This is a genomic window from Mesorhizobium monacense (assembly GCF_056781675.1).
Window position 1 is genome coordinate 4,787,318 of sequence record NZ_CM165567.1, and the last position, 228,403, is coordinate 5,015,720.

The 228,403-nt window shown below is 63.3% G+C and carries 195 protein-coding genes, 4 tRNA genes, 3 pseudogenes and 1 riboswitch (2 of these 203 cut by a window edge); of the genes and pseudogenes, 110 read left to right on the top strand and 92 right to left on the bottom strand.

Annotated features, from left to right (window positions below):
• Positions 1-222: the beginning of an MHYT domain-containing protein gene (locus AC1RUK_RS23030; RefSeq protein WP_481838806.1), read on the bottom strand. 1,026 nt of this gene lie to the left of the window's left edge; only the first 222 of its 1,248 coding nucleotides appear in the window; the start codon lies at positions 220-222; the stop codon falls past the left edge of the window.
• A gap of 491 nt (positions 223-713) precedes the next feature.
• On the opposite strand from AC1RUK_RS23030, the gene AC1RUK_RS23035 reads away from it, so the two are divergent.
• The gene (locus AC1RUK_RS23035; RefSeq protein ID WP_481838805.1) at positions 714-980 is read left to right on the top strand and encodes a hypothetical protein; all 267 of its coding nucleotides are present in this window, start codon (positions 714-716) and stop codon (positions 978-980) included.
• Between the two features lie 13 nt (positions 981-993).
• Positions 994-1,371 carry an aldo/keto reductase gene (locus AC1RUK_RS23040; protein ID WP_481838804.1) on the top strand — a complete coding sequence of 126 codons (378 nt, stop codon included), beginning with the start codon at positions 994-996 and terminating at the stop codon, positions 1,369-1,371.
• A 333-nt stretch (positions 1,372-1,704) separates the two neighbouring features.
• Here the strand turns inward: AC1RUK_RS23040 and AC1RUK_RS23045 are convergent, their stop codons facing one another.
• Both AC1RUK_RS23045 and AC1RUK_RS23050 read right to left on the bottom strand, forming a co-directional pair.
• Positions 1,705-2,913, bottom strand: a complete 1,209-nt coding sequence (locus AC1RUK_RS23045; protein WP_481839419.1) for a DUF930 domain-containing protein — start codon at positions 2,911-2,913, stop codon at positions 1,705-1,707.
• 1,228 nt (positions 2,914-4,141) lie between these two features.
• Complete coding sequence (locus AC1RUK_RS23050) at positions 4,142-4,705, bottom strand: TetR/AcrR family transcriptional regulator (RefSeq protein ID WP_481838803.1); 564 nt, start codon at positions 4,703-4,705, stop codon at positions 4,142-4,144.
• 111 nt (positions 4,706-4,816) lie between these two features.
• Here AC1RUK_RS23050 and AC1RUK_RS23055 point away from each other — a divergent pair, with 111 nt between their 5' ends.
• From AC1RUK_RS23055 to AC1RUK_RS23065, 3 genes are all read left to right on the top strand, one after another.
• Positions 4,817-5,605 carry an SDR family NAD(P)-dependent oxidoreductase gene (locus tag AC1RUK_RS23055; protein WP_481838802.1) on the top strand — a complete coding sequence of 263 codons (789 nt, stop codon included), beginning with the start codon at positions 4,817-4,819 and terminating at the stop codon, positions 5,603-5,605.
• Between the two features lie 61 nt (positions 5,606-5,666).
• Complete coding sequence (locus AC1RUK_RS23060) at positions 5,667-6,761, top strand: alkene reductase (protein WP_481838801.1); 1,095 nt, start codon at positions 5,667-5,669, stop codon at positions 6,759-6,761.
• 147 nt (positions 6,762-6,908) lie between these two features.
• Complete coding sequence (locus tag AC1RUK_RS23065; protein ID WP_481840119.1) at positions 6,909-7,412, top strand: DUF2147 domain-containing protein; 504 nt, start codon at positions 6,909-6,911, stop codon at positions 7,410-7,412.
• Positions 7,413-7,575: 163 nt separating this feature from the next.
• Here AC1RUK_RS23065 and AC1RUK_RS23070 read toward each other — a convergent pair whose 3' ends face one another.
• The 6 genes from AC1RUK_RS23070 to AC1RUK_RS23095 form a co-directional block, all read right to left on the bottom strand.
• Positions 7,576-8,925 (bottom strand): pyruvate dehydrogenase complex dihydrolipoamide acetyltransferase, encoded by a 1,350-nt coding sequence (locus tag AC1RUK_RS23070; RefSeq protein WP_481838799.1) that lies wholly within the window; start codon positions 8,923-8,925, stop codon positions 7,576-7,578.
• Between the two features lie 3 nt (positions 8,926-8,928).
• Positions 8,929-9,927, bottom strand: a complete 999-nt coding sequence (locus AC1RUK_RS23075; RefSeq protein ID WP_481838798.1) for an alpha-ketoacid dehydrogenase subunit beta — start codon at positions 9,925-9,927, stop codon at positions 8,929-8,931.
• Positions 9,927-10,961 (bottom strand): thiamine pyrophosphate-dependent dehydrogenase E1 component subunit alpha, encoded by a 1,035-nt coding sequence (locus AC1RUK_RS23080; RefSeq protein WP_481838797.1) that lies wholly within the window; start codon positions 10,959-10,961, stop codon positions 9,927-9,929. Before AC1RUK_RS23080 ends, AC1RUK_RS23075 begins: the two co-directional genes overlap by 1 nt.
• Positions 10,958-12,286: an NAD(P)H-dependent oxidoreductase gene (locus AC1RUK_RS23085; RefSeq protein ID WP_481840120.1), complete on the bottom strand. Its 1,329-nt coding sequence runs from the start codon at positions 12,284-12,286 to the stop codon at positions 10,958-10,960. The genes AC1RUK_RS23080 and AC1RUK_RS23085 overlap by 4 nt, the downstream gene beginning before the upstream one ends.
• Before the next feature lie 233 nt (positions 12,287-12,519).
• Positions 12,520-13,152 carry a hypothetical protein gene (locus tag AC1RUK_RS23090; protein ID WP_481838795.1) on the bottom strand — a complete coding sequence of 211 codons (633 nt, stop codon included), beginning with the start codon at positions 13,150-13,152 and terminating at the stop codon, positions 12,520-12,522.
• Positions 13,153-13,285: 133 nt separating this feature from the next.
• The gene (locus tag AC1RUK_RS23095; protein WP_481838794.1) at positions 13,286-14,089 is read right to left on the bottom strand and encodes a hypothetical protein; all 804 of its coding nucleotides are present in this window, start codon (positions 14,087-14,089) and stop codon (positions 13,286-13,288) included.
• Between the two features lie 238 nt (positions 14,090-14,327).
• On the opposite strand from AC1RUK_RS23095, the gene AC1RUK_RS23100 reads away from it, so the two are divergent.
• Complete coding sequence (locus AC1RUK_RS23100; RefSeq protein WP_481838793.1) at positions 14,328-15,269, top strand: sugar-binding transcriptional regulator; 942 nt, start codon at positions 14,328-14,330, stop codon at positions 15,267-15,269.
• Between the two features lies 1 nt (position 15,270).
• Here AC1RUK_RS23100 and AC1RUK_RS23105 read toward each other — a convergent pair whose 3' ends face one another.
• The 5 genes from AC1RUK_RS23105 to AC1RUK_RS23125 all read right to left on the bottom strand — a co-directional run bounded on the left by AC1RUK_RS23105 (position 15,271) and on the right by AC1RUK_RS23125 (position 20,658).
• A complete protein-coding gene (locus AC1RUK_RS23105; RefSeq protein WP_481838792.1) occupies positions 15,271-16,230 on the bottom strand; it encodes a carbohydrate kinase family protein in 960 nt (319 codons plus the stop codon).
• A 12-nt stretch (positions 16,231-16,242) separates the two neighbouring features.
• A complete protein-coding gene (locus AC1RUK_RS23110) occupies positions 16,243-17,301 on the bottom strand; it encodes an ABC transporter ATP-binding protein (protein WP_481838791.1) in 1,059 nt (352 codons plus the stop codon).
• 74 nt (positions 17,302-17,375) lie between these two features.
• A complete protein-coding gene (locus tag AC1RUK_RS23115) occupies positions 17,376-18,215 on the bottom strand; it encodes a carbohydrate ABC transporter permease (RefSeq protein WP_481838790.1) in 840 nt (279 codons plus the stop codon).
• A 3-nt stretch (positions 18,216-18,218) separates the two neighbouring features.
• Positions 18,219-19,148: a carbohydrate ABC transporter permease gene (locus tag AC1RUK_RS23120; RefSeq protein WP_481838789.1), complete on the bottom strand. Its 930-nt coding sequence runs from the start codon at positions 19,146-19,148 to the stop codon at positions 18,219-18,221.
• Between the two features lie 61 nt (positions 19,149-19,209).
• Positions 19,210-20,658, bottom strand: coding sequence for an ABC transporter substrate-binding protein (locus AC1RUK_RS23125; protein WP_481840317.1), 1,449 nt, complete (start codon positions 20,656-20,658; stop codon positions 19,210-19,212).
• A 757-nt stretch (positions 20,659-21,415) separates the two neighbouring features.
• On the opposite strand from AC1RUK_RS23125, the gene AC1RUK_RS23130 reads away from it, so the two are divergent.
• Positions 21,416-21,721: a hypothetical protein gene (locus AC1RUK_RS23130; RefSeq protein WP_481838788.1), complete on the top strand. Its 306-nt coding sequence runs from the start codon at positions 21,416-21,418 to the stop codon at positions 21,719-21,721.
• Between the two features lie 131 nt (positions 21,722-21,852).
• On the opposite strand, the gene AC1RUK_RS23135 is transcribed toward AC1RUK_RS23130, so the two are convergent.
• Positions 21,853-22,725, bottom strand: coding sequence for a helix-turn-helix domain-containing protein (locus AC1RUK_RS23135; RefSeq protein ID WP_481838787.1), 873 nt, complete (start codon positions 22,723-22,725; stop codon positions 21,853-21,855).
• Between the two features lie 95 nt (positions 22,726-22,820).
• Here AC1RUK_RS23135 and AC1RUK_RS23140 point away from each other — a divergent pair, with 95 nt between their 5' ends.
• Positions 22,821-24,365 (top strand): 4-hydroxyphenylacetate 3-hydroxylase N-terminal domain-containing protein, encoded by a 1,545-nt coding sequence (locus AC1RUK_RS23140; RefSeq protein WP_481840121.1) that lies wholly within the window; start codon positions 22,821-22,823, stop codon positions 24,363-24,365.
• An 11-nt stretch (positions 24,366-24,376) separates the two neighbouring features.
• Positions 24,377-24,886 carry a flavin reductase gene (locus AC1RUK_RS23145; RefSeq protein WP_436171363.1) on the top strand — a complete coding sequence of 170 codons (510 nt, stop codon included), beginning with the start codon at positions 24,377-24,379 and terminating at the stop codon, positions 24,884-24,886.
• A 160-nt stretch (positions 24,887-25,046) separates the two neighbouring features.
• On the opposite strand, the gene hpaR is transcribed toward AC1RUK_RS23145, so the two are convergent.
• Complete coding sequence (hpaR, locus tag AC1RUK_RS23150; protein WP_436171900.1) at positions 25,047-25,451, bottom strand: homoprotocatechuate degradation operon regulator HpaR; 405 nt, start codon at positions 25,449-25,451, stop codon at positions 25,047-25,049.
• A 237-nt stretch (positions 25,452-25,688) separates the two neighbouring features.
• On the opposite strand from hpaR, the gene AC1RUK_RS23155 reads away from it, so the two are divergent.
• The 14 genes from AC1RUK_RS23155 to AC1RUK_RS23220 all read left to right on the top strand — a co-directional run bounded on the left by AC1RUK_RS23155 (position 25,689) and on the right by AC1RUK_RS23220 (position 40,745).
• Entirely contained in the window at positions 25,689-26,075 is a 387-nt protein-coding gene (locus AC1RUK_RS23155; RefSeq protein ID WP_481838786.1) for a 5-carboxymethyl-2-hydroxymuconate Delta-isomerase, read from the top strand.
• A gap of 42 nt (positions 26,076-26,117) precedes the next feature.
• Positions 26,118-27,635, top strand: coding sequence for a 5-carboxymethyl-2-hydroxymuconate semialdehyde dehydrogenase (hpaE, locus tag AC1RUK_RS23160; protein ID WP_481838785.1), 1,518 nt, complete (start codon positions 26,118-26,120; stop codon positions 27,633-27,635).
• Positions 27,636-27,651: 16 nt separating this feature from the next.
• A complete protein-coding gene (gene hpaD, locus AC1RUK_RS23165; protein ID WP_481838784.1) occupies positions 27,652-28,632 on the top strand; it encodes a 3,4-dihydroxyphenylacetate 2,3-dioxygenase in 981 nt (326 codons plus the stop codon).
• Positions 28,633-28,657: 25 nt separating this feature from the next.
• Positions 28,658-29,533: a fumarylacetoacetate hydrolase family protein gene (locus tag AC1RUK_RS23170; RefSeq protein ID WP_481838783.1), complete on the top strand. Its 876-nt coding sequence runs from the start codon at positions 28,658-28,660 to the stop codon at positions 29,531-29,533.
• Positions 29,530-30,330 carry a 2-oxo-hept-4-ene-1,7-dioate hydratase gene (gene hpaH / locus AC1RUK_RS23175; RefSeq protein WP_481838782.1) on the top strand — a complete coding sequence of 267 codons (801 nt, stop codon included), beginning with the start codon at positions 29,530-29,532 and terminating at the stop codon, positions 30,328-30,330. Before AC1RUK_RS23170 ends, hpaH begins: the two co-directional genes overlap by 4 nt.
• A 409-nt stretch (positions 30,331-30,739) precedes the next feature.
• The gene (locus tag AC1RUK_RS23180) at positions 30,740-31,705 is read left to right on the top strand and encodes a helix-turn-helix domain-containing protein (RefSeq protein WP_481838781.1); all 966 of its coding nucleotides are present in this window, start codon (positions 30,740-30,742) and stop codon (positions 31,703-31,705) included.
• A gap of 104 nt (positions 31,706-31,809) precedes the next feature.
• On the top strand, positions 31,810-33,216 hold the full coding sequence (locus AC1RUK_RS23185; protein ID WP_481838780.1) for an aldehyde dehydrogenase family protein: 1,407 nt from the start codon (positions 31,810-31,812) through the stop codon (positions 33,214-33,216).
• A gap of 46 nt (positions 33,217-33,262) precedes the next feature.
• Positions 33,263-34,858, top strand: coding sequence for a GMC family oxidoreductase (locus AC1RUK_RS23190; RefSeq protein WP_481838779.1), 1,596 nt, complete (start codon positions 33,263-33,265; stop codon positions 34,856-34,858).
• A 59-nt stretch (positions 34,859-34,917) separates the two neighbouring features.
• On the top strand, positions 34,918-36,171 hold the full coding sequence (locus AC1RUK_RS23195) for an ABC transporter substrate-binding protein (protein ID WP_481840122.1): 1,254 nt from the start codon (positions 34,918-34,920) through the stop codon (positions 36,169-36,171).
• Between the two features lie 11 nt (positions 36,172-36,182).
• Entirely contained in the window at positions 36,183-37,055 is an 873-nt protein-coding gene (locus AC1RUK_RS23200; protein ID WP_481838777.1) for a branched-chain amino acid ABC transporter permease, read from the top strand.
• A gap of 4 nt (positions 37,056-37,059) precedes the next feature.
• A complete protein-coding gene (locus AC1RUK_RS23205) occupies positions 37,060-38,091 on the top strand; it encodes a branched-chain amino acid ABC transporter permease (protein ID WP_481838776.1) in 1,032 nt (343 codons plus the stop codon).
• Entirely contained in the window at positions 38,088-38,804 is a 717-nt protein-coding gene (locus AC1RUK_RS23210; protein ID WP_481838775.1) for an ABC transporter ATP-binding protein, read from the top strand. The genes AC1RUK_RS23205 and AC1RUK_RS23210 overlap by 4 nt, the downstream gene beginning before the upstream one ends.
• Complete coding sequence (locus AC1RUK_RS23215) at positions 38,801-39,508, top strand: ABC transporter ATP-binding protein (RefSeq protein WP_481838774.1); 708 nt, start codon at positions 38,801-38,803, stop codon at positions 39,506-39,508. Before AC1RUK_RS23210 ends, AC1RUK_RS23215 begins: the two co-directional genes overlap by 4 nt.
• Before the next feature lie 288 nt (positions 39,509-39,796).
• Positions 39,797-40,745 (top strand): IS630 family transposase gene (locus tag AC1RUK_RS23220; protein ID WP_436173611.1). Its coding sequence is split into 2 segments (ribosomal slippage): positions 39,797-40,132 and positions 40,134-40,745, totalling 948 coding nucleotides; the frame shifts between segments, so codons are not numbered across the junction.
• 6 nt (positions 40,746-40,751) lie between these two features.
• Here AC1RUK_RS23220 and AC1RUK_RS23225 read toward each other — a convergent pair.
• The 5 genes and pseudogenes from AC1RUK_RS23225 to AC1RUK_RS23245 all read right to left on the bottom strand — a co-directional run bounded on the left by AC1RUK_RS23225 (position 40,752) and on the right by AC1RUK_RS23245 (position 43,939).
• Complete coding sequence (locus AC1RUK_RS23225; RefSeq protein WP_481838773.1) at positions 40,752-40,937, bottom strand: hypothetical protein; 186 nt, start codon at positions 40,935-40,937, stop codon at positions 40,752-40,754.
• A 242-nt stretch (positions 40,938-41,179) separates the two neighbouring features.
• Positions 41,180-41,821, bottom strand: a pseudogene (locus tag AC1RUK_RS23230) (glycerol-3-phosphate dehydrogenase); the annotation flags it as partial.
• A pseudogene (locus AC1RUK_RS23235) lies at positions 41,811-42,613 on the bottom strand (site-specific integrase); the annotation flags it as partial. The pseudogenes AC1RUK_RS23230 and AC1RUK_RS23235, both read right to left, overlap by 11 nt.
• Positions 42,614-43,059: 446 nt before the next feature.
• Positions 43,060-43,136 (bottom strand) — tRNA-His (locus tag AC1RUK_RS23240).
• A gap of 344 nt (positions 43,137-43,480) precedes the next feature.
• Positions 43,481-43,939 (bottom strand): phasin, encoded by a 459-nt coding sequence (locus AC1RUK_RS23245; protein WP_436170876.1) that lies wholly within the window; start codon positions 43,937-43,939, stop codon positions 43,481-43,483.
• 246 nt (positions 43,940-44,185) lie between these two features.
• Here AC1RUK_RS23245 and AC1RUK_RS23250 point away from each other — a divergent pair, with 246 nt between their 5' ends.
• Positions 44,186-48,112, top strand: a complete 3,927-nt coding sequence (locus AC1RUK_RS23250) for a histidine kinase dimerization/phospho-acceptor domain-containing protein (protein ID WP_481838772.1) — start codon at positions 44,186-44,188, stop codon at positions 48,110-48,112.
• A gap of 316 nt (positions 48,113-48,428) precedes the next feature.
• On the opposite strand, the gene AC1RUK_RS23255 is transcribed toward AC1RUK_RS23250, so the two are convergent.
• The gene (locus AC1RUK_RS23255) at positions 48,429-50,399 is read right to left on the bottom strand and encodes an acetoacetate--CoA ligase (protein WP_481838771.1); all 1,971 of its coding nucleotides are present in this window, start codon (positions 50,397-50,399) and stop codon (positions 48,429-48,431) included.
• A gap of 223 nt (positions 50,400-50,622) precedes the next feature.
• Between AC1RUK_RS23255 and AC1RUK_RS23260 the strand changes: the two genes are divergently transcribed.
• The gene (locus AC1RUK_RS23260; RefSeq protein ID WP_481838770.1) at positions 50,623-52,476 is read left to right on the top strand and encodes an AsmA family protein; all 1,854 of its coding nucleotides are present in this window, start codon (positions 50,623-50,625) and stop codon (positions 52,474-52,476) included.
• 58 nt (positions 52,477-52,534) lie between these two features.
• Here the strand turns inward: AC1RUK_RS23260 and AC1RUK_RS23265 are convergent, their stop codons facing one another.
• The 6 genes from AC1RUK_RS23265 to AC1RUK_RS23290 all read right to left on the bottom strand — a co-directional run bounded on the left by AC1RUK_RS23265 (position 52,535) and on the right by AC1RUK_RS23290 (position 59,640).
• Positions 52,535-53,353 carry an ABC transporter permease gene (locus tag AC1RUK_RS23265; RefSeq protein WP_481840123.1) on the bottom strand — a complete coding sequence of 273 codons (819 nt, stop codon included), beginning with the start codon at positions 53,351-53,353 and terminating at the stop codon, positions 52,535-52,537.
• Positions 53,350-54,321 carry an ABC transporter permease subunit gene (locus AC1RUK_RS23270; RefSeq protein WP_436170871.1) on the bottom strand — a complete coding sequence of 324 codons (972 nt, stop codon included), beginning with the start codon at positions 54,319-54,321 and terminating at the stop codon, positions 53,350-53,352. The genes AC1RUK_RS23265 and AC1RUK_RS23270 overlap by 4 nt, the downstream gene beginning before the upstream one ends.
• Positions 54,322-54,330: 9 nt before the next feature.
• The gene (locus AC1RUK_RS23275) at positions 54,331-55,470 is read right to left on the bottom strand and encodes an ABC transporter ATP-binding protein (protein ID WP_436170870.1); all 1,140 of its coding nucleotides are present in this window, start codon (positions 55,468-55,470) and stop codon (positions 54,331-54,333) included.
• Between the two features lie 166 nt (positions 55,471-55,636).
• Positions 55,637-56,734, bottom strand: coding sequence for a polyamine ABC transporter substrate-binding protein (locus AC1RUK_RS23280; protein WP_436170869.1), 1,098 nt, complete (start codon positions 56,732-56,734; stop codon positions 55,637-55,639).
• A gap of 361 nt (positions 56,735-57,095) precedes the next feature.
• Positions 57,096-58,046, bottom strand: a complete 951-nt coding sequence (locus AC1RUK_RS23285) for a DMT family transporter (RefSeq protein WP_436170868.1) — start codon at positions 58,044-58,046, stop codon at positions 57,096-57,098.
• A gap of 145 nt (positions 58,047-58,191) precedes the next feature.
• On the bottom strand, positions 58,192-59,640 hold the full coding sequence (locus AC1RUK_RS23290) for a helix-turn-helix domain-containing protein (protein ID WP_481838768.1): 1,449 nt from the start codon (positions 59,638-59,640) through the stop codon (positions 58,192-58,194).
• A 248-nt stretch (positions 59,641-59,888) separates the two neighbouring features.
• Here AC1RUK_RS23290 and aceA point away from each other — a divergent pair, with 248 nt between their 5' ends.
• The 3 genes from aceA (at position 59,889) to AC1RUK_RS23305 (ending at position 62,185) form a co-directional block, all read left to right on the top strand.
• Positions 59,889-61,178, top strand: a complete 1,290-nt coding sequence (aceA, locus tag AC1RUK_RS23295) for an isocitrate lyase (protein WP_436170866.1) — start codon at positions 59,889-59,891, stop codon at positions 61,176-61,178.
• Between the two features lie 57 nt (positions 61,179-61,235).
• Positions 61,236-61,478 (top strand): SMc00767 family acetate metabolism repressor, encoded by a 243-nt coding sequence (locus AC1RUK_RS23300; RefSeq protein ID WP_006202762.1) that lies wholly within the window; start codon positions 61,236-61,238, stop codon positions 61,476-61,478.
• A gap of 245 nt (positions 61,479-61,723) precedes the next feature.
• Entirely contained in the window at positions 61,724-62,185 is a 462-nt protein-coding gene (locus AC1RUK_RS23305) for a response regulator (RefSeq protein ID WP_481839416.1), read from the top strand.
• 42 nt (positions 62,186-62,227) lie between these two features.
• Here AC1RUK_RS23305 and AC1RUK_RS23310 read toward each other — a convergent pair whose 3' ends face one another.
• Entirely contained in the window at positions 62,228-62,944 is a 717-nt protein-coding gene (locus AC1RUK_RS23310; RefSeq protein WP_481838767.1) for an HAD family hydrolase, read from the bottom strand.
• Between the two features lie 154 nt (positions 62,945-63,098).
• Here AC1RUK_RS23310 and AC1RUK_RS23315 point away from each other — a divergent pair, with 154 nt between their 5' ends.
• The 4 genes from AC1RUK_RS23315 to AC1RUK_RS23330 all read left to right on the top strand — a co-directional run bounded on the left by AC1RUK_RS23315 (position 63,099) and on the right by AC1RUK_RS23330 (position 67,482).
• On the top strand, positions 63,099-64,535 hold the full coding sequence (locus AC1RUK_RS23315) for a glutamine synthetase family protein (protein ID WP_436170863.1): 1,437 nt from the start codon (positions 63,099-63,101) through the stop codon (positions 64,533-64,535).
• A gap of 45 nt (positions 64,536-64,580) precedes the next feature.
• A complete protein-coding gene (locus AC1RUK_RS23320; RefSeq protein ID WP_481838766.1) occupies positions 64,581-64,946 on the top strand; it encodes a four helix bundle protein in 366 nt (121 codons plus the stop codon).
• A gap of 100 nt (positions 64,947-65,046) precedes the next feature.
• On the top strand, positions 65,047-66,333 hold the full coding sequence (locus tag AC1RUK_RS23325) for an NAD(P)/FAD-dependent oxidoreductase (RefSeq protein WP_481838765.1): 1,287 nt from the start codon (positions 65,047-65,049) through the stop codon (positions 66,331-66,333).
• 264 nt (positions 66,334-66,597) lie between these two features.
• The gene (locus AC1RUK_RS23330; protein WP_481838764.1) at positions 66,598-67,482 is read left to right on the top strand and encodes an SH3 domain-containing protein; all 885 of its coding nucleotides are present in this window, start codon (positions 66,598-66,600) and stop codon (positions 67,480-67,482) included.
• A gap of 73 nt (positions 67,483-67,555) precedes the next feature.
• Here AC1RUK_RS23330 and AC1RUK_RS23335 read toward each other — a convergent pair whose 3' ends face one another.
• Positions 67,556-68,302 (bottom strand): SDR family oxidoreductase, encoded by a 747-nt coding sequence (locus AC1RUK_RS23335; protein ID WP_481839415.1) that lies wholly within the window; start codon positions 68,300-68,302, stop codon positions 67,556-67,558.
• 279 nt (positions 68,303-68,581) lie between these two features.
• Here AC1RUK_RS23335 and zwf point away from each other — a divergent pair, with 279 nt between their 5' ends.
• The 3 genes from zwf to edd all read left to right on the top strand — a co-directional run bounded on the left by zwf (position 68,582) and on the right by edd (position 72,643).
• On the top strand, positions 68,582-70,051 hold the full coding sequence (gene zwf / locus AC1RUK_RS23340) for a glucose-6-phosphate dehydrogenase (protein WP_481838763.1): 1,470 nt from the start codon (positions 68,582-68,584) through the stop codon (positions 70,049-70,051).
• On the top strand, positions 70,033-70,749 hold the full coding sequence (gene pgl / locus AC1RUK_RS23345; RefSeq protein ID WP_481838762.1) for a 6-phosphogluconolactonase: 717 nt from the start codon (positions 70,033-70,035) through the stop codon (positions 70,747-70,749). The genes zwf and pgl overlap by 19 nt, the downstream gene beginning before the upstream one ends.
• Before the next feature lie 70 nt (positions 70,750-70,819).
• Positions 70,820-72,643: a phosphogluconate dehydratase gene (edd, locus tag AC1RUK_RS23350; protein ID WP_481838761.1), complete on the top strand. Its 1,824-nt coding sequence runs from the start codon at positions 70,820-70,822 to the stop codon at positions 72,641-72,643.
• A gap of 54 nt (positions 72,644-72,697) precedes the next feature.
• Here the strand turns inward: edd and AC1RUK_RS23355 are convergent, their stop codons facing one another.
• The 4 genes from AC1RUK_RS23355 to AC1RUK_RS23370 form a co-directional block, all read right to left on the bottom strand.
• The gene (locus tag AC1RUK_RS23355) at positions 72,698-74,350 is read right to left on the bottom strand and encodes a vWA domain-containing protein (RefSeq protein WP_481838760.1); all 1,653 of its coding nucleotides are present in this window, start codon (positions 74,348-74,350) and stop codon (positions 72,698-72,700) included.
• 90 nt (positions 74,351-74,440) lie between these two features.
• Entirely contained in the window at positions 74,441-75,439 is a 999-nt protein-coding gene (locus tag AC1RUK_RS23360; RefSeq protein ID WP_481838759.1) for a GlxA family transcriptional regulator, read from the bottom strand.
• A 17-nt stretch (positions 75,440-75,456) separates the two neighbouring features.
• Positions 75,457-76,356, bottom strand: a complete 900-nt coding sequence (folD, locus tag AC1RUK_RS23365) for a bifunctional methylenetetrahydrofolate dehydrogenase/methenyltetrahydrofolate cyclohydrolase FolD (protein WP_481838758.1) — start codon at positions 76,354-76,356, stop codon at positions 75,457-75,459.
• Positions 76,357-76,564: 208 nt separating this feature from the next.
• The gene (locus AC1RUK_RS23370) at positions 76,565-78,952 is read right to left on the bottom strand and encodes a GumC family protein (RefSeq protein WP_481838757.1); all 2,388 of its coding nucleotides are present in this window, start codon (positions 78,950-78,952) and stop codon (positions 76,565-76,567) included.
• A 201-nt stretch (positions 78,953-79,153) separates the two neighbouring features.
• Between AC1RUK_RS23370 and AC1RUK_RS23375 the strand changes: the two genes are divergently transcribed.
• Positions 79,154-80,449, top strand: a complete 1,296-nt coding sequence (locus AC1RUK_RS23375) for a lipopolysaccharide biosynthesis protein (RefSeq protein WP_481838756.1) — start codon at positions 79,154-79,156, stop codon at positions 80,447-80,449.
• Here AC1RUK_RS23375 and AC1RUK_RS23380 read toward each other — a convergent pair.
• The 3 genes from AC1RUK_RS23380 to AC1RUK_RS23390 are packed head-to-tail and all read right to left on the bottom strand — an operon-like array spanning position 80,446 to position 83,335.
• Positions 80,446-81,375, bottom strand: coding sequence for a DUF6492 family protein (locus AC1RUK_RS23380; RefSeq protein ID WP_481838755.1), 930 nt, complete (start codon positions 81,373-81,375; stop codon positions 80,446-80,448). The genes AC1RUK_RS23375 and AC1RUK_RS23380 overlap by 4 nt on opposite strands.
• Positions 81,372-82,166, bottom strand: a complete 795-nt coding sequence (locus tag AC1RUK_RS23385; protein WP_436170852.1) for a WecB/TagA/CpsF family glycosyltransferase — start codon at positions 82,164-82,166, stop codon at positions 81,372-81,374. The genes AC1RUK_RS23380 and AC1RUK_RS23385 overlap by 4 nt, the downstream gene beginning before the upstream one ends.
• Positions 82,163-83,335 (bottom strand): glycosyltransferase family 4 protein, encoded by a 1,173-nt coding sequence (locus AC1RUK_RS23390; RefSeq protein ID WP_481838754.1) that lies wholly within the window; start codon positions 83,333-83,335, stop codon positions 82,163-82,165. The genes AC1RUK_RS23385 and AC1RUK_RS23390 overlap by 4 nt, the downstream gene beginning before the upstream one ends.
• A gap of 170 nt (positions 83,336-83,505) precedes the next feature.
• Between AC1RUK_RS23390 and AC1RUK_RS23395 the strand changes: the two genes are divergently transcribed.
• The 3 genes from AC1RUK_RS23395 to proC all read left to right on the top strand — a co-directional run bounded on the left by AC1RUK_RS23395 (position 83,506) and on the right by proC (position 86,681).
• Positions 83,506-84,504, top strand: a complete 999-nt coding sequence (locus tag AC1RUK_RS23395; RefSeq protein WP_481838753.1) for a glycosyltransferase family 2 protein — start codon at positions 83,506-83,508, stop codon at positions 84,502-84,504.
• The gene (locus AC1RUK_RS23400; protein WP_481838752.1) at positions 84,473-85,792 is read left to right on the top strand and encodes an O-antigen ligase family protein; all 1,320 of its coding nucleotides are present in this window, start codon (positions 84,473-84,475) and stop codon (positions 85,790-85,792) included. Before AC1RUK_RS23395 ends, AC1RUK_RS23400 begins: the two co-directional genes overlap by 32 nt.
• A 73-nt stretch (positions 85,793-85,865) precedes the next feature.
• Complete coding sequence (proC, locus tag AC1RUK_RS23405) at positions 85,866-86,681, top strand: pyrroline-5-carboxylate reductase (protein WP_481838751.1); 816 nt, start codon at positions 85,866-85,868, stop codon at positions 86,679-86,681.
• Between the two features lie 5 nt (positions 86,682-86,686).
• Here proC and AC1RUK_RS23410 read toward each other — a convergent pair whose 3' ends face one another.
• Complete coding sequence (locus AC1RUK_RS23410; protein ID WP_481838750.1) at positions 86,687-88,003, bottom strand: NAD(P)H-dependent oxidoreductase; 1,317 nt, start codon at positions 88,001-88,003, stop codon at positions 86,687-86,689.
• 203 nt (positions 88,004-88,206) lie between these two features.
• On the opposite strand from AC1RUK_RS23410, the gene AC1RUK_RS23415 reads away from it, so the two are divergent.
• The 5 genes from AC1RUK_RS23415 (at position 88,207) to AC1RUK_RS23435 (ending at position 94,975) form a co-directional block, all read left to right on the top strand.
• Positions 88,207-88,977, top strand: coding sequence for an SDR family NAD(P)-dependent oxidoreductase (locus AC1RUK_RS23415; RefSeq protein WP_481838749.1), 771 nt, complete (start codon positions 88,207-88,209; stop codon positions 88,975-88,977).
• 410 nt (positions 88,978-89,387) lie between these two features.
• On the top strand, positions 89,388-90,845 hold the full coding sequence (locus AC1RUK_RS23420) for a TolC family outer membrane protein (RefSeq protein WP_481838748.1): 1,458 nt from the start codon (positions 89,388-89,390) through the stop codon (positions 90,843-90,845).
• A gap of 30 nt (positions 90,846-90,875) precedes the next feature.
• Positions 90,876-93,008, top strand: coding sequence for a type I secretion system permease/ATPase (locus AC1RUK_RS23425; protein WP_481838747.1), 2,133 nt, complete (start codon positions 90,876-90,878; stop codon positions 93,006-93,008).
• Between the two features lie 46 nt (positions 93,009-93,054).
• The gene (locus tag AC1RUK_RS23430) at positions 93,055-94,344 is read left to right on the top strand and encodes an HlyD family type I secretion periplasmic adaptor subunit (protein WP_481838746.1); all 1,290 of its coding nucleotides are present in this window, start codon (positions 93,055-93,057) and stop codon (positions 94,342-94,344) included.
• The gene (locus AC1RUK_RS23435; RefSeq protein WP_436170842.1) at positions 94,334-94,975 is read left to right on the top strand and encodes a ribbon-helix-helix domain-containing protein; all 642 of its coding nucleotides are present in this window, start codon (positions 94,334-94,336) and stop codon (positions 94,973-94,975) included. Before AC1RUK_RS23430 ends, AC1RUK_RS23435 begins: the two co-directional genes overlap by 11 nt.
• A gap of 24 nt (positions 94,976-94,999) precedes the next feature.
• Here the strand turns inward: AC1RUK_RS23435 and AC1RUK_RS23440 are convergent, their stop codons facing one another.
• Positions 95,000-95,887, bottom strand: a complete 888-nt coding sequence (locus AC1RUK_RS23440) for a transglutaminase-like cysteine peptidase (RefSeq protein ID WP_481838745.1) — start codon at positions 95,885-95,887, stop codon at positions 95,000-95,002.
• Between AC1RUK_RS23440 and AC1RUK_RS23445 the strand changes: the two genes are divergently transcribed.
• The 5 genes from AC1RUK_RS23445 to AC1RUK_RS23465 all read left to right on the top strand — a co-directional run bounded on the left by AC1RUK_RS23445 (position 95,886) and on the right by AC1RUK_RS23465 (position 108,471).
• Positions 95,886-96,077 (top strand): hypothetical protein, encoded by a 192-nt coding sequence (locus AC1RUK_RS23445; protein ID WP_481838744.1) that lies wholly within the window; start codon positions 95,886-95,888, stop codon positions 96,075-96,077. The genes AC1RUK_RS23440 and AC1RUK_RS23445 overlap by 2 nt on opposite strands.
• A gap of 233 nt (positions 96,078-96,310) precedes the next feature.
• Positions 96,311-105,589 (top strand): DUF5801 repeats-in-toxin domain-containing protein, encoded by a 9,279-nt coding sequence (locus tag AC1RUK_RS23450; RefSeq protein ID WP_481838743.1) that lies wholly within the window; start codon positions 96,311-96,313, stop codon positions 105,587-105,589.
• Between the two features lie 76 nt (positions 105,590-105,665).
• Positions 105,666-106,034 carry a hypothetical protein gene (locus AC1RUK_RS23455; protein WP_481839414.1) on the top strand — a complete coding sequence of 123 codons (369 nt, stop codon included), beginning with the start codon at positions 105,666-105,668 and terminating at the stop codon, positions 106,032-106,034.
• A 31-nt stretch (positions 106,035-106,065) separates the two neighbouring features.
• The gene (locus AC1RUK_RS23460; RefSeq protein WP_481838742.1) at positions 106,066-107,253 is read left to right on the top strand and encodes an ABC transporter substrate-binding protein; all 1,188 of its coding nucleotides are present in this window, start codon (positions 106,066-106,068) and stop codon (positions 107,251-107,253) included.
• A gap of 243 nt (positions 107,254-107,496) precedes the next feature.
• Complete coding sequence (locus AC1RUK_RS23465) at positions 107,497-108,471, top strand: phosphatase PAP2 family protein (protein ID WP_481838741.1); 975 nt, start codon at positions 107,497-107,499, stop codon at positions 108,469-108,471.
• A gap of 15 nt (positions 108,472-108,486) precedes the next feature.
• On the opposite strand, the gene AC1RUK_RS23470 is transcribed toward AC1RUK_RS23465, so the two are convergent.
• The 5 genes from AC1RUK_RS23470 to AC1RUK_RS23490 are packed head-to-tail and all read right to left on the bottom strand — an operon-like array spanning position 108,487 to position 112,948.
• Positions 108,487-109,026: a prepilin peptidase gene (locus tag AC1RUK_RS23470; protein ID WP_481838740.1), complete on the bottom strand. Its 540-nt coding sequence runs from the start codon at positions 109,024-109,026 to the stop codon at positions 108,487-108,489.
• A gap of 9 nt (positions 109,027-109,035) precedes the next feature.
• Entirely contained in the window at positions 109,036-109,575 is a 540-nt protein-coding gene (locus AC1RUK_RS23475; protein ID WP_436170836.1) for a tetratricopeptide repeat protein, read from the bottom strand.
• 56 nt (positions 109,576-109,631) lie between these two features.
• Positions 109,632-110,582, bottom strand: coding sequence for a type II secretion system F family protein (locus tag AC1RUK_RS23480; protein WP_481838739.1), 951 nt, complete (start codon positions 110,580-110,582; stop codon positions 109,632-109,634).
• Between the two features lie 18 nt (positions 110,583-110,600).
• Positions 110,601-111,572, bottom strand: coding sequence for a type II secretion system F family protein (locus AC1RUK_RS23485; RefSeq protein ID WP_481838738.1), 972 nt, complete (start codon positions 111,570-111,572; stop codon positions 110,601-110,603).
• A complete protein-coding gene (locus AC1RUK_RS23490) occupies positions 111,572-112,948 on the bottom strand; it encodes a TadA family conjugal transfer-associated ATPase (RefSeq protein ID WP_481838737.1) in 1,377 nt (458 codons plus the stop codon). The genes AC1RUK_RS23485 and AC1RUK_RS23490 overlap by 1 nt, the downstream gene beginning before the upstream one ends.
• A 520-nt stretch (positions 112,949-113,468) precedes the next feature.
• On the opposite strand from AC1RUK_RS23490, the gene AC1RUK_RS23495 reads away from it, so the two are divergent.
• The 10 genes from AC1RUK_RS23495 (at position 113,469) to AC1RUK_RS23540 (ending at position 121,628) form a co-directional block, all read left to right on the top strand.
• Entirely contained in the window at positions 113,469-113,684 is a 216-nt protein-coding gene (locus AC1RUK_RS23495) for a Flp family type IVb pilin (RefSeq protein WP_481838736.1), read from the top strand.
• 88 nt (positions 113,685-113,772) lie between these two features.
• A complete protein-coding gene (gene cpaB, locus AC1RUK_RS23500) occupies positions 113,773-114,813 on the top strand; it encodes a Flp pilus assembly protein CpaB (RefSeq protein ID WP_481838735.1) in 1,041 nt (346 codons plus the stop codon).
• Between the two features lie 102 nt (positions 114,814-114,915).
• Complete coding sequence (locus tag AC1RUK_RS23505) at positions 114,916-116,298, top strand: type II and III secretion system protein family protein (RefSeq protein ID WP_481838734.1); 1,383 nt, start codon at positions 114,916-114,918, stop codon at positions 116,296-116,298.
• Positions 116,285-116,566 carry a hypothetical protein gene (locus tag AC1RUK_RS23510; protein ID WP_481838733.1) on the top strand — a complete coding sequence of 94 codons (282 nt, stop codon included), beginning with the start codon at positions 116,285-116,287 and terminating at the stop codon, positions 116,564-116,566. Before AC1RUK_RS23505 ends, AC1RUK_RS23510 begins: the two co-directional genes overlap by 14 nt.
• A 73-nt stretch (positions 116,567-116,639) precedes the next feature.
• Positions 116,640-118,175 (top strand): TadE/TadG family type IV pilus assembly protein, encoded by a 1,536-nt coding sequence (locus AC1RUK_RS23515; protein ID WP_481838732.1) that lies wholly within the window; start codon positions 116,640-116,642, stop codon positions 118,173-118,175.
• A complete protein-coding gene (locus AC1RUK_RS23520) occupies positions 118,175-118,693 on the top strand; it encodes a TadE/TadG family type IV pilus assembly protein (protein WP_481838731.1) in 519 nt (172 codons plus the stop codon). Before AC1RUK_RS23515 ends, AC1RUK_RS23520 begins: the two co-directional genes overlap by 1 nt.
• Entirely contained in the window at positions 118,693-119,328 is a 636-nt protein-coding gene (locus AC1RUK_RS23525) for a TadE/TadG family type IV pilus assembly protein (protein ID WP_481839413.1), read from the top strand. The genes AC1RUK_RS23520 and AC1RUK_RS23525 overlap by 1 nt, the downstream gene beginning before the upstream one ends.
• Positions 119,325-120,488: a CpaE/TadZ family protein gene (locus tag AC1RUK_RS23530; RefSeq protein ID WP_481838730.1), complete on the top strand. Its 1,164-nt coding sequence runs from the start codon at positions 119,325-119,327 to the stop codon at positions 120,486-120,488. Before AC1RUK_RS23525 ends, AC1RUK_RS23530 begins: the two co-directional genes overlap by 4 nt.
• Complete coding sequence (locus AC1RUK_RS23535) at positions 120,475-121,059, top strand: L,D-transpeptidase (protein ID WP_481838729.1); 585 nt, start codon at positions 120,475-120,477, stop codon at positions 121,057-121,059. Before AC1RUK_RS23530 ends, AC1RUK_RS23535 begins: the two co-directional genes overlap by 14 nt.
• A complete protein-coding gene (locus AC1RUK_RS23540) occupies positions 121,056-121,628 on the top strand; it encodes a hypothetical protein (RefSeq protein WP_481838728.1) in 573 nt (190 codons plus the stop codon). The genes AC1RUK_RS23535 and AC1RUK_RS23540 overlap by 4 nt, the downstream gene beginning before the upstream one ends.
• An 8-nt stretch (positions 121,629-121,636) precedes the next feature.
• Here the strand turns inward: AC1RUK_RS23540 and AC1RUK_RS23545 are convergent, their stop codons facing one another.
• Entirely contained in the window at positions 121,637-122,173 is a 537-nt protein-coding gene (locus AC1RUK_RS23545) for a hypothetical protein (protein ID WP_481838727.1), read from the bottom strand.
• Positions 122,174-122,364: 191 nt separating this feature from the next.
• On the opposite strand from AC1RUK_RS23545, the gene AC1RUK_RS23550 reads away from it, so the two are divergent.
• Positions 122,365-123,078, top strand: coding sequence for a thermonuclease family protein (locus tag AC1RUK_RS23550; protein ID WP_481838726.1), 714 nt, complete (start codon positions 122,365-122,367; stop codon positions 123,076-123,078).
• A gap of 194 nt (positions 123,079-123,272) precedes the next feature.
• Positions 123,273-124,028, top strand: a complete 756-nt coding sequence (locus AC1RUK_RS23555) for a GGDEF domain-containing protein (RefSeq protein ID WP_481840124.1) — start codon at positions 123,273-123,275, stop codon at positions 124,026-124,028.
• A gap of 364 nt (positions 124,029-124,392) precedes the next feature.
• Here AC1RUK_RS23555 and AC1RUK_RS23560 read toward each other — a convergent pair whose 3' ends face one another.
• The 4 genes from AC1RUK_RS23560 to AC1RUK_RS23575 all read right to left on the bottom strand — a co-directional run bounded on the left by AC1RUK_RS23560 (position 124,393) and on the right by AC1RUK_RS23575 (position 128,432).
• Positions 124,393-125,154, bottom strand: coding sequence for a ParB N-terminal domain-containing protein (locus AC1RUK_RS23560; RefSeq protein ID WP_481838724.1), 762 nt, complete (start codon positions 125,152-125,154; stop codon positions 124,393-124,395).
• Entirely contained in the window at positions 125,151-125,624 is a 474-nt protein-coding gene (locus AC1RUK_RS23565; RefSeq protein ID WP_481838723.1) for a hypothetical protein, read from the bottom strand. Before AC1RUK_RS23565 ends, AC1RUK_RS23560 begins: the two co-directional genes overlap by 4 nt.
• Before the next feature lie 373 nt (positions 125,625-125,997).
• The gene (locus tag AC1RUK_RS23570; protein WP_481838722.1) at positions 125,998-127,698 is read right to left on the bottom strand and encodes an adenylate/guanylate cyclase domain-containing protein; all 1,701 of its coding nucleotides are present in this window, start codon (positions 127,696-127,698) and stop codon (positions 125,998-126,000) included.
• Positions 127,699-127,820: 122 nt separating this feature from the next.
• On the bottom strand, positions 127,821-128,432 hold the full coding sequence (locus AC1RUK_RS23575) for a recombinase family protein (protein WP_481838721.1): 612 nt from the start codon (positions 128,430-128,432) through the stop codon (positions 127,821-127,823).
• 359 nt (positions 128,433-128,791) lie between these two features.
• On the opposite strand from AC1RUK_RS23575, the gene AC1RUK_RS23580 reads away from it, so the two are divergent.
• The 3 genes from AC1RUK_RS23580 to AC1RUK_RS23590 all read left to right on the top strand — a co-directional run bounded on the left by AC1RUK_RS23580 (position 128,792) and on the right by AC1RUK_RS23590 (position 129,568).
• A complete protein-coding gene (locus AC1RUK_RS23580; RefSeq protein ID WP_481838720.1) occupies positions 128,792-128,971 on the top strand; it encodes a hypothetical protein in 180 nt (59 codons plus the stop codon).
• Between the two features lie 129 nt (positions 128,972-129,100).
• On the top strand, positions 129,101-129,319 hold the full coding sequence (locus AC1RUK_RS23585; protein ID WP_481838719.1) for a hypothetical protein: 219 nt from the start codon (positions 129,101-129,103) through the stop codon (positions 129,317-129,319).
• Between the two features lie 3 nt (positions 129,320-129,322).
• Positions 129,323-129,568 carry a DUF982 domain-containing protein gene (locus AC1RUK_RS23590; RefSeq protein ID WP_481838718.1) on the top strand — a complete coding sequence of 82 codons (246 nt, stop codon included), beginning with the start codon at positions 129,323-129,325 and terminating at the stop codon, positions 129,566-129,568.
• Positions 129,569-129,793: 225 nt separating this feature from the next.
• Here AC1RUK_RS23590 and AC1RUK_RS23595 read toward each other — a convergent pair whose 3' ends face one another.
• Positions 129,794-130,381 carry a sulfocyanin-like copper-binding protein gene (locus AC1RUK_RS23595; protein ID WP_481838717.1) on the bottom strand — a complete coding sequence of 196 codons (588 nt, stop codon included), beginning with the start codon at positions 130,379-130,381 and terminating at the stop codon, positions 129,794-129,796.
• A gap of 579 nt (positions 130,382-130,960) precedes the next feature.
• Between AC1RUK_RS23595 and AC1RUK_RS23605 the strand changes: the two genes are divergently transcribed.
• Positions 130,961-131,707 carry a hypothetical protein gene (locus AC1RUK_RS23605; protein WP_481839630.1) on the top strand — a complete coding sequence of 249 codons (747 nt, stop codon included), beginning with the start codon at positions 130,961-130,963 and terminating at the stop codon, positions 131,705-131,707.
• Positions 131,708-131,710: 3 nt separating this feature from the next.
• Here AC1RUK_RS23605 and AC1RUK_RS23610 read toward each other — a convergent pair whose 3' ends face one another.
• Positions 131,711-133,396 carry a DUF6538 domain-containing protein gene (locus tag AC1RUK_RS23610; protein WP_481838716.1) on the bottom strand — a complete coding sequence of 562 codons (1,686 nt, stop codon included), beginning with the start codon at positions 133,394-133,396 and terminating at the stop codon, positions 131,711-131,713.
• Positions 133,397-133,475: 79 nt separating this feature from the next.
• A tRNA-Thr gene (locus tag AC1RUK_RS23615) sits at positions 133,476-133,550 on the bottom strand.
• Between the two features lie 161 nt (positions 133,551-133,711).
• Between AC1RUK_RS23615 and AC1RUK_RS23620 the strand changes: the two genes are divergently transcribed.
• From AC1RUK_RS23620 to AC1RUK_RS23675, 12 genes are all read left to right on the top strand, one after another.
• The gene (locus AC1RUK_RS23620; RefSeq protein ID WP_481838715.1) at positions 133,712-133,888 is read left to right on the top strand and encodes a hypothetical protein; all 177 of its coding nucleotides are present in this window, start codon (positions 133,712-133,714) and stop codon (positions 133,886-133,888) included.
• Between the two features lie 140 nt (positions 133,889-134,028).
• Positions 134,029-135,321, top strand: coding sequence for a UDP-N-acetylglucosamine 1-carboxyvinyltransferase (murA, locus tag AC1RUK_RS23625; protein ID WP_481838714.1), 1,293 nt, complete (start codon positions 134,029-134,031; stop codon positions 135,319-135,321).
• Between the two features lie 152 nt (positions 135,322-135,473).
• Positions 135,474-135,908: a DUF2948 family protein gene (locus AC1RUK_RS23630; RefSeq protein ID WP_436170805.1), complete on the top strand. Its 435-nt coding sequence runs from the start codon at positions 135,474-135,476 to the stop codon at positions 135,906-135,908.
• A 9-nt stretch (positions 135,909-135,917) separates the two neighbouring features.
• Positions 135,918-137,210 (top strand): histidinol dehydrogenase, encoded by a 1,293-nt coding sequence (hisD, locus tag AC1RUK_RS23635; RefSeq protein WP_481838713.1) that lies wholly within the window; start codon positions 135,918-135,920, stop codon positions 137,208-137,210.
• 5 nt (positions 137,211-137,215) lie between these two features.
• Positions 137,216-137,701 (top strand): UPF0262 family protein, encoded by a 486-nt coding sequence (locus tag AC1RUK_RS23640; protein ID WP_481838712.1) that lies wholly within the window; start codon positions 137,216-137,218, stop codon positions 137,699-137,701.
• A 43-nt stretch (positions 137,702-137,744) separates the two neighbouring features.
• Positions 137,745-138,155 (top strand): arsenate-mycothiol transferase ArsC, encoded by a 411-nt coding sequence (locus tag AC1RUK_RS23645; RefSeq protein ID WP_481838711.1) that lies wholly within the window; start codon positions 137,745-137,747, stop codon positions 138,153-138,155.
• An 88-nt stretch (positions 138,156-138,243) separates the two neighbouring features.
• Positions 138,244-138,462 (top strand): translation initiation factor IF-1, encoded by a 219-nt coding sequence (gene infA, locus AC1RUK_RS23650; RefSeq protein WP_006200926.1) that lies wholly within the window; start codon positions 138,244-138,246, stop codon positions 138,460-138,462.
• A gap of 24 nt (positions 138,463-138,486) precedes the next feature.
• Positions 138,487-139,113, top strand: a complete 627-nt coding sequence (locus tag AC1RUK_RS23655) for a Maf-like protein (RefSeq protein ID WP_436170802.1) — start codon at positions 138,487-138,489, stop codon at positions 139,111-139,113.
• A complete protein-coding gene (gene yacG, locus AC1RUK_RS23660; protein ID WP_120018472.1) occupies positions 139,110-139,307 on the top strand; it encodes a DNA gyrase inhibitor YacG in 198 nt (65 codons plus the stop codon). Before AC1RUK_RS23655 ends, yacG begins: the two co-directional genes overlap by 4 nt.
• Positions 139,308-139,566: 259 nt before the next feature.
• Positions 139,567-139,642 (top strand) — tRNA-Phe (locus tag AC1RUK_RS23665).
• Between the two features lie 823 nt (positions 139,643-140,465).
• Entirely contained in the window at positions 140,466-141,581 is a 1,116-nt protein-coding gene (locus AC1RUK_RS23670; RefSeq protein WP_481838710.1) for a coiled-coil domain-containing protein, read from the top strand.
• Between the two features lie 1,192 nt (positions 141,582-142,773).
• Positions 142,774-143,214, top strand: coding sequence for a hypothetical protein (locus tag AC1RUK_RS23675; RefSeq protein WP_481838709.1), 441 nt, complete (start codon positions 142,774-142,776; stop codon positions 143,212-143,214).
• A gap of 31 nt (positions 143,215-143,245) precedes the next feature.
• Here AC1RUK_RS23675 and AC1RUK_RS23680 read toward each other — a convergent pair whose 3' ends face one another.
• The 3 genes from AC1RUK_RS23680 to AC1RUK_RS23690 are packed head-to-tail and all read right to left on the bottom strand — an operon-like array spanning position 143,246 to position 147,075.
• Complete coding sequence (locus AC1RUK_RS23680) at positions 143,246-144,148, bottom strand: alpha/beta hydrolase (RefSeq protein ID WP_481838708.1); 903 nt, start codon at positions 144,146-144,148, stop codon at positions 143,246-143,248.
• Positions 144,149-144,173: 25 nt separating this feature from the next.
• Positions 144,174-146,213, bottom strand: a complete 2,040-nt coding sequence (gene fhuB / locus AC1RUK_RS23685) for a Fe(3+)-hydroxamate ABC transporter permease FhuB (protein WP_481838707.1) — start codon at positions 146,211-146,213, stop codon at positions 144,174-144,176.
• Positions 146,206-147,075: an ABC transporter substrate-binding protein gene (locus tag AC1RUK_RS23690; protein WP_481838706.1), complete on the bottom strand. Its 870-nt coding sequence runs from the start codon at positions 147,073-147,075 to the stop codon at positions 146,206-146,208. The genes fhuB and AC1RUK_RS23690 overlap by 8 nt, the downstream gene beginning before the upstream one ends.
• Positions 147,076-147,213: 138 nt before the next feature.
• Between AC1RUK_RS23690 and AC1RUK_RS23695 the strand changes: the two genes are divergently transcribed.
• Together AC1RUK_RS23695 and AC1RUK_RS23700 are read left to right on the top strand one after the other, a co-directional pair.
• On the top strand, positions 147,214-147,342 hold the full coding sequence (locus AC1RUK_RS23695) for a hypothetical protein (protein ID WP_481838705.1): 129 nt from the start codon (positions 147,214-147,216) through the stop codon (positions 147,340-147,342).
• Between the two features lie 3 nt (positions 147,343-147,345).
• A complete protein-coding gene (locus AC1RUK_RS23700) occupies positions 147,346-148,095 on the top strand; it encodes a pseudouridine synthase (RefSeq protein ID WP_481838704.1) in 750 nt (249 codons plus the stop codon).
• A 29-nt stretch (positions 148,096-148,124) separates the two neighbouring features.
• Here AC1RUK_RS23700 and AC1RUK_RS23705 read toward each other — a convergent pair whose 3' ends face one another.
• Together AC1RUK_RS23705 and AC1RUK_RS23710 are read right to left on the bottom strand one after the other, a co-directional pair.
• A complete protein-coding gene (locus AC1RUK_RS23705) occupies positions 148,125-148,706 on the bottom strand; it encodes a histidine phosphatase family protein (RefSeq protein ID WP_436170796.1) in 582 nt (193 codons plus the stop codon).
• 111 nt (positions 148,707-148,817) lie between these two features.
• Complete coding sequence (locus tag AC1RUK_RS23710) at positions 148,818-150,149, bottom strand: dicarboxylate/amino acid:cation symporter (protein ID WP_436170795.1); 1,332 nt, start codon at positions 150,147-150,149, stop codon at positions 148,818-148,820.
• A 235-nt stretch (positions 150,150-150,384) separates the two neighbouring features.
• Here AC1RUK_RS23710 and AC1RUK_RS23715 point away from each other — a divergent pair, with 235 nt between their 5' ends.
• The 3 genes from AC1RUK_RS23715 to AC1RUK_RS23725 all read left to right on the top strand — a co-directional run bounded on the left by AC1RUK_RS23715 (position 150,385) and on the right by AC1RUK_RS23725 (position 154,113).
• The gene (locus AC1RUK_RS23715) at positions 150,385-152,256 is read left to right on the top strand and encodes a sensor histidine kinase (RefSeq protein ID WP_481838703.1); all 1,872 of its coding nucleotides are present in this window, start codon (positions 150,385-150,387) and stop codon (positions 152,254-152,256) included.
• Positions 152,253-153,608 carry a sigma-54-dependent transcriptional regulator gene (locus AC1RUK_RS23720; RefSeq protein WP_481838702.1) on the top strand — a complete coding sequence of 452 codons (1,356 nt, stop codon included), beginning with the start codon at positions 152,253-152,255 and terminating at the stop codon, positions 153,606-153,608. The genes AC1RUK_RS23715 and AC1RUK_RS23720 overlap by 4 nt, the downstream gene beginning before the upstream one ends.
• Before the next feature lie 160 nt (positions 153,609-153,768).
• Positions 153,769-154,113, top strand: coding sequence for a hypothetical protein (locus AC1RUK_RS23725; protein ID WP_436170792.1), 345 nt, complete (start codon positions 153,769-153,771; stop codon positions 154,111-154,113).
• Here the strand turns inward: AC1RUK_RS23725 and ggt are convergent.
• From ggt to AC1RUK_RS23740, 3 genes are all read right to left on the bottom strand, one after another.
• Positions 154,110-155,849: a gamma-glutamyltransferase gene (ggt, locus tag AC1RUK_RS23730; RefSeq protein ID WP_481838701.1), complete on the bottom strand. Its 1,740-nt coding sequence runs from the start codon at positions 155,847-155,849 to the stop codon at positions 154,110-154,112. The genes AC1RUK_RS23725 and ggt overlap by 4 nt on opposite strands.
• Before the next feature lie 101 nt (positions 155,850-155,950).
• A complete protein-coding gene (gene rhaI / locus AC1RUK_RS23735) occupies positions 155,951-157,243 on the bottom strand; it encodes an L-rhamnose catabolism isomerase (protein WP_481838700.1) in 1,293 nt (430 codons plus the stop codon).
• A 121-nt stretch (positions 157,244-157,364) separates the two neighbouring features.
• Entirely contained in the window at positions 157,365-159,467 is a 2,103-nt protein-coding gene (locus AC1RUK_RS23740) for a bifunctional rhamnulose-1-phosphate aldolase/short-chain dehydrogenase (protein WP_481838699.1), read from the bottom strand.
• A 187-nt stretch (positions 159,468-159,654) separates the two neighbouring features.
• On the opposite strand from AC1RUK_RS23740, the gene AC1RUK_RS23745 reads away from it, so the two are divergent.
• From AC1RUK_RS23745 to AC1RUK_RS23775, 7 genes are all read left to right on the top strand, one after another.
• Positions 159,655-160,464 carry a DeoR/GlpR family DNA-binding transcription regulator gene (locus tag AC1RUK_RS23745; protein WP_481840125.1) on the top strand — a complete coding sequence of 270 codons (810 nt, stop codon included), beginning with the start codon at positions 159,655-159,657 and terminating at the stop codon, positions 160,462-160,464.
• A 55-nt stretch (positions 160,465-160,519) separates the two neighbouring features.
• Positions 160,520-161,515, top strand: coding sequence for a rhamnose ABC transporter substrate-binding protein (gene rhaS / locus AC1RUK_RS23750; RefSeq protein WP_481838698.1), 996 nt, complete (start codon positions 160,520-160,522; stop codon positions 161,513-161,515).
• Positions 161,516-161,701: 186 nt separating this feature from the next.
• Positions 161,702-163,243, top strand: coding sequence for a sugar ABC transporter ATP-binding protein (locus AC1RUK_RS23755; protein ID WP_481838697.1), 1,542 nt, complete (start codon positions 161,702-161,704; stop codon positions 163,241-163,243).
• The gene (locus tag AC1RUK_RS23760) at positions 163,240-164,217 is read left to right on the top strand and encodes an ABC transporter permease (protein ID WP_481838696.1); all 978 of its coding nucleotides are present in this window, start codon (positions 163,240-163,242) and stop codon (positions 164,215-164,217) included. The genes AC1RUK_RS23755 and AC1RUK_RS23760 overlap by 4 nt, the downstream gene beginning before the upstream one ends.
• Positions 164,214-165,212 (top strand): ABC transporter permease, encoded by a 999-nt coding sequence (locus AC1RUK_RS23765; protein ID WP_481838695.1) that lies wholly within the window; start codon positions 164,214-164,216, stop codon positions 165,210-165,212. The genes AC1RUK_RS23760 and AC1RUK_RS23765 overlap by 4 nt, the downstream gene beginning before the upstream one ends.
• Positions 165,212-165,526: an L-rhamnose mutarotase gene (rhaM, locus tag AC1RUK_RS23770; RefSeq protein ID WP_481838694.1), complete on the top strand. Its 315-nt coding sequence runs from the start codon at positions 165,212-165,214 to the stop codon at positions 165,524-165,526. Before AC1RUK_RS23765 ends, rhaM begins: the two co-directional genes overlap by 1 nt.
• A complete protein-coding gene (locus tag AC1RUK_RS23775) occupies positions 165,523-166,890 on the top strand; it encodes an FGGY-family carbohydrate kinase (RefSeq protein WP_481838693.1) in 1,368 nt (455 codons plus the stop codon). The genes rhaM and AC1RUK_RS23775 overlap by 4 nt, the downstream gene beginning before the upstream one ends.
• Here the strand turns inward: AC1RUK_RS23775 and AC1RUK_RS23780 are convergent, their stop codons facing one another.
• The 3 genes from AC1RUK_RS23780 to galE all read right to left on the bottom strand — a co-directional run bounded on the left by AC1RUK_RS23780 (position 166,891) and on the right by galE (position 171,070).
• Positions 166,891-168,717, bottom strand: coding sequence for an alanine racemase (locus tag AC1RUK_RS23780; RefSeq protein ID WP_481838692.1), 1,827 nt, complete (start codon positions 168,715-168,717; stop codon positions 166,891-166,893).
• 2 nt (positions 168,718-168,719) lie between these two features.
• Positions 168,720-169,970 (bottom strand): D-amino acid dehydrogenase, encoded by a 1,251-nt coding sequence (locus AC1RUK_RS23785; protein WP_481838691.1) that lies wholly within the window; start codon positions 169,968-169,970, stop codon positions 168,720-168,722.
• A gap of 107 nt (positions 169,971-170,077) precedes the next feature.
• The gene (galE, locus tag AC1RUK_RS23790) at positions 170,078-171,070 is read right to left on the bottom strand and encodes a UDP-glucose 4-epimerase GalE (RefSeq protein ID WP_481838690.1); all 993 of its coding nucleotides are present in this window, start codon (positions 171,068-171,070) and stop codon (positions 170,078-170,080) included.
• Positions 171,071-171,348: 278 nt separating this feature from the next.
• Between galE and hemA the strand changes: the two genes are divergently transcribed.
• Positions 171,349-172,626 carry a 5-aminolevulinate synthase gene (gene hemA / locus AC1RUK_RS23795; RefSeq protein ID WP_481838689.1) on the top strand — a complete coding sequence of 426 codons (1,278 nt, stop codon included), beginning with the start codon at positions 171,349-171,351 and terminating at the stop codon, positions 172,624-172,626.
• Positions 172,627-172,648: 22 nt separating this feature from the next.
• On the opposite strand, the gene AC1RUK_RS23800 is transcribed toward hemA, so the two are convergent.
• Both AC1RUK_RS23800 and mscL read right to left on the bottom strand, forming a co-directional pair.
• A complete protein-coding gene (locus AC1RUK_RS23800) occupies positions 172,649-173,815 on the bottom strand; it encodes a pyridoxal phosphate-dependent aminotransferase (RefSeq protein ID WP_481838688.1) in 1,167 nt (388 codons plus the stop codon).
• 106 nt (positions 173,816-173,921) lie between these two features.
• On the bottom strand, positions 173,922-174,344 hold the full coding sequence (gene mscL / locus AC1RUK_RS23805; protein WP_481838687.1) for a large conductance mechanosensitive channel protein MscL: 423 nt from the start codon (positions 174,342-174,344) through the stop codon (positions 173,922-173,924).
• A gap of 238 nt (positions 174,345-174,582) precedes the next feature.
• On the opposite strand from mscL, the gene AC1RUK_RS23810 reads away from it, so the two are divergent.
• The gene (locus AC1RUK_RS23810; protein WP_481838686.1) at positions 174,583-178,065 is read left to right on the top strand and encodes a PAS domain-containing hybrid sensor histidine kinase/response regulator; all 3,483 of its coding nucleotides are present in this window, start codon (positions 174,583-174,585) and stop codon (positions 178,063-178,065) included.
• Positions 178,066-178,083: 18 nt separating this feature from the next.
• Here AC1RUK_RS23810 and AC1RUK_RS23815 read toward each other — a convergent pair whose 3' ends face one another.
• A complete protein-coding gene (locus AC1RUK_RS23815; protein WP_481838685.1) occupies positions 178,084-178,743 on the bottom strand; it encodes a response regulator transcription factor in 660 nt (219 codons plus the stop codon).
• 220 nt (positions 178,744-178,963) lie between these two features.
• Positions 178,964-179,392: a hypothetical protein gene (locus AC1RUK_RS23820; RefSeq protein WP_481838684.1), complete on the bottom strand. Its 429-nt coding sequence runs from the start codon at positions 179,390-179,392 to the stop codon at positions 178,964-178,966.
• A 104-nt stretch (positions 179,393-179,496) separates the two neighbouring features.
• On the opposite strand from AC1RUK_RS23820, the gene AC1RUK_RS23825 reads away from it, so the two are divergent.
• Together AC1RUK_RS23825 and AC1RUK_RS23830 are read left to right on the top strand one after the other, a co-directional pair.
• Positions 179,497-179,847, top strand: coding sequence for a DUF952 domain-containing protein (locus AC1RUK_RS23825; protein ID WP_481839412.1), 351 nt, complete (start codon positions 179,497-179,499; stop codon positions 179,845-179,847).
• Positions 179,844-180,920, top strand: a complete 1,077-nt coding sequence (locus AC1RUK_RS23830) for a quinone-dependent dihydroorotate dehydrogenase (RefSeq protein ID WP_481838683.1) — start codon at positions 179,844-179,846, stop codon at positions 180,918-180,920. The genes AC1RUK_RS23825 and AC1RUK_RS23830 overlap by 4 nt, the downstream gene beginning before the upstream one ends.
• Here the strand turns inward: AC1RUK_RS23830 and AC1RUK_RS23835 are convergent.
• Positions 180,917-182,161, bottom strand: a pseudogene (locus AC1RUK_RS23835) (MATE family efflux transporter). The gene AC1RUK_RS23830 and the pseudogene AC1RUK_RS23835 overlap by 4 nt on opposite strands.
• A gap of 198 nt (positions 182,162-182,359) precedes the next feature.
• On the opposite strand from AC1RUK_RS23835, the gene AC1RUK_RS23840 reads away from it, so the two are divergent.
• A complete protein-coding gene (locus AC1RUK_RS23840; protein ID WP_481838682.1) occupies positions 182,360-183,262 on the top strand; it encodes a histone deacetylase family protein in 903 nt (300 codons plus the stop codon).
• Position 183,263: 1 nt separating this feature from the next.
• Here the strand turns inward: AC1RUK_RS23840 and AC1RUK_RS23845 are convergent, their stop codons facing one another.
• Positions 183,264-183,527: a DUF6460 domain-containing protein gene (locus AC1RUK_RS23845; RefSeq protein WP_006204546.1), complete on the bottom strand. Its 264-nt coding sequence runs from the start codon at positions 183,525-183,527 to the stop codon at positions 183,264-183,266.
• A gap of 113 nt (positions 183,528-183,640) precedes the next feature.
• A complete protein-coding gene (locus AC1RUK_RS23850) occupies positions 183,641-184,444 on the bottom strand; it encodes a glycosyltransferase family 32 protein (RefSeq protein WP_481838681.1) in 804 nt (267 codons plus the stop codon).
• 392 nt (positions 184,445-184,836) lie between these two features.
• Here AC1RUK_RS23850 and AC1RUK_RS23855 point away from each other — a divergent pair.
• Positions 184,837-184,910 (top strand) — tRNA-Gly (locus AC1RUK_RS23855).
• Positions 184,911-184,914: 4 nt separating this feature from the next.
• On the opposite strand, the gene AC1RUK_RS23860 is transcribed toward AC1RUK_RS23855, so the two are convergent.
• Positions 184,915-185,904 carry a LysR family transcriptional regulator gene (locus AC1RUK_RS23860; RefSeq protein ID WP_436170769.1) on the bottom strand — a complete coding sequence of 330 codons (990 nt, stop codon included), beginning with the start codon at positions 185,902-185,904 and terminating at the stop codon, positions 184,915-184,917.
• Between the two features lie 295 nt (positions 185,905-186,199).
• Between AC1RUK_RS23860 and chvE the strand changes: the two genes are divergently transcribed.
• From chvE to AC1RUK_RS23885, 5 genes are all read left to right on the top strand, one after another.
• Positions 186,200-187,267 (top strand): multiple monosaccharide ABC transporter substrate-binding protein, encoded by a 1,068-nt coding sequence (chvE, locus tag AC1RUK_RS23865; protein ID WP_481840126.1) that lies wholly within the window; start codon positions 186,200-186,202, stop codon positions 187,265-187,267.
• 100 nt (positions 187,268-187,367) lie between these two features.
• Entirely contained in the window at positions 187,368-188,900 is a 1,533-nt protein-coding gene (mmsA, locus tag AC1RUK_RS23870; protein ID WP_481838679.1) for a multiple monosaccharide ABC transporter ATP-binding protein, read from the top strand.
• Positions 188,897-190,189 (top strand): multiple monosaccharide ABC transporter permease, encoded by a 1,293-nt coding sequence (gene mmsB, locus AC1RUK_RS23875; RefSeq protein WP_436170766.1) that lies wholly within the window; start codon positions 188,897-188,899, stop codon positions 190,187-190,189. Before mmsA ends, mmsB begins: the two co-directional genes overlap by 4 nt.
• 201 nt (positions 190,190-190,390) lie before the next feature.
• Positions 190,391-191,383: an AraD1 family protein gene (gene araD1, locus AC1RUK_RS23880; protein ID WP_481838678.1), complete on the top strand. Its 993-nt coding sequence runs from the start codon at positions 190,391-190,393 to the stop codon at positions 191,381-191,383.
• Positions 191,384-191,529: 146 nt separating this feature from the next.
• Positions 191,530-191,865 (top strand): hypothetical protein, encoded by a 336-nt coding sequence (locus AC1RUK_RS23885; RefSeq protein ID WP_481838677.1) that lies wholly within the window; start codon positions 191,530-191,532, stop codon positions 191,863-191,865.
• Between the two features lie 18 nt (positions 191,866-191,883).
• On the opposite strand, the gene AC1RUK_RS23890 is transcribed toward AC1RUK_RS23885, so the two are convergent.
• Together AC1RUK_RS23890 and AC1RUK_RS23895 are read right to left on the bottom strand one after the other, a co-directional pair.
• Positions 191,884-192,657, bottom strand: coding sequence for an ABC transporter substrate-binding protein (locus AC1RUK_RS23890; protein ID WP_436170764.1), 774 nt, complete (start codon positions 192,655-192,657; stop codon positions 191,884-191,886).
• 96 nt (positions 192,658-192,753) lie between these two features.
• Positions 192,754-193,848, bottom strand: coding sequence for a 2'-deoxycytidine 5'-triphosphate deaminase (locus AC1RUK_RS23895; protein WP_481838676.1), 1,095 nt, complete (start codon positions 193,846-193,848; stop codon positions 192,754-192,756).
• Between the two features lie 142 nt (positions 193,849-193,990).
• Positions 193,991-194,068: riboswitch (SAM riboswitch) on the top strand.
• Between the two features lie 55 nt (positions 194,069-194,123).
• Between AC1RUK_RS23895 and AC1RUK_RS23900 the strand changes: the two genes are divergently transcribed.
• Positions 194,124-195,311, top strand: a complete 1,188-nt coding sequence (locus AC1RUK_RS23900) for an O-succinylhomoserine sulfhydrylase (protein WP_481838675.1) — start codon at positions 194,124-194,126, stop codon at positions 195,309-195,311.
• A 39-nt stretch (positions 195,312-195,350) separates the two neighbouring features.
• Here AC1RUK_RS23900 and AC1RUK_RS23905 read toward each other — a convergent pair whose 3' ends face one another.
• Positions 195,351-196,499, bottom strand: a complete 1,149-nt coding sequence (locus tag AC1RUK_RS23905) for a ceramide glucosyltransferase (RefSeq protein WP_481838674.1) — start codon at positions 196,497-196,499, stop codon at positions 195,351-195,353.
• A gap of 229 nt (positions 196,500-196,728) precedes the next feature.
• On the opposite strand from AC1RUK_RS23905, the gene apaG reads away from it, so the two are divergent.
• Positions 196,729-197,121 (top strand): Co2+/Mg2+ efflux protein ApaG, encoded by a 393-nt coding sequence (gene apaG / locus AC1RUK_RS23910; protein WP_481838673.1) that lies wholly within the window; start codon positions 196,729-196,731, stop codon positions 197,119-197,121.
• Between the two features lie 145 nt (positions 197,122-197,266).
• Here apaG and AC1RUK_RS23915 read toward each other — a convergent pair whose 3' ends face one another.
• From AC1RUK_RS23915 to AC1RUK_RS23925, 3 genes are all read right to left on the bottom strand, one after another.
• A complete protein-coding gene (locus AC1RUK_RS23915; protein ID WP_481838672.1) occupies positions 197,267-198,301 on the bottom strand; it encodes an Hsp33 family molecular chaperone in 1,035 nt (344 codons plus the stop codon).
• 78 nt (positions 198,302-198,379) lie between these two features.
• Entirely contained in the window at positions 198,380-199,291 is a 912-nt protein-coding gene (argF, locus tag AC1RUK_RS23920; RefSeq protein ID WP_481838671.1) for an ornithine carbamoyltransferase, read from the bottom strand.
• Between the two features lie 17 nt (positions 199,292-199,308).
• Complete coding sequence (locus tag AC1RUK_RS23925) at positions 199,309-200,508, bottom strand: aspartate aminotransferase family protein (protein ID WP_481838670.1); 1,200 nt, start codon at positions 200,506-200,508, stop codon at positions 199,309-199,311.
• A gap of 358 nt (positions 200,509-200,866) precedes the next feature.
• Here AC1RUK_RS23925 and AC1RUK_RS23930 point away from each other — a divergent pair, with 358 nt between their 5' ends.
• Positions 200,867-201,385 (top strand): GcrA family cell cycle regulator, encoded by a 519-nt coding sequence (locus tag AC1RUK_RS23930; RefSeq protein WP_481838669.1) that lies wholly within the window; start codon positions 200,867-200,869, stop codon positions 201,383-201,385.
• Positions 201,386-201,474: 89 nt separating this feature from the next.
• Here AC1RUK_RS23930 and AC1RUK_RS23935 read toward each other — a convergent pair whose 3' ends face one another.
• The 3 genes from AC1RUK_RS23935 to AC1RUK_RS23945 all read right to left on the bottom strand — a co-directional run bounded on the left by AC1RUK_RS23935 (position 201,475) and on the right by AC1RUK_RS23945 (position 204,693).
• Positions 201,475-202,482: a magnesium and cobalt transport protein CorA gene (locus tag AC1RUK_RS23935; protein ID WP_481838668.1), complete on the bottom strand. Its 1,008-nt coding sequence runs from the start codon at positions 202,480-202,482 to the stop codon at positions 201,475-201,477.
• Between the two features lie 91 nt (positions 202,483-202,573).
• Positions 202,574-203,299, bottom strand: coding sequence for a phosphate signaling complex protein PhoU (phoU, locus tag AC1RUK_RS23940; RefSeq protein ID WP_481838667.1), 726 nt, complete (start codon positions 203,297-203,299; stop codon positions 202,574-202,576).
• A gap of 128 nt (positions 203,300-203,427) precedes the next feature.
• Positions 203,428-204,693 carry an ATP-binding protein gene (locus AC1RUK_RS23945; protein ID WP_481838666.1) on the bottom strand — a complete coding sequence of 422 codons (1,266 nt, stop codon included), beginning with the start codon at positions 204,691-204,693 and terminating at the stop codon, positions 203,428-203,430.
• 99 nt (positions 204,694-204,792) lie between these two features.
• Here AC1RUK_RS23945 and ppk2 point away from each other — a divergent pair, with 99 nt between their 5' ends.
• Complete coding sequence (gene ppk2, locus AC1RUK_RS23950) at positions 204,793-205,698, top strand: polyphosphate kinase 2 (protein ID WP_481838665.1); 906 nt, start codon at positions 204,793-204,795, stop codon at positions 205,696-205,698.
• Positions 205,699-205,791: 93 nt separating this feature from the next.
• Here the strand turns inward: ppk2 and AC1RUK_RS23955 are convergent, their stop codons facing one another.
• The 3 genes from AC1RUK_RS23955 to AC1RUK_RS23965 all read right to left on the bottom strand — a co-directional run bounded on the left by AC1RUK_RS23955 (position 205,792) and on the right by AC1RUK_RS23965 (position 208,025).
• The gene (locus AC1RUK_RS23955) at positions 205,792-206,541 is read right to left on the bottom strand and encodes an enoyl-CoA hydratase-related protein (protein WP_436170751.1); all 750 of its coding nucleotides are present in this window, start codon (positions 206,539-206,541) and stop codon (positions 205,792-205,794) included.
• Between the two features lie 16 nt (positions 206,542-206,557).
• Positions 206,558-207,196: an acyl-homoserine-lactone synthase gene (locus tag AC1RUK_RS23960; protein WP_436170750.1), complete on the bottom strand. Its 639-nt coding sequence runs from the start codon at positions 207,194-207,196 to the stop codon at positions 206,558-206,560.
• A gap of 97 nt (positions 207,197-207,293) precedes the next feature.
• Positions 207,294-208,025 carry a helix-turn-helix transcriptional regulator gene (locus AC1RUK_RS23965; RefSeq protein WP_006199958.1) on the bottom strand — a complete coding sequence of 244 codons (732 nt, stop codon included), beginning with the start codon at positions 208,023-208,025 and terminating at the stop codon, positions 207,294-207,296.
• 262 nt (positions 208,026-208,287) lie between these two features.
• Between AC1RUK_RS23965 and AC1RUK_RS23970 the strand changes: the two genes are divergently transcribed.
• On the top strand, positions 208,288-209,130 hold the full coding sequence (locus tag AC1RUK_RS23970) for an ABC transporter substrate-binding protein (protein WP_481838664.1): 843 nt from the start codon (positions 208,288-208,290) through the stop codon (positions 209,128-209,130).
• A 163-nt stretch (positions 209,131-209,293) separates the two neighbouring features.
• Here the strand turns inward: AC1RUK_RS23970 and AC1RUK_RS23975 are convergent, their stop codons facing one another.
• Positions 209,294-209,707, bottom strand: a complete 414-nt coding sequence (locus AC1RUK_RS23975) for a tellurite resistance TerB family protein (RefSeq protein ID WP_436170749.1) — start codon at positions 209,705-209,707, stop codon at positions 209,294-209,296.
• Between the two features lie 156 nt (positions 209,708-209,863).
• On the opposite strand from AC1RUK_RS23975, the gene AC1RUK_RS23980 reads away from it, so the two are divergent.
• Positions 209,864-211,513 (top strand): lysine--tRNA ligase, encoded by a 1,650-nt coding sequence (locus AC1RUK_RS23980; protein ID WP_481838663.1) that lies wholly within the window; start codon positions 209,864-209,866, stop codon positions 211,511-211,513.
• Here the strand turns inward: AC1RUK_RS23980 and AC1RUK_RS23985 are convergent.
• The 8 genes from AC1RUK_RS23985 to AC1RUK_RS24020 all read right to left on the bottom strand — a co-directional run bounded on the left by AC1RUK_RS23985 (position 211,476) and on the right by AC1RUK_RS24020 (position 220,957).
• The gene (locus tag AC1RUK_RS23985; protein WP_481838662.1) at positions 211,476-212,315 is read right to left on the bottom strand and encodes a thermonuclease family protein; all 840 of its coding nucleotides are present in this window, start codon (positions 212,313-212,315) and stop codon (positions 211,476-211,478) included. The genes AC1RUK_RS23980 and AC1RUK_RS23985 overlap by 38 nt on opposite strands.
• A complete protein-coding gene (locus AC1RUK_RS23990) occupies positions 212,316-212,960 on the bottom strand; it encodes a S24 family peptidase (protein ID WP_481838661.1) in 645 nt (214 codons plus the stop codon). It lies immediately after the preceding gene.
• 136 nt (positions 212,961-213,096) lie between these two features.
• Positions 213,097-213,642, bottom strand: a complete 546-nt coding sequence (locus tag AC1RUK_RS23995; protein WP_481838660.1) for a thioesterase family protein — start codon at positions 213,640-213,642, stop codon at positions 213,097-213,099.
• A gap of 65 nt (positions 213,643-213,707) precedes the next feature.
• Positions 213,708-215,927 (bottom strand): 3-hydroxyacyl-CoA dehydrogenase NAD-binding domain-containing protein, encoded by a 2,220-nt coding sequence (locus tag AC1RUK_RS24000; protein ID WP_481838659.1) that lies wholly within the window; start codon positions 215,925-215,927, stop codon positions 213,708-213,710.
• 23 nt (positions 215,928-215,950) lie between these two features.
• Entirely contained in the window at positions 215,951-217,159 is a 1,209-nt protein-coding gene (locus tag AC1RUK_RS24005) for an acetyl-CoA C-acetyltransferase (RefSeq protein WP_436170743.1), read from the bottom strand.
• 32 nt (positions 217,160-217,191) lie between these two features.
• Positions 217,192-218,364 carry an acyl-CoA dehydrogenase family protein gene (locus AC1RUK_RS24010; protein WP_481838658.1) on the bottom strand — a complete coding sequence of 391 codons (1,173 nt, stop codon included), beginning with the start codon at positions 218,362-218,364 and terminating at the stop codon, positions 217,192-217,194.
• 52 nt (positions 218,365-218,416) lie between these two features.
• Positions 218,417-220,213 carry an acyl-CoA dehydrogenase gene (locus AC1RUK_RS24015; protein WP_481838657.1) on the bottom strand — a complete coding sequence of 599 codons (1,797 nt, stop codon included), beginning with the start codon at positions 220,211-220,213 and terminating at the stop codon, positions 218,417-218,419.
• A 282-nt stretch (positions 220,214-220,495) separates the two neighbouring features.
• Positions 220,496-220,957 carry a MerR family transcriptional regulator gene (locus AC1RUK_RS24020; protein WP_436171864.1) on the bottom strand — a complete coding sequence of 154 codons (462 nt, stop codon included), beginning with the start codon at positions 220,955-220,957 and terminating at the stop codon, positions 220,496-220,498.
• Positions 220,958-221,415: 458 nt separating this feature from the next.
• Here AC1RUK_RS24020 and AC1RUK_RS24025 point away from each other — a divergent pair, with 458 nt between their 5' ends.
• The 4 genes from AC1RUK_RS24025 to AC1RUK_RS24040 all read left to right on the top strand — a co-directional run.
• The gene (locus tag AC1RUK_RS24025; RefSeq protein WP_481838656.1) at positions 221,416-225,363 is read left to right on the top strand and encodes a peptidoglycan-binding protein; all 3,948 of its coding nucleotides are present in this window, start codon (positions 221,416-221,418) and stop codon (positions 225,361-225,363) included.
• Positions 225,364-225,557: 194 nt separating this feature from the next.
• The gene (locus AC1RUK_RS24030) at positions 225,558-226,481 is read left to right on the top strand and encodes a sulfite exporter TauE/SafE family protein (RefSeq protein WP_481838655.1); all 924 of its coding nucleotides are present in this window, start codon (positions 225,558-225,560) and stop codon (positions 226,479-226,481) included.
• A complete protein-coding gene (locus AC1RUK_RS24035; RefSeq protein WP_481838654.1) occupies positions 226,481-227,272 on the top strand; it encodes a TIGR02186 family protein in 792 nt (263 codons plus the stop codon). The genes AC1RUK_RS24030 and AC1RUK_RS24035 overlap by 1 nt, the downstream gene beginning before the upstream one ends.
• A 172-nt stretch (positions 227,273-227,444) precedes the next feature.
• A protein-coding gene (locus tag AC1RUK_RS24040) for an Hsp70 family protein (RefSeq protein WP_481838653.1) crosses the window boundary here: on the top strand, positions 227,445-228,403 show its 5' portion. The gene runs 298 nt beyond the window's last position; the window shows 959 of its 1,257 coding nt (coding positions 1-959); it begins with the start codon at positions 227,445-227,447; the stop codon falls past the right edge of the window.

Genomic DNA, 228,403 nt, shown 5'->3' on the forward strand with positions numbered 1-228,403 from the left:
CAGGTAGGTGGCATCGGCGGGGATGGGCGCCGCCATGACGCCGATGAAATGCATGGTCCAGATGCCAACTGCCAAGAACCCGGCAGCGCCAGCCAGCAGCAGACGGCGACGGGCGCCGGAAGCGCCGCGCACCCGGGCCGCTAGGCCGAAGCCGGTATAGCCACCCAGAACGGCAATCGCCACTGAGAGCGCCACCAGATATGGGTTGTGCCCAGCGAACATGTCGGTTCCGGCCCGCACTTTCCTCCCAGCGGGCGCCTCCCTGGGCGGAAGTCTATATGCGCGACGGTGAGCTTGACAATGACGGGGACGGAACGCGCCGGCTCTCCCGAAAGGATTGAAGAAAGCGGTATCTTGGGCAACCGTGGCATGGGATGCCTCCCTGCAACGCGCTCGTTATGAGAAGCGCCCTTTCATGCCCAACAACTACCGTGCGTCATACGTTCAACATTGCGTTCCAGTCTGCATATTGTGCGACTGTGCACATGGGCATGATATCGCGGCTTCAGAGGCGACACCCCCTTGGTCACCGCGATTATGGTTTTGGCCGGCATGTCGTTGCCGGCGGCTACCCACCCCTGGATAGCGTGTACGCTGCCTACCGCACCCAGCGATGCGAAATCGTCGGCAGATTCTTGGCGGGCGCGCACCACCTCGCCATCGCCCTCGGCAGGCGCTAGAGTTTTCCAGCCGTTGGCCCGCTCGAGGGCGAAATGAGGATATTGATCAGCCTGGAAGGTTGTGGGTCAAAAGACGCTGCTGTTTGCGGAGAGCACAGCTCAAAGTCGGAAGACCGCGAAGCTTTTCAATTACATCAATTGCAGCTGAAACGTACAAGGCTGATCAATATCCTCATATCGCATTCGCGCGCAGTTGCATTAATTCCCCCTTCTGACGGGTTCATCGACGGCACCGTTCCGGTTACAGCCCGGATCCGTCCGTCGTTTCGGCAGGATTCAAATTCCGCTTTTAAAGATTGATCGGAGCCGTCGAATGGGCGAAGCGCAAGGGAATTCGGTAACGGTCACTGACGACGGCAGCGGTCGATACCGGCACCTGATCAACTCGCTGCCGACCAGGCCAGCCTCATGGCGTACTGTGGGATGCAGTCGGCGCGTCTTCAAGACGGATTTGCTCAACTCCATTGCCACGCGCCACCACCGAAGCGTGGCACAAGTGGTCCTGCGCTGGCTGATACAACAGCAGGGCGTGGTGGCGCTCTCGCGCACCGAGAGCATCGAGCGTATCCGGTCCAACACTCAGATTTTCGACTTCTTCCTGACGGACGGAGACATGGCCGCGATCTCCGCGCTTCAAGCTCCCGGCAGCCGGATTGTCAACCCGGCGCATCTCGCGCCGGACTGGGACTAGAGCTTCGGGCTTTCGTGTGAACCCGTATCCCACGGCTGTGCGGTGGTTGCTCCAGGCGGCGTCCATCTGCATGTCCGATAGACAATATCCAAATAAATCAACTGCTGCGATGCCGGGGAGATATCAAGGGTTTTGCCAACCAGCCTTCGCAAGTGTTTCGCGGGCGTCGTGATCTGAATCGGGCGGCAAAGCCATTTCTGTCCCGGCTGAATTTCAAGCCTTGCGCCAAACTCCGCCCCGGTCGGCAAACAGTCCAGAAATGTCTGCTTTGACTGCCCGGTAGTTTTTTCACTTGCATTCGATCCTACAGCCGGAGAGCGACGGATTGCTCTGCTAGCGAACCTCTAGTTCAAGGCGGGCGCTTTCTTCGGGAGAGGCGGCCGCTCCGACACGGAAGGCGAAGGACAAGACCCGCTTCGCATTAGCGTCGACCTCGCATCGGAGGCTCAGATCGTACCATGTTGTTTGCGTGCGGAAATGAGCATTCGGCTGGGCGATGATATTGCCTACCTTCAGCCGAAAAATCGGCACCAGGGCGGGGGCATAAGAAGCGCCCAGCAGCTCCTGCTGCAGGACGCTGGCGCAAAGTTGGCCGGCCCGTTCATCGCGAGGCAGGTCGGCCGTCGCGGTCGTGGCGGACGCATCGCCGGTAGCGCCTTGCGAGTAGAGCTTGCGGACGCCTGGAAGGCCCGAATAAGCCAGTGATGTGGCGGCTGCCACCTCCGTGGAGCCTAGCCTCCTGGCGCTTCCGCTTCCTGACTTCGAGACCTTTGCAGGGCGGTTTTTCGGCGCATTTTCGGGTCTGGTCACAGGCGCCTGGGCCGACGCGGGAAGCTCGATCTCATCGTCGCCGCCGGGGGCGGCCAAAGGCATTGCGGCCGCGGCTGCCTGTTTGTCAGCGTCTTGCGCCCCAGCCTGCTGTTTGTCTGCTTGCTGATTGGCTGTGTCCTGGGCCGCCTGCTTCTCCTGCGTGGGGGCGGTGTCCTTCGCCGGGGTTACCGGCTTCTCACTGGCCTTGGCGGAATCTTCCGGCTCCCCGGAGTTTGGCGACGCGGCGGACTTGTCGTCCGCATCCTTTGGCACGACAGGCGACATCGAATCGTCATCCTTGGCCAGCGACGGCGAGTCGTCTTGAGCACTGGCCCCATCCAGGGATTTCCTGGGGCCGGTGTCCTTATCGCCGAACTGGAAAACAGGCTTCAGGACCTCGATCGTCGACGGCTTTTGTGGCGCAGGCTTTTCCACCTTCTGCTCGGGCGGTTTTTCTGCTTTCGGTTCCGGCGGCTTTTTCGCCTCGGGTTTCGTTGGAGGCGGCGCGGGAGCAGGTTTCGGTTTTGGCTGATCGGGCGGAGGCACGAGTGCGACATTGACCGGTTGCTCCTCCTGCGGCTGTTCCGGAGGCGTGGGCAGGCCGTAGACCAGGAGCGCGGTTATGAGCGCATGCAGGATCAGCGATTCGGGCAAGGCCCACAGCAAAGTCCGACGCCGCTCACCTGTCTCGTCCTTCATCCCCCACGATGTGGAGCGAAAGTGCGGCGGCATCAAGCATGGCCGCCGGATTGGCGCAATTTACCTAAGCCCAGCGGGTCACAAAGTTTGCGTCCGATTGGAAGTGCGGGCTAGGCGCAGGTGGTCGCTTAGCAGCTTGTTGCGCCGAAGCGGTCTGCCTTACTACCGACTTGAGGTCGACTGGCCTTCACCCCGACGCTGTCGCGGCTCGCCCCGTCCGATTCACTGTCGATAATCAGCGAAAGGTAGCGCTTAAGGGCCTTCGCGAACTTGGCTTGCCATATCTCATGCGCAGTATGGAGATCCCCGTCCCGCAAGCTTTCGAATAGCTTGACGACATATTCCTCGGCATCGCCCTTTCGGTCTGTGTAGACGACGCCCAACTGATGGTTGAAGCGCCTGACATCCGCGGTCAACTCGGAAAAGTGGCAAATGGTCCACTGCAGTCCCGTTGCGTCAATGATCGCCTGCGCGCTTGCACGCCGGCCAGAGCCTCCGACCCGAGCCCAAGCTTATCAAACCATCCCATTTGCACGTCGTTGTCGCCGATCACCGCACGGATCGCTGACTAGTCTTTCGACGCCTGGATTTCTGTACTAGGTGGGACGTGTGTCCTCGATGAGAAGGAGAGTTGTAGAGGCCTAAATGTTTTGCTTTGAACGCTAAAGCTTTAGCCAAGATATCGGAAAAACCGATGGTACCGTTGGCTGGGATCGCGGGCGACCCTATGATACTGTTTCTATTTGCTTTTTCCCGGCTCCAAGGACCGATTTGTATCACAATAGGTATCACAATACGCAACACATTTACTGCTGCCTCGTGGGCGCAACCAGAGGTACGCGGTCGAAGCCGCCGCTATATAGTAACATCCTCATGCGATGTCGACTCCACGCGCCATCCTGCTTCTTTCCGCCGCGCCGAGTTGAACGCCTCTCGTCCAAAAATGAGATTGGCGGGCCCGGAGGGTCAGAGTTTTCTACACAAATCAATATGTTAGCGGCTGGTTCGCCAACCCATATCTCTCGTATGATCTCGTATGGTCTGGCGAACCCGATAACAGCGACTCCGCTTGAATGTCAGCTTCGCGCCTCATGTCGGCCGTTGAGGTCAGCGTTGCCACCGCCTGAAGCAGACATCGCCAGCGACCACGACGGACGTGGCGATTGCTCCAGGGGCGGTCTTTCGATGTTTTGCAAGATTGCCACCCCCCACCGCCGACAGCCGCATTGCCCTCGACATGAGCACTCCTGCCGCAGACCGCTTAGAAGGCAGACACTTGGCTGATCCCGGCATCGATCCAATCACGCGTCTGTTCCAGGACCTCGTCCGAAAGCGCAGGGTCGTCGATCGCCCGGGCGAGGATCACTGCCCCCACCATCGCCGCAAAGCTTCCGATCGCTGCGCGGCGTCTGTCTGCCGGATCCAACTCCGGGAGCATAGTGCCGGTACGGTTGATCTGCGAGCGAAGGCCTTCGGTCATGGCCGAGCGTGCAGCCGGGGTCTGATGGCGGATGGCCGCAGCAAGACCCGCCGTCGGACAGCCACCGGCGGCGTTGTCGCGATGACGGGGCGAAAGATAGGACCCCACATAAGCGCGAAAATCGCCCTCTCCGCTCGAATCCGCAGCGAGGACATGGGCAAGGGTCTGCGCGATCAAGTCGTCCTTCGAACCGAAGTGGCCATAAAAGCCGCCATGGGTGAGCCCGGCGGCGTTCATCACTTCCGCCACGCTAACTGCGTCGAACCCCTTTTCGCGAAACAGCCGGCTGGCAACATCCAGAATCCGGCGACGGTTCTCGGCCATCTGTTCTCGACTGACCTTCATTCTCAAAATTCTCCGCCGGCCCCATTGACATTTACATGATGACCATCATATTTAGGATCATTCATGATGATCGTCATGAATATAGGTCTTATCCGAATAGAGAGCAATCCCATGGCCGTCATACCGTCAGTCCTCATCACCGGCGCCTCCACCGGCATCGGAGCCGCCTATGCCGAGCGCTTCGCGCGCCGCGGGCACGACCTCGTGCTGGTTGCCCGTGACATGGCGCGAATGGAGGCTCTGGCGGTCCGTCTGCGTCAGGAAAATGGCGTGGCGATCGACATCATCCGCGCTGATCTTACGCAGCCTGCCGAGCTTGCAACAGTGGAGACGAGGCTGCGTGACGACGCCCGCATCGGGATCCTCGTCAACAATGCCGGAACGGCCATCGGCGGAAGCTTCATCGAGCAGAGCACCGATGACGTCGCGCGGCTGGTTACGCTCAACACGACCGCTCTTCTGCGGCTTGCCAGCGCCGTGGCCCCGCGTCTTACGAAGGCCGGCGAAGGAGCTATCGTCAACATCGGCTCCGTGGTCGGCCTGGCGCCGGAGTTCGGCATGACGGTCTACGGCGCAACCAAAGCCTTTGTGCTGTTTCTGTCGCAGGGGCTCAGCCTCGAACTCGGGCCGAAGGGCGTCTACGTCCAGGCCGTGCTTCCCGCCACGACGCGAACGGAGATCTGGGACCACGTTGGCGCCGACATCAACACGCTGTCCAACGTGATGGAGGTGGACGATCTGGTTGATGCGGCGCTGGTCGGCTTCGACCGCCGCGAACCGGTGACCATCCCTCCGCTTCCCGATGCCGGGCAGTGGGACGCGCTTCAGACCGCGCGCCAGGCCATGCTTCCGAACTATCGGAACGAACATCCCGCCGAGCGGTACCGCACGGTCGCCTGAGCACCAACGAAGCCATTCCGATAAACCACCCCGCCGTGCCGGGGACAAACAAAGGTGGCCTATGACGAGCAAAACGCTGTTTGAGCCCTATACTCTCGGCTCGCTGACCCTCTCCAATCGTATCGTCATGGCGCCCTTGACGCGCAATCGAGCTGGCCGGGGCTTCGTTCCAGGTGATCTCACTGTGGAGTATTACGGCCAGCGCGCGTCGGCCGGCCTGCTGATTTCAGAGGCCACGCAGATCTCGCAGCAGGGACAGGGTTACCAGGACACGCCCGGCATCTACTCCAAGGCTCAGATCGACGGCTGGCGCAAGGTCACGACCGCCGTGCACGCCAAGGGCGGGCGGATTTTCCTGCAGCTCTGGCATGTTGGTCGCGTCTCGCATGTCGACCTGCAGGAGCGCGGCGCCGCGCCGGTCGCGCCCTCGGCGATCCGGGCCGCGACCAAGACGTTCGTGAACAACGCCTTCGTCGACGTCTCGGAGCCCCGCGCGCTGGAGTTCGAAGAGCTTTCTGGGATCGTGAACGATTTCCGACAAGCGGCCGCGAACGCCGTCGAGGCGGGCTTCGATGGTGTCGAGATTCATGGGGCCAACGGCTATCTGCTCGACCAGTTCGCCAAGGACGGCGCAAATGTCCGGACAGACGCTTATGGCGGCTCTGTCGAGAACCGCGCCCGTCTGATGCTTGAGGTCACGGCTGCGGTTGTGGCCGAGATCGGCGCCGAGCGCACCGGCATCCGGATTTCGCCCGTCTCGCCCGCCAACGGCGTCTCGAGCAGCGCTCCCCAGGCGCAGTTCGACTATGTCGTCGATCAACTCGACGCCTTGGGCATCGTCTACATCCATGTCGTCGAGGGCGCCACGGGCGGACCGCGCAATGTCGCGCCGTTCGACTTCGGATCGCTCCGCCGGCGTTTCACCAACACCTATATCGCCAATAACGGCTATGACCTCGAACTCGCGGCGTCGCGGCTAGCCGAGGGCAAGGCCGACCTGTTCGCCTTCGGACGCCCGTTCATCGCCAATCCCGACCTTGTTGAACGACTGAAGACACGCGTGCCGCTGGCGGAGTTCAACCCGGCGACGCTCTATGGCGGCGGCCCCGCCGGCTATACCGACTATCCCGCGCTCGCCGCCTCAAGCCGCCCATGAGCCATCGGAGGACCGCGCCTACGCGCGGCGACCATCATCCCGCGTCGACCGCGGCACCCTAACCCTTGCCGGCATCGACGCGGTCAATGCCCGCAGGAGGTCCGTGTCGAGACAACAATAAAACCCATACCCTTGGAGACCATCGGAATGCGTATTTTGAAACATTCGGCCGTTTTCGCGCTCACCGCGGCCGCGGCACTCATGTCCTCGGCAGCGTGGGCGGACAATGCCTCGCCCGTTGGCTTGTGGCGAAATGTCGACGACGCCAGCGGCAAGCCGCGGGCGCTGATCCGGATTACGGAATCGAACGGCACTCTGCAGGGCAGGATCGAAAAAGTCTTCCTCGCTCCGAATGAAAGCGCGAAATGCGAAAAATGCGAAGGCGCACTCAAGAATGCGCCGGTAGTCGGCTTGGTCATCCTGTCCCACCTGAAGAAGCACGGTGCTGAATATACCGGCGGCCAAATCCTCGATCCGGACAATGGCAAGGTCTATAGCAGCAATATCCACCTGACCAGCGGCGGCAAAAAAACTCAACGTGCGCGGCTATATTGGCGTGTCAATGCTGGGTCGTTCGCAGATTTGGGAACGCCAAGAATAAAGAGCCAAGATCGGCACGAAAACCACTCGATTTCAGAGAAAATCACATGAAAAAGAAAACGTCATGAAAGCCTTCATCGTCGATCGATAAAAGAAGAAGGGCGCTCTGCGGCTTGGCGAGATGCCCGGAGCCGGCACTGTGGGATGACGATGTCGCGCGCTCACCATCGTCCTGCCGGCTGGGCCAAGCGAAACGACGACCCGGTATTCGGCATCAGACCAGCATACCCATGGGGTTTTCGATCAGGCGCTTGAAGGCGACGAGCAGTTCGGCGCCGAGCGCGCCGTCGACGGCGCGGTGGTCGGTCGACAGCGTCACCGACATGATGGTGGCGACCTTGATCTCGCCATTCTTGACCACGGCGCGCTGTTCGCCCGCACCCACCGCCAGGATCGTCGCATGCGGTGGGTTGATGACGGCGGCAAAGTCCTTGATGCCGAACATGCCGAGATTGGAGACTGCCGTGGTGCCGCCCTGATATTCCTCAGGCTTCAGCTTGCGGCTGCGTGCGCGGCTGGCCAGGTCCTTCATCTCGTTGGAAATGACCGACAGCGTCTTTTCGTCGGCATGGCGGATGATCGGCGTGATCAGCCCACCGGGGATCGACACGGCAACGCCGACATCGGCATGCTTGTGCTTCACCATGGCACTGTCGGTCCACGACGCATTGGCATCCGGCACCGCCTTCAGCGCCAGCGCCATCGCCTTGATGACCATGTCGTTGACGGAAAGCTTGTAAGCGGGCGACTCGCCCTTGTCGGTCTTCTTCACCGGGGCTGCCGCGTTGAGTTGCGTGCGCAGCGCCAGCAGCGGGTCGAGCTCGCAGTCGAGCGTCAGGTAGAAATGCGGGATGGTGGTCTTGGCCTCGATCAGCCGCCGCGCGATGGTCTTGCGCATGTTGTCGTGCGGGACGAGCTCGTAGGAGCCTTCGACAAACAGCTTCAGCACCTGTTCGTCGGACATCGCCTTTGGTGCAGGTGCCGCTGCAGCCGGAGCTCCGGCAGGCGCCGCTTTCGCAGCAGGAGCCGCCTTGGCGCCACCACCGGCAATCGCCGCCTCGACATCGGCCTTGACGACACGGCCATGCGGGCCGGAGCCGGTGACGGCCGAGACATCGACACCGGCGTCCTTGGCGATACGACGGGCCAGTGGCGAGGCGCGGGCTGCGCCCGCCGGTGCAGACGATTTCTGCTCGGCTGGCGCAGCCCGCGCGGGAGTGTCCTGGGAGGACGATTCGGATTGATCAGTGCTCTTGAGGCTGCTCTGCAACACCGGTGATGCTGCGGCCGGCGCGGGAGCGACTACCGCGCCGTCCGCATCCTCCTCCGCTGCATAAATCCAGGCGACGGCCTCGCCGACCGGGATATCTATGCCTTCCTTGCCGATAATGTTGCGGATCGTGCCGCTGGCCGGGGCGTCGATTTCCATCGCCGCCTTGTCGGTTTCGATCTCGAACAGCACGTCACCTTGTTTGACGGCAGCGCCTTCGGCGACGAACCAGCGTGAGATCTGCCCTGTCGCCATGTCCATATCGACCTTGGGAAGGATGACTTCGACCGGCATCGGCTAGCGAGCCCCCGTCACGAGGTCGCGGGCGGCGGCGATAATGTCAGGCACCTGCGGAACCGTCGCCTTTTCCAATTCGGGATTGTAGGGGATCGGCGTCTCGGCGCCGCCCAGGCGCACGATCGGCGCGTCGAGGAAATCGAACGCCTCGCTCTCGGCGATCATCGCACTGACCTCGGCGCCGACGCCCAGGGTTTTTACGGCCTCGTAGACGCAAAGCAGCCGCGACGTCTTCTTGACGCTTTCGATGATCGTCTGTTTGTCCATCGGCCGGACGGTCCTGAGATCGATCACTTCGATGTCGATCCCCTCCGCCTCCAGCGCTTGCGCTGCTTCCAGCGCCTTGTGCACCATGATGGAGGTGGCAACGATGGTCAGGTCGCGGCCCTCGCGCCGGATGTCGGCCTTGCCGATCGGAACCGTGTAATAGCCTTCGGGAACCGGGCCCTTCATCTTGTAAAGCAGTTTGTGCTCGAAGATCATCACCGGATCGGGATCGGCGATGGCGGCCAGCAGCATGCCCTTGGCATCATAGGGCGTCGCCGGCTGGATGACCTTCAGCCCCGGCACGTGGCCGAGCCAGGCTTCGAGGCTCTGGCTGTGCTGGGCGGCCGCTCCTGTGCCTGAGCCGGCCGGAAACCGCATCACCAGCGGCACGGAAACCTCTCCCCCAAGCATGAAGCGCATCTTGGCCGCCTGGTTGACGATCTGCTCCAGGGCAAGCGTGGCGAAGTCGGAAAACTGGAACTCGAAGATCGGCCGCAACCCGGTCATTGCAGCACCGACGGCAACACCGGCGCCACCGAGTTCGGAGATCGGCGTATCCATCACTCGGTCGGTGCCAAAGCGCTCGACCAGGTCGCCCGTGACCTGGAAGGCGCCGCCATAGACACCGATGTCCTCGCCCATCAGGAAGACGCGCTCGTCGGCCTCCATGGCGATCGCCATGGCCTCCTGGATCGCCTGGGCGTAGCTCAGTTCGCGCACCATGGCGTCCATCACGCCAGCTCCGTATAGACATAGTTCTGAAGGTCGCTGATCTCGGGAGCGGGGCTCGCCTTGGCGAATTCGATGGCCTCGGCGATTTCCTGTCGCACCGCCTCACGCACCGCTTCGATGCCGTTGTCGTCGACGATGCCGAACTCCTTCAATTCGGCTTCAAAAAGCATGATCGGATCGCGGTTCGACATCCAGTCCTCGATCTCTTCCTTGGTGCGATAGCGGTTGCGATCGCTCTTGGAGTGACCGCGATAGCGGTAGGTCTTGGACTCGATCAACGTCGGTCCCTCGCCGGCGCGGGCCTGCGCGATCGCCGCGTGCGACGCTTCCGCGACTTCCGTGAAAATATTGCCGTTGACGATGACGCCAGGCATCGAATAGGCAGCCGCCCGGTCGGCGATGTTCTTGACGGCGGTGGAGCGCGCGGTCGATGTCGACATGCCGTAGCCGTTGTTCTCGCAGACGAAAATAACCGGCAGCTTCCAGATCGACGCCATGTTCAATGCTTCGTGGAAGGCACCCTCATTGTTGGCGCCGTCGCCGAAGAACGATACGACGACCTTGCCGGTCTTCAGTCGCTTGGCCGACAGTGCGGCGCCAACGGCGATCGGGATGCCGCCGGCAACGATGCCGTTGGCGCCGAGATTGCCTTTCGCCACGTCGGCAATGTGCATCGAGCCGCCGCGGCCCTTGCAGTAGCCGGTGGTCTTGCCGAAGAACTCGGCGAACATCTTCTTGACCTCGGCGCCCTTGGCAATGCAATGGCCGTGGCCTCGGTGAGTGGAAGTGATCTGGTCATCCTCGGCGAGCGGCATGCAGATGCCCATGGCGCTCGCCTCCTGTCCGATCGACAAATGCATGGTGCCGTGGATCAGGCCGCGCGTGTAGCAATCCTCGGCGCCCTCCTCGAAGCGCCGGATCAGGTACATTTTGCGCAGCACTTCCTTCAATTGCCCGGCATCATACTGCCGGTAGGCGAAGGGCAGATTGGTGGGCTCAGCCTTTTCCATCACGGCTTTCCTGGCCATCATCATGCTCCCTTGTCGCCGTAAACGAGCTTGTCCTGCCGCGCCCTGAGTTCGGCGATCTTCGAGCCGGGGACGGGTGCGGCGTTGGCGTAGGTGATGAGATCGCCCTTGCTGATCGGCGCGGTCACCGAACCGCCCTGAAGCAGTCCGCAGGGCACCGCCTTGGCCGCCCGTGCGTCCTCGGCGGTCATGATCCAGGCGCGGTAGCAATACTCGCCGATCGCATCGAGTTGTTCGCCGGGCCGCATGTCCTTCTTGGCGACGGCGCAGACTTCCGCCACCGGCGTGGCCAGGGGAACCATGTCCGCCTTGCCGTAGAGCACCACGCGCGCGCAGGTCAGCGGCACCTCGAGCGAGGTCAGGTGATAGGGGCGATGGAAGGTGAAATACGGGCCCTTGCCCATCTTCAAATCTTCCATGCGCTCCGACACGCGCGGATGCGACATGTCGGCGATGACGAAGACGCCGGGAGCGACACCTTTGCCGATCGAATAGTCGACGACGCCAACCTTCGACAGCACGCCGCCGTCCTTCTGCGGCACCAGCACTTTCGACAACTCGCCGAGACTCGCCGCCGGGCCATGCATGCCGGGCCTGTCTGGCACCAATCCCGTGGCATTGGCGATCGCGGCCATTTCGACCATGGTCTTGGAACCGTCGACGAACTCCACCAGCATGCGCACATTCATGTGGCGGCGGGCCGCCTCCTCGGCATAGTCGTGCGGGACAGCATCGATGTTGAGCGGATTGTTCTTGCCCTTGCCGGCGGCGACGATCGTATGGCCCATGGCCGAGACGAATTCGATCAATTCCATGCAGGAGGACGGTTCATCGCCGGCGCCGAGCGAATAAGTGACGCCCAGCCGGTCGGCCTCGCTCTTCAGATAGGCGCCGATGGTCACGTCCGCCTCGACATTCATCATCACCAGGTGCTTGCCGTACTCCATGGCGCGCAGGCCGATTTCGGCGCCGACGGCTGGAACGCCGGTGGCGTCGATCACCACATCGATCAGCTCGCTGTTGATGACAAGGTCGGCGTCGCCGGTCACCGCGACCTTGCCGGCCTCGATTGCGGCACGCATGGCGGAAGCGCTGGAGACTTCGCGCGAATGCCCGGCCTCCTGAAAGGCGATGTCGACCGCTTTGGCCGCTGCCGGGAGGTTGAGTTCCGAGATCGCTCCGATCTCGATGCCGCTCATGTGCGCAACCTGGGTGACGATATCGGTGCCCATCTCGCCGGAGCCGATTAGCCCGATGCGGATCGGCTTGCCCGATTTGGCGCGCTCGGCAAGATCCCGCGCAAGGCCGGTCGGCGCGACGTTGATGGTCATTGCGATATCCTCCCTTTAGGCGCCTTAGCCTCCAATCAGACAAATACTGAACATCTGTCTCTATATCAAGACGAATGTACAAATCTTCGCCGCAAAACCCGAATATGGCGGTCGCGAAGCGACGGCCGCCGCAAAGCCCTTTGGATAGGGACATTCGACCCCGGGGCAAACCCCGGGGCGTCGCCTCAAGACCGATGCACCGATCGATGGAAAATGGATACCAAGGTCGAAGGCTATGGGCGGCCGAGCATGGCCTCGCGGGAGGCGCCGAGGGCTTTTTTGATGGCCGCCCTCTCCTGCGCCATTGCGGGAAAAAGCCAGTTCGGCTCCAGACCGACGAACTGGTCAAGGAAGGCGATCGAAATGCTCGGATCCTTTGCAGCGTTCTCCCGGAAGGACCACCAGATGCGCAAATCGGAGGCGGCCTTTTCGAGATCGCGCGACACGCCGAATTCCTGCTCCTGAACGGCCGCAATGGCACAGACACAGAAATTCGTGAACAGAAAGCCTTCCGGCCAGAAACGCACGATCTCGAGCGTCGCTTGATCGTCCACCCGTCCCTTGCCGGCGTCGGAAACCATAACCGCAGGCTTGGTGCGGATCAGTTCCCGCAAGGCAAGCCCGGCCACGAAGACGATGTAGTCGGCCCGGTCAACCTCTGCTGAATCATCCTGCGCGTCGATTGCGGCGAGCCAGTCGAAGAAAACCTGGTTCAGCAGCTTTTCATCGATCCGGTAGGTGAAGCCAAAATGCGCCTCCACCAATTCCGCATTGTTGCGGAACGCCCTGGAAAACCAGCGCAACTGCCGGAGGCGATGCCGGAGGTCCGGTATCGAAGACAATTTGTCCTTCGGCGTCAGGTCCATTGTCTCGTTCCATCCCTGGCGACGTTCATATCTGCTCAGGCTCCGAGCCCACACACATGTACATGTGTTTCCATCGAAAGGCAAAGGTTCAACGTCTTGCCCGAATTCCGCCCCGGCCCTTTCGTAAGACCAACTAAGGAAGATGCGGGATCAGATCGGCGAAAACGTGCGCCAGGTCCTCGCGCCGGTCCTGGCTCGCCAGGGCTTTTGCGAACAGCGCATAGCGTGCGTCGACTGCGGCGCAGACGCCCGGATAGATGTCGTCGTCGGCCGTCACGTCCTTATGGTAGCTCGCGACCGCCGTGGCCAAGGCAAGTGCTGCCGCAGTGTAGATGTTGCTGTCCAGCATCCGGCCGTTGGCCGCATCCTCGATGTGCCTGGGTGCCTCGACCGGACGGGCGCGAAGGATGGCCGTAGCCATGGCCGCGGCCCGCAGCGAAACATCGTCGAGCGATACATCCCGGTCCGCGGCCTTGCCGGAAGGCGACGGCTGCTGGCCCAGTGCTTGCCCTTTGGCGGCAAGGCGATGGGCCTCGGCGAAGAGTTCCTCGCTGAGGTGCGGGTTCGAGATGCCTTTCGACAACAGGATCTGCTTGGCGGCAAAATAGCAATCGCGCGCGAACATCGCCTGGGCGCTTGCATTGTCACCATCGAAATAACGGCTCAGCGCATAGGCGGACGCGCTGCCGAAATGAGCCTTGGGATCGGACGACAGCAGCTCAATGGCGACCGATTCCAGCGCCGAAAGCGCAGTATCGGAGAAGTCGGCAATCGCGGTCACCAGCCCGGTTGCACCCGCAGCAGGGTCGTTCCCCTCAGGCGCCTGGCTGTCTTGACCCTTTCGCGCCGAAGCACGCATCTCGCGCGCCAGAAAGCGGGCGTCGCGCAGGCGCTCCTTCACCTTCGTCCGCAGTTCCTCCGGCAAGAATGATGCCATGCTTCCGTCCCTATGACTGCTTTGTACGGTCCCTGGAATGATAGACAATTATGGCCTGCAAAGCTATGACATCGTCATCCGCGCATCCTGTATTCCGGCTGTGACAGGTGGGCCGGAACGATGGAGCCAGGGAACCATGCGCCAAGGGAAACGGGGGACGAAAGACCCCGGGATGATGTTTGGCGAGAACGTTCGCGGCTCGAGTCAAGCGGATCGCGTTCGAGTTCGCACCGCCTGGATGTACTATGTCGAGCAGCTCACCCAGAGCGAGATCGCCGCGATTCTCAACATCGGCCGGGTGACGGTGGTCAGGCTTCTGGCGGATGCCCGCGCCCGTAATGAGATCAAGATCACGATCAACGCGAAGGTCGCCGACACGACCGAGCTCGAGCGCGGCCTGGAAGAGCTGTTCGGCATCCAGAAGGCGATCGTGGCGCCGCTGTCGAGCCCGCAGGCCGATCCCGTACCGGTGATCAGTGCGGCCGCCGGCGACTATGTTTCGCAGATCGCGACATCCAACATGCGCGTCGGGGTCGGCTGGGGACGGACGCTCTACAACACGCTACCGTTCATAAGGGGTCAGTCGCTGACCGGATTTCGCGTCTATTCGCTGCTCGGCGGCATCATCCAGGCGCGCCGCTTCAACCCGGCCGAGTTTGCATGGCAGCTCGCCGAACTCTTCCAGGGCGAGGGTTTCCTGGTGCCGGCGCCGGCCATCGTCGACAGTGTCGAGACCAAGCGCACCCTGATCGAGCGCTGCGGGCTGAACACCATCTTCGAAATGGCCGAGGACCTCGACGCCGTGCTTCTCAGCGTCGGCGGAACGACATCAACGGCCACCTCCTACCGGGTCGGCTACCTGACCGACGCCCAGCATGACTCGCTGGTTTCGGCGGGCGCCATCGGCGATCTCCTGTTTCATTTCTTCGATGAACACGGCAACCTTGTCGATCACGAGATCAACGACCGCGTGATGTCGGTCGGCATCGACCGGCTGCGCAGGGCGCCGATCCGGCTGCTTGCCTCCGGCGGGCCCGAAAAGGTGGACGCATTGATCGGCGTGATGAAGCTGGTCGAGCCGACGGTTTTCATCACCGATGAAGTGACCGCGGCAAGCATGATCGAGAAAATACAGCTGCGCGGATCGCGGCGGCAGAAGAAGAGCAACGGGCCGGCGTAGCTCAAGCAGCCAGCGTGTTGGTCTTTCGCTTCGTGAGCCGCGCAAATTCCATCGTGTGGTCGAAGGAGCGGACCCCGGCCTGGCTGCCGAGCCCGGTGGCGTTGAGCGCCGAGGTCGCCTGGGCGAGCGTGACCGCATCCTCCGGACCAAGCCCGCGATGCAGCCCGGCCACAAAGCCGGCATTGAAGGCATCGCCGCAGCCGCAGGTGCAGACCACTTCGACCTCGAAGGCGGGAATGTGAAACCGCGTGCCGTTGGCGTGATGATAGTAGGCGCCGTCCTCGCCAAGGGTGAGGATGCAGCAGCGCACGCCGCGGTCGAGCATGAAGCGCGCCACGTCCCGCGTGTCGGCTAACCCTGAGAGCAGGCGCGCCTCCTCGACCGAGGGCAGGAAATAATCGACATGCGGCAGGAGCCTGGCGATCATCGGCATGTCCTCGTGGCGGGCCGATGCAACGTCGAGCGTGGTCGTGCAGCCACGCTGCTTGGCGCGGGCCAGGAGGTCGACCGTAGGCTCCCCGTCCATGCGGTCCATCAGGCCGGCGCCGCCAATATGCACGAAGGTCGCATCCAGCACCTTGTCGAACTGGTCCGGCGCGATCTCGAAGGAACCGGTCGCGCCGCGCATGTGCATGGCCGGCCGCTGGCCGTTGTCCTGCACCGCCACGATGCTCGACGAGGTGCCGACGCCTTGGATCCTCTGCATCAGTCTGGTGTCAACGCCGTGCTGGCCGAGCTTGCCCAGCACCCAGTCGCCCATGTCGTCGGCGCCGACGCCGCCAACGCCCAGCACCTTCATCCCGTATTTCGCCGCCACGATCGCCGCAGCACCCGCGGCGCCGGAAACGGCAATGGTGATCTCCTCCAGGAAATCGAATTCTGTCGGCCCAGGGATCCGGCGCACGGGCCGGCCAAGGCAATCGAAGGTGAAGAAACCGATGGAGGCGTAATCGTAGAGCACGGTGATGTCCCGTCAGTTTGCGCGAATGCGCTGGCCCGTTACTGCGTCGAAGAAATAGAGGCGCTCGAGATCGAGCTCAATGGCGATTGCCGTATCGAGCGGTTGTCGGAAATCGCGGTCGGCCTTCACCTCGACGACCATCGCTTCGGTGCGCACCGACAGAAAGGTCTGGTCGCCGGTCGGCTCCAGTCCATACAGCGTCCCTTTCAGATGGCCGGTTGCACCGGCGGAGACCCTAGCGTCTTCCGGCCGCACGCCAAGAATGACGCCTTGGGAATCGGCCAGGTTGACGCCAGCGATCTCCACCCCGGGCGCAGAGAACCGCTGGTCGCGCACCTCGCCTTTGATCAGGTTCATGGGCGGCGAGCCGATGAAGCCGGCGACGAAGGTGTTGTTGGGGTTGGAGTAGATCTCGTCCGGCGTGCCGAGTTGCTGGATACGGCCCTTGTCCATGATGACGATCCGGTCGGCCAGCGTCATCGCCTCGACCTGGTCGTGGGTGACGTAGACGGTGGTGATCTTCAACTGACGCTGGACGTGCTTGAGCTGCACGCGCATGGCGTTGCGAAGCTTGGCGTCGAGATTGGACAGCGGTTCGTCCATCAGGAAGACGCGCGGCTGCCTGACGATGGCCCGCGCAAGCGCCGCGCGCTGCCGCTGGCCACCCGAAAGTGCGCCGGGCTTGCGGTCGAGGTAGTCGCCGAGTTCGACCATGTCGGCGGCGCGGCGCACTCGCTGGTCGTGCTCGGCCTTGGGGATGCCGCGCATCCTGAGTGGAAAGCGGATGTTCTCGTAGACGGTCATATTCGGATAGAGCGCGTAGCTCTGGAACACCATCGCGACGTCGCGGTCGCGCGGATCGAAATCGTTGACCAGTTCGCCGTCGATCCAGATCTCGCCCGACGTCAGATCGTTCAGGCCGGCGATCATGCGCATCGTCGTGGTCTTTCCGCAGCCCGACGGCCCGAGGAAGACCATGAACTCCTCATCGCGAATGTCGAGATCGACATTGTCGACGCCAAGGACTGCTCCCCACCCCTTGGTGACATTCTTCAGTTGAATCTGAGCCATATCCGTCTTTCCATTTTTTCTTCGCCGGCCGGCCGCGCAAAAGCCAGGCATTGCAGTTGCGGCCACGCCTGATATCAACCCTTGACCGCGCCCATGGTCAGGCCCCGCGACAGATGCTTCTGGATCAGCACGACCAGGAACATGATCGGAACGAAGGCGAGGAAGGCGACAAGGGCGATCGCGTTGTAGATGATGCCGTCCGAACCGCCGGTGAAGTTGGCGAGCGCGACGGACAGCGTATAGGCGTTCTTGGTCGAGGCGATGAGCAGAGTGAACAGGAACTCGTTGACCGCGAAGATGACGGCGATGACGGCGGCGGTGATGATGCCGGGGAGACACATCGGCACGATGATCGACACCAGGATGCGCAGGTCCGAGGCGCCGTCGGTGCGGGCCGCGTCCTCGATCTCATGCGGTATGTCGAGCATGTAGGAGCGGATGATCCAGGTCACCAGCGACAGGTTGATCGCGGCATAGACCAGCATCAGCGCCCAGACCGTATCGAGCAGGCCCATGTTGCGGAACAGGAAAAAGATCGGAATGGCGACGATGGCCGGCGCCATCATGCGCGTCGACAGGATGTAGAAGCCGATGTCTTCGCGAAACCGGTAGGTGTAGCGGGCCAGCGAATAGGCGGCCGGGATCGCCAGCAGGAGATCGATGATGACGCTGCCGACGACCGCGACAAGCGAATTGCGCAGATAATTGCCCATCGGCCAATCGGTCCAGATCATGTTCCAGGCGTCGAGGGAAAAGGTTGGCCAGTAGATCGGCTCGGCGGCGATGATCTCGGTGCGCGGCCGCAATCCGATGGACAGGAACCACAGGATCGGTGCCAGGCAGAACACGGCCCAGGCGAACAGCACGAGGTAGCGCAGGAACAGGCTCTCCGACGATCTGCTTTTGCTGGCCATCTTCTATTCCCGTCCCGAGCGGAAGAAGCGTTTCACGAACAGCTGCGCAACCGTGACCGTGATCACCAGCATGACCACCGAAATGGCCGAGGCGTAGCCGAAATTGAAGGTCTTGAAGCCGACGCGATAGATGAAATAGCTGATGGTCTCGGTGGCGCCACCGGGGGTCCCACCGGTGATGATGAAGACCGAAGCGAACATGGTGATGATGTCGATACCGCGCAGGATGAGGGCAACGGCGACGATCGGCATCATCAGCGGCAGCGAGATGTTCCAGAATATCTGCCGCCATTTGGCGCCGTCCAGCCTCGCCGCCTCTTCCATTTCCGCATCCTGGCCCTGCAGGGCCGCGACGAAGATGATGAACAGGAACGGCGTCCACTGCCAGACATCGGCGACGATCAGGGTCAGCCGGGCGAGCCAGATGGAGCCGAGAAAATCCAGATTGCCGTCGATCAGCCCCAGGCGCATCAGGAGATCGCTGACGATCCGCCCATCGTTGAAGGCGAGCTTCCAGATGAAGGCGACCGCCGACGGCATGAACAGCATCGGCATCAGAAACAGGATGCGCCATGATCGCACCCAGGGATCGCGATAGGCAAAGGCCGCGATGCTGATGGCGATGACGCATTCGAGGCTAAGCGCGATAGCGCCCATGACGAAGGTGTTCCACAGCGCCTGCCAGAACTCGTTGTCAGACAGGAGCTTGGTGTAGTTGCCGAGCCCGGCGAAAGACCAGTCGTTGAAGCGGACGAAGAAAAAGCTCTGATACATAGCGTAGACGCCGGGATAGAGCGTGATCCCCAGCAGGAAGATCATCGCCGGCGCCACCAGGAGGTAGGGAAACGCCTTGCGGCGCAACCGGCTCCGGGGCCGGGGCCTGATGCCGGGACGGGCGGCTGACGCCGCCCATCCTGAACTGTTCTGAACCATGGAGTCCTGCATTACGTGAAGTCTCCCTGGACCTGTCGGCAAAGCCAGTGTCAATCGACCGTCAAACCGGCGGGGTCTTGCCCTTGCCGGCCCAGGTCGCGGGCGCCACCGCAGCATACTTGAACGGCTCCTTGTCTGAGAAGAAGCCATTCTTGGTCATGATCTCCTTCCAGGCCTTGGCGCCGGCATCGAGAGCCTCCTTCGGGGTCGCCTGGCCGACGATCGCCTTGTTGATCTCGTTGCCAAGCGCCTGCTCCATCTCGAACATGCCGGGGATGCGCGGCGCGCACCAGGCATAGTCGAGCGAATTGGCCCAGACCGCGGCGGGCTGCGAGACCGAGCGCAGCTTTTCGTTCTTCAGCACCGATTTGTAGCCCGGCGCGACGCCGTTGGCGTTGGCCTCGTTCATCGCCATGATCGACGCAGTGGTCAGGAAGGCGAGCATGAGGAAGGCGCCCTCCGGGTTCTTGGCCGTGGCGGTGACGCAAGAGGTCGACCCAGCTATGTTTGGCGGAGCGAAACGGGCACCTTCGATCTGCACACGCGGCTCGTAGACGGTGAGACAGTCGCCGACGATGCGGCTCTGGTCCGGGCGCGTCGCCTGGGTGCCCGAGTCCTGCCAGGAGATGTTCATGGCAAGCTGGCCACCGAGCCAGGCGGCACGGTTCTCGCCCCAGCCCCAGCCGGCCACGCCTTCGGCCGACGACGCCTTGAGCGCCAGGATGGTTTCGAGCGCCTTGATGCCGGCGTCGCTGTTGAACACCGGTTCCCAGGAATCGTTGAACAGGTCGACGCCATGCTGCGCGGCGATGTGCTCCCAGGTGTAGGTCGACCAGAAGCCCCGAGCGCCCATCATGCCGACGCCGGCAACGCCCTTCTCGACCTTGTTGAGCTCGGCTGACAGACGGATCATCTCGTCATAGGTCGGCACGGTCAGCTTGGTGTCGGCGTCCTTGCCGGTGACCTTCTTCAGCAGCGACGGCCTGACATGCACCATCTGGATGTCGCAGTCGAACGGGATGCCGTAGAGGCCCTTGTCGCCGAAATAGCCATAGTTGAGGCGATAGGTGTCATAGAAATCGTCAAGCGGCAGCTTCCACTTCTCTGCATAGTCGTCGAGCTTGGCGAGGAAGCCCGGGCCGGCAAAGTCGCCCAGCCATGGCGAGAAGAACTGCAGCGCGTCGAAACTGGCATTGCCCGAGATGAACTCGGCCAGAACCTTGTCGTACATCGAATCGTCGGGGATCGGTACGAGTTCCACCTTGATGCCGGAGAGCTGCTCGAAGGGCTTCAGGCCGTCGGCGGCGGATTCCATGTCGGCGGCGCCGATCGCAAACTTGACCGTGGTGCCGGCGAACTCGCCGCGAACCTTCTCCCAGTCGACGGTGCGGATCCAGTCCTTAGCCGGATCCCAAAGCTCATCGCCGTCGGCGAGCTTGTAGAGATCGCGGTATTCCTTCTTGACGTAGCCGCCGACATTGATCTTGGCCAGCACATCGGCAGGGTTCATGGCTTCTTGCGCGAAGCTGCGCCGGACATTGAACAGCGAGACGCCGCCAACCGCGACGGCCGATGCGCCGACAGCCGCTGTCGACATCAGAAACGACCGACGCGACACATCCTTCCTATTTCCAACAGGCATTGCAAATCCTCCCAAACACCCGCTCAGAGATCTCATGCACCGTTTGCGGGCGACGACGATGCTTGCTTCGAAAACGGGCCGGTCCGGGCCCGCATGGATTACCCAATCACGTCGCACCCGATCCGGCTCGCAAAGAGCTTGGATTGGCCACACCTGTTCCATTTTCGAGCGGCACAGCGGCAATGAAACATGTGATTGGGCCTCCCAACTCCCCCGATTCCAGCGGAGGCCAGCTTGCCCCTGCATGAACATCGTTACTTTTACAAAGTCAAATGTTCACATTGGCGTCGCCTTGTCAATACGGTCCTTAGCGACTCCGACGCATCCCGGCGGGGAATGCGCCTGACAGAGATTGCGCGGGGGACGAACCGCGTTGGCACGAGGTCCAACTCCATGTCAGGACGCGCTTGGAGGCAGCCCAGCTAAACGCCCTTCGAGACCTCTCCCTTCATCGAGGGCCCTCGTCGCGAGCTGATTTTACAGGCACGCGAAAAGGCTATGAAGGCGCTGTCGGACCATGACGCAGCGCCCGCAATTTCGGCATCATCCACGCCGATCTGGTGCGCGAGAACGTGCTCGTCCATGAGGGTGCGATCCGCATCACAATTGCGGCTATGGCTGGCACATGTACTTTGCCGTTGCGCTGTACCGGAACCGCGAGGAGGCGATCTATCCGCTGATCGAAGCCGCTCTGCTCGACGGCTATCGGCAGGAGCGGGCGCTGACGGCGCAGGATATCGCCGCGGTGCCGCTGTTTTCAGCGTTACGGGGCTTCGCCTTCCTGGGCTGGGTGCAGAGTCGCGTCGAATGTCGGCATGCGCATGTCGGCCATATCAGCCGATGTGGTGATTGCCTATCTGCGGGGGGAATAAAGGGTTACGATGCGACTGATGCGGGCCGGCGGCAGTCCCGTCAGCCCATCGCGAAGTGAATGCTGACCGTGCCCGAGCTGCCGAAATCGGCGACGATAGTGTCGCCGGCACGCGCAGTTGCGGCGTGAGTAGTGAGTAGTGGCGAATTCCTTCAGGCGCGCCCGGTCGATTCGAGCCGTCATCTTACTCACTACTCACTCTTTTCAAGCCGCACCCGCCGCCATGCCGCCGGCGACAGGCCGACGGCCGAGCGAAAAAAGCGCGAGAAATAGGCAGGGTCGTTGAAGCCGGTCTCGTAGGCGATGTCCTCGACCGGGCGCACGGTGAACAGCAGCAGGCGCTTGGCCTCGACCAGCCGCCGCACGCCGATGGCCTGCCGCACGCCCGCGCCCAAGCCCTGGCGTGCCGCCTTGTCGAGCAGATGGCGCGTGGTGCCGAGTGCGGCGACATAGCGCTCGACCGGCCAATCGTCACGAAAATGCCGGTCGATCAGCCGCCGCAAGCGGCCGGCCAGCGCCAGTGCCGCCGGCACCGTCACGGAATGCGACTCAGCGTCGAGGCGTGCGATCCCCGACAATGCAACGGCGATGAGCGGCGGCAGAATTTTCTCCAAACCCGGGCGTGCGTCGGCATACTCCGACCGAATCATGCCGATCGTGCCTGAGAGCTTGTCCCACAGGGCTGCCTCGCCGCGTCCGGTGACGAAGACTGGCTGATCGAGCGGCAGCAAGGAATGCTCGGCGATTGCCGCAAGTGCTGCATCGGCAACCGAGACGACGATGGCATCGGTGCCCGGTTCGATGCTGAAACCGTGCACCACACCGCTCGGCATAAAGCTCACCGTCGGCGCCGAAAAACTCCAGGTCTGATCCTCGATCCGGTAGCTGCCGCTGCCGCTGGTCCAGAAGGTGATCTGCGCCATTTGCGGATGCTTGTGCGCCAGGACTTGGCCCCGATGCAGCACAGCGCGGGCAAGAACCGTCTCGACATGCAGGAAGCCGACGTCGAGTGTTTGCGCCGGCTCGCCGTAGACGAAGAACTCGGGAATCGCGATCTGGCTCATGGCGGCCTGAAAAAGTCCAAGTTGTTTTGTGCTTTCGTCCATAAACCATCGGACGACACCGGGCTAGTGTTCAAGCATCAAAGGGAGGATCATGGATGCGATCGGAAGATTTCCGGGCCGACACGAAACGGCCGTTCACCGGCGCCGAATATCTAGAGAGCCTGCGCGACGGGCGCGAGGTCTACATCAATGGTGAGCGCATAGCCGATGTCACCACCCATCCGGCGATGCGCAACTCCGCCCGTTCGCTCGCCCGCCTCTACGACGCCTTGCACGACCCGGCGCGGCAGGCGGTGCTGACTTCGCCCACCGATACCGGTTCGGGCGGCTACACGCATAGATATTTTCGCGTCGCCCATTCCGCCGCCGATCTGGCCGCACAGCAAACCGCCATCGCCGACTGGTCGCGCATGTCCTACGGATGGATGGGCCGCACCCCCGACTACAAGGCGGCGCTGATGAACACGCTCGGCGCCAATGCCGAGTGGTACGGCCCGTTCAAGGACAATGCGCTTGCCTGGCACAAACGGGCCCAGGAAGCCGCCCTGTTCATGAACCACGCCATCGTCAACCCGCCGATCGACCGCCACAAGCCGGCCGAGGCCGTCAAGGACGTGTTCGTGCACATCACCAAGGAGAGCGATGCCGGCATCTGGGTGTCCGGCGCCAAGGTGGTGGCGACGTCGTCGGCGCTGACCCACTACAATTTCCTGGCGCAGAGCTCGGCGACGGTCACCGAGGATCCGTCGCTGTCGGTGATGTTCATCGTGCCGATGAACGCGCCGGGGATAAAGATGTTCTGCCGCGTCTCCTACGAGCAGACCGCCAACACGGTCGGCCAGCCCTTCGACTACCCGCTGTCGTCGCGCTTCGATGAGAACGATGCGATCCTGGTGCTGGACAATGTGTTCGTCCCCTGGGAGGACGTGCTGGTGCTGCGCGATGCGCAAAAAATCCTGTCCTTCCATCCGGCGTCGGGCTTCATGCACGGCTATTGCTTCCAGGGCTGCACGCGCTTTGCCGTCAAGCTCGACTTCCTCTCCGGCCTGCTCGCCAAGGCGCTGCGCGCCACCGGCGGCGACGCCTTCCGCGGCAACCAGGCGGCACTCGGCGAAGTGATCGCGCTGCGCCACATGTTCTGGAGCTTTTCCAACGCCATGGCGCACAACCCGATCCCGTGGGCGAGCGGTGCGGTGCTGCCCAATCTGGAAGCGGCGCTCGCCTACCGCACCTTCATGTCGGAAGCCTATCCGCGCGTCATCGACACGGTGCGCCGGGTGATCGCCTCGGGGCTGATCTATTTGCCGTCCTCGGCAAAGGATTTCGACAATCCCGAGATCAACAAGTACCTTGCCCAATATGTGCGCGGCTCGAACGACATGGGCCATGTCGAGCGCATCAAGATCATGAAGCTTTTGTGGGATGCGACCGGCACCGAGTTCGGGGGCCGCCATGCGCTCTACGAGCTCAACTATGCCGGCGCGCCGGAAGAGGTGCGGCTGCAAGTGCTGAAGGGCGCCGAGCGCAGCGGCCGTCTGAAGGCGATGGAAGTGCTGGTCGACACCTGCATGGCCGATTACGACGAAAAGGGCTGGACCGGCGACACTTGGCTACCGCCGCTGCCGGCCGGCGCAAGCTGAGGAGGCCGGCCATGGAGGCGCAGGTCTCGAGACTGGAATTCCGCGATGCCATGGCGCGGGTCTGCGCGCCGGTCAACATCGTCACCACGGACGGTCCGGCAGGCCGTGGCGGCTTCACCGCTACCGCCATGTGCAGCGTTTCCGACGATCCGCCGACGCTGCTCATCTGCATGAACGAACGCTCGGCGCAGGCCGGACTGTTCCTCGCCAACCGGCGCTTCTGCGTCAACGTGCTGACGCAGGCCCATATGCACCTGGCGGCGAAGTTCGCCGGTGCGATCCGCGACATGGCCGAGCGCTATGGTTCCGCGCGATGGCAGACGATGCCCTCCGGCATGCCGGCGCTGCTCGACGCCATCGTCAGCTTCGATTGCGAGATCGGCGAGGTGAACCGGGTCGGCACGCACAATGTGATGTTCGGCCGCGTAGTTGACATCCGCCACGGCAGCGACGAGGCGGCGCTGCTCTATGTCGGGCGCAACTACATGCAGCCGAGCGCGCTGGGGAGTTTTGGGGGGTGAGGAGCGGTCCGCGCAGCGGACGAAAAGCCAATTGCTTGGCTTTTCGAGTGACGAACGGTGAAGACCCGGTCCGCCTTCAAGCGGATCAAAAGGTCCAGTGGACCTTTTGAAGGGGATGAACGCCCGAAGGGCTGGGGAGCCTGCGACGGGCCGGCCAGCGCTAATCGGGTAGCGTCTCCGACTGGATCAGGCTTTCGAGCAGGTCGAGCAGGCGCTCGTGCTGTTCGGCCCCATAGCGCTTTTCTATCGCGTCGTAGATGGCGATGCGTTCGGGAGACAGGTCTTCGATCAGCGCAAGGCCGGCCGGGCTGATGGCGAGGAGCGCCCGGCGGCCGTCGTCCTTGACCTTGTTGCGGGAGATGAACTGCCGCTCTTCCATCGCCTTGATGATGCGGGTGAGGCTTGGCGGCAGGATCGAGGCGCGGTTGGCGAGTTCGGTCGCTTCCAGCGGCCCGGCCTCGGCAAGAACGCGCAGCACGCGCCATTGCTGTTCGGTGATGTCGTGGCGGGCAAGCATCGGCCGGAAATGCGCCATGATCACTTCGCGGGCGCGCAGAAGAGCCATCGGCAAGGAGCGGCGGGTGCTGGGCGGTAGCAAGGTCAGGTCTCCGAAATTCCAGTTCCAGTTCCGACTCGCAATGCGAATGAGACGCGGATCGCAGCTATATCCGCGATTTTGCCGGGGGCGGCAATCCCGACACCAGGGCGTGGGTCCTGACAGAGAACGGCGCTTGACATTCGATCGCCAAGATGTAATTCACATGTTAATTACAAAGACCGGCGATGCCGGCGGAGGAAACCCTTGCCGCACATGGCGATTGAATATTCCGCGAATCTCGACGCCAAAGTCGACATGGGCGCGCTTTGCGCGCTGGTGTCGCGCGCCATCCTCGAGACCGGCCTGTTCGAGCCAGGGGCGGTCAGGGTGCGCGCCTTCCGTGCCGAGGCCTATGCGATCGCCGACCGTCTGCCGGAAAACGGCTTCATCGACATGAACTTCCGCATCGGCAAGGGCCGCAGCGCCGAGGAAAAGAAGCGCACCGGCGAGGCGATCTTCACCGCCGTCTCGGAGCATCTCGCATCGCTGTTCACAACGCCGCATTTCGCGCTCTCCCTGGAGATCCGCGAGATCGACGCCGAACTGAACTGGAAGAAGAACGCCATCCACCCGCGGCTACGTGGCAAGTAACTGGGCGGCAAGTGAGCAAGCGGCAGAAAACAGGAAAGACCCATGGCGGCATTGGACGACAATCTGCGGAAGGCCGAAGCCTATCTCGAGCGCTTCAGAAGCACGGGCGTGCTCAACCAGATCGGCGGCGAGGCTGTCGCAGCCGCCGACGGCTCGACCTATGAAACGATCTCGCCGATCGACCTGAAGCCACTCGCCAGGGTGGCGCGTGGCAAGGCTGAAGACATCGACCGCGCCGCCAAGGCGGCCAAGGCGGCTTTCCGCGACTGGGCGGCGATCTCCGGCGATGCCCGCAAGAAGCTGCTGCACAGGATTGCCGACGCCATCGTCGCGCGCGCGGAAGAAATCGCCTTCGTCGAATGCATGGACACCGGACAGTCGCTGAAGTTCATGGCCAAGGCGGCCCTGCGCGGCGCGGAAAATTTCCGCTTCTACGCCGACCGCGCGCCGGAGGCCCGCGATGGCCGCACGATCCGCGCGCCGAACCAGGTCAACATGACAACGCGCGTGCCGATCGGCCCGGTCGGCGTCATCACGCCGTGGAATACGCCGTTCATGCTGTCGACCTGGAAGATCGCGCCGGCTTTAGCCGCCGGCTGCACCATCGTCCACAAGCCGGCGGAGCTGTCGCCGCTGACGGCGCGGCTGCTGGTCGAGATCGCCGAGGAGGCCGGCTTGCCGAAGGGCGTGTGGAACCTCGTCAACGGTTTCGGCGAGGACGCCGGCAGGGCGCTGACCGAACATCCTGATATCAAGGCGATCGGCTTCGTCGGCGAAAGCCGCACCGGCTCGATGATCATGAAGCAAGGCGCGGACACGCTGAAGCGCGTGCATTTCGAACTCGGTGGCAAGAACCCGGTGATCGTTTTTGCCGATGCCGATCTTGAGCGTGCGGCGGACGCCGCCGTTTTCATGATCTATTCACTGAACGGCGAGCGCTGCACCTCGTCCTCGCGGCTGCTCGTCGAGCAAAGCGTCTATGACAAGTTCACCGCGCTGGTGGCCGAGAAGGCCGAGCGCATCAAGGTTGGCCATCCGCTCGATCCCGAAACCGTGGTCGGTCCGCTGATCCATCCAGTGCACGAGGAAAAGGTTCTCTCCTATATCGAGATCGGCAAGTCGGAAGGCGCTATCGTCGCTGCCGGTGGCGGCAAGTTCGATGGTCCGGGCGGCGGCTGTTATGTCAGCCCGACGCTGTTCACCGGCGCCACCAACAAGATGCGCATCGCCCAGGAGGAAATCTTCGGGCCGGTGCTGACCGCGATCTCGTTCAAGGACGAGGCCGAGGCGCTGGCTTTAGCCAACGACACGCAGTACGGCCTGACCGGCTATCTCTGGACCTCCGACGTCACCCGCGCCTTCCGCTTCACCGATGCGCTCGACGCCGGCATGATCTGGGTGAATTCCGAGAATGTGCGCCACCTGCCGACGCCGTTCGGCGGCGTCAAGAGCTCGGGCATCGGTCGCGACGGCGGCGACTGGTCGTTCGACTTCTACATGGAAACCAAGAACATCGCGTTCGCCACGGCGCCGCACTCGATCCAGAAGCTCGGCGGCTGACCGGAGACCCTAAAAGATGCCCTTGCCCACACCCAATCTCTACCCGGCGTTCAATATCGTGCGGCTGAGCCATGTCGAGCTCGCCGTCACCGACCTTGCAAAATCCCGCGCCTTCTATGTCGATACGCTCGGCCTGCAGGTGACGGACGAAACCAGGGACGCCATCTATCTGCGCGCGATGGAAGAACGCGGCCACCACTGCATCTTGCTGCGGAAAGGCGCGACAGCGGAAGCCCGCGACCTCGGCTTCAAGCTGTTCTCCGACGAGGACCTCGACAAGGCCGAGCACTTCTTCAAAAACAAGGGCCTGCCGGTGGAATGGGTCGAGCGGCCCTATCAGTCGCGCACATTCCGCACGCGCGACCCGCACGGCATTCCGCTCGAATTCTATTCGAAGATGGAGCGGCTGCCGCCGATCCATCAGAAATATGCGCTGTACAAGGGCGTCAAGCCGCTGCGCATCGACCACTTCAACTGTTTCTCGCCCAACGTCGATGAATCGGTGGCGTTCTACAACGAGCTCGGCTTTCGCGTCACCGAATACACCGAGGATGTCAGCAGTGGAAAGCTATGGGCGGCCTGGACGCACCGCAAGGGCGGCGTCCACGACATCGCCTTCACCAACGGCATCGGGCCACGCCTGCATCACGTCGCCTTCTGGGTGCCGACGCCGCTCAACATCATCGACCTGCTCGACCTGATGGCGACCACCGGCTGGCTGCCGAACATCGAGCGCGGCCCCGGCCGGCACGGCATCTCCAACGCCTTCTTCCTTTACATCCGCGACCCCGACAACCACCGCATCGAGATCTACTGCTCGGACTACCAGACGGTCGATCCCGATCTCGAGCCAATCAAATGGGACCTCAAGGATCCGCAGCGCCAGACGCTATGGGGCGCGCCGGCACCGAAGAGCTGGTTCGAGGAAGGCAGCACCTTTGCCGGCGTCGAACCACGCAAGTCCGACCTGGCGGCCTCGCCGATCGTGGCGCCGTGACGATGGCTAACCGCAGGGGGAACCCATGAGCACGCCACGGCTCGCCACCTTCACCGTCGGCGGCAAGGCACGCTATGGCGCGATCACCGACAAAGGCGTCGTCGACCTCTCGTCACGCCACGCACAATGGCCGACATTGCGCGAAGTCATCGAGGCCGGCGCCTTGCAGCGCCTGGCCGAGGAGGCCGACGCCTTCGCCGCTGATTTCCCGCTCGACGCCATTGCCTACGAAATCCCGGTCCCCTCGCCGGAAAAGATCATCTGCGTCGGCGTCAATTTTCCCGACCGCAACGAGGAGTACAAGGACGGGCAGGCCGCACCCTCGAACCCGTCGCTGTTCATCCGCTTCCCGCGTTCCTTCGTCGGCCATGGCGAGTCGCTGGTGCGGCCGCCGGAATCGCCGCAGCTCGACTATGAGGGCGAGATCGTCATCGTCATCGGCAAGGCCGGCCGGCGCATTGCAGAAGCCGATGCGCTCGGCCATATCGCGGCACTTTCGCTCTGCAACGAAGGCACAATCCGCGACTGGGTGCGCCACGCCAAGTTCAACGTCACCCAGGGCAAGAATTTCGACCGCACCGGTGCGATCGGCCCGTGGCTGGTGCCGTTCACCGACGAGGCGCAGATCGCCGACATCGCACTCACCACGCGCGTCAATGGCGAGGTCCGGCAGCAGGACCGCACCAGCCGCATGATCTTTTCCTTCCGCAAGATCATCAACTACGTCTCGACCTTCACCACGCTTGTTCCCGGCGACATCATCGTTACCGGCACGCCGACCGGTGCCGGCGCCCGTTTCGAGCCGCCGATCTGGCTGAAACCGGGCGACGTGATCGAGGTCGAGGCCGACGGCATTGGCCTGCTGCGAAACAGCGTCGTCGACGAAGGGACAGCACAATGACCCCTGAGCAAGTCGAGGACGCTGCCACGCGGCTGTTCGAGGCCGAACGCAACCGCCGGCAGATCAGGCTGCTCAGCCTCGACTTTCCCGAAGCGACGATGGACGACGCCTACCGTGTGCAGGCCGCGCTGGCGACGCGGAAGGTCGCGTCGGGCCTGACGATCAAAGGCTGGAAGATCGGCCTGACCTCCAAGGCCATGCAATCGGCGCTCGCCATCGACATTCCCGATTCCGGCGTGTTGTTCGACGACATGTTCTTCGAAGACGGCGGCATCGTTCCCGCCGGCCGCTTCATCCAGCCGCGCATCGAGGCCGAGATCGCCTTCGTCATGAAGGCGCCACTGTCGGGGCCTGACGTGTCGATCGACGACGTGCTCGACGCCACCGACTACATCACCCCGGCGCTGGAGATCCTCGACACCCGCGTCGAGCGCTCGAACAGGGAAACCGGCAAGATACGAACCTTCTTCGACACCATCTCCGACAACGCCGCCAATGCCGGCATCGTCATCGGTGGCCGCGCGTGTGGACCGCGCGAGGCCGACCTGCGCTGGATAGGCGCCATCCTGTCACGCAATGGCGAGGTCGAGGAAACCGGCCTCGGCGCCGGCGTGCTCGATCATCCGGCCAAGGGCATCGTCTGGCTGGCCAACCGGTTGCACCAATACGGCATGCAGATCTCGGCAGGACAGGTGGTGCTATCAGGCTCGTTCGTGCGCCCGGTGGAGGCGCGCCATGGCGACAGCATCGTCGCCGATTTCGGTCAATACGGGACGATCCGCATCGCTTTCGCCTAATGATCTCCGGTACGCGAACAACTGACTCGGTGCACTGAGGTGGTCGAATTGATCAGGTTTCGATCGCATGCCCGGGCTTGCCATCACCCTTCAAGTATTTGCCGCGATGAGATAGGGAACGCCGATCTCTGACATGGACTGATCGCCGCTTTGCCTGCAACGGGCGCGACATCGTCATGACCACGGCAATGGCAAGGTGCTTGCCGGTCGGCTGGTGGGACCGATATCAGGAGGCTGCCGCTTCCGTTCGCGCCACTTCGCCATCCCTTCAGTCTCAAGCCGACGTACTTCCAACCCTTGCCACGCAAAAAACGAGTTGACAAAAGCGAATATGAGGAATCGCTTAACATGGGAACTATCTTGTTTTGCCAATGACAAGACAGCTCGACGGTCTTTGGGAGGAGACGCCATGCAGCACATGCAGCACCTAGCGGAATTCAGGGGGATGACCGCCACTCGATGGCCTATACATTCCCTTGAAGAGTGGACTGCGGAACTGAAATCGATCTGCGGAAATTTCAACACACAACGAGCCGAGCACACCCTCGTAACCGGCAATGCCACCATACTGGATGCAGGCGGGCTCGACCTGGCGCAGGTTGCGAACGACCTCGACGTGATCCGCCGCGACGTCGCCGATATCAGGATGGACTATAGCGAAAATCTCTTCCTGCTGCTGCAACTCGAAGGGACTTGCGGTATCGAACAGAACGGCAGGCAATCGATCATTACCCCGGGCGACTGCATTCTCGTCGATAGCTCCAGCCCGTCGATCTTCCATTTCGGCGGCCGCTTTTCCAACCACCTCTCGGTGCATCTGCCGCGCCAGCTGATCTTCGCCGACAAGTCCGCACGGGTCGAAGTTTCGCGAAGGATTGAAGCAGAGGACCCGATGTCGGCGATGCTGCGAGCGGTCGTTGCCAAGCTTCTGAAAACAGACGCAAGCGACAAGCGAGCACCGCATTTACGCGAACTCCTCTTCAGCGCGACACGCCAGGCTTTCGCGACCGACAGTGAGATGGATGAGCCTGTGGTATCGGACAGTTCTGGCGGCAGGTTGGAAGTCGTGCAGATACTCATCGACAGATATCTCACCGACGAGCATCTGACGCCGCAGTGGCTTGCCGACAAGGTTGGCATTTCGCTCCGGACCCTGCAGGAGGACTTCAATGCACTTGGCACTACCGCGACATCGCTGATACGAATGCGCCGCCTGCATCTCGCTCACGAACAACTGGCGCAGATGAAGAATACTGCCAAGGCGACTACGATCGCCGAGGTCGCCTATTCCGCCGGCTTCAACGATATCTCATATTTCAACCGCTGCTTTCGAAAGGCCTTCGCCTGTTCGCCCAAGGATGTTCTGCAGCAGTGACAGTGCTGCGCTTTTGTCCTATTCGCGCCGCGTTCGAATCCAAGACAGAATTGCCAGCTTCAATTTGAATGCTCCTCACAGATTGCTTTGGGAGGAGCCAGGATATGAAGCGCTACACGCTGTTCATCGGCGGCGAGCCGGTGGAAACCGCTCGCCACGCCGATATTCTCAATCCTTCGACCGGAGAAGTTGTCGGCGCAATGCCTCTGGCCACGGTTCGAGACCTCGACGCAGCTGTTGACGCTGCAGCAGCTGCGTTCGAACGCTGGCAGTTGAAATCGAGCGCAGAGCTTGCCGACGCCTGCCGCGCTATTGCGAGCAAGATCGAAGCCAATTCAGAAGAGCTTGCGCGCCTGTTGACGCTCGAACAGGGAAAGCCGCTCAATGGTCTCGGCTCTCGCTTCGAGATCGGTGGAGCTGTCGCTTGGACCCGCCACACGGCGGAAATCGAGCTTCCCGTCGAAGTCCTGCAGGATACGCCTGAAGGTCGCGTGGAGTTGCATCGCAAACCGATCGGCGTCGTCGGCTCGATTACACCATGGAACTGGCCGGTGATGATTGCCTGCTGGCATATCATTCCCGCAATCCGCGCCGGCAACACCGTTATCATCAAGCCATCACCCCAGACACCATTGTCGACCATTCGCCTTGTTGAGCTGATGAATGAGGTTCTGCCGGCGGGCGTCGTCAACGTCGTCACTGGCGAGAACGAGATTGGCGCGGCCATGTCCGCCCATCCAGGCATCGCCAAGCTGACCTTCACTGGCTCCACCTCCACTGGCAAGAAGGTCATGGCCAATGCCGTCGATACGCTGAAGCGGCTCACGCTGGAGTTAGGCGGCAACGACGCCGGCATCGTACTCCCCGACGCCGACCCCCAGGAAATCGCCGAAGGGCTGTTCTGGGGCGCCTTCATCAACAACGGCCAAACCTGCGCCTGCCTTAAGCGCCTTTATGTCCATGACAGCGTTTATGACGCTGTGTGCGAAAGTCTCGTCGCCTATGCAGCCAATATTCCGGTTGGCGACGGTCTGTCGGAACAATCGGTCCTTGGCCCCGTACAGAATCGGATGCAACTCGACATCGTCGCTTCTTATGTCGAGGATGCACGCGCCAAAGGCGGCCGTGTTCTGATCGGCGGCAAGAGCAACGGTGGAACCGGCTACTTCTATCCGATCACGATCGTTGCCGATGTCGACCATGGCTGCAAGCTCGTCGATCGCGAGCAATTTGGCCCCGCGCTGCCCATCATCCGCTACAGCGACCTCGCAGACGTGATCGCGAAGGCGAACGACAATCCGGCGGGCCTCGGCGGCTCAGTCTGGGGCCGGGATACGGCAAGGGCCAAACAGGTGGCCGGCCAACTCGAATGCGGCACTGTGTGGATCAACAAGCATGGAGCAATCCAGCCGAATGCGCCCTTTGGTGGGGTCAAGCAGTCCGGGATCGGCGTTGAGTTCGGCGTCGACGGGCTGAAGGAATTCACAACCATTCAGACGATTTTTTGCTGACACCAACGCTGTCGCAAGACTCTGCCCGCCCGCATCGGAGCAACCCATGAACCAATTCGACTACATCATCGTCGGTGGCGGCTCGTCCGGCTGCGTTGTTGCAGCCCGGCTGTCGGAGAATCCGCAAAACAAGGTCCTGCTAATTGAAAGCGGCGCGCGCGACACCGACAAGTTCATTCATATCCCGGCGACATTCTTCAAGGTGATCGAGAAGGGCAAGGATGTACACTTCTACGTATCGGAGCCGGACAAGGGGTTGAACGGCAAGCCCAACGTCGTGCCACAGGGCAATGTGATTGGCGGCGGCAGTTCCTTGAATGCCATGATCTATATTCGTGGCCAGCAGCAGGATTACGATACCTGGGCGCAAATGGGATGCCGTAACTGGTCCTATGACAAGGTTCTTCCGGTGTTTCGCGAGGTTGAGGCTAATCAGCGCCTTTCGGGCGAATTCCATGGAGCAACCGGCGAACTCAGGGTCTCCGATCGCCGCTTTGGTCATCCCCTGTCCTGGGCCTTCATCCGGGCAGCCCAGGAGGCCGGCCTTCCGTATAACGAAGACTTCAACGGCAAGGTGCAGCAAGGCGTCGGCTTCTACCAGACAACAACTCTCAACGGCCGGCGCTGGAGCGCGGCGCAAGCCTTCCTGCGCGACGCCGAGAAGCGCTCGAACCTGATCATAGTGACCGAAACCCGCGTCCACAAAGTTCTGTTTGAAGGCAGGAAAGCGGTCGGTGTACTGACCGAGAATGGCGTCACCTATAGGGCCCGGCGCGAGATTGTTCTAACGGCAGGCGCCCTCGCCACACCCAAGATCCTGCAACTCTCGGGCATCGGCGAGGCCGAACATCTGAAGAGCCATGGGATCGACGTGATCATGGATCTGCCGGGGGTCGGGGAAAACTATCAGGATCACCTCGAGGCCACGGTTCAGGCGGAGGTCAAGGATCCGATCTCGCTCTTCACCCAGGACAAGGGGCTGAAGGCGGCGGGCCACATGCTGCAATATCTTTTGACCAAGACCGGCCTCCTCACATCCAATGTTGTGGAGTCGGGCGGCTTCGTCGATACGGCCGGGACCGGCCAGCCGGATATCCAGTTTCATGTTCTGCCAACCTTCATCGGCTTTGCCGACCGGGCCGCGGAACCAGGCCACGGCATTGCCATCGGTCCTTGTTTCCTGAGGCCGCAATCGCGAGGCACGGTCAAGCTGCGTTCGGCCAATCCAAAGGATAGTGCCCTGTTTAACGCGAATTCCTTCTCCAATCCTGCTGATCTGGACACGCTCGTACGCGGGGTGGAATGGGCGATCCGGATCATTCAAGCTCCATCGCTCGCCCGCATCGTGAAGCGGCGTGTTCTGCCCACGCTCGGAGTAGAGCGAGATCCCGAAGCCCTGAGGCACTACATCCGCTCGATTTCGAAGACGGTTTTTCATCCTTCGGGCACGGCCAAGATGGGCAGGCCCGACGACCGCATGGCCGTGGTTGGCGAGGATCTCGCGGTCCGCGGCGTAGAGGGGCTACGCGTGGCGGACGCCTCCATCATGCCAACCATTGTCTCGGGCAACACCAATGCGCCGGTCATCATGATCGGCGAGCGAGCCGCCCGCTTCATACTCGGCAAGGACTTCGTCGCTTGAAGCGACGGGACCTTTCGGGACGACCTACTGATTTCAACGGTTCTTTGGGAGGAGACAGCATGAAACGGACAACGATACTTCTCGCGGCCTCAACGGTCGCGCTCATCCTGGCCAGTGGCTCAGCCATGGCCGCACCACGATGTGGGCTGAACACCGGGGAAAAAGCCACCGGCGAGCCGATCAGGGTTGGGGCCGTGGTTGGTCAAACGGGGCCTGACGACTTCTCGTCTTCGGCCGACGCCGCACGCGCCTATTTCAACTGCGTCAATGCCAATGGCGGCATCCATGGCCGCCCGATCGAATATCTGGTTGAAGACGACCAATGGAACCCGGAGGTCGCGAGCCAGGTTGCGACCAAACTTGTTAAAGACAAGGGTGTCGTCGCGCTCGTCGCCAACGGCTCATTTGTAGAGATGGGCGTCAACGCCAAGCTTTACGCGGATGAGGATGTCATGGCGATGGCGGCTGCCTGCGCGGTCGCCGAATGCTTCGAATCGAAGAACATCGTTTCGACCAATGAGGGACCCCTGCCCTCGAGCGTCGGAGCGGCCCAGTGGGCCGTTGCCAATCTGGGTTCGAAGAACGTTGTTTGCATCGGGCTCACCATCCCCTCGGTCGGTCCGTATTCCTGTGGCTGGACCGAGAAGTACATGCAGTCCAAAGGACTGTCTGGCTCCAGCCTTTTGCTCGATCCAGGCGCGGCAGATATGAATGCCTCCGTTCTGGAAACCGTCGCAAGCGGCGCCGACACCGTTCTCGTCAACCTGCCCAGCGGAATGGCCGCAGCCTACCTCAAGGCCGTCGAGGAACAGAACCTGCGCGACAACTTCAAGTGGATATCTTCGACACCACTCTATGATGCAGACGTTCCCGCCATGCTCGGCGCCTATTGGAATGGCGTCATGAACGTCAACATCGAGCTCACGCCTATCGATGGCACCGGTCCAGATGCCAGCAACTGGCGCGCCATCATGGACAAGTATGCTCGCCCGGAGGATCCGCGCGACACCTTCAGCCAATCGGGCTATCTCTCCGCTCGCTTCTTCACTGATGCCATCCTGAAGCTCGATCCGGCGACCATTGATCGCAAGTCGGTTTCAGAGGCGATCCGGGGGATCAAGAACGAGACCTCGGACCTGCTCTGCGGCCCCTACTACGTGGGCAATGCCGACCGACACATGCCCAACCATGCGAATATGATGGTTCAGATTTCGGGCGACGGCTTCAAGGTGGTCGGCGGCTGCACCGACGTGGACAGCGCCTATCTCGATCCCATCCGAGCGGCGGAAAAAACCCTCGGTATTGCCAACTGACCGGTGAAGCCATGAACGTCCTTGGCCTGTTCCTCGTATCCGGCCTCGCCGTCGGGGCACTCTATGCACTCGGCGGCGTTGGACTGGTGCTACTCAACCGGGCCACTGGCGTGCTCAATTTTGCCTACGGCGCCATCGGCGCCGTAGGTGCGATGGTCGCTTGGCAACTGCTCGAATGGCAATGGCCAGAGCCCGTTGCCTGGGCGGCCTGCATCGGCATCGCACTCGCCCTCTCGGTTTCTTACGGCCGGCTGATCGCGCCGGGTCTCGCGCATCGCGAACCAATCGTCAAGGCGGTCGCCACGCTTGGCTTTGCCCTCGCCCTGCTTGGCGCCATGAACCTCCTCTGGGTGGTTACACCGCGCAGACTGACACTCACCCTCGATGGTACCTCGACCTCGATTCTCGGCCTGAGAATCACCGGCATCCGGGTTCTCTCACTGCTCGCGGCTTTTGGTATCACGCTCGGCATGGGCGTCTTCCTGGTCCGCACCCGCATTGGTCTGATGATGCGGGCGCTTGCCGACAATCGTGAAGTCGCATCGATCTTGGGCACGCCGGTGGTCAGGGTGGAGACGATCGCCTGGGGCATTTCAGGCGTGCTCGCCGGCTTCACCGGACTGATGTTTGCAACGCTCGTACGGCTTGACCCGGCAGTGCTAACCTTCCTCGTCATTCCCATCATCGCGACCACCATCCTTGGCCGCCTCACGTCGATACCGTCGACTTTTGTTGGTGGCCTTGCCATCGGCGTCCTCGAAAGCGTGGTCACCCTCTACAAGCCATTCGCGCCGTTCCGCGTGGCAACACCCTTTATTGTCGCCATTCTCGCCATGATGTGGCTCCAGCGTGGCCGCAGGCTGACTTTTACCGGACAGGATTGAGAGCATGCTGGCAGCGGAAAAACCTCTTTCCGAAGTTCTGGCACCTTCTGTCGCGGGTCCAGCAAGCTTTTCGTTCGGCCGCTATGCACCGCAGCTTTTTTTCGTCGGCGCGGCCATCGTGGTGCCGTTTGTCGCAAGCGCCTTATGGCTCAAAGTCTTGACCGCTGTGGCGATCTACACACTTACCTCCGCCAGCGTCGCGGTCCTCTACCGGCGTCTCGGCCTTGTGTCCCTGGCCCAGGTTTCGCTCATGGGATGCGGCGGCTGGGTGGCGCTCCGTTTCGGCCATGGCTTCAAACTGCCATTCGAACTGAACCTTCTTGCTGGCGGCCTCTTTGCCGGACTGATCGGCATGATCCTGGCCTATCCGGCGCTGCGAATGCGCGGCCTTTATCTGGCGCTCATTACCTTGATGGCGGCGGGCGGCTTCGGTATTCTCATCAATGTCATTCAGTTCCCCAATGGCGGTGGCGGCTTCACCGGTTTCGAAGTCAAGGCAACCGGTTATTTGCCGCGGCCGGCAATCGCACACTCGGACGCGGCCTTCTTCAGCTATTGTCTGATCGTGGTGGCCGTCGGCTTCCTGTTGATAGACATCCATGAACGCAGCCGCGCCGGCCGTGGTTGGGCGCTTATTCGCAAAAGCGAGGCCGCCGCCATGGCCGCGGGTGTCAATGTGACGCTCTATAAAGTATGGGGGTTTGCCCTTTCCGGGTTTCTCGCCGGCATTGCGGGTGCCTTGCTCGCGGGCAATCTCCAACTGCTTGATGCACGCTCTTTCCCGCCCGCGGAATCGGTGATGATCTTCGCGCTGACGGTCGTCGGCGGCGCCTGGCACTGGTATGGCGCTGTGATCGCGGCACTGCTCTATCGGCTCCTCCCGGCCTTCCTCAACAACCTCGGAGTGGACGGCAACGCGGCCTACATCATCTTCGGATTTGCCCTTATTCACGCGCTTTCCACGGCTCCCAAGGGTCTGGCCGGACAACTGTCGGATGGTTTGAAGCGGTTGCGCAAGACGGACCGCAGCGCATGATCTCGATCGAGAATTTAACTGTTGCCTTCGGCGGCGTTACCGCGCTCAATGCGGTCACTGTCGAACTCACACAGCCGGTCTGCGGTATCATCGGGCCAAACGGGGCCGGCAAAACGACCCTTCTCAACGTATTGTCCGGCTTCGTTCTGCCGCAAAGCGGCTCAATCCACATGATGGACACCGACATACTGCCGATGAAACCACATCGGCGGGCTCGCTGGGGCCTGCGCCGTTCCTTTCAGAAGGAACAGGTGGTGGACGAACTGACGGTGGAGGACAACGTCCGCGTTTTGCTTGACCAACTCGGACTGTCGGCGGCCGAACGGCTAAGTGCGACGGCTGCCGCGCTGGACTTTGCTGGGCTCTCGGCGCTACGCCGAGCCTCGGCTGGAGAGTTGAATGCTTTTGAGCGTCGGATGATCGAAATCGCGCGCTGCGTCGTGGGACGCCCACGGGTGATCCTTCTGGATGAACCGGGAGCAGGCTTCTCCCAGGGCGAGGTCGAGAAATTGCGGCAAGTCATCTCCAGTATCTACGACGCAACAAGATCCATCACGCTACTGATTGATCACGATGTCGACCTGATCCAGGCGGTTTGTCGGGAAACCATGGTGCTCGATTTTGGCTCGTTGATCGCCGTTGGCGAGACCGCTAGCGTGCTGACCGATGAGAAAGTCCGCGCCGTCTATCTCGGCATGGAGGACACCGCATGAGCACCCTGACAGTTCGTGATTTGGCGATTGATCGGGGCGGCAAGCATGTCGTCAAGGACCTGTCCTTCACGCTGGTAAGCGGCCAGATCACTGCCCTTCTCGGGCCTAACGGCGCCGGCAAGAGCTCGCTCGTTCTGGCGCTCGCCGGAGTGATCCCGATCGCGGCCGGCACAGTTGAGATCGATGGCAAACCGCTCACCGGCAAATCTCCCGAGGCCATCCGCGCGGCCGGCGTCGCCGCGGTGCCGGAGGGACACCGGGTACTCAACGGCCTCAACGTCGACGACAATTTGAAAGCCGCCGGTTTTCAGCTGCCCGCGAGAAGGGCGGCCGAAGCCGTCGAGGACGTCTACACGATCTTCCCTGAACTGGCCGAGCGCAAGCAACAGCGCGCCGGCACGCTCTCCGGTGGCCAGCAGCAGATGCTGTCGCTCGGCCAAGGTCTGGTCGCGCAACCAAAATTCATTCTCGCGGACGAGATGTCGCTCGGCCTTGCACCGCTGATCGTCAAGCGGCTGATGGATGTGCTGAGCAGACTCGCCCAGCACGGTACCGGCATACTCCTGATCGAGCAGTTTACCGCACTCGCGCTGAAGAATGCTCAGGCGGCCCACGTGATGTCGCGTGGTCGTTTCAGTTTCAGCGGGTCCCCCGAGAATCTTCAACAGCAACCGGATATCCTTCATCGGGCCTATCTCGGTTGATGAGCAACGTTTTGGTATTGATGCGTAGTGTTCCACGGCGTTCCACAGGGCCGGCCAACAGTCGTTGTCCAGAGCGCAGCTGACCATTCAAACTAAGCGGAGGCCACGAAAACCAGTCAGGGGATGACAGGGCCGATGATGGCGACAAGCGCGCTGATAGCCCTTGCCCTCGTCGGGTAGCGCACCGCGCACCAGCGCTAGAGCGTTTCATTTCTTGAGAGAATCGTAGGATTCCCAAAGCAGCTGGTTTGTGATTCAAGATGCTGGCTGGACGGAGGCCAGCGTCTGATGACACGAGCCCTTTCGAACGATCTTCGTGAGCGTGTTGTTGAAGCCGTCGGCACCGGCGAGAGCTGCCGTGTGGTGGCGTCGCGTTTTGGCGTCGCAGTGTCCTCGGTGGTGAAGTGGTCGCAGCGTTACCGTGCCACCGGCTCGGTTGCGCCGGGCAAGATGGGTGGACACCGCAAGCGTATTCTGGAGCCGCATCGGGCCTTCATCGTGGAGCGGATCAACCAGACCTCTGATCTGACGCTGCATCGGCTGAAGGATGAGTTGGCCGCACGCGGGGTGATGGTCTCGCACAACGCGGTCTGGGTGTTCTTGAGGCGCGAGGGCCTGAGCTTCAAAAAAAACGCTGTTCGCTCTTGAGCAGGCCCGAGCCGACATCGCTCGTCGCCGCCAGCGCTGGAGGTCGTGGCAGGGTCGCCTCGATCCGGCGCGTCTGGTCTTCATCGACGAGACGTGGATCAAGACCAACATGGCCCCACTTCGCGGCTGGGGGCCAAGGGGACAGCGCCTGCGCGGCTTTGCCCCACATGGCCATTGGCGAACCCTGACCTTCCTGGGCGCATTGCGCTGCGACGAACTCACCGCGCCATGCGTCTTCGACGGCCCGATCAACGGTGAATGCTTCCGCGCTTATGTCCGTCAGCAACTGCTCCCGACCCTGCGGCCAGGCGACATCGTGATCATGGACAATCTGGGCAGCCATAAATCTGCAGCCATCCGTCACGCCATCAAGGCCGCCGGCGCAAGGCTCTGGTTCCTGCCGCCCTATTCACCCGATCTCAACCCGATCGAGCAGACCTTCGCCAAGATCAAACATTGGATGCGCCACGCCCAGAAGCGAACTATCGAAGACACCTGGCGCCATCTCGGCACCCTCGTCGGAACAATCAAGCCAGACGAATGCGCAAACTACTTCAACAACGCTGGATACGCTTCCGTCAAAACATGAAGGAGTCTAGACGGTCCTCGCCGTCGTGTAATCCTTCTCGTCGATCTCTGTGAGCGACACGAACTTCAGTCGGTCTGTCCGACGACCTTGAGGCTCGGGCAGAGGTACATCACGTTGAGCCCGGCGGGGGTTCAGTCCTTCGGCTACCGAGCGCGCGATGATCGTCTTGCCCAGCCCGACTTCGTCGGCCACGAGAAAGCGTCTCGGCCCATCCCCCTCGAGCGCGATCTGAACGGTCCTTCTCTGGAATTCCGCAAGGTTCGTCACGCCGCGACGTCGATGGCGTCATGGACAGCCTGCAGGAACCCGGTAAAGCGCAGCAAGAAGCGCGTCGGCCACCGCCTTTGCTTCATCTTGCTTCCCACACGACGTGACGGGGCACGACCGTTTGTCTTCTGGGAAAAGCCCTTTCCCTTGTCGACTTAAGCCGGTGGCTACTGAACAACGAGGCGTGAAAAATCCAACGAGAAGGGTTTCTGCTGAAGAACGGCATCAATAATGGCAGACGCAAGCGGGAAATAAGGGGTCGCTTCGCCGTTGATGCTGGGTTTCTCCAGCGCCATTGTCGCCAGAACCCGCGCAGTATCCACGCCTTCGACCGTTTCGCCAAACAAGTCGCTGGACAAGACATCAAGGACGCTGCGGCCGGTTCCGAGCCCATGGCCGAGGCGGCTGTTGCGCCCTCCGCCGACCGTGACATGCAGATCGCCGAGGCCGGCAAGCCCGAATGCTGTGGCGGCATGGCCGCCCAGTCTCTCGCAAAGCCTTGCCATTTCCAAACTGGCCTGGGTGAAGGCTGCAGCCGTGGGGTTTTTGGACTGACCGTCCGCACGTTTTTGATCGGGATATCGCGTCTGCATGGCGCTGACACCGATCGCAAAGAAATTCTTGAGTGCGGCGCAGGCTTCGACGCCCGTGACGTCCGTTGTCACCGACAAACGGTAATAGTCCGTTTCCATGATCGCCGCGAACCGTTCGGCGGTCGAAATATCCTGACAGGCGTAAATGCTGGCCGTCGGCAGACGGTTGGCAAGTTCGCGGGCAATACACGGTCCGCCGATCCCGAGTGTTGTTGAGCTTGGTGTGCCCGAGCAGGACCTGGATGATCCGGATGTCGGTGCCGTCCTCCAGCAGGTGGGTGGCGAAGCTGTGACGCAGCGTGTGCGGCCCCACCCGCTTGGCGATGTCAGCCGCCTGCGCCGCCTCGACGACTATGCGATAGAGCTGCCGCGTGCTGATCGGCTTCATCGCGTGCTGCCCGGGAAACAACCAGCCGTCGCGATGCATTACGCCCTGCTGCCCGCCCGACCCTCCACCATTGCCGCAGGAGAGTGAGCAGGTCCTCCGAGAGCATGGCGTTACCGCCCGCCCTTGCCACGTTCGACGCGCAGCAGCATGCGCTCGCTGTCGATGTCGGCGACCTTCAGCATCGACACCTCCGCAACGCGCAGGCCCGCGCCATAGGCAACCGAAAGTGCGGCCTGGTGCTTAAGGCAGGTGGTGGCGTTGAGCAGCCGGGCGACCTCGTCGCGACTGAGCACCACGGGCAGGTTGCGCGGATGCGACAGCCGGACGAGCCGGCACGCCAGGTCCGGGCGGTCGAGCGTGTGGGTGAAGAAGAAGCGCAGCGCTGACACGATGCTGTTCATCGTCGGAACCGGAACGCCGTCCTCCTGCTGCCAGACCTGAAACCGGCGCAGGTCATCGGTGGTCGCTGTGTCTGGCGAACGCCCAAGGAATGCTGCCAGGCGTCCGATGTCACGGAGATAGTTGCGGTGTGTCTCCTGTGAGAAACGTCGCATGTTCATGTCGTCGATCAGTCGCTGGCGCAACGGGCTGATCGAAGCTTCGAGAATTGCATGAGGCATAGTCAGGCTCCTTGTTGAAGAAGCCTGTGATGCTCTGCCCTTGCCGAACCCTGCTCAACGCGGGCGCGACGATCGGTTCTTGATCTCTACCTTAAGCGCAGGCGCCCTCCCGCGCAGCGGGTTCGTTCTCCGCCCGAAAAGGGCCATCAGAGATGCATCGATGACCCGCGTGATGTGCTGGGGAACCTGCCTAATTGCACGTCGTTGCCGCCGATTACCGCACTGGTCACTGAAAGGTATTTCGAAACCGGGGCGCTTGAGGTAGGTCTAACGGTGCCATCAAGGCACGTAGAAAATGACAACAGAACCAACATTCCGGTTCAAGCTCCTTGGACTTACCCGATAAGTAGCACAATAGGTAACACAACTGAGCGAAACGATGCCAAACTGACAATCGGATTTCTGAAATTCTTCATAAAATCCAATAAGTTACATAGAATTTTTGGTGGTACCGTTGGCTGGGATCGAACCAGCGACCTCCGGATCCACAATCCGGCGCTCTAACCAGCTGAGCTACAACGGCACGTCTGCCTAAGCAGGATCCAGGTGAAGCTTGTTCTCCGGGACCCGAACTGTCGTTCGGCGATGCGTCCAATACGGGCTATCGGATCTTAATTCAAGGCCTTTGAGAAGCAAAGGCACGGTTCTACAAACCGCGCCGGATTCCGCCGGACAAAAGAAAAGGCCGGCGGGAGGAGGTGCCGGCCTTTTCCTGTTACGAGCCAGCGGGAGGAGGTGCTGGCTGGTCACCCCGGGAGCAGAGGGAGGAGGTTCCACTCGCCGGGTATTCACTTGGTCACTTTATCGCACATCTATTTGTCTGACGAAATGCGACGTTTTGATGCATCGCCAGGACGTGCGCAAATATTAGGCGGCCTTGATGTCCTTCAGGGCCTTCTCGAAAGCGGTCTTGACCGGCTTGGAGACGTCCTCGGCAGCCTTGGAAGCAACGGCCTGGAATTCCTTGGCCTGCTCGACGGTCGTCTCGACACGCTTGCGCAGGAACGCGGTCTGCAGCTCGACGACTTCCGACAGCGACTTGGCGCCGATCAGGGCTTCGAGATGCGAGAAGCCGGCTTCGGCATTGGCGCGCAGAGCGGCAATGGTCTTGAGCGACAGGTCGCTGGAAACGGTCTTGGCGGTCTCGTAGGTCGACTCCAGAACCTTCTGGGTCTCTTCAGCGCCGGTCTTCAGCTTGGTGTAGGCCTCTTTCGACTGCTCGACGCCCTTTTCGGCGAAAGCGCGAATCTGGTCGGTGGTCTTGGAAGCATCGAAGGTCGGGAATTCAACGTTCTCGATCGTCTCGCCAGTCTTGGTCTTGGACATTTTCCATCCTTTTCAGTGGTAGCGGCTTTGACAGAAAGCCGTCTCGTTCATGTATAATGGCAATATAGAGGTTTTTTTGTGCGATGCAACATCTTTGTTGCGGTGCACCATAAAATTCTTCCCTACCGTTAACCAAGAGCCCAGAGATTCCGACCGCTGCACGTCATAGCTTGTGGACCTTCGCCCCGCCGGCTTTTATTAACAAAGCGTTAACTGAAATTGCCCGCCGAGGGATTCGCCAAGCGCATGCCGCCTGAAAACTACTCCTTCCTCGACGTCGCCGTGCTCGACGCGGTCCGCCAGCGCTTCGCCGCCGGCGACGCGATCGCCATATTGTCGGCGGACCTCGAACAGGTGATCTGGGCCAATGGGCCCGGGGCCGCGGTGTTCGGCTACCCGGATATCGAGGCCATCATCGGCGCCTCGGCACGGCTGCCGCTGATCGCCCGGCGCCAGATCATGGCGACCAGCGGCTTTCCGGAAATCGGCAGCGACCGCGCCATCACGGTCAGGCTGGCGACCGGCCTCAGCAGCCGTGCCGTCGGCTTCCTGGCCAGCGCGGTCAGGATGCCGGATGGCGAGCATGCGACCATGCTGGTGTTGCCGGCGGCGCAAACCGGCTCGCGCAGCCCGGCCGAAATCGCCAGCCGCGCCATTGGCGGCTTTACCGAGGTCGGCCATTTCATCGCCTTCATCAACGCCGCGGGCGGTGTCGAGGCCGCCTCGGACGGCTTTGCAGCGCTCGGGATCCTGCCCGAGACGCTGGCGGCGCTTGTCGCCGATGTGGCGAACGAGGACGACCGTATCGTCAAGCGCCTGGTTCCGGGCGGCGCCAATTCCTATCCGGCCGGGCTCGCCCGGCTGACCGATGCGCGCCACCTGCTGGTGGTCATCGACGAAGACCAGCTCGACGATGAAGGGGCCGTTGGTGAGCCTTACACTGCATCGGCAGAAGACAACAAGGTTGCCCGGCCAGAGGCGGGTCAGGACAATGAGCCCACGACAACACCTCCGACGGACGCGGCAACGGAAGTGACGCAGGACGCCGGCAGCCTTGTGCTGCCGGCCGACGAGCAGCCTGCCCCTTCGGCGACGCAGAGCCCGGACGACGGTGATCGGCAAGCAACCGGCAGAGCCCCGGCGCAACACGACCACTGGTATTTCAACGCCGGCGGGGATGAGGCGAGACAGCCGAACCGGTCAGGCACTCCGGCGCAGGTCGAGGCACCGGAACCCGGCGCTCCAGTCGAAAGCAGGCAACAAGACCTTGCCAGGGCCGCTTCTCCCACTGAGCGCCCCGCCGCTGCGACAATCGACCGTTCTGCACCGCCGCTGCGCTTCGTCTGGCGCACCGATGCCGAAGGCAGGTTCAGCGCTCTATCGGCGGAATTCGCCGGGATCGTCGGCAAGCCCGCCGCCGATGTGATCGGCCGCCGCTTCAAGGATGTGGCTGCCACTTTCGGTCTCGATGCCTCGGGCGAGATTGCCGGCCTGCTGGAGCGGCGCGACACCTGGTCCGGCCGTTCGGTGCTGTGGCCGGTGGCCGGCTCCGATCTCAAGATACCAGTCGATCTGGCCGCATTGCCGGTCTATGGCCGCAGCCGCGCCTTCGAAGGTTTTCGCGGTTTCGGCGTTGCCCGCAGCGGCGACGCGGTGGTCGATCCGGAAGCGATCGGCATGGCGCTTGTCCCAAATGGCGAGACGCACGGGCCCAGCGAGCCGGCGGTCGAGGCGCCCGAGAGGGAGACAGCCGAGCCGGCCGACCCGTTCAAGGGCGAAGTGCCGGCGCTGACCATCGTGCCGAAGCCGGAACGCCGCTTCGCCGACAAGGTGATCCGGCTGGCCGAGCATCGGCAACCGGCCAACGATAAGGGCCTGTCGACCCTGGAGCGCAGCGCCTTCCGCGAGATCGGCGAGCGTCTGAAGAAGGACAGTACAGCCCCGGTCGAACAGCCGCCAGCCGCGGAGACCCGGGCCGAGGAGGCGAAGCCAGCCGCCGACAGGGATGCCCCGATCGAGGCGACCGGGCTGGCTGACCAGCCCTCGCCTGAGCAGTCGGGTGCCGCACAGGGGCCGGCTGCCGATGCCGGGGAGCAAGCGAAGACCGCAGCGACCGTCAGCGAACCGGCGGATGGGGAAATACCGCCGGCCTCGGCGGAAAGCGAAACGGCAGCGGGTGAACCGCCCGAGAGCGACGCCGAGGACGAGAAGGATCTGGCGCGGCTCGATGGCGCGCAGCCGGACGAAGACAGCGAAGAGGAGCCGACGGCGTCTGCCGTTTCAGGCTCGCTGCTCGACTATGCCGACCACACGGACGAACCCGGCCAGGTCGCGGACAACAGCGACGACGCGCCGGTTTCCGAGCCGGACCGGGCGGCAACGGCGCCAGAAGCTACCAAGACTGACGATGTCGAGCCGGCCGTTGCCGAGACGCCGGCTACGGGCGCCGGCGACGACAGCATGACGGCCGACGATTTCCGCGACGCCGGGGACAGCGAGGATTGGGCGCGATCCGGCGAGGACACTGCTGCTTCCGCGGAGGAAGCAGCTTCGTTGGCAAAGGACAACCTCCCCGACGCGGCCGTGCCCCCGCCAGAGCGGCCGCTGCTCGAGGTGCCGCCGCTCAAGCTCGACGGGTTCATGCCCTCGGCCTTCTCAACCGGGGATGAGACCAAAGTTCCCGATACTTCGATCATCGGCAAGCTGCCGGTGCCGCTGCTCATCCATTCCGGCGACGAGCTTCACTACGCCAATGACGAATTCCTCCATCTGACCGGCTATGCCGCGCTCGACGATTTGGCCGATGCCGGCGGCCTCGGCGCCTTGTTTGCCGATCATTACTCCGACGACGGCGCTGCCGACGAAAGCGATCGCGCGCTCAGGCTGAAGGCGCGCGACGGGCAGGAATTCCCGATCGACGCCATCCTGCGCTCGGTTCCGTGGCGCGGCGGCAAGGCGCTGATGCTTGTGGTGCGCCGTTCAGGCGAGGACGAGGCGCCGGCCGCGGCCCTTCATGGCCTGTCGGACGAGCCGACCCAGCCTGATGTTTCCGAGCTCAAAAGCCGCATTGCCGAAATGCGTACCATCATCGACACCGCCACCGACGGCGTGGTGCTGATCGGTCGCGACGGCGCGATCCGTTCGATCAGCCGTCCGGCGGAAGCGCTGTTCGGCTTCGACAGTGACGAGGTGGCCGGCAAGCCGTTCGCCTCGCTGTTCGCCATCGAGAGCCAGCGCGCGGCGCGCGACTATCTCAACGGGCTCTCCGAGCCCGGCGTCGCAAGCGTGATGAATGACGGCCGCGAGGTGATCGGGCGCGAGGCGCAAGGCCGCTTCATTCCGCTGTTCATGACCATCGGCAGGCTGCCCAGCGACAGCGGCTTCTGCGCCGTGGTGCGCGACATCACGCAGTGGAAGCGAGCCGAGGAAGATCTGACCCAGGCGCGCGCCGTGGCCGAGCGCGCCTCCTCGCAGAAGACGGATTTCCTGGCGCGCATCAGCCATGAGATCCGCACGCCGCTCAATGCCATCATCGGCTTTTCCGAACTGATGGTGGACGAGAAATTCGGCCCGGTGGCGAACGACCGCTACCGCGACTATCTGCGCGACATCAACCGCTCGGGCAACCACGTGCTCGACCTCGTCAACGACCTGCTCGACATTTCGAAGATCGAGGCCGGCCAGCAGGAGATGGACTACGAGGCGGTGTCGCTCAACGATACGCTGGCCGAGACGGTGGCGATGATGCAGCCGCAGGCCAATCGCGAACGCGTCATCATCCGCTCCAGCTTCGCTTCGCGGCTGCCGGAGGTGGTGGCCGATTTGCGCAGCGTACGCCAGATCGCCCTCAACGTCCTGTCCAACGCCATCCGCTACACGCAGGCCGGCGGCCAGGTCATCGTCTCGACCGCCTACGAGACCTCAGGCGACGTCGTCATGCGTGTGCGCGATACCGGCATCGGCATGAGCCAGGCCGAGATCGAGCAGGCGCTGAAGCCGTTCAAGCAGATCAACGCGCTGAAGCGCGGACGCGGCGACGGCACCGGTCTCGGACTGCCGCTGACCAAGGCGATGGTCGAGGCCAACCGGGCCCGGTTCAGCATCAACTCCACGCCCGGCGAAGGCACGCTCGTCGAAGTCGCCTTCCCCTCGACCCGCGTGCTGGCGGAGTAGACCCCGATCCATTGCTTTTGCAGCAAAAGAAAAGGCGTCCAATGGACGCCTTAGGTAATGAGATTGCTGTCACAACGGGGCTTGAGCGAAACTGATCCTCAGGGGACGAGGACGGGATTTCTCCCTCAAGTTACGTGCGACTATCGGCGCCGGCCCTTAACAAATCCTTACCGGCCGGCCGGAAAATTTACGAATGTGTACCACTCATGAAATCTAGGTAAATTCGACCGAGATAATTCGTTAACCATCGCGAATGGCCATTTTAGCCATGCATGCCGTTCTCCCAAAACCGCTACACACTTTTGGGCGGCATGCATCAGTCGGCAAGCTGCGGCAGATTTTTGAACAACTCCAGCGCCTCGGGATTGGCGAGCGCTTCCTTGTTCTTGATGGCGCGGCCATGCACGACGTCGCGCACCGCAAGCTCGGTGATCTTGCCCGATTTGGTGCGCGGAATGTCGGTGACGGTGACGATTTTTGCCGGCACGTGACGAGGGCTCGCCCCGGCGCGGATTTTCGCGCGGATGCGTTTTTCCAGATCGGCGTCCAACACCACGCCGGCGGCCAGCCGCACGAACAGCACGACGCGCACGTCATTGTCGAAATCCTGGCCGATGCATAACGCCTCGAGGATCTCCGGCATCTGCTCGACCTGATTGTAGATTTCCGCGGTGCCGATCCTGACGCCGCCCGGATTGAGCGTCGCGTCGGAGCGGCCATGGATGATCAGGCCGCCATGCGCCGTCCATTCGGCGAAGTCGCCATGACACCAGACATTGTCGAAGCGCTCGAAGTAAGCCGCCTTGTATTTCTTGCCTTCGGGGTCGTTCCAGAAGCCGATCGGCATTGCCGGAAACGCTTTTGCGCAGACGAGCTCGCCCTTCTCCTGCCGGACCGGTCTGCCGTCGTCGTCCCAAACGTCGACGGCAAGGCCGAGGCCGGGTCCCTGGATCTCGCCCGTCCATACCGGCTCTATCGGCACGCCGAGCACGAAGCAGGAGACGATATCGGTGCCGCCGGAGATCGAGGCCAGATGCACGTCCGCTTTGATGCCGTCATAGACGAAGCGGAAATCCTCCGGCGACAGCGGTGAACCGGTTGAGGAGATGGTGCGCACGGTCGAAAGGTCATGCGTGCGGGCAGGCTGAAGGCCAGCCTTGCGCACGGAATCGATGAATTTCGCCGAGGTGCCGAAATAGGTCATCTTCTCGGCATCGGCGAAGTCGAACAGCGCATTGCCGTCGGGGTAGAAGGGCGAGCCGTCATAGAGCAACAGCGTCGCACCCGATGCCAGGCCGGAGACCAGCCAGTTCCACATCATCCAGCCGCAGGTGGTGAAGTAGAAGAAGCGGTCGCCGTCGAGCAGGCCGGCATGCAGGCGCTGTTCCTTGACGTGCTGGATCAGCGTGCCGCCGGCCGAGTGGACGATGCATTTGGGGATGCCGGTCGTGCCTGAGGAAAACAGGATGTAGAGCGGGTGCGCGAACGGCAGGCTTTCAAAGCTGACCGGCTTGGCGGCAAAGGGAGACAAGGCCTCCTCCAGGGCATCCGCCCTGTCGATGGTCGCCGCGACATCGGCCGATGTGCCGAGATAGTCGACGATCAGGATCTTGCGGACGGACTGCAGCTTTGCCGCCACCGCCGCGATCTTGTCGGCGACCTCGATCGCCTTGCCATTGTACCAGTAACCGTCGGGCGCGATGAACACGACGGGCTCGATCTGGCCGAAACGGTCGAGCACACCCTGCTCGCCGAAATCGGGAGAGCAGGACGACCAGACGGCGCCGATCGAGGCCGCCGCCAGCATTGCGGCCACGGTCTCCGGCATATTGGGCATCATGGCGGCGATGCGGTCGCCCTTCTTCACCTTCAGCGACAGGAAAAGCTGCTGCAGACGCGAGGTCAGCACGTGCAACTCATTCCAGGACAGCCGTCGCTCGACCTTGTCCTCGCCGCGAAAGACGATCGCCTCACCGGACCCGGTCTTCTTCAAAAGGTTCTCGGCGAAATTCAGCGTCGCGTCGGGATAGAAGGCTGCCCCCGGCATCCTTTCGCCATCGATCAACACGCGGCTGCCCCCACCGGTGCTCTTGTCGCCGACGATACCGCAAAAATCCCAGACCAGGTCCCAGAACGTCTCGCGATCGTCGATCGACCAGCGGTGAAGCTCTGCATAGGAGGCGAAGGAGAGACCGGTTTTCGCCGCAGCGGCCTTCATGAAGGCCGTCATCGGCGCGGCGCCGATCTGGTCTTGCGTCGGGATCCAGAGTGGTGCGTCGGCAGCCATGATCGTTCCTCCACGGGCTGCATCGCTTATGCATATCGCAGCGCAGCAGAGCAAGATTTTGTTCCGACAAGCGATGACGCATCGGGAAAACCGCCGGCAAAGCAGACGTCCGTGGCTGTTGGTGTGCGCAAATGCCATCGCCGGGCCATAAAGACTTGAAATGCGTCAGCGCTGGGTTACACCCGTCGGGCGATTTGTCGGCAATGGAAGCAACCGGGGCGATATGCGATCATCTTTGATCCGGCGCGGAATATGGGTGATCGGCGTTGCCGTGCTCGTCATCGCGCTGGTTGTCGCCGCCCTGCCGCTGTTTGCCTCGACCCGCATCGTGCGCGACCGCATCGCTTGGGAGATGAGCGCCTGGAGCGGCTTCAGGGTCACCATCCAGGGCTCGCCGCGCATCGAGGTCTGGCCGAAATTCCGGGCCATTCTGAGCGACGTGACGCTTTCGCAGTGGACCGAGACCGACGCACCGCCGGTGATCGAAGCCGAGCGCGTCGAGGTCGACCTCTCCGCCATGGCGGCATTGCGCGGCGACGTGGTGTTTTCCACCGCGCGGCTGGTGCGGCCGACGATCAGGGTCCAGCACGCGGCAAACGGCTTCTACCTGCCGGCCATTCCGTCCGGCGGACGCATCACGCGCTCGATCGACACGGCGCGCGGCGTGGTCAATGCCGATCCGACCAAACCCGATCTCAGCAAGCTGCCGGCCGATCCGTTCGGCACGGTGGAGTTCAGGGACGGCCGCATGGTGGCTTTGGTCGGCGGCAAGGAGATTGAAATCCTGAGCAGCCTCACCGGCCAGGCGAACTGGGCGGCGATGAACAGCAACGCGACGATGTCGGCGACCGGCATCTGGCGCGGCGAAAGCGTCGCCGTCGATTTCGCATCGCCAAACCCGTTGGTGCTGTTTGCCGGCGGTGCCGCGCCGATCACGCTGTCCTTCAAGGCCGCACCGGCGACCTTTTCCTTCGACGGCGTGGCCTCGATGTCGGAGAACGGCTATTTCGACGGCCAGGCAAAATTTGCCGCCCCATCGCTGAGGCGCGTGCTCGAATGGTCGCAGGCTGGCATCGCGCCAAATGCAGCGATCGGCTCCGTCTCGGTCGCCAGCAAGGTGACGGCGGCGGCCGGCCGGGTGAAATTCGAAAACACCACTGTAGCGCTCGACAACAATCCGGGCATGGGGGCGCTGGACTTCTCCTTCGGCGAGTCCCTGCCCGTCATCTCCGGCACGCTCGCCTTTGACACGCTCGATCTCCGGTCGTTTCTGTCCGCTTTCACGCCGCTGGCGCCGACGGGCGAAGCCGGACCCGGCGAAATCAACACCAGTTTTGCCGACAAGATCAATCTCGACCTGCGGCTGTCAGCGGCGCACGCCACGGCCGGACCCGTCCAGCTTGCCGACGTCGCCGCCACGGCACAGGTCAAGAACGGGCTTGCCGTCTTCGACATTTCGGATGCCTCGGCATTCGGGGGCAACATCCAGAGCAGCCTGCGTTTCGACCGCAAGCCCGAAGGCACGCAGGTCGAGATCCGGCTTCTCGCCTCCGACGTCGATGGCGGCGCCTTCGCCACCGCGGCCGGCATGACGCGGCTGGTGCCGGTCGGAACCGCAACGGTCTCGGTCATACTGAAAGGGCCGGGCAAATCCTGGGATTCGATCTTCGAAAACGCCGACGGCTCGGTCACGGCGACATTCGGACCGGGCGCGCTCACCGGCCTCAACCTGCCCGCCTTCCTCAAGCGCACCGAACAGGGCGGGTTCTTCGCGCTCGACGATGTCTCCAACGGGACGCTGCCGATCGACGGCGCTGAGATCAAGGCAAGCATCTCGAGGGGCGTAGCGAGGCTGGACAAGGCCGAGGCCAATTCGGCCAAGTCCAAGATCTGGCTTTCCGGCATCGCCTCCTATGCCGGACGTGGCCTGGCGCTGTCGGGCGGCGTCATCCAGCCGGAACAGGCGGCCAAGCAGCCGAATGGGCAGCAAGGGCCCAGCCAGTCGTCCTTCTTCGTCGGCGGAACCTGGAGCACGCCGTTCATCTCGCCGATCAGCCGCGGCATTTCAGGCGAGTAGAGCCTCCTCTTCAGCCGAACGCCCGTTCCCGATCCATCATCTGACTACTGCAGCTTGATCAGCCGCGCTGCGCCGCCTGCTCGTCGAGCTGGCGCTGCACTTCACGCCGCTTGTTGGCGAGCGAGGCGATGATGACGCCGACTGCAACGACGGCGATCAGAATGGTGCAGGCGGCGTTGATTTCCGGCGTTACGCCGAGGCGAACCTGGCTGTAGATCTTCATCGGTAAGGTTGTGGCGCCAGGCCCCGAGGTGAAGCTGGCGATGACCAGGTCGTCGAGCGACAGCGTGAAGGCCAGCATCCAGCCGGAGACGATCGCCGGCATGATGACCGGCAGCGTGATCTGGAAGAAGGTCTTCACCGGTGTCGCGCCAAGATCCATCGCGGCTTCTTCCAACGAACGGTCGAAGCTGATGAGGCGCGACTGCACGACGACGGCGACAAAGCACATGGTCAGCGTGATATGGGCAAGTGTTACGGTGACGAAGCCGCGGTCGAGGCCGACAGCGACGAAGAGCAGCAGCAGCGACAGGCCGGTGATGACCTCAGGCATGACCAGCGGGGCAAAGACCATGCCCGAAAACAGCACCCTGCCCCTGAAGCGCGTGTACCTGGTCAAGGTGAGCGCCGCCAAGGTGCCGAGCACAGTGGCCACCGTGGCCGAGATGACGCCGACGCGGGCCGTTACCCAGGCGGCGTCCATCAGGCCCTGGTTGTGGAACAGCGAGACGTACCATTTGGTCGAGAAGCCGCCCCAGACGGTGACCAGTTTCAACTCGTTGAACGAGAAGACGATGAGCAGGACGATCGGCAGGTAAAGAAAGGCAAAGCCCAGCACGATCGAGGTGATGTTGAAGCGGCTCCAGGTGGCGTTCATTTGCCTTGCTCCTGGGCGCGCGCCTGGGCCTGCTGAAAGAGCATGATCGGCACGATCAGCAGCAACAGCAGGATGACGGCGACGGCCGACGACACCGGCCAGTCCCGGTTGGCGAAGAACTCATTCCACAGCGTCTTGCCGATCATCAGCGTCTGCGAGCCGCCAAGCAGGTCGGGGATGACGAACTCGCCGACGGCCGGGATGAACACCAGGAGGCAGCCGGCGATGACGCCGGGCAGCGACAGCGGAAAGGTGATCTTCCAGAAGGCGCTGGTTGGCGGGCAGCCGAGATCCTTGGCCGCCTCGATCAGCGAGTAATCCATCTTCTCCAGCGACGAATAGAGCGGTAGTACCATGAACGGCAGATAGGAATAAACGATGCCGATGAAGATCGCCGTGTAGGTGTTGAGGATGATCAGCGGCTGGCTGATGATGCCGGTGGCGAGCAGCAGCTGATTGAGCAGCCCCTCGGGCTTGAGGATGCCGATCCAGGCGTAGACGCGGATCAGAAACGAGGTCCAGAACGGCAGGATCACCAGCATCAGCAGGGTCGGGCGGATCGTTGCCGGGGCGCGCGACATGCCGTAGGCGATTGGATAGCCGACGAGCAGGGTCAGGACCGTCGAGATCGCGGCGATGATGACGCTGGTCACATAGGCGTTGAAATAGAGAGCGTCCTCGGTCAGCCAGGTGTAGTTGTCGATGCTGAGCTGCTTGAGCTGATCAAAAAAGCCGGAAATGCCGCCGCTGAAGTCAAGCACCGGCGTGTAGGGCGGCATGGCGATCGCGGTCTGCGACAGCGAGATCTTGAAGACGATGATGAAGGGGATGAGGAAGAAGAACAGCAGCCAGAGATAGGGGATGATGATGACCAGACGGCCGACGAAAGCCGCTCCCAGTCTGGCCAGCGGGGACTTGGCGGCATCTGCCGACGGGGACGTTGTTGCAGCGGCGGCGGCGTTCGACATGATCGCCCCCTACCGTGTCAGCACGACGCCGGCATCGGACCGGAAAGAAACCCAGGCGCGGTCGTTCCAGCTCAGCGGATCTTCGGTCACGCGCGCCGCGTTCATCGTGCTCGCCCGCACCATCTGCCCGTCATCCAACCTGACGTGATAGACCGTCATGTCGCCGAGATAGGCGATGTCGTAGACTTCGCCTTCGAGCGCATTGACCGCTTCGGCCGGCTTCTTCGACGAAATCTTGATCTTCTCCGGCCTGATGGCGAAGACGATGTCGGCGCCCGCCGCGGCATCGCCGGCGTTCTCGACGACGATCTGGGCTCCGGTGGCACCGGAGATGCGGGTTGTCCTTGCCGTCCGCTCGGCAACCTTGCCTTCGAACATGTTCACGTTGCCGACGAAGTGGGCGACAAAGCGCGAGGCAGGCGCCTCGTAGACTTCGGGCGGCGTCGCCACCTGCATCACCTCGCCCTTGTCGAGGATGGCGATGCGATCGGCCATGGTCATCGCTTCTTCCTGGTCGTGGGTGACGACGACGAAGGTCAGGCCGAGCTTCTGCTGCAGGTCCATCAGCTCGAACTGCGTCTCCTCGCGCAGCTTCTTGTCCAGCGCGCCGAGCGGCTCGTCGAGCAGCAGCACCTTCGGCCGCTTGGCGACCGAGCGGGCGAGCGCCACGCGCTGGCGCTGGCCGCCCGACAATTGGTGCGGCTTGCGCTTGGCGAACTGCTCGAGCTTGACCAGCTTCAGCATCTCGGCGACGCGCGAAGCGATCTCGGGCTTCGGCATGCCGTCCTGCTTGAGGCCGAAGGCGATGTTGTTCTCGACCGTCATGTGCGGGAACAGCGCATAGGACTGGAACATCATGTTGACCGGCCGGCGGTAGGGCGGGATGCCGCGCAGATCCTGGCCGTCTAGCAGGATGCGGCCTGCGGTCGGTTCCTCGAAACCGGCAAGCATCCTGAGCAGCGTCGACTTTCCGCAGCCGGACGCGCCGAGCAGCGCGAAGAACTCGCGCTCGAAGATAGTCAGCGACAGATTGTTGACGGCGGTGAAGTCGCCGAACTTCTTGGTGACGTTGTCGAACTGGATATACGGCTTGGCGTTCGGATCATTCCATGGCGCGAAATCCCTGCGGATGCTGCCAAGCGATTTCATATCCCCACTCCGTCTGCTGCTTGCCCCATCGTTTCACGGAAACGCAGAACCGCTCTATCTCTTTGTTTTGACGCAATTCCGGACGGAAAACCGTTTCACACTTTTCCTGGAATTGCTCCGAAAGATTTGACCCCGGCAGCTGGCTGCCGGGGTCGTGTCTAATCGCTTACTGGCCGGTGACGATCTTGGTCCAGGTGCGCGTTATCAGGCGCTGGGTCTTCGGATCGTAGGGCTGGACGGTATAGAGTTTCTGCAAGGTCGCAGCGTCCGGATAGATCGCCGGATCTTCGAGCACCGCCTTGTCGACGAACTGCTGCGAGGCCTTGTTGCCGTTGGCGTACAGCACATAGTTCGACGATTTGGCGATCACTTCGGGCTTCATCATATAGTTGAGGAATTCGAGCGCCTCGGCGACATGCGGCGCATCGGCCGGTATCGCCATCTGGTCGAACCACATCTGGGCGCCTTCCTTCGGCACGGCATAGCCGATCTCGACGCCCTGCTTGGCTTCGACGGCGCGATTGCGGGCCTGGAAGACGTCACCCGACCAGCCGACCGCCAGGCAGATGTCGCCATTGGCGAGCGCGTTGATGTATTCGGACGAGTGGAACTTTCTGATGTAAGGCCGAATCTTCAGCAGTGTTTCCTCGGCCTTGGCGATGTCGTCGGGCGATGTGCTGTTCGGATCGAGGCCGAGATATTTCAGCGCCGCCGGAATGATGTCGGCCGGCGAATCCAGCACGTAGACGCCGCAATCCTTCAGCTTGGCCAGGCTTTCCGGGTTGAAGAACGTGTCCCAGCTGTCGATCTTGTCGGTGCCCAGCGCTGCCTGCACCTTCTTGATGTTGTAGCCGATGCCGACGGTGCCCCACATGTAGTTGATCGAATACTCGTTGCCGGGGTCGTATTTGGCCGTCCGTTCCAGAACGGTATCCCACATGTTGGAGATGTTCGGCAGCTTCGACCTGTCGAGCTTCTGGAACACGCCGGCCTGGATCTGGCGGGCGAGGAAATTGCCGCTGGGCACGACGACGTCATAGCCACTGCCGCCGGCCAGGAGCTTGGTTTCGAGGATCTCGTTGGAATCGAAGGTGTCGTAGACGACCTTGATGCCGGTCTCCTTGGTGAAGTCGTCGATGATCGAACTGTCGATATAGTCGGACCAGTTGAAGACGTTGACGACGCGGTCCTCGGCATGACCGCCTATGGTGAAAAGTGTCAGAAATGCCGAAGTCGCCGAAAGCCAGAGCGCTTTGCGGATCATGCTATTCTCCTTTGGTGAGTGTTCCATCGCCGGTCCGTCGCGACAGCCGCGCGGCCGGGCATTTGCTTCAGATTGTTGGGCTTGCCGGAGAGCGGCAAGCCGGAGTTGGCGGAGCAGGCCTGGCTCGATGCCCGATCGGAGGATGAGCTTCCGTACCCATGCCAAGATCTTGAGGGCGTCTTGCCGCCGTCAGAAGCTTTCGCCACGGCGCGGGCAGGGATACGACGATCTGATCCGGTCGCGATCGGGCCGGGGGAGACACTTGGCAAGATACGCCTGTCTTGTTGTTGCCGTGCAAGCAGCCTGCCCGCCCAGCGACACCATTGTCAATGGCAAACGCGTGGGCAACCACGTCGCTGCATCAATTAGGCGATGGCACGCCGGCGACGCCTGGCCGCACGGGCCGGGTCTGGCGCGTGAATTCGAACCCGATGTGAACAAGCAGCGCGATGACCACGACCGCGCCGCCGATGATGGTGCGCGCCGACGGCACCTCGGAATGGACAAGCCAGACCCAGATCGGACCGAGGATCGGTTCGAAGGTGCCGAGGAGTGCGGCGACGGCGGCCGGGACCAACCGGGCGCCGGTGGCGAAGAAGACAAGGCCGACGCCGAGATTGATGACACCAAAGGCAAACAGAAAACCCATGTCGTGGCTGGAAACGGCGAATGCCGATGCCTGAGACGCGGCGAAGGCGCCGGCCAGCATCGTGCCAAGGCAGGTCGCCGGCGTCATGCGCACATAGGCGAAGCGCCGGGTGATGACGGTGGCGATCGAGAACACGCAGGCGATGAGCAGCGCCAGACCGTCGCCGATGGGAGACACGGTGCCGCCAAGCGATTCCGACACCATGATGGCGACGCCGGCAATGACGGCGGCGATTGCCAGCCAAGTCGCCCTGGTCACCCGCTCGCGAAACAGCAGCCAGGCAAGCAGCGCCGCCAGCAGCGGCACGCCGGCCTGCATCAACAGGATGTTGGCCACTGTGGTGTGGGCCAACGCGACGATGAACGAGGTCGATGCGATGGCGAAGCAGAAGGCCACGGCCAAGCCAGGCAGGCCCATGTCGCGAAACAATTTCAGCATGCCGCGCCAGCCGTCGCGCCAGGCCATGAACGCGATGAGAAAGGCGGCGGCCCAAGCCGAGCGCCAGAACACAATCGTCCAGTTGTCGGTGATGTCGATGAACCGGGCGATGGTGCCGCCAAAACTCCACACCAGCGCCGAGAGGAACACCAGAAGCATGCCTATACGTTCCTCGCGTGGCGAGACGACCGGCGAAGAAGCACTTGGCGATGCGGTATCGGTCATGGTTGCCACTGTCGCGATTTTCAGGACGGCACGATGCGCGATGGACGACAGAAACGTGCTTCAATTGCGTAGGGCAAAGACGAAGGTCGGGCGAGGTCCACCGGATGGCGGCGGTTGTGACAACGGAATGCCGTCGCGAACCGCCTCACTGAAAATCGAAGGCGCTCAACCCGGTCACCATCTCGTCGAGACCGAGCGGGCGTGTCACCGGCGGCTCGGCGCGGGCGAGGCATCCGATGCGTTCGCAGAGCCGGCAGGCGGGGCCGACCGGCGTGGCCGCGGCGGCGCTTTGTCCCGCCTTGCCGCTTGCGGCCGGACCCGGAAGGGCCGCGCCATAGACGATCTCGTCGCGAAAACCGATATCGCAGGCCAGCAGCAATGCGGTGCGTCGCGGACGCTCCGAGAACGAGCCTTGCGGGCCCTCCAGTGTGCGGGCGATGCAGAGGAATTCGGCGCCATCGGGCATCTCCACCGCCTCGACAAGGATCTGGCCCGGCAGCGTGAAGGCGGCGTGGACGGGAAGCTTTGGGCAGCCGCCGCCGAAACGGCTTTGTGGAAAGCCCTGGCTGCCCGCCTTGCGGAAGCGGTTGCCGGCATTGTCGACCTCGAGCATGAAGAACGGGACACCCTGCGCACCCGGCCGCTGCAGCATGGTCAGCCGGTTCGCCGCCTGTTCGAAGGACACCCCGAAGCGCGACCGCAGCACGTCGACGTCGTAGCGGGCGCGCAGCGCGGCCGAATGGAAGGCCTGATAGGGCATCATCAAGGCATGGGCGGCGTAGCGGCCGAGTTCGAAGCGGGCCAGCCGGCGGGCCTCGTCGGTGGTCAGCTTCAAGCCTTGAATCTCCCCGGCGACCGCGACCGTCATGCGGATCAGGCAAGCCTCCATCGCCACTTCGCGCAACTGGTCGAACGGCGACAGTCGCTCCGACAGGAACAGGCGCTGCGAATGGCGATCGTAGCGGCGACGCCAGTTCGGCATGGTGGCGACCGGCAGCACCTTGACCACGATGCCGTATTCGCGCCTCAGCCAGGCCTTCAGCGCGCCGAACAGGTCGTCGCCCGGCTCGAGCAGCGCGGTGAAGGCCTCGGCCTCCTCCTCGAGCGCGGAAAAGTGGTTCGGCCGGCGCTCGAAAATCTCGTGTACCTCGTCGACCGGCAGACGGGCGCTGGAGAGCGCGGTGGCCCGGCCCTCGCGCGCCAGAAGTTCGCTGAGATCCGAAAGCCGCTCGGCCTGCTCGCGATAGGCGCGAAAAAGCTTGATCATCGCGGCCGAGGCGTTGGGGGCGGCCTCGGCCAGCTCTATCAACTCCTGGTCGCCCGGCAGTTCGCCCGAAAGCAGCGGGTCGCCGAACACTTCCTTCAAGGCCGATATCGACCCCCTCGCCTCGCCCTGCAATTCATGCGGATCAACCTTGTAGACGGATGCCAGCCTGAGGATCAGCTGGACCGTAAGCGGCCGCTGGTTGCGCTCGATGAGGTTGAGATAGGAGGGCGAAATGCCGAGGCCCTCGGCCATCGCCGTCTGGGTCAGTCCCTTGGCGTTGCGGATGCGGCGGATGCGCGGCCCGGCGAAGATTTTCTGGTCGGCCATCGTCTATCCTTGACAGGATTTTACACAAACGCAGCGCGGTAGGCGGCGCATCGTTCTTTACAATCATGACAAATTTACAGCGCCCGCCAGTCAAACACAACACAGGTTTTCTTTTATTTTCCGCTCGAAACGGCGGTTTTCCTCGCTTGCTTCGCGCCGCAATGTAAATGATGTCACACACACCAGCGACGCAGACCTACAATGACGCGGCGTTTCCGAGACCACCATCGAATGATCTGGAGTAACCAATGACCGATTTTTACAATCTCGTCCCGTCCGCGCCTGAAGGCCGGTTCGACGGCATCGAACGGCCCTATTCGCCGGAGGATGTGAAGCGGTTGCGCGGGTCGGTCCAGATCCGCCAGAGCCTCGCCGAAATGGGCGCCAACCGTCTGTGGAAGCTCATCCACGAGGAGGATTTCGTCAACGCGCTCGGCGCCATGTCGGGCAACCAGGCCATGCAGCAGGTGCGGGCCGGGCTGAAGGCGATCTATCTGTCGGGATGGCAGGTGGCGGCCGACGCCAACACCGCGTCGGCGATGTATCCGGACCAGTCGCTCTATCCGGCCAACGCGGCACCCGAACTCGTCAAGCGCATCAACCGCACTCTTCAGCGCGCCGACCAGATCGAGACCTCCGAAGGCAAGGGGCTTTCGGTCGACACCTGGTTCGCCCCGATCGTCGCCGACGCGGAAGCCGGTTTCGGCGGACCGCTCAACGCCTTCGAGATCATGAAGGCCTTCATCGAGGCGGGCGCCGCGGGCGTCCACTATGAGGACCAGTTGGCATCGGAAAAGAAGTGCGGCCATCTCGGCGGCAAGGTGCTGATCCCGACCGCGGCGCATATCCGCAACCTCAATGCGGCACGCCTGGCGGCCGATGTCATGGGCACGCCGACGCTGGTCGTCGCGCGCACCGACGCCGAAGCGGCAAAGCTTTTGACCTCGGACATCGACGAGCGCGACCAGCCCTTCGTCGACTATGATGCCGGGCGCACGGTCGAAGGCTTCTATCACGTGAGGAATGGTATCGAGCCCTGCATTGCGCGGGCCATCGCCTACGCGCCTTACGCGGACCTGATCTGGTGCGAGACCTCGAAGCCTGACCTGGCCCAGGCCAAGAAGTTCGCCGAGGGCGTGCGCAAGCATCACCCGGGCAAGTTGCTCGCCTATAATTGCTCGCCGTCGTTCAACTGGAAGAAGAACCTCGACGACGCGACCATCGCCAAGTTCCAGCGGGAACTCGGCGCCATGGGCTACAAGTTCCAGTTCATCACGCTGGCCGGGTTCCACCAGCTCAATTTCGGTATGTTCGAACTGGCCCGCGGCTACAAGGCGCGGCAGATGGCGGCCTATTCGGAATTGCAGGAGGCCGAGTTCGCGGCGGAAGCCCATGGCTACACCGCGACCAAGCACCAGCGCGAGGTCGGCACCGGCTATTTCGACGCCGTGTCGATGGCGATCACCGGCGGCCAGTCGTCGACCACGGCAATGCATGAATCGACCGAACACGCCCAGTTCAAGCCAGCAGCGGAATAACAAGGCAAGACAACCAGAGGAAACGCCCGAGAGGGCAAGGACACAAGGAGAAGACCAATGGCATCGATAAGCCGCGTCAAGGAACGGGCCGAAGAACAGTCGACCACGATGAGCGTCGACCAGCAGGCGACCATCCGCATGCTGGCCAACGATCTGCACAGGCTCAACCAGTCGGTCATGAAGGCGGTCGAAGCCGGCGTCTCGGTCGAGCTCGTGCGCTCGGCGCGGCACCATGGCGGCGACGGCAATTGGGGCGACTTGTTGATCCCGGTGATCGTCACCCAGCAGAGCCACGGCTGACCAAATTCTGAGGCGCGCTCGCTTCGCGGGCGTGATTTGGCCGAACGCAGTCTCGCCCGCGCGGATCCGCGCGGGCGACTTTCGTTCTAGCACTACTGCCAGGAATAGAACTTGCACTAAATTTTAGCTTTTCTTGCAATATTGTAGATGCCCGCCGTTTCAGCTTGACACCGGCATTGATCTCACGCCATTTGTGCTCCAGGTTTCAACCCTGCATTGAAACAGAGATGAGTGCCCGCCCGCCTATGTCCCCTTTGAATCGCGAGACCAGGACTGTAAAACACCTCAATCTGTCGGAACGCGCCGCGAGCATCGAGATGGTAACGGACTTCTCACAGGTGCTCGTCGTTGGGAAATCACCGATCAACCGGGTCGTGGTTTCGAAAATCGTCGAGAAATCCGGGCTAAAGCCGATCTCGGAATCACCCGAGACGGCGGCGAAGGCGCTGCGTTCCCTCATCCCCGGCGCGATCGTGCTGGACGGCGGAGCCGACAACAAGGACTGCGACACGCTGCTGTCCGGCATCGACGCACTGCGGCGCACATCGGGCAGGGCACTACCCTCGGTGGTCCTGCTTTCAACCAAGAATGGCACGCCAGAGAGCCTGGGCCTGTCGAGCGTGATCGACGTCGTGGTCGCCAAGCCGATCACACCCGAAAGGCTACAACCGGTGATCGACCGGTTGATCGGATTGTGCCGTAGCTGACGGCTTGAATTTGCCGCGGCCGGTTCAATGGCCGCGATGTCATCAGCCTGATGTCGCGATGCTCTCGACCAGAGCGGGCAGTTCGCCGAGATCGGCGATCTGGCGAAAGCGTGGCGCGGTCGCCGGCGGCTCGATATATTCGAGCACCCAGGTCAATTCATGCGGCACGTGGATGCCCCAACTGCCGGCCTCGATGGCCGGCACCACATCGGACTTGAGTGAGTTGCCGACCATCATGCTCTTCTCGGGCCCGTCGCCATGACGGCCGAAGATCCTGGCATAGGTGGCTGCGCTCTTGTCGCTGACGATCTCGACGGCATCGAACAAATCGCCCAGACCCGATTGCGCCAGCTTACGCTCCTGGTCGAAGAGATCGCCCTTGGTGATCAGCACCAGGCGATAGGCGCCGGCAAGTCTTTCCACCGTCTCGCGTGCGTGGGGAAGCGGCTCGATCGGGTGGCTGAGCATGTCGCGGCCGGCGGCGAGGATTTCGGCGATGACGGGCGCCGGCACGCGGCCCTCGGTGATCTCGATCGCGGTCTCGATCATCGACAAGGTGAACCCCTTGATGCCGAAACCGTAGACGCCAAGGTTGCGCCTCTCGGCCTCCAGCAGTCTTGCCGAAATGTGCTCGGCATCGCCGTGATCTTCGAGCAGCCCGGCGAAGCGCTTCTCGGTCATGCGGAAGAACTGCTCGTTCTGCCATAGCGTGTCATCGGCATCGAAGCCGATCGTGGTCAATTTACGGGTGTCTTGCATTCGACGCCTTCCACTGGGACCGCCCGAGTCTGCGGTGGCCGAAACCTAAGATGCCTGCAGCGATTTTCAACTGGCAGGGCGAACCCAACCGGGCTCCCCTTCCTTCCATCACCAGCCACGGCTATACTCCAAAATCCGAAACCCAATCTGGTGAATGATGCCGCCTGCGAAAAAGGAAGTCCGTCCGTCGAGCCGCGGAGGACGTGTCCGTACGCCTGCCTTTGTGAAAAACCAACGTGGCGTCAAGAACTGGAAGGAAGTCAGCGCCTGGCTGGAATGGCGCGGCATCGAAGATATCGAATGCATCACACCGGACCAGGCCGGTGTCGCCCGCGGCAAGATGATGCCGTCGAAGAAGTTTACCTCCAACACGTCGCTGGCGCTGCCTTCGGCGGTGTTCATGACGACGATTTCCGGCGGTTATCCGGAGGACGGCAACGGCTTCCATTATCCGGAGGACGACGGCGACCTCAAGCTGATGCCCGACCTTTCGACACTGACCGTGGTGCCGTGGGAAGAGGATCCGACGGCGGCGGTGATCTGCGACCTCGTTCACCAGGACGGCCGCTCGGTCGAATTCACGCCGCGCAACGTGCTGAAGCGCGTGCTTGCCGCCTACGACAAGCGCGGCCTGAAGCCGGTGGTGGCGCCGGAGATCGAATTCTACCTGGTGCGCAAGAACCCCGATCCGGACTATCCGCTGACGCCACCGGTTGGGCGCTCGGGGCGGCCTATCGGCGGCGGCGCCGGCTATTCGATCGCCGGCGTCAACGAGTTCGACGAGTTGATCGACGACATCTACCATTTCTCCGAAAGCCAGGGGCTGGAGATCGACACGCTGATCCATGAGGAGGGCGCGGGTCAGCTCGAGATCAATTTGCGCCATGGCGACCCGATCGAGCTCGCCGACCAGGTGTTCATGTTCAAGCGCACCATCCGCGAGGCGGCGCTGAAGCACGAGATCTATGCCACCTTCATGGCCAAGCCGATCCAGGGCCAGCCCGGCTCGGCCATGCACATCCACCAGTCGATCATCGACAAGAAGACCGGCCGCAATGTCTTCTCGGCCGAGGACGGTTCGGAAACGGACGCCTTCTTCCACTTCATCGGCGGCATGCAGAAGCATGTGCCGAACGCGCTGGTGATGTTCGCGCCCTACGTCAATTCCTACCGCCGGCTGACGCAGGCGGCCTCGGCGCCGGTCAACAACAAATGGGGCTATGACAACCGCACCACAGCTTTCCGTGTACCGCGCTCCGATCCGGCGGCGCGGCGCGTCGAAAACCGCATCCCCTCGTCCGATGCCAATCCCTATCTGGCGCTGGCCGCGTCGCTGGCCTGCGGGCTGATCGGCATGACCAACAAGATCAAGGCCGAGCCGCCGGTGCTGACGACCGCCAACGAAGACGAGATCGACCTGCCGCGCGGCCTGCTCGAAGCCGTCGACCTGTTCGAAGGCGACGAGGAACTGGGAGCGATCCTCGGCAAGTCGTTCACCGCAACCTACGCGGCGATCAAGCGGGCGGAATTCGAGACCTTCATGGAAGTGATCAGCCCGTGGGAGCGGGAGTATCTGCTGCTGAATGTTTAGGGGAGTAAGGGAGTAGGGCAGTAAGGGAGTAGGGGGCGACAGACGATGGCGAAGATCGAGTCGTACCGAGATCTGATCGTCTGGCAGCAGGCCATGGACTTGGCAGTATCAGTCTACCAAGCGACAAAGGCTTGGCCGAAGGAAGAGATCTACGGGATGACAGCTCAGGCGCGCCGAGCAGCTACCTCTGTGCCCGCCAACATTGCTGAGGGTTACGGTCGAGAAAGCCGAGCTTCCTATCAGCAATTTCTCAGAATCGCCCAAGGATCCCTCAAGGAGTTGGAGACGCATCTCATGATTGCGCAACGTGTCGGAATCGCCTCGCAGGGGGCGATCGAACCATTGATGATCCGTAGCGAAAGTGTGGGGACACTCTTGCGGCTTCTGATCCGCAAATTGTCACCTGAATAGTCCCTACCTACTGCCCTACTGCCCTACTGCCCTACTGCCCTACTGCCCTACTGCCCTACTGCCCTACTGCCCTACTGCCCTACTGCTTTGCCCGGTGCTCATGCCCTACCAATCCCCCATTTCCCCCGGCATCTCCTGGTATGAGGATAGCGCCGGGCCGCGAGCTGAATATCCGGCGCTCGACGCCGACCGGTCTTGCGACGTCGTCGTTGTCGGCGGCGGCTTCACCGGGCTGTCGGCGGCGGCGCATCTGGCCAAGTCGGGCAGCAATGTCGTGCTGATCGAGGCACACCGGTTCGGCGACGGCGCGTCGGGCCGCAATGGCGGCCAGCTCGGCACCGGCCAACGCGCCTGGGCCGAGGAACTGGAAGCCGAATACGGCTTTGCCCGCGCCAAGGCGCTGTTCGACCTTGCCGAAGAGGCCAAGGCGCATCTCCTCGAATTCGCCGCCGCCAACAGCATCGAGATCGACTACATGCCGGGCCAGCTGTCAGTGGCGCACAAGCAGCGTTACGTCGACGACTACAAGGCGCATGCCGAGATCATGGCGAGCCGCTTCAACTATCCGCATATCGCCTTCATGGACGCCAAGGAGACGGCGGAGCGGCTGGGTTCGACCGCCTATTTCGGCGGCACCCGCGACATCAGCACGGGGCATATCCACCCGCTGAAGCTGCTGATCGGTACGGCAAGGGTGGCAGAGGAAGCGGGCGCCCAACTGTTCGAGCAGACGCCGTCGACCGGCATCAGCTCCAGTGGCGGCAAGGTGAGGGTCACGACACCGAAAGGCACGATCACTGCCGAGAAATGCCTGATCGGCGTCAACGCCTATGGCGGCACACTGGAGCCGGTGAGCGCTGCACACATCATGCCGATCGGCTCCTTCATCGGCGCGACGGTGCCGCTCGGGGCTGACACAAAAGTGCTGCCGGGCGGCGAAGCCGTCGACGATTCCCGCTTCGTCGTGCGCTATTTCCGCAAGACAGGGGACGGCCGTCTGCTGTTTGGCGGACGTGAGATCTATGCGGTCAAAGATCCGAAGGACATCCATATCCACATCCGCCGGCAGATCTCGGAGCTCTATCCCGAGTTGAGGGATGTCGAGATCACCCACGGCTGGGGCGGCTATGTCGGCATCACGGTGCCCAGAAAGCCGTTCGTGCGCGAGGTGATGCCGAATGTCATCTCGGCCGGCGGCTATTCCGGCCACGGCGTCATGCTGTCCAACTTCTTCGGCAAACTCTATGCCGAGACGGTCGCCGGCAATCGCGACCGGCTGAAGCTGATTGAGGACCTGAAGATCCCGCCCTTCCCGGGTGGCCGGCGCTTCCGCACGCCGCTGCTGTTCCTGGCGCTCAATTGGTTCGCCCTGCGGGACAGGATCTAACAAAGGCATCTCCGCGCGGAATCAGACTGTTAAGTCTGCTGTTGGCTTGCCCAAGCGACACGTTGCAGAATCCTTAACAAGTGTGCAAAATTCCCGCCAAGGGCGCACTGATGCCACAATCGCCGGCAAAAGGTACCGGTTCTGGGCTATCAAACGGGGACTTCCGCGGGCATGCCCGCTTAGGTTTTTGGGACCGATGCCGATCGAAAGCCGGATTCCGGCGCCGATCGAAAGAACGTCGGCCCGTATGTTGGAGGTAGTGGAGTGAACGAGCCCTTCAGTTTCGGTGCGCCGGAACGGCGGCGCTTCGCCATGCAGTTCGGTTATGAGATGCGGCCCACTTTCTGGCAGGGTGTCCGCTCGAACTCACATCTGGTGATTGCAGCGGTCGGTACCGCGGCACTGCTTGGCGTCGCGGGCGTGGCGCTGTGGCTGGCATTGCCGGCCAACGACCGGCAAGCCATCGCGAGCCCCGAGCAGACCGTTCCAGCCGTTCCGGTGAAGACAACCAAGATTGCGCCCCCGACCGCGAACGCGACGGTCGCCGTGGCAGCACCGCAGGCAGCGCGCAAGGCCGACGCGGTTTCACCGGCGGTGGCGGCCAAGGAGGCCAACATCCCGGCGCTGGCGGCCAATGACCCGCGCTGGTCCGGTGCGGACACGGAAGCCACGACCACCCCTGCCAGCACGGCGGTGGCCGCCCCCTCCGGGCAGGCGGCAAACCAGCCCGCGGACGAAAGCGCCAAGCCATCGGCGGCGGCCTTCGCCGAACCAGCAGCGAAAAACGACGCAACGACTGCGCTATCCGCGGTCGCAGCACCAGAAGAAGCAGCGACGGACGACAGCATGGACGGCGCACAGACCGCCGCCATTCCCACACCAAAGCCGCAGGTTGCGGCGGTGAGTGCTGCTGCCAGCGAAGGCGACGACAGCCAGGCCCAGGCCAAGCCACAGAAAGCGAGCGCCGCCACCGGACGCATCCTGAAGGCCGTCACGATGCGGGCGGGTCCGAAACAGAAAGCCGCCGCCATGCTCACCGTGCCGGCCAAGACTTCGGTGCAGGTCATAAGCTGCAAGAAATGGTGCCAGATCGTCTACAACGGCAAACGCGGCTGGATCTACAAGACCTACATCAAGACCGGCGCCTGACGATCGGCAGTGGCGGTTGAGCGCCGGGTAGCAGCCGGCACAGCCGGGTGATCAGTCTCCCGGCAGTCGCGGTTCAGATACAGCGCCCGCCATCGACCTCCAGCGCCACGCCGGTGATGAAGGCGGCCTCGTCCGAGGCAAGCCAGAGTGCAGCGTTGGCGATGTCGAGCGGCGTCGAGAGACGGCCTAGCGGGATCGAGGCACGGAACTTTTCGCGGATCTCGGGCGTGTCGGCGCCCATGAATTTCTCCAGCATGCCGGTCTCGCCGGCGACGGGACAGAGGCAGTTGACGCGGATGTTCTTAGGCGCCAGCTCGACCGCCATCGACTTGGTCGCGGTGATCGCCCAGCCCTTCGAGGCGTTGTACCAGGTGAGGCCGGGCCGGGGCCTGAGACCGGCGGTCGAGGCGGTGGTCAGGATGACGCCGCCGCCCTGCCGCTCCATGATCGGCACGACGGCGAGAGCTGCGTGATAGATCGCCTTCATGTTGACGGCGGTGATCAGGTCGAAGGTCTCCTCGCTGACATCGAGCATGTCGCCGTTGCGATGGGTGTAGCCCGCATTGTTGACCATGATGTCGATGCGGCCGAAGGCGCTCTTTGCGGCATAGACCATCTCATCGAATTCGGACCGCAGCGAAACGTCGGTCTGGGTCCAGATCGCGGCCTCGCCGATCTCGGCGGCGACGCGTTCGGCGCCTTTGGCGTTGAGGTCGGCGACAACGATTTTGGCGCCTTCCTCGGCAAATCGCCTGGCCATGCCTTCGCCGAAGCCCGACGCCGCACCCGTGATGATGGCGACCTTGTTTTCCAGGCGCATGCTTTTCTCACCCATGATGAAGACTACTCATTGCGCCGGCCACAACCCTCGAAAGATGTGTAGCAAACGCCAATTTCTCCTTTGGCTTTCGTCACAATCCCGCACTATGTTGCAGGTGCGAAGGCTCCTGGAACCATCGTCCGTCGACAGACCTCCGGCTTGTGCCAGTGTCAAGGGGCACGCTTAAGCACTTAGATGTGACACCATGGCACTGGAATATTTAAATCGATTAGATTATATCAGCCCCGTCACTGCGACCGGCGCCAAAGCGGACAGACCATGACCAGCCAGATCATTCCCGTCGATCCTTTCGACTTCATCATTTTCGGCGGCACCGGCGACCTGTCGGAACGCAAGCTCCTGCCCTCGCTCTACCATCGCCAGCGCGACCACCAGTTTTCCGAACCGACCCGGATCATCGGCACCTCTCGCTCGAAGATGACCGACGAGGAATTCCAGGCCTTCGCCAAGCAGGCGATTTCTGATCATGTGAAACCAGCCGATATCGACGCCAAGGAGTTGAAGACCTTTCTGGCGCGGATGTCCTATGTCTCGGCCGACGCGACCACGGGGGCCGGCTTCGACAAGCTCAAAAAGGCGATCGGCGACAGCGACCGCATCCGCGCCTTTTATCTGGCGGTTGCTCCGGCGCTGTTCGGCGATATCTCGCACAAGCTGAAAGAGCACAAGCTGATCACGCCGAATTCGCGCATCGTGCTGGAAAAGCCGATCGGGCGCGACCTCGCCTCGGCACGCGCGCTCAACGATTTGGTCGGCGACGATTTCCACGAAAGCCAGATCTTCCGCATCGACCACTATCTCGGCAAGGAGACGGTGCAGAACCTGATGGCGCTGCGTTTCGCCAATGCGCTTTACGAGCCGCTGTGGAATTCGGCCAATGTCGACCATGTGCAGATCACGGTCGCCGAAACGGTCGGCCTGGAAGATCGCGTCACCTACTACGACAAGGCCGGCGCGCTGCGCGACATGGTGCAGAACCACATGCTGCAGCTTTTATGCCTTGTCGCCATGGAGGCGCCGTCGTCGATGGACGCCGACGCGGTGCGCGACGAAAAGCTGAAGGTGCTCAGGGCACTGAAGCGCGTCAACGGCAACGAGGCGCCGAAGCATACGGTGCGCGGCCAGTATCGCGCCGGCGCCTCGGCCGGCGGGCCGGTGAAAGGCTATGTCGAGGAACTCGGCAAGGACAGCAACACCGAGACCTTCGTTGCCATCAAGGCCGAGATCGGCAACTGGCGCTGGTCGGGCGTTCCGTTCTATCTGCGGACCGGCAAAAGGCTGGCGACCCGCGTTTCGGAAATCGTCATCGAGTTCAAGCCGATCCCGCATTCGATCTTCGGCGACAGCGCCGGGCCGATCTTCGCCAACCAGCTGGTCATCCGATTGCAGCCCGACGAAGGCGTCAAGCAGTTCATCATGATCAAGGATCCCGGTCCGGGCGGGATGCGATTGCGCCAGATCCCGCTTGACATGAGCTTCGCGCAATCCTTCGACGGCCGCGCGCCGGACGCCTATGAGCGGCTGATCATGGATGTCGTGCGCGGCAACCAGACGCTGTTCATGCGCCGCGACGAGGTCGAGGCGGCATGGAAGTGGATCGACCCGATCCAGAACGCCTGGGAGAGCGCCAGGCAGGAAGCGCAAGGCTATACGGCCGGCACATGGGGGCCATCGGCCTCGATTGCGCTGATCGAACGCGACGGGCGGACATGGCACGAGAGCAATTGAACGGCGCCAGCTACAACTGGAACGGCTTCGCCGATCGCCCGGAGCTGGCGGCGGCACTCGCCGGCCATGTCGCGGGACGCCTGACCAAGGCGATCGCCGAGCGCGGCACCGGGCTGCTCGCCGTCTCCGGCGGCACGACGCCGGCGAAGTTCTTCGCTGCGCTCTCTCATATTCCGATCGCCTGGGACAAGGTCACGGTGACGCTGGTCGACGAGCGTTTCGTGCCGGCCTCCTCGCCGCGCTCTAATGCCGGACTGGTGGCCGCCAACCTGCTGCAGAACGCGGCCGCCGCCGCACGTTTCGTGCCGCTCTACCATGAGGCGACAGGCATCGAGACCGCCGCGGCGTCCGACGATTCGGCATTGCAGTCGCTGCCCTGGCCGCTCGACATCGTCGTGCTGGGCATGGGAGGCGACGGCCACACCGCCTCGTTCTTTCCCGACGCGGACGACCTGGCGACATTGCTCGACCCGTCCTCGCAAAAGATCGTGCTGCCGGTTCACGCGGCCAGCGCCGGCGAGCCGCGGCTGACGCTGTCGCTGGCCCGGATCGTTGCCGCCGGCTTCATCGCGCTCCACATAGAAGGCCAGGAAAAACGTAGCGCCTTCGAGAACGCCATGGCGCCGGGACCGCAAAAGCCGATCCGCGCCGTGCTCGAGGCGGCACCCAGGGCCGTAGAGGTTTTCTGGGCACCCTGATTTTCAACTCGCCAATGGTCCCGGCAGACGGTGGGAGGATGTTTTCCGGGACTTGAAAGGACCGACCGCCATGACAGCCAGACGCGACATCGAAGCCATCACCGAACGGATCCGCCAGCGCTCCAAGCCAGGCCGCGAACGTTATCTCGGCCGCATCGCCGAGGCCTCGAACCGCACCGCCAATCGGGCGGTGCTGTCCTGCGGCAACCTCGCGCATGGCTTTGCCGTCTGCAGCCCGTCGGAAAAGGTGGCGCTTGGCGGCGACCGGGTGCCGAACCTAGGCATCATCACCTCCTACAACGACATGCTGTCGGCGCATCAGCCGTTCGAGACGTTTCCGGCGCTGATCAAGGAAGCGGCGCGCGAGGCCGGCGGTATCGCCCAGGTGGCCGGCGGCGTGCCGGCGATGTGCGATGGCGTCACGCAGGGACAGCCCGGCATGGAGTTGTCGCTGTTTTCGCGCGACGTGATCGCCATGGCTGCCGCGATCGGCCTCTCGCACAACATGTTCGACGCTGCCGTCTATCTCGGCGTCTGCGACAAGATCGTGCCGGGGCTGGTGATCGCCGCACTCACTTTCGGCCACCTGCCGGCGGTGTTCGTGCCGGCCGGACCAATGACGACAGGCCTGCCCAACGACGAAAAGGCCAAGGTCCGCCAGCTCTTTGCCGAGGGCAAGGCCGGACGGGCCGAGCTGCTCGAGGCCGAGTCCAAATCCTATCACGGGCCGGGCACCTGCACCTTCTACGGCACCGCCAACTCCAATCAGATGCTGATGGAGATCATGGGCCTGCATACGCCGGGCGCCTCCTTCGTCAATCCCGGCACGCCGCTGCGCGACGCGCTGACCCGCGAGGCGACGAAGCGGGCGCTGGCGATCACCGCGCTCGGCAATGCCTATACGCCGGTCGGCCGCATGATCGATGAGCGCTCGATCGTCAACGGCGTCGTCGGCCTGCACGCCACCGGCGGTTCGACCAACCACACCATCCATTTGATCGCCATGGCGGCGGCCGCTGGTATCGCGCTGACCTGGCAGGATATTTCCGACCTTTCGGAAGCCGTGCCGCTTTTGGCGCGGGTCTATCCGAACGGCCTTGCCGACGTGAACCATTTCCACGCGGCGGGCGGGTTGGGCTTCCTGATCCGCGAACTACTCGACGAAGGCATCCTGCACGAGGACGTGCAGACGGTGTGGGGCGAGGGCCTCAGGCCCTATGCGGTCGAGGCCAGGCTCGGCGAAGACGGCAGCGTGGTGCGCGAGGCCTCGCCGCTGGAAAGCGGCGACGAAAAGGTTCTGGCGCCGTTCGCCAAGGCGTTCCAGCCGACCGGCGGGTTGAAGGTGCTTGCGGGCAATCTCGGCCACGCCGTCATCAAGACGTCCGCGGTGAAGCCGGAGCGGCGCCTCATCGAGGCGCCGGCCAAAGTCTTCGACAGCCAGCAAGGGCTGAACGAGGCGTTCAAGGCCGGTACTTTGACCGGCGATTTCATCGCCGTCATCCGCTTCCAGGGGCCGAAGGCCAATGGCATGCCGGAATTGCACAAATTGACCACCGTGCTCGGCATCCTGCAGGATCGCGGCCAGCGCGTGGCGCTGGTCACCGACGGGCGCATGTCGGGCGCCTCCGGCAAGGTGCCGGCAGCGATCCATGTGACGCCGGAGGCGGTCGAGGACGGGCCGATCGCCAGGATCCATGAGGGCGACATCATCCGGCTCGACGCCGATGCCGGCACGCTGGAAGTGCTGGTGCCGGGGACGGAATTCGCGCTGCGCCGCACGGCGGACGCCGACCTGATCGGCAATGAGTTCGGTTTCGGCCGCGAGCTGTTCGCCGGCTTCCGGCAACTGGTCGGCCGCGCCGACCATGGCGCCAGCGCCTTCGGAACGGCTTGAAGGACATGAAAAAGGGCGGCTTGCGGCCGCCCTTTTTCATTCGCCCATGCGATCCTATTGCACCGTCAGTTCGGATCGCTCGCCGGCCTTGACCGTTACGGTGCCTTCCTTGGAGCTGCTGTCCGATTTCTCCGAGACGACGGTGTAGTCGCCCGCCGGTATCGCCGCCTGATACTTCTGGTCGTAGGCATAGCCGAGCGACTTGCGGTTGCCGTTGATGTCCTTCTCCATCTCGAAAATCTCGATCTTCGAGGCTCCGGGTGCGGTGATCGCCAGCACGCCGGCATTCAACGCAATTTTCACATCCTGAAGCTCGCCGACCTTGACGGTGAACGGCTGCTCGACGACGGCGAGATCGACCGTCGCAATCAACACATAGTCATCCGGCGGCAGATCGAACTTGCTGTCGGGCCCGTAGGAATAGGTCACCTCGTCCCTGGTTCCGTCGATCTTCTTTTTCGCCTTGAGCACCTTGAAGCCGATGCCTGAAGCGTCCGCCTTGTCGCCGCCGGCGGTATAATAGGCGTTGGCGACGACATGGCCGACACCGGCGATCATGTCCTTTTCCACGGTCTTGCCGGCAGCCAGCGCGATCGTCTCGGTCACCGCGCCCTGCCCGATCGTGACGATCACCTTCTCGTCACCGGCCGGCAACACGACTTTCGTGGTCCCGTAGTAGGTCGCAGGGTGATCGGCGCCTGGATAGTCGATGACGACGGCCGCGCCATCGACGACATCCGCGCCCGGGCTCGGCCGCGGATGGATGATGAGCGTGCCGGCATTCAAGGTGAAGAGCGGCTTGTAGACCTGGCCCGCCTCGATCTTGACCTTCTGCTCGACCCTGGCCTCGCCGTCCTGCGCGACGACGACATAGTCGCCCGGCTCCAGATTGCCCTTGTAGGCGCCATATTGGGTGGTGACGGACTCGCCGCGCGTGCCGTCGGACCCAGCCTTGTAGATCTCCCAGGCATTGCCGTCGGTGATCGGATCGCCACCTTCGGCCATGACGACGGTCGGGATGAAATTGAACTCCGGCTTGGCAGGCTCTGGCGCCGGTTCGGGGGCGGGTTCGGGCGCCGGTGCCGGCGCCGCCACGGTCTCGACCAGCGCGTCCTGCAGCGCTTTCTCATCGGAGGCCTGGATGTATTTGCCGCCGGTATTTTCCGCGAGGCAGGCGATCTGCTTGCCTTCGTCGGCGGTCAGCCCGAAGCCGACGACGTCGGCGGTGAAGTCGATGCCGGACGCTTCCAGCTCCTTGCCGAGCGCGCAAGGATCGCCGCCGCAGGTTTCAAGCCCGTCGGTGATGAGGACGACGGTGGCCTTGTCCTGGGTGTATTTCAGCGCCTCGGCCGCCTGCTTGACGGCGGCGGTGAGCGGCGTCTTGCCGAGGAATTTCATGCTGTCGGCGGCGGCGGAAATTGCGCTGGCCGAGCCCGCCTGCGGCGGCACGATCAGTTCGATGTCGTCGCAGCTGCCCTTCTGGCGATGGCCGTAGGCCATGAAGCCGATTTCCGCGTCGGCCGGCACCGACTGCAGCACGTTGCGCAGCGATTCACGGGCGATTTCGAGCTTCGGCCTGCCGTCGATCTGGGCCCACATGGAGCCGGACGCATCGAGAACGATGATGACCTTGCCGGCGGCAAAGCCAACCGAAGTCATCGACAAAAGGAGGATCGCCGCAGCGACGCTCCGCAAAAGTCCCGCCATCAAAATCTCCTGAGATCGCCCTCTGGTCCGCGCCGGAAAGGTATTTGACCCCGCGTCAGGACACAAGTCCGAGACTGCAAGGAGCACGCGTCAATACGTCGTGCGCCGCTCTTCGGAAGGCGGGCGACCGAATTGCAGCCGGTAGCTCTGGGCAAAATAGGAGTGCGAGGTGAAGCCGGTGGCGATCGCCACGTCGAGGATCGGCATGTTGGTCTGGCGCAGCAATTCGCGCGCCCGCTCGAGCCGCAGCCGCATATAGTAGCGGCCGGGCGTGACGCTGAGATGGCGCAGGAACAGGCGCTCGACCTGGCGTACCGAGAGACCGGCCGATTTGGCGAGTTGCACCGCCGACAGCGGCTCGTCGAGGTGATCGGCCATCAGTTCGACGATGCGCCGCAGCTTCTCAGACTTGCCGGTCAGGTCGCGCTCCGGCCCGACGCGCTGGCGGTCACCGGCGGAGCGGATGCGCTCGTGCTGGAACTGGTTGGCGACGCCGTTGGCGAGATTGGAGCCGAAATCGCCGCGCACGATCTCCAGCATCAGGTCGATCGAGGTGGTGCCGCCGGCGCATGTATAGCGCTTGCGATCGATTTCGAAGACGTTGCCGGTGCAGTTGATGTCGGGGAAGCGCTCCATGAAGCCGGCGCGGTTTTCCCAATGGATGGTGCAGCGATAGCCTTCGAGCTGCCCTGCTTCGGCGAGCAGGTAGGAGCCGACCGAGAGCGCGCCGAGCGCATTGCCGCGCCGGCCCCAGTTGCGCAGCGCCGCCAGCACCTTGCTCTTGCCGGGGAATTCGGTAGTGAGCCCGACCGAGACGAACAGGATGTCGACAGGCGGCAAGTCGGCGACAGAATAGTCGATCTTGAGCGGCAAGCCGTTGGAGGCCATGACGGCGTCGCCGTCGGCCGACACCGTCGTCCAGCCATAGAAATCGCGGCCAAGCAGGCGGTTGGCCGAGCGGAAGGTGTCGATCGCCGCCGCCAGCGAAAACATCGAAAACTTGTCGACCAGCAAGAAGGCAAATTGCCGGCCGCCTTGAACGGGTTCGTTCGTGAGCGGCCGTTCGACGGAAGCAGTAAGGTTTGGCAACGCTCAAGCTTTCCGGGTCAGAAGGACGGCCGCTTCATCCCGGCCGCGAGGTAGGCGGAAGCTACAGTGTTGGCCATCAGCATGGCAATGGTCATCGGTCCGACACCGCCAGGAACCGGGGTGATGGCGCCGGCCGCCTGCGCCGCCTCGGCATAGGCGACGTCGCCGACGAGGCGGGTCTTGCCTTCGCCCCTTTCGGGCGCGGCGATGCGGTTGATGCCGACATCGATGACAGTAGCGCCCGGCTTGACCCAATCGCCCTTGACCATTTCGGGCCGGCCGACGGCGGCCACCAGAATGTCGGCGGTGCGGGCGAGCGCCGGCAGGTCCCTGGTGCGGCTGTGCGCGATGGTGACAGTGCAGTTGGCGGCAAGCAGAAGGTTGGCCATCGGCTTGCCGACGATGTTGGAGCGGCCGACGACGACCGCGTTGAGGCCGGACAGGTCCTTCCCGCGCACCCGCTCGATCAAAAGCATCGAGCCGGCCGGCGTGCAGGGCACGAAGGCCGTCTCCAGTTCGCCGGTGCCGAGCTTGCCGACATTGATGAAATGGAAGCCGTCGACATCCTTTTCCGGCGCGATGGCCTGGATGATCTTGCCGGAATCGATATGAGCGGGAAGCGGCAGCTGCACCAATATGCCGTTGACGGCCGGATCGGCATTGAGCTCGCCGATGATCTTCAGCAGCGCCTGCTCGGAGGTGTCGGCCGGCAGCGTGTGCTGGAGCGAATGAAAGCCGCATTCCTTGGCGGTGCGCGATTTGGAGGCAACATAGACCTGGCTTGCCGGATCCTCGCCGACGATCACCACTGCCAGGCCGGGCCTCTCCGCACCCTTGCCCACCAGTTCCGCGGTCAGGGCCTTGACCTTCTGAACCACGTCTTCGGCGACGCTTTTTCCGTCAATCACTTCGGCCATGGACCACCTTCAACACTGTTCTGCCTGGAGCGCGCCTATCCGTGCACGCTCGATCTCTGGTTGCACATCGACGCCCCCGAAAACGCCTTGCGGTTTCGGGCACCATGCAGCGCGGCATTTTCACGAAAATTCCAGCGGGCAATCCCGTCAAAACGCCGTCACATGCCGTAAACTCGAAACCGGCCGCTTTTATCGGTTGCCGGGAGTTTTAGAAATAGCGGCGGTTTGAACGGCTTTCGGTCAATTCGCGCACCGCATCGCGGAATTCGCGCAGGCTGTCGCGGATTTCATCGATCCGGGTCTGCTGATCGGCGTCCGATTCCTGAGGAGGATACGGTCCCTGCCCAACCGGAGGCATCACTGGCTGTTGATTGGAGTAGCTGTCCGGCGGTGTCTGTGCATGCCTATCCTGCGGATAGTCGGGCTGGCTGTCATCGGAGTAGGCCTCCGCCCGAGGAGCCGGATACATCGACTGGCGCTGAGTGTCTTCCTGCGGATCTGCGTCCCGTACCGGCCTTGTCGCCTGGGCGACGGGGGGCGAGACGGTCTTGTCGGCGCGCATCTCCGCCGCGGGCTTAGGCTGTCTGCTAGGCATGAGGCCGCCTATGGCTGAAAGCAGAGCGCCGATCGGCCCGGACCGTTCGGTTCCATCGTTGATGGGCTGGGGTCTCAAAATCGGCGGTGCAGCCGGCGGCGGTGCAGCCGGTTGACGTGCAGCCGGCGGCGGTGCGACCCGGTAAGCCTTGTCCTCGAAAGCCGGCCTGTTCTTGTCGGTCTTGCTCCGGGACCGGAATGCCGCAGTTTCGCGCAGGCTCTCATAGGCGCCACGCATGCCGCCGAGGCCGATGCCGGCGGCCAGCCCGAGCAGCAGGCCGGCAAGCGCCACCACGGCGCGCGACGGCCCCTTGGCCTCGAGCGGGGCAAAAGCCTTGGAGATGACGTTGATGTTGGCGGTGTTGATGTCCTTCTGCTCACCGGTCTCCTTGGCGCGCAGCAGATACTGTTCATAGACGGAGCGCTTGGCGGCGGCCTCGCGCTCCAGTTCGCGCATGGTGACGAGATTGTTGTTGACGTCACCGCTCTGGACCTTCGCCTGTGCCAGGCGCGAAGCGAGGTCCTGTTCGAGCTGGACCGCGCGCTTCAGGTCGACCTGAAGCGACGAGGCGATGCGCTGCAATTCCCCGGCGATGCGTTCGCGCGACCCGTCAAGCTGGGCACCGAGCGCCTGGAGTTCGGGATGACGCGGGCCGAGCCGAACCGCGGCGCGGTCGGCTTCCTGCTTCAGCGTCGCATATTGCGAGCGCAGTTCGCTCATCGTGTTGGAGTTGATCTCTTCGGGCAAGGTGCCGTTGAGAACGGAATTCACGTTGATCGAACGCGCCGAGGCCGCCCGGGCGTTGAGTTCCAGCGTGCGAGCGCGGGCGACGGAGAGCTGCTCGTTGAGCTTCAGCATCTGATCGTCGCTGATCAGGTGGCCCTGCGCGTCGACAAGATCGTGCGTCGCCCTGAAATCCTCGACCTTGCGCTCGGCCGCTTCCACGCCCTTGCGCAATTCGTCGAGCCTGGCCGTCAGTTCGTCCGTGGCGCGGCCGGCAGTGTCGGACTGGATCTGGCCGAAGGTCTGCAGGAAAACGTCGGTCATCGTGTTGGCGATGAGGGCCGATTTCTCGCCATTCTGGGTGGTCGCGCTGACCGAGATGACGAAGGTCTTGCCGCCGCGCTCGACCGAAAGGCTTTCGGCGAGATTGCCGACGGCGAGCGCACGGCGCCGCGCGTCGTCGGCTGCCCCGCCGGCATCGCTGCGAGACAGGATCGAGCGGATGAGCGACATGACGCCGAGGCCGCCACTGCCCGTTCCATTGAACTCGGGATCGTTGGTGAGATTGAGTTTGTCGACGACCTTGTTGAGGACAGTGCCGGACGTGAGCACGCGAACCTGGTTCTCGACGATGGCAAGCGTCGCATCCGACGCGACCACGTTCTGGGTGAGATCGCGGTCGGTGAGCTTGAGGTCGCGCGGGTCGACGATCAGCTCGGTGGTGGCTTCGTATTTCTTCGGCGTCGACAGGGCGATGCCGACGCCGAGCGCCGCGCCCAGTATCGTCGTAGAGAGGATCAGCAGCTTCGAACGGGCAATGCCGCGAACGACCTGAACCGGATCGATCAGCGGCTTCCATTCTTGTCCGTCGTCATCGTCCCCGGCAGGCCGCCGCTCTTCGCCGGCGTATCGAGGTTCGAAGGCGGCTTTAGAGCGATGGTCCTGCGAGGGACCGGCGGGCGCTTTGTGCGGTGCGGTCTGCGGGTGGCTGCTTCGAGCCCCCCAATCGTCGTCGGGCAAGGTTTCATCCAACACGGATTCGCCGCCGGCCTGATACAGGCCAGGCTCCGCGGTGGCCGAAAGGGGATTCGATCGCGCCTCGCGTTGCGAACGGGCGAGACGGTGGCGGGCGGCGGCATCCTCGCGCCATGCCGGGTCGGCCCGGTCGCCGATCGACACCAGCGACGCGTCGGCCTCATCCTCGCCACGCATTGCCTGACCGAGTGCCAGCAGGGAGCGCTCGCGCCTCCAGTCGTCTCGGTTTTCCCTGTCGACCATTTTCTTGGAGCTTTACTGTTCGGCGGCTTGGGAAAGGCGGTCGGCCAATCGTTAAGCCACGCTAAACAGGTATAGGAAACAAATGGTTAATTTTCGGATCAAGAAGGCAGAGTTTTCGCGCTTTGATTGCATCGCTTTCAGGTGCGATCGAAGGGTCCAGAACCGCACGTTAAGCTTTCCGGCCTATGCTTTGCCGGACATATGACCCAAGCCAGTGACATACCGCAAAGGCGGACCTTCGCCCGGATCGGCACCTTCGTGGCCGCACGGCGCGAGCTTGTCATCGACTATGTCTCCGCCATCAGCGGCGCCGGCGGGCGGCTGGTGTTCTCGCTCGCCTATTTCATCGCCTTGGCCAACACGCTGTCCATCGCCGAGTTCGGCATGTTCGCCACCGCATCGGCGGCCGGCGTCATGCTGTCGCGCATCCTCGCCTTCGGCTTCATCGCGGCGCTGTACCGCACCGCCACGATCCGGCCCAATCTGATCGGCACCTTCACCGCCGGCTTCCTGCTGCTTGGCGTTGTGTCGTTGCCGTTGCTGGCCGCCGCCTCATACAGCGTCTACCTGGTCTTCTTTGCCAGCACCGTGCCGCTGTCGGTTTTCGCGGCCATCGTCTTCGCCGAGGCGCTGCTGTGGCGGCCGGTCGAGGTGGTGCTGATCGTCAACAACGGCCTCGGCAAATTCGGCCGCGCCGCCGTGCTGGCAATCCTGGCGACGGCATTGCGGGCCGCCGGCGCCGTGCTGTTCATGTTTGCGGCGCAACACACGGTCGGCGTCTGGTCCTGGTACTATATCGGCGCCAATGCCGTTTCGCTGATCATTGCCTTCGGCTTCTTCTATCCACGCCAGCGGCTGCGGCTACGCACCGAACTCTATCTCAGGCGGCTTGCCGATTCGATCTACGTCGCCGGCGCCGAGGTGCTGTTCTACCTGCAGATGGAATTCGACAAGCTGCTGGTGCTGGCCATCGGCGGGCCGCACCTTGCCGGCATCTACGCCATCATCATGCGGCTGGTCGACCTGACGGCGATCCCGATCCGCACCTTCTCGATGATGCTGGTGCAGCGGATGATGCGGGCGCCGGAACTGCTGTCGCGGCTGGCGGTCAAGAGCGGCATCGAGGGCGGCGTGTTCCTGGTCTCGACGCTGGCGCTGGCAGCACTCGGCATCGTGCTGCATTTCTTTCCCAATGCGCTCGGCAGGAATGTCGCGGAGGCGGCGCCGCTGGTGGTGCTGGCGATCTGCGTTCCGGGACTGCGCAACCTGGTCGAATACCAGGCCGAGCTTCTGTTCGCGCGCGGCCAGACGGCGGTCAGGGCGCTCAACCTCGGCCTGCTGGCAGCGCTGAAGGCGGTGCTCTTGACCTATGTGCTGACCGCGATCGCCGACACGCCCAATCTGGTGCTGTCGCTCAACCTCGTCTTCCTGCTGCTTTATCTCGCGTCGGCGCTGCTCACCTATTCGGCGATGCGCAGGCCGGCGAAGGCGATCTAAGACATATCCAGCCCGATCAGACGGCAGATGCGGCCGATATCGGTGCCGATGAAGGACTGCATGCCGATCGCCACCTGTTGCGGCGCCATGGCAGCGACGAAGCGGCGGAACTCGTTGTCCGACAGCGCCTCGCCGGTCCAGTGGACGCGACAGAACTCTTCCGAACCGTGGAAATGGCCGGCGCCATCCAGCACCTCGTCGACATAGCGGCCGTAGATCATGCATTCGGAGAATTTTCTTTTCGAGCCGACGACCTCGACCCAGTTGCGGCCGTGGGCTTTCTCGATCCGCGCGCACATCGCCGTCACGGCCTCGCGGCGCCAGGCGATCAGCGTCGAGATGTAGTCGTGGGTCGAAACCTTGGGTTTGTCGATGCCGAGCGCCGAACCGGCGTTGCGCGACCAGATGCGATGTTCCTCATGCCCGTTGATCGCCAGGACGCCGTTGCGCCGGAACAGCCGCACCTTGCCGTCGTGCCAGAAGGCGCTGAGATCGAACGGCTTGACGAAGGCGACGTCGGAATCGCAGAAGACCAGCACGTCCTCCTTCGCATGCGCCGCGACGGCGATGCGGCGAAGCTGCTGTACATGCCAGCCGCGCAGCGGCTGGGTCTTCAGGCTGAGCCAGATGCGGCGGCGAAACAGGCTTGCCGGATCGTCGACGACCCGCAGCCAGCGCGGCAGGAGATCCCGCTCGTCGACGACGGTGCGGCTGCCGGTCTCCAATTGGCGAAACAGCGCAACGTCGCGGTGCTCGACCAGGATGTAGTGATGCGCGACACCGGAGACTTGGCGGTCCATCGTTTCGCACAACAGACGGCAGCGTTCGAAATCCGGCGCATAGCTGGCTGTCACGACCGCGGCCGTCGGTGTCTGCCGCAACGGATCGGACCCTGCGGTGGCGTCGGGCACGAACCGGCTGTTCAATGGTTTGCTCCGGGGCCTGCTCCGGCGCCCGAGAGCTTCTGCCCGACGACGCGCCACAGGAACAACGGGTTGCCGACCACGTAGCGGCGCCAAAGGCGGCCCGGTTCGATCCACAGGCGAAACAGCCATTCTAGCCGCAGACGGCGCATCCACAGCGGCGCCCGCGGCACCGTGCCGCTGAGGAAATCGAGCAGCGCTCCGACAGCGATCGGCAGAGTACAATGGCGATGATCTATGTGGCGCGCGATCCACAATTCCTGGCGCGGCACGCCCATGGCGACGAGCAGCACGTCCGGCCGCAGTTTCGCTATTCCATCGACGATCGACGGCTCCTCGGCGGCGGAGAAATAGCCGTCATGGATGACCACGAATTTGTGCTGCATGGCCAGCGCCGAAAGCTTGGACGATGCCGCCTCGGCGTTGACGCGCGTCGCGCCGAGCAAGCCGACGGTCAACGGCCGTGACGATGCCTGCAGGAAGGCCGGGATGAAATCGGTGCCGTTGAGATTGTCCGGGAACGGCGCGCCGTAAAGCAGCTTGGACGCCATGTCGACACCGACGCCGTCGGGCAGGATGAGAAAGTCGTCGAGCACTTCGGCAAAGACCGGGTCGCTAAAGGCGATGTTGGCGTTGTGCGCGTTGAGGAAACTGACCTTGGTGAAGCGCCGCTCGGCGATCAGCCGTGCAAGCAGGGCGATGGCGTCGTCCCAACGGATGGCGAGAACCGGAATGCCGAGGATCGTCTTCAACGTGTCGCGCCCGATGGCGGCGCGGGCGGTGTGCATATTCATGCAAACACCTCCTGTCTGACCGGACCAAGCTTGTTCATGCCAAGCCTTATCGCGGCGTCGAGCGCCTTCACCTGCCGGCGATGGAAAGCGCCGCCGTCGACGTCCCTGACAGCGGATGCGGCAACTTCGAGCGCCGCGGCGAAGACGACGGGATCGTCGGTCACGACGCAATTGTCCGGCCGGTGATCGATGCCGCGCAGCGAACGGCTGGTGGCGACGGAGGGCAGGCCGAGCTCGAAGGTCTCGATGGTCTTCAACTGCACGCCGCTGCCGGCCGTGCTGATCAGCGGGATGACGGCGCCAGTGCGCACGAAGGCCTGCGCGTCCGGCACGCGGCCGACGAATTCGACACCGGGATGCGTGGACGTGATGCCGGACGGCATGCCGCCGGCGATCCTGATGCGGAAGTCGCGTCTCAGATGCGGCACGACCTTGTCCAGGAACCAATCGAGCCCGATGCGGTTCGGCTGCCAGGTCCAGGTGCCGATCAGCGCTGCGTCGCATTCAATGCGGCGCTGGCCTGTTCCTGCCGGCGCATCGGCGCGGGTCACCAGCGGCACCACCACCGAGCGATCATCGGTGGCGACGCCGAGCGCGGCGCGGTCTTCCCCGGCCAAGGTGAAGACGAAGCGCGCGTGGCGGCAGAGCCGCTCTTCCATGGTCTCGAGCAGCCTCGCCTCGCGGCGAAACAGCAGGCGCTGGAAAACGCTGCCCGCGGCGGCGGCATTCTCCTGCGCCGAGCGATGCTCGACATTGTGGGCGACGAAGATCGAGGGGCGGTCGCCGAACAGCTTTTCGAAAGCGCCGGCGAACTGCACCGAGTTCAGCACATAGCCGTCAAACGGCCCGGCACGTTCCACGGCGGCGCGGACTTCCCCGTCGGAGACCACGCGCAGCTTGACCGATGCGAAGGTGAGACCCGACAGCACCGCCCTGGCGACCCAGGCGAGCTTCTGCAGCGGCGAGGCGCTCTCGGTGCGCACGTCGACGGCGCCAAGCACGATTGTGTTTTCCGGATCGGCGGCAGGCTTTCCCGGCCAGGTGAAGCCGATCACGGTGACGCGCGCGCCGGCGCGCCGCAAAGCAGCGATGATCGCAGCGTTGGCGATCTCGTAGCCCGAAGCGAGAGCGCCGTCGGGCACGATCGATGTGGCGAACAGCAGATGCATCTCACCTATCCAGTGCAGCCCAGATAGCAAAGCGGGGTGAACCCTTGATTAAGTGAACGCAATCGGGGCCGGGAGTCTCGGTTTTGCGGGCTTCGCCACGAAAGGTGATTAACGAAACGTTATCACCGGGGTGCTATCGAAAACCAGATTCACCAGGCGGCTGGACACGGATGATCCCAATGCCATCGGACGGTTCGGTATCGATCGCGGGACGGTCTCCGGGGCTCGCCGCCGAGACCGTCGAAGCGGTCGTCACGCTGCCAACCTTCAAACGGCCCGAACAGGTGCTGGCGACACTGGCATCGATCAAGGCGCAGCAGACCACCAGGCGCTTCGCCGTCATCGTCATGGAGAACGAGGCCGAGGCGCGCGACGGTGCCAAGGCGGCGCTGCCGCTGTTCGAGCGCGGCGATATTGCGGGCATGGTGATCGTCGCGCATGAGCGCGGCAATTGCAGCGCCTACAATGCCGGCTGGCAGAGTGCGATCATGCATTTCCCCGACTTCAGGCACCTGCTAATCATCGACGACGACGAGATCGCCGACCCGCATTGGCTGGAGCGCATGTGCAGGGCGGCCGAGACGCTCGGCGCCGACATTGTCGGCGGCCCGCAAGTGCCCGTGTTTGCCGAACCGGCGCATGCGAGATGGGCAGAACACCCGGTCTTCGCGCCGCCCTACCGGGAGACCGGACGTGTTGCGGCGCTCTATTCCTCCGGCAACCTGCTGGTCGGGCGCAACGTGCTGACCGCCATGGGGCCGCCTTTCCTCGACCTCAGATTCAATTTCATGGGCGGCGGCGATTCCGATTTCCTCAGCCGGGCAGCGCAGAGAGGCTTCGTTCTTGGCTGGTGCGCCGAGGCCAAGGTACACGAAACCGTGCCGGCACGGCGTGTCGAGGCCGACTGGATCCGCGCCCGCAGCCTGCGCAACGGCGTGATCTCGACCCTGGTCGAAAAGAAGAAACGCGCCGGCACGCCGCTTGCCGGCGCCAAGGTGCTTGCGAAGAGCCTGGCTCTGCTTGCCGCCTCGCCGCTGCGCGGCGCGGTCAGGCTGGCGCGGACAGGATCGCCGGCGACGGCGCTCTATCCCATCCATGTCGCGCTCGGCCGCGTGCTTGCGGAATTCGGATATGCTAATGAGCAATACCGGCAGCCTGAGAAGAACTGAGCGCGCGCCGCTCAGTGCGGCGTTCACGCGCGAGGGCGTGGCGACGGCGATCGCGGCACTGCTGTTCACCATGATCCTGGTGTCCTTCCGGCCCTTTCAACCGGCCGGCGCCGAGCTCACCGGCGAAGGCGGCGACATCGTCAACCAGCTCGGCTTCTCGTCGCTCGGCGCGATTTCGATCTTCTCGCTGATGGCCTTCGCCGACCCGCGCGTGGTGCGCTCGCTGCTCAGCCCGTCCTGGATGCTGATGCTGGGCTGCTTCATGCTGTCGGTCATACTGGCGACCGATCCGCCGTCGGCGATGCGCGCGGCGTCCTTTACGTTGATCGGCATCCTGACGATGGCGACGATCCTGGTGCTGCCGCGCGACGGCGAGGCTTTCTCGAAAGTCATCATCTTCACCGCCATCGTCGTCATGGGCCTCTCCTACCTTGGCCTCATCATCTTTCCGCACGAGGCCATGCACACGGCCGACTCGCAGGAGCCGGAGCATGCCGGCCTGTGGCGCGGTGTCTTCACCCACAAGAACATCGCCGGGCCGATCATGGCCTGCTTCAGCTTTGCCGGCCTCTATCTCTACCGGCGCGGGCAACGCTGGTGGGGCGCGACAATCTTCTGCGCAGCGATGATCTTCATGCTGCATACCGGCTCCAAGACGACGGCAGGCCTGGTGCCGTTCTCGATCCTGATCGTGGTGCTGCCGAGCCTGATCGGCATGCGGCTCGGCACGCCGATCCTGTTTGCGGCAGCAATCATCGCCACGGCGGTCGGCACGCTGGGAATCGTCTTCCTGCCGCCGGTGAAGCATCTGGCGGCGATCTATTTTCCCGACCTGACCTATACCGGGCGCGCCACACTGTGGGAGTTCGCCGGCGACATGCTGGCGAAGAAGCCATGGACCGGCTACGGCTATGAGAGCTTCTGGGGAACGCCGCTGCTACTCAATCAGGATCAGCCCTTCGACCGGCCCTGGGACATCCGCACCATCGTGCACGGCCATGACGGCTATCTCGACATTGCCGTGCTGATGGGCATCCCGGCGCTCTGCGTTGCGGTCTACACCTTCCTTATTGCGCCGCTGCGCGACTACATGCGCATCCCGCTGCGCAAGGAGAACATCTACCTCGGCGACTTCTTCATGATGGTGGTGCTGTTCGCGGCGCTGAACGCCTTCCTGGAAAGTTTTTTCTTCCATCGCGGTGACCCGGTCTGGCTGTTCTTCGTGCTCGGCGTGCTTGGTCTGCGGCAAGTGTCGCTGCGGCCGATCGCGGTTCGGCGTCCCTCCTGATCGCTCCTTCGGCAAGGGCTTTCCCACCTCGCCGTGAGCGTCTATTGAGAGCCATCTTCGCGGAGGTCCTTCAATGACGATCAGGCTCGTTCTCGCCGGCTGCGGCAATATGGGCTACGCCATGCTTTCGGGCTGGCTGAAATCCGGCAAGCTTCCTCCGGAGGCAGTCTTCGTGGTCGAGCCCAACGCCGACCTGCGCAAGCGTGCCGAAGCACTGGGCTGCGGTGCTGCGGCCGATGCCGCGGCCATTCCGGCGGATGCGGTGCCAGCGCTTGTCGTCATCGCCGTCAAGCCGCAGGTGATCCGCGACGTGACCGCCGCCTACAAGCGCTTTGGCGACGGCCGCACCACCTTCGTCAGCATCGCCGCCGGCACACCTGTCGCCACCTTCGAGGCAATCCTGGGCCATCGCGCGCCGATCGTGCGCTGCATGCCGAACACGCCGGCGGCCATCGGCAAGGGCATGATGGTAGTGTTCTCCAACCCGCTGGTTTCCGACGACGCCAGGCGTTTCGTCGCCGACCTGCTGTCGGCGAGCGGGGAAGTGGCCACCATCGACGACGAGAGCCTGATGGACGCGGTGACAGCGGTGTCGGGCTCCGGGCCGGCCTATATCTTCCATTTCATCGAAGCGCTGACGGTTGCCGCCGAGAAGGCCGGCCTGCCGGCCAACACCGCCAAGCTGCTGGCCATGCAGACCGTCCATGGCGCGGCGTCGCTGGCCGCCGAAAGCGGCGAGGAGCCAGGCCTGCTGCGCCAGCAAGTCACCAGCCCCAACGGCACCACGGCCGCGGCCCTTGCCGTGCTGATGGGCGAGGAGCGGCTGACCAAACTCCTGACCGAGGCGGTGGAAGCGGCGCGGCTGCGGTCGATAGAGCTGGGGAAGTAACCCCCCTAATTTGACCCGTACAGCATCTCGTCCTGCAGCCGGCGCAGGGCGAACAGCCTGGTTGTCTGGTCGGGCGCGGCGTTGTCGGCGGTTAGCAATTCGCCCTTCCTGACCTGCTTCAGCACCTTGCCGCCCTCGAGCAGGCCGACGGGCACCGCGCGATGCGCGCGGGCCTCCTGGACGGTCATGGTCCAGGACCGGTAGCAGGTCTCGCCGATCGCATCGAACGTTTCTCCGGCGGCGAGATCGCGCTTGGCGACCGCGCAGACCTCGGCCACCGGCTTCGGCAGCGGCACCATGTCGGGCCGGCCGTAGAGCACGATGCGGGCGGCGGTCAGCGGTACTTCCAGCGAGGTCAGGTGATAGGGCCGAAAGAAGCTGTAATAGGGGCCGTGGCCGACATGGAGATCGTCCATGCGCTCGATGACGCGCGGATGCGTCGCCTCGACAATGACGAAGACCCCGGGCGCGACGCCTTTGCCGACCGTGTAATCGACGACGCCCTTTTTCGACAGGATGCCGCCATCGGCCTTCGGGATCAGCACCTTGGCCAGTTCATCGCGGTCGGCTTTCGGGCCGTGCATGCCTGGGACATCGGGCACCAGCCCGGTGGCGTTGGCGATGGCGCACATCTCGACCATGGTCTTCGAGCCGTCGACGAACTCGACCAGCATGCGCGGGTTCATGTTGCGCCGGACCGCTTCCTCGCGATAGTCGTCCGGCACGGCGTCATGGTTGAGCGGGTTGTTCTTGCCCTTGCCGGCCGAGACGATCGTGTAGCCAAGTGCGGCGGCGAACTCGATCAGTTCCATGCAACTCGACGGCTCGTCACCCGCGCCGACCGAATAGACGACGCCCAGCCGGTCGGCCTGCTGCTTGAGATAGCAGCCGATCGTGACGTCGGCCTCGACATTCATCATCACCAGATGTTTGCCGTGTTCCATCGCCTTCAGATCGAAATCGGCAGCGACGCCGGGCTTGCCGGTGGCATCGATGACGACATCGATCAGCGGATTTGTCACCAGCATCTCGTTCGAGGTGATGGCGATTTTTCCACTCTCGATTGCGGCGATGACTTTCGAAGCCGTGTCCGCTTCCACCGCCATCGCCTCGTCGCCATAGGCGATGCGGATGGCGTCACGGGCGGTGTGCGGACGCCTGGTCGACACCGCGCAGACCGAAATGCCCGGCATCAGCATGCCCTGCGTCACCAGATCGGTGCCCATCTCGCCGGAGCCGATGACGCCGATGCGTACCGGCTTACCCTCGGTGGCGCGCCTGGCGAGGTCGCGGGCAAGCCCGGTCAGGGCGACATTTGTCATACAAGAACGTCCACGCTTTTGCTTTTGGCCCGCAATACAGGGAACCGCTCTGCTTTGCCAACAAAACCAGCCGCTCGTGGCAATTTCCTGCGCGCGCTTTGCAGAACCCGAACAGATTTTGCGCAGCGATTTGCAGGCTTCTGGCTTTCGCAGCGCGACCGGTTAATGTTCGGGAAGGGAGATTTCCATCCAGGGAGGACGAGATGGCAGAGGTCACACCAAAATTCGACCTGGCCGGCAAGGCGGTGCTGGTCACCGGCGCTTCGCGCGGTATCGGGCGCGCCTGCGCGCTGGCCTGCGCCGGCTCCGGCGCCGACATGATCGTCGGCGTGCGCAGCGAGACCGACGGGACCGAACTGACCGCCGAGATCGAGCGCATGGGCCGCCGGGCGCTGGCCGTGCGGATGGATCTCACCGATCTGGCGACGGTGCGAAAAGCTGTAGCCGAGGCGCACGCCGCCTTCGGCCGCATCGATGTGCTGGTCAACAATGTCGGGCTCGGGCCGGAAAACCTCGCCGAGAACGTCACCGAGGAAGATTTCGACCTCACCGTCAACGTCAACCTCAAGGGCACGTTCTTCACCACGCAAGCAGTTGCAAAACTGATGATCGCACAGAAATCCGGGCGCATCATCAACATCAGCTCGCAGGCCGGCACGGTGACGCTGAAGGGCGAAGCGATCTATTGCATGAGCAAGGCGGCGATCAACCACCTGACGCGCTGCCTGGCCGCCGAATGGGCACAGCACCGGATCAACGTCAACAGCGTCGCGCCAACCTTCATCTGGACGGACGGAACACGGCCATCGCTCGCAGAGCCCGACTTTCACGCGCATGTGCTGGGGCACATTCCGCTTGGCCGCATCGGCGACCCGATCGATGTCGCGGGAACCGTGGTGTTCCTGGCCTCGCCCGCCGCGTCGATGATCACCGGCGCCAATATACTGGTCGATGGCGGCTGGTCGGTGGCTTGAACAAACAGGCTCGCAGGCCAATCGTTTCAAAGGACTGAGCTGGCGTTGAGAGAAAGCATTGCACTCCCGACTTCTTTACCAACGGGGTGCATTACTGCCGAATGCTGCAGCGTGGCCAGTAACGGCGACCGGACGGGTGCGCGGGTGCGCGCCTGCAGTTTTTCCAAGAGACTCGTGCTTCTGGCCCGGTTCGCGCTGAATGGCAGTGCGGCGACGCACGGCTTATGTGCCATTTTTGCTACATCCACCGGGACTAATGGCGAGAACTCCGGGTTTTAGAGGCGTCTAGATCATTAAGTGCTCACATCTTTCAAAAATCTGATAGATACTCGCCGCAAGCTCTGGTGGCAGGCTTGGGCAATAAGCGCTGTAAAAAAATATAGAGGCGCGGGGAAAGTCACGGGGTAGACATGAACAGGACGGGTAAAGTGACCGTCGGCTGGCGCTTTGCGCTTGCCGTGACGGTGTCAATGCTGGCTTGCGGAAGCGCTGGCGCACTCACGCTCAAAGAAGCAATGGCAGTCGCCGTCGAATCCAATCCGGAGATCGGCCAGGCGATTGAAAACCGCGAAGCAATCGAATTCGAGCTGCGCCAGGCGAAAGGTCTTTACCTTCCCAGCGTCGATCTGGAAGCGTCGGCAGGCGCCCGGCGCCTCGACAATCCATCCCGGCGCGCGCTTTCCATCGAGGACGACGCGCTCTATCCGGCTGAAACCGATCTTACGATTTCGCAGACGCTCTATGACAGCGGCGCAAGGCGAGCCGAACTGACCCGTCAGGCGTCGCGCGTCGACGGCGCGTCGTTCCGGGTTCTGGAACGGTCCGAATTCATCGGGCTTTCCGTTGTCCAGGACTATTTGGAATATATGCTGCAGGCTTCGATCGTTGTCGAGGCCAAGAAAAACCTCGGCTTCCACCAGGCTATACTCGGCGATATCCGGCAGGGGATCGAAGGCGGGGCGCTGAACGACGCCGACCGGCAACAGGCCGAGGAGCGGTTGTTCGCCGCCAAGGCGCGCATGCAGGAAGCCACCGAGGAACTGGAAGCGGCCAAGATACGCTTCTTCAAGACCGTCGGAAAGCCGCTGACCAACTCTTCAAGGCCGGGCGATGTCTCCGCAGCACTGCCGAGGTCGCTCGATGAAGCAATCGGGCTGGCGCGGGAAAGCAATCCGCGCGTGCACATGGCCAACAGCGACATCGACGCGGCGGCCTCCCTTGTGGATGCAGCACGGGCGAAATTCGGACCCTCGATCATCGCCGAAGGTCTCGCCCGGGCCGGAACCGACATCGATGGCGACGATGGCGACACCAACGACCTGCAAGCGCGGCTGGTGCTGCGCTGGAACCTTTACCGCGGCGGCATCGACAAGGCCAACGAACAGGAACAGATCCGCCGCTCCAGCGAACAACGACTAGCGCTGCATCAGGTCCTGCGCGAGATCGAGGAAGCAGTGCGGATCTCATGGGAACGCCGCTTCCGGCAAGCCGACCTGGCCAAGACGCTGCGGCAACAGGCTGCCGCCAGCGAAAGCCTGGTCGCGTCCTATCGCGAACAGTTCAAGGTTGGCCAGCGATCGCTGCTCGACGTGCTCGACGCGCAGAACACGCTGTTCAACACGGCGACGCTGGCGGATACCGCATCCTACGCCTCGCTTTTCGCCCAGTATCGGCTGCTGGCGGCAACGGGACAGTTGCTGAAGACGATGAACATCCAGCCGGCCAAACAGGCCGCGGCCTATGCGCGGTCCGAATTCGCCGTGCCGGCAACCGCCGACACCGAAACCTATGCACGGACGCCGTCGGAACAGAAGAACGATCTGCCGTTCGACATCCTCGCCCCTGTCAGGAAAAAGCAGCCGATGTAAGATCGATCGCGGGTCCTTCGGGAGCGGATCGTGAACCAGCAGCCCAATATCCTGTCGCCCAAAGAGGCCTTCAAAGCCTGCTTTTCGGCGATTGCCGCCTATCTCGGCAGGCCGAGCGCGGAGACAGTGCTGTTCGCCGGTGTCCCGATCGCGGAGACGCGCATCGAGGCCGGCGACATCAGGCATCTGGCCGAGCGCATCGGCCTGGAGGTCGCGGAATTCAACCACCGCGATTTCGTGCGCGGTCGCTTCGACCTTCCGGCCATCGTCTTTCGCGCCAGCCAGTTGCCAGTCGCCCTGCTCGCGGAGATCGAAGGCGGCGACTATCTGACCGCTCCGCAGGAAAACGGCCGCACCACAATCGGTAAATCCGAGCTGGTCGAAAGCTACATCAGCGGCGGCGCCTCTTTCTCGATCACCTATGCCAACACCACCGAGGCAATGAAGGTCGGTTCGGCGGCGAAGATAGAAAGGCGGCACTGGCTGACTGGAACCATGGGCGCGTTCTGGCGCACCTATTCGAAGGTTGTGTTGTCAGCGGTCTTCATCAACCTGCTCGCCATTGCCTCGCCGATCTTCACCATGAACGTCTATGACCGGATCCTGCCGAACAAGGCGGTCGCGACGCTCTGGGTCCTGGCGCTCGGGATCGGCGCCGTCATCGTGTTCGACCTGCTCTTGAAGACGGCCCGCGCCTCGCTCATCGACTATGCCGGGCGCAAGGCGGATCTGCGGATTTCGTATCTGCTGTTCGAGAAAGTGCTCAATTCGTCACTGTCGGCGCGGCCCAGTTCGACGGGTGAGTACGCAAACCGGGTGACCCAGTACGAGTTCGTGCGGGAGTTCTTCACCTCCAACACCATCAGCGTCTTCATCGACACGATCTTCGTCTTCATCTTCCTGCTGGTCATCTACGCGATAGGCGGCTGGCTGGTGATCATACCGGCGCTGGCCTTTGTGATTTCCGTCATCGTCGGCCTGATCACGCAGCGCCGTATCGGCAAGCGCGTCGCAGCCTCGATGAACGAAGCCGCGCAGCGCCAGGCGCTGCTGGTCGAATCCATTTCGACGCTGGAGACGATCAAGTCGCTGCGCGCGGAGGCCTATCTGCTGCGCAAATGGGGCGAGCACTCCAAGAACGCAGCCAACACGTCGGAGAAGATCAAGCAGCTTTCGGCCGCCGCCGGCAACATCACCGGATCCATTCAGCAGCTGGTGACCGTCGCGCTGGTCGTGGCCGGCGCCTATGCCTTTTCCGCAGGCTATGTGTCGACGGGCGCGATCATAGGCACTGTCATGCTGGCCAGCCGGGCGGTGGCGCCGCTTGGCCAGATCGCCATCACGCTGTCCAGGTTCCGCCAGGCCATGCTGTCGTTGCGAATAGTCAACGCGATCATGTCTCAACCGGAGGACCGGCCGGATACGGTCGGCTTCGTCAACCGCCCGATCCGCAACGGCGCGATGGTCTTCAAGAATGTCGGCTTTGTCTATCCGGGTTCGGAGAACGAGGTTCTGAGCGGGCTGAACATCTCGGTCAAACCGGGCGAGCGGGTCGGCATCATCGGCCGCATCGGATCGGGCAAGACGACGATGGGGCGGCTGATCGGCAGGCTTTTCCTGCCGACCTCGGGAGAACTGCTGCTCGACGGCATCGACATTCGCCAATACCACCCTTCGGAGGTTCGCGCCGCGGTGGGGATCGTCGCCCAGGCCGGCGACCTGTTTTCAGGAACCATCAAGGAGAACCTCCTGATGGCGGCCCCGGAAGCGACGGACGATGAGATCATCGAAGCCGCGAAGGCTGCCGGTGTCGACGAATTCGTCTCCCGTCATCCGCGTGGCTACGACATGAATGTCGGCGAGCGCGGCACCAATCTCTCGGGCGGCCAGAGACAGGCGGTGGCGATCGCGCGCCTGCTTTTGACCAAGCCGAAGATCGTTTTTCTGGATGAGCCGTCGGGGTCGATGGACCTTGCCTCGGAACGGCAGCTGATCAGGCAGCTCAAAGTGGCTTTCGAGCGGAACACGACGCTGATCGTGTCGACCCATCGCTTCAGCATGCTCGAACTCGCCGATCGCCTCATCGTCATCGATCAAGGCCGGATCGTCGCCGACGGGCCGAAGGAACAAGTCATACAGGCGCTGCAGAAGAACAGCGCCTGACAAACCGGATTATATTGAACCATTTCAATATAATGGGACGTGGGAAATGCTTGCAAGGGAAGACCGCCCACCGCTGTTTGCGTCGGCGTCCATATTCATCATCGGGGCGCTGTTCGTCTCGTTCGTCGGCTGGGCGTCTTTCGCCGAAGTCGATGAGATCGCGCGCGGCGACGGCAAGGTCATACCCGCATCCAAGACCCAGATCATCCAGGCCAGCGAGGCCGGCGTGGTTCAGGAAATCGCGGTGAAGATCGGCCAGATCGTCAAGAAGAACGACCTCATCATCCGGCTCGACAACACGGTCAACACCTCCAGCCTCGGCGAGCAGCAGGCCAAGGCGCGCGCGCTACAGGTGCGCATCGCGAGGCTCAAATTCGAGCAGGCCGGCACCCTTTCCGGCCCCTTTCCGTGTCCGGCTGAGATCCAGTCGGTCGCCCCGGAAATCTGCGACAACGAGCAGAAACTGCTCATCGCCCGGCGCGGGAATTTCGACAACAAGCTGTCGGTGCTCAAATCGCGCCTCGACCAGCGCGAGAAGGAGCTGAACGAAGCAACCGCCAACGCCGACCGCCTGTCAAAGAACCTTGCCATCAGCGACCAGGAGGCAAAACTGGTCGAAGCGATGGTCAAAAAAGGCCTGATGGCCAGGACCGAGCAGATCCGTGTCGACCGGGAGCAGGCTGAACTCAACGGCCAGCTGAACCTCGCCGGCGAGACCATAAAGAAGGCCAAGGCGGCAATCACCGAAGCGCAGCTGCAGGTCGACGAACTCGGTCTCCAGCTGCAGCAGGAAGCGCTGGACGAGCTGACCCAGGCATTGGCCGAGCTTTCGGTGGTGGACGAAACCATTCGCGGTGCCACCGACAAGGTGGCGCGCACAGACATCCGCTCGCCGGTGGACGGCATCGTCAATACGATGGAGCTGAACACGGTCGGGGCCTTCGTGCAGCCCGGCGCGGTGGTCGCCGGCATCGTGCCCACTTCCGAGACCCTTTTGGTCGAAGCGCGGGTTTCGCCACGCGATGTCGCCTTCATTCGTGAGAACCAGGACGCGCTGATCAAGGTCACCGCCTACGACTTCTCGATCTTCGGCGGCATCGAAGGCAAGGTCTCGAACATCACCGCAGACAGCCTGGTCGACCAGAAGACGGGCGAACCCTACTACCAGGTGCGCGTTGCGACGGACACGTCGACGCTGGAAAGGGACGGCAAGGCCTATTCGATCATTCCGGGCATGATCTGCTCGGTCGACATCAAGACCGGGCGCAAGACAATCCTGAACTACCTGTTAAAGCCGATCAACAAAGCACGCCAGGAGGCCATGAGTGAGCGATAGCGCCGCCCGTCCCGCCATCCAAGGCGAGCGGCCGCTCCTGCCGCTTGCGGCCGATGATTTCGGCCCGGAATTCCGGGTCGTCGCACGCGGCGGCATACGCCGCGGCATTCGCCTGGAACGCGCCTTCTGGGTGTCGCTCAAGCAGATGGCCGAAAGCCGCAAATGCACGATTGGCATGCTGGTCGACGAGATCGCCGAAAGCCATGCCGATCAGGGGAACCTGACGTCGGCGATCCGCGTCGCCTGCATGCGCGGCCTGGCGGAAGAAAACCTGGCGCTGCGAAAGCTCGCTTCGATCCGGACCATCAACGCCATACTGGTCGCCTGTCCGTCGCCGGCCTTCGCGCTGTCGTCGTCGAAGAAGATCCTGAGCTTCAACGCGCCGTTCCAGCAGCTGGTCAAGCGGCAGTTGCCGACAGCGCCAAATGACGATGCGCGGCCCGACCTCAAGCTGGCGCTGGACCTCAATGTGGCCGACATATTCGCGCGGCTCGAGACCAATGGCGAAACGCCGGTCGCGACCGGCTTCGTCATCGGCGCCGGCGAGCGCCGCTACCGGGGTCAGCTGAGCGCGGTGCGCGCACCGGTGGCCGAACCGGAATTGCTGATGGCGTTCGTCTTCAACGGCTAGGCAATTCCAGGAAAAGTGCGCCGCTCACTGCGGGCCGAGGCGGGCCGAAAACGTGTCCAAAGCCATATCCGGCTGCAAGCCTTCGCCGGGAGCGACCGTCGTGAAACCACCCGTGATGTCGGCCATCTCGGCGCCACCAGTTCTGGAACCATGGATCCAGGACCGATCCATGCTGAAGGAATAGAGCGGCACATAGTCGGGGAGATCGCTGTCGCGCCTGACGGCGTTGCCAAGACTGTCGAGGATGAAGGCGCCGCTGGCCGTGCTCACCGACAGCACGGCGTGAAAGAACTTCCTTTTGCGGTCCTGAAGGACAACGAGCGACATGCTCTGCGCCGGAATGCCGGCCTGTAGCAGCGCCGTCATCTTGAGGATGGCGAAATCCTCGCAGTCGCCGGCGCGCCGCTCGAGGATTTCCGAAGGTTTTGCCCAATAATCGAGCTTGCCGTAGACGGCGCTGTCTTTCCGGTAAGCGATCAGGCGGTTGATGCTGGTGTTGACGAAGGCCAGCTTGTCGCTGAACCCCTTGTCCTTGGCCGCGTCGACCATCGCGACGAACGCCGTGCTCTTGCGCTCGCATGCACTGCCCGCCGAACAGCCGACGATCGCCTTGTAGACAGGCGCCCAGCGGGCCGCGACCGGGAAGTTGCGCATCGAAAGGGCAACCGACCCGAACACGCCTGGAATGATCGCCGCGGTCTGCATCGGGTCGATGCCGGCATTGGCTTCTGCCATCGAAGAGGTGTTTGCGCCATCCGCCCCGGCAGGAGCATAGCTGCCGGAGACGGAGCCGACACGGTAGGGCGCGGCAGGCCGCCAGGGCTGAGGCCGCGCCAGCGATACGCCGCCAAGGCTGGACGGCGCCTGGAGCCTTTCGAGCGGCACGCCAGCAGGCGCCGAATCACCCGACATGGCGCTCGCGAAAGATGAACACGGCACGCCCGCAAGGCCGATTGCCAGCAGGAGAATCTTGAACGGGGCTGATGCCGGAGAAGCTTTTTTTATTGTCATAATGCCCACCTTTGACTGTGGACGCTACCAGTCTCGTCTCAAATTATTGGAAATGAAGGTAGATAAGTTTCCAGAAATTGGTTTTGTCTAATTTATTTAAAATTCTAATCTAATTTATACTTATATTTGCCGAAAGATCGCGGCCCAACCGCCGTCAAAAAGGATCCGCGAGGGACAAGATATAGGTGGCTATATGGTAGCAGTTTACCATGCGCAAAAAATGCGCACGCCTGTATATTCCAATATATTAAATAGATTGAGAGACTGTTGCAAAGCAGAGGCCGCCCCTGTCTCTTTCCGGGAAATACCGGAGGGGTTTCAGAGATGACCACCAATATCGAGTTGGACAACGTTTCGGGTTCTTGGAACGAGCATTCTGCTTCCAGCGAACACAACGGCGCGACGGTACCGGCAGAGATGCAGGTCGCCCAGGCAGCAACAGGACAGCCTGCCCCGGCGGCAGCCGATTCGGTTCCGGTCGATGTCGGCAGCGGCGCGCCAGTTCAACCGCAAGTGCCCGCGGCAGCGGCGGCAAATCCACCAGCGGAAGGCGCACCTGCTGCGGCAAACGCGGCGGCGGCTCAGCCGCATGACTATGTGGCCGACGCCAGCAACGTCGTGAAGCTTCCGGCTAATGTCTCGATCGACAACATCCGTGTCGACGGCCACAATCTGGTGCTTGAACAGCCCGACGGTTCGGTGATCGTCATCAAGGACGGCGCCCTGAACGTGCCAACCTTCATCCTCGGCGATGTCGAGGTGCCGCGCGTTGCCTTGATCGCGGCGCTGGAAGCAAGCCATGTCGACGTCGCCTTCGGCGCCGACGGTTCGATCTCGGCCGGACCTGGCAACGGCCCGAACAGCGCCGGCGGCAACTTCTCAGTTCCCCCCGGCGGCATCGGCGACGGGTTCGACCTTTCGGCCTTGCTGCCCCCGACTGCCTTGCAGTTCGGGCTGCTGGAGCGGCGCGAACTCTTTCCCTCGACAGTCGACAGACAGGTTTCAGTGGTGGCCACGTCATTGCTTGCTCCGAGCGAGGCGGCAAGCGAAACCGGCCTCGACGGCGGCCAATCGCAATCGCCGGGCAGCAACGCGCCGAGCGACGAGGAAACGTCCAACACCGGAACGATCACCATCGACGCGCCGGACGGCATCGGCTCAATCGTCATCAATGGCGTCACCGTGAACGGCGTCGGCCAGCAGATCCAGGGCGATTTCGGCTACATCACGATCGTGTCCTTCGATCCGGTCACCGGTGCCATCGAATACAATTACACGGTCACCGAGTCGGTCGCCCATCCGGACCAGACAAGTGGATTTGACCCCAACGATACGGTTCCGGACAATTTCAGCATCACGGTGACGGATGTCGACGGCGATACGGCCAGCACCACCTTTGCCGTCGCCATCATCGACGACGTGCCGACGGCGGTCGCCGACATCGACAGCATCGCGGCCGGCCAGTTCGGCCCGGCGACCGGCAATGTGATCAGCGATGCCGAGGGCGATGGCGGCGCAGATACCAAGGGCGCGGATGGCGCGGCGGTGGTTGGCGTCCAGGCCGGCGACACGAACGCCGATGTCGACAACGCCGCCACGCTCGGCGTGCAGATCCAGGGCACCTACGGGAAGCTGACGCTCGCCGCCGACGGGTCCTACTCCTATGTGCGCGATGCCGGCACCGCCGGCGGCGTCAATGACGTCTTCACGTATACGATCAAGGACGGCGACGGCGACACTTCGCACACCACGCTGACCATCTCGATCGGCAACACGCCGCCCGTCATCACCGACCTGACGCCGGAAGCCAATGGCGGCGACGTGACGGTGGATGAAGAGGCATTGAATGTCGGCACGCCGGGCGGACCCGGCTCCAATCCGGCAAGCACGGCCGAGACCGGTGCGGGCACCTTCACCATCTCCTCGCCCGACGGCATCGCCGCGCTGACCATCGACGGCCACAGCTTCATTACCAATGGCGCGTTCACCGCCGGCTCGTTCACGACCGCGCTCGGCAACACTCTGTCGGTGACGGCCTACAATCCTGCTACAGGCGAGGTGAGCTACACCTACACGCTCAATGACAACGAGGCGCATGCCAACGCCCTCGACCAGAACAGCCTGTTCGAAAGCTTCACCGTTACGCTCACAGACCAGGACGCGCAGAGCGTCAACGGCACGCTGTCGGTCAACATCACCGACGACGTGCCGACGGCGGTCGCCGATATCGACAGCATCGCGGCCGGCCAGTTCGGCCCGGCCACCGGCAATGTGATCAGCGATGCCGAGGGCGATGGCGGCGCCGACACCAAGGGTGCCGATGGCGCGGCCGTGGTTGGCGTCGAGGCCGGCAACACCAATGCCGATGTCGACAACGCCGCCACGCTCGGCGTGCAGGTCCAGGGCACCTACGGCAAGCTGACGCTCGCCGCCGACGGGTCCTACTCCTATGTCCGCGACGCCGGCACGCCCGGCGGCGTCAATGACGTCTTCACCTACACCATCAAGGACGGCGACGGCGACACCTCACACACCACGCTGACCATCTCGATCGGCAACGCGCCGCCCGTCATCACCGACCTGACGCCGGAAGCCGGTGGCGGCGACGTCACCGTCAACGAGGACGACCTGCTGGCCATCCGTGCGCCTGGTGAATCCGCAGGCTCCGACAGCTCGAAGGAAAGCACCACCCAAGTCGGCACCTTCACCATCTCCTCGCCCGACGGCATCGCTTCGTTGACCATCGAAGGCCACAGCTTCATCACCAATGGCGTGTTCACCCCCGGCTCCTTCAACACCGCGCTCGGCAACACGCTGTCGGTGACGGCCTACAATCCAGCTACAGGCGAGGTGAGCTACACCTACACGCTCAACGACAACGTGGCGCATGCCAATGCCCTCGGTCAGAACAGCCTGTTCGAAAGCTTCACCGTTACTCTCACCGACCAGGACGCGCAGAGCGTCAACGGCACGCTGTCGGTCAACATCGTCGATGATGTGCCGACGGCGGTCGCCGACATCGACAGCATCGCGGCCGGACAGTTTGGCCCGGCGACAGGCAATGTGCTTGCCGGCGGAACCGATGGCGCGGACGCCAACGCAACGGACGGCAATGCCGACACCAAGGGTGCCGATGGCGCGGCCGTGGTTGGCGTCGAGGCCGGCAACACCAATGCCGATGTCGACAACGCCGCCACGCTCGGCGTGCAGGTCCAGGGCACCTACGGCAAGCTGACGCTCGCCGCCGACGGGTCCTACTCCTATGTGCGCGACGCCGGCACGCCCGGCGGCGTCAATGACGTCTTCACCTACACCATCAAGGACGGCGACGGCGACACCTCACACACCACGCTGACCATCTCGATCGGCAACGCGCCGCCCGTCATCACCGACCTGACGCCGGAAGCCAATGGCGGCGACGTGACGGTGGATGAAGAGGCATTGAATGTCGGCACGCCGGGCGGACCCGGCTCCAATCCGGCAAGCACGGCCGAAACCGGTGCGGGCACCTTCACTATTTCCTCGCCCGACGGCATCGCCGCGCTGACCATCGAAGGCCACACCTTCATCACCAACGGCGTGTTCACCGCAGGCTCCTTTACTACGGCGCTCGGCAATACGCTGTCGGTGACGGCCTACAATCCTGCTACAGGCGAGGTGAGCTATACCTACACGCTGGACGACAACGAGGCGCATGCCAATGCCCTCGGTCAGAACAGCCTGTTCGAAAGCTTCACCGTTACTCTCACCGACCAGGACGCGCAGAGCGTCAACGGCACGCTGTCGGTCAACATCGTCGATGATGTGCCGACGGCGAGCGTGGAGGCTTCGCAGAACGTCGCCGAAGGCGCGACGCTGACCGGCACACTGGACTTCGTGGCCGGCGCCGACGGCGCCACGGTGACGCATATCGACGGCACGCCGCTGGTGTTCAATCCGGCTGACAGCAACTACTCGCAGCCGATCGACATCGGCGACGGCTTCATCAAGGTCAAGGCCGACGGCAGCTACTCGTTCACGGCCGACAGTCCGGTTGCCGGCACGGGTGCGGCATCGGCGACCTACACGGTGACGGACAGCGACGGCGATACCGCGACGGCCGGCATCAGCTTCGTGGTGACTGACGCCAATACGCCAACGAGCGGCACGGCCGCGGCCGCAGTCGACGATGACGGACTTGCCGGCGGCAATCCGGCGAGCACGACGGGCGATATAAATGCCAATATCGGCGATGCCGACGGCCCCGCCAGCAGCGAAGCAAGCTTCTCGGGCACGCTGGGCGGCAGTGTCGGCGGCGACGGTGCCGGCGCCAATGGTTTCTCCTTCGCGACGCTGAATGGCACCGGCGGCACGATCGGCCAGGAGAACGTCACCTATAGCTGGAACTCCCTCAACAACACGCTGACGGCGACGACCACCAGCGGCGATCGCATCGGCACCCCGCTGTTCCAGGTCCAGATCACTGACCCGGCGACCGGCACCTATCATGTGACGCTGCTCAACAACGTGCTTCAGGCCCAGGGTCCCAATGACGAGAACAACGCAACAGTCGATCTGGGCTACGTCATCACCGATGCCGACGGCTCGACGGCACCGGGCACGCTGACCATCACCTTCAATGACGATGCCCCGACGGCGGCGCCCTCGGCAGCGGCACAGCCGGTGCTGACGGTCGACGAGACGGTGCTTGCGACGAATGCGACGGCGAACTTCGCTTCCAACTTCACCTCGGCCTTCGGCGCCGATGGCGCCGGCACGCTGGTCTACGGGCTGAACGTGACGGCAGGGCCTTCGGGCCTGATCGACACGGCAACCGGCCAGGCGGTCAACATCGCCCTCGTCGGCAATGTCGTCGAAGGCCGCACGGCAGGCAGCAATGAGCTGGTGTTCACGCTGACCGTCAACACCGCCAATGGCGATGTGACGCTCGATCAACTCCGTGCCGTGGTCCATCCCAACACCGCCAATCCTGATGACAGTGTCAGCCTCGGCGCCGACAGCCTGATCAAGGTGACGGCAACGATCACCGACAAGGACGGCGACAGCCAGTCGGCCTCGGTCGACATCGGCCAGAACCTGGTGTTCAAGGACGATGGCCCGACGATGGCGCCCTCGGCAGCGGCACAGCCGGTGCTGACGGTCGACGAGACGGTGCTTGCGACGAATGCGACGGCGAACTTCGCTTCCAACTTCACCTCGGCCTTCGGCGCCGATGGCGCCGGCACGCTGGTCTACGGGCTGAACGTGACGGCAGGGCCTTCGGGCCTGATCGACACGGCAACCGGCCAGGCGGTCAACATCGCCCTCGTCGGCAATGTCGTCGAAGGCCGCACGGCAGGCAGCAATGAGCTGGTGTTCACGCTGACCGTCAACACCGCCAATGGCGATGTGACGCTCGATCAGCTCCGTGCCGTGGTCCATCCCAACACCGCCAATCCTGATGACAGTGTCAGCCTCGGCGCCGACAGCCTGATCAAGGTGACGGCAACGATCACCGACAAGGACGGCGACAGCCAGTCGGCCTCGGTCGACATCGGCCAGAACCTGGTGTTCAAGGACGATGGTCCGACGATGGCGCCCTCGGCAGCGGCACAGCCGGTGCTGACGGTCGACGAGACGGTGCTTGCGACGAATGCGACGGCGAACTTCGCTTCCAACTTCACCTCGGCCTTCGGCGCCGATGGCGCCGGCACGCTGGTCTACGGGCTGAACGTGACGGCAGGGCCTTCGGGCCTGATCGACACGGCAACCGGCCAGGCGGTCAACATCGCCCTCGTCGGCAATGTCGTCGAAGGCCGCACGGCAGGCAGCAATGAGCTGGTGTTCACGCTGACCGTCAACACCGCCAATGGCGATGTGACGCTCGATCAGCTCCGTGCCGTGGTCCATCCCAACACCGCCAATCCTGATGACAGTGTCAGCCTCGGCGCCGACAGCCTGATCAAGGTGACGGCAACGATCACCGACAAGGACGGCGACAGCCAGTCGGCCTCGGTCGACATCGGCCAGAACCTGGTGTTCAAGGACGATGGTCCGACGATGGCGCCCTCGGCAGCGGCACAGCCGGTGCTGACGGTCGACGAGACGGTGCTTGCGACGAATGCGACGGCGAACTTCGCTTCCAACTTCACCTCGGCCTTCGGCGCCGATGGCGCCGGCACGCTGGTCTACGGGCTGAACGTGACGGCAGGGCCTTCGGGCCTGATCGACACGGCAACCGGCCAGGCGGTCAACATCGCCCTCGTCGGCAATGTCGTCGAAGGCCGCACGGCAGGCAGCAATGAGCTGGTGTTCACGCTGACCGTCAACACCGCCAATGGCGATGTGACGCTCGATCAACTCCGTGCCGTGGTCCATCCCAACACCGCCAATCCTGATGACAGTGTCAGCCTCGGCGCCGACAGCCTGATCAAGGTGACGGCAACGATCACCGACAAGGACGGCGACAGCCAGTCGGCCTCGGTCGACATCGGCCAGAACCTGGTGTTCAAGGACGATGGCCCGACGATGGCGCCCTCGGCAGCGGCACAGCCGGTGCTGACGGTCGACGAGACGGTGCTTGCGACGAATGCGACGGCGAACTTCGCTTCCAACTTCACCTCGGCCTTCGGCGCCGATGGCGCCGGCACGCTGGTCTACGGGCTGAACGTGACGGCAGGGCCTTCGGGCCTGATCGACACGGCAACCGGCCAGGCGGTCAACATCGCCCTCGTCGGCAATGTCGTCGAAGGCCGCACGGCAGGCAGCAATGAGCTGGTGTTCACGCTGACCGTCAACACCGCCAATGGCGATGTGACGCTCGATCAGCTCCGTGCCGTGGTCCATCCCAACACCGCCAATCCTGATGACAGTGTCAGCCTCGGCGCCGACAGCCTGATCAAGGTGACGGCAACGATCACCGACAAGGACGGCGACAGCCAGTCGGCCTCGGTCGACATCGGCCAGAACCTGGTGTTCAAGGACGATGGTCCGACGATGGCGCCCTCGGCAGCGGCACAGCCGGTGCTGACGGTCGACGAGACGGTGCTTGCGACGAATGCGACGGCGAACTTCGCTTCCAACTTCACCTCGGCCTTCGGCGCCGATGGCGCCGGCACGCTGGTCTACGGGCTGAACGTGACGGCAGGGCCTTCGGGCCTGATCGACACGGCAACCGGCCAGGCGGTCAACATCGCCCTCGTCGGCAATGTCGTCGAAGGCCGCACGGCGGGCAGCAATGAGCTGGTGTTCACGCTGACCGTCAACACCGCCAATGGCGATGTGACGCTCGATCAGCTCCGTGCCGTGGTCCATCCCAACACCGCCAATCCTGATGACAGTGTCAGCCTCGGCGCCGACAGCCTGATCAAGGTGACGGCAACGATCACCGACAAGGACGGCGACAGCCAGTCGGCCTCGGTCGACATCGGCCAGAACCTGGTGTTCAAGGACGATGGCCCGACGATCTCGGCGCCGGGCGCCAGTGCATCGCTGACGGTCGACGAGACGGTTCTCGTGACCAACGACACGCAGAGCTTCGCCAGCGCCTTCACCTCCAGCTATGGCGCCGATGGCGCCGGCGCCATCACCTATGCGCTGGGCTTCAATGCCGGGTCGACCGGGCTGGTCGACACGGCGACGAACCAGGCGGTCGTGCTCAGCCTGGAGAGCGGCCAGGTGGTCGGCCGCGCCGGTATCGGTGGCCCGATCGTGTTCACGGTCTCGACCGATGCCTCGGGCAATGTGACGCTCGACCAGCAGCGGGCGGTCGTCCATCCGACGTCGGATCCGAACGAGCCGATCAGCCTGAACACCGACAATCTGGTGACGCTGACGGCAACCATCACCGACAAGGACGGCGACAGTTCCGCGGCGACGCTCAACATCGGCCAGAACCTGACCTTCCTCGATGACGGCCCGACGGTTCTCGACAAGACGGATCTCTATTTCGCCAACAGCGGGACTGTCAGCGGCACCGGTGTGTTCGACTACTCCATAGGTGCTGACGGACGTACGACGTACAGCAGCGTCAATTCTGATTTTGCCGCCATCACATTGGCTGGCACTGTGGCCGGAAATGCGATCACGTCGCCGACCGTAACCTGGGCTTCCGAGACGTCAACGGAGGCCGTCTTCAATGTCAGCTTCAGCTATCTCACGGGTGGGGTGTCAACGGCGGAAACGGGCACCATTACTTTCGACAAGGTGGCTGGAACTTACACCGTGGACCTGGCCGACCCGATCTCTGCGGTAACGATCAGTACTGTGAGCAATTCGTCTTCTATCGTCGGCTATGAGCCGGGATCCTCGACGGTTGACAACAGCCAGCCGGATGTGGCGGTGGCCCAGGTCAATACAAACCTGTTCATCCAGTTCACCGGCTATGCGGAACCGGGTGCCGGCACCGGCGCCAACAACCTGCAATCGGGTTCGATTGACGGCAGCACGCTTACTTATGTGAACGGAGAACTGCTCGCCCAGAGTTCGGCATTCGTGTCCATCTCCGGAATAGCTAACGGCGTTGCCGGCGATACAATGGGCAAGGGAGAAGTCATTGACATGGACTTCTTCACCACGAACCCGACTGGATTTACGGGCCTGGCGCCCGATGCCCAGGTCGGTTCGATGTTCCTGAAATTCGATGGCATCGGGAACTCCGAAGACTTCATCGTCATCCTGAAACTCTACGACACGGTTGCCGGCACCTATACAACCAAGGCAATGTATGTCGAGAACGGCGACATCTTCAGGGGCGCGGGCCCTGGTCCGGGCATCTACTCCAGCGTAACGCTCGACAACAATGACGGCCTGCTGATCATCGAATCGAATGATTACAACACTGCTGGTCAGCACTACGTGCTGGTGGGCGCCCAAATCACACCGACCGATGAAGGCATCACCGGCACAGCCATCAATCTCAACGGCGCCATCGGTGCCGGCGGGGCGAGCACCACAACCCAAAACCTGAGCTCCGATACCAATGATCTTGGGTTCAAGATCTCCGATATCGGCCTGGTCAGCACCACGACGACAGCCCAGAATGCCGATCTGACCTTCAACGTCACCGTGAAAGACGCGGACGGCGATACGTCACCGGCGCAGCAACTGGACGTTCACGTTGTCAACGGTGTTACCTATACCGGCACGGCTGATGCCGAGACCATGCAGGGCACGGCCAATGGCGACACGCTGACCGGCAACGGCGGCAACGATATCCTGCAAGGGTTTGCCGGAGTCGATATTCTGAACGGCGGCGACGGCAACGACCTTCTCATCGGAGGTCTCGGCCAGGACACCATGACCGGCGGCACGGGAGCCGACACGTTCAAGCTCGACGGCCTGGACATCAAGGATCTTATTGTCGACTACAGCGGTCTTGGCGGGCACGGCGACAAGATCGACCTGTCGGCCTTGTTCGACACGGCCCCGGGCGGCGCCAATGTCGGCGACTTCGTCAACTACAATGCGGGAACGGGCACGCTCAGCGTCGACGCCAACGGCACGACCGGCGGCGCCAACTTCGTCGACGTCGCGACGCTGCAGAACCTGCCCGCGGCCAATACGATCACGCTGCTTTACGACGACGGAACAACCACGCACACGACCACTGCAAATCTGGTGTAACGGCGTGGCGCTAAACCATTGGACCGTGCTATGCATTAGCACGGTCCAATATTTGGGATATGGAGGGGCATTCATGATGAAGCGTTCTGCAAGACTACTGGTTTCCACCGCGGCGCTGTTGCTGGCCGGATCGACGGGCTTTGCCGCCGACATCATCGACGGGCCGACGGGCGACTATTGCCGCGTCGTGGGCACGTCCAATCTGGTGCTGACCGAAAACATCGTCGATCTCAGGACCCAGGTGGTCAAGCTGATGGACGAATCGGTCGCCGTCGCCAACAGCTCGGAGTGGATCCACTCCGCCCGCCCGGCCTTCGTCTGGGCATCGGAAGCCAAGGTCGCCTGCGGCAAGGCCTATGGCTACCTGAAGACGAACTACCGCGACGAAGACTATCTCAACAAATGCGAGTGCTTTCACGATCGCATGGTCGAATACATGAACTGACCGGAAAGGCCAGGACACCGGCCGGCAGTCGATGAGAGCCAAGAAAAAGCCGTTGGGGGCGATCGCGCTGGCGCTCGCGGCGACCCTGTCTGGCTGTCAGTCGAAAGGCAGCGTGACCGAAGCGCTCGACCCGGCCCAGATCGCCGTGCCCAATGCGCCGGCCGGCATGGCTGCCGCCGCCCCGCCGCAGGCGACGCAGTCGCTCGGCACGGGCTCGACCAAGATCACCATGCTTCTGCCGCTGTCGGCCCCGGGAACCGCGGGACAGGACGGCCGCAAGATGTTCGACGCCGCCAGGCTGGCGATGACCGACCTCGGCAACAACCTCCTCACGCTGACCGTCGAGGACACGCGCGGCGACTCGGGCTACGCCAAGGACCTGGCGGTCAAGGCGATCACGACGGGATCGAAAGTCGTCATCGGCCCGAGCGAACTGCCGGCCGCGCAGCATATCGCCAAGCTGTCGGGCTCGAACCGGCCGCCGGTGCTGGCGCTGGCCGACAATTTCGCCGGCGGCCCCGGCGTCTATGCCGTGCGGCTCAGCGAAGCAGATAGCGCGGCGGCGGGTGCCGCGGCCATCGCCGCCAAGGGCGCCAAGAAATTCGTGCTGCTGGTTGGGGCGGGCGCCAATGCCGGCACCGTTGAAAAGCGGGTCGCCAACAGCCTCAGCATCTATGGCGCGTCGCTCGCCGTCACCCTGCCCTATTCGCTGGCCGACGGCGGCGCCAAGGCGATCGCCGACATGGGCTCGCTGGTGGAAGCCCCGGACGCAGTCATCGTCGCCAGCGGAGACGCCAGCCCGGTGCCACTGCTTGCCGCGCTGAAATCGAAAGGCATCCCGGGCAAGACGACGAAGCTCATCGGAACGGACCGCTGGCTGGAGCACCCGATGGATCCGCTGTTCGAAAGCGCCTATATCGCCACGCTCGACCAGGGCGAGACCGGGCCGATCGCCGACCGCTTCAAGACGACGTACAACTACCAGCCGGATGTCAATGTCGCCTACGCCTATGACATGGTCGCGCTGACCGCCGGCATCGCCAGCGCCGTCGGTCCCGACGGCTTCAGCAAGCAGGTGCTGGAAAACCCGAGCGGCTTCCGCGGATCGACCGGCCTGTTCAGGTTCAGGGCGGATGGATCCAGCCAGCGCTCGATGCCGTTCTACCGGGTCGAGAAGGGCGCGCTGAAGCTGGTGGAGAAGTCGACGTCGGGGTTTTGAGGGGGCCGGGCCAGCCGAAGGAAGTTGGTTGCGTTTTGGTGCAACCGGTCGCATTCTCCGGTCGGGAGCGGGGTCTGATTTGGACTTTCTCAGGCGGCTTTTCATTGTGGCGCTTGTTGGCGCGATCAGCGCAGGTGCTGTTGCGCTCATCGAACGCCTGGTGCTTGAGCCCCCAAGGCCGACGGTCTCCGGCGAACCACCGCCTCTCCCCATCGTCAAGAAGAAGCCGGTGCGGCAATGGAAATGGCGCCTGATCTAGCCCTGGAACGACCGCGCTTCTCTGCTTCCGCAAAGCTCGCAGTGTTCTGCCTATGCTATGCCGGGCTCGCGGCCTACCTCTATCCCGACACCTATTTTGCGGCGCTGGGCACCTACAGGCTGAGACTTCTCTACCTCATGCTGCCCTTCCTGATATTGCTCGGGCTCGCCATTGCCGCCATCATCAACCGGCCGCGCTCCCCGCTCAGCTGGTTGCGGGACAAGCTGAAGTCACGAGGCATCGGAGCGACGTGCACGCTCGGAATCTTCATCCTTTGTCTGGCTGCGTTCACAACCTTCAAGCACGAATTCTCGCAGATGGTGCCGTTCTTCGCCGATCAGATCCTGGCGAGCATCGACGCGGCCTTGCATTTCGGCGATCCTTGGCAATGGGCGCGCGCCCTGCCAATTCCGGCCTTTGCCGATCGGGCGCTCTATGTCCTTTATTCGCATCTGTGGTTCGTTCTGCTTGCCGGCATCGTCGTCGCCGCAGCCTGGCTTGACGATGCTTCGAAGCGCCAGCGCTACTTCCTGTCGCTCACCGTCGTGGTGATTGTACTGGGCGTGATCGTGAGGTTGGCCGTGTCCTCGGCTGGGCCGATCTTCTACGACCGGATGTTTGAGTCTGACAGGTTCGAAGACCTCATGGCGTCGCTAAAGGCGAGCAATGCCGGCCCCGACATCCTCCTCATCGCCGACTATCTTTATTCGTCCTACACGACCCACAAAGCGTCGATCGGTACCGGTATTTCGGCAATGCCGAGTTTCCACGTTGCCATCGCTGTCCTGAACGCCCTTTTCCTCTGGAGCCTCAACCGATGGGCCGGCTTGATCGCCTGGATCTACGCAGGCCTTATCATGTTCGGCTCGATCTACTTCGGATGGCACTACGCCACCGACGGCTATCTGGCGATCGTCGCAACTATGATGATCTGGCGATATAGCGGGCGATGGGTCTAAGCGAACAGCCAAGAGTTAGTTAAGCTGCTGCAGAACTCCAGAACTGCTGGCCAGCATCCAACTCCCGTATATCTGGAAGGCTATAGCGCCAGTCGCAGCTGCCGAAATCGGCACGCCGAACGGCACGACGCCCTTGCGGTCCATGTGTTGGACATAGAGCCGAAACGCGCCTGCCGGCAGCAGAAACGGGTTTTTCATCACCACTGCCATGGCCACGGCGAACACCATCAACAGCAGAGAAAACACGACGAGGCCGCTGCCGCCGACAAGTAACGGTATGACCGCCATCAGTTTGACATCGCCGGCGCCGACCTTGCGTAAGACCCAGAACGGGAAGAGCACGACAAACAGCAAGAGACCGGCAACCGCGCTCAGCCCCATGTCCCACCAGGAGCCGGATGGTAGGGCCAACAACAGCAGTGAGCCGGCGCCCAGGCAAAGCAGCAGCAGCACGTTGCTGTTGGATATCTTCTGGGTGGTGAAGTCGAGCCAGGCGATCCTGGCAAGCAGAGGGATCGCAAACGCCTTCATCAGCAGCGAAGCGGCAAACAACATGGAGGCGCTCTACCGCTCGACGTTCTGCACGCTGGAGGCGAGGAGCTTCAGATTGTTGGCCACGGTCGGATCCTTGGGCGCCAGCTCGTAGGCCTTGAGGAAGTTGGTGCGCGCGTCCTGCAGCTTGCCGCGCAGCAGATAGGAATAGCCGACATTGTTGTAATATTCGGGTGTCCCGCCAATCAGCTTGAACGCCCGGCTATAGGCCCGGTCGGCAAGGTCGAAGCGCCGGATGCGGTCGCTGCAGGCGGCAAGGCCCAGCCAGGCAACACCGTCATTGGGCGCCAGTTGCGTCGCCTTGTAGAACAGCGCGCCGGCATTGCCGTAATTTTCCGCGCGGAACTGGTTCCTGGCTTCGGCGACGGCCAGGTCGGAGGCATAGTATTCGACATCGCTGACCGTCTTCAGCCCGTCGAATGCATCGCCAAAAGCCGTCACGTCACCCTTGGAGGGTTCGTTGGTGCGGACGACACCGTCGGTGGCGTCCGTCTGGCAGCCGGCGATCGCCATGATCAATAGGCCGGCTGCGGCCGCATTTTGCCATCTCATATAGACTTCCCCTAGGGATTCCCCGACGCCACATTAGAATCAAAGCGTACGCATAACTAGAAGAAAACGCCCTTCATCCGGATGATTACAGGCAGCAGAATTACCATAAGCACAACCGGAAAAACGCAAAGTCCCAAAGGGATCATCATTTTGACCGGCAGGGAATTGGCGCGCTCCTCGGCGATTAGGATCCGCTGGCTTCGCATCTCGTCGCTGTAAACCCGCAAAGCGTCGGTCAGGCTGGTGCCAAGTTCTTCCGACTGCCTGAAAAGCACCGCCAAAGCCCGTGCCTCTTCAAGTCCCAGGCGGTCGGCGAGTTCACGCAACGCATCCCGCAACGGCTTGCCGGCGCGCATTTGCAGATTCATGATCGCGAGTTGAATGCCCAGCCATTTGTGGGTGCCGGCCAGTTCCTGGCTGACACGCTCGACCGCCGCCTCCAGGCTCATGCCGGCATCGGCGCAGGTGATCATCATGTCCATGAAGTCGGGAAAGCCGCGCCGGTAGATCTTCTTCTGTCCATTTTCAAAGCGGTCGAGCATGACGCTTGGAATCACCAGGCAGGCGAGACCGAACAGAGCGGAGACGACGAAGGGTAAGAAAGCCGGCAAATATGGCGGCAGAACCTGCGACAGAATCGCATAGCAACCCAGGAAGCCCAGACACACGACAGTGAGCCGCGACAAGGTGTAGATCACCGGCGCGCTGGCTTGATAGAAGCCGGCGCGGAAAAGCTTGGCTTCCAGCGCATTTGGTTCGCCGCGCTCCTTCTCGACAGTCCGGAAATAGGCTTGGATCGGACGTTGGGCAGCGATCTTAGCAAGCTGCTCCTGTCCCAGCAGGGAGCGGCGATTGGGAATGCCTTCGGCAATCAGGCTCTGCGTCACCAGTTTTCGCGTCTGCAGCGCCGGCAGCATGATGAGCGCTCCGAAAAGGAAAAGCGCTACCGCGGTCAGAAAGACCGCAATGGAGATGAGTAGACCCAGGTCCTGCAAGTTCGCGAACAATTCTGTGCTTCGCCCCCGTTAGATATCGAAGTTGACCATGCGATACATGATGAAGTCGCCCAACAGCGCCCAACCCCCGAAAATTGTAATCGCAGGCAACATCAGCGGATTGTTCCAGACAGTTCCATAGTATTCGGGCGCGGTGACCTGAAGGATCAGGAACATCACCACAGGAAACAAGGATATGATCCAGGCCGACACTCGCCCCTCAGCCGTAAGCGCTTTGATCTTCATGCGAAGCTTTTGCCGTTCACGCAGGACCCCCGAAAGATTGGCCAGGATTTCCGTGAGGTTGCCACCGGTCTTGGATTGGATAGAGAGTGACACCGACAGCAAATGCAACCCCTCGAAGCCGACCCGCTCCGACAGCTTTCGCACTGCCTGTTCCAGGCTGAGACCGAAAGTGATCTCGTCGGACACGATGCCGAATTCGGTTCCTATCGGGTCAGGCATCTCACGTGCGACCAAGCTGATTGCCACCGATGCCGGGTGGCCGGCCCTGAGCGACCGTACGATCATGTCGAGAGAGTCGGGAAGTTGCCGGGCGAATTTGAGGATTCGTTTGTTGCGCGCTCGCCGCAGAACCAGCAAGGGCAGCACGAAGCCGATGACGAGAAAGGCAATGAACCCGACAACCATCTGCAGGTTGAAGACCAGTGTAGCGAGAAGCCCTACAACCAGTCCCGCAAGCAGGAAGATCACCGCAAAGAGGATTGGATTCCCAGTGGTGCCTGACTGCGTATAAAGCCTGTTTAGACCAATTGCTCCGAAAAGGTAGTCGCCGGTGGAGGTCAGGCCTCGCTCGCGCAAAAGACCTTGTAAGGCCTGTTCCGCCGGCCCCTCCTCGCCGAGCCGCTTGAGCCGGCGATTGATGACACCGAGCCTTACACGCCGCGCCGAGTACGACACGTAGAGAGACTCGACTGCAAGGATCACCGAAGCGGCAGCCAGCACGTAGATGAAATAGAGCAACGTCTGTCCGGTCAGCATTACAGCGCAGCCTGCGGATTGAAGGCATCCTTCGCAAAATGATGCCCCAGCGTCGCCGCCTCCTGGGCAAAGCGCGGGCGAACACCGGTTGCCCGGAAATCTCCGATGATCGTACCGTCGGCACCGACATCACGCCGAACGAAATGATAGATTTCCTGGAGTTGGACGACATTGCCTTCCATGCCGGTCAGCTCCGATATGGAGATGACCCGCCTGCCGCCATCGGAAAGACGCTGCGTCTGCACGATGATGTCGATGGCCGAAGCGATCTGCGCCCGAATGGACTCATGGGTCATCGGCATGCCGGCCATGCCAACCATCTGCTCAAGGCGCGAAATCGCATCACGCGGCGTGTTGGCATGAATGGTGGTCATCGAGCCTTCATGACCAGTGTTCATGGCCTGCAGCATGTCGAAGGCTTCCTCACCGCGAACCTCACCGACGATGATGCGGTCGGGTCGCATGCGCAGTGCGTTCTTTACCAGTTCACGTTGGCGAACCTCGCCTTTTCCCTCCACATTGGGCGGGCGAGTTTCCAGCCGGCCGACATGCGGCTGCTGCAGTTGCAGCTCCGCCGCATCCTCGATGGTGATCAGGCGCTCCCTAGACGGAATGTAGGTGGACAGCGCGTTGAGCAAGGTCGTCTTGCCGCTGCCGGTGCCGCCCGAAACCAGGATCGACTTGCGCGCCTGCACGGCGATCCGCAGCATATCGACCATCGGCTGACGGATCGAATTGAACGCGATCAGGCGCTCGAGCGAATAAGGATGCTTGGAGAATTTTCGAATCGAGACCAGCGGGCCGTCAACCGAAATCGGCCGCACCGCAATGTTGACGCGCGAACCGTCTGCCAGGCGCGCGTCGACCATCGGCGCGGATTCATCGACGCGGCGGCCAATGGCCGAGACGATCTTGTTTATGATACGCAGCAGGTGTGCCTCGTCGCGGAAACGGATCGCGGTTTCCTCGATCACGCCACGGCGCTCGATGAACACCCGGTTGTGGGTGTTGATCAGGATATCAGCGATGGAATCGTCCTTGAGCAGTGGTTCGATCGGCCCCAATCCAAGCATCTCGTCGGCGGTGTCGCTGGTCAGTTGATCGAGCTCTCGCGCATTGAGTGGCACGTTTCGACCGCGGACAAATTCCCGCACGATCGGCCGGATCTCATTCAGGATTTCGTCCTTGGACGCGTTTTCAAGGGCGGTCAGGTTGAAACGATCGATGAGATGGCGGTGCAGCTCGACCTTGAGAGTCAGAAACTCATCGCCATTCGCCGCAATGTCCGCCACAGGCGCTGCAACCGGCTGCAATAACGCCGGAGTCAGTTGCTCGACCTGACGCTCACTCGGTCCCTTGATGAAGCGGCCTAACATGTCGCCCTAGCCCCCTTGGAATCCCCAAGGCCGGAAACTAAGCGTTAACCACGCAGGGCACAAGCGCCGGGCGCGGCTGAGAGGGCCGAATACTTACAACATAGTTAAGACGCGACCCCAAAAAAATCGTTTTATTTTAACACTGTGTATCCAGGGGCACACCTCAACTCCGACATCACGAAACGTGTCGCCCTGCAACGTGCGAATGTGCCGTCTCGGAGTCTCGGTAAACCCTTACATATAAAGGACTATGCACACACCCTAATATGATGGCACTTCCGCCACAGGTGGGGCGAAATTGTGAACGAATGGTTAAGGGCGCTTGAAAAACAAATCGAATCAATCCCTTGTCGAAATTGAACTTGCTTCCAACCAGGTATTCGAAGGTTAAGGAACTGTTAATCCCGTTTGACTCTGCTTTTTGTCGGGCCTTAGATCAAGTCGACGGGGGATGCTTGGGTATGGGGTTCATCCTTAGGCTCGTCTCGTCGGGTTCAAACCTCCAAAGGGAGAAATTGGCATGAAGAAGCTCATGACGATGGCCCGGCAGTTCCGCGACGACGAAAACGGCGCTGCTATGGTCGAATATTCCATCCTGATCGGCATCATCGCCGCTGCATCTATCCTGATCATCGTCGGCATCGGCCTGTGGGTGACGGGACGGTTTACCGGCCTTTGCACTGCCATGAACGGCACCGGCGTTCCCGGCAGCTGCTCGAGCGGCGCCGGCAGCTGATAACAGAACCATCCAGGGTCCGGGCAGCAATGTCCGGACCCTATCTTGCCCGGGGCGGGCGATTCACTAGATTTGGGGCTTGGGGTCTATGCGCGCCAATACAATCATCATGATCGTCCTCGCCGGCGTGTTCGGCGTACTGGCGGTGGTACTTGCCAATATCTGGCTAGCAAATCAGCGCAGTGCGCTGGCGAAGTCCGACGGAGTCAAGCACGACACTGTCGTCGTGGCGAGCGTACCGCTCAAATTCGGTGACACACTGACCGCAGACAAGTTGCGAGAAATCGCATGGCCGGTGGGTGCAGTTCCGGTCGGCGCATTCAAGACAACCAAAGATCTTCTTTCCGGCGAAGGCACGAAACAGGCATTGCAGGCTATCGGGGCCAACGAACCTGTTCTCGCCACCAAGATCACCGGCCCCGGCCAGCGCGCCACGCTATCGGCAGTGCTGAGCGAAGGCATGAAAGCCGTTTCGATCAGGGTCAACGACGTGCTTGGCGTTGCCGGCTTCGTCTTTCCCGGTGATCGTGTCGATGTTCTGTTGACACGCACTGTTCGCAGCGACGGAGGGGCGGATAAGAGTTTCGTCGACGTGCTGCTGCAGAGCGTCAAGGTGCTTGCCGTCGACCAGGTGGCCGACGAGAGCAAGGACAGCCCGACCGTGGTCAAGGCCGTGACGGTCGAAGTCAGCACCAAGGATGCACAGAAGCTGACATTGGCAGCCGGCGCAGGCCAGTTGTCGCTCGCGCTTCGCCAGGCTGCGGCCAGCAACGGCGAAACCACAGAACGCGTCACACTCGCGGACTTGACCGGCGATACGCCCGAGGATGTCGCCAAACGGCAGGCGGAACTTGACAGGCAGGCCGCTATGGAAGCCGAGGCGGCAGCCGAGCGCAAGCGCGCCGACGACAAGCTGGCCGGGCTGACCCAGGCAGTCGATCGGGTAGGAAGCAAGCTCGACGATCTCAGCAAGGTCAAGCCAGCCCCGGCTGTGGCATCTGCGCCGCAAATGAAGGAAATCGTCAAGGAAGTGGTCAAATATGTACAGCCGGAACCGCCGGCTCGAGCGACAGTCGGTGTCTTTCGAGGTATAAAGCTCGAAACATACGATGTGCCGCGACAGAAATAATACCGGCATATTAGGATAGGAATCCGAATCAGCCGGTAGGGGGTAGCGTAGATGCGTGCGTTCTGGGGACCACTGGCGACGACCGCTTTGGCTTGTTTTGCAATGCTACTCAGCTTTGCGACACATGCCGCGGACCGCAACATCGATGTGTCCAACCCCACCGTCCACCGTGTCTTCATCCCCACGTCGCAATCGGTGACGATCCAGGTGAACGCGACGCTGGGCGACATTGTCGTCGGCGACGAGAAGATCGCCGACGCCCAGCCGATGACCGACAAGACGCTCTATGTCATCGGCAAGAATGCCGGCACCACAACCGTCAACCTGTTTTCCGAAGACAAGCGTTCGCTTGGCGTCATCCAGGTCGAGGTCGGGGTCGACGTCAGCGACATGGCGCAGGCGATCCGTCAGGTGGCGCCCAAGTCGCGCATCGAAATCGGTTCGATCAACGGCAAGGTGAGGCTTGGCGGCCACGTCAAGGACGGCGCAACGCTGGCCTCCATCATGGAGGTGGCCCAGCAATACGGGCCCGACGCCATCATCAACTCGGTCATCGTCGACGACAGCCAGCAGGTCAACCTGGAAGTCCGCATCCTCGAAGCCAAGCGCAATGCCGGCCGCGATCTCGGCGTATCGTTCGTGGGCCGCAGCAATGCAACCAAGTTTGCAACCGGCATTGGCGCGGTTGACAAGGACAAGGTGGTGCTCGGAGCCGGAGATCTGGCCAGTGGCCTGCTGTCGAACACCAACCCGTTCGCGGCGCTGATCACCCAAATCATCGACAGCAACATCAAGGTTGACCTGATCATCGAGGCGCTCGAAGACAAGGGCGTGGTGCGCACCCTGGCCGAACCCAATCTCACGACGCTTTCCGGCGAGCCCGCCAGCTTCAACGCGGGCGGCGAAGTGCCGGTTCGCACCCTCACCCAGGACAATGGGGTTACCATCACGTACAAGCAGTTTGGCGTCAATCTGCTGTTCACGCCGATCGTGCTCGCCGACGACAAGATCCATATCATAATGGCGCCGGAAGTGAGCGACTTGACCGGCTTTACGACTGCCGGCGATCCGATCTTCACCAACCGCAAATTGTCGACCGTCGTCGAACTGCGCGACGGACAGAGCTTCGCGGTCGGCGGGCTTTTGTCGAGCAAGAACACCAAGCTCCAGCGACAGGTGCCCTGGCTTGGCCAGGTGCCGGTTGTCGGCGCGCTGTTCCGCAATTCGAGCAATCAGAAAGAAGAGACCGAGCTGGTCGTCATCGTCACCCCGCATCTTGTGCGGCCGGTGAAGCCCGGCGAGCAACTGGCGACGCAGTTCGACAAGACGCGGCCGGCCAACGACCCGGAGTTCTTCCTGCTCGGTCAGCTCGAAGTGAACAAGGATATGATCCGCAAGTATGAACTCGGCGAAGGCGTGGTCGGCCCCTACGGCCACATGCTGGACCTGAAATCGAAGGACAAGATGCTCTATGTCAAAAAATAAACTCTTGATCCTGTTATTGTACGCCGGCGCGCTGACGGGCTGCGCCGCCGACTATCTGAACAACTACGACACGGTGACGCTGGCAGCCGGTGATGCGCAGAAATTCAACTCGCTGCTGCAGACGGTCGACCCGCTCAATCCGAATTCGAAGAACACCACCATCGAGGGCGACGGTGCGCGCTCCGCCGGTGTCGCGCAAAGGTACAAGATTCCGCCACCGCCACCACCGGCGCCGAACATCACGGTCAATGTCGGCAACACGAATTAATCAGAAGGATGCGGTTTTATACGCGCCAGGCGAACGAGGGGGTTCTGGCGCCAGGGGAGCTAAGAGTAAGGTCATGTTGGGGACCATTCGTGCGTTCTGGAACGATCAACGCGGCATAGCGCTGATCCTCGTCAGCGTCATGCTGCCGGCGATCATCGGCTTCTCGCTGTTGGCGATCGACGCGAGCCGGATGAACAATCTGCACAACGACTTGCAGAAAGGCACCGACGCACTGGCTCTTGCCGCCGCGGCCGAACTGAACGGCCGGTCCGACGCCTGGACACGCGCCGAGAACGCGCTGACCAATCTCGTTTCCAACAGCACCAGGTTCTCGGATGGAGGCACCGTACCGCTGACCACCGGGACCGGAGCCACCACTGTGGACTCGACCTATTCGGCGTGCCGGTCGAAAGGGCAGATTTCATGGTGTTTCCTCGCCTCCATTCCAGCAAACGACTCCGACCCGATTACGTCAGCCAACTATGCCGCATCGGCAATCGTGACCCGGTTCATTCAGGTAAAAGCACATCCGGAGACCTTGACGCCGTTTTTCCCCGTTTCGATTGCCTCCTCGGGAAATGCTGCCGACGCCAGCTACAATCTCAGCACGGTCTCGGTGGCCGGTTTTACCTCCGGCGTCTGCAACTACACCCCCGTCTTCATGTGTAACCCATATGAGATGGTGAATGGCACCAATTCGGCGGGCGGGGCAACTCTCGAGCAGGCTGTGACGGATCCTGCTGTTCATCGCCGGCTGATCGAACTGCGGATGGTCGGCAATGGCGCTGGCTACGGTCCGGGCAATTTCGGCTTCCTGGCACCGCCGGATGATGTCGGCAATGGTGCTCAGGCACTCGCACAGACAATCGCCACCTCGACACCCCTCGGCTGCTATTCGGCGCAGGGCGTAAGCACCAAGACCGGCCAGAACAATGGCCCGGTCCAGGACGCGTTCAATGTCCGCTTCGGCATCGAGGCCAGCGGAAATGCCTTCAACAGTGCCGTATACGGACCAGCCGCCAATGTTCGAAAGGGAGCGTCGTCGAGCGGCAATGGTAACGGTAATAGCAACCAGTGCCCGCAGTACAATCAGTTGACGTTCAATGGAACGGGCAATATGGGCCTGCCCCGGGATGCCGCTACGCCCTATATGGGTGGGCGAATGGGCGACGGAGATTGGAACCTCTCCGGCTATTGGAGCACCAATTTCAGCTCCGCCAGCTATCCCTCTGCGTGGAATACGACCAAGCCGACCCGCTACCAGGTCTACAGACACGAGATAGCAAATAGCCTGGTCGGAACGGCCTCGACCGGGGGCGAGGTGGGAACCCCGCCGAGCTCGTGCCAGCCGGCAGTCACCTCCGTCGACCGTAGACTACTCTACGGCGCGATCCTGAACTGCAACGCGCTTCAGGCCGCCGGCAACAATTTGAGCGGCAACAGCACCAACCTGCCCGTCGAAGCCTTCGCCAGTTTCTTCATGACGGAGCCTGTGCCGGGTGCGTCGGAGGGAGGGTCGGTCTTTGTCGAGCTCGTCGACATTACTGGCCGCGGCGGACAAGGAACTCTCGACAACTTCCTGCGCGACGAAGCGCAGCTTTACCGGTGATGACGACAATGGTTCGGCTGATAGCTCGCCATCTCCGGAGATTTAGGCGCGACCAGCGCGGCACGGTGCTTATTGAAATGGCGATAGTTGCACCGCTGATGCTGCTTTTGTCGGCTGGCGTGTTCGAGTTCGGCAATCTCATCCATGACAAGCTGTTGATGGAAGCCGGCCTTGACGATGCAGCGCGTTTCGCCGCGCGTTGCAACAGCCAAATCTACACTCAAGCCAATCTGACAATTAACTGTGCCCTCGTTGCAGAAAACATTGCCGAGCACGGCAATGTTGGCGGCACCGGCACTGAGCGCGTTCCCGGGTTAAGCGTGACCATCAACACTTCTACTTGCTACAACACGGTCGACGTCAACGGGGTCGTTCTCTACCTCTCGACGACATCCCAAGTCTGCGTTGTGACGGCATCCGGCACTTATGCGTATGGCGGCATCGGCATGCTCTCTCTGCTCGGCATTGGCCCGATCACGCTCAACGCCAGCCATCAGGAGCGGTTCATCCGATATTGATGATGTTGAAGCGGTTCGTGACATCGGAAGACGGAGCGACGATGGTCGAAATGGCCATCGCGATGACGCTGCTGCTCACCTTGACCCTCGGCTTCGTCGATTTCGGCTATGCCTTATATCAGTGGAATGCCGCGACCAAGGCCGTGCAGATCGGCGCCCGGCTTGCATCCATTTCCAATCCGGTTGCAACCGCGCTTGCGACAGCCGCACCGACCACGACCCCGGGCGCTCCGGTGGTTGCCGGCGCCTATGGGCCGTTCGCCTGCAGCTATGCCGGAGCCACTGGCTCCTGCACCAACAGCGGCGCATTCGACGCCACCAATTTCAGTCGCATCTTTCGCGGGGACACAGCCGTCACCAACGACGATGAATGCCCGCCTCTCTCGGCAAACCAGCGACCCGGCATGTGTCACTTCTTCCCTGGCTTGCTGCGCAGCAACGTCGTCGTGACCTACTCCGCTACCGGCCTCGGCTATCAGACCCGCCTGGGCGGCCCAGTGCCGACCATCACTGTCAATCTTCAGAACATTACATTCCAGTTCTTCTTTCTGGGCGGCCTCGGATACGGAAACCTCACAATGCCCTCCATGCTGAGTACGGTCACGGGCGAAGATTTGAAGAGTACCGCGTCATGAATGCCATCAACACCAAGGTCCTTCCGACAAAACGCAAGCAGGTCGCCCTGTTTTCATCCGATCCGAATTTCAAGCGCGATGTCACCGCTAGGCTCGAGGCGCTGGCGATCTACGATGTCAGGATTTCCGATACGGGCGACTTCCTCAAGGGGCCGCCCGCCGACACGCGCCCCGGCATCGTCATCCTCGACTTTGGCCATGGCGAGCTGCTCGGCCAGCCGGGCATCGTCGAGGCGCGCGCCAAATGGGCAACGGTGCCGCTGATCGCGGTCTCCGACGAACTGACATCGGAGCAGACGCGGGCGCTGGTGCGCATGAACGCTTCGGACTGGCTGCACAAGCCGCTCGACGCCAAGGAACTGCTCAACGCCGTCACCTTCCACGACACCGGCAACCAGGGCACCAAGAGCCGCATCATCACCTTCATCGGCGCCAGCGGCGGCGCCGGCGCGACAACGCTGGCCCTGTCGGCGGCGGAATTCCTGGCGTCGAAATCATCCGAGCGCGCGGCTTCGACCTGCCTGGTCGATCTCGACTTCCAGAGCGCCAATTGCGGCGCCTATCTCAACCAGTTCAACCAGTTCGACCTGGCCGGCATCATCGGCATGCCGGAAAGGCTGGACGTCGAGCTGATGGACGTCATCAAGCTGTCGCGCCCGTCCGGCCTGACGCTCTATTCCTTCGAGCGGCCGCAGCTGCCGTTCGAGCCGCAGGGCGCCGATTTCGTGTTCAGGCTGCTCGACCTCGTCGCCTACCGGTTCGACGACATCGTCATCGACCTGCCGAACATCGAGACGCCCTGGCAGAATTCGGTGCTGTCGACGAGCGACGAGATCTTCATCGTCTTCGAGCTCAACGTCGCCTCGCTGCGCCAGGGCAAGCGGCTCTACAAGAAGATCCGGGAATTGCGCGGCAATAAGGTGAGCATCACGCTGGTCGCCAACAAGCACAAGCGCAAATGGTTCGGGAACCACTTCTCGCGCAGCGAACTGGAAAAGATCTTCAAGGCGCCGCACATCAAATCGGTCGCGCTCGACAATGCGCTTCTGACCGATGCGCTCAATCGTGCTATCCTGCCTTTGGAGGTGGACAGGCGGGCGCGCTTCAACAAGGATCTGAAGCTGATGTTCAAGGAACGGCTGGACGATGCCGCTCGCTAGCCACCGCTTCGCGCAAGGGTTCACCGGCGCCTGCATGATGGGCCTGGCACTGGCGTCGGCCTGCGGTCCCGCCGAGGCCCGGTCGGCCCTTCTGGACCGCCCGCCGCTGCCGGCCATGGGCCCCAGCCTGCGCAAGGCGGTCGCCTTCACAACCAGCGAACAGGCCGGCACGATCATCATCCGCAAGGACGAGAAGGCGCTCTACCTGGTGACCAGCCAGGGGCAGGCATTGCGCTATCAGATCAGCGTCGGCCGCGACGGCTTCGGCTGGACCGGGACCGTCAAGGTCGGCGCGAAGACGGAATGGCCCGAATGGCGGCCGCCCAAGGAAATGCGCGCCCGCCAGCCGGAGCTGCCGGCCATGGTGCCAGCCGGTCCCTACAACCCGCTCGGCGCACGCGCGCTTTACCTCTCCCGGGACGGGCGCGACACGCTCTACCGTATCCATGGCACCAACGATCCCAAGGGGGTCGGCTTCGACGGAACATCGGGCTGTTTTCGCCTTACCAACACCGATGTGATCGATCTCTTCAAGCGCGTCGCGGTGGGCGCAAAGGTGGTGGTGGAATGACTATGATCAGCGATCCGGACATGCCGGCGATCGAACTCGGCGCGCAAGAAGTCGCCGCCGGCAAGCCAAGCCGCAAAGGCACCATCGGCGTCGTCGTCGCGGGCGCTGCTTTGGTCACCCTGGTGAACCTGACGGCCGCCGTCTACCTCTACCGCGGCATGAACGATTTGCGCGTCGTCGAAGCCCGGCTGGAGCAGCTCGGGCAGTTCGAGCAGCGCATCGGCGCCCGCCTCGATACGATCAACAACGGCTTCCAGAGCCGGTTCGAAAAACTGGACAGCGACCTGCAGGCGAATTTCAACGAAATCGACCGCGGCATTGCCCGGCTCGAGCAGAACCCGCCGCTTGCCGCCAGCGACGAAGGCATGGGCGCGCCCGAGCCGACGGTGGTCACGACAAGCACCGCGGAAGAGGGCCCTGCCGTTGCCGAAAACATGGCGGAGCCGGACGCGATCGAGATGCCGCGTCCGCCGAGAAAGCGGACCCCGGCTGTTGCACCGCCGCCAAACCCCGCCTACCAGCGCATCCAGCAGGCGGACGGCAAGGTCTACTATCGGAAGATCAACTAGACGCCGGCCTAGAAGTCGCGCTGCAGCGCCAGGATGCGGATTGCGCGCGCTTCGGTGCGCTGCCTGGCTTCGCTGAGGAAGGCAACGTGGCAATAGGCGCATGCGGCTGCGCCGAGAGCCAGTACCAGGCTGTTCTTCAAGGTGAAGTCGACCATCAGCGAGAATTGCATGCCTCTCGGCGCCGTGAATGAGGCAATCGTGCTCGCCGTTTCCGAATGACTGCCGACGGCAATCATCATCCCGGCGAAAAGCAGGGCGACGTGGTTGGCCAGGAAGAAGGCGGCCGATCCCCTCGCCCGGCACGCCATCCAGCAAAGAATGGACGCACTGGCCAGCATGGCGGCGTCAAGCGCGAACGAGCCACCCAGATAAAGGCCGACCTGCTGCCAGAACATCGTTGCCAATGGGCGCAGTTCAAGCCAGATCCGCCACATTGCGGGACTGGACGGATAGGCTCCGAGCAGGAACGTCGCCGTTCGCTCCGCCGCCAGAATGAGCAGCATGAGGGCTGGGAAGGCAAAGAGCAGTATCGGTTTGCGCTTCATGTCATCCTCGACGATCCGAGGCGTAGATTAGGCGGCAGAGATTTCACAAGGCTTAACGGCGGCAGGCCCACAAAGTCTGTGATATGCTTGCACCGACGGCGAGGATCGCCGGCGCGGACGGGTTCAGCGAACGATCGATGCCGTTTTCCCAGGCGATATCGGCTTTGGCGGCAAGCCAAGCGAGCAGGCCGATGAGCGGCGCGGGTCTGGCGCAGAGGCCCGGCCCGGCGATCGCGTTCGGGGCCGTCGGGCTGCTGGCCGGGGTCTTGCTGATCATCTGGGCGGGCGCCCTGCTCGCGGTCGACCGGCCCAATCTTGCGCCGGCACAGGCTGTCGACGGCGGGCCGCCGAGCCCAGACGTTGCGCGCCCTCCCGAGGCGGGACCGCAACAGCCGGCACGCAGGATCGCCCAGGACCTCATTGCTCCGCCGCCGCTCGAAGTATCGGCAATCGAGCGGATCGAGCCCCGCCTCCCGCTTGGCGAGCTTGGTCTGGCCTCATGGCCGGAAACGCCGATGCCGGACGACTGGCGGGAGACCCTGCTCTACCGTCCGATCGCCACTTCGTCGGCGACTGTCGAGGCCATGGGCAGGACGGTGGCCATCAGCGGCACGCTGGGCGTCGATCCGGACAAAAGCTGTTCGTTTGGCGAGGCGGCCTGGCCTTGCGGTCAGCGAGCCCGCGCGGCCTTCAATGCCTGGCTGCGCGGGCGGGCGCTGAAGTGCTTCGTGCCGCCGGAGACCGACCGTTTCACCATCGCCGCGCCCTGCAAGCTCGGCAACCAGGATGTCGGCGCCTGGCTGGTGGCCAATGGCTGGGCGATGGCGGCGCCCGGCGGTATCTACGGCAAGGCGGAGGCTACAGCCAGGACTGCCGGCATGGGCATATTCGGACCGCCGCAATAGTCGGCCGGCCGCGAAGCCCCGGATATTTCTTTTGTTAACCGTTGCGGCGCAGTTTTCCCCTGGAGCAAGCGCGGATTGATGTTTTGGCTCGGGTAGGGGCGTCATTTGGCCTATTCATCAAATTGTACGGTTCCTCGAAACTGAAATTGCAACACACAGGCCTTATGCCAGCGCATTCGACAGGAGATTGGCCGGTGAAGAGAACAATGACGACCAGCGCTGCCCATGCGTGGAAAGAAGTCGCGTGGTTGACCCTTCTGGGGACCGCCGGCTGTCTCGGCCTTTCGCTGGGCCTCAACTATCTGCTTCTGTTCAGCGAAGGGCTGACGCCGTTCGCACGCAGCATGATCACGGCAGCGCTTCTGCCCCTGGCGATCGGCCTGCCGCTTTTCATGGTGATCGGCTGGAAGCAGATCGAGCTTCGCCGCTACCGGCAGGAGCTCAACCGTTCCGCGACCTATGACAGGCTGACCGGCTGCCTGAACGGGCCTGTTTTCACGTCGCTGGTCGAAAGACGGGCATCGAGGCCAGCGCAGAGCGGCCCGCGCTCCGGCGCCTTCCTGGTGATCCACCCGGAGCATCTCAGGTCGCTCAATCTTCGCTTCGGTCTGGAATGGGGCGACGAGGCCCTGCGGCTCATCGCCTCGACCATACAATCGTCGGTGCGCAAGGAAGATCTCGTCGGCCGCATCGGCACGTCGATGTTCGGCGTCTTTCTGCCCGGCGCGACCGAACAGGATGCGAAGGACATCGGCGAGCGCATCCGAGCCCGCGTCGCGCAGGTCTATTTCGCGCCGAAGGGCGCGGAAGCCGTGCTGGCCATCAGCGTCGGCGGCGTCGTGTTCGAGCACGAACTCGCCTTCGAGGACATGTTCCGGTCGGCGGAGGAGCGTTTGTCGCAATCCCGGGACGTACTGGAATTGTCGCATATAGGCGACGACCGCAGCTGAAGCGACGGATCTGGCCGAGTCATGGTTGAGAGAACTGGTGCTGCGAGAGAGGATTGAACTCGGTCAACAACACGCCAACTATCTGTTTCTATTGAGACTTTCCTGCCGCTGAATTTGACCTGTGTACCAGCCCTGTGTCTTCTCGACAAGGGCGGCCCGCAAGTGTGGTGCAGGCGGAATGCGTCCTCCCTCCTTTACGGTGACAGTCGCCCGTAAGGTCCTCACGAAACCAGTCAGCATGTTTCGAGGTCCTCACGTTGATTGCGGCGCTGAAGCCCTTGTGGCGTATGGGATTGAGCATCAAATGAACCGGGCGGTTGTCTCCCCGACGAAAGAAACTTGTGATGGCTGGGGATTTCCCCACTTAGAAGTCATCGGCTGACACCGGCAGGCGCTTCACGATTTCCCTCTCGACAGCCGAAAGTTCCGCCAAGATGGCCTCCAACTCATCCCGTCCCCTGATCACACGGACCCTTAAGGCGACTTCTTGAAGATGTCCGATTGCGGCGTCGCGGTGTCCCGCGTCTCGGTTGTAGGGTCCGTCGAAGGTATCATCATGCGGTTCCGGAAACTCCTCCGTGCGCTCTCTTTGAAGCTGCAGGTAGGTCATCGGCGCGTCGGCCTTCAGCCACTTCAGGACTGTCTTGTGCGCAATCCCTCCAAGGTCGATTGCCATCTCCCTCGCCGACTTGATTTTGCCGTTGGCTCTGCCTCCTCGCGGGCCGGGATGGCGGTGCTGCTTAGCTTTGAGGTAGTTGCGAAACGCCGCTCGCTTCTCCTTCGGCGACAGCTTCTCGCCGTGCAGGAGGTTGGCCCGTGACGCCAACCACAGGATTTCCTCGCGGCCCGTGACGGTTACGATCTCGGCTTCGATCAACTCCTTGCCCAGTTCCATCGCTGCGGTGGCACGGTGCCAGCCGTCAATGATCGTGTAGACTTTCTTTGCCCCTTTCGCCTGAGCCTCGGCCACCTGAATTGCCGGGAACCCTGTAACCGTGGGGCCCTCCGGGTCGTACTCGGCCATGGCCTGACGATAGCGGCGAACCAAGTCTCGCTTGGTCTTCTCCCTGATCTGGGTATCCACATCGAACATGATGTCGGCAACGCGGATGTGTTTGGTGTTCAAGTCTGATCGCCCTTCGGATACGCCCGGAGCAGAGCGGCTGCCCGATGTTGAATTAGGAGTTCTGTGGCTTGCTCCAACGCCTCGCCTATGTGCCTCAGGACCCGTCCACGGGACCTCGGGTAGACGTGCAGTTCCCTCGCGCTGGCACCCTCGCCCCACTTCTTGTGCGTCCCTGAGGCCATGCGATGAACCAGCTTCGCAGCCTGAACGCGCTTGAACTCGGCCTTGAGGTCCGCTTGGGGGTCGTCGCGGATAATCATTTCGATTGCGAGCCAAGCCGCCACCACCCGACGAGGGTCCACTGCGGCCTTTCGAAGCCTCGCCCAAGCGGCCTTGGCGCGGTCCTGAGGAGACAGTCCGCGAAGCCTGAACGCCTCCACATGCGGCCCTGAGGCTTGCAGCAGGGAGGCCACACGGTCGACAGCATTGCGGACGTAGGTGTCATCCCCATGAGCCTCCAGCCATGCCATCGCGGCGGCCCGGTATGGTGCGATCTCGCGTGCCCCGTAGGATGGACGGTACGGGCTCCCATGGCGTGCGTAGTGGTCCGCATGGGGACGACAGAACCGCGTATCCAGCCCATCCTCCGTGCCCGCTCTGGCCTGCTTGCTGCAGCCTACTACGCGACAGCGGCTGAACATGCTGCTCGGCTCCTTGGCGCGCACCTTCACTTCTGCCTTGCGCTCGCGCTTGGCCGTCCAATTCGTCAATGCTGGTATTCCTCAAAATGGCCACCCCGTATCAACGGGCAGGCAGGCGTCTACCAGCGCAGCGGGCCGGACGACAGAGATAAATCGGCGCGGCTTGGTTACGCAGCGCAAACTGCTCCGGCGGACGGCCAACTCACGCCGGCAATCCGGCCTTGATGAGCCCTTCGCGGAGAAGCTCCCTGTCTTCGGCGTGTTCAAGCAGGACGCTCTTGCGCATGTACTCGGCTGTCGAGAAATCGGGTTGCAACCGTAGGATCTCCGCAACCGCTGCCTGTGTCTCTGCTGTCCGCCCAAGCTGGGCGTAGCACGCCGCGAGCCGCGCGAACGACCACGAGGTTGGCAGCGGCGTCTGCTTGAACGCCTGGGCGGCCTCTTCAAAGCGCCGAAGGGAAAAAAGGGCAATGCCGGAGAAAGGACGGTACCAGCGAGAACGCAATGGGTTAAGGCGATTGGCTGCCTCCAAACAAGTCAGTGCCTCTTCGGGCCTCCCTCGACAGGTCATCAAGCGACCCTTCATGAGCAGTCCGTCTGCATCGTTGGGGTTCAGTTCGAATGCCCTTCCGAGGTGTTGCTCGGCTTGGTCGTACTCACGGCGGTTGAAGCAGATAGTCGATAGTATGCGGTGGCAGCGGCTCTCCAGGGGGTCAAGTTCGATCGCGTGCTTTGCCTCGATGAATGCCCTGTCCAGGACTTCGACCGGTGCGGAGGCGAAACCACTCAGTGCCAGCTTGACGAATGCGCGATACGAATGCGCGACGGCATACCTGGGATCGAGCGCAACCGCCTTCTCGAACATCTCAAGGGCTTGCTGAATGGCAGTGTCCGCGTCACTGCGAAAGTGGGCCATGCCGCGCAGCAAGCATTCGTAGGCGGCAAGGCTGGTTGTCGGCTTTCGGAGCGATTGCTGAAGTCTCGCATCTTCAATTCGCCCAACCAGCGTCGTCACGATCGTCTGCGCGACTTCGTCCTGCACAACGAAGATGTCATCCGGGCTTCGATCGTAGCGCTCGGCCCATAGGTGCGCGCCGGTCACGGCCTCGATGAGCTGCGCGGTGATCCGCAAGCGCGAGCCAGCCCGCCGTACGCTGCCTTCGAGAAGATAGGACACGCCAAGCTGCCGTCCGATCTCGGCGAGGCTGGTCGCCTTGCCGCGAAAGGCAAAGGAGGAGTTGCGGGCGATGACGAAGAGCGAACGGAAGCGAGCAAGTCCGGTGATGATGTCTTCGGTGATCCCGTCGCTGAAGTATGTCTCTTCGGGCTGCCCGCTCAGATTGTCGAACGGAAGCACTGCGATTGAGGGTCTGTCGGGCAAGGATAGCGGCGCACCGGCGGCAGGCGGTGCCGATCCCTCGGACCAGCACCAAACGCGGACCGGCTGCGCGATGTTCTTCAGCTTGCGCTCGCCGGTGTCTTCAAAGGCGAAGTCAGTCTTGCCGGCCAGCTGCTTCTGCACCGCATCGGCAATGCAAATGCCCCCAGGCTCCGCCAGTGCCTCAAGCCGTGCCGCGATGTTGACGCCATCCCCGAGCAGGTCGCCGTCCTCCACGACAACGTCACCGACGTTGATGCCGATGCGGAACACGATGCGGTTCTCGGGCGGGACCTCCCGCTGATGCGCCGCCGTCCCCTCCTGCACGGCGACAGCACAGGCCACGGCATCGACAACGGAGCCAAACTCCACGATTGCGCCATCCCCCATCAGCTTGACGATACGGCCTCGGTGGTCTGCGATCAGCGGGTCAATCACTTGGGAGCGAAGCGTCCTGATCGACGCGAGTGTACGGGCCTCATCCGCTTCGATCAGGCTTGAATAGGCCACGATGTCGGCGGCCATGATCGCAGCGAGCCGCCGCTCCACCCGAACATTTGGCATAAGATGCCTTCCTGTGCATCGCTAAGGCGAGCGCCCAATCTTCGCAGCTTCAAGTGCGACCCGCAATCCGAATGGTAATGGGTTCAAGGTAGGCGCTTCGCCAGCTTCGCGAGCGTCGAGCGTGAGCAGTTGGTGGCCGTCACGACGGTGTTCCAGCTCTGCCCCTTCCGCAGCATGTCCAGGATTGCCTCGTTGCGCTCTGCGTCCTCGGGCCGGCCCTTCATGCGCCCTTCAGCCTTGGCCTTGGCGATGCCCTGAGCCTGTCTGCGGCGTCGGTCGTCATAGTCCTTGCGGGCAATGGCAGCGAGCATGTCGAGCAGCATTCCATTGATGGCGTCGAACATGCGCCCGGTGAAGGCGTCCTCGGTCTTCATCATCACGTGCGAGGTCGGCAGGTCCAGCGCAACGACCTTGACCTCTCGGTCCTTGATCTCGCGCTTGAGCTGGTCCCAGTCCTTATCCGACAGTCGGCTCAAGCGGTCGACCTGTTCGGTGAGCAGGATGTCGCCCGGCTTGCTGTCCCTGAGTAACCGGAACAGCTCTGGCCGGTGCAGCGAAGCGCCGCTCTCGTTCTCCTCGTAGGTGGCGGCGATGGTCAGCCCTCGGTCGCGGCAGAACGCCTCAAGGTCCTCCCGCGCACGCCCTGCGTCCTGCTCCTTGGTTGACGCCCTGAGGTAGGCTCGGATGAATGTCACGGTGTGCGCTCCAGTTCGGTTTGACTGGTTCGCTAATAGATGGTTCGCTTTGACTGGTCAAGAGGCATTTAGCGAACCAGCTTCGACCCGGTACGGGAAGGGCACACCTTATGAGACCACCCAAACACTGACAGGACAGCCCTCGGCCACGATCAGTCTCGCGAGGGTGCAAGCGTGGTCACACTGGCTAACGGATCGAGCCGCTCGCCCGATGAGCGAAGCGAGCCTGTCCCGGGCGCGTGAGGCTGGTGTGTGTGACAACCGAAGGGGGCATGGGGGTAGTCGCGCGAGCCGGTCGTCCAATCCCCCCGCTCACAGATTTCTACCAAACATTCCGACCCGCCCTAAATAGTCGCCCCATGCCCCAGCGTTACGACATAGAGAAGACACCTGAAGGCTCGTGGGACATCGTCGACGTATTCACCGGGCTGCCGGTGGTCGAGGTGGGCGTCCCCTTGATCGACATGCCCATCGAGGAGGCCGACGATCTGGTCGACCTTCTCAACTGTCGCGACAGGGCACAGCGGGGAGACACTTAGGCTCTCTCGCTACGACAATTCATCAACCAATCCTTCAGCCAATTCGACACGGTCTCGAACATCGATTTGATTTCGTTCACGCAGAGGCTAATGATCGGATGTCGTTGGCGTCCTTTGAGGGTGGGTCGCATGAGCATCCGTAGCGTCTCAGGTCTTACGGCGGAACAGGTGGTTGTCGTACTCCTCGAAAGTGCGGATCGTGGCGACATCGTTTCGGTCAAAGTGGCAATGAACCAAGCCCGGGAAACCGCACCGCACTTGCTGGAAACGGATGAAGAGCTAACCGAGGCTATCGTGACCGTTGCGACCGCCTTGGGCCTCGTCGTTGCCTTCGATCTACGCGAATAGCCTATGGCTCTCCATTGGTTCAACCCTCCGGTCTACGTCAGGACTGATCGCCCTGGCATCCGCTTCGGGGTCAGCCACGTCGAGGGGGCCGCTGAGCAACTCCTCAAGTGGAGCAAGCGTGGCCCTAAATGGAAGCAGGCGGTGGAGACCTGCATGGCAGCCATTGAAGGACAGGTGCCTTCTCAGGACGCCCGCAGGGCATTCGAGGCAGCGGCCAAGGAAGAGAACAGGTTCCTCCCACCTGCTTAGGCCCCTGACCGTCCAGGCGTCACTCTATGTCGGGCACGTCGCCGCCAACAAAGAGCGTGGTCGGCTCCCCGTACTCCCCGAGCGAGGGGTTCGCATCACGCGACCACGCAATGACCCCGGCACGTTTCCCTGCCAAGCCCTTCCGGTCCTTATCGCTCGGTCCTCGGTCTGCTGCTCGGCTGGCCCATAAGACGCCATGGCGCGCAGGGCTTGCTCGCGCAGACCCTATGGACGTCCTGGGGGCTGCTCCTGCGGAAACTTGTCTTCATGGACGATTGCCACGGCCCGCTCAAGGTTGCTTCTCACCTCGAAACCAATCCAGTGTCCGTCCATTAGGTGCGTTTGTCTCGGACAGGCGAGGAAATAGTTCCCCGCCTGCTGCGCAACGAAGTTGAGTTGTCTCCTCTCATTGATTTTGATCCCCTCAAGCGGAGCGGTGTACGCTCCCCAAATCGCGTCCTCAGCCTTCAACTTCACTGGCATCTCTGACTGAGCATAGACCCGGGTCACCATCAGGCCGTGCCAGAAATTCGAGGAGCCATTGATGAACTCGATCTGTACCGACCATTCTTCTGGCACGATGATCGTGAGATTGCCGCCCCAGTACCCGTTGAAGTCGATAATGTCGGTCCGGATGTTGTCCCTGCGGTAGCGCTCGATTTGGTTCCAATCGGCAACAATCTCTATGGCGACCGTCTTGGCTGCGGGATCGTTTTTGATCCAACTCGGGACGAAAGGCTCCCTTGCCAGCGCAATTCCAGGCAACAATCCCAAGGCGAAGGCGAGAAGGGCAAGGTGGGCAAAACGCGTCATCGCAAGGTTCCTCCCAAGCGGGGTGGCCCTGTGCAATCGACCGCAATCGAGGTCGACTGGGCCTTTCCTTCCTTCCTTCCTTCCTTCCTTGAGGAAGAGAATACTATCACAAAACCACGCCAGCAAACCCACCTCTGGGTGGAACGGAACAAAGCTGTCCTCGCCGGAGGCGGCCCAAGCGAACACCGCGTGTAGGTCAATGTCTGCCCCGAAGGCGAAGGAGGGATTAACGGGTCACTCCCCGATTGCCCCAAACGCTTGATGCTTCGCAGAGAGGCGAATTGACTGAATGAGGAATTAGTTCCTATTCTGGATCATGCCCAACACTGGCGGACGACCAAGCATCGTTTTTTTCAGTTTCTCGATGCCAGTATCCTTCCCGATAACATGTTGGTGTGCATTGGCATTCAAACCGCAGAACACGTCGCGGTCTTGTCATCACGTCTTCATGCCGCGTGGGCGATTGCTACTGGTGGTTGGCTCGGCGTAGGAAACGACCCTCGTTACTCCAAATCGCGGACCTTCGATCCGTTTCCGTTCCCCCAGGCTGTCGACCCGCGACTTGGGACGAGTGATCCATTGTTCGCGCAACAGGAGCGCCTTCGGGGTCTGGGAGAACGTCTGGACACATTCCGGAAGGACCGTCTCGCTGAACATGCCTTCCTGACAATGACCGGCCTCTACAACGCACTTGAGCGGCTGCGTGAACTGGAGAGTGGCTGTCCTGTCCCAGCGCTTAGCGAGACCGAACGCGATATTCATCAAGCCGGCTTGATCTCCGTGCTGAAGGAAATCCATGACGACATAGATCGTACCGTCTTGGCTTCCTACGGCTGGGAAGACTTGATCCCGGCGTTAGTCGGCAAGCCGGGAGCGACCCTTCCACCAGTCCACAAGTCAGCCAAACAGGAACAGGCGGAAGAGGATTTATTGAACCGCCTGGTTGCCCTGAATGTGCAGCGAGCAGCGGAAGAGAAGCGTGGCACCGTCCATTGGCTAAGGCCCGAGTTCCAAGTCCCCAAACTCGCAGGAAGGACACCTCAGGCAACAGAGGAACATGTCGGGATGCTGGATGTCGTTCTCCCCGACACTTCAGGGCGGCCGCGTTGGCCCACTGACGGGCTGGAGCAGATAAGGGTAGTGCGTGATCTCCTCCACAAGGCAGCAACCCCAGCCCCGTCTGACGCCATCGCAGCGGCCTTCGATGGCAAGTCCACCGCCAAGCGCAAGGACCGAGTTGGACAAGTGCTTGAGACCCTCGTCGCCACCGGCATCGCCCGCACAGGCGAGCTTGACGGACAGCGCCGCTACTTCCTGCCGAGGTAACCTTCAGCGTCTCTTCGCACGTGGTTGGTTCGCTGCTGGTCGTTCGGGGCGCATCCTGATCGGCCGCGCGGTCAGGCGCTGGTTTGATGGACGGTAGTCGGTTAGCTCCACCTCGAACTTCGGCAGCTTGCTGATCTCTCGATCAAGTGCCACCGGCGACCAGTCGCCATAGCCTTCCCGTGCGTCTTGCGGGCCGCTTCCCAACATGTGGTCTCGCGCCTGCTTGTCCATGTCATGGTCCCGCGAGAGTGTTGTGAACAGGTGTCGCCAAGCATGGCTCGGCTTCCCACCCGGCGCCCGGATACCAAGTTCTTTCGTGATCCATTTCCCAACCCGGTTACCCGCCTCTTTAGCCCGCAGCTTGCCCGGTAGCGCGGCGAGGTCCGTGTCGGACGGATAGGGAACGTAGAAGGCAGGGCCATCGCCGATGTCTCTGAACATGTCGAGAATGCCGAGTTGCACGAGGTGCGGATGAACGGCCGTAATCCACCCCTTTCCGCTCTTGGTTGAACCGTCCTCCGGAGTAATAAAGAGGAAGGGGACCCCGTCTTGCTCTCGGAGGCTTGCGCCGCGCAACTGTGTGACCTCTGTGACCCTGAGGCCGGTGTAGGCGCAAATCCACGGCACCCAGAAGATGGCACGGAGGTGAGGCGCTGAGATTGCTTTGGACGTGCCTTTGAAGGTCGCCGACAGGATCGCCTTGGCCTGTTCGGGGCTGTAGCCTTTCGACCCGGTGGGCGCTGGACCGGTCCTCTGGTCACGGATGCCCTTGGCGACGTTGTCCGGAAGGCCGAACTCCTTCACAGCGTGGCTCAGAACGGCGCTCAAAGCCGCACGATACTTATCGTTGATCGTCTTCGGCGCGAGACCTTCCGCCATTAGCTTGTCACGCCATTCTCTGACGTCGTCCTTCGTGACGCTCCGCGCATCGGCGTGGCCGATCACCGCGACGAATTTCTTGAGATAGCCCCGATAGTCCTCTCTGGTCTTGGCCTTGAAGGACTGCGTGGCAAACTTGTGATCCAGCAGGTTGAACAGGTCAAACTTGCCAGCGGCGACCGGCGCGCGATGTGAGGTGCCTTCCCGTGCTGGTTCCCAAGGCGGAAACCGCTTGGCCGCGTCATTGGGTGAATAGTCGCCTTGGGCCTTCCGAAGGTTCGCTTCGGCGGCGAGCTGGATCGCCTTGAAGGTCGCGTGGACGACGCGCGTCCGGCTCAGTTGATCGGTGTTGACGCCCTGCTTCGCGAACAGCTCGTCCACCGTTGGACCGAACCATAGCTCCAGTTCGCCGCTGTCCTGCTTGGCTTGGTTGAGCCGAAGCACTTCCTTCCAGATGCCTTCTTCTCCCGGTTCGCTGTCCAACATTTCCACGAGGTCGGAATAAAGCAATCCGGCCAATGCCTGCACTTGCCGCTGAGTAAGGGGCTGGGGTCCACCCCGCTGTCTTTGCCAGAACTCTTGGAGCGCAGTATCGGCCTGACGGTGCCGAGCCTTGGCTTCAGCGGGATCTTTTGTTGCAAGACTGACCTTGACCACTGGTCCAACTTTGACAAGTTTTGTGGCATCGCCGACCGGGATTGCAACCGCACCTTCAATGGGACTGGATGCCAGATCGGATGGGACACGCTGTCGAAGGTAATAGACGCCAGTGTCTGGATGCTTCCAAGGTCCGGGCATTCGCAAGCTCATGTGTACCACCCCTGTGTACCAGACGGGCGGCGAATAGACCAACAAATACAGAAACTTGTTGCCAATCAAGGAGATGGGATGGTGCTGCGAGAGAGGATTGAACTCTCGACCTCTCCCTTACCAAGGGAGTGCTCTACCACTGAGCTACCGCAGCCGCCGATGGCGGGGCTTCTGCCATATCGAACCGGCAAGCGCAAGGCCAAGCGCAACGCATCTGTGAAAGCCTTTGCCGGATAGCTTTTGATGACATGGCGGCGCCACAATGTTGGCTATCCCTGAATGCCGGGCTGGCGGGTCGCCGGCCGGGACGGGACGATGGACGACAAGACAATTCTACCGAAAAAGAGTGGCGCGAGCCGCAAGGACAGGCTTGCCGAGCAGTTGCGCGCCAATCTGCAGAAACGCAAGGCGCAGTCGCGCTCGCGGCGAACCGGCGCGGCCGACGAGCGGCCTGAAGGGCTGCAGGCGTCGGGCAAAACTGGAAAAGATTAACTCAAATCAGCCACACTGGCCGGCCACACTTGGTCCAAGGCTGTGGAAATCCTATTCCTTGAACCAAGCCGGCCAATGGTCTAGACGGGCCGATACTCAAACGATTGAAACCGGCCTTTCGGCCGAGGGGACGTTCTTCCATGGATCGCATCAGAATTGTCGGCGGCAACAAGCTTGCCGGAAGCATTCCGATTTCGGGCGCCAAAAACGCAGCACTTCCGCTGATGATCGCCTCGCTGCTCACCGACGACACGCTGACGTTGGAGAACGTGCCGCATCTGGCCGATGTCGAGCAGCTGATCCGCATTCTCGGCAATCACGGCGTCGACTATTCGGTCAACGGCCGCCGTGAAAAGCAGCAGGAAGGCTATTCGCGCACCATCAATTTCTCCGCCCGCAACATCGTCGACACCACCGCGCCCTATGAGCTGGTGTCGAAGATGCGTGCGTCCTTCTGGGTCATCGGGCCGCTGCTGGCGCGCATGGGCGAGGCGAAAGTGTCGCTGCCCGGCGGCTGCGCCATCGGCACGCGCCCGGTCGATCTGTTCCTCGAAGGCCTGCAGGCGTTGGGCGCCGATCTTGACGTCGACACCGGCTATGTCATCGCCAAGACCAAGAACGGCCGCCTCGTTGGCAACCGCTACGTGTTCCCGAAAGTGTCTGTGGGCGCCACCCATGTGCTGATGATGGCGGCGTCGCTGGCCAAGGGTGAAACGGTGCTTGAGAACGCCGCGTGCGAGCCCGAGATCGTCAATCTCGCCGACTGCCTCAACGCCATGGGCGCGAAGATTTCCGGCGCCGGCACGCCAACCATCACCATCGACGGCGTCGAGGTGCTGTCCGGCGCCCGCGTCCGGGTCATTCCGGACCGCATCGAGACCGGCACCTATGCCATGGCCGTGGCAATGACCGGCGGCGACGTCGTGCTGGAGGGCGCCCGCCCCGAGCTGTTGCAGACCGCGCTTGACGTCATTGCCCAGACCGGTGCCGAGATCACGCCAACCAATTCCGGCATCCGCGTGCGGCGCAACGGCGCCGGCATTGCGCCGGTCGACGTGACGACAGCGCCCTTCCCGGCTTTCCCGACCGATTTGCAGGCGCAGTTCATGGGCCTGATGACCATGGCCAAGGGCAAGTCGCGCATCACCGAGACGATCTTCGAAAACCGCTTCATGCATGTGCAGGAGCTCGCCCGGCTCGGCGCCCACATCACGCTCTCCGGCCAGACGGCGATCGTCGACGGTGTGTCGAAGCTTAAGGGCGCGCCCGTGATGGCGACAGACCTGCGCGCCTCGGTGTCGCTGGTGATTGCCGGCCTGGCGGCCGAAGGCGAGACCACGGTCAACCGCGTCTATCACCTCGACCGCGGCTTCGAGCGGCTGGAGGAAAAGCTCTCGGGCTGTGGCGCGGTGATCGAGCGGATTTCCGGGTAAGCGATTTTCGCAAGGCCTGGCGAGCGGTCGGACGGACTGGAAGACCTCCAGATTCCTGCCTGAGCATGATCTTTTCCGAAAACCGGTTTCCACTTTTCGGGATCATGCTCTAACAGAAGGCGGAACAGTCAACTTTCAGGTGCGAAATCCGCATGAATGCCCTCAAGCTTGTCGCCCTCGACGATCAGGATCTGAGCATCGTCTCGGCCCATGTCCAGGATGCTGTGATGAAGGTCGGCGACCTTGAATTCCTGCCGGCGGCCAAGCGCTTCGTGCTGACCATGAACCGCTTCGTCTGGGAGGCGAAATCCGGCCTGTTCCGCCAGCACAATGAGCGGCGGCAGGCAGTGCTGCATTTCGACCGCGTGCTCGGCGCCAAGACCAACGGCATTGCCCGAAACAAACCGGCCGAGGTGCTGTCGCTGCTGGCGATCAGCTTCGTCGAAATCAGCAAGCCGGCCGGCATCGTCGAACTGATCTTTGCGGGCGGTGGCACGATCATGCTCGATGTCGAGTGCATCGAGGCCCGCCTTGCCGACATTAGCGGCGCCTGGGAAGCAACCTCGCGCCCCGTGCACAGGGCCTGAGCGCATCAGATGGCCATCACGCTCCGCCAGTCCGAAACCGATTTCGAACAGCGTTTCGCCGCCTTCCTGTTGACCAAGCGGGAGGTGTCGGAGGACGTCGATGCCGCCGTGCGCGCCATCATCGCGCGCCTGCGCGCCGAGGGCGACGCGGCACTGATCGACTACACGCTGAAATTCGACAAGGCCGACCTGAACAAGCTCGGCATTGCCGTTTCCAGGGACGACATCACCAAGGCTTATGCAGATGCCGATCCGGCGACGATCGAGGCACTGAGCTTCGCGCGCGACCGCATCCGCTCCCATCACGAGCGGCAGAAGCCGAAGGACGACCTCTATATCGATGCCGCCGGCGTCGAGCTCGGCTCGCGCTGGACGGCGATCGAAGCGGTCGGGCTCTATGTACCGGGCGGCACGGCGAGCTACCCGAGCTCGGTTCTGATGAACGCCGTGCCGGCCAAGGTGGCGGGCGTCGAGCGCATCGTCATGGTGGTGCCGGCGCCCGGCGGCGTCATCAACCCGCTGGTGCTGGTGGCGGCTGATATTGCCGGCGTGTCCGAGATCTACCGCGTCGGCGGCGCGCAGGCGATCGCCGCACTCGCCTATGGCACCGAGACGATCAGGCCGGTCGCCAAGATCGTCGGGCCTGGCAATGCCTATGTCGCGGCCGCCAAGCGCCAGGTGTTCGGCACCGTCGGCATCGACATGATCGCCGGACCGTCGGAAGTGCTGGTCGTGGCCGACGGCAGCAACGATCCCGACTGGATCGCCGCCGACCTTTTGGCCCAGGCCGAGCATGACGTGTCGGCGCAGTCGATCCTGATCACCGACGATCCGGCTTTCGGCAGGGCAGTCGAACAGGCTGTCGAGCGCCAGTTGCAGAGCCTGCCGCGCGCCGAGACGGCTGCGGCGAGCTGGCGCGACTTCGGCGCGGTGATCCTGGTGCCGGCGATCGAGGCCTCGTTGCCGCTGGTCGACCGCATCGCGGCCGAACATGTCGAGCTTGCCATCGACGAGCCGGAAGCCTTTCTGTCCAGGATGCGCAATGCGGGTGCTGTGTTCCTCGGCCGTCATACGCCGGAGGTCATCGGGGACTATGTCGGCGGCTCCAACCATGTGCTGCCAACGGCGCGTTCGGCCCGCTTTTCCTCAGGCCTTTCGGTGCTCGATTTCGTAAAGCGTACCTCGACCCTGAAGCTCGGGCCGGAGCAGCTCCGGGCGCTGGCGCCCGCGGCGATCGCGCTGGCCAAGGCGGAGGGGCTGGATGCGCATGGACGTTCCGTCGCCATCAGGCTGAACATGTAGCAACCATGTCTGACTACGATCGAACCCGCGCCAGGCTGATCGACGTCGAACTCGACGAATCGATCGGCCGTTCGACGCCCGACGTCGAACATGAGCGCGCGGTGGCGATCTTCGACCTGATCGAGGAAAACAGCTTCCAGCCGGTCAATGACGACGGCGCCGGGCCCTACCGGCTGAAGCTGTCGCTGGCCGAGTCGCGCTTGGTGTTTGCGGTGGCGCGCGAGGACGGTGCTGCCGTCGTCACCCACATCCTGTCGCTGACGCCGCTGCGGCGCATCGTCAGGGATTACTATTTGATCTGCGAAAGCTACTACGACGCCATCCGCTCCTCGACGCCCAGCCATATCGAGGCGATCGACATGGGGCGGCGCGGGCTGCACAATGAGGGTTCGCAGACGCTGATGGACCGGCTTGCCGGCAAGATCGACATCGATTTCGACACGGCGCGCCGGCTGTTCACGCTGGTCTGTGTGCTGCACTGGCGAGGCTGAACTGCCTGCCCCTCTGCCCCGTTCGATCCTGTTCCTGTGCGGTATGAACGCCGTGCGCTCGCCGATGGCCGAGCAATTGGCGCGGCGCATGCTGCCGGCCGCCACCTTCGTCGCCTCGGCCGGCGTGCGCGGCGGCGAGCGCGACCCTTTCGTCGACGCGGTGCTTGCCGAGGAAGGTCTCACGCTCGGCGAGCGGCAGCCGCGAACCATGGACGACCTCGAGGACGACTATTTCGACCTGATCGTGACGCTGGCGCCGGAAGCGCACCACGCCGCGCTCGAACTCACCCGCTCGCTCGCCGTCGACGTCGAATACTGGCCGATGCCGGACCCGACCGGCGCCGGCGGCACGCGCGAGCACATCATGGCTGCCTATCGCGACGTGCGCGAGCGGCTGAAGGCGCGGATATCCGGCCGTTTCCTCGCGCCGCAGGCCAAAAACGCCGCGGATTAAGCGTGTTCACAAGCGCACGATTATCATATAGGTTCCGCCGCAAATTCCGGCCGGCGCGCTGGAACTGCCATCCAAGCAAAGGTATCGAATGCCGAAGGAAGAAGTCCTCGAGTTTCCGGGTGTCGTGACGGAATTGCTGCCCAACGCGATGTTCCGGGTGAAGCTCGAAAACGAACACGAAATCATCGCCCATACGGCCGGCCGCATGCGCAAGAACCGCATCCGCGTGTTGACCGGCGACAAGGTCCTGGTCGAGATGACGCCCTACGACCTGACCAAGGGCCGCATCACCTACCGTTTCAAGTAAGATCAAGAGCCTGCCGGAATCGCGATGAGCATTTTGCAGAAGCTGGTGCTTGCTTCGGGTTCGCCGCGCCGGATCGAGCTTTTGCAGCAGGCCGGCATCGAGCCGGACCGCGTCTTGCCGGCCGATGTCGACGAGACGCCGCTGCGCGCCGAGCATCCGCGCTCGCTGGCCAAGCGGCTGTCGAAGGAGAAGGCCGAGAAGGCGCTGGCCTCGCTGCAGAGCGAGGACGACCATGCGCCCGCCTTCGTGCTCGCCGCCGACACGGTGGTGGCCGTCGGGCGGCGCATCCTGCCCAAGGCCGAGACGCTCGACGACGCCGTGAATTGCCTCGGCTTGCTGTCGGGCCGCTCGCACCGGGTCTATTCCGGCATCTGCCTGATCACGCCGGGCGGCAAGCAACGCCTGCGCCTGGTCGAGACCAGGGTGCGCTTCAAGCGGCTGCCGCGCGAAGAGATCGACGCCTATGTCGCCTCCGGCGAATGGCGCGGCAAGGCCGGCGGCTACGCTGTGCAGGGCCTGGCCGGCTCCTTCGTCGTCAAGCTGGTCGGCTCCTACACCAACATCGTCGGCTTGCCGCTCTACGAGACAGTGGCGCTGCTTTCCGGCGAGGGCTTCAAGGTGCACACCAGCTGGCTCACCGCGCGGCCATGAGCCTGGACGACAAGGTGACGCCGCTGCGCCCGAAGCGCCCCTGCCCCGAATGCGGCAAGCCCTCGGCGCGCGAAACCTATCCATTCTGCTCGACGCGCTGCAAGGACATCGACCTCAACCGCTGGCTGAAGGGTGCCTACGTCATCTCGGCCCGCGACGACGAGGAAGAGCCGGACACGGACGGGCCGAAGTAAGTTATTCGGCGCCGGCGCTGCGACCAATCCCCTTCGCCCCGTTTACGGGGAGAAGGTGCCGGCAGGCGGATGAGGGGCAGCGTCGACCGCGACAATTACACGTATCGAGGGCGCCATCATCTGCCCGAAGCAATTGCCCTGGAAATCAACGCTTAAGCGCTGGACAGGTGGAATTCCCGTGCTATAACCCACGCGCTTTCAAGGGGCGCCCACGGCGCTTTCCTGAAATCCGGTCAACGAAATCTCGTTTGCCGGCGAGGCCCAGATAGCTCAGTTGGTAGAGCAGCGGACTGAAAATCCGCGTGTCGGTGGTTCGAATCCGCCTCTGGGCACCATCACTTCCCTCAAGAAAATCAACGGTTTTGGTAATCAGGTGCGGTGTACCCATGCCTGTTTCCATGTTGCAAACCGCAGGTGTGGCGGCTCGGAAGATGCGTGGCTGTGATCGAACGCGGCCTCGTAGTTCATCGCGGAGGAACGGTGGCGGCGCTGGCGACCCTGGCTGCGGCGTCTGTGATCGGCTTCTTCGGGTCACAGACGCAATCAGCAACTCCAAGGATCCGGAATGCATTGGATCGCGGAGCCTGGTGAGGATGCCGGGCGACGCTTTTGGCGTGCCCACCGCAGCGCATGTCCTCGACAATCGTCGGAGCTGAGGGTTTGCCATTGTGTGTGCCGTACAGGGAGATCGTCGAAGCCCATGGCAGTTAATACTTTAGGAGACCCTGTGCGGACAGTTTCGAGAAGATTGGGAAGCCCCCTACCCTTATTCGGTACTTACTGCCCCTACATGCCTTTGATAGCTTGAATGACATGCCTGAGGGTTGCCTAGCGCGGTCGCGCGGGGCACTCGGGTTTGCGTCGACTCTGACGCCACAGGCAAGCGTTTCACCAGTGCGGTCGACCCATGGAGGATCCGCAATGGATCACGGGCGGAGATCCAACTGGGCTTCCACGCCCCTCGGCCAATGTCCTGACCGAGCACACGCGACAATAGCTGCTTTGCTTCATGACCGCCGCAAACAGTCGGGCGCCGCCCCGCTGCCCTTCATTCCGATTTGCCTGGTGCTGTTTGGATCTGCGGCAATCGCACTCGTTCCGCCAGAAACGAAACCTCCCGTCACTCCCGTCCAAGTCTCGCAGCCGAGTGGCATCCCGATGGAGCCTGCTGCGGCGGCACAGAAGCGAGCCCTCGAGCGGGAGCAGTCCTGGGTCGACGCACTGAGGCGTGGTCTGAGCGCTGCTCGCATGGAACTCGAGGCAGCTCGCGCCCAGGCGCTTGCCTTGCAAGTCCTGGCAAAGGAGGAGCGCGACCTGGCTGAACGCGAACGCGCAGCAAATGAACAGAGTTTCCTCACGCCACGTAAGGATATCGATGCAATCAAGACCAGCAGCGCGCATGAGGAAAATCTGCCCCGCGAACTGGCCGATGCCCGCCAGGAACTTGCTGCCGAGGCCGTTGCGGCGCGCAATACCGCGGAAGCGTCTCTGGCCGGGACGAAGCAGGCGCTCGACGAGGAGCGCCGGAAGGTCGGGCTCCTGGAGCGAGATATCGCGGAGGCCCGCCAGTCCATCAAAGTGCTGGAGGCAAGCGCGAAGCTGGCGGCGACAACGCAGGCCGGCGCCATCCAGGGCCGGCAGCTTGCCGAAGCGGCGCGCAATACCGCTGAGGCGTCTCTGGCCGGGACAAGGCAGGCGCTTGACGAGGAGCGCCGAAAGGTCGCGCTCCTGGAGCGTGATATTGCCGAGGCCCGTCAGTCCATCGAAGCGCTGGAGGCAAGCGCGAAGCTGGCAGCGGCAACGCAGGCCGGCGCCATCCAGGGCCGGCAGCTTGCCGAAGCTGCAGCAAGGCAAGCTGGCGAGGCGCTCGCACAGGAACGCGAAAGAGCAAGCTCGCTTGCGAGCGATCTTGAAACTGTTCGGCGGGAACGCGACGCGGCAAAGGGGGAATTGACGGCGTTCAAGGAGGCGTGGAAGCAGGAGCGCGAAAAGGCCATTGGCCTGGCCCGCGACCTCGCTTCGGCACGCAAGAACATCGACGCCCTTAAGCGCTCGGCTGAGCGTCGCACCTCGCATGTCGAAAACGCAGCAAAGGCACGCCCCATCGATCGCGCGAGAGCGCGCGCGTCTCAGCGCAGATCGTCGCCCAACTCGGGGCAGCAGGAAGTTGGCAGCGCGGAAGTGCGCAAGTCGCGAGCCGCTCGGCTGATGACGATCGTGCTGCCAGACGCGCTGCTTCCCACCCGGCCGCCGGCTGAGGGATTCCGCCAATGACAGCCGGGGAACGGAGGATTGCGATGCGCAAATATCTCGCGGCCGCTTTCTCGATTGCGATCGCGATCGAGCCTGCCATGGCCCTCGAGGCGGGAGTTGGCACCCGGGCTGGCAATGTCGGGGTTGGTGCCAGTGTGGGCGTCGGCCAGAACGGGGCGTCAGTCGGTGTTGGCGCGGACGTCGGTAGCGTAGGAGGAGCAGACGCCGGAGCTTCGGTCGGAACTGGCAACGGCTCGGTCGGCGCAAGCGTTGGAGCCAGCGGCCAACTCGGCGGCGCAAGCGTTGGAGCCAGCGGCCAACTCGGCGGCGCGAGCGTTGGAGCGAGCGGCCAACTTAGTGGGGAAGACGCCTCGTCCGAAAGTAGCGCAGCAAGCGCCGCTCCAGGCGATAACCCCAGTGATCCCGCCGCCACGGCGGCCGCGGCCGCAGGCGTACCAAAATCCATCGTCCTGCCACGCATCCTCTGGCCCTACAGGAGCGGTCGCTCATCGGCCGTGACGACAATTGAAGCGATACCGGGCACGCCGGGTGCAATGGTTCGCGCCTGCCGTGAGGCGATTGAGCTGGCCGCTATCCCGTTTGGTGTCGTGAATGTACGTGCGATGAGCGCAGGGTCCCTACGCCGTCTGAGCCGAGGCGCAGTCTCGGCCCCGATTGCAGTTCGCATACATTATGCAAGGCAAGGTGGCGCGGAGATCCGGCAGGCGCGAATCAGATGCCACCTCGACGCTGCAGGCAGAGTGATCAAGCTGACATAGGATGTTCGGCCCTGGATTCGCTCGCCCGGCGGATAGGATTGCGCGAACCCAAGCGCCAGGTTGGCGGATACGTTCACCTCAGCGCTGCCAAGGTAAGCCAATCCTGCACCCCGGACTGGCGCCATCGGATGGACAAGGTGCGCGACCGGCTACCCTTGATTCCCAACGGTTTCCTACGCTGAGACCGGGGGATGGCGTCGAGGCGTTAGGCCATTGCGCGGGCGAAATTTGTCAGCGCGCGTCAGCTTCTTCTGCTCCAGGCGCTTTTTCTCGTCCGCAGCGACGATCTGGAACGGCGCCAGCCCTTCCGTCTCGCATTCGCCGGCCTCGCCAAGCGAAACGCCTTTGCTCGCATCGGCCGATTGGCGGATTTGATTTGCTTGGTGATCCCCTATTCCTAGGGCAAACTGCCTGCCGGGGCTGCAGGAGGAGAAATGAGAGCACGTGCAGCTACGGTCGGCGATCTCGAGAGTGTTTTCCGCGGTCTGTCCAAACGGATATCGGACGAGTATGTGGCGGCCGGCAAGGACAGCAAGGCCGCCTACGACAATCTGATGATGAATTTGAAGGAAGGCCGTGCCCATGCCCTTGTCGAGGGCGAAAAGACGGTGGCGATCATCGCCTGGCATGAACATAGCGACGCTGCTGATACGCTGTTTGCCGCGCAGGAGGGTTTCTTCAGCGCCGCCACCATCCGCTTCTGCAAGCGGCACATTCGCCATATCCAGGCGCTCGCCGGCAACCTCCCCATTCGCTCGCGCAGCTGGCTGCAGAGAGCCGACGTCGCCAAATGGTTCCGGATCATCGGCTATGTCGAACGCGGCCAGGAGAATGGCGCTACGATGTTCGAACTGCCACCGGCTCGCGGCGGGTAGCAATCGCAGCGCGTTTGCAAACGCTGCTAGCCTAGCGGGCCTTGGTCGGGCCGGCATTGGACGTTTGCCGTCGCACAGTAAACGCCGCTTGCACCGCGCGGTTGACCGTCACCGGCAGGATCGACATGTGGTTTTCGCCGGCGTGCAATTCGAAGCTGGCAGCGAGCCCGGGGATGGCGTTTAGACGCTCGGCCATTGCGCGGGCGAATTCGTCGGTGCGGGTTACTTTCTTCTGCTCCAGGCGCTTTTGCTCGTCGGCGACGCCGATCTGGAACGGCGCCAGTTTTTCGGTCTCGTATTCGCCGGCCGAGAGGATCACTTGCGCGCTCAAGCCGTCCGGGACGGCGGTCTCGAATGCTTCGAGAAACCGGTCGATGGCGCGGTCTTCCCAGTAGATCGCCGGGCTCGCCGCAATCCAGGTGCGGAAGGCACGCGGGCGGGTGAACAGGGCATAGAGCGCGAACAGGCCGCCGAAGGAGTGGCCGTAGAGCGCCTGCCTGTCAGCATCGATGCTGGCGCGGCTGGCCACGAACGACTTCAGCTCATCCTCGATGAAGGCGAGGAATTGTTCCGCACCGCCGGTCCGCACCTCGGGGCCGCCTTCGTGGAAAGGCGGATAGGTCTTGCCGGGCGGCAGGCCGAGATCCCAGGAGCGCCGCAGCGGATCGTAGGCGCCGGGGACGGGATAGCCGATGGCGACGATGACGCCTGCGCCGACATTGGTGCCCGAGGGGTAGCCTGATTGCGCGCGCACCGCATCGACGGCGGTGCCGATGACGGCGTTGCCGTCGGTCATGTAGAGGACCGGCCAGCCGGCCTCGGGGGCTTCACCGGGCGGCACATGCAGGAACACTCGCCAGGGCTCGCCGCCCGTGGCGGGAACGAAATCGCGGACCGTGGTGTCGGCGATCAAGGCTGGCGTCGACTTGAACATGGAGATCTCCCGAGGCGCAAAAGAGTCAGCGGCGGCGCAGCAGCCACATCAGCACCGGGCCGCCGATCAGCGTGGCGACGAGGCCGGCCGGGATCTGGCGCGGGAAGATGGCGGTGCGGCCGATCCAGTCGGCGGCCACCATGATCAGGGCGCCTGCCAGCACCGCGCCCAGGGCCTGCGGCAGCGCGCGCGCCAGCCCAAGCCGGCGGGCGAGATGCGGCGCCATCAGGCCGATGAAGGTCAGTGGACCGACGATCAGGGTCGAGGCGGCGGTGAGTGCGGCGACCATCAGCAACACCAGCAGCCGCGCCTTGCGCAGGTCGATGCCAAGGCTTTGTACGGCAGGCGCGCCGAGCGGCAGCATGTCCAGCCAGCGGATGAAGACGGGCGCGAGCAGGAACAGGCAAAACGCGATGGCCGAGGTCAGCAACGCCGAACCGACATCGACGCCATAGGTCGAGCCGGTCAGCCAGTTGAGCAGCAGCATGGCGCGCGGATCGCCGGTGGCGGTCAGCACCAGGATCAGCGCGTCGAACAGCGCCGTCAGAGCGACGCCGGCCAAGAGCAGCCGCTCCGGCGCATAGGCGGCGCGGCGACCGAGCGACAGCGTGACCAGCAGGGCGGCGAAGGCGCCGGCGGTGGCGGCGGCTGTCTGGACAGGGCGGCCGGGATCGGCGGCTAAAAACAGCGCCAGCACCATGCCAAGTGCTGCCCCGGCGCTGATACCGAGCACTTCGGGGCTGGCCATCGGATTGCCGGTCAGGCGCTGCATCATCAGCCCGGCCAGCGCCAGCATGGCACCGGCGGCGAGCGCTGCAGTGACGCGGGGCCAGCGCCATGACAGCAAGGGCTGCAGTTGATCGCCTATAGCAAAACTCCAGCCATGCGGCCCCGGCCCCAGCAGCAAGGCGAGCCCGACCAGTACAACCAAGGACAGGCCGAGCGCCGCCAGCACCAGGCCGGGCCGGCGGCTTCGGGGCAGATGCCCGGCGGTCAGCGCCGGGGCTTCGGAGGCGAGCGCAAGGCGCGGCAGCAGCCACAGCAGAAGCGGCGCGCCGAGAAGTGCTGTGATGGCGCCGGTCGGCAACAGGTCGCCCTGCGGTCCGGTCGCCAATTGTACGCCCTGATCGGCGGCCCAGAGCAGCACTGCGCCGAGAAACGGCGCCATGACCAGCCGCTGGCCGAGGCGGCGCGCACCGCCGATGCGGGCGAGCGTAGCGGCGGCCAGGCCGACGAAGCCGATGACGCCGACGGCGGCAACGACGAAAGCAATGAGCGCTACCGCAGCACCTAGCCCGGCGACACGGTAGACGCCGAGCGGCAGGCCAAGGCTGCGGGCGCCTTCGTCTTCAAGGCCGAGCAAGGTCAGTGGACGGACCATGAGGCCGATGGCGACGGCAGCGGCACCGAGGCGCGGCAGCAGCCAGAGCGTCGTCGTCCAGTCCTGCTGGCCGAGCGAGCCGGCGCCCCAGATGAACAGGCTGGCCAGCCATTCATGGCGCAGCACGATGAGGGCGGCGCCTATGGCGCCGGCATAGAGGCTGACGACCAGGCCGGCGAGCACGACGGAGAGCGGCGACAGGCGCTTGTGCCAAGACAGAGCGACAACCGCGACTATCGCGACGAAGGCGCCGGCCAGCGCCACCCATTCGCGGCCGAAGGCGAGCAAGGACGGCGCGGCAAGCGTCGCCAGCGCCAGCGCCAGATGGGCGCCGGCCGAGACGCCGACCGTTTCCGGCGAGGCCAAAGGGTTGCGCAGCACCTGCTGCAGAACAGTTCCAGCGAGCCCAAGTGCTGCGCCACAGAGCAGGCTGACGGCCAGCCGGGGCAGAAAGGTATAGTGGACGAGCACCAGCCGTGTATCCGCGACATCGGGCGTGCCGAGCGCATCGAGCCAGAGCGCCGGCGGCAATTGCACGGCAAGATTGGAGAGCGTGGCGGCGATCGCCGCGGCCGAGAGTACCACGCAAAGCAGGATGGCGCCGAGCGGCAAGCCGGCGGATAGGCGGCGCGGCCAACTCCCACTGGCGCGCCTGCCACCCAGGGCGGCAGTGTCGTTAGCCATGTGCGTTATCCCCGGTCATCGCCTTGGCCAGCACGCGCGCGAAGCGGGCCGCGGACGGCAGCGCGCCGAACATCAGCACGGCCGGCAGGCGCATTATCGAGCGGTTGCGCACGAAGGGCATGGCGTTCCAGACCGGGCTTTCGGTCAGCGTGCCGCCGGCGCCCTCGGGCAAGGGCTCCATATAGGCCAGCCGCGCATCGCTTGCCGTCGCGAGGCCGTCCAAACCGAGCGTGGCAAAGCCCCAATAGTTGGTGTCGCCCGTCCAGGCGTTGCGGATGCCGATGCGATCGAACACATCCTGGAACAGGCTCTGCCGGCCATAGACACGCACATTCCGCGGATCCATGAAGTTGACGATGTAGAGCGGCCGCGCCGACAACGGCGCAAGCTGCTGCCGGATCTCCAGGAAACCGGCCTCAGTCGCCGCAATCAGCGCTTCGCCTTCTTCCTCCTTGCCGACAAGCCGCGCCAGCTGCCGGGTCGCCTCGACGGCAAGCTGATAGGGTCGGCCCTCCTCGGTGTAGATGCCGATGGTCGTCACCGGCGCGACGCGCTCAAGCAGCGGCTTGATGCCATCCAGATAGGGGATGGCCAGGATGATATCCGGGCACAATTGCTGCAGGAATTCGAGGTTGGGCTCGAGCAGCGTGCCGACATCGGCAATCTCCGGCGCCAGCGGCGGCTCGACCACCCATTTCTCCCAGATTTCGCGGTCGGCAATGGCGACCGGCCTGACGCCGAGCATCAGCAAGGTCTCGGTCAGCCCGGCGTCCAGTGAGACGATGCGCAAGGGGCGCGGCGCGGCGGAAAGCGAGCCCGCGAAGGGCAGCAGGAAAAGCCCGAGCGCGCCGCGCCGGGTCATGCTGCCGCACCTGGCCGCCCGCCTGTCATTCTCCGGCACGATCCTGGTCTCCCACTGCGCCGCGATCCTACAAACCCGGCTTGCAGCCGCCGGTGCCAAGCTGACTATGAAACCTGATTTTCATAGTCAACATTTAAGATGACCGAACCGGCCAACAATCTTGGCGACATGGAATCGCTCGGCGCTCTCGCGGTACGCCCGGGCGGGTTGCGCAACGATCGCCGCGCATGGCATCTGTCGCCGACCACCGGGAAGAACACCTGCTAACGCATGACACGGCCGCCCAACATCGCCCGCCGACCACCTCCTGCCGGGGTCAGCCTTTGCCGCGCGCTGTCAAAGCTGGGGCTGTGCTCGCGCAAGCAGGCCGAGGTGCTGGTTGCCGAGGGGCGGGTGCGGGTCGGCGGCAAAGTGGTGCGCAACGGATCGCTGCGCGTCGATCCCGGCCGCGACCGCATCACCGTCGACGGCGAGCGCGTCGTTGCCGAGCGCAAGGTCTATCTGATGGTCAACAAGCCGCGCGGCCTGGTCACCACGCGCGACGACCCGCAGGATCGCGGTACGGTCTATGACTGCCTGGTGGGGCTCGACCTGCCCTTCGTGTCGCCGGTCGGCCGCCTCGACAAGGCCAGCGAAGGCCTTCTGTTGATGACCAACGACACGCATTGGGGAAATGGCCTGCTCGATCCCGCCTCGCATGTCGCCAAGACCTATCACGTGCAGATCGGCACGCAGCCAGACGAGGCGATGCTGGCGCGGTTTCGCGAAGGCGCGGTCGTCGACGACGAGCTGCTGACGGCCGGCTCGATCGAGATGCTGCGCAGCGGCGGCCGCACGGCATGGCTGGAAATCGTGCTCGACGAGGGCCGCAACCGCCAGATCCGTAGGCTGCTCGGCGCCTTCGATGTCGAGGTGCTGCGGCTGGTGCGGGTGGCGATCGGACACTTGCAACTCGGCGATCTCGCCAAGGGCAAGGCGCGGCACCTCACTCCCGAGGAACGGGCGATGCTAGCGAACTGAGCTACGGGCACGCGGCTGCCGTCAGCCTGCTATTTCTGGTTCCACTTGCGGATCACCGGCTCGGTCAGGTCGTGCTCGTAACCGAGCGTGCTGAGGCTTGCGGTGTCCAGCACCAGCAAGGCGCCGTCCTGCGGCGGCAGGCCGAGCCAGCGCGCCGTAAGCACCCGCAGGAAATGCGCGCTCGAAAACACCAGCACGTTGCCGCCGACCGCGCGTAGCCCGCCGAGGATCCGGTCGGCCCTGGCGCCGACATCCGCTGCCATCTCGCCGCCCGGACAGCCGTCGCGAAACACGTTCCAACCGGGTCGTGCGGCAAGGATCTGTTTGGTGGTCAGCCCCTCATAGGCGCCATAGTCCCATTCCTGCAGATCGTCTTTCTTGACGCCGGTCGCGCCGAAGCCGGCCAGAGTGCAGGTGTTGTAGGCCCGCTGCGAGGGGCTCGACCAGACTGCCTGGAACGACAGGCCCTTGAGGCGCTCCGCCACGCCGCGTGCGGCGGCTTCACCCGCTGCCGTCAAGGGTATGTTGGTGCGGCCTGTGTGCTTGCCCGACGCGCTCCATTCCGTCTCGCCGTGGCGAACCAGGTAGATTTCGGGAAACGCGCTGCTCATTCACGGACCTTTCGCCATGGCGGGTTGAGATCAACCTATGCGCCGGCCGGCGAAAAGAACAGGCCGCAGCCGGTGACCGGCTGCGGCCTGCAGAGTCTGGGCCTTGAAGGATCAGGCGGGCTGCAGGCCCGGCAGCGAGAGATCGGCCTCTTCCGGCAGATCGCCTGCCATCGCGGCGGCGAACTTGCTCTGGTCGAGTTCGCCTTCCCAGCGCGCCACGACGATCGTCGCCACCGCGTTGCCGACGAAGTTGGTCAGCGCCCGGCACTCCGACATGAAACGGTCGACACCGAGGATCAGCGCCATGCCGGCGACCGGCACCGAAGGCACGACCGAGAGCGTCGCGGCCAGCGTGATGAAGCCGGCGCCGGTGATGCCGGCAGCACCCTTGGAGCTCAGCATGGCGACGAGCAAGAGCAGGATCTGGTCGCCAAAGGTGAGCGGCGTGTCGGTCGCCTGGGCAATGAACAGGGCGGCCAGCGTCATATAGATATTGGTGCCGTCGAGATTGAAGGAATAGCCGGTCGGGACGACCAGGCCGACCACCGAGCGGTTGCAGCCGGCGCGCTCCATCTTGGCCATCAGACCGGGAAGTGCCGCTTCCGAGGACGAGGTGCCGAGAACGAGCAGCAGCTCTTCCTTGATGTAGCGGATCAGCGCCAGGATCGAGAAGCCGTTGTAGCGGGCAACGGCGCCGAGCACCACAATCACGAAGAGGAAAGCAGTCAGATAGAAGGTGCCGATCAGCATGGCGAGGTTGGCGATCGAGGCGATGCCGTATTTGCCGACGGTGAAGGCCATGGCGCCGAAGGCACCGATGGGCGCGGCCTTCATCAGGATGGCGACGAGGCGGAAGATCGGCGTGGTCAGCGCCTGCAGGAAATCGACCACCGGGCGGCCGCGATCGCCGACCAAGGCGAGAGAAACGCCGAACAGCACCGAGAAGAACAGCACCTGCAGGATATCGCCCTTGGCGAAAGCGCCGGTGATGGTGTCGGGGATGATGTTCATCAGGAAGCCGACGATGGTCGTGTCATGCGCCTTCTCGGTGAAGGTCGTCACCTTGGTGGCGTCGAGTGTCGCCGGATTGATGTGCATGCCGGCGCCGGGCTGGACGACGTTGGAGACGACGAGGCCGACGACGAGCGCCAGCGTAGAGAAGAACAGGAAATAGATCATCGCCTTGCCGGCGACGCGGCCGACCTTCTGCAGATCGGAAACGCCGGCGATGCCGGTCGCGACCGTCAGGAAGATCACCGGCGCGATCACCATCTTGACCAGCTTGATGAAGGCGTCGCCGAGCGGCTTCAGCGACGCGCCTAATTCGGGATAGAAATGGCCGAGCAGGATGCCGGCGGCGATTGCGGTAAGCACCTGCACGTAGAGATGCCGGTAAAAGGGAACTTTGCCGCGCGGTTCGGCGGCAGCGAATGCTGTCTGCATGACGTCCTCCATTGCGCCCCGATCGAAAGCTCGACCTCCCGGGGCAGTTTGACCTCCAACAGCCTCGCGGCTGCTGCAATGGTGTTTGCAACAGGCGTGCCAGTTTCTGCTTGTGAGCTCTTCCGTTTGATTTTGTTTAATATTTTGTGTCCGATCGATGCATCGCCATATCGCGACGTGCGGCCATCCGCATAAGTCGAATTGTGCTTTGTGCGAAATCATGCACAGATAGGCCATGCTGCAACGCCCCGCCGCTGCCCCAGCTCAAGTCCTGTCTTCGTCGCCCGAGCAACTCGGCAAGCGGGTGCGCCGTGCCTGGCTGCTGTTCGCGGCGGTGGCACTCGCGATCACCGCGGCGGCTCTTTACGGCGCCGGCCTCTATGGCCGCAGCACCGAAATCCAGGCACTGGCGGCGCAAGGGCGCACCGACGCCAATCTGAAGGTCGCGTTGCTGCGCGCGGTGCTGGAAAACCCGCGCGCGCTGCCGCTGCTGCTGTCGGAAGACCAGCAGGTGCGTGACGCGCTGACCGAGCGGAGCCCGGCGACGATCGACGTTTTGAACCGCAAGCTCGAAGGGCTGGTCTCGGGCACCAAGGCTTCGGTGCTCTATGTCACCGGCACTGACGGCCTGGCCATCGCCTCCAGCAACTGGCGCGAGCCGACAAGCTTCGTCGGCAACGACTATCGCTTCCGCGCCTATTTCTCCGGTGCGATGCAGACCGGAACCGCTGAGTATTTCGCGCTCGGCAATGTCAGCAAGCGTCCAGGCCTCTACATTTCGCGCCGCGTCGGCAGCGCCGCGGCACCGCTCGGCGTCGTCGTCGTCAAGATGGAGTTCGACCAGCTCGAGGCCGACTGGCATGAGGCGAACCGCCCGGCCTATGTTAGCGACGAACATGGCGTCGTGCTGATCACCAGCGTACCGTCCTGGCGCTTCATGACAACGGCACCGCTTGGCCAACCCGTGCTTGGCGAAATCCGCAACGCCCAGCAGTTCGGCGACGCGCCGCTGGTGCCGTTGCCGATCAACCGGCCGCAAGCCTTGAGCGACGACATCGCGCTCGTCCATGCCATCACGCCGGGCGGCAGCGAAGCTGAATATCTCAGGCTCTCGACCCCGATCGCATCGACGCCGTGGCGGCTCGACTATCTCGTTCCGGTGGAGGCGCCGATTGCTGCGGCTCAGCGCGAAATGCGGCTTCTGGCACTCGGCGTTGTCGGTCCACTCATTGGCCTTGCCGCCTACCTGTTGTGGCGACGGCAGTCAGCCCAGATGCGGATCGCCGCCGAACAGGCGGCACGCATCGAGCTCGAACGCCGCGTCGTCGAACGCACCGAGGATCTGAGCCGCGCCCGCGACCGGCTGCAGGCCGAGATCACCGGACATCGCAGCACAGAAGCGAAGCTGCAGGTGGTGCAGCAAGAGCTGGTGCAGGCGAACCGGCTGGCCATCCTCGGCCAGGTCGCGGCCGGCGTCGCGCATGAGATCAACCAGCCGGTCGCCACGATCCGCGCCTATGCCGACAATGCCCGCGTCTTCCTCGACAGGAAGCAGACCGTACCGGCCGAAGAGAATCTCGGCGCCATCGCCGCACTCACGGAACGCATCGGCACCATCACCGAGGAGTTGAAAGCCTTTGCCCGCAAGGGCCGCACTGCGGCCGAGCCTGTCGAATTGCGCGGCGTCATCGAAGGTGCGGTGGTCCTGCTTCGAAGCCGCTTTGCCGGCCGGCTCGACGCGCTTGATATCGCGCCACCACCGCCGGGCCTCAAGGTGAAGGGCAACCGGATCCGGCTCGAACAGGTGCTGATCAACCTGTTCCAGAATGCGCTGGAGGCGCTTGACGGCCGCGAGAACGCCAGGGTTGAGGTGTCGGCCAAGGAAACGGCTGACGGCGTGACCGTTAATGTGTCGGACAACGGGCCGGGCATTCCGCCCGAAATCCTCAAGTCGCTGTTCACACCGTTCAACACTTCGAAGGAAAAAGGCCTCGGGCTCGGGCTCGTCATTTCGAAGGACATCGTCGCCGACTATGGCGGACGCATCGAGGTTGCGAGCGACGACCGCGGCACCCGTTTCACCATCCATCTTGCGAAAGCAGCATGACCAGCAACGATCCCGCATCGGTCGTCCTGATCGATGACGACATCGATCTCCTGAAGGCCACAAGGCAGACGCTGGAGTTGGCCGGGTTTTCGGTATCGGCCTTTAGGGCGGCGGCCGATGCGCTGGCCGAGCTCGACGCCGGTTTTAGCGGCGTCGTGGTGTCCGACATCAGGATGCCGGAGATCGACGGCCTGCAGCTTTTTGACCGCATCCTGGAACTGGACCCGGACATTCCGGTGATCCTGATCACCGGACACGGCGACATCGCCATGGCCGTCAAGGCGATCAGGGACGGTGTCTACGACTTCATCACCAAGCCTTTTGCCGCCGACCGGCTGGCGCAAAGTGTCTGGCGCGCGGCGGAAAAGCGCCGGCTGGTGATGGAGAACCGAGCCTTGCGCGAGGCGGCCGAGCAGGCGCAGGACGGCCTGCCGCTGATCGGCCAGACGCCGGCGATGGAAAGGCTGCGCCGCACGCTCAGGCAAATCGCCGACACCGATGTCGACGTGCTGGTGACCGGCGAAACCGGTTCCGGCAAGGAGGTGGTGGCCAGTCTGCTGCATAGCTGGAGCCGCCGCGCCAAGGGCAATTTCGTCGCGCTGAATTGCGGCACGCTGCCGGAGACCGTGATCGAGAGCGAGTTGTTCGGCCACGAGGCCGGCGCCTTCACCGGCGCGCAGAAGAAGCGGATCGGCCGCATCGAGCATGCCAGCGGCGGCACGCTGTTCCTCGACGAGATCGAAAGCATGCCGCCGTCGACGCAGGTGCAGATGCTCAGGGTGCTGGAAATGCGCGAGGTGACGCCGCTCGGCACCAATGAGGTGCGGCCGGTCGACCTGCGCGTCGTCGCCGCCGCCAAGGTCGATCTCGGCGATCCCAGCCAGCGCGGCGCCTTTCGCGAAGACCTCTACTATCGGCTCAACGTGGTGACGATCTCGATCCCGCCGCTGCGCGAGCGCCGCGACGATATTCTTCTCCTGTTCGGCTACTTCGCCGAGCGTGCGGCCACGCGGTTCCGGCGTTCGGTGCCGGCGGTGCCGGCCGCAGTCCAGCGCCATCTCAGGGAGCACGACTGGCCGGGCAATGTGCGGGAACTGGCGCATTTCGCCGAACGCTTCGTGCTTGGTCTGGAGGAAGGCAGCAGGGCTCAGGCCGCCGCGCCTGTGGAGCTGGACGACGCCATGCCGTTGCCGGAGCGGCTGGAGTGCTACGAGGCCGACATCATCCGCGAGACGCTTGGCCGCAATGACGGCGACGTCAGGCGCACGATCGAGGCGCTGGGGATTCCGCGCAAGACCTTCTACGACAAGTTGCAGCGGCACGGCATCGTGCGCAGCGATTTCTCCAAATAGATCAAGCCTGTGGAACCAGATCGCCCATCTGACCGTTGAGCTTGGCTGGCAAACCGTGGCACGTTGGCACCAGAGGGCGGCGAACATATCGCCGCGGTGGCGTTGCCGGTTGCGCTCGGCAAGCGTTGATGGTTTGTTGCCGCTCAGCGGAGAACGAGTGATGCGCGAATCCATCGGTCAAGACGAATATGGCTCGGCCAACCCCTTCGATCCGGACGACCTGCCGAATCTGAACACGATCGGACCGGCAATGGGCAGCGGAAACGATTTCGAGAAATATGCCGTCGCCGTCATCATCGTGTTCGGCGCCCTGATCATCGGTGGGCTGATGGCCGCCTCGATGACCTTCGGGCACCGCAACGGCTTCCTGTTCGCGCTTGGCGGCGCCACCTCGGCCTGGATATCGGGCAATGCGCTGCTGCTTGACCGGCCGCGACTCTATGCCCTGTTCGTCGGCATCGCGGCCGTGTTGCTGATTGCGTCGACCATAACGTTGGTCGTCTAATAGCCCAGCGCCTCGCCGGATGCGGCGCGGCTGTCGATGGCGCCGTTGTAGCGGGCGCCGCCGCCTTTCTCGATTTCCGCCAGGCTCTTGCCGCCGACCAGTATGCCGGCAGCCTGGCCCCAAGTCGTGTCGCCGAGATCGAGGTGATAACCCATGCCGGCCAGCAGTCTTTCGGTGTCGGGCGACAGTCCGAACGGCTCGACATAGACCGTGTCGGGCAGCCACTGATGGTGGATGCGCGGCGCGTCGATCGCCTCCTGGATGTTCATGCCGTGGTCAACGACATTGACGATCGCTTCCAGCGTGATGGTGATGATGCGCGAGCCACCGGGGCTGCCGATGACCATGAACGGCTTGCCGTCCTTGGCCACCACGGTCGGGCTCATCGAGGATAGCGGCGTCTTCTTCGGCTGGATGGCGTTGGCTTCGCCCTGGACGAGCCCATAGAGGTTGGGCACGCCCGGCTTCTGGGTGAAATCGTCCATCTCGTTGTTGAGCAGGATGCCAGTGCCGTCGGCGACGACGCCGGCGCCGAAGGAGCCGTTCAGCGTGTAGGTGACCGCAACCGCATTGCCGTCATTGTCGATGATCGAATAGTGAGTCGTCTCCTTGCTCTCGCCAAAACCCTTCGGCATCAGATCCTGCGAGACGCCGGCCCGGAATGGATCGATCTTGTCGCGAATGTCCTTGGCGTAGCCCTTGTCGAGCAGCTTCGAGACCGGATTGTCGACGAAATCCGGGTCGCCAAGCGCCGAGTTGCGGTCGACATAGGCGTAACGCATCGCCTCGACCATGGCATGGACCGTCTCGGCCGAACCGGCGCCGAGATAGGACAGCGGGTAGCCTTCCAGCACGTTGAGGATCTCGCAGATGATGACGCCGCCGGAACTTGGCGGCGGCGAGGAAATGATCTCGTAGCCGCGATAAGAGCAAGTCACCGGCTTCAGCTCGCGCACCGCGTATTGCTCGAAATCCGGCTTGGCCAGGATGCCGCCCTTGGCGCTGCTTGCCTTGACGATGGCGTCGGCGATGGCGCCCTTGTAGAAGGCGTCAGGCCCCTTCTCGGAGATCGCAGACAGCGAGGCGGCGAGGTCCGACTGCACCAGCTGCTCGCCAAAGCCATAGGGTTTGCCGTCCGGTTTCAGGAAGATGGCGGCCGCCGCCGGATCCTTCGCCAGCCGGTCTGCGTAGCGGGCAAAAAAGCCGGCATCGCCCTGATTGAGGACGAACCCGTCCTTGGCGTAGGCAATCGCCGGCGCCATCAGATCCTGCCGCGACAACGTGCCATATTTCTCGCGCGCAGCCTCGAAGCCGGCGACCGAGCCCGGCACGCCGACTGCAAGGTAGCCGTCGAGGCTGGCGCCCTTCACCGGCTTGCCGTCCTTGTCGAGATACATGGTCTTGGTCGCAGCCAGCGGCGCGCGTTCGCGGAAATCGAGGAAGGTCGACTTGCCGTCCTTGAAGCGGATGGTCATGAAGCCGCCACCGCCGATATTGCCGGCGTTCGGGTACACCACGGCCAGCGCATAGCCGACGGCGACCGCCGCATCGACGGCGTTGCCGCCCTTCTTCAGCACCTCGACGCCGACTTCAGACGCCAGATGCTGGGCCGTCACCACCATGCCGTGTTCGCCCTTCGCCGGTGTGGGCGAGGCTGCGAAGGCGGCCGCGGATGGTGTGAAGGCGATTGCAAGCGAAAGGCTGACGGCGATCAGCGTCCGGCGGGTCAAGGGCATGGCGGGGCTCCGGGGCGTGGGGTGCGCCTAGAAGAGCCGGTTGGGGCGGCCGAGTCCACCAGCAACGGTGACCAGCTGGATCAAATCAGATGTCAGGTGTGTCAGACGATGCCGCCTGAGCCCCCGGCTACCGCCGGCCGTTCCGCCGCCACCTTCGCTCGGTAGCCGGCAGCACGATAAGCGGCGACCGGATCGATAGCGCCGCCGGTCTTCAACCGCGCCATGGCCAGGATCGGCTCGACATCGGTGCGGTAGGCCGCTTTCAGCGTCTGGGTCGCCATCAGCGCGTCATTGGTGTCCTGGTGACCTTCCAGCGCCTTGCGGTCGACCAGCAGCGCCTGCGCATAGGCGCGCTGCACCTCGACCGCCGACAGCATCAGGCTTTCGATCGGATCGGTGACATTGTGGCTCTGGTCGAGCATGTGGGCCGGATGAAAACCCTCGGCACCCGAAAGCTCGGCATCGACCAGTTCGTTGAAGACCAGGAACAGCCGGTAGGGATCGATCGAGCCGGCGTCGAGATCGTCATCACCATATTTCGAATCGTTGAAGTGGAAGCCGCCGAGTTTCTTGAACTGGATCAGCCGCGACACGATCATCTCGATGTTGACGTTGGGCGCATGGTGGCCGAGGTCGACCAGGCAGAAGGCCTTGTCGCCGAGTTCCTGGGCAATCATGTAGTTGGTGCCCCAGTCCTGCACGACCGTCGAATAGAAGGCCGGCTCATACATCTTGTGTTCGGTAAACAGCTTCCAGTCGTCCGGCAGGCCGGCATAGATGTGCTTCATGGCGTCGAGATAGCGCTCGAACGCCCTGGCGAAATTGACCTGGCCGGGGAAATTCGAGCCGTCGCCGATCCACACCGTCAGCGCCTTCGAGCCCAGCGTCCTGCCGATCTCGATGCATTCGAGATTGTGCTCGACCGCCTGGCGGCGCGTGCCGGCATCGGCATGCGACAGCGAGCCGAATTTGTAGGAGAGTTTCTGGTCCCTGGCATCCGAGAAGGTATTGGAGTTCATGGCGTCGAAGCCGAGGCCGAAGCGCGAGGCCGCCTGTTTCAGCCGGTTCGGATCGGCCTTGTCCCACGGGATGTGCAGCGAGACGGTCGGCGTCGCCTGCGTCAGCTGGCGGATAACGGCGCAGTCCTCGATCTTGTCGAAGATGTCGCGCGGCTCGCCGGCGCCGGGAAAGCGGGCAAAACGGGTGCCGCCAGTGCCGACGCCCCAGGACGGGATCGCCACCGCGAATTTTTCCACCTTGTCGCGGATGGCGTCGATAGAGATGCCGCGCCGGTCAAGGCGCTCGCCAAGCGATTGATAGTCGCGTTCGAGGTTCGCCTTGCGCACGGCGTTGTCCTTGTCGACGATTTCGGCGGAGATGATGGTTTCGGACACTGCAATTCCTCCCAATATGCGTTCTGCCGGCGCCGCCCCTCATCCGCCTACCGGCACCTTCTCCCCGTATTGAGACGGAGAGAAGGGAAGCGCTTCGGCGTTGGCGCCCCTCGGCGATCGACTAGCGGGTAAAGCTCTGGGCGTTGCCCGCGTCGACATTGATGATGTTGCCGGTCGACTTGGCCGACACGTCGGAGGCGAAAAAGTAGATCGCCTCGGCAATGTCCTCGGGGAAGACCGAGCGCTTCAGCATCGAGCGCGAGCGGTAGTGCTCTTCCAGATCGTCGGTCGACATCTTGTAGGCGGCAGCGCGCTGTTCCTTCCATTCGCCGGTCCAGATCTTGGAGCCGCGCAGCACGGCGTCCGGGTTGACGACATTGACCCGGATCTGCGCCTCGGCGCCCTCCAGCGCCAGGCAGCGCGCGAGATGGATTTCGGCCGCCTTGGCTGTGCAATAGGCGGCGGCGTTGGGCGAAGCGGCAAGGCCGTTCTTGGAAGCGACGAAGACGACGTTGCCGCCGATCTTCTGGGCGCGGAACAGCCGGAAGGCCTCACGTGACACGAGGAAATAGCCGGTGGACAGGATGTCCATGTTCTTGTTCCACAGCGCCAGCGTCGTCTCCTCGATCGGCGCCGAGGAGGCAAGGCCGGCATTGGAGACGAGAATGTCGATGCCACCGAATTCGACCGCGGTCTCGGCGAAACCGGAGATTACCTGGTCCTCTGATGTGACGTTGATCAGCACCGGCCGCACGAAATCCTTGCCGTAGGCCTTGGCTAGTTCCTCATTGGCGCCGGCGAGTGCCGTCTCGTCGATATCGGCCAGCACGACGCAGGCGCCTTCGCGCAGCAAGCGGTTGGCGGTGGCGCGGCCGATGCCGCCGGCGCCGCCGGTGACCAAAGCGATCTGGCCGGCCAGCGCCTTCGGCTTCGGCATGCGCTGCAGCTTCAGATCCTCGAGCAGCCAATATTCGATGTCGAAAGCTTCCTGTGCGGGCAGGCCGGCATAGGACGAGACGGTCGAGGCGCCGCGCATGACGTTGATGGCGTTGACGTAGAACTCGCCCGAGATGCGGGCCGTCGCCTTGTCGCCAGCGAAGGTGAACATGCCGATGCCGGGCATCAAATAGACGACCGCATTGGGATCGCGGATGGCGGGCGAGTCTGCATGCTTGCAGCTGTCGTAATAGGCCTGGTAGCCGGCGCGGTAGGCAGCAATATCGTCGGCGAGACGCGCGATGACGGCATCGACATCGGGATTTGCGGGATCGAACTCGATGACCAGCGGCCGGATCTTGGTGCGCAGGAAATGGTCCGGGCAGGAGGTACCAAGCGCCGCCAGCGGCCGCAAATCCCTGGAATTGACGAATTCGAGCACGGCGGCGGAATCGTCGAAATGGCCGAGCTTGTGGCTCTTCTCCGAGATCAGGCCGCGAATCCGCGGCATCAGCTTTGCGGCCACGGCGCGGCGCGCCTCAGCATCGAGCGATTTGACGATTTCGCCGCCGAAAATCGCCACGCCTTCGGACCGACGCTCGAACCACTCCATCGCCTGATTGATCACCGCGATCGTCGTCTCGTAGCATTCCTTCGGCGTGTCGCCCCAGGTGAACAGGCCATGGCTCTCTAGGATGACGCCCTTGGCGGCGGGATGCTCGAGACAGAATTTTTCCAGCCACAGGCCGAGCTCGAAGCCCGGCCGCTTCCATGGCAGCCAGCCGATGGCGTCGCCGAAGATCTCTTTGGTCAGCGTCTTGGAATCCTTGGCCGCGGCGATGGCGATGATGGCATCGGGGTGCATATGGTCGACAAACGGCTTCGGCACGAAGGCGTGCAGCGGCGTGTCGATCGAGGCCGCGCGCGGATTGAGGTTGAAGGTGCAGTGCGGCAAGAAGCCCACCATCTCGTCCTCATGCGCAAGCCCGCGATAGAGGCCCTTCAGCGCGCGCAATTTGTCCATGTATAGGGTGGCGAAACCGTCCAGCTTGATCGAGGCGCTGTCGCCGCCCGAGCCCTTGACCCACAAGACTTCCACGCTCTCGCCGGTCAGCGGGTCCTTCTGCCAGATCTTGGACGAGGTGTTGCCGCCGCCATAATTGGTGACGCGCTTGTCGGAGCCGAGCGTGTTCGAGCGATAGACGAGGCGTTCCGGTTCGCTCATCGACGCCGCCTTGGCGTCGTCCCACAGATTGGCAAGGCGCGAGCCGGAGCGCTTGTCGAGCATTTGAATATCCTCCCGTGAGACACGCGAACAGTGCGGTCGAGCTTGGCCAAATGTCTACGCTAGCGGCGAGATTGTCAATCACAAACGATCAACTCCGATCATACTGCACTGCACAATGAAAATATATGATTGGAAATGATTGACACTGCGCGTTTTGGGTGCCTAGATGCCCAGGCAGGGAGGAACCATGCACGAGAAAGAGCGCCACAGGATCATTCTGTCCGCCGTCCAGGAAAAACCTGTGGTGACGGTGCAGGAAATGGTCGACCTGACGGACTCGTCCGAGGCGACGATCCGGCGCGATATCGCTGCCTTGCACGTTCAAAAGCGCCTGCGCCGTGTGCGTGGTGGCGCCGAGGCGATCTCGCCGCCGCAGTTCATCGGCCTTGCCGGCCGGCCCTTTTCCGTCAACGAAACGCTGAATGCCCAGCAGAAGCGGGCGATCGCCCGGGAAGCAGTGGAACTCTGCAAGGATGGCGAGCCGATCATCATCAATGGCGGCACCACGACCTTCCAGATGGTGCATTTCCTGACCGGCCGCCGCATGCCGATCTTCACCAATTCCTTCCCGATCGCCGAACACCTGCTCAAGCATTCCAAGAACACGGTGATGCTGTCGGGCGGCACCATCTATCGCGAGCAGAACATCATCCTGTCGCCCTTCGACAATGACGTGACGCGCAATTTCTATGCGCGCCGCATGTTCATGGGCGCGCAGGGGCTGGGGCCGCTCGGCCTGATGGAAGGCGACCCGCTGCTGATCCAGGCCGAGCAGAAACTGATCGACCAGGCCGACGAGCTTGTGGTGCTGGTCAACTCCTCGAAATTCCGCATGCGCTCCAGCCTGATCCTGTGCGGTCTGACACGCATCGCCACGGTGATCACCGACGACGGCATCGAGGACCGCGAAGCCAAGATGCTGGAAACCGCCGGGGTGACGCTGATCGTCGCCCGCAAACCGGCAAGCAACAAGGAAGAATCTTCACTGCAGGCCTGAGGCCAACTCGCGCCCGCAGCGGCGATGGAATGCAACGCTCAAGGGAGGATATTCGATGAGCTTCTTGAAGAAACTGCTGGTTACGGCGGCCTTTTCCGCCGCCATGTTCGTGAATGCCGCCTATGCCGAAAACGTCAAGATCGCGCTGGTGGTGAAGTCGCTCGGCAACGGCTTCTTCGATGCAGCCAACAAGGGCGCCGAAGAAGCGGCCAAGGAACTCGGCGATGTCGAGGTCATCTACACCGGCCCGACCAAGGCGACCGCCGAAGCGCAGATCGAGGTGGTCAATTCGCTGATCGCGCAGAAGGTCAACGCCATCGCCATTTCGGCCAATGATGCGGACGCGCTGGTTCCGGCGTTGAAGAAGGCGATGGAACGCGGCATCACCGTGATCTCGTGGGATTCGGGCGTCGCTCCCGAAGGCCGCCAGCTTCACCTCAACCCGTCCGACACCGGCCTGATCGGCGAGACCATCATCAAGCTCGCCGCCGACTATCTGCCGGAAGGCGGCGATGTCGCCATCCTGTCGGCATCCTCGACCGCGACCAACCAGAATGCCTGGATCGAGGCGGCCAAGAAGGTGCTGCCGGAGAAGTTCCCCAAGATCAAACTCGTCGCCACCGTCTATGGCGATGACGACTCGGCCAAGAGCACCGACGAAGCCAAGGGCCTGTTGAAGTCTTATCCGAATCTCAAGGCGATCATCGCACCGACCACGGTCGGCGTCGTTGCCGCCGCCCAGGTGGTGACCGACGAAGGCCTCATCGGCAAGGTCAATGTCACCGGCCTGGCGCTGCCGTCGGAGTTCAAGAAGTTCATCGACAATGGCTCCAGCCAGGCGGTCGCGCTGTGGAACCCGATTGATCTCGGCTACTCGGCCATCTACCTCGCCCATGACCTGGCGGTGAAGAAGGAAGAGGCCAAGCCCGGTGCGACGCTGTCGATCGGCCGCGTCGGCAAGGTGACGCTCGACGACACCAATTCGGCTGCAATGGCTCCGCCCTTCCAGTTCGACAAGACCAACATCGAGAAGTTCTCCAAGATCTATTGATCCTGGCGTCCTTCAAGCTGATGCGGCGGGGCTCACGCTCCGCCGCATCTTCAAACGGACCTGGAGCGGTTCAGCTTTTGATAGAACCGCCGACCGCTCTAAGCATTTTGTTTTTATGCAATTCTGGATCGAAAACCGCTTCGCACCTTTCCTGGGATTGCTCTAGCTTCAGGGCCTGATACGGATATGGACACGACAGCCCAGCACGAATTGGAGACGGAACGGCCCGAGCCCTCCGCCCCGCGCCTGACGCTCTCAGGCATCTCTAAGAGTTTTCCCGGCGTACGCGCGCTGCATGATGTCAGCCTGTCGCTCTATCCCGGACAGGTGACAGCGCTGATCGGCGAGAACGGCGCCGGCAAGTCGACGCTGGTCAAGATCATGACCGGCATCTACCAGCCCGACGCCGGCACGATCAGCATCGACGGCGAGGCCGTTGCCGTGCACAGTGCCCACGCCGCCTTCGGCCATGGCATCACCGCCATCCACCAGGAAACAGTGCTGTTCGACGACCTGTCGGTTGCCGAAAACATCTTTCTCGGCCATGCGCCGCGCACCCGCTTCGGCACCATCGACTGGCGCACGATGCGCAAGAACGCCCGCGAGGTTCTCGACACGATGCGCGCCGGCCATATCGACGCTGACACGCGGCTGAAGGATCTCGGTATCGCCAACAAGCACCTCGTGGCCGTCGCCCGCGCCATGTCGATCGACGCACGCATCGTCATCATGGACGAGCCGACGGCGGCACTTTCGATGAAGGAGATCGAGGAGCTGTTTCTGCTCATCGAATTCCTCAAGAGCGAAGGCAAGGCGATCCTGTTCATCAGCCACAAGTTCGACGAGATCTACCGCATCGCCGACCGATACACCGTGTTCCGCGATGGCGAGATGGTCGGCGCAGGCCTGCTCAAGGACGCCGACCAGGGCAAGATCGTGCGCATGATGGTCGGCCGCAACGTCGACCACATCTTTCCGCAGCGCAAGGCTGATATCGGCGCGCCGGTGCTGTCGGTCACCGGCCTGTCGCATCCGACCGAGTTCGACGACATTGGCTTCGAATTGCACAAGGGCGAGATATTGGGCTTCTACGGCCTTGTCGGCGCCGGGCGCAGCGAGGTGATGCAGGCAATATCGGGCATCACGCGCACCAGCAGGGGCACAATCACGCTCGAGGGAAAGGCCATCGCGCCGAAATCGGCTGCTGACTCGATCGAAGCCGGCATCGTCTACGTGCCGGAGGAGCGCGGCAAGCAGGGCGTGGTGATCGGCCTGCCGATCTTCCAGAATGTCTCGCTGCCTTCGCTGAAGCGCACGTCCAAATCCGGGATGCTTCGCCTGGCGGAAGAGTTCGCGCTGGCCCGCTCCTACACCGAGCGGCTCGATCTGCGCGCCTCCTCGCTCAGCCAGGATGTCGGCACGCTTTCCGGCGGCAACCAGCAGAAGATCGTCATCGCCAAATGGCTGGCGACGGCGCCCAAGGTGATCATCCTCGACGAGCCGACCAAGGGTATCGACATCGGCTCCAAGGCCGCCGTGCATGGCTTCATGGCCGAACTGGTGGCGCAAGGCCTGTCGGTGATCATGGTGTCGTCCGAATTGCCCGAAATCCTGGGCATGTCCGACCGCGTCGTCGTCATGCGCGAAGGCCGCATCGCGGCTGTCCACGATAACAAAGGGCTAGACGCCGAGACGCTGGTGAGGACAGCAGCGGGGATCGCGGCATGAAAAACGTCGTCAAATACCGCGAGATCTGGCTGCTTGCGGCCATCGCCGTGCTGATCGGCCTGATCTCGACGCGCTTCCCCGGTTTTGCAGACCCGGCCAATCTGCGCCAGGTGTTCAACGACACCTCGATCCTGATGATCCTGGCGCTCGGCCAGATGGTGGTGATCCTGACCCGTTCGATCGACCTGTCGATGGCCTCCAACCTCTGCTTCACCGGCATGGTGGTGGCGATGCTGAACGCCGCGCATCCGGCCATCCCGATCCCGCTGCTGATCGTCATCGCACTCCTCGTCGGGCTGGTGCTCGGCGCCGTCAACGGCTTGCTGGTGTGGCGGCTGAACATCCCCTCGATCGTGGTGACATTGGGCACGCTCACTATCTATCGCGGTGCCACTTTCGTCATTTCCGGCGGCGCCTGGGTCAATGCCGACCAGATGAGCCCCGACTTCATCAATCTGCAGCGCGCGGCCTTCCTCGGCATTCCGGTGCTGTCATGGATCGCGCTCCTCGTCATCGCGCTGTTCTTCCTGGTGATGACGCGCACCGCGCTCGGCCGCTCGATCTACGCCATCGGCGTCAATCCGACCGCGTCGGTCTATGCCGGCATCGATGTCGGCCGCACCAAATTCATCGTCTTCTGCATTTCCGGGATGATCGGCGGGCTCGCCGGCTATCTGTGGATCTCGCGCTATGTGATTGCCTCGGTCGAGGTCGCCAACGGCTATGAGCTCAACATCATCGCCGCCTGCGTCATCGGCGGCATCTCGATCGCCGGTGGCATCGGCTCGGTCGGCGGGGCGGTGCTCGGCGCGCTGTTCCTCGGCATGATCTCCAACGCGCTGCCGGTCATCAACATCTCGCCCTTCTGGCAGATGGCGATTTCGGGCAGCGCCATCATCCTGGCTGTGGTGCTCAATGCGCGCGGCGAACGCCGGCAGGGCCGCATCATCCTCAGAAAGGCGGAAGCGGCATGACCGACACCCCTGCCCCGCGCCACATCCCGGACCGGCTCGACAAGCCGCTCTCTTCGGCGATCTTCTCCTGGGAGGCGCTGCTGGTCGTCGTCGCGGTCGCGATCTTTGCCGTCAATAGTTTTGCGTCGCCCTATTTCCTCGATCCGTGGTCGCTGTCGGACCTGACCTTCAACTTCACCGAAAAGGCGCTGATTGCGCTCGCCATGGCGCTGTTGATCATTTCCGGCGAGATCGACCTGTCGGTCGCCGCCATCATCGCGCTCGCCTCGACCATGATGGGCATGGCCGTGCAGGCCGGCGCCGGCACGCCGGTTCTGGTCTTGATCGGCATCGCCGTCGGGCTCGGCTGCGGTGCCTTCAACGGGCTGCTCGTCACCAAGCTCGGCCTGCCGTCCATCGTCGTCACCATCGGCACGATGAGCCTGTTTCGCGGCATTGCCTTCATCGTGCTCGGCGACCAGGCCTACAAGGGCTATCCAGCAAGCTTCGCCTTCTTTGGCCAGGGCTATGTGTGGTGGGTGGTGTCGGTCGAGCTGACGTTGTTTCTCGTGGCGGCCGTCATCTACTGGTTCGTGCTGCACCGGACGAGCTTCGGCCGGCGGGTCTTTGCCATCGGCAACAATCCGGTGGCGGCACAGTTCTCCGGCGTGCGCGTCGATCGCATCAAGTTCATCCTGTTCTGCCTGACCGGATTGATGTCGGGCATCGCCGCGGTGCTGATCACCTCGCGGCTCGGTTCGACCCGGCCTTCGATCGCGCAAGGCTACGAGCTCGAAGCCATCACCATGGTGGTGCTCGGCGGCGTCAGCATCCTCGGCGGCGCCGGCAGCATTCTGGGCGTCGTGCTTGCCGCCTTCATCATGGGGCTGGTGACCTTCGGCCTCGGCCTGCTCAACGTGCCGGGCATCGTCATGTCGATCTTCATCGGGCTGCTGTTGATCATAGTGATTGCGCTGCCGATCGTCTGGCGGCGGCTGCGCGGAGGCTTCGCCTGATGGAAAAATACGCCTTCAAGATGAGGCTCAATCCCGGCATGAAGGCCGAGTACAAGCGCCGCCATGACGAGATCTGGCCGTCGCTGGTGGCCCTGCTGAAACAGGCCGGGGTGTCCGATTATTCGATCCATATCGACGAGGAGACCAACATCCTCTTCGGCGTGCTGTGGCGGCGGGACGATCATGGCATGGCCGACCTGCCCAAGCACCCGGTGATGCAGCGCTGGTGGGCGCATATGGCAGATGTCATGGAAACCAACGCGAAGAACGAGCCGGTGGCGGTGCCGCTGGAAACCATGTTCCATATGGCATGATGCGCCACGTCGCCGTCATCGATATCGGCAAGACCAACGCCAAGGTGGCGCTGGTCGATCTTGCGTCCATGCACGAGACAGCGCTGCGCCGCACCGCCAACGCGGCCTCCACTAATGGCCTCTACCCTCATCACGATGTCGAAGCCCTGTGGGCCTTCATCCTCGACAGCCTCGCCGCGATCCACCGCGAGCAGCACATCGACGCCATATCGATCACCACCCATGGCGCGACGGCGGTGCTGGTTGATGCCGAAGGCAAACTGGCACTGCCGGTGCTCGACTATGAATTCGCCGGGCCGGACGCGCTTGCCAGCGACTATGATGCGATCCGTCCACCCTTTACCGAGACCGGCACGCCGCGCCTGCCCGCCGGCCTCAACATCGGCGCGCAGCTGTTCTGGCAGCAGAGGCATTTTCCAATCGAATTCGCCCGAGCGGCGGCGATCCTGATGTACCCGCAATACTGGGCCTCGCGGCTGACCGGCGTCGCCGCCAACGAAGTGACATCGCTCGGCTGCCACACCGATCTGTGGAACCCCTGGAAGGCGGATTACTCGCCGCTGGTCGACGAGATGGGCTGGCGCCGGCTGATGGCGCCGGTACGACCGGCGAAGGACCGGCTGGGGCCGATCCTGCCTGCGCTTGCACAACAAACCGGGCTAGACCCGCAAACGCCGGTGTTTTGCGGGCTGCACGATTCCAACGCCTCGCTGCTGCCGCATCTGCTTGCCGACCCGCCGCCTTTCTCGGTCGTCTCGACCGGAACCTGGGTGGTGTCGATGGCGGTGGGCGGCGACAAGGTGGCGCTCGATGCGGCGCGCGACACGCTGGTCAATGTCAACGCGCTCAGCGATCCCGTTCCGTCAGCGCGCTTCATGGGCGGCCGCGAATTCTCGCTGCTCACCGAAGGTTCCGCGCAGGACTGGAGCGACGCAGATGTCGCCGCCGTGCTGGCACGCAGGACATTGTTGCTGCCCTCGACCCAGAAAGGCTCGGGGCCTTATCCGCATCACGCCGCGCAGTGGCTCGCGGCTGAGGACATCACCGAAGGCCAACGCTTCGTCGCCGTGTCCTTCTATCTGGCGCTGATGACGGCGACTTGTCTGGGCCTGATCGGCGGCGATGGTCCGGCGATCGTCGAGGGCCCGTTCGCCCGCAACCGGCTTTTCACCCGGATGCTCGCCGCCGCGACGGCGCGGCCGGTCATTGCCTCGGAAGCGGCGACCGGCACCAGCATCGGCGCCGCGCTTCTGGCGACCGATCGCGGCGCGGTCGGAAGCAGGGGCGAAAAGACCGAGCCACCGGCCGATCCAGCCTGGGCCGACTATGCGCGCGCGTGGCATACGGCGGTCGACGCAAGTTGATCAGAGAATCCGCTTGCCGAAAGCCGACATGACGAAGTTGATCGTTTCGGTCGCCAACCGCGGCTCGAGTTCGACCGTCAGCCCGGAAACATCCATCGACAGCAGCCCACCGGACAGCGCGATCGTCTCCATCGCCTGATGCGTCTCGCGCACGGTGATGCCGCCGGAACCCGCCGCCCAGCCGGCGAACTCGGTCACCGTTGGCGCGTAGCTGACGTGAAAACCTTGCGTGCCGGAGGAGGCGATGTGGATGGCCTCGCGCATGACTTCGCGCATGCCCATGGCGTCGACGTCGGTCATGGTGAAGGCGGAAACGCGCGAATCGTTCAGCACCCGCGCCTCGGCCGGATCGGCATGGCGCAGCCCGACAATGACGACGTTTTCCGGCGACAGCTGCGGTTGCAGGGCGCCGGGCTTGTGGTCGAGGCCGAGCGTCCGCGCCAGCACGGAGACCTCGGGCAGGTTGATGCCTTCCTCGTCTTCCGGCATCAGTGCGGCAATGGAATCGATCCAGATCAGGCCGAAGGAATGCGTGGCACGCGCTGTCGCCGTCAGCGCCCTGTGGGCGATGCGACGGTCGGCGCCGACGGTCAGCCGGATCAGACCGGATGGCGGCCGTTCGACATCGGCGAGCTCGACGACGTCGAAATTCATCGCCTCCAGCCGGGCGCCGGTCGCCTCGCGCGCCACGATTCCAGCCGCCGCCGGCTCGGCCGAGATCGACACCATCTTGCGGCCGGAATAATCCTCGACATCGTGCATCGGGGCCTTTTCGACATATTCAGAGGTCATTGCCAAAAGCATGGCGCCGTAGCTCATGCGGAAGGCGACGCGGTCACCGACAGCGGGCGGCGGATCGGCGTCCTGCACATCGAGCAGCAGGTGGTCGCTGGAGGCACCGAGCACGCGAATACCCTTGGCAATGGGCACCAGCCCTTCGACCAGCACGTCCTCGCGGCCGATATTGGCGATGGCGCGCAGCCTGTCGCCTTCATCGGGAAACACCGGCTGGTTGCCGAAAGCGTCGTAGCCGGACTGGCCGATCGGCCGCGACGGCTTCAGCTTGACCTCGATCATGTCGCTGGTCAGGCGGCAGGCATCGGGTTCGAGTTCATCCCAGGGCGTGTCGCGGAAGGTTTCGACGCCGCCTTGCAGGATCGCCTCGCCGACTCTCAGATTGTTGATGCCGGCGGGCAGACGTCCCTCGAGCAGCAGCGGCAGCGACGACGAGGCGCCGCCCGAGATCCAGTCCAGGCTCTTGCCGGACAGGCGCTCGGTCTTGTAGGCGTGGGCGACGAGCTGGCCGAGGTTTTCCTCGGTCGGCATGATGGCGCCGAAGCAGCCGAGATTGGTGCCGATGCCGGCGATGCGCACGCCCTTCATCTCCAGGATCTGCTCGACCGTGGGGACGAGATCGTTCGGCCAGATGCCTTCCCGGAGATCGCCGAGATCGATCATCAGCATGATGTCGTGGACGCGGCCCATGCGCTCGGCGATGCGGGCTATCTCGCGGATGATGGTGAGTTCGGATTGCAGGCTGATGTCGACGCTGCGCACCACCTCCTCGACGCGGGCAACCGGCGGGCTGCGCAGCAGCATGATCGGCGCGGTGATGCCGCTGTCGCGCAAGCGCCGGATGTTCTCGAAGCGCGACTCGGCAATGCCGGAAACACCGCCGCGCAGCATGGCGCGCGCCACCTGCGGCATGCCGCAGGTGCCCTTGGTGACGCCGAAGACCTTGATGCCGGAGAGCGCGCAGCGCTCGACGATGGTGCGGGCGTTGCGCTCGATGCGGCCGAGATCGATGGCGACTTGCGGTCCGGACATCGCTAGTTCCTGTAGACCAGCCCTTGCGGGTCGATCTCGGGCTTACGGCCAGCGACGAGGTCGGCAAGGAATTTCCCCGAGCCGCAGGCCATGGTCCAGCCGACATGGCCGTGGCCGGTGTCGAGATAGAGGTTCGTGTAGCGGGCCTGGCCGATGACCGGCACGGAGTTGGGCATCATCGGCCTGAGGCCGGCCCAGAGCTCGGCCTTCTTCTCGTCGAAGGCGCCGGGGAAAAGCTCCTTGCCGGTCCTGAACATGGCGGCGAAGTCTCTGGGACGAAATGTGCGGTCGAAGCCGGTGAATTCGGCCGTGGACGCAAGCCGCAGCCGGTTGCCGAGCCGGGAGTAGCCGATCAACTGGTCTTCGTCGGCGCCGCCCATGGTCGGCCCCTTGCTCTCGTCCTCCAGGGGAATGGTCGCGGTGTAGCCTTTCACCGGATAGACCGGCAGGTCGATGCCGTAGCGGCGGCCAAGCAGGCCGCTTTCCGGCCCCATCGAGATGACGACGGCGTCGCCGGAGACCGGGCCGGCCGAAGTCATCACAGCGCGCACATGGTCGCCTTCGACGTCGAGACCCTCGACCGCCGTGCCGTAGAGAAACTTCACGCCGAGCTTTTCCGCAGCGTAGGCGGCGAGTTTCTCGACGAACTGCCGGGAATCGCCGGTCTGGTCGATCGGCGAATAGACGCCGCCGGCGATCTTGTCCTTCGCATCGGCAAGGCCGGGCTCGAGCTCGATCAGGCGGTCGCGACCGACGATCTCGATCGGCAGGCCATGTTTGGCGAGAAACCGGTAGTTGTCGGTGCCGGTGTCGAGACTGTGCTGCGAGCGGAAGAAATAGAGGATGCCCTTCTTGCGCTCGTCATAGTGGATGCCGGTATCGGCCGAGAGCGCGTTGATGCAGTCGCGGGAGTAGAGCGCCAGGCGCAATTTGACCTGACTGTTGGCGCGCAGGCGCGATACCGTGCACTGGCGCAGGAAACGCAGGCTCCAGGCCAGGAAATACGGATCGAAGCGCAGCCGCACCTTGATGCCGAGATCGTGGTTGTAGAGCGCGCGCAGGAACGTTTTCAGCGCCGCGGGTGAGGCCCAGGCTGTGGCGTCGCCGGGCGACACCAGCCCGGCATTCGACTGGCTGGTGCCGCGCGCCGGGGCCGGATGACGTTCGATCACCGTCACCTCGTGGCCGTCGTTGGCCAGATAGTAGGCGGCGGCCGTACCGACAACACCGGCCCCAAGCACCAAAACCTTCATGCCGCCCCCCAAGGATCAAATATGGCCAAAGCGCCTCCACGCTCCGCCGAGAAGCCCTTCAATAGCGCTTCTGCGAGCGCGGGACGAGCCCTTGGTCTATAGGCTGGCTACCGCGCCGAGTTCTTGCTGCTCAGGATCCGCTCCCAGGCAAGCGCGTCGGCGACGATCAGGTCGAGGTCGTCGCGCTGCGGCGTCCAGCCGAGCTCCGCACGTGCAAGCTCCGAATTGGCGACCACGGCGGCGGCGTCGCCCGGGCGGCGGTCCCCCATCTTCACCTCGAAATCATGGCCGAAGGCGCGGCGAACGCTGTCGATGACTTCAAGCACCGAATAACCGTGGCTGTAGCCGCAATTGGCGACCAGGCTGGCACCCCCGGCGCGCAGCCGCTGCAGCGCCAGACGATGCGCCGCCGCCAGGTCGCTGACATGGATGTAATCGCGCATGCAGGTACCATCCGGGGTGGAATAGTCGGTGCCGAAGACCTGCATGAAGGGCCGCTTGCCGAGCGCGGTCTCGCAGGCGACCTTGATCAGATGCGTGGCGCCCGGCGTCGACTGGCCGGTGCGGCCCCTGGGATCGGCGCCGGCGACGTTGAAGTAGCGCAGCGCCGTATAGCGCAGCCCGTGCGCAATCGCCGCATCGCGGAGCATCCATTCGCTCATCAGCTTGGACAGGCCGTAGGGCGATACCGGCGCCAGGCTGGCGTCCTCGCGCACCGGCTCCAGCCCGGCGCCGCCATAGACGGCGGCGGTCGAGGAAAAGATAAAATTGGGCACGCCTTCGCGCACCGCGGTCTCGATCAGCGTGCGTGTCTTGCAGGTGTTGTTCTCGTAATAGCTGAGCGGGTCGGCGACCGACTCGGGAACCACTATCGAGCCGGCGAAATGGATGATCGCGTCGACCTTGTTTTCCCTGATGATCGAACCGACCAGCTCCCTGTCGGCGACATCGCCGACGACGAGCTTCGCCTCGGGTGCCACCGCCCATTCGAAGCCGGTCGAAAGCCGGTCGAGCACGACCACGCTCTCGCCCGCATCCAGAAGTTCCCAGACCATGTGGCTGCCGATATAGCCGGCACCGCCCGTTACCAAAACCGTCATCCCGAATCCTCGCACCTTCTGATTTATCGGAAACTGTCTCAACAAGCGCCTTACTGGAAAGCCCGCCGCAAGGCCATTAAAACCCTCAATGTTAAATCGGTAACAGTCGCTCCGGCCTGCGGCATGATACCGAAACAAAATTGATCCACATCAAGGGAATAGGCCACGAACCGTGGACGTTAGGAACAGGTCCGGGGCGTGGCATTTTGACCAAAAAGGTCCGGTGGACGCCAAAGGGGGCAATGACTATGATCCCGCGCAAAACTTGGGACGTCGACATGAACTATCAGCGGTTCTTCGAGGAAGCGATCGACCAGCTCCATGCCGAGCGGCGCTATCGCGTTTTTGCCGACCTCGAGCGCATCGTGGGCAAATTCCCGCGCGCCATCTGGCGTTCCAACGGCCGCGCCCAGGAAATCACCGTCTGGTGCTCCAACGACTATCTCGGCATGGGCCAGCATCCGGACGTCATCGCCTCGTTCCAGAACGCGGCCGGCAAGATGGGTTCGGGCGCCGGCGGCACCCGCAACATTTCCGGCACCAGCAACCCGCTGGTCCAGCTTGAGCTGGAACTGGCCGACCTGCACGACAAGGAAGCGGCACTGGTCTTTACGTCGGGCTTCGTCTCCAACGAAGCGTCGATCTCGACCATCGCGCGGCTGCTGCCCAACTGCCTGATCATCTCGGACGAGCTGAACCACGCCTCGATGATCGAAGGCGTGCGGCGCTCGGGCGCCGAAAAGAAGATCTTCCGCCACAATGACGTCGCGCATCTGGAAAGCCTGCTGCAGGCGGCCGGCCGCGAACGCGCCAAGCTGATCGTGTTCGAAAGCGTCTATTCGATGGATGGCGACATCGCGCCAATCAAGCAGATCGTCGACCTCGCCGAGCGCTACAACGCCATGACCTATATCGACGAGGTGCATGCCGTCGGCATGTACGGACCGCGCGGCGGAGGCATCACCGAGCGCGAAGGGCTCGCCGACCGCATCGACATCATCGAAGGCACGCTCGCCAAGGCATTCGGCACGCTCGGCGGCTACATCACTGGCACAAGTGCCGTCATCGACGCCGTACGCTCCTATGCGCCGGGCTTCATCTTCACCACGGCGCTGCCGCCGGCGATCGCGGCTGCCGCCACCACGTCGATCCGCCACCTGAAGCGCTCGCAGGCCGAGCGTGACGCGCAGCAGCGCCAGGCGTCGCGGACCAAGGAGATTCTCGGCGCCGCCGGCCTGCCGGTGATGAACTCGCCGACCCATATCGTACCGTTGCTGGTCGGCGATCCCGAACTCTGCAAGATGGCCAGCGATCGCCTGCTCGGCGTGCACGGCATCTACATCCAGCCGATCAACTATCCGACGGTGCCGCGCGGCACCGAGCGGCTGCGCATCACGCCGACGCCCTTCCATTCCGATCAACTGATCGCCGAACTGCAGGACGCCCTGGTCGAGACTTGGGACGCACTCGGCATCCCCTATGGTGCGGCGGGCCGCCCCGCGGTCGCCAAGAGCGACCGGATTATCCCTCTATTGGTTCCGAAGTCAGGTGGCTGAAGGGCGTCTGATCCTCAGCTGCTCAAACCGTCCTCATCCACTTCGCCAGCCGGTGCGCGGCTTCCTCGAGCTGGTCGAGGCGGCGGTGGAAGCATAGCCTGAGGAAGGCTTCGCCGCCGGGGCCGAAGGCGGTGCCGGGCGCCAGGCCGACATTGGCCTGGTCGACGATGTCGAAAGCGGCGGTTCGGGAATCGGTGATGCCGTCGACCGTGAAGAACAGGTAGAACGCGCCCTGCGGCACGGTGAAACGCGCCTTGCCGGTTGCGTCGAGGATACCGCAGACCAGATCGCGCGCCGCCCGCGCCCGCTCAACCTGCTCGGCGATAAAGGCATCGCCCTCGTCGAGCGCCGCGACGGCACCGCGCTGCATGAACTGGGCAACGCCCGAGGTCGAATACTGGATCAGGTTCTCGAACACCTGCTGCAGGGCGGGATGGGTCTTGATCCAGCCGACGCGCCAGCCGGTCATCGCCCAGTTCTTGGAAAAACTGTTGACGAACAGGATGCGGTCTTGCGCCGTCGCAATGTCGAGGAAGGACGGCGCACGGCCGTGACTGTAGTGGAACAGCGCATAAATCTCGTCGGCGATGATCCAGATGCCCTTTTCGCGGGCAAGGTCGAGGATCGCCTGCAGCGTCTCCCGGTCGGCGGTCCAGCCGGTCGGGTTGGACGGCGTGTTGACGAACAGCGCCTTGGTCCTTGGCGTGATCGCGGCTGCGATCTTGTCAACATCGCAGGACCAGCCATTGCCGGACTGGTCGAGTGTGACCGCAACCGGAACGGCGCCAGCGACACCGGCAGCGGCGGCGAAATTCGGCCAGGCCGGTGACAGATAGGCGACCTCGTCGCCACTGCCGGCGACCGCGTCGATGGCCACCTGGATGGCGTGCATGCCGGAGGCGGTGACAATGAACTCGTCCGCGGCAAAGGTCTTGCCGAAATGCCTGTCATAGTAGCGAGAAAGCGCCTGTCTCAGCTCCGGGATGCCCTTCTGCCAGGTGTAGAAGGTCTCGCCGGCGGCCAGTCCGCGGGCAGCGGCGTCGCTGATGAAGGCAGGCGTCGGCAGATCGCCCTCGCCGGCCCAGAGCGGGATCAGGCCGTCGCGCAGCCGGCCGTGATTGACGACGGCGACGATACCACTTTCGGGCGCGGCGCGGGCCTCGGCGCGTAAATTCTGGATCAGGGTCATGCAAATGTCCGTTGGTTTCGCGACAGCTAGCCTGTTTTGAGGCAGGCGAAAACAGAAAACCCCGGCCGCAAGCGACCGGGGTTTTGGTCCAGAAACGTTGCTCCGGCTATCTCTTGGCCAGCAGATCGCGAATTTCGGTCAGCAGAGCGACATCGGCGGGCGGCGGCGCGGCAGGCGCAGCCGGCTTTTCTGTCTCGAGCCGCCTGCGCAGATCGTTCACGGCCTTGACCATCAGGAAGATGATGAAGGCCATGATGAGGAAGGTCAGCGCCACCGTGATGAAGCTGCCATAGGCCAGAACCGCGCCCTGCCCCTTGGCCGCGTCCAGCGTCGGGGCGTTGACGGCCGAGGAAAGCCCAAAAAAATAGTTGTTGAAGTCCAGTCCACCGAAGATCGCGCCGACGATTGGCATGATGATGTCGTCGACCAACGAAGTGACGATCTTGCTAAAGGCGGCGCCGATGATGACGCCGACAGCCAAGTCCATCACATTTCCCTTGGAAATGAATTCCTGGAATTCCTTCAGCATTCGACCCTCCGTGCCATGGCCGCGCTGCCGCCTCCACCCGTCCCTTCGGCGCCGGCCCGCATCCACCATAACAAAAACCCTTGGTTGCAAAACGGGGAAAATGGCAAAGGCACCGGTTTCGCCTTACCTTGGGTCATTGGCCGAATACGCTGACAAACCCGGGCGCCATGCGCCGAAAGCCGCGATGGACTCGACCTCCAAGCTGTGATTGCGTCTGTACCAGGAGGACTTTCGGGCCGTGCAGGGCTGGTTCATCGTCATCATCGCGATCGCATATGTGACGCTGCTGTTCGTCATCGCCAGCCTTGGCGACCGGCGCTCGGCAACGGCAGGGTCTGACCGCGCCCGTCCGTTCATCTATGCGCTCAGCCTCGCCATCTACTGCACCTCCTGGACCTTCTTCGGCTCGGTCGGCCTGTCCTCCGAACGCGGCCTCGAATTCCTCGGCATCTATACCGGCCCGGTGCTGGTGTTCGTGTTCGGCTTCCCGCTGCTCAACCGCATCGTCAGGCTGGCCAAGACCGAGAAGATCACCTCGATCGCCGACTTCCTCGGCGCCCGCTATGGCAAGAGCTTCACCGTGGCGGCGATCGCCACGCTGATCGCGACCATCGGCGCGGTGCCCTATATCGCGCTGCAATTGAAGGCGATCTCCGGCTCGGTCAGCCTGATGGTCGAGCACTACACGGGATCGCCACCCTCCTTCGATCCGTTCGTCAGCGACATCTCGCTGGTCGTAGCTATGCTGCTGGCGCTGTTTGCGGTGCTGTTCGGCACCCGCCATGCCGATGCCACCGAGCACCAGGACGGCCTGGTGCTCGCGGTGGCCGTGGAAACCGTGGTCAAGCTCGCCGCCTTCCTGGCGATCGGCCTGATGGTGACCTTCCTGATCTTCGGCGGACCGGGCGACATGTTCGACAAGCTCGCTGAGAATGGCGAAGTGCGGCAGGCGATGGGCTACAACACCTCTTTGGCCACCTGGCTGGTGCTGACGTGCCTCAGCGGCTTTGCCATCATCATGCTGCCGCGCCAGTTCTACGTCACCATCGTCGAGAACCGCGGCGAGGCGGAACTGCGCACCGCGACCTGGGTGTTTCCGCTCTATCTCGTCGCGATCAACCTGTTCGTGCTGCCGATAGCTTTCGCCGGACTGTCGCTGGTCGGGACCAGGACCAGCAGCGACCTCTATGTGCTGTCGCTGCCGCTGTTCAGCGGCCATGATGTGCTGGCCATGGCCGCCTTCATCGGCGGCCTGTCGGCGGCGACCGCCATGGTCATCGTCGAAAGCGTGGCGCTGTCGATCATGATTTCAAACGACCTCGTGATCCCGCTGTTCGTGCGCCGCTTGCTCAAGACCACCACCTCCGAGAGCGAAGACTGGTCGTCGCTGATCCTCAATGTCCGGCGCGGCGCGATCTTCGTCATGCTGTTCATCGCCTTCCTCTACTATCGCGAGAGCACCAACAGCGCGCGGCTGTCCTCGATCGGCCTGATGTCGTTCGCGGCCATCGCCCAGTTCGCGCCGGCGCTGATCGGCGGGTTGATCTGGCGCGGCGCCAATGGCAGGGGCGCGGCGCTCGGCATGGTCGCCGGCATCCTCCTTTGGGGCTACACCCTGCTTTTGCCCTCGCTTGCCTCACCCGATGCCGACATTCTCGTCCACGGCCTGTTCGGCTTCGAGGCTTTGCGGCCGCAGGCTCTGTTCGGCACCGTTGCCGAACCGTTGAACCACGGCGTGCTGTGGAGCCTGTCGATCAACGCGGTGTTCTTTGTCCTAGGCTCGCTGTCCCGAGCGTCTGTGCCGCTGGAACGCATTCAGGCCTCGATCTTCGTGCCGCGCGAGGCTGGCCCGATGCCCAGCCTGCGCCGCTTCCGCACCGCCATCACCGTCAACGACCTCAAGGACACGATCTCGCGCTATCTCGGTGTCGAGCGCACCGAGCGCTCCTTCCAGTCCTTCGAAAAGACCAACGGCACCACGCTGCACGGCAACGAGCAGGCGAGCATGGACGTCATCCGTTTTTCCGAGCAATTGCTGGCGAGCGCCGTCGGTTCCTCGTCGGCGCGGCTGATTCTGTCGCTGCTTTTCCGCCGCAACGACCGCGAATCCAAGGATGCCTTTCGCCTGCTCGACGACGCCACCGAGGCGCTGCAGCACAACCGCGACCTGCTGCAGATCGCGCTCGACCAGATGGAACAAGGCATCACCGTCTTCGACCGGGATTTCCGCCTGATCTGCTGGAACCGCCAGTACCGGGCGCTGTTCGACCTGCCCGACGAGATGGGCCAGGTCGGCGTCTCGCTCGACCGCATCCTGCACCATCTCGCGCAGCGCGGCGACATTCCGTCCGACCAGCGGGTGGCGATGCTCAACCGCCTGACCAGCTTCGTCAGCCCGTGGCAGATGGAGCTGAAGACCAGCGGCCGCATCCTGGAGCTACGCTCCAACCCGATGCCTGACGGCGGCATCGTCGCCACCTATGCCGACATTTCCGGGCGCGTCGAACAGGATCTGGCGCTGAAGCGGGCCAATGAATCGCTTGAGCAGCGGGTCAAGACGCGCACCATCGAACTGACACGCGTCAATGAGGAGCTGGCGCAGGCGCAGATGCTGGCCGAGGAGGCCAATCTCGGTAAGACGCGCTTCCTTGCCGCCGCCGGCCACGACATCCTGCAGCCGCTGAATGCCGCACGCCTCTATTGCTCGTCGCTGATCGAAAAGGCCGGCAAGGGTCCAGCCGGCAAGGCGGCGGTCAACATCGAATCCTCGCTGGAATCGGTCGAGACCATTTTGGGCGCCGTGCTCGACATTTCCCGCCTTGATGCGGGCGCAATGAAGCCGGACGACACCGCCTTCAGCCTGGACGGGCTGCTGCGCCAGATCGGCAACGATTTCCGGCCGCTCGCCGCCGAAAAGAAGCTCGGCCTGACCATCATGCCGTCGTCGCTCTCCGTGATGACGGACCGCAATTTGTTGCGCCGGCTGATCCAGAACCTCATCTCCAACGCCATCAAATACACCCGCCACGGGCGCATCCTGGTCGGCGTGCGGCGGCGCGGAGAGCTGGCCGAAATCCAGGTGATCGACACTGGCATCGGCATCGCCGGCGACAAGCTGAACACGGTGTTCCACGAATTCACCCGGCTCGACGAAGGCGCGCGCGAAGCCGAAGGCCTCGGCCTCGGCCTCTCCATCGTCGACCGCATCGCTCGCGTGCTGAGGCTCGAAATCCGGATCTTTTCCAACCCGGGCAAGGGCACGCGCTTTTCCGTGATCCTGCCGATTGTGGCGGCCGAGGCGCCCCGACGCGAAGTCGAGGCGAAGACGCCAGTGCGCGCGACGAATTCGCTGGCCGGATTGCGTGTACTCTGCATCGACAACGACGCCCGCATCCTCGACGGGATGCGGCTGCTGCTCGAAGGCTGGGGCTGCAGCGTCGACACCGTCACGGGTGTCGAGGCGGCATCCGGCATGCGCCGGCCGGATATCGTGCTTGCGGACTACCATCTCGACGGCGGCACCGGACTGGGTGCCATCGAGACGTTGCGGTCAATTCACGGCCATGACTTGCCGGCCGTTCTGGTCACTGCCGACCGCTCCAGAGAGGTCCGCACTGCTGCCGGCGGGCTTGATGTGCCGGTGATCAACAAGCCGCTGAAACCGGCCGTGCTGCGGTCGATGATGGCCAGGGTCAGGCCGCTGGCATCGGCGGCCGAATAATCCGACCCGTATCCAGGGTCAGCCTGCAGCCTGCAGCGGATCGCCGCCGATCTTGGCCAGCTGGATCACCGCCTGGGTGCGGCTGTCGACGCCGAGTTTCTGCAGAATGGCCGAGACATGGGCCTTGATCGTGGCTTCGGAGACGCCGAGTTCGTAGGCGATCTGCTTGTTGAGCAGTCCTTCCGCCAGCATGCCGAGCACGCGCGTCTGCTGCGGTGTCAGCGCCTGCAGGCGCTTGATCAGGTCCGATATTTCGGGGTCGCGCTCGACGCCGAGATCGATGCCGACGGGCGCCGCTATGTCGCCGGCCAGCACCGACTGCACGGCGCCGCGGATCTCCTCCATGCTGGCCGATTTGGAGATGAAGCCCGAGGCGCCGAGATCGAGCGCGCGCCGAATGGTCACCGGGTCGTCATGCGCCGACACCACGACCAGCGGCACGGCCGGGTGAACACCGCGTAGCGAGATCAGGCCGGAGAGGCCGCTGGCGCCCGGCATCGACAGGTCGAGCAGCACCATGTCGACATCCTCATTGGCCACGACCAACGCCTTGGCGCTTTCGAAATCGCCGGCTTCGTGAATGGCGGCGACATCGCCGATGCCCGCAAGCGCCTCTTTCAGGGCGCCGCGGAAAAGCGGATGGTCGTCGGCGATGACGAACGTGTAGCCCGACGGCAAATCGTCCTCCCCAAATCCCGCTGCTGATTGACTGCTTTTACGGGACCGGAACGATTATGCGGTGATGCGCCCTGTTTTCAAGCGGCAAAGCCCTGACTCGGATTTTTCCTTGGAGCGGTTCAGGTTTTGATAGAACCGCCGACCCGCTCCAATCGCCTGTTCTGCCACATTTATGCGGACGCAAAATGATTCCATTTGGCGGCAAAATGCTTGGGCCAACTCAGGTCTTTTGCGAGTTGAGCTGGGCGCCGTCGTCCTTTTCCATATCCTTGACGATGCCCATGAAGCCGCGCAGGAAGCGCTCCATATAGCTCATCGTCTTGTTGAAATCCTCCTCGCTGGGGAGCTTCGATTCGAGGCGGGCGGACAGCGAGTTCTCGAGCCTGGTGACGCGCTCGTCCATAGCCTTCATCGAAGTCTGCAATCGGTCGACCTCGTCCTGGAAGGCGGCGCGTTCGTCGGCCGCCATTTTGCAGACGAGCTGGCCGGCGCGCTCCTCGCAGATCGACATGGCGCCGGTCTGGGTGTCCATGCGGACATAGCCGTTGGCCGACTTTTCCAGTTTGTAGCGGTCGGTCTCCTCGGACCAGGCCGACGCCGCGACCAACGAGACGAGTGCGGCGGGGATCAGTATGTGCTGCAGACGCATGTTCAACCTCCACGAGCCAGTAGACGCACCCTATCACAGGTTTGCGCCGTAAATGGGGAAGAGTTGCCCTTCCCCGCATGATCGGTTCGGACTATAGCGCAACCATGTCTCAGATTATCTACAAGATCGCGCCCGAAGCCTTGTGGCGCGAGGCCGAGAAAAACGGCTGTTTTGCCGGTGCGCCGATCGATATCGCCGACGGCTTCATCCACTTCTCCACCGCCGCGCAGGTGCGGGAGACGGCGGCCAAACACTTCGCCGGCCAGACCGACCTTTTGCTGATCGCCATTGATGGGAACCGGCTCGGCGATGCGCTGAAATACGAGGTGTCGCGCGGCGGCGCGCTGTTCCCGCACCTCTACGCCCCGCTGGATCTCGAGGCGGTAATCTGGGTCCGTCCGCTGCCGCTCGGCACTGACGGCCTGCACCAATTCCCGGCGCTGGAGGCCGAATGAGCGTGCTCGACCGGATTGGCCAAAAACTGCTGTTCACGTTCGATCCGGAAGCAGCCCACGGGCTGTCGATCGCCGCGCTGCGATGCGGCCTGCCGGTTGCCGGGCGGCCGCCACGAGATGAACGACTGAAAGTCAGTGTTTGCCGGATCGATTTCCCGAATCCGCTCGGCATGGCCGCGGGCTATGACAAGAACGCCGAGGTGCCGGACGCGCTGCTTGGCTTCGGCTTCGGCTTCGCCGAGGTCGGCACGGTGACGCCACTGCCGCAGGCGGGCAACCCGAAACCGCGCATCTTTCGGCTGACGGCGGATGAAGCGGTGATCAACCGGCTGGGCTTCAACAATGAGGGCCATGCGGCTGCGGAAAAGCGCCTTGCCGCGCGCAAGGGCCGTAGCGGCATCGTCGGCGTCAACATCGGCGCCAACAAGGACAGCGCCGACCGTATCGGCGACTACGAACGCGGCGTGGCCCGGTTTGCCCAATACGCCAGCTATCTGACGGTCAACATCTCCTCGCCGAATACGCCGGGCTTGCGCAACATGCAGGCGCGCGAGCAGCTCGGCGAACTTTTGTCCCGCGTGATGGCCGCGCGGGCGGTAGCTCCGGCGAATCCGCCTGTCTTCCTCAAGATTGCACCGGATCTGGTCGAGGCCGAGCTGGAAGACATCGCGGCCGAGGTCACCGACAAGCAACTGGACGGCGTCATCGTCTCCAACACCACCATTTCACGGCCGGCGCTGCGCAGCGCCAGTGTCGCCGGCGAGGCCGGCGGGCTTTCGGGAAAGCCGCTGTTCGAGCGCTCGACCATCGTGCTGGCGAAGATGCGCAAACTGCTCGGACCAGACCGCGCCATCATAGGCGTCGGCGGCGTCGATTCCGCTGAGACGGCGCTGGAGAAAATTCGCGCCGGCGCCGATCTCGTCCAGCTCTACACCGGCATGATCTATGCCGGCCCTGCACTGCCCGGCCGCATTCTCTCCGGCATGATCCGTTTTGCCGACAGAGAACGCCTCACATCGATCCGGGCGCTGCGCGACATCAGCCTCGACAAATGGGCGTCGAAGCCGCTCTAAAAGGCGGTCCGCACCCGCAGCCGCAAAATCGCCAGCAGGCTGAAGCCGCGCACCAGCAGGAAAACGTGCAGTGCCGCCCACAGGCCATTGTTGCCGAAGGCCGGCGCCAAAGTGAGCAGCGCGGCGCTGAAGGCGAGAAACGACAAAAGCATCATGTTGCGCATATCGCGCGACCAGGTTGCGCCGATGAAGACCCCGTCCATCTGGAAGGCCAGCACGCCGCTGAGCGCAGTGAAGGCCGCCCAGGGCAGATAGGTGTCGGCGACGGCGCGAACATCCTGCGACGTGGTGACCAGAGCGACCAGACCGGCACCGCCCGTGAGCAGGACAAGCGTCGCCGCTCCCGCCAGCCCGAAGCCCCAGAACAGGGTCAACCGCACCGCCCGGTGGAAGGGCGCGGCGGCGCGCGCGCCGATGGCCCGTCCCGCAAGCTGTTCGGCGGCGGTGGCGAAACCGTCGAGGAAATAGCCTGCGATGAGGAAGAAGTTCATCAGCACGGCATTGGCGGCCAGCGTCACCGTGCCGAACTGCGCGCCCTGGCGGGTGAACAGCGCAAAGGCGGCGAGCAGCGAAAACGAGCGGATCATGATGTCGCGGTTGAGCGACAGCATGTGCCGGAATGCCGTCATGTCGAAGATGCGATGGCGTGGCAGCCGGGGTGCGGCCGCCTGATGACGATCGCCAGCCCAAGCAGCATGGCAAGGAACTCGCCGGTGACGGTCGCCCATGCGACACCTGTGACGCCCCAGCCGAGTTCGAGTCCGAGCAGGATGCAGAGCACGATGTTGATGCCGTTCAGCACCGCCTGCAGCATCAGTCCCAGTCCGCCTTCGCCGCGCCCCAGCACGTAGCCCAGAATGGCGTAGTTGATCAGCGAGAACGGCGCTGCGAGCAATCTGATGCGGATATAGACGGCCATTGCCTCGCTGACGCGCGGTTCGGCGCCCATGAACTTTTGTCCGGCAATGGCGATCAATGGCGCAAGTGCTGCAAATGCGATGCCGGCGACGACCGCGATCAGCACAGCGCGCCAGAATACCGCCTGTTCCTCCAGATCGTCGCCGCGTCCAAAAGCCTGGGCGACGAGGCCGGTGGTGCCGGAACGCAGGAAATTGAAGGTGGTGAAGACGACGCAGCGCACCCGCCGCCAGGCCGCCGAGCAGGGCTGCATCGCCGAACTGCCCGATCACCGCCGTATCGACGATGCCGAGCAACGGCGTCGTCAGATAGGCAAGTGTCATCGGCACCGCGATGGCGAGCACCGAGCGGTTGGTGACGACGAAGGCTCTAGCGTTGGCTTGGGTCGCATCCAAAGGAGTGCTGCCTTGCTGATTGCGGCTTGATCGGACAGCCGATGTGCCCCAGTTTCGCGATGCTACGCAATCGCCAACCAATGGCGGCCAACCGAATTCCAGCACTGGCGCAGGCCGCCCCACATCATGTCGCTGCAGATCGTCCATCACCCCGACTACGACGCCGGCTTTGCCGTCAACCACCGCTTCCCGATGAGCAAGTATCCGCTGCTGATGGAAGCTCTGCGTTCGCGCGGGCTGGCGCGCCCGGATGCGGCGAACTTGCCCGACCCGGCGCCGGCATCCTGGCTGAAGCTTGCGCATGCGCCTGACTATGTCGAGCAGGTGCTGGCCTGCGAAGTGCCCGAAAAAATCGAGCGAGAGATCGGCTTTCCGGTCGGCCCGCGCGTTTCGCTGAGGGCGCAGTTCGCAGCAGGCGGCACGGTGCTGGCGGCGCGGCTCGCCTTGCAGCACGGCATTGCCTGCAACGCCGCCGGCGGCAGCCATCATGCGCGGCGCGCGCAAGGCGCCGGCTTCTGCACCTTCAATGACGTCGCTGTCGCCTCGCTGGTGCTGCTGGCCGAAGGTGCGGCACGAAGCATCCTGATCGTGGATCTCGACGTGCATCAAGGCGACGGCACGGCGGATATTCTGAAAGATGAACCACGCGCGTTCACCTTTTCCGTGCATGGCGAGCGCAACTATCCGGCGCGCAAGATCGCTTCGGACCTCGACATCGCCCTACCGGATGGCACCGGCGACGCCGCCTATCTGGAACGGCTGGTTAGCATCCTGCCGGAGCTCTCCGCGCAAGCGCGCTGGGACATCGTCTTCTACAATGCAGGCGTCGACGTCCATGCCGAGGACCGGCTGGGACGGCTCGCCCTCAGCGACTATGGTCTGCGCGCTCGCGACGAGATGGTGATCGGCCATTTTCGCGCGCTCGGCATTCCGCTCTGCGGCGTCATCGGCGGCGGCTATTCGACCGACGTGGCCACATTGGCCGCGCGCCACGCCATCCTGTTCGAGGTGGCCTCCGGTTACGCCTGAGCTATTTGCGGTAGTTGGCGATCCTGATCAGGATAAAGGCCGGCACGACGATCGCCGCACCCAGCAGGATATAACCGAGGAAGCGATCGATGGCGTGGAAGCCAAGGTTCCACAGGTCGACGAAGAATTTGCGGATGCCGTAGAAAACATCCATCGGCGACCAGCCGAAGGCGTTCATGACCAGGCCGACGAGGAACGACACCACCAGCAGTTTGATCAGCACCCTGAGCGGCGAGTCTCCGAGAAAGCGCGTCAATGCCGACAAGGTCTGTCTCCCGATTGAGGTGCCCGGATTCGGGGCTGCGGTGCAGAAATACGCATTTGCCGATCCGGCATCAAGCTGCATGGCCTATGGCGCGCCGATTACACGCAAGGACATCAGGTGCTGCCTTCAAGCGACAGGCCGCAGCGGTCGAGCATCTGGCCCAAGGGAGAGCTCGCCGGAATCGGGCGCCCTTTCATCCATTTCTTCAGTATCTGGTCGAACAAATGGATGCAGAGTGTGCGCGGCGTGCCGATATCGGCGAGGGAAAGACCGGGATCGAGGAACATCGTGACCTGGGTATGGAGGACGGGATAGAAGACGTCGATCGGCGCCGCGTGATGCATGACGCCTGCCGCCTTGGCGAGATGGGTGATCGCCTTCGGTCCCAATTGGCCCCAGTCATAGCGGGAAATATGTATCGGCAGGCCTATTGCCTTGCGCGACCGGTACCACAAGCGCTTCTCGCGGCTCAGCCACGGCGCGATGTAATAGGGATCCTCGGTCATCTTCAGCGCCTCGAGCAGCGTCATGCTGCCGACAGGCAATTTCAGCACGGCGTTGTTGATCTCGCTGTTTGTCTGGTAGCCGAAGATGTAATCCTGCATGGGTATCGGCCTGAGGCAGAACATGTCGCAATCGACGTACACCCCCATGCCGGCCTCGAGGATCTTCAGCCGGTAGAGATTGGCAAACAGCGCCGGGCTTCCGTTCGACCTGTAGTACACGATGCGCTCCCTGGGCATCAGCCTGGAAGCGTCGACCGTTTCCACGCCTGGCGGCACGTTGCCCGGAACATCATAGCAGTGAAGCAGCACGCGGTGTCCCGCCAGCACGAAGGAGCGCAGACAGGCGGCGTGCACGTTGCCCAGCGAGGAGCCTATCCACAGGGAATTGACGACAGGCTCGACGGACGTCATTGCGGCGTCCCGGTTTTGAAATCGAGCCGTCCCCGGCCTATCCGGCTGAACGGCCGGGCGCCCCGGGTGAGGGCTGGCGCGACGCCGGGATAGATCGCCGTCTCGCACGGACGGGTGTCGGAATGGAACCAGACAATCCGCAAAAGCAATGCCCCCGATGGCCCGCGCATCGCTGACGCCGGCGAGCCCGCCCAGATATCTTGCCCGGTCGAGACCGGAACCCCGCTATGTCTCTACGCCATCTAGCATGAGCTGAGCAACGGCTGTGCCGACGCGTCGGGATCTACGCGCTGAGAAGGTGATCTTCGGCGGCCAGCGACGCGCAGCGGCATCCAGACAAGGTGCTTTGACGATTGCCCGAGGCCCTGCCATCATGGTAACGAGGGTGCCGCGCGGGTATGATGTAATGGTAGCTTGTCAGCTTCCCAAGCTGAACGCGAGGGTTCGATTCCCTCTACCCGCTCCAGCCGTCACCCAACTTCCCGCAGAATGAAATCGTGCAGCATCTTGGCTGCCGGCGACAGCACGCGGTTCTTGACCGTGATCAGGCTGTAAGGCCTGACCTCGATGTCGAACTCGGTCTGGACGACGTCGATGGCGCCGGCCAACCCCTCCGGGCTCTGGATGAATTTCGCCACCTGGATCGACACCGGCGCGATGGCGTCGGACTGGGCGACCATGACCAGGGTGAGCAACAGCGAACTGGTGTTGAGGATACGGTCCGGGAGCGCGATGTTGCGGTTCAGGAAATTGCTTTCCATCGCCTGGCGCAGCGGCGAGCCGCCCGACTGGAAGACCCAGTCATAGGCGGCGGTGTCCTCCAGCCGCACCGCCTTGCCCATGCTCAGCGGATGGCCGCGGCGCACGATCAGGCAGGCCTTTTCGACGCCGATGACGCGCGATTCGAACAGCCGCGGATTGAGGTCGTCGGGGATGCGGGCGATGATGAAATCATGGCGCGTGGCGATCAGCTCGCGCGCCAGCACGTTGGAGGTCTCGACCTGCATGGTGATCTCGATTCGCGGATAGATGCGGCGGATCTCGCGGATCGCCGGCACCGCCAGCTCGATCGCCGGCGCCGTCACCGCGCCGAGGAACACCGAACCGCCCTTGCCCGCCTTGAGCTCGGATATCTCGCGGTCGGCCTCGCGCATCTCAAGCAGGATCGAGCGCGCGCGCCTGGCCAGCGCCTTGCCGTAGGGCGTCAGCGTGATGCCGCGCGGCAGCCTTTCGCAAAGCTTGACGTCGAGCACCGCCTCCATCTCGGCGATCATGCGCGAGGCGGCGGGCTGCGAGATGTTCATCACCTGCGCGGCCGCACTCACCCGGCCGTGATCGTCGAGCGCTGCGATCATGCGCATATGGCGCAGGCTCAGGCCGCTGCGCAGAAGGGTTTCGCCGTCGCCCGGCAGCTCGTCGTAACTACCGGAAATTCCAGAAGGATTCCGCAATGCCGCCATGATTGTCGCCTGTTCCCGTCGAAGGATCGATCTGTTTTCAATCACATATCAGTTTCGGTATAGCAATCATCAAAGATCGCATTTGACAGTTATGTCAAAGGGACACACCCTTCGCGCGTCCTGGGGCGTGCCAGTCGATGACGAGGAAAATCGTATCGATTGAAAATCAGCGTCCCGGGGCCGATTGGGAGGATACCGGAGATCGATAGACGACAGCAGCGCGGTTGCGCTTCTGCTCGACTGCGCGGCCCGCGAAGCCCCGAGGTGTCGCGTCCATCAACCAGGGAGAGTTACTGTGAAAATCATCAAGACACTGGCCGCCGTGGCGGCCCTTGGCATCGCGGCCATGGCGCTGCCTGCGCATGCAGGCGAAGGCCTGGTCGGCGTGCTGATGCCGACCAAGACCTCGCAGCGCTGGATCAATGACGGCGATGCCGTGAAGTCCCAGCTCGAGGCTCTCGGCTACACCGTCGACCTGCAATACGCGCAGGACGACATTCCGAACCAGCTCAGCCAGCTGGAAAACGAAATCACCAAGGGCCCGAAGGCGCTGATCATTGCCTCGATCGACGGCACCACGCTGTCGGACGCGCTGCAGAAGGCCGCTGACGCGGGCGTCGTCGTCGTCGCCTATGACCGCCTGATCAAGAAGACCGCCAATGTCGACTACTACACCACCTTCGACAATTTTGGCGTCGGCGTGATTCAGGCCAATTCCCTGGTCAAGGGCCTCAAGGAGCGCTTCCCGAACACCAAGCCGTGGAACGTCGAACTGTTCGGCGGCTCGCCCGACGACAACAATGCGTTCTTCTTCTACAATGGTGCGATATCCGTCCTGCAGCCGCTGATCGACGACGGCTCGATCAAGATCAAGTCCGGCCAGACCGGCATGGACAAGGTCGGCACACTGCGCTGGCTCGCCGCCACCGCCCAGGCGCGCATGGACAATCTGCTCTCCGCAAACTACTCGGACGGCAGCCGCGTCGATGGCGTTCTGTCGCCCTATGACGGCCTGTCGCGCGGCATCACCGCTTCGCTGCGCGCCGTCGGCTACGGCACGGACGCTCAGCCTTGGCCGATCGTGACCGGCCAGGACGCCGAGACCGCCTCGGTCAAGCTGATCATCTCGGGCGAGCAGTACTCGACCGTGTTCAAGGACACCCGCGAACTGGCCAAGGCGACCGTGCAGCTGGTCGACAAGGTGCTCTCTGGCGGCAAGCCTGACGGCCTCGACGAAAAGACCTACAACAACGACGTCAAGGTCGTTCCCTCGATCCTGCTGACGCCGCATGACGTCGACAAGTCGAACTACCAGGCGCTGGTCGTCAACTCCGGCTACATCAAGGCCGACGAACTGAAGTAATCTCAGTTGTAAAGACAGGGGTCCTGCGCAACGCAGGGCCCCTTTTCGTTAACCAGCGAGCCCGGTATTGTTTGGCGGCCTCGAAGGAGCCTAATTCCTGATGACCTCGACGATTTTGGAGATGCGCGACATCACCAAGACGTTTCCCGGCGTGAAGGCGCTGTCGAACGTAAACCTCCGTGTCGAGGAAGGCGAGATCCATGCCGTGGTCGGTGAGAACGGCGCCGGCAAATCGACGCTGATGAAGGTGCTGTCGGGCGTCTATGCATCCGGCACCTATGAGGGCGCGATCGTCTACCGCGGCGAGGAATGCCATTTCAAAGGCATCCACGACAGCGAACACAAGGGCATCGTCATCATCCACCAGGAACTTGCGCTGGTGCCGATGCTGTCGATCACCGAAAACATTTTCCTTGGCAACGAGCACGCCAAGTTCGGCATCATCGACTGGAATGCCAACGAGACGCGCACCAGCGCCCTGCTGAAGAAAGTGGGCCTCAAGGAGGACCCCAAGACGCTGATCACCAATATCGGCGTCGGCAAGCAGCAATTGGTCGAGATCGCCAAGGCGCTGAGCAAGGAAGTGAAGCTGCTGATCCTCGACGAGCCGACGGCGAGCTTGTCCGAAAAGGACAGCCAGGCGCTGCTCGACCTCTTGCTCGAATTCAAGCGGCAGGGCATGACCTCGATCCTGATCTCGCACAAGCTCAACGAAGTGAACCGGGTCGCCGACAAGGTCACGGTCATCCGAGACGGGCGCACGATCGAGACGCTTGCCAAGAAGGATATCAGCGAGGACCGCATCATCACCTCGATGGTCGGCCGCTCGCTCGACGACCGTTATCCCCCGCGCGAGCCCAAGATCGGCGAGACCGTGCTGCAGGTGAAGAACTGGTCGGTCTATCACCCGATCCATGCCGAGCGGCAGGTGATCAAGGGCATCGATATCAACGTCCGCAAGGGCGAGGTGGTGGGCATTGCCGGGCTGATGGGCGCCGGACGCACCGAATTTGCGATGAGCCTGTTCGGCCGCTCCTACGGCCGCCGCATCACCGGCGAGGTGATGCTCAAGGGCAAGGCGATCGACGTCTCCTCGGTGAGCAAGGCGGTTGAACACGGCATTGCCTATGTCACCGAGGACCGCAAGACCTACGGCCTCAACCTGATCGACCACATCAAACACAACATCACGCTGGCCAATCTCAGCGGCGTGTCGCGTCATAGCGTGATCGACGACATGCGCGAACTGGCCGTCGCCAACGACTACAAGGCCAAGACCAACATCCGCTCGTCCAGCGTCTACCAGATGACGGGCAATCTGTCGGGTGGCAACCAGCAGAAGGTGGTGCTGTCGAAGTGGCTGTTCGCCAATCCGGAGGTGCTGATCCTCGATGAGCCGACGCGCGGCATCGACGTCGGCGCCAAGTATGAAATCTACACCATCATCGCGCGTCTCGCCTCCGAGGGTAAGGCGATCATCGTCATCTCGTCGGAGATGCCCGAACTGCTGGGCATCACCGACCGCATCTACGTCATGAACGAAGGGCGCATCGTAGGCGAAATGGCGGCAAGCGACGCAAGCCAGGAAAAGATCATGCGCGCCATCGTTCGGGGAGAAGGAAAAGCATCATGAGCACCGAAAGCGCTCCCGCGCCGAAAAGCGGCGTCGCCGAAGACGTGCCACAGGGGCCGCGTGTTGCCGTCTCTGCGCTAATCACCAATTTGCGCGAGTACGGCCTGATCCTGGCGCTGATCGCCATCATGGTGTTCTTCCAGTTCACCACGTCCGGAACGCTGTTCAAGCCGGTGAACCTGAGCAACCTGGTCCAGCAGAACTCTTTCATCATCGTGATGGCGCTGGGGATGCTGCTGGTGATCGTCTCCGGCCATATCGACCTCAGCGTCGGCTCCGTCGCCGGCTTCATCGGCGCGCTGGCGGCGATGATGATGGTCATCTGGCCGCTCGGCCCCTTAAGCAATCCGCTGGTGGTGTCGATTGTCTGCCTGATCATCGGCGGCCTGATCGGCGCGGGGCAAGGCTACTGGATCGCCTATCACCGAATACCGAGCTTCATCGTCACGCTGGCGGGCATGCTGATCTTCCGCGGCATCTGCCAGGCGCTGCTCGGTGGCGGATCGTCCGTCGGGCCGCTTCCGGTTGGCTTCAAGGCGCTCAGCTCCGGCTTCATTCCGGACTTGATCGGCCCCTTGGTGCTGATCCCGCCGACGGTGAACGCCGCCGGCAAGACCATCGTCGGCAGCGGCCTGACGCTGCACATGACGACGATCGTGCTGGGCCTGATCGCCGTGCTTGCCTATGCCTATTTCGGGCTCAAGGCACGGCGTACGCGCGAAGCACATGGCTATGAAGCCGAGCCCTTCACGCTGTTTGTCATCAAGACCCTGGTGACCAGCGCGCTGGCGCTGTTCCTTGTCTACCAGTTCGCCAGCTACAGGGGCCTGCCGATCGTTCTCATGGTGATGGGCGTGCTGATCGCGCTGTTCGTCTTCGTCACCAAACGCATGACGATCGGCCGCCGCATCTATGCAATGGGCGGCAATGCCAAGGCGGCGCAGCTGTCGGGCATCAAGACCGAACGGCTGACGCTGATGGTGTTCGTCAATATGGGCGTGCTGTCGGCGCTTGGCGGCCTGATCATCGCGGCGCGGCTCGGACAAGCGGTTCCGGCTGCTGGCCTCGGCAGCGAGCTCGACGTCATCGCCGCGGTGTTCATCGGTGGCGCTTCGGCCATGGGCGGCGTCGGCCAGGTCATCGGCGCGGTGGTCGGCGGCTTCATCATGGGCGTCATGAACAACGGCATGTCGATCATGGGCGTCAATGTCGACTGGCAGCAGGTCGTGAAAGGCCTGGTGCTGCTCGGCGCCGTGGTCTTCGACGTCTACAACAAGAACAAGGGTTAAGGGCGAGGCAACCAGGAAGGCATACGGGTCACATCGCGGCCGTCGGCAACCCGCCGATGCAGAGAAGTCCCCCGAGGGACCAGGCCTGCGAGCGCAATCCGGACGAAGAATTTCACCCGTGGCGCGGATTGGTTCCGAGCCGCGCTGGTCAGGGTTTGCCATGCAGGCGGCCGGGCCAAGGCACCAGAGAGAGGGTACATCATGCTGATCTCCCAGATCCTCGACGACGCCGAGACGATCCGCGTCGTTGCCCGCAACGGCGGCAAGACCCGGATCATCAACGGCGCCCGCAGCGTCTATTCGCTGGCCATGGAGGCCGCGCGCACAGGCACCGGGCTCGCCGCGCTGATCGAGCGCAAGGGTTTTGGTGAGGCCGTCGATCTCGACGCCGCCTACAAGAAGGGACGGGTGCTGTCGCCGATCAATCATCCGGATCCGGCGCACCTCCACCTCACCGGCACCGGATTGACGCATCTCGGCTCGGCGGCGACGCGCGATTCCATGCACAAGAAGCTCAATTCGGATGGCGAGGAGCAGCTCACCGATTCCATGAAGATGTTCCGCATGGGGTTGGAGGGCGGCAAGCCGGCGAAGGGCCAGACCGGCGTGCAGCCGGAATGGTTCTACAAGGGCAACGGCACCATGGCGGTGGCGCCGGGCGCGGCACTGATGTCGCCCGCCTTCGCGCAGGATGCCGGCGAGGAGCCGGAGATCGCCGGCATCTATGTCATCGGCGACGACGGCGCGCCGTTCCGCGTCGGCTTCACGCTGTCGAACGAGTTTTCAGACCATGTCACCGAGCGCGTGAACTACCTGTTCCTGGCGCATTCCAAGCTGCGCAATGCCTCGTTCGGGCCGGAGATCCTGATCGGCGATCTGCCCTCCGACGTCAGGGGCTCATCGCGCATCGTTCGCGACGGCAAGCTGCTTTGGGAAAAACCGTTCCTGTCGGGCGAGGCGAACATGTCGCACACCATCGCCAATCTCGAGCACCACCATTTCAAATACTCTGCCTTCCGCCAGCCCGGCGATGTGCATGTGCACATGTTCGGCACGGCGACGCTGTCCTTCGCCGACGGCATCAGGACCGAAGCCGGCGATGTTTTCGAGATCGAAGCCGGGGATTTCGGCCTGCCGCTGCGCAACCGGCTCGAAATCGAAAAGCCGGTGAAGGTGGCGGTGAAGGCGCTGTGAGGAACGGGGCCAGAGTTGAGGATCGGTCAATGGGCAATTTGCGACTTGGCATTGCATCCGTAGGCCTGGCGGTCCTCCTCGCCCATACGTCATCAGTGGCTCATAGTGCGGGACAATGCAGCGCAAAGTCCTACCACGAAGTGCGCATGGCGATGACGAACAGGCTTCTCGCCACGGGATATTCGAGAGCGCAGGTCGGGTTCCTGATGCGCAATGCGGATCGGATGACCACCGACCTTCGCAGCGACAGGTTGAACGACAATGCCAAGCCCTGCGGTATCGATTCCGCCAGGGCTCATGTGCTCGGTTGTGTGGACAAGCAGCTGTTCCCCCTGACGTCGGGATCAAGTGCCTCGCTTGACGAGGAGAAGCGGACCACTGCCTTCTGGGGTAGGAAACGCTTGGCCGTACGCGAATTGCTCTTTATCGGCCAATTTCATGGTTGTCTGGGCGCCGCGAAAGAGCATCTCTTTCGCGGCTGACCCGGACGGACGTGAACCTCAATAAATATCGAAGTCGAAATACTTGGCCTGGATCTTCTTGTAGGTGCCGTCGGCGACGATGGCGTCTATGGCCGCGTTGAGCTTGTCGCGCAGTGCGGTGTCGTCAAGGCGCACGGCGATGCCGGCTTCAGTCTCGGTGCCCTTGACGTCGCCGACCATCTTGCAGCAGCCGTCGCTCGCCTTCTTCATCCAGTCGACCAGCACGAACTTGTCCGAGATCACCGCGTCGAGGCGGCCGTTTTGCAGGTCGGTGATCGCCTCTTCCTGGGTCGGGTAGAGTTTGGCCTCGGCGCCGGCCTTGCCGTAGACGTCCTGGGCGAAATCGGCCTGGGTGGTCGATGCCTGGGCACCCACGGTCTTGCCGGCAAGGGCTGCCGGGTCGGTCGAGGTCAGCTCGCTGTCCTTCGGCGCGACCAGCGCAAGCGGCGTCGTATAGTATTTGTTGGTGAAGGCGACCTGCTTCTTGCGCTCCTCGGTGATGCTCATCGACGCGATAATGGCGTCGAATTTCTTGGCCTGCAGGGCGGGAATGATGCCGTCCCAGTCCTGGGTGACGATTTCGCATTCGACCTTCATCTGCGCGCACAACGCATCGGCGATGTCGATGTCGAAGCCGACGACCTTGCCGTCCGGAGTGATGGTGTTGAACGGTGGATAGGCGCCCTCGGTGCCGATCTTCAGTTTCTCCGCTGCCTGCACCGACATCGAACCGGCGCCGAGCGTCAGCATGGCAGCCGCGGCTGCCGACAGGATCCATCTCGAGATTTGCATGGTCTTCCCCTTTATTTCCGTCACCTTGACGGACCGAGGCACAGCCAAGCATGGCGCGCCCGGTCAGGCAAGCACGGTCTGGCGGCGGCGGAACGATCAGCGCGCGGCGCGGAAATGCTTGGACAGTTTCAGGCCCTGTGCCTGGTAGTTCGAGCCGAGATCGGTGCCGTAAAGCGCCTGCGGCCGTTTCAGCATGTGCTCGTAGACCAGCCGCCCGACGATCTGGCCGTGATCGAGGATGAAGGGCACTTCATGGCTGCGCACTTCGAGCACCGCCCGGCTGCCGGTGCCGCCGGCCGCCGAATGGCCGAAGCCCGGATCGAAGAAGCCGGCATAATGGACGCGGAATTCGCCGACCAGCGGGTCGAAGGGCGTCATCTCGGCGGCGTAGAGCGGCGGCACATGCACCGCCTCGCGGGACACCAGGATGTAGAACTCGTCCGGATCGAGCACCAGTTCGCCGGCGCCACTCTTGTAGAGCGGCTCCCAGAAATCGACGACATCCTGCGCGGCACGCTTGTCGACATCGATCAGGCCGGTGTGGTGCTTGCCGCGATAGCCTACCAGCCCGTCCTTATCGCCGTCGAGATCGATGGACAGCGCAATGCCGCCGCCGGAAATGTTGGGCGGCTCGGTGGCCACCAGCATCTCGGCATGGTGCAGGTCGCGCAATTCACCTTCCGACAGCAACGCGTTGCCGGTACGGAAACGGATTTGCGACAGCCGCGAGCCGGCGCGCACGACGATCGGGAAGGTGCGCGGGCTGACCTCGAGATAGAGTGGACCATGATAGCCGGCGGCGATCTTGTCGAACTCATGGCCGCGATCGGTCATCACGCGGGTGAAGATGTCGAGCCGCCCGGTCGAGCTCTTCGGGTTGGCCGAAGCGGAAATGTCGGCCGGCAAGGCCAGGCTTTCCAGCAGCGGCACGATGTAGACGCAGCCGGTTTCCAGCACGGCGCCCTCGGCGAGGCTGATCTCGTGCAGCTTCAGCCGCTCGAGCTTGTCGACGACCTGGTGATTGGGACCGGGCAGGAAGGAGGCGCGCACGCGCCAGGCCTTGTCGCCAAGCCTCAGATCGAGGCTGGCCGGCTGGATCTGGTCGGCGTCGAGAGCGCGCGGCGATTTCAGCGCGCCCGACTGGAAAAGCGCGGAAATGTCCTGATCGGGAAGAATGCCTGTCTGCCGCAAAGGCTGGCTCCGCTTCAAGGCCGGGCTTTTTTTCGCCGCAGGTTCCTGCCGCAAAATCGTCGAACACTTTTGCGGAACCTGCTTGGTACAAACCTCTTAATGAAGCCGGCAATTGACGCAAGCGCGGTGCGGGTCTAAAGGGTCGTTATCCCGTGGTGATTTGGCCGGTCGGCTTGCAGCCACGTTAAACAAGTCGCTAAAGGACCGTTGGCCGCAAGGCCGTATGGACCGGTTGCGACTTTCGCGGCCGGTTTTTTTGTGTTTGGGACAGAGCAATGACCAAGAAGCGCGACTGGAAACCTCAGACGGCACTCGTGCATGGCGGGACCTTGCGTTCCGGCTTCGGCGAGACCTCCGAGGCGATGTACCTCACCCAGGGCTATGTCTACGAGACGGCACAGGCGGCGGAAGCCCGCTTCAAGGGTGAGGAACCGGGCTTCATCTATTCGCGCTATGCCAATCCCACCGTCGACATGTTCGAAAAGCGCATGTGCGCGCTGGAAGGTGCGGAAGACGCGCGCGCCACGGCCTCCGGCATGGCGGCGGTGACGGCTGCCCTTCTGTGCAGCGCCAGGGCCGGCGACCATATCGTGGCGGCACGCGCGCTGTTCGGCTCCTGCCGCTGGGTGGTCGAGACGCTGGCGCCGAAATACGGCATCGAGGCAACGCTGGTCGACGGCACCGATATCGCCAACTGGGAAAAGGCGGTCAAGCCGAACACCAAGCTGTTCTTCCTCGAAAGCCCGACCAATCCGACGCTGGAAGTGGTCGACATCGCCGCCGTCGCTTCGCTTGCCAATTCGATCGGCGCCAGGCTGATCGTCGACAACGTCTTTGCCACGCCCTTGCAGCAGAAGCCCTTGCAGCTTGGCGCCCATATCGTCGTCTATTCGGCGACGAAGCATATTGACGGCCAGGGCCGCTGCCTCGGCGGTGTCATCCTGTCGGACAAGAAGTGGATCGACGAGAATTTGCACGACTATTTCCGCCACACCGGTCCCAGCCTGTCGCCGTTCAACGCCTGGACCCTGCTCAAGGGCCTGGAGACGCTGCCGCTGCGCGTGCGCCAGCAGACGGAAAGTGCCGGCAAGATCGCCGACTTCCTTGCCGAGCGCCCAGAAATCGCCCGCGTCATCTATCCGGGCCGCGCCGACCATCCGCAGGCCGATATCGTCAAGAAGCAGATGACGGGCGGCTCGACGCTGATCTGTCTCGACGTCAAGGGCGGCAAGCAGGCGGCCTTCGCCTTCCAGAACGCGCTCGACATCGTGCTGATCTCCAACAATCTCGGCGACGCCAAGAGCCTGATAACCCATCCGGCGACGACGACGCACAAGAACCTCAGCGACGAGGCGCGCGCCGAGCTCGGCATCGGCCCGGGCACGCTCAGGCTTTCGGTCGGACTTGAGGATGCGGACGATCTGCTCGCCGATGTCGAACAGGCGCTGAAATCCGCCAAATAAAGGGTCCAGACTGCGATTGGACAAACGCCTGAGCGTTGCTCAGGCGCCCTCTTCCAGCTCGGTCATAGCCTTGGTGCGGATGGTCATCGCATTGCCGCGCCAGTCGACCGAGCCGCCGAGCCAGCCGCGCGCCCAGATCGCCGGCAGCATCAGGTCACGCACCATCATCGCCGGAATGGTACGTGGCGACAGATACCAGCCCTTGGCCCAGGCCAACGCGCATTCCGGCGCATAGGCGAGCGCCAGAACGCAGAGCACGGTGAGCGGCAGACTGATGCCGGCGCCGGCCGCTGCGACCAGGGCCAGTGCCAGCGGCACGGCCACGCCGGTCAGGATTTCGGGGGCGAAGAACAACGGGAAGGTGACGCGGCGCAGGCGCGCCCAACGGGCCTGGCGCGACCATATGTCACCGAGACGGCGCTCCCCAAGCGGCTGCTCGAAGGGCGAAGCGACAAGATTGACGCGCAGCCCCAGCCCGTTGACCAGCTTGGTCGCGGCGGCGTCCTCGGCGATCTCGGCGGCAAGCGCGCGGATGCCGCCATTGGCGTCGAGCACAGGCTTCTTCCACAGCATGCTCTTGCCTTGGGCGAAGCCCAGGCCGACCGCCTCGCCTGTGTATTGCCAGCGCGCCTGTAGCGTGTTGAGGAAGACGCATTCGACCTCGGCCCAGAAGCCGTCCGGACGCGAGCCGATCGGCGTCGAGCAGACAAGGCCGGTGTCGGGCCGCCACGCCGCCATCAGGTGCTGGACATAGTCCCTCGGCATCAGCACGTTGGAATCGGCAAGGATGACCCAGTGGTGGCGCGCCGCTTCCCAACCCTTGACGCAATTGTTGAGCTTCGGATTGGCGCTAATGCGGTCGTCGCCGATCAGCAGCCGGGCCGGTATCTTCGGAAACCGGACGATCGCCCTGTTTATCAGCTTGACCACCGGATCGTCGGCATGGGCGACACAGAAGACGAGCTCGTAGCGCGGCCAGTCGAGCGAGAAGGCGCGCTGAAGCGTCTCCTCGGTGAACGGTTCGACGCCGCGGGAGGGGATGACGATCGACACCGGCGGCGCCTTGCCGGCTGGCCGCGCAAGGGTGCGCGGCCGCTTCAGCCTGAAGGCCGCAAGCAGGATGCTGGCGAGATTTGAAAGAATGAGGGCTGTCGAAAGCAGGGCGGCGGCGATGACGATCAGTTCCATCGAGATCTCGTCACTCCGGAAAGCCGGCCGGAAGAGGGCCGTTTTGAACAGGTCGACAGAGCGCCCGAGTCGCCCGGCACGGTCCGTGCACACCATCATTGTCATGTGTCACTTAAATGACATTGTTTGGCGGCAGGTGCGCACAAAGACGGAAGAGACAGGCGCCGCGCTCCGTTGACCTAGTCAAAGAGCGCGCCGAGACTTCCGCCGGGACTGTTTGGAGTAGCTCATGTACCGCGCCATTACGCGCAACATCGAAGTGCAGGTCAGGCCGTTCTATCTGGAGGATCGCTCCGATCCGTCGGAGAACCGCTATGTCTGGGGCTACCACGTCACCATCGACAACCAGTCGGACGAGTTCGTGCAGCTAATGTCGCGCTACTGGCACATCACCGATGGCAGCGGCCGGGTCGAGGAGGTGCGCGGCGCCGGCGTCGTCGGTGATCAGCCCGAACTCAACCCTGGCGACAGCTACCAATATACGTCCGGCTGCCCGCTCTCGACACCATCGGGCATCATGGTCGGCCACTACACGATGCGCAACAAGCGGGGCGAGACGTTCGACATCGCCATCCCCGCCTTCTCGCTCGATCTGCCGGGCACGCGCCGGACGGTGAACTGAGAACGGCGCCCCAGGTACCGAAAGGTATCGCTGCCCCTCATCCGCCTGCCGGCGTTCGTCGTTCGAAAAGCCAAGCAATTGGCTTTTCGTCCGCTGCGCGGACCACTCCTCACCTCCCCGTATAGCGACGGGGAGAAGGACTGTCTCACTGCGCCGCAGCGAATTCAGCCGGGTCGAAATCGTATTGCGTCGAGCAGAACTCGCAGGCGACATGGATGCCGCCATCCTCGGTGCTGTCCTTGATCTCCTGCGCCGAGAAGCCTTCGAGGATGCCGCGGATCTTCTCGCGCGAGCAGGAACACTGGTCGGCCACCGGCACGCCGCCGAAGACACGCACGCCATGCTCGTGGAACAGCCGGTAGAGCAGCCGCTCGGCGCCGACGGTCGGATCGATCAGCTCGGTCGGCTCGATGGTGCCGAGCAGGGCGAGAAGCTCCTGCCAGGAATTATCGACCGGGTCATGGACCTCGTCGCGCGGATCGCCGTCGCCACCGGAAATGTCCGGCACACGCATGCGCTCCGGCGATTGCGGCAGGAACTGCGCCAAGAGACCGCCGGCGCGCCACTGCTCGCGGGGACCACCTATGCCGGGCGTCACCAGCTTGGCAACCGAAAGCCTGAGATCGGTCGGGATCTGCTCCGACTGGCGGAAATAGGTGCGCGCGGCCTCTTCCAGCGTCTCGCCGTCGAGCTGAACGATGCCCTGGTAGCGCTGCGTATGCGCGCCCTGGTCGATGGTCAGCGCCAGCACGCCGTTGCCGAGCAGCGTCTGTTGCGAGATTTCGCCGGCAGCCGTCAGCGCCTCGAGCCGGTCGGGATCAAAGCGTGCATAGGCGCGCAATGCGGATGGCGTCGTAAAATCCGCCACCAGCATGTCGACGGGCCCGTCGGTGCGGGTCTGCAGGATGAACTTGCCCTCGAATTTGAGCGAGGTGCCAAGCAGCACCGTCAGCACGCAGGCCTCCGCCAGCAGGCGGGCGACCGGTTCGGGATACTCGTGGCGGCCAAGGATAGCGTCGAGCATCGGTCCTAGCTGGACGGTGCGGCCGCGCACGTCGAGCGGGGCGACCTCGAACGGCACGACGTGATCGTCGCCAGCATAGCCGAATTCGCCGAGTTGAGGGTGATGTTCAGTCACTTGACGGGTTTCCAACATGACAAAGCTCCGGCGCGCGGCCATGCGGCCCGGAGGGGCACATGCACCGAAACGCGCTCAATTTGCGTGATGGCCCGCAGATAGGCATCACACCTCCGGAGATCAAGCGCCCAGGCACCAGGCCAAAACCGCCTTCTGGGCGTGCAGCCGGTTCTCGGCTTCGTCGAACACCACCGAATGCGGCCCGTCGATCACCTCGTCGGTGACCTCCTCGCCGCGATGCGCGGGCAGGCAATGCATGAACAGCGCGTCGGGCTTCGCCTTGGCCATCAGCGCCGCATTGACCTGATAGGGCAGGAAGACGTTGTGGCCGCGGGCACGATGCTCCTGGCCCATCGACACCCAGCAGTCGGTGACGATGCAATCGGCCTGATGGACGGCCTCCTCGGGCGAGCGGGTGAAGCTCAGCTTGCCGCCATTGGCCTTCGACCAGTCGACATGCTTCTCGTCCGGCTCGCTGCCTTCCGGCACCGCGACATTGAGGTTGAAGCGGAAGCGCGCCGAGGCTTCGAGCAGCGAATGCAAGACATTGTTGCCGTCGCCGGTCCAGGCGATGGTCTTGCCAGCCACCGGACCGCGATGCTCCTCGAAGGTCATGATGTCGGCCATCAGCTGGCAGGGATGGGTGTCGTCAGTCAGCCCGTTGATGACCGGAACGGTGGCGTTATCGGTCAGTTCGAGCAGCCGCTCATGCGATGTGGTGCGGATCATGATGGCGTCGACATAGCGCGACAGCACCTTGGCGGTGTCGGCGATGGTCTCGGAGCGGCCAAGCTGCATCTCTGTGCCGGTGAGCATGATGGTTTCGCCGCCAAGCTGGCGCATGCCGACGTCGAAGGATACCCGCGTGCGCGTCGACGGCTTGTCGAAGATCATCGCCAGCACCTTGCCCTCGAGCGGCTTGGTCCGCTCGCCGGCCTTGAGCCTGGCCTTTCGCACCACCGCATCGTCCAGCATGAAGCGCAGGTCGCCTTCGGAAACGGCGGACAGATCGGTGAAATGGCGAACGCTCATCGGGAATGGTTCCAGGATTACTTCGCGGCGGCCGCGGCGATGGCATCGGCCAGGCCCTTGGCGCCGGCGCGGATGCGGTCGAGCGCCTCGCTGATCTCGGCGTCGGTAACGGTGAGCGGCGGCAGCAGGCGGATGACGTTGTCGCCGGCCGGCACCGCCAGGAAATGCTGGTCGCGCAGCGCCATGTTGACCTTGGTGTTGGGCATCACGCATTTCAGGCCGAGCATCAGGCCGGTTCCCCGGATACCCTCGATGACGTCGGGGAATTCGTCGGCGACGCCGGCCAGCCCCTGTTTCAGCAGCAGCGCCTTGCGCTGGACATCCTCGAGGAAGCCGTCTTCCAGCACCACGTCGAGCACCGCGTTGCCGACCGCCATCGCCAGCGGATTGCCGCCGAAGGTGGTGCCATGAACGCCGGCGGTCATGCCGACCGCGGCTTCGTCGGTGGCGAGGCAGGCGCCCAACGGGAAACCGCCGCCAATGCCCTTGGCGATCGCCATGATGTCGGGCGTCACGCCCGTCCATTCATGCGCGAACAGCTTTCCGGTGCGGCCAACGCCGCACTGGACTTCGTCGAAGATCAGCAGCAGGCCGTGCTGGTCGCAAAGCTGCCGCAGCCGCTTCAGGGATTGCGTCGGCACCGGGCGGATGCCGCCCTCTCCCTGCACCGGCTCGATCAGGATGGCGGCCGTTTCCGGCGTGATCGCCTTTTCCGCCGCGTCGATGTCGTCGAACCCGACCTGGTCGAAACCTTCGACCTTGGGGCCGAAGCCTTCGAGGTATTTGTACTGGCCGCCCGCGGCGATGGTCGCCAGCGTGCGGCCGTGGAAGGCGCCTTCGAAGGTGATGACACGGAAGCGTTCGGGATGACCCTTGACGAACTGGTAGCGCCGCGCCGTCTTGATGGCGCATTCCAGCGCCTCGGCGCCGGAATTGGTGAAGAACACCTTGTCGGCGAAAGTGGCGTCCGCCAGCCGTTCACCCAGCCGCCTCTGCTCCGGAATCTCATAGAGATTGGAGACGTGCCACAGCTTGCCCGCCTGTTCGGTGAGCGCGGCGACCAGATGCGGATGATTGTGGCCGAGCGAATTGACCGCGATGCCGCCGGCAAAATCGAGATATCGCTCGCCCTTGTCGGTGACCAGCCAAGTCCCCTCCCCGTGGTCGAAGGCCAGGGGTGCGCGAGCAAAGGTCTCGTAAAGCGCCGAACCGCTCATTATATGCGTCTCCGGTACCGGAAAATCAAAAAAGCCGCCAAAGCGGCGGCCTTCGCGGCTTATCGTGTTTTTCGGCCATGAAGTCAACGAAAACGTCGCGCATAGGCGCGCGGCACGCCCTCCGACAGGACGCCGGCTCATCAGCGACCGGGCAAGTTGGGGAAAACCGGAAAAACTGATTCGTGTTGCCTTTGGGACTCTTGTCACAGAGTCGGCGCATGAGGTATTTGTAGTCGAGAAATAACTAGATTTCGTGCGGCGGACCCAATCACCCGGTATATGTGGTGTTGTCTGCCCGGCGAGAGCCGGGACGGGAAAGGATTCCGATCGCCGCACGCTTCAGCAGGAGCGCGGTCTCATGAACTGGACTGACGAGCGGGTAGAACTTCTCAGGAAACTGTGGTCGGAGGGGCTGAGCGCCAGCCAGATTGCCGCGCAGCTCGGAGGGGTCAGCCGCAATGCGGTCATCGGCAAGGTGCATCGCCTGAAACTGTCGGGCCGCGGACGCGCGACAGCCAGCCCGGCGCGCCAGAAGAAGGCCGTGCAGGGCTCGTCCATCCAGAAGTCGGTGTCGCGCGCCGCGAGCACGCAGCGCCACGTCACCACTTCGATCGGCGCAAACGCGCTGCAGGCGCAGTTCGACGCCGAACCGGTGGTGCGCCATTATATCCGCCCGGTCGAGAACGTCGTCGTGCCGATCTCGCGGCACCTGCAGCTGGTCGAGTTGACCGAGCGCACCTGCAAATGGCCGAATGGCGACCCGCTTTCGGAAGACTTCAACTTCTGCGGCAACGATGCCGCCGAAACCGGGCCCTACTGCAAGTATCACGCAAGGGTGGCGTTCCAGCCGGCGTCGGAGCGGCGGCGGAGTCGCTGAGCGGCGTGAGTAGTGAGTAGTGAGTAGTGAGGAATAGGCGGCGAGCGCCGCTGCCACCAATCACTACTGACTACTCGCTACTCACTCCTTCACAGCCATCCATTCTTGCGAAATCGCCAGTACAGGAACGAGCAGATCAGCGCGATCGTGGCCAGCACGACCGGATAGCCGTATTCCATCCTCAGTTCCGGCATGTCGTTGAAATTCATGCCATAGATGCCGGCGAGCGCCGTCGGCACCGCCAGGATGGCAGCCCACGAGGCGAGCTTCTTGGTGTTCGCCGTTTCCTGACTCTGGCCGACCAGGAGGCTGGCCTCGAAGGCAAAGGCAAGCACCTCGCGCAGGCTGTCGATCTTCTCCTGGACAGTGCGGATATGATCGGTGACGTCGCGAAATAGCGGGTGCATGGCGGCATGGATCTGCGGTAACTCGGCGCTGGTCAGCCGGCGGCAGACCTCCACCAGGGGGAGTGCCGCATTGCGCAGGCGCAACAGATCGCGGCGCAGCATATAGAGCCGCTCGATGTCGGGGCCGGTCATTGGCTTCAGCAGCACCTTGTCCTCGATCGCCTCGACTTCGTCCTCGATCTGCTCGAGCACCGGCATGTAGTTGTCGACGATGAAGTCGAGAATGGCATAGAGGACGAAATCCTCGCCCTTGGCCAATGAATGCGGGCAGCTTTCCCAGTGCTGGCGAACGGCGGCATAGGACGTCGAAGGGCCGTGCCTGACGCTAACGATGTAGCCGGCGCCGACGAACAGATGCGTCTCGCCGAAGGTGACGCGACCGTCGATCAGCTGGGCGGTGCGTGCGACGATGAACAGGGCATCGCCATATTGCTCGATCTTCGGCCGCTGGTGCGGATGTTCGGCATCCTCGATCGCCAGCTCATGCAAATGGAACTGCGCCTGGACGCGCAGCAAAAGGTTGCGGTCCGGCTCCAGCAGCCCGATCCAGACGACGTGGCCCGGCTTGGCTGCCCATTCGCCGGCCTCCTCGATCGGAATGTCGGCGATGCGTCGGCCGGCGGTATAAACACTGGAAGCGATGATGCCCGATGTCGGCGGGGCCGGTGTCAGGTTCCGAACGTTTTCCATCGCTACCTCCTCAAGGCCTGGCCTCGGGTCAGGATCAGGTACGTTCGGGGAAGCTTAGCCTAAATTAGCCGGGGGTTCGAGGGGCGGCTATTCACTTCGCCGGCTGCATGCCGGGAAGGACGACCTTGTCCGTCTTGTCGCCCTTTGGCCGCTCGGCCGGCATCTGGTCGCCGGTGACGATGTAGTAGATGGTCTCGGCGATGTTGGTGGCGTGGTCGCCGATGCGCTCGATGTTCTTGGCGCAGAACAGCAGGTGCGTGCAGGGCGTGATGTTGCGCGGATCTTCCATCATGTAGGTCAGGAGTTCGCGAAACAGCGAGGTGTACATGGCGTCGATCTGGTCGTCGCGGTCGCGCACGAAGCCGATCTTCTCGACCGAGCGCGAGGCATAGACGTCGAGCACTTCCTTGAGCTGCGTCAACGCCAAATTGGCCAGGGCCTCGAGACCGCGGAACAGGCTGGTCGGTTGGCGCCCGTCGGTGACGGCCGCCACCCGCTTGGCGACGTTCTTGCCGAGGTCGCCGACGCGCTCGATGTCGGCCGAGATGCGGATCGCGCCGACGATCTCGCGCAAATCCGTCGCCATCGGCTGACGCTTGGCGATGATGACGATCGCCTTGTCGTCGATCTCGCGCTGCCCTTCATCGAGGACGATATCGTCGTGGATGACCTTCTGGGCGAGACCGGGATCGGCATTGACAAGGGCAGTGATCGCCTGCTCGACCATGCGCTCGGCATGCCCACCCATCGCAGCGATCCGCTTCGACAGGTATTTCAGCTCTTCGTCATAGGCGCTGACAATATGCACGGACTGCATGGACGAAATGCCTTCCCCGAATCTTCTGGCCCGGAATCTACTGGCCCGAGTCGTTTCCTCGAATCCCGTGCTGATACGCGAGCCGGATGACAGAAAGAAGAAACGGCCAGTTAGTAAATAGTACAGCCTTAGCGCGCCGGCAAATGAACCGAGAACGCAGCGCCCTTGCCGACTTCCGACTTGATCGAGAGCCTGGCGTTGTGGCGCGTCAGGATGTGCTTGACGATGGACAGGCCGAGGCCGGTGCCTTTCTGGGTGCGGCTGTTCTCGACGTCGACGCGGTAGAAGCGCTCGGTGATGCGCGGGATATGCTCTTCGGGAATGCCGGGACCGTAGTCCCTGATGGTCACGTCGATGCCGGCTTCGGGGCCGGTCTCGGTGCGGGCGATCGAGACCGTCACACGTCCACCCGATTGGCCGTATTTGCAGGCGTTTTCCAACAGGTTCTCGAAGACCTGAAAGAGCTCGTCCCGGTCACCCGGCACGTCGAGCGGCCCCTCGACGAAATCGCGTTCGATGACGACGCCGGTTTCCCGGGCAAGCGGTCCAAGCGAGTCGATGACGCTGTCGATTGTCTGGCGCAGATCGACCTCGGTCCCCGGCTTCAGATAGGGCTTCATCTCCAGCCGCGACAATGACAGGAGGTCGTCGATCAGGCGCGCCATGCGGCCGGTCTGGTTCTGCATGATCTGCAGGAACTGGTCGCGCGCCGCCGGATCGCCACGGGCCGGTCCTCTCAGCGTTTCGATGAAGCCGGATATCGAGGCAAGCGGGGTGCGCAGTTCGTGGCTGGCATTGGCGATGAAGTCGGCGCGCATCCTGTCGATCCGGCGCGCCTCGCTCTGGTCCTTGAACACCAGCACGTAGAGATCGGTGGCATGGCCGACCGAGGAAGCGCTGACCCGGTAGGCGCGCTCGACCGGCAGCTTTTCGGTGTAGTCGACAACATCCGAAGCGACTTTTCCCGACAGCAGATCATCCAGCAAGGCCTGCATTTCGGGGGCGCGGAACTTCAGCGACAGCGACATGCCCGGCGCGATGCCGCCGAAGGCGGCGAAAGCGGCCGCATTGGCGTGAACGATGGTGGCGGTGCGGTCGAAGATGATCAGCGGGTCGGCAACGGCCGCGGCGAGATATTCGCCGGAAAGCCGCTGCAGCCCGCTCGCCTCGATCGCCGCCGCATCCTCGGCGGAGTGACGCGTGGCACCGGACGGCAACAGCGCCGCCGCAAGCAGCAGCGCCAAGGCGGCCAGCACGACATAGGCGGACATGCCGGCAAAGCCATAGACGGCGAGCACCGCGACGATGCCGGCGGCCAGCAGCCAGCGGCTGTTCCACAGCCGAGCCGCGACAGCTTGCGCCCTGGTTTGCCGCTCTGCGCCGATGTCAGCCATTCGCGCGTCCCATGCCCTTGCTCCGGCTGGAAAACTTCCGCTGGACCGGATTTGAGGCTCCCAATAGCATGAGTCCGCAAGCTGGAAAGGTTCGTCTCGATGAAAAAACCCAAGGAAAGTCCCGCCGCAGCGCCCGCATCGGGCCCGCTGAAGATCAGGATCGACGGCAAGGAGCGGGAGTTCGACATCGAGAACCCCGTGCTTCCCGACTGGATCGAGGACAACAAGCTGACCGCGGGCGGCTATCCCTACGACAAGAAGATGAAGAGCGACGAGTATGACGAGACGCTCGAGCGGCTGCAGATCGAGCTGGTCAAGGCGCAGGCCTGGCTGCAGGCGACCGGCAAGCGAGTGATGGCACTGTTCGAAGGGCGCGACGCCGCCGGCAAGGGCGGCACGATCTTCGTGCTGCGCCAGTACATGAACCCGCGCACCGCGCGCAACGTGGCGCTGACCAAGCCGACGCCGACCGAGGTTGGACAATGGTACTACCAGCGCTATGTCGCCCATTTCCCGACGGCGGGAGAGTTCGTCACCTTCGACCGCTCCTGGTACAACCGCGGCGGTGTCGAGCCGGTCATGGGCTTCTGCACCCCAGAGCAGCACGAGAAATTCCTCGACGAGACACCGCATTTCGAGCGGATGATCTGCAATGAGGGCATCCATTTCTTCAAATTCTGGCTGAACATCGGCCGGGAGACACAGCTCGAACGGTTCCACGACCGTCGCTATAGCCCCCTGAAAAACTGGAAGTTCTCGCCGATCGATATCGCCGGCATCGGCAAATGGGACGATTACACCAAGGCGCGCGACCTCATGGTCGAGCGCACGCACAAGGAATTCGCGCCCTGGATCATCGTGCGGGCCAACGACAAGCGGCGTGCGCGGCTGGCCGTCATCCGCCGCATCCTGCTATCGCTGCCCTATGACGGTCGCGATCTCGATGTTGTCGGCAAGGAAGACAAGAAGATCATCGGCGAAGGGCCAGCATTCCTGGAAAAATGACTGGCCTGGAAAAATAGCGGGTCTGGAAACACGCCGAGCCTTCCTCCGGATCGGCCCATTTCGCCGACGATCAACTTACCGGCCAGGCTGCTTTTACGCGGCCAGCCGGGCAATCCGCTGCAGCCGCTTCAGGGTGGTGTCATCCTGCAACGCCTGCTGGAACAGCGATATTTCCTGATCGATACGGTCGCACAGCGCGTTGGTGTCGCCCTTGAGCAGGCCGCGCGTCTGCAACAATGCTGCAACCGGCTTCTTGGCGAGCTGCCTTGCCCGGCCGAGAGCCGCTTCCTCGGCAGCGCCGTCCGCCACGATCTCGCCGACCAGGCCGAGTGCCTTGGCATCTTCGGCATGAAGCGTGTCGCCCAGGCAGAAGAAGCGGAAGGCGCCGGCATAGCCGAGCTTCTGAGGTGCCAGGATGCTGGTTGCCGCGTCCGGCACCAGGCCGAAATCGACAAAGGGTACCCGGAACGTGCTGCCACGTGAAGCGATCACCATGTCGCAATGGAACAGGATGGTGCAGCCGACGCCGACGGCATCGCCGTCCACGCAGGCAAGCACCGGTTTGGGAAAGGTCGCCAGCGTGCGGAACATGTCGGTGACGGCGGCGATCAGCTGCTGATGCTTGGTGGCGTCGAGGAATTCGGAAAAGTCGCCGCCGAGGCAGAAGCAGCCTGCCAGGCCGCGCAGCACCACGACGCGGACGTCATCGTCGACGGCGGCTTCGTGGAAGGTCTTGGCGAGGCTCGCATAGGCGCGCCTGTCGAGTACGGGCCGGCCGTCGTCCGAGGAAACCGTGACGATCAGCGCGTGGCCACGCAATTCGGGTTGCGGGTGGGTATTCATGGCGGGTCTCCAAATCTCACGAGGCCTGTTTCATTCCGAGCCTGTCGGGGTATCCCCTGGCCAGCACCGGCGCGTAATGATTGCGGCGCGAACGCACGACATCGAGTGTATGTTCGTTGAAGGTGAGCAGCGTGGCGACGACCTGCTGGTTGCCGTAGGTGCGCTGGTAGCCGAGCGGCGTAGCCAGGAAGTGCAGCTGCAGCGCCCGCAGGACCCACATCGGCTCGAATTCGATGATGACCTGGTTGATGCTGCGCGGCAGCCCCCACTCGACGAAGCCGGCGATCAGCTCGGTGCCGACCGTCGACACGCCGCGCTTGCCGTCACGAAAGCCCGGCGCCACCGCATAGCGGGTCAGTTCCCAGACATTCGGCCCCGAGGGCGGCGTCCCTTCATAAAGGTCCGCCAGCACTTCGGTCAGAAGATGTGCCCGTGTCGTCGGCAGCAACCGCTGGTAGCCGGCGACCTCGCCGTTGCGGATGACGATCTGGTGCACCGCCTCGTCATGGTCGAACTGGTCAATCTCCAGGCCATCGGGGCGCTGAAGATCGGTCCATCCCATTTCCTCGACGAAGATCTTGTAGCGCAAACGATGGACGGCCTCCCAGAGGTCGGGACGATCCATCAATTCCTGTGTGGTAAGGGAAAAAAGCATTAGCCGTCTCCTGGTTTCAAGAGGAAGATACGGCCGAGCTTTCCCGAAAAAATTACGCGATCACGTAGGCAAGAATTTCTAGGCCGGCGCGGCCGACCTAACTAATATAGCCGCGCCTAATCGCTTCCGCGACCGCCTGCACCCGATTGACGGCACCAAGTTTGCTTTTGGCGTTAAGGAGATGTTTCTCGGACGTGTGCTCCGAGATACCTAAAATTTGAGATATCTCCCACTCGGACTTGCCGACGGCTGCCCACTGCAGGCATTCGCGCTCGCGCGGCGTCAATTCAATGTGATCGATGGTCTTGCCCGCCATCGTGTGGATTTGCATGGCGCGGCCGATCGCATAGGTCGACACCAGCGACACGATTCCGAACTCGGCCTCCGAAAGTTCGACGGCCTCGCCGCCCAGTGACACCATGACGATCAGGCCGTCGAGGGTGATCAGCGGGAAGGCCAGGCCATCGCGCAGCTTGAACTCCCTGGCGTCGCCCATGACTTCGCCGCTGCTCTTGTCGATGCGAATGCTTTCGGACGCTTCGCGCCACTGGAACGGCGCCTGAAGCTGTTTCATGTGACTGACGACGGGGTCGTGATCGACATAGTTGCGCGCCACGTAGCGCTCCAGCCATTCGCCCGGCCAGTCGCACAGCAGCACGTGGTCCTTCTGCTGGCCGCGCGGCGTGCCCGGCTGCGGAACGGTTCCGGCCATCAGCGCCGTCAGGCCGAAATCCGATGTGACGCCAAGCAGCCTTTCACAGACAGCCGCCGCCGTGTTGGCGTGCTGCAGCTGATCGATGTATTCCAGTGTGCGATCGAAATGACCCATCGCAACATCTACCCCATGTTGCCTGCCGCCTCAGAGATCGATGGTAGATGCCCGACACACGCCTCGCCATCAACCCCGGATTGCAAAGCTGCACCGCTTTCGTGCCGCCGGCGAATGCCTCCCTTTCGGCGGCGCCGCGCTGCTACTTGCAAACCCACTAAACCATACGCCTAAATCGGCAAGTTGAAATCAAAAACCATTGTGCCTGCGTCATTTTCGTACGAAAAGCCGAAAGCATGACGGGCGGAGCTCTATTGTGACAATGCGGTGGATACTCATCGCCCTGATATCGATACTGGTCGGGGCGCAGTCGTTTGCCGGCATCGCCGCCGCCGAGCCGCAGGTGCCGGTGCTGTGGGACGCCAAGGAGCGGCTGCCGAAGCCCGATCTTTCGGCGCTGCCGCGGTTGAGATTTCTTACCACCACCGATTTTCCGCCGTTCAACTTTCTCGATGGCGCCGGGCGGCTGTCCGGCTTCCATGTCGATCTGGCACGGGCGATCTGCGCCGAACTCGGCATCGCCGAAAAGTGCCAGATCCAGGCGCTGCCTTGGGGCGAGCTCGACGCAGCGCTGCAGAAAGGCGAAGGCGAGGCCATCATTGCCGGCATCGCCGCCACGCCGGAGAGCCGATCCAAATACGCGTTCTCGCGTTCCTATCTGCAGTTTCCTGCGCGCTTCATCATGCCGAAGACAACGGCCTTTGCGGAGCCGATCTTTGACAAGTTGCGCAGCAAGCGCGTCGGCGTGATCGCCGGTTCGGCGCATGAGCGCATGCTGCGCGCCTATTTCGGCGCCGTTCAGGTCGTCCCCCTCGACAGCCCGGAAAAGCTCTACGGCGACCTCAAGGGCGGCAAGATAGACGCCGCCTTCGGCGACGGGATGCGCTTTGCATTCTGGCTGGGCGGCACGGATGCTGCAGGCTGCTGCCGTTTCGCCGGGGGGCCGTATCTGGCGCCGGAATATCTGGGATCGGGCATGGCCATCGCTACCAGGGCCGGCGATCCGGCACTGGCCGCGGCCATGGACTACGCGCTGCAGGAGATCTCGGTGAAAGGCACCTTCGCCGAATTCTATCTGCGCTATTTCCCGGTCAGTTTTTTTTGATTCCAAGGGCCACGGCCCAGGGCTTTGTTGAGATTCAGGTCAGGCCGGGCCGAGAATAATGGGTTCCGAGAACCGGAGCGGAGCGTAGTTTTGGGTACGCGAGCACCGGAAGCGCAGGAAACCTGCCATTCGCAGGCCGGCATCACCTGAATATCAGCAAACCCTAGGTGAGCGTGCGAAGGCGGGCCTTGGCCGCACGCGCGATAGCGGCGACGGTCAGCGTGTCGAGGTCGAGCTTCAGGCGGATGAGTTGCAGCACCCGCACTTCCTCCATGCGCATTTCGAGATCGACGGCGGCGACCTCGAAGGCGGCGGCATAGGCGGTGTCGCGCAGCCTTTCGGGCAGCGCTTCGGCGACGCTCGCCAGCACACCTTCCAGGCCGTCCTTTTCGTGCAGGCTCTTCTGGCAATCCTGGGCGATGCCGACCAGCCTGTCGTGGTTGAAATCCTCGAACACCGGCCATGTGCGGACGACGTCGCCGATGCGCGCCAGTTCGACATCGGTCATGTCGCGGTCGGAAGCCGAGGTGATGACCATCAGGTAGATCAGGGCTTCATGCGGGGTCGGCAATGGCATCCAGGAACTCCTTGAAAGGGCAACGTAGTTAGGAACAGCATATCGGCGCCGCAAGGAAAAACAGCCGCCATCGTTGACGCCCAAGGCAGGCACGCCTAGAGACCGGTTGAAAAACTCCCTTCCGGCGGCGCCGGCGAACGACTTGGAAACAGTGACATGGCGGGATCAAACATCATCGATCTCAATCCCGAGACGCTTGTGGCGGCGGCCGAAAGCAAGGCCTGGCCGTTCGAGGAAGCCAAAAAGATCATCGAGCGCTATAAGAACACGGACTTTCCGCAGACCGTCCTGTTCGAGACCGGCTACGGGCCGTCCGGCCTGCCGCATATCGGCACCTTCGGCGAGGTCGCGCGCACCTCGATGGTGCGCCACGCCTTCCGCGTGCTGACCCGGGACGCGGTCAAGACCAAGCTACTGTGCTTCTCCGACGACATGGACGGCATGCGCAAGATCCCCGACAGTGTGCCCGATCGCGCAGCACTCGAGCCTTATCTGCACCAGCCGCTGTCGTCGGTGCCCAATCCGTTCGGCGGCGATTATGCAAGCTTCGCCGACCACAACAACGTGATGCTGTGCCGCTTCCTGGACACGTTCGGCTTCGACTACGAATTCGCCAGCGCGACCGAGTATTACAAGGCCGGCCGTTTCGACGCGGTGCTGCTGCGCGCGGCCGAACGCTATGACGAGATCATGGCGGTGATGCTGCCAACGCTTGGGTCGGAGCGCCAGGCTACCTACAGCCCGTTCCTGCCGATCTCGCCGAAGAGCGGCCGCGTGCTTTACGTCCCGATGAAGCATGTCGACGCCAAGGCCGGCACCATCACCTTCGACGATGACGGCACCGAAACTACGCTTTCGATCAAGGGCGGCAATGTGAAGCTGCAGTGGAAGCCTGACTTCGGCATGCGCTGGGCGGCGCTGGGCGTCGATTTCGAAATGTTCGGCAAGGACCACCAGACGAATGCGGTGGTCTACGACCGCATCTGCAACATCCTGGGCGGACGGGCGCCGGAGCATTTCGTCTACGAACTGTTCCTGGACGAGAACGGCCAGAAGATCTCGAAGTCGAAGGGTAACGGCATCACCATCGATCAGTGGCTGGCCTATGCGCCGACCGAAAGCCTCGGTCTCTACATGTACCAGCGGCCGCGGCAGGCCAAGAAGCTCTATTTCGACGTCATCCCGCGGGCGGTCGACGAGTATTACACTTTCCTCGCCGCCTATCCGCGGCAGGACTGGAAGGAGCGGCTGGGCAACCCGGTCTGGCACATGCATGACGGCAACCCGCCCGCCATCGACCTGCCGGTGCCGTTCTCGCTGCTGCTCAATCTGGTCAGCGCTTCCAACGCCCAGAACAAGGATGTTCTGTGGGGCTTCATCTCGCGCCATGCGCCGGGCGTGACGCCGACGACGCATCCCGAGCTCGACAGGCTGACGGGCTATGCGATCCGCTACTTCGACGATTTCGTGAAGCCTGCCAAGGTCTACCGCGCCGCCGACACGGTGGAGCGCGAAGCGCTGGGCAAGCTTTCGGAGGCGCTCGCCGCATTGCCGGCCGCCGCCGATGGCGAGGCGATCCAGAACGCGGCGCTCAACGTCGCGCGCCGGATCGAGCGCTACCAGGACCATTCGAAGCAGAGCCCGGAAGGTGGGCCGGGTGTTTCCGTCGCCTTCTTCCAGATGATCTACCAGGTGCTGATCGGCCAGGAGCGCGGTCCGCGCTTCGGGTCCTTCGCGGCGCTCTATGGCATAACCGAAACGCGCGCACTCATTGGGCGGGCGCTGGCTGGTCAGCTAGCGGCATAAGGACGCCGTTCTCTTCCTGCAGTATCGAGCCCGGCGCCTGAGGCGCGGGGCTCGGTGCCGGCGGAACCGGCGGCAGGCCGGAAAGGTTTGGCGCCGATCCGAAAATGCCCTTTTTTGCCGCGCGCGCCTTCTCGCCGGCCTCGGCATAGGCACCGCCCTCGGCGGCGCGGGCCCAGCCGTTCTCGACCAGCCATTGCCCGACATCCTGCTTGCCGATGCGGCATTCGGCGGTGATCAGGTCGCGGCCGCCCTCGGGCGGCACGGTGCAGACCACTGCACGGCCGCGCAGGAAGGCGCGGAACGCCGTGCGCGCCCGGATGCCGCAAGGCCAGGACTTGCCGCCGTCATCGGCGCAGGTCTCGTCCTGTCTGACGACATCGACACCCGAAAGCGCCACCGAATAACCCTTCGCCTCGATCACGCCGGCGGCTGACGCCACCGGCTGAAACAGCTTCGTGCCGTTCCAGTCGTCGGGCATTTTCAGCTTGGGCGGGCTGGCAAGCGCAAGGTCGCTCAGCGGCGCGCGCGGTTCGACCCGCTCGAGCTCGTCGGCGGTGAGCGGCGGCGGCGCCACCATTTCGGGATCGATCGACCTGGAATGGGGTGCCGGCTTTATCGGCTGCGGCCCGGGGATGGCCGAGGTCGCCGGCTCCTCGGGCGCGGCGTCGACGTCTGGCTCGATCTGATCGACAGTGACGGTGCCGCTGCCTTCGCCACGCTGCACGGTACGACCGCCGGTGACGACCAGCGCCGCCATCGCCGGGACCGCCAGGGCGGCTATGGCGAGGTGGACCAGCCGCACCTACTGGCTTGCCCAGACGATCCGCGCCACCCATTCGACATCGCGCATCGGGATATCGCGATCCGGATGCTCGGGATTGAGCGAGATCAGCACGATCGACTTCGTCGTATGGCGATCCAGCACCTTGGCCATCACCTCGCCGGCATTGGTCTTGACGACGACACGGTCGCCCTTGCGGGTGGCGGCGCCCGGCTCGACGATCAGCACATCGCCATTGCGGTAGAGCGGCAGCATGGAATCGCCCTGCACCTGCAGCGCATAGGACGTCTCGGTCGCCTGCGCCGGCAGCTCGACCAGATCCCAGCCCTGCCCCGCCGGAAAGCCGGCATCGTCGAAGAAGCCGCCTGCGCCGGCCTGGGCGAAGCCGAGCAGCGGCACCGAAGACCGCTGCTCGGGCGCGAGGCCGGTCTTGTCGCGGCCCTCGACCAGGCCGGTGAATTCGTCGAGCGAAGCACCCGTCGCCTCGATGATCTTGGCCAGCGATTCGGTCGAGGGCCAGCGCGGGCGCCCATCCGAGGACAGCCGCTTGGACTTGTTGAAGGCGGTCGAATCGAGACCCGCGCGCCTTGCCAGGCCCGACGCCGACAGCGAATAGCGCTCGGCGAGAGCATCGATGGCGGCCCAGACGCGATCATGCGAGAGCACTTTGCTCTCCTCCGGAACAGGAAAAAATACCTTTCCTTTCTAGTCCGCAACCGCTCGATTGTCCACCCGCCAGGCGGCGGATCATCAACAAAGCGACAGTGCCGCACGTGGCTCGCCGCAGGCGCGGCCAGCCTGATCAGGCAAGTCCCTTGGCCAGGCCGCGCAGGCCCTGATGGGAGGCCATGAACATCCGCTCGGCCTCGGTAGGTGGACGTGGTTGAGCAGAACGGCCAAGCGCAGCCACAACCTCGTCAATGTCGAGAAAGCGGCGACCGCGACGATCGTAGACGCCGCCCGTGGTCATGATCAGCGCAGCCGTTTCGCCATTGTCGAGCACAAAACGGTGCTTGCCGATGACCTGCGAGCCTTCCCAGGTCTCGATCGAGGACACCACTTCGAAGTGCCGCCACAGCCGGATCTCGCGTACATAGGTCGATTGCAGCCCGCCGATCATCGGCGCCCAGCCACTCTTGCGCGCCAGCGCGATCAGGCCGGCGCGCAGGAATATGTCAATGCGTCCGAGATCGGCCAGCATCATGTAGCGCGCATTGTTGAGGTGGCTGTTGAAGTCGATATCGGTCGGCAGGCAGCGAAAGGCCAGCCGGCTCTCGCCGCCTATCTGATAGGGGCCACGGCGAGACGCCGTGGCCATCATGCGCGCCATACGCGCCCAGACATACATTACAGCGCCGCGCGTCCTATTGGACGCGCAAGGGACGCTGCAACACCCTTGATCCTGCGCATGCGTCAGGCGGCCTTCTTCACCTCACCCTTCGCATAGGGGTCGAAACGACCGTAGAAGGTCTCGCCCTTCTCGGCCATGTCGAGCAGCAGCTTGGGCGCCTTGAACTCGGCACCGTACTTCTTCTGCAGACCCTTGGCGATCTTGACGAACTGCTTCGCGCCGATGCCATCGATGTAGGACAGCGCGCCGCCGGTGAAGGGGGCGAAACCGAAGGCGAGGATAGAGCCGACATCGGCTTCGCGCGGATCGGTGACGATGCCCTCTTCCATCACCCTTGCGGCTTCCAGCGCGATGGTGACCAGCAGGCGCTGCTGCAGCTCCTCATAGTCGACCTTTTCCGGCTTGAGCTGCGAATAGAGGTCTTTCAGGCCAGGCCACAGCTTCTTCTTGGCCGGCTTCGCGGGATAGTCGTAGAAGCCCTTGCCGTTCTTGCGGCCGGCGCGGCCGTGGGTGTCGACCATGGTGTTGATCAGCGCCATCTGCTTGGGGTCGACGGCCTTGTCGCCGAGATCCCTGATGGTCTGCTTCATGATCTTCTGGGCAAGATCGATCGCCGTTTCGTCGGTCAGCGCCAAGGGGCCGACCGGCATGCCGGCGGCCTTTGCCGCGTTCTCGATCATCGGCGCCGGGACGCCCTCGATCAGCATCTTGTAGGCTTCCGACATGTAGCGGAGCACGCAACGATTGACGTAGAAGCCGCGCGTGTCGTTGACGACGATCGGCGTCTTCTTGATGGCGCGCACGAAGTCGATCGCGGTGGCCAAAGCCTTGTCGCCGGTCTTCTTGCCGAGGATGATCTCGACCAGCATCATCTTGTCGACCGGCGAGAAGAAGTGGATGCCGATGAAGTTCTTCGCCCGGGCCGAATTCTTGGCCAGCGCGGTGATCGGAATGGTCGAGGTGTTCGAAGCGAAGATCGCCGCCGGCTTTAGCACGGCTTCCGCCTGTTCGGTGGCGGCCTTCTTGACGGCCGAATCCTCGAACACTGCCTCGACCACCAGGTCGCAGCCGGCGAGGTCGGCATAGTCGGCTGTCGGCGTGATCAGCGACAGTAGCTTGTCCTTCTCCTCGGGCTTGGTGCGGCCCTTCTTCACCTGGTCCGACACCAGGCTGTCGGAATGCGCCTTGCCCTTCTCGGCGGACTCCATGTCGCGGTCGAGCAACACCACCGGGATGCCGGCCTTGGCTGTGACATAGGCGATGCCGGCGCCCATGAAGCCGGCGCCGAGAATGCCGATCTTCTTGAACTTGGTTTCCGGCACGCCGGCCGGGCGGCGGGCGCCCTTGTTCAGCTCCTGCAGCGACACGAACAGCGAGCGGATCATCGCCGCCGCTTCCTTGCTCTGCATGATCTCGGTGAAATAGCGCTGCTCGATGCGCAGTCCGGTGTCGAACGGCACCAGCAGGCCTTCATAGACGCATTTCAGGATGGCGGCGGCGGCCGGATAATTGCCATAGGTCTCGCGGCGCAGGATGGCGATGGCCGGCGGCCACAGGTTGAAGCCGGCGGGCGAGTAGATCTGGCCGCCGGGCAGCTTGAAACCCTTCTCGTCCCACGGCTGGACGGCCTTCAGGCCGTTCCTGATCATCGCCTTGGCGGTCTCGACAAGGTTCTTGGGTTCGGCGATCTCATGGATCAGGCCCATCGACTTCGCCTTCTGCGGCGACAGCGTCTGGCCAGTGGTCAGCATCTGCAGCGCCTGCTGCTGATCGGTCAGCCGCGGCACGCGCTGGGTGCCGCCGGCGCCGGGGAAGATGCCGACCTTGACTTCCGGCAAGGCCATCTTGACCTTGTCTGAGTCAGCGGCAACGCGGCCATGGCAGGCCAGCGACAGTTCGAAGGCGCCACCCATGCAGGTGCCGTTGATCGCCGAAACCCAGGGCTTGCCCGACGTCTCCAGCTTGCGGAACAGGCCGGTCATGCGGCCGGCATTGTCGAACAGCAGCCTGGCCGCCTTCTCCGGGTCCTTGGACTTCTCCTTGGCAAAGACCGTCAGCATCTTCTGCAGCATGGTCAGGTCGGCGCCGCCCGAGAAGCTGTCCTTGCCCGAGGTGATCACCGCGCCCTTGATGCCGGCGTCGGCCACCGCCTGGTCGATGATCTTGTCGAGTTCGTTCATCACCTCTTCGGTGAAGACGTTCATCGAGCGGTCGGGCATATCCCAGGTGACCAGCGCAATGCCGTCGGTGTCGGTCTCAACCGTGAAGTTTGTATAGGTCATGTCTTTCTCCTTCCGGCCGAAAATCAGACGCGTTCGATGATGGTTGCGGTGCCCATGCCGGCACCGATGCACAGCGTCACCAGCGCGGTGTTGAGGTCGCGGCGCTCCAGCTCGTCCAGCACGGTGCCGAAGATCATCGCGCCGGTGGCACCAAGCGGATGGCCCATGGCGATCGCGCCGCCATTGACGTTGATCTGGTCGTGCGGGATGTCGAAGGCCTGCATGTAGCGGAGCACCACCGAGGCGAAGGCCTCGTTGAGCTCGAACAGGTCGATGTCCGACAGCTTCATCTTGGCGCGCTGCAAAAGCTTCTCGGTGACGTCGACCGGGCCGGTCAGCATCAGCACCGGCTCGGAGCCGATGTTGGCGAAGGCGCGGATGCGCGCGCGCGGCTTCAGCCCCATCGCCTTGCCGGCCTTCTTGGAGCCGAGCAGCACGGCAGCGGCACCGTCGACGATGCCGGACGAATTGCCGGCATGGTGGACGTGGTTGACCTCTTCGACCTCGGGGTGCTTCTGCACCGCGACGGCATCGAAGCCGCCCATTTCGCCTGGCATGACGAAGGACGGATTGAGCGAGGCCAGCGACTGCATGTCGGTCGACGGCCGCATGTGCTCGTCATGGTCGAGGATGGTCAGGCCGTTCTGGTCCTTGATCGGGATCACCGAATTCTTGAAGCGGCCGTCTGCCCAGGATTTGGCGGCGCGCTTCTGGCTCTCGACCGCATAGGCGTCGACGTCATCGCGCGAAAAACCATATTTGGTGGCGATCAGGTCGGCCGAGATGCCCTGCGGCACGAACCAGCCGGGCAGGCCGACGGAAGGGTCCATGAACCAGGCGCCGCCGGAGGCGCCCATGCCGACGCGCGACATCGATTCGACGCCGCCGGCAATGACGATCTCGTCGGCGCCTTGCGCGATCTTGGCGGCGCCGAAATTGATGGCGTCGAGACCGGAAGCGCAGAAACGCGAGATCTGCATGCCGGGCGCCTTGGTATCGTAGCCGGCCTCAAAAGCGGCGGCGCGCGGAATGACCGAGCCCGCCTCGCCGACCGGATCGACGCAACCGAAGATGATGTCGTCGACAGTGCCGGTGTCGAGCCCGTTGCGATCGCGCAGCGCTTCCAGCACCTTGGCGCCCAGCCGCACCGCCGGCACCTCGTGCAGCGAGCCATCCTTCTTGCCCTTGCCGCGCGGTGTGCGCACGGCGTCGTAGACATAAGCTTCGGCCATTTTCATGCTCCTTGGGTTTGCTGAAAAGCTGCTCAGAGAGAGCGTCCGATCAGCAATTTCATGATCTCGTTGGTGCCGCCGTAGATGCGCTGGACGCGGGCATCGCGGTACATGCGGGCGATCGGATATTCATTCATGTAGCCATAGCCGCCATGCAATTGAAGGCATTCGTCGACCACTTTTCCCTGCAGGTCGGAGAGCCAGTATTTGGCCATCGATGCGGTCACCGGGTCGAGGCCGCCGGCGACGTGACGGGCAACACAGTCATTGTAGAAGACGCGGCCGATGGTGGCTTCGGTCTTCAGCTCGGCGAGCTTGAACTGGGTATTCTGGAAGTCGATGATCGCCTTGCCGAAGGCCTTGCGCTCCTTGACGTAGTCGATGGTCAGCGCCAGCGCACGCTCGATCATGGCAATCGCCCCGGTGCCGATCTGCAGCCGCTCCTGCGGCAATTGCTGCATCAGCTGGATGAAGCCCTGGCCCTCCTCATGGCCGAGAAGGTTGGCGGTCGGCACGCGCACGTCGTTGAAGAACAGCTCCGACGTGTCGTTGGCCTTGAGCCCGATCTTGTCGAGGTTGCGGCCGCGCTCGAAACCATCGACCTCGTCGGTCTCGACGACGATCAGCGAGGTGCCCTTGGCGCCCTTGGCCGGATCGGTCTTGGTGACGACGATGACGAAATTGGCAAGCTGGCCGTTGGTGATGAAGGTCTTCGAACCGTTGATCCTGTACTGGTTGCCGTCCTTTTCGGCGCGCGTCTTGACGCCCTGCAGGTCCGAGCCGGCGCCCGGCTCGGTCATGGCGATGGCGCCGATCAATTCGCCGGTCGCCAGCTTCGGCAGCCATTTCTTCTTCTGCTCCTCCGAGCCGTAGTGGAGGATGTAGGGAGCGACGATCGAATTGTGCAGGCCGATGCCGAAACCGTCGACGCCGACATGGCCGATCGCCTCGATGATGGCGCTCTCATGCGCGAAGGTGCCGCCGGAGCCGCCATATTCCTCCGGCATCGAGGCGCAGAGCAGGCCGGCGGAACCGGCCTTCAGCCAGCTCTCGCGATCGACCATCTCGTTCTTCTCGAACTCATCGTAGCGCGGCGCAATCTCTTCCGACATGAAGCGATGCGCCATGTCGTAGAGCATGCCGACCTCGTCCGCCGCCCAGGCGGGCTTTGGCAGGCCAAGAACTTCGGCTGGATTTGTCGCCACGATTTCCTCCGCGTTCCGACAATTGTGGGCCGGCAGTACCGGCCCGCCAAACCTAGAACGCTTCCGCCGGCAGCGCCATTAGCGTGTCCGCGCCACTGGAAATGCGGGCGAGATGTGCCGACGTCTCCGGCATGATCCGCTCCATGAAGAAGCGCGCCGTCACGAGCTTGTTGTCATAGAAGGACGCCGAACCGTTGGCGCCGTCAGCCAGTTTCACCCCGGCCGCCTTGGCCATCTGCGCCCACATATAGCCCAGCGCCACCAGGCCGAAGAGATGCATGTAGTCGGTCGAGGCGGCTCCGGCATTGTCGGGCTTGGCCATACCGTTCTGCACCAGCCACATGGTCGCCGCCTGCAGATCGTTGAGGCCCTTCTTCAGCGCCTTGGTGAAGGGCGCCATCTTCTCGTCCGCGCGGTTTTCCTCGCAGAACTCGCCGACCTCCTTGAAGAAGGCCTGCACGGCGCGGCCGCCGTTGAGCGCGAGCTTGCGGCCGACGAGATCAAGCGCCTGGATGCCGTTGGCGCCTTCATAGATCATGGCGATGCGGGCATCGCGCACGAACTGGCTCATGCCGTGCTCTTCGATATAGCCGTGGCCGCCGAACACCTGCTGCGCCATGACGGCATGGTCGAAGCCCTTGTCGGTCAGCACGCCCTTGACCACCGGCGTCAGCAGGCTGGTGTAGTCGTCCGCCGACTGGCGGTCCTTGTCGTCGCCCGAGCGGTGGGCAATGTCGGACTTGATCGCCGTCCACAGCGCCAGCGCGCGGCCGGCCTCGTTGAAGGCCTTCATGGTCATCAGCGAGCGGCGGATGTCGGGATGGACGATGATCGGATCGGCCTTCTTGTCCGGCGCCTTGGCGCCTGACAGCGAACGGCCCTGCAGGCGGTCCTTGGCGTAGGACACGGCGTTCTGGTAGGCGATCTCCGACAGCGAAAGCCCCTGCAGGCCGACGCCGAGGCGGGCCTCGTTCATCATCGTGAACATGGCCTTCAGGCCGCCATTGGCCTCGCCGAGCAGCGTGCCTTCCGCCTCGTCATAATTCATGACGCAGGTCGAATTGCCGTGGATGCCCATCTTCTCCTCGATCGAACCGCAGGAGAGCGTGTTCTTCTCGTCGGGATTGCCCGAGCCATCGAGCTTGAGCTTCGGCACGATGAACAGCGAAATGCCCTTCACGCCTTCCGGCGCGCCTTCGATGCGGGCCAGCACCAGATGGACGATGTTGTCCGCCATGTCGTGTTCGCCGGCCGAGATGAAGATCTTCTGGCCGGAAATCTTGTAGGTGCCGTTGCCGTTCGGCACGGCCTTGGTGCGCAGCAGGCCGAGATCGGTGCCGCAATGCGGCTCGGTCAAGTTCATGGTGCCGGTCCAGGCGCCCTCGACCAGTTTCGGCAGCCATGTCGCCTTCTGCTCGTCGGTGCCATGGGTGATGATCGCCGCGATCGCCCCTTGCGTCAGGCCGGGATACATCATCAGCGCCATGTTGGCGGACACCATATATTCGGCAACCGCGGTATGCACCGCATAGGGAAGGCCCTGGCCGCCAAACTCGACCGGCGCGGCCAGCCCCATCCAGCCACCTTCGCGGTACTGGTCGAAGGCTTCCTTGAAGCCTTTCGGCGTCGTCACCGAGCCGTCGTCATGGCGCACGCAGCCTTCCATGTCGCCGACGCGGTTCAACGGATGCATGACGTTCTCGGCAAGCTTGGCGCCTTCGGCGAGGATCGCCTCGACCACGTCGGGCGTCGCGTCGGAGAATCCGGGAAGATTGGAATAGCGCTGGTAGCCCAGCACGTCGTTGAGAACGAACAGCGTGTCCTGGACCGGGGCCCTGTAGATCGGCATGCGTTTCCTCCACCATGCGGTCTTGGCCCCAAAATCGTGCCGTGCTCGGCAGACGGACCAATGTTGAAGCCCGGATAGCAAAAATTGACGTTTGCGTAAACGTCAATTTTTGCCGTTGCGACAAATTTTCCCTGGCACCATGCATCCGAACGGTAGCGGCCCCGCGTCAAGGACGCCAGCGCGGCGGACGCATCTCTTCGTGAGGGAGCAACGCAAAGAGCCGCGCGGCACGGGCCGCGCGGCTCTCATTGGTCAGTATGCGGTTTGCCGGATGCCGGCGGATCAGCTGGCCGCGCTGGCTTGCGGCGCCGAACGCTCGGCGAGCATCTGCCGCACGGCGGCCATCGAGCCGCTGAGCTCGTTGATAGCGTCCTCGATGAGCGCACGCTGCTTCTGCAGGCGGGCAAGCTGCTTCTCGGACTTGTCCAGCGCAAGCCGCAACTGCTTGGTGTTGGAGCCGGTCGGATCGTAGAGATCCATCATCTGCTTGACGTCGCGCAGCGAGAAGCCGACCTTGCGGCCGAGCAGGATCAGCTTCAGCCGAGCCCTGTCGCGGCGCGTGTAGAGACGGGTCGAACCGTCGCGCTGCGGATTGAGAAGGCCCTTGTCCTCGTAGAAGCGCAAGGTGCGTAGCGTGACGCCGTATTTCTTGGCCATCTCGCCGATGCGGACAAGATCCTCGCCGGCATCACTCGGTATGTCATTGGTATTGGCCGCGGCTTCGCCGGGCGAAACAAGTTTCATGGTCACTGGCTTTCCCCGTCTGGTGGCACCGCGGTCCGGGACCTTGCGTCGCCTGAGTGGAAGCGGGGGCATGCTTCCAGTCGTGGTTTCAACAAACAAATCGCAAAAGGCGGGATCTGCGCACCGTTTACGTTTACGTCAATGCTATACCGATAGCCGTCTCATGACGCAAGGGCGTTCTCGGGCCAGAACTTTATGCCGCACCCGACAGGCAGCCCGTCAAGGATGTTGCAACTTCTTAAGCTTGGTTAACGCGTTGTTTACCACGTTGGGTGAAATGTGCGCATGTCGGTCACCCGTGTTTATTCTGTAGTGAATTTTTCACGGTTTTTCGAAGCGCGGGTGAAAACCCGGGAGGCTCGTCTTCCACCGCAGCAGAACCGCGCGGTCGTCTTCGTTCCCGGCAGGACTTTGGGGAATCCGGTCACGAGCCGGCCATTCTGAACACGGGCGCATCGATGAACAGCAAGCGGTCCTATCTCGATACACTCAATGCCGGCAGGCAGCGCAAGCCGACCACCACGCTCGAGCAGCTGAACCGCTCCCTGGAAACACTGGAACAGCGGCTGGAGCGGACGCGCGAGGATACCGCCGAACGTTTCGAACCGCGCCGGCCTGCAGCCGAACCGCGTTACGCCAGCGCCCAGCCCTATAACCAGCAGCGCTGGTACGAGGACCCACAGCCCGAGCCGCGGCCGAAGGGCCCGGCGCCGTCAGCACCTGCCTTCGACCAGAACTACCAGGCGATCGCGCGCGACATCGACCGCGTGCGCGGCCAGGAGGACAGCGTCGCCGTGGTCGGCAAGATCGCCGGCGAATTGCGCGGCCTGCGCGAGGAACTGCGCCACCAGATGACCGCCGGGCTGAAGCGCGAATTCGACGCGCTGCGCAAGGACATCGAGCGGGCCTTCCAGGCAAGCGGGCAATCGGGCGGCCAGGCGGGCAAGAGCAGCGCCGAACTCGGCGTCGAATTCGAGCGGCTTTCGGGCGCCATCCAGACGCTGGCCGAAAAGAGCGACGACAGAAGCGTCAACATGCTGCGGCTCGAGGTGGAGCAGGTCAAGGCGGCACTCGACACGCTGGCTCGCGAGGAGAGCGTGCAGGCGGTCGACCGCCGCTGGGACGACTTCGACCGCCGCTGGAGCGCTTTCGAGGACCGCGTCGACGCCGATCAGCGTAAGCGCTCCGACGGTGCCGGCCTTTCGGCGCTGACCGAGCGGCTCGAGCAGATCAGCAGTGCGGTCAACAATCTGCCGGAATCGCTGTCGCTGCGGTCGCTTGAGGAAAAGGTCCGCACGCTTGCCGGCGCCGTCGACCACTTCGTCAGCCAGCAGAGCAATCGCAGCAGCGACACGTTCGGCATGATCGACGAGCGGCTGGACGAGATTTCACGCGCCATCGTCGCCTCGACCGTCGCGGCGCAGGCCAACGCCTTCGATGCCGAGCCCTTCGAGCGCATCGAGAGGCGGATCGCCTCGCTGGCGCAGCAGATCGAAGAGGTCACGCAGGCTCAGCCAAGCGGCGAAGTCATCGACCGCCTCAACATGCTGTCGAACCGTGTCGATGAACTGGCCGGCCGCGCCGATCTGCCGGAACAGGCGATGGAGCGGCTCGGCAAGCAGATCGCGTTGATCGCCGACAGAATAGACCGCGCGCCGGCCATGCCGGACGCCGACTATATCTTCCAGGGTCTGGAACAGCGCTTCGACGCGCTGTCAGGGATCATGGAACGCCGCCAGGGCGACGCGATCGAACAGGGCAACATGCTGTTTCGCGATCTCGAGCGGCGGCTGGAGGAAGTCGCCGACAGGCTGGACCAGCGCATGCCGCAAGCCGACAGCGCCGGCATCATGGACGCCATCGACGCCCGCTTCAGCGCGCTCGCAAAGCGCCTGGAGACACGGGTTCCCGATCCCGCCAACGAAGCGGCGATCCGTGGCCTGGAGAGCCGGCTCGAAGACATTTCAAGCCGGCTGGAATCGTCGGCCGCGCAGGTCGCCGGCATCGACCCGGCACTGATCCGCAGCCTGGAGGCGCAGGTTTCCGGCCTTTCAGCGCACCTGACCAAGCCCGGCACGCCACTGCCGGAATTCGAGGACATCAGCCCGCGCCTCAACGAGATCGAGAAGTCGCTGGCCGGGACCCGCGATTCGATCCTCAGCGCGGCGCGCGAGGCGGCCGAGAGCGCGGTGCGCTCGATGGCCGATACGAGTGCCAACACGGCGGCCGTCAGCGGCCTCGCCCAGGACCTGAAGACGCTCGAATCCCTGACACGCCGTTCGGACGAGCGCAATTCGCGCACCTTCGAGGCCATCCACGACACGCTGCTCAAGATCGTCGATCGCCTGGGCTCGCTGGAAACCAGCGAACCGATGGAGGCCGTCAGCGAACTCGTGGACCCACAACCAACGGCCAAGCGGGGCGGACGCGGCTCCAAGATCGCGGTGCAGGACGCGCCGTCGATGGACATCGACCAGCCGCTGCCGCTGACCGGAGACATGGCCGACCTCGACGGCCGCGCCGCCGCCATCCTGCGCAACGAACCGGTTACGCGTGGCGAACCTGCCCCGCGCACGCCGGCGGAAGCTGCAGCCGCAGCCGCCATGGCGGCGCTCGGCTCGGACACGATCACTGACAAGAAAGACACGACCGGCCGCAGGAAATCGATGTTCGGCGGACTGGCCCGCGCCTTTAGGGGCAAGAAGGACCCGGATATGCCGCCGCTGGCCGGCTCGGCGCACGATGTCGACGTACCGAGCGTCGATCTCGACGAGCCGCTCGACCCGAAGCTTGCCAACCGGCCGCTTGAGCCAGGCTCCGGCGCACCCGACCTCAATGCCATCATGAAGCGCGTGCGCGACGAGCGCGGCCAGCCGGTCAAGCGCAGCGAGGGCGACGCGGCCAAGTCGGATTTCATCGCCGCAGCCAGGCGCGCCGCACAAGCCGCCGCCGCCGAAGCTGACGCCCTGAAGCGCCAGTCGACGATGAGTGGACCGGTCAAGGCGCTCAGGATCGGCGACCTGCTCAAGGCACGACGCAAGCCGATCCTGATGGCGGCGGCCGCGATCATGCTGGCGCTGGCCGGCCTGCAACTGGGCAAGGCCTTCTTCTCCGATCCTGCGCCTGTGGCCAGCAACGAAATTGCGCCGATCATCGCCCCGCAGCCGGTGGAAACCGCTTCGGTCAAAGCCACGAGCGAGACGGAGGCTGCGGCGCAGGACGCGCCGGCCCGTGTCGTCAGGCAAGCGGAGCCTTCCGAGCCGGCAGTCAAGGACGACATGCTGGCGCAACCGGCCTCCGCCCCGCCATCAGGCGCCGATATGCCGATGGATGCCGTCTCCGAGCCGGCGCCCGCCCCCATGGAATCAACGGCGCCTTCCGATCAGGCGGAGCCAACCGCTGCGGCGTCAGCACCTGCGGCCGCGGAACCGGCAGCATCGGATGCGGACAATCAGCCAATGGCTGCCACGCCGGTCGCACCGACCCCGGCCCAGGACACCACGGGTGCCGTTCCTCCCGCCAATACCGCCACGGCTGCAGCCGCGGCCAAGATCGACATTCCGGCCGATGCCGGCCCGCAGGCGCTGCGCGATGCGGCCGCCGGCGGAGACGCCAAGGCTCTGTTCGAGGTCGGCTCGCGCTTTGCCGAGTCGCGCGGCGTCAAGGAAGACATGGCGGCAGCCGCCAAATGGTACGAAAAATCGGCCGAACTCGGTTTCGCGCCGGCGGAATACCGCATCGGCAATTTCTACGAGAAGGGCATCGGCGTCGCGCGCGACATCAAGAAGGCGAAGACCTGGTACCAGATGGCGGCAGCGCAGGGTAATGCCAGCGCCATGCACAATCTGGCCGTGCTGTTCGCCATGGCGGCGGACGGCGTGACCGACAATGAATCGGCGGCGCACTGGTTCCAGGCGGCAGCTGACCTCGGCGTCAAGGACAGCCAGTTCAATCTGGGCATCCTGGCGGCCAAAGGCGTCGGCATGAAGCAGAACCTCGAGGAATCCTACAAATGGTTCGCGCTCGTCGCCAAGACCGGCGACAAGGATGCGGCGGCCAAGCGCGACGAGATCGCCAATGCGCTGCGGCCCGAGCAGATGGAGCGGGCGCGCGCCGCCACCGAGCTGTGGAAGGCCAAGCCGCTCGACCAGGCGGCCAATTCGGCCGACATCCCCGAATCCTGGCAGGACGGCACGCCGCAGACGACCGCCAGCATCGACATGAAGAAGGCGGTCAAAAACATCCAGCTCATCCTCAACAAGAACGGCTACGAGGCCGGCGGCGCCGACGGTGTGATGGGCCAAAAGACCAAAGATGCGATCATAGCCTTCCAGACCGACAACAAGATGAAGGCGACCGGCGAAATCGACGCGGATCTGGTAAAGGCACTGCTGGCGCGCAAATAACGGCATATGCGTCGCTTCCGCGACGCCCTTGCCACACATTTGCCTGTTAACTGATTGAGATGTTTTTTGTTTCGGCGGCGCGGCATGGGTTAGACCCGGCCGCGCCGCCGGCGCAAGACAAAATTGGCTTTTCGGTGCGACACTGCCCGCGAACGGCTGCAATCGCCGACAGGCAAACTGATCGAGACTGACGGGTGGGCATCTATCTCCCGATCGCGGAAATTTCCGTCAACGTCTTCGTACTGCTGGCCATGGGGGCAGCGGTCGGCTTCCTGTCGGGCATGTTCGGGGTTGGCGGCGGCTTTCTCATCACGCCGCTGCTGATCTTCTACAACATTCCGCCGGCGATCGCGGTCGCCACCGGCGCCAACCAGGTCATCGCCTCCTCCTTCTCCGGCGCGCTATCGCACATGAAGCGCGGCACGCTCGACTTCAAGCTCGGCGGGGTGCTGCTTGCCGGCGGCATTGTCGGCTCGACCGGCGGCATCTTCGTCTTTGCGCTTTTGCGCCGGCTGGGTCAGCTCGACCTGTTCATCTCGCTGCTCTACGTCGTGCTGCTCGGCACGGTCGGCGGCCTCATGCTGGTCGAAAGCGTCAACGCGCTGCGCGCCACCCGCAGCGGCGCCGCTCCGGTGCTGAAGAAATCCGGCCAGCACAACTGGATCCACCGGCTGCCGCTGAAGATGCGCTTTCGCGCCTCAAAACTGTTCGTCAGCGTCATCCCGGTGCTGGGCCTCGGTGCCGGCATTGGCTTCCTGTCGTCGATCATGGGCGTCGGCGGCGGCTTCATCATGGTGCCGGCGCTGATCTACCTCCTGAAAGTGCCGACCAACGTCGTCATCGGCACCTCGCTGTTCCAGATCATCTTCACCTCGGCCTACACCACGCTGGTCCACGCCACCACCAACCAGACGGTCGACGTCATGCTCGCCTTCTTGCTGATGGCGGGCGGCGTCGCCGGCGCGCAATATGGCGCCAAGGCCGGCCAGAAGCTGCGCGGCGAGCAGTTGAGGGCGCTGCTGGCAATGCTGGTACTGGCGGTCGCCATCCGGCTTGCCATCGATCTCTTCGTCACGCCGCCCAATCTCTATTCGCTGTCCGCCTCGGGCTTGAACTGATGGCGGGCCTGAAAGCGTTCGCAGCCGCTGCTTTCCTGTCGCTCGCCGCAGCCATATTGCCTGCAATGGCGCAGACGCCGCCGACCGAAAGCATCCAGATCGGGCTGTCGACCGACGCCGTTTCGATCACGGCAGGGTTTTCGGGGGCCGACCTGACCATCTTCGGTTCGCTGGAAAACGCCGATCCGCTCGTCGCGCGCCAGGGACGCTACGACGTGATCGTCGTGCTCGAAGGCCCGCCACGGCCGGTGGTCGTGCGGCGCAAGGACAGGGTGCTCGGCGTCTGGATCAATCTGGAGTCGGAGACGTTCGAGAACGTGCCGGTGTCCTATTCGGTGGCAACCACGCGCCCGCTGCAGGACGTCACCGATCCGAACAGCTACAAGCAGCTCTCGCTCGGCGCTTCCAATCTCTACATGAAGCCAGCTGACGTGACCGACAGCCCGGCGACGATCGAAGAGTTCACCGCCGCGCTGAGGGACCGCAAGACCGCGACCGGCCTCTACAGCGAGAACGTCGGCGGCGTGCAGTTCCTGTCGCAGAACCTGTTTCGCGCCACCGTCAGGCTGGCGCCCAATGTCCCGGTCGGCACCCACAAGGCCCGCGCCTTCCTGTTCAAGAGCGGCATGTTCATCAAGGAAAGCTCGGCCCAGCTCGAAATCCGCAAATCCGGTTTCGAACAGTCGATCTTCCGCGTCGCGCACGACTATTCCTTTCTTTACGGCGTCTTCGCCGTATCGCTTGCCATGCTCACTGGCTGGCTTGGAAGGCTGATCTTCCGCAAAGACTAGATTTCCTCGCGAAAGCCTGTTCCCCTTTGCGGGCTCATGCGCTAGACCGCCGCCTCCCGGCGCAACAAGCGCACATCACAATCCGGTTCGGCAGAAAGGTCCGGTCACCCGGACATTGGCGCAGCTGACAAGGCGCCACCCCGCTGCCCCAGAAAAACGACAGGAAACTGCGATGCGACCAGCATTCGGCGGTATCGACTTCGGCACGTCCAATTCCACAGTCGGCGTGATCCGCGACGGGCAGCCCCAGCTGGTGGCGCTGGAGGACGGCCAGGTGACGCTGCCAAGTGCTGTGTTCTTCAACTTCGACGACAACCACACCTATTTCGGGCGCCGGGCCATCGCCGACTATACCGACAGCATCGAAGGCCGCCTGATGCGTTCGCTTAAGAGCGTGCTCGGCAGTTCGCTGGTACATGAGAAGACGCGTATCAAGGCGCGCTCGATCGGCTTCATGGAGATCGTCGGGCTATTCGTCGGCCATTTGAAGAAGAGGCTGGAGGAAGATGCAAAGGCGCCTGTCGAAAACGTGGTGCTTGGGCGTCCGGTGCAGTTCGTGGACGACGACGCGGAAGCCGATGCCAAGGCTGAAGGCGAGCTTGAAAACGCAGCGCGCATCCAGGGCTTCAAGCACATTGCCTTCCAGTTCGAGCCGATCGCCGCGGCGCTCGACTACGAACAGAAGGTCACTCGAGAAGAACTGGCGCTGATCGTCGACATGGGCGGCGGCACGTCTGACTTTTCGATCGTGCGCGTCTCGCCCGAGCGCGCCCGTTCAACCGACCGCAAGGATGACATCCTGGCCAACCGGGGCATCCATATCGGCGGCACCGATTTCGACCGGCTGCTGAGCATCGCCCATGTGATGCCGCAGCTCGGCTATCTGACGCCGACCAAGGACGGCAAGCGCAATCTGCCGGCCAGCTATTTCATCGACCTGGCGACATGGCAGCGCATCAACCTCGTCTACACCGCCAGGGCGATGACGCATCTGAGACAGATCCGCTTCGAGGCCGAACGCGCCGACCTGGTCGACCGATTCATCCATATCGTGGAACATCGTTACGGACATGCGCTGGCAGGTCTGGTCGAAAAGGCCAAGATCGCGCTGACGGATCAGCCTTCGGCCGG

Excerpts from the sequence above, each read along its gene's own strand:
- hemA (WP_481838689.1), top strand. The coding sequence starts at position 171,349 with ATGAACTATCAGCGGTTCTTCGAGGAAGCGATCGACCAGCTCCATGCC.
- AC1RUK_RS23050 (WP_481838803.1), bottom strand. The coding sequence starts at position 4,705 with ATGAAGGTCAGTCGAGAACAGATGGCCGAGAACCGTCGCCGGATTCTG.
- AC1RUK_RS23270 (WP_436170871.1), bottom strand. The coding sequence starts at position 54,321 with ATGTCGAACGCCGCCGCCGCTGCAACAACGTCCCCGTCGGCAGATGCC.
- AC1RUK_RS23090 (WP_481838795.1), bottom strand. The coding sequence starts at position 13,152 with ATGGACCTGACGCCGAAGGACAAATTGTCTTCGATACCGGACCTCCGG.
- AC1RUK_RS23250 (WP_481838772.1), top strand. The coding sequence starts at position 44,186 with ATGCCGCCTGAAAACTACTCCTTCCTCGACGTCGCCGTGCTCGACGCG.
- AC1RUK_RS23995 (WP_481838660.1), bottom strand. The coding sequence starts at position 213,642 with ATGTATGTCTGGGCGCGTATGGCGCGCATGATGGCCACGGCGTCTCGC.
- AC1RUK_RS23830 (WP_481838683.1), top strand. The coding sequence starts at position 179,844 with ATGAGCGTGCTCGACCGGATTGGCCAAAAACTGCTGTTCACGTTCGAT.
- AC1RUK_RS23300 (WP_006202762.1), top strand. The coding sequence starts at position 61,236 with ATGGCATCGATAAGCCGCGTCAAGGAACGGGCCGAAGAACAGTCGACC.
- AC1RUK_RS23585 (WP_481838719.1), top strand. The coding sequence starts at position 129,101 with ATGAGCATCCGTAGCGTCTCAGGTCTTACGGCGGAACAGGTGGTTGTC.
- AC1RUK_RS23455 (WP_481839414.1), top strand. The coding sequence starts at position 105,666 with ATGAAGCGTTCTGCAAGACTACTGGTTTCCACCGCGGCGCTGTTGCTG.
- AC1RUK_RS23445 (WP_481838744.1), top strand. The coding sequence starts at position 95,886 with ATGGCGCTCGCGAAAGATGAACACGGCACGCCCGCAAGGCCGATTGCC.
- AC1RUK_RS23315 (WP_436170863.1), top strand. The coding sequence starts at position 63,099 with ATGATGCCGCCTGCGAAAAAGGAAGTCCGTCCGTCGAGCCGCGGAGGA.
- AC1RUK_RS23505 (WP_481838734.1), top strand. The coding sequence starts at position 114,916 with ATGCTACTCAGCTTTGCGACACATGCCGCGGACCGCAACATCGATGTG.
- AC1RUK_RS23675 (WP_481838709.1), top strand. The coding sequence starts at position 142,774 with ATGAGAGCACGTGCAGCTACGGTCGGCGATCTCGAGAGTGTTTTCCGC.
- AC1RUK_RS23960 (WP_436170750.1), bottom strand. The coding sequence starts at position 207,196 with ATGCTTTTTTCCCTTACCACACAGGAATTGATGGATCGTCCCGACCTC.
- AC1RUK_RS23205 (WP_481838776.1), top strand. The coding sequence starts at position 37,060 with ATGCTGGCAGCGGAAAAACCTCTTTCCGAAGTTCTGGCACCTTCTGTC.
- AC1RUK_RS23095 (WP_481838794.1), bottom strand. The coding sequence starts at position 14,089 with ATGGCATCATTCTTGCCGGAGGAACTGCGGACGAAGGTGAAGGAGCGC.
- AC1RUK_RS23785 (WP_481838691.1), bottom strand. The coding sequence starts at position 169,970 with ATGAAGGTTTTGGTGCTTGGGGCCGGTGTTGTCGGTACGGCCGCCGCC.
- AC1RUK_RS23035 (WP_481838805.1), top strand. The coding sequence starts at position 714 with ATGAGGATATTGATCAGCCTGGAAGGTTGTGGGTCAAAAGACGCTGCT.
- yacG (WP_120018472.1), top strand. The coding sequence starts at position 139,110 with ATGAGCCTGGACGACAAGGTGACGCCGCTGCGCCCGAAGCGCCCCTGC.
- AC1RUK_RS23485 (WP_481838738.1), bottom strand. The coding sequence starts at position 111,572 with ATGCTGACCGGACAGACGTTGCTCTATTTCATCTACGTGCTGGCTGCC.
- AC1RUK_RS23400 (WP_481838752.1), top strand. The coding sequence starts at position 84,473 with ATGAGCAATACCGGCAGCCTGAGAAGAACTGAGCGCGCGCCGCTCAGT.
- AC1RUK_RS23980 (WP_481838663.1), top strand. The coding sequence starts at position 209,864 with ATGGCGGGATCAAACATCATCGATCTCAATCCCGAGACGCTTGTGGCG.
- AC1RUK_RS23850 (WP_481838681.1), bottom strand. The coding sequence starts at position 184,444 with ATGACGTCCGTCGAGCCTGTCGTCAATTCCCTGTGGATAGGCTCCTCG.
- AC1RUK_RS23475 (WP_436170836.1), bottom strand. The coding sequence starts at position 109,575 with ATGAGATGGCAAAATGCGGCCGCAGCCGGCCTATTGATCATGGCGATC.
- AC1RUK_RS23570 (WP_481838722.1), bottom strand. The coding sequence starts at position 127,698 with ATGGCCGCCGACATCGTGGCCTATTCAAGCCTGATCGAAGCGGATGAG.
- AC1RUK_RS23725 (WP_436170792.1), top strand. The coding sequence starts at position 153,769 with ATGCGCGAATCCATCGGTCAAGACGAATATGGCTCGGCCAACCCCTTC.
- phoU (WP_481838667.1), bottom strand. The coding sequence starts at position 203,299 with ATGCAGTCCGTGCATATTGTCAGCGCCTATGACGAAGAGCTGAAATAC.
- AC1RUK_RS23410 (WP_481838750.1), bottom strand. The coding sequence starts at position 88,003 with ATGACAAATGTCGCCCTGACCGGGCTTGCCCGCGACCTCGCCAGGCGC.
- AC1RUK_RS23510 (WP_481838733.1), top strand. The coding sequence starts at position 116,285 with ATGTCAAAAAATAAACTCTTGATCCTGTTATTGTACGCCGGCGCGCTG.
- AC1RUK_RS23930 (WP_481838669.1), top strand. The coding sequence starts at position 200,867 with ATGAACTGGACTGACGAGCGGGTAGAACTTCTCAGGAAACTGTGGTCG.
- AC1RUK_RS23840 (WP_481838682.1), top strand. The coding sequence starts at position 182,360 with ATGTCGCTGCAGATCGTCCATCACCCCGACTACGACGCCGGCTTTGCC.
- AC1RUK_RS23305 (WP_481839416.1), top strand. The coding sequence starts at position 61,724 with ATGTCCCCTTTGAATCGCGAGACCAGGACTGTAAAACACCTCAATCTG.
- AC1RUK_RS23540 (WP_481838728.1), top strand. The coding sequence starts at position 121,056 with ATGACTATGATCAGCGATCCGGACATGCCGGCGATCGAACTCGGCGCG.
- AC1RUK_RS23640 (WP_481838712.1), top strand. The coding sequence starts at position 137,216 with ATGTCTGACTACGATCGAACCCGCGCCAGGCTGATCGACGTCGAACTC.
- AC1RUK_RS23170 (WP_481838783.1), top strand. The coding sequence starts at position 28,658 with ATGAGCACGCCACGGCTCGCCACCTTCACCGTCGGCGGCAAGGCACGC.
- AC1RUK_RS23530 (WP_481838730.1), top strand. The coding sequence starts at position 119,325 with ATGAATGCCATCAACACCAAGGTCCTTCCGACAAAACGCAAGCAGGTC.
- AC1RUK_RS23255 (WP_481838771.1), bottom strand. The coding sequence starts at position 50,399 with ATGGCTGCCGACGCACCACTCTGGATCCCGACGCAAGACCAGATCGGC.
- AC1RUK_RS23145 (WP_436171363.1), top strand. The coding sequence starts at position 24,377 with ATGGAGGCGCAGGTCTCGAGACTGGAATTCCGCGATGCCATGGCGCGG.
- AC1RUK_RS23780 (WP_481838692.1), bottom strand. The coding sequence starts at position 168,717 with ATGTCCGGACCGCAAGTCGCCATCGATCTCGGCCGCATCGAGCGCAAC.
- AC1RUK_RS24035 (WP_481838654.1), top strand. The coding sequence starts at position 226,481 with ATGGCGGGCCTGAAAGCGTTCGCAGCCGCTGCTTTCCTGTCGCTCGCC.
- AC1RUK_RS23825 (WP_481839412.1), top strand. The coding sequence starts at position 179,497 with ATGTCTCAGATTATCTACAAGATCGCGCCCGAAGCCTTGTGGCGCGAG.
- AC1RUK_RS23525 (WP_481839413.1), top strand. The coding sequence starts at position 118,693 with ATGATGTTGAAGCGGTTCGTGACATCGGAAGACGGAGCGACGATGGTC.
- AC1RUK_RS23065 (WP_481840119.1), top strand. The coding sequence starts at position 6,909 with ATGCGTATTTTGAAACATTCGGCCGTTTTCGCGCTCACCGCGGCCGCG.
- AC1RUK_RS23200 (WP_481838777.1), top strand. The coding sequence starts at position 36,183 with ATGAACGTCCTTGGCCTGTTCCTCGTATCCGGCCTCGCCGTCGGGGCA.
- AC1RUK_RS23040 (WP_481838804.1), top strand. The coding sequence starts at position 994 with ATGGGCGAAGCGCAAGGGAATTCGGTAACGGTCACTGACGACGGCAGC.
- AC1RUK_RS23820 (WP_481838684.1), bottom strand. The coding sequence starts at position 179,392 with ATGCGTCTGCAGCACATACTGATCCCCGCCGCACTCGTCTCGTTGGTC.
- AC1RUK_RS23900 (WP_481838675.1), top strand. The coding sequence starts at position 194,124 with ATGACCAAGAAGCGCGACTGGAAACCTCAGACGGCACTCGTGCATGGC.
- AC1RUK_RS23310 (WP_481838767.1), bottom strand. The coding sequence starts at position 62,944 with ATGCAAGACACCCGTAAATTGACCACGATCGGCTTCGATGCCGATGAC.
- AC1RUK_RS23700 (WP_481838704.1), top strand. The coding sequence starts at position 147,346 with ATGACACGGCCGCCCAACATCGCCCGCCGACCACCTCCTGCCGGGGTC.
- AC1RUK_RS23515 (WP_481838732.1), top strand. The coding sequence starts at position 116,640 with ATGTTGGGGACCATTCGTGCGTTCTGGAACGATCAACGCGGCATAGCG.
- AC1RUK_RS23925 (WP_481838670.1), bottom strand. The coding sequence starts at position 200,508 with ATGAGCGGTTCGGCGCTTTACGAGACCTTTGCTCGCGCACCCCTGGCC.
- AC1RUK_RS23190 (WP_481838779.1), top strand. The coding sequence starts at position 33,263 with ATGAACCAATTCGACTACATCATCGTCGGTGGCGGCTCGTCCGGCTGC.
- argF (WP_481838671.1), bottom strand. The coding sequence starts at position 199,291 with ATGAGCGTTCGCCATTTCACCGATCTGTCCGCCGTTTCCGAAGGCGAC.
- AC1RUK_RS23385 (WP_436170852.1), bottom strand. The coding sequence starts at position 82,166 with ATGAATATGCACACCGCCCGCGCCGCCATCGGGCGCGACACGTTGAAG.
- AC1RUK_RS23885 (WP_481838677.1), top strand. The coding sequence starts at position 191,530 with ATGGCGATGACGAACAGGCTTCTCGCCACGGGATATTCGAGAGCGCAG.
- hpaR (WP_436171900.1), bottom strand. The coding sequence starts at position 25,451 with ATGGCTCTTCTGCGCGCCCGCGAAGTGATCATGGCGCATTTCCGGCCG.
- rhaM (WP_481838694.1), top strand. The coding sequence starts at position 165,212 with ATGGAAAAATACGCCTTCAAGATGAGGCTCAATCCCGGCATGAAGGCC.
- AC1RUK_RS23775 (WP_481838693.1), top strand. The coding sequence starts at position 165,523 with ATGATGCGCCACGTCGCCGTCATCGATATCGGCAAGACCAACGCCAAG.
- AC1RUK_RS23630 (WP_436170805.1), top strand. The coding sequence starts at position 135,474 with ATGAATGCCCTCAAGCTTGTCGCCCTCGACGATCAGGATCTGAGCATC.
- AC1RUK_RS23715 (WP_481838703.1), top strand. The coding sequence starts at position 150,385 with ATGCTGCAACGCCCCGCCGCTGCCCCAGCTCAAGTCCTGTCTTCGTCG.
- rhaS (WP_481838698.1), top strand. The coding sequence starts at position 160,520 with ATGAGCTTCTTGAAGAAACTGCTGGTTACGGCGGCCTTTTCCGCCGCC.
- AC1RUK_RS23755 (WP_481838697.1), top strand. The coding sequence starts at position 161,702 with ATGGACACGACAGCCCAGCACGAATTGGAGACGGAACGGCCCGAGCCC.
- AC1RUK_RS23375 (WP_481838756.1), top strand. The coding sequence starts at position 79,154 with ATGACCCAAGCCAGTGACATACCGCAAAGGCGGACCTTCGCCCGGATC.
- AC1RUK_RS23710 (WP_436170795.1), bottom strand. The coding sequence starts at position 150,149 with ATGCAGACAGCATTCGCTGCCGCCGAACCGCGCGGCAAAGTTCCCTTT.
- AC1RUK_RS23135 (WP_481838787.1), bottom strand. The coding sequence starts at position 22,725 with ATGAGCCAGATCGCGATTCCCGAGTTCTTCGTCTACGGCGAGCCGGCG.
- mscL (WP_481838687.1), bottom strand. The coding sequence starts at position 174,344 with ATGCTGAAGGAATTCCAGGAATTCATTTCCAAGGGAAATGTGATGGAC.
- AC1RUK_RS23415 (WP_481838749.1), top strand. The coding sequence starts at position 88,207 with ATGGCAGAGGTCACACCAAAATTCGACCTGGCCGGCAAGGCGGTGCTG.
- AC1RUK_RS23590 (WP_481838718.1), top strand. The coding sequence starts at position 129,323 with ATGGCTCTCCATTGGTTCAACCCTCCGGTCTACGTCAGGACTGATCGC.
- AC1RUK_RS23130 (WP_481838788.1), top strand. The coding sequence starts at position 21,416 with ATGTACTTTGCCGTTGCGCTGTACCGGAACCGCGAGGAGGCGATCTAT.
- cpaB (WP_481838735.1), top strand. The coding sequence starts at position 113,773 with ATGCGCGCCAATACAATCATCATGATCGTCCTCGCCGGCGTGTTCGGC.
- AC1RUK_RS23080 (WP_481838797.1), bottom strand. The coding sequence starts at position 10,961 with ATGATGATGGCCAGGAAAGCCGTGATGGAAAAGGCTGAGCCCACCAAT.
- AC1RUK_RS23260 (WP_481838770.1), top strand. The coding sequence starts at position 50,623 with ATGCGATCATCTTTGATCCGGCGCGGAATATGGGTGATCGGCGTTGCC.
- pgl (WP_481838762.1), top strand. The coding sequence starts at position 70,033 with ATGGCACGAGAGCAATTGAACGGCGCCAGCTACAACTGGAACGGCTTC.
- AC1RUK_RS24000 (WP_481838659.1), bottom strand. The coding sequence starts at position 215,927 with ATGACCTATACAAACTTCACGGTTGAGACCGACACCGACGGCATTGCG.
- AC1RUK_RS23180 (WP_481838781.1), top strand. The coding sequence starts at position 30,740 with ATGCAGCACATGCAGCACCTAGCGGAATTCAGGGGGATGACCGCCACT.
- AC1RUK_RS23620 (WP_481838715.1), top strand. The coding sequence starts at position 133,712 with ATGGACGACAAGACAATTCTACCGAAAAAGAGTGGCGCGAGCCGCAAG.
- AC1RUK_RS23395 (WP_481838753.1), top strand. The coding sequence starts at position 83,506 with ATGATCCCAATGCCATCGGACGGTTCGGTATCGATCGCGGGACGGTCT.
- AC1RUK_RS23085 (WP_481840120.1), bottom strand. The coding sequence starts at position 12,286 with ATGACCATCAACGTCGCGCCGACCGGCCTTGCGCGGGATCTTGCCGAG.
- AC1RUK_RS23915 (WP_481838672.1), bottom strand. The coding sequence starts at position 198,301 with ATGGCCGCGCGCCGGAGCTTTGTCATGTTGGAAACCCGTCAAGTGACT.
- AC1RUK_RS23290 (WP_481838768.1), bottom strand. The coding sequence starts at position 59,640 with ATGGCCGACCAGAAAATCTTCGCCGGGCCGCGCATCCGCCGCATCCGC.
- AC1RUK_RS23075 (WP_481838798.1), bottom strand. The coding sequence starts at position 9,927 with ATGGACGCCATGGTGCGCGAACTGAGCTACGCCCAGGCGATCCAGGAG.
- AC1RUK_RS23465 (WP_481838741.1), top strand. The coding sequence starts at position 107,497 with ATGGCGCCTGATCTAGCCCTGGAACGACCGCGCTTCTCTGCTTCCGCA.
- AC1RUK_RS23115 (WP_481838790.1), bottom strand. The coding sequence starts at position 18,215 with ATGGCCAGCAAAAGCAGATCGTCGGAGAGCCTGTTCCTGCGCTACCTC.
- AC1RUK_RS23680 (WP_481838708.1), bottom strand. The coding sequence starts at position 144,148 with ATGTTCAAGTCGACGCCAGCCTTGATCGCCGACACCACGGTCCGCGAT.
- AC1RUK_RS23470 (WP_481838740.1), bottom strand. The coding sequence starts at position 109,026 with ATGTTGTTTGCCGCTTCGCTGCTGATGAAGGCGTTTGCGATCCCTCTG.
- AC1RUK_RS23610 (WP_481838716.1), bottom strand. The coding sequence starts at position 133,396 with ATGAGCTTGCGAATGCCCGGACCTTGGAAGCATCCAGACACTGGCGTC.
- AC1RUK_RS23655 (WP_436170802.1), top strand. The coding sequence starts at position 138,487 with ATGAGCATTTTGCAGAAGCTGGTGCTTGCTTCGGGTTCGCCGCGCCGG.
- proC (WP_481838751.1), top strand. The coding sequence starts at position 85,866 with ATGACGATCAGGCTCGTTCTCGCCGGCTGCGGCAATATGGGCTACGCC.
- galE (WP_481838690.1), bottom strand. The coding sequence starts at position 171,070 with ATGACGGTTTTGGTAACGGGCGGTGCCGGCTATATCGGCAGCCACATG.
- AC1RUK_RS23245 (WP_436170876.1), bottom strand. The coding sequence starts at position 43,939 with ATGTCCAAGACCAAGACTGGCGAGACGATCGAGAACGTTGAATTCCCG.
- AC1RUK_RS23890 (WP_436170764.1), bottom strand. The coding sequence starts at position 192,657 with ATGCAAATCTCGAGATGGATCCTGTCGGCAGCCGCGGCTGCCATGCTG.
- AC1RUK_RS23420 (WP_481838748.1), top strand. The coding sequence starts at position 89,388 with ATGAACAGGACGGGTAAAGTGACCGTCGGCTGGCGCTTTGCGCTTGCC.
- AC1RUK_RS23935 (WP_481838668.1), bottom strand. The coding sequence starts at position 202,482 with ATGGAAAACGTTCGGAACCTGACACCGGCCCCGCCGACATCGGGCATC.
- folD (WP_481838758.1), bottom strand. The coding sequence starts at position 76,356 with ATGGCCGAAGTGATTGACGGAAAAAGCGTCGCCGAAGACGTGGTTCAG.
- AC1RUK_RS23440 (WP_481838745.1), bottom strand. The coding sequence starts at position 95,887 with ATGTCGGGTGATTCGGCGCCTGCTGGCGTGCCGCTCGAAAGGCTCCAG.
- AC1RUK_RS23545 (WP_481838727.1), bottom strand. The coding sequence starts at position 122,173 with ATGAAGCGCAAACCGATACTGCTCTTTGCCTTCCCAGCCCTCATGCTG.
- AC1RUK_RS23265 (WP_481840123.1), bottom strand. The coding sequence starts at position 53,353 with ATGAACGCCACCTGGAGCCGCTTCAACATCACCTCGATCGTGCTGGGC.
- AC1RUK_RS24015 (WP_481838657.1), bottom strand. The coding sequence starts at position 220,213 with ATGCCGATCTACAGGGCCCCGGTCCAGGACACGCTGTTCGTTCTCAAC.
- AC1RUK_RS23185 (WP_481838780.1), top strand. The coding sequence starts at position 31,810 with ATGAAGCGCTACACGCTGTTCATCGGCGGCGAGCCGGTGGAAACCGCT.
- AC1RUK_RS23045 (WP_481839419.1), bottom strand. The coding sequence starts at position 2,913 with ATGCCGCCGCACTTTCGCTCCACATCGTGGGGGATGAAGGACGAGACA.
- AC1RUK_RS23580 (WP_481838720.1), top strand. The coding sequence starts at position 128,792 with ATGCCCCAGCGTTACGACATAGAGAAGACACCTGAAGGCTCGTGGGAC.
- hpaE (WP_481838785.1), top strand. The coding sequence starts at position 26,118 with ATGGCGGCATTGGACGACAATCTGCGGAAGGCCGAAGCCTATCTCGAG.
- AC1RUK_RS23450 (WP_481838743.1), top strand. The coding sequence starts at position 96,311 with ATGACCACCAATATCGAGTTGGACAACGTTTCGGGTTCTTGGAACGAG.
- AC1RUK_RS23060 (WP_481838801.1), top strand. The coding sequence starts at position 5,667 with ATGACGAGCAAAACGCTGTTTGAGCCCTATACTCTCGGCTCGCTGACC.
- AC1RUK_RS23970 (WP_481838664.1), top strand. The coding sequence starts at position 208,288 with ATGCGGTGGATACTCATCGCCCTGATATCGATACTGGTCGGGGCGCAG.
- ggt (WP_481838701.1), bottom strand. The coding sequence starts at position 155,849 with ATGCCCTTGACCCGCCGGACGCTGATCGCCGTCAGCCTTTCGCTTGCA.
- AC1RUK_RS24005 (WP_436170743.1), bottom strand. The coding sequence starts at position 217,159 with ATGGCCGAAGCTTATGTCTACGACGCCGTGCGCACACCGCGCGGCAAG.
- edd (WP_481838761.1), top strand. The coding sequence starts at position 70,820 with ATGACAGCCAGACGCGACATCGAAGCCATCACCGAACGGATCCGCCAG.
- zwf (WP_481838763.1), top strand. The coding sequence starts at position 68,582 with ATGACCAGCCAGATCATTCCCGTCGATCCTTTCGACTTCATCATTTTC.
- AC1RUK_RS23275 (WP_436170870.1), bottom strand. The coding sequence starts at position 55,470 with ATGAAATCGCTTGGCAGCATCCGCAGGGATTTCGCGCCATGGAATGAT.
- AC1RUK_RS23565 (WP_481838723.1), bottom strand. The coding sequence starts at position 125,624 with ATGGCATGGCTGGAGGCTCATGGGGATGACACCTACGTCCGCAATGCT.
- murA (WP_481838714.1), top strand. The coding sequence starts at position 134,029 with ATGGATCGCATCAGAATTGTCGGCGGCAACAAGCTTGCCGGAAGCATT.
- AC1RUK_RS23945 (WP_481838666.1), bottom strand. The coding sequence starts at position 204,693 with ATGGCTGACATCGGCGCAGAGCGGCAAACCAGGGCGCAAGCTGTCGCG.
- AC1RUK_RS23325 (WP_481838765.1), top strand. The coding sequence starts at position 65,047 with ATGCCCTACCAATCCCCCATTTCCCCCGGCATCTCCTGGTATGAGGAT.
- AC1RUK_RS23210 (WP_481838775.1), top strand. The coding sequence starts at position 38,088 with ATGATCTCGATCGAGAATTTAACTGTTGCCTTCGGCGGCGTTACCGCG.
- AC1RUK_RS24025 (WP_481838656.1), top strand. The coding sequence starts at position 221,416 with ATGAACAGCAAGCGGTCCTATCTCGATACACTCAATGCCGGCAGGCAG.
- AC1RUK_RS23695 (WP_481838705.1), top strand. The coding sequence starts at position 147,214 with ATGACCGAACCGGCCAACAATCTTGGCGACATGGAATCGCTCGGCGCT.
- AC1RUK_RS23965 (WP_006199958.1), bottom strand. The coding sequence starts at position 208,025 with ATGGGTCATTTCGATCGCACACTGGAATACATCGATCAGCTGCAGCAC.
- AC1RUK_RS23215 (WP_481838774.1), top strand. The coding sequence starts at position 38,801 with ATGAGCACCCTGACAGTTCGTGATTTGGCGATTGATCGGGGCGGCAAG.
- AC1RUK_RS23955 (WP_436170751.1), bottom strand. The coding sequence starts at position 206,541 with ATGAATACCCACCCGCAACCCGAATTGCGTGGCCACGCGCTGATCGTC.
- AC1RUK_RS23705 (WP_436170796.1), bottom strand. The coding sequence starts at position 148,706 with ATGAGCAGCGCGTTTCCCGAAATCTACCTGGTTCGCCACGGCGAGACG.
- AC1RUK_RS23670 (WP_481838710.1), top strand. The coding sequence starts at position 140,466 with ATGGAGCCTGCTGCGGCGGCACAGAAGCGAGCCCTCGAGCGGGAGCAG.
- AC1RUK_RS23320 (WP_481838766.1), top strand. The coding sequence starts at position 64,581 with ATGGCGAAGATCGAGTCGTACCGAGATCTGATCGTCTGGCAGCAGGCC.
- AC1RUK_RS23800 (WP_481838688.1), bottom strand. The coding sequence starts at position 173,815 with ATGACCCTGATCCAGAATTTACGCGCCGAGGCCCGCGCCGCGCCCGAA.
- AC1RUK_RS23595 (WP_481838717.1), bottom strand. The coding sequence starts at position 130,381 with ATGACGCGTTTTGCCCACCTTGCCCTTCTCGCCTTCGCCTTGGGATTG.
- AC1RUK_RS23285 (WP_436170868.1), bottom strand. The coding sequence starts at position 58,046 with ATGACCGATACCGCATCGCCAAGTGCTTCTTCGCCGGTCGTCTCGCCA.
- AC1RUK_RS23975 (WP_436170749.1), bottom strand. The coding sequence starts at position 209,707 with ATGCCATTGCCGACCCCGCATGAAGCCCTGATCTACCTGATGGTCATC.
- AC1RUK_RS23390 (WP_481838754.1), bottom strand. The coding sequence starts at position 83,335 with ATGCATCTGCTGTTCGCCACATCGATCGTGCCCGACGGCGCTCTCGCT.
- araD1 (WP_481838678.1), top strand. The coding sequence starts at position 190,391 with ATGCTGATCTCCCAGATCCTCGACGACGCCGAGACGATCCGCGTCGTT.
- AC1RUK_RS23370 (WP_481838757.1), bottom strand. The coding sequence starts at position 78,952 with ATGGTCGACAGGGAAAACCGAGACGACTGGAGGCGCGAGCGCTCCCTG.
- AC1RUK_RS23110 (WP_481838791.1), bottom strand. The coding sequence starts at position 17,301 with ATGGCTCAGATTCAACTGAAGAATGTCACCAAGGGGTGGGGAGCAGTC.
- AC1RUK_RS23120 (WP_481838789.1), bottom strand. The coding sequence starts at position 19,148 with ATGGTTCAGAACAGTTCAGGATGGGCGGCGTCAGCCGCCCGTCCCGGC.
- hisD (WP_481838713.1), top strand. The coding sequence starts at position 135,918 with ATGGCCATCACGCTCCGCCAGTCCGAAACCGATTTCGAACAGCGTTTC.
- AC1RUK_RS23905 (WP_481838674.1), bottom strand. The coding sequence starts at position 196,499 with ATGGAACTGATCGTCATCGCCGCCGCCCTGCTTTCGACAGCCCTCATT.
- AC1RUK_RS23335 (WP_481839415.1), bottom strand. The coding sequence starts at position 68,302 with ATGCGCCTGGAAAACAAGGTCGCCATCATCACGGGTGCGGCGTCGGGC.
- AC1RUK_RS23745 (WP_481840125.1), top strand. The coding sequence starts at position 159,655 with ATGCACGAGAAAGAGCGCCACAGGATCATTCTGTCCGCCGTCCAGGAA.
- AC1RUK_RS23520 (WP_481838731.1), top strand. The coding sequence starts at position 118,175 with ATGACGACAATGGTTCGGCTGATAGCTCGCCATCTCCGGAGATTTAGG.
- AC1RUK_RS23125 (WP_481840317.1), bottom strand. The coding sequence starts at position 20,658 with ATGAACCCTGCCGATGTGCTGGCCAAGATCAATGTCGGCGGCTACGTC.
- AC1RUK_RS23645 (WP_481838711.1), top strand. The coding sequence starts at position 137,745 with ATGAACGCCGTGCGCTCGCCGATGGCCGAGCAATTGGCGCGGCGCATG.
- mmsA (WP_481838679.1), top strand. The coding sequence starts at position 187,368 with ATGACCTCGACGATTTTGGAGATGCGCGACATCACCAAGACGTTTCCC.
- hpaH (WP_481838782.1), top strand. The coding sequence starts at position 29,530 with ATGACCCCTGAGCAAGTCGAGGACGCTGCCACGCGGCTGTTCGAGGCC.
- ppk2 (WP_481838665.1), top strand. The coding sequence starts at position 204,793 with ATGAAAAAACCCAAGGAAAGTCCCGCCGCAGCGCCCGCATCGGGCCCG.
- hpaD (WP_481838784.1), top strand. The coding sequence starts at position 27,652 with ATGCCCTTGCCCACACCCAATCTCTACCCGGCGTTCAATATCGTGCGG.
- aceA (WP_436170866.1), top strand. The coding sequence starts at position 59,889 with ATGACCGATTTTTACAATCTCGTCCCGTCCGCGCCTGAAGGCCGGTTC.
- mmsB (WP_436170766.1), top strand. The coding sequence starts at position 188,897 with ATGAGCACCGAAAGCGCTCCCGCGCCGAAAAGCGGCGTCGCCGAAGAC.
- AC1RUK_RS23490 (WP_481838737.1), bottom strand. The coding sequence starts at position 112,948 with ATGTTAGGCCGCTTCATCAAGGGACCGAGTGAGCGTCAGGTCGAGCAA.
- AC1RUK_RS24020 (WP_436171864.1), bottom strand. The coding sequence starts at position 220,957 with ATGAAACTTGTTTCGCCCGGCGAAGCCGCGGCCAATACCAATGACATA.
- fhuB (WP_481838707.1), bottom strand. The coding sequence starts at position 146,213 with ATGGCTAACGACACTGCCGCCCTGGGTGGCAGGCGCGCCAGTGGGAGT.
- AC1RUK_RS23055 (WP_481838802.1), top strand. The coding sequence starts at position 4,817 with ATGGCCGTCATACCGTCAGTCCTCATCACCGGCGCCTCCACCGGCATC.
- AC1RUK_RS23070 (WP_481838799.1), bottom strand. The coding sequence starts at position 8,925 with ATGCCGGTCGAAGTCATCCTTCCCAAGGTCGATATGGACATGGCGACA.
- AC1RUK_RS23495 (WP_481838736.1), top strand. The coding sequence starts at position 113,469 with ATGAAGAAGCTCATGACGATGGCCCGGCAGTTCCGCGACGACGAAAAC.
- AC1RUK_RS23460 (WP_481838742.1), top strand. The coding sequence starts at position 106,066 with ATGAGAGCCAAGAAAAAGCCGTTGGGGGCGATCGCGCTGGCGCTCGCG.
- AC1RUK_RS23535 (WP_481838729.1), top strand. The coding sequence starts at position 120,475 with ATGCCGCTCGCTAGCCACCGCTTCGCGCAAGGGTTCACCGGCGCCTGC.
- AC1RUK_RS23860 (WP_436170769.1), bottom strand. The coding sequence starts at position 185,904 with ATGGCGGCATTGCGGAATCCTTCTGGAATTTCCGGTAGTTACGACGAG.
- AC1RUK_RS23760 (WP_481838696.1), top strand. The coding sequence starts at position 163,240 with ATGAAAAACGTCGTCAAATACCGCGAGATCTGGCTGCTTGCGGCCATC.
- AC1RUK_RS23430 (WP_481838746.1), top strand. The coding sequence starts at position 93,055 with ATGCTTGCAAGGGAAGACCGCCCACCGCTGTTTGCGTCGGCGTCCATA.
- apaG (WP_481838673.1), top strand. The coding sequence starts at position 196,729 with ATGTACCGCGCCATTACGCGCAACATCGAAGTGCAGGTCAGGCCGTTC.
- AC1RUK_RS23195 (WP_481840122.1), top strand. The coding sequence starts at position 34,918 with ATGAAACGGACAACGATACTTCTCGCGGCCTCAACGGTCGCGCTCATC.
- AC1RUK_RS23550 (WP_481838726.1), top strand. The coding sequence starts at position 122,365 with ATGAGCGGCGCGGGTCTGGCGCAGAGGCCCGGCCCGGCGATCGCGTTC.
- infA (WP_006200926.1), top strand. The coding sequence starts at position 138,244 with ATGCCGAAGGAAGAAGTCCTCGAGTTTCCGGGTGTCGTGACGGAATTG.
- AC1RUK_RS23765 (WP_481838695.1), top strand. The coding sequence starts at position 164,214 with ATGACCGACACCCCTGCCCCGCGCCACATCCCGGACCGGCTCGACAAG.
- AC1RUK_RS23740 (WP_481838699.1), bottom strand. The coding sequence starts at position 159,467 with ATGCTCGACAAGCGCTCCGGCTCGCGCCTTGCCAATCTGTGGGACGAC.
- AC1RUK_RS23690 (WP_481838706.1), bottom strand. The coding sequence starts at position 147,075 with ATGACCCGGCGCGGCGCGCTCGGGCTTTTCCTGCTGCCCTTCGCGGGC.
- AC1RUK_RS23355 (WP_481838760.1), bottom strand. The coding sequence starts at position 74,350 with ATGGCGGGACTTTTGCGGAGCGTCGCTGCGGCGATCCTCCTTTTGTCG.
- AC1RUK_RS23140 (WP_481840121.1), top strand. The coding sequence starts at position 22,821 with ATGCGATCGGAAGATTTCCGGGCCGACACGAAACGGCCGTTCACCGGC.
- AC1RUK_RS23100 (WP_481838793.1), top strand. The coding sequence starts at position 14,328 with ATGTACTATGTCGAGCAGCTCACCCAGAGCGAGATCGCCGCGATTCTC.
- AC1RUK_RS23280 (WP_436170869.1), bottom strand. The coding sequence starts at position 56,734 with ATGATCCGCAAAGCGCTCTGGCTTTCGGCGACTTCGGCATTTCTGACA.
- AC1RUK_RS23720 (WP_481838702.1), top strand. The coding sequence starts at position 152,253 with ATGACCAGCAACGATCCCGCATCGGTCGTCCTGATCGATGACGACATC.